The organism is Acidovorax sp. 210-6 (assembly GCF_010020825.1).
GTDB classification, from domain to species: domain Bacteria; phylum Pseudomonadota; class Gammaproteobacteria; order Burkholderiales; family Burkholderiaceae_C; genus Simplicispira; species Simplicispira sedimenti.
The window spans coordinates 561,336-790,126 of record NZ_JAACJE010000001.1; the positions used below are offsets into that span (position 1 = coordinate 561,336).

199 protein-coding genes, 2 tRNA genes, 3 rRNA genes, 2 pseudogenes and 1 riboswitch (2 of these 207 cut by a window edge) are annotated in these 228,791 nt (G+C 62.8%); of the genes and pseudogenes, 149 read left to right on the forward strand and 57 right to left on the reverse strand.

The genetic code is table 11. The features are described from left to right. On the reverse strand, positions 1-96 hold the start of the coding sequence (locus GWK50_RS02625; protein ID WP_162015161.1) for a hypothetical protein. 234 nt of this gene lie to the left of the window's left edge; the window shows 96 of its 330 coding nt (coding positions 1-96); it begins with the start codon at positions 94-96; its stop codon lies beyond the left edge, outside the window. Positions 97-161: 65 nt separating this feature from the next. Beyond that, positions 162-1,904 carry a TnsD family Tn7-like transposition protein gene (locus GWK50_RS02630; RefSeq protein WP_162015162.1) on the reverse strand — a complete coding sequence of 581 codons (1,743 nt, stop codon included), beginning with the start codon at positions 1,902-1,904 and terminating at the stop codon, positions 162-164. A 220-nt stretch (positions 1,905-2,124) separates the two neighbouring features. Between GWK50_RS02630 and GWK50_RS02635 the strand changes: the two genes are divergently transcribed. From GWK50_RS02635 to GWK50_RS02650, 4 genes are all read left to right on the forward strand, one after another. After that, positions 2,125-4,206 (forward strand): hypothetical protein, encoded by a 2,082-nt coding sequence (locus tag GWK50_RS02635; protein ID WP_162015163.1) that lies wholly within the window; start codon positions 2,125-2,127, stop codon positions 4,204-4,206. Positions 4,207-4,463: 257 nt separating this feature from the next. Next, positions 4,464-10,724, forward strand: a complete 6,261-nt coding sequence (gene avs3a, locus GWK50_RS02640) for an AVAST type 3 anti-phage nuclease/ATPase Avs3a (RefSeq protein ID WP_162015164.1) — start codon at positions 4,464-4,466, stop codon at positions 10,722-10,724. Continuing rightward, positions 10,699-11,400, forward strand: coding sequence for an AVAST type 3 anti-phage proein Avs3b (gene avs3b, locus GWK50_RS02645; RefSeq protein ID WP_197904964.1), 702 nt, complete (start codon positions 10,699-10,701; stop codon positions 11,398-11,400). The genes avs3a and avs3b overlap by 26 nt, the downstream gene beginning before the upstream one ends. A 255-nt stretch (positions 11,401-11,655) precedes the next feature. Continuing rightward, the gene (locus GWK50_RS02650) at positions 11,656-13,284 is read left to right on the forward strand and encodes an ABC-F family ATP-binding cassette domain-containing protein (RefSeq protein WP_162015165.1); all 1,629 of its coding nucleotides are present in this window, start codon (positions 11,656-11,658) and stop codon (positions 13,282-13,284) included. A 119-nt stretch (positions 13,285-13,403) separates the two neighbouring features. Here the strand turns inward: GWK50_RS02650 and GWK50_RS02655 are convergent, their stop codons facing one another. Beyond that, positions 13,404-13,883 carry an HAD domain-containing protein gene (locus GWK50_RS02655; protein WP_242455443.1) on the reverse strand — a complete coding sequence of 160 codons (480 nt, stop codon included), beginning with the start codon at positions 13,881-13,883 and terminating at the stop codon, positions 13,404-13,406. A 295-nt stretch (positions 13,884-14,178) separates the two neighbouring features. Between GWK50_RS02655 and GWK50_RS19760 the strand changes: the two genes are divergently transcribed. Further along, complete coding sequence (locus tag GWK50_RS19760) at positions 14,179-14,691, forward strand: type II toxin-antitoxin system HicB family antitoxin (protein ID WP_242455269.1); 513 nt, start codon at positions 14,179-14,181, stop codon at positions 14,689-14,691. 15 nt (positions 14,692-14,706) lie between these two features. Then, positions 14,707-14,922: pseudogene (locus tag GWK50_RS02665) on the forward strand (DUF4926 domain-containing protein); the annotation flags it as partial. A 23-nt stretch (positions 14,923-14,945) separates the two neighbouring features. Here GWK50_RS02665 and GWK50_RS02670 read toward each other — a convergent pair. Continuing rightward, positions 14,946-15,251 (reverse strand): MbcA/ParS/Xre antitoxin family protein, encoded by a 306-nt coding sequence (locus GWK50_RS02670; RefSeq protein WP_162015167.1) that lies wholly within the window; start codon positions 15,249-15,251, stop codon positions 14,946-14,948. Between the two features lie 71 nt (positions 15,252-15,322). Here GWK50_RS02670 and GWK50_RS02675 point away from each other — a divergent pair, with 71 nt between their 5' ends. Together GWK50_RS02675 and GWK50_RS19765 are read left to right on the forward strand one after the other, a co-directional pair. Continuing rightward, on the forward strand, positions 15,323-16,030 hold the full coding sequence (locus tag GWK50_RS02675) for a hypothetical protein (protein WP_242455270.1): 708 nt from the start codon (positions 15,323-15,325) through the stop codon (positions 16,028-16,030). A 225-nt stretch (positions 16,031-16,255) separates the two neighbouring features. Further along, positions 16,256-16,411: pseudogene (locus GWK50_RS19765) on the forward strand (IS30 family transposase); the annotation flags it as partial. A gap of 377 nt (positions 16,412-16,788) precedes the next feature. Here GWK50_RS19765 and GWK50_RS02680 read toward each other — a convergent pair. The 3 genes from GWK50_RS02680 to GWK50_RS02690 all read right to left on the reverse strand — a co-directional run bounded on the left by GWK50_RS02680 (position 16,789) and on the right by GWK50_RS02690 (position 19,968). Next, complete coding sequence (locus tag GWK50_RS02680) at positions 16,789-17,850, reverse strand: MBL fold metallo-hydrolase (RefSeq protein WP_162015168.1); 1,062 nt, start codon at positions 17,848-17,850, stop codon at positions 16,789-16,791. Positions 17,851-17,919: 69 nt separating this feature from the next. Next, on the reverse strand, positions 17,920-19,143 hold the full coding sequence (locus GWK50_RS02685) for a phenylacetate--CoA ligase (RefSeq protein ID WP_162015169.1): 1,224 nt from the start codon (positions 19,141-19,143) through the stop codon (positions 17,920-17,922). 12 nt (positions 19,144-19,155) lie between these two features. Next, on the reverse strand, positions 19,156-19,968 hold the full coding sequence (locus tag GWK50_RS02690) for an enoyl-CoA hydratase-related protein (RefSeq protein WP_242455271.1): 813 nt from the start codon (positions 19,966-19,968) through the stop codon (positions 19,156-19,158). A gap of 131 nt (positions 19,969-20,099) precedes the next feature. On the opposite strand from GWK50_RS02690, the gene GWK50_RS02695 reads away from it, so the two are divergent. The 12 genes from GWK50_RS02695 to GWK50_RS02750 all read left to right on the forward strand — a co-directional run bounded on the left by GWK50_RS02695 (position 20,100) and on the right by GWK50_RS02750 (position 33,575). Continuing rightward, positions 20,100-21,125, forward strand: a complete 1,026-nt coding sequence (locus GWK50_RS02695) for a CaiB/BaiF CoA-transferase family protein (protein WP_197904965.1) — start codon at positions 20,100-20,102, stop codon at positions 21,123-21,125. Between the two features lie 129 nt (positions 21,126-21,254). Beyond that, entirely contained in the window at positions 21,255-22,493 is a 1,239-nt protein-coding gene (locus GWK50_RS02700; RefSeq protein ID WP_162015171.1) for a thiolase family protein, read from the forward strand. 33 nt (positions 22,494-22,526) lie between these two features. Next, the gene (locus GWK50_RS02705) at positions 22,527-23,288 is read left to right on the forward strand and encodes an SDR family NAD(P)-dependent oxidoreductase (protein ID WP_162015172.1); all 762 of its coding nucleotides are present in this window, start codon (positions 22,527-22,529) and stop codon (positions 23,286-23,288) included. A 112-nt stretch (positions 23,289-23,400) separates the two neighbouring features. Next, the gene (locus tag GWK50_RS02710) at positions 23,401-24,198 is read left to right on the forward strand and encodes an ABC transporter ATP-binding protein (RefSeq protein WP_162015173.1); all 798 of its coding nucleotides are present in this window, start codon (positions 23,401-23,403) and stop codon (positions 24,196-24,198) included. After that, on the forward strand, positions 24,195-26,162 hold the full coding sequence (locus tag GWK50_RS02715) for an AMP-binding protein (RefSeq protein WP_162015174.1): 1,968 nt from the start codon (positions 24,195-24,197) through the stop codon (positions 26,160-26,162). Before GWK50_RS02710 ends, GWK50_RS02715 begins: the two co-directional genes overlap by 4 nt. Continuing rightward, a complete protein-coding gene (locus GWK50_RS02720) occupies positions 26,159-27,043 on the forward strand; it encodes a branched-chain amino acid ABC transporter permease (protein ID WP_162015175.1) in 885 nt (294 codons plus the stop codon). The genes GWK50_RS02715 and GWK50_RS02720 overlap by 4 nt, the downstream gene beginning before the upstream one ends. 2 nt (positions 27,044-27,045) lie before the next feature. Continuing rightward, on the forward strand, positions 27,046-28,098 hold the full coding sequence (locus GWK50_RS02725; RefSeq protein ID WP_162015176.1) for a branched-chain amino acid ABC transporter permease: 1,053 nt from the start codon (positions 27,046-27,048) through the stop codon (positions 28,096-28,098). An 84-nt stretch (positions 28,099-28,182) separates the two neighbouring features. Beyond that, complete coding sequence (locus GWK50_RS02730) at positions 28,183-29,433, forward strand: ABC transporter substrate-binding protein (protein WP_162015177.1); 1,251 nt, start codon at positions 28,183-28,185, stop codon at positions 29,431-29,433. Continuing rightward, positions 29,434-30,282 (forward strand): ABC transporter ATP-binding protein, encoded by an 849-nt coding sequence (locus GWK50_RS02735; protein WP_197904966.1) that lies wholly within the window; start codon positions 29,434-29,436, stop codon positions 30,280-30,282. It abuts the gene before it with no gap. 43 nt (positions 30,283-30,325) lie between these two features. Further along, the gene (locus GWK50_RS02740) at positions 30,326-31,468 is read left to right on the forward strand and encodes an acyl-CoA dehydrogenase family protein (protein ID WP_162015179.1); all 1,143 of its coding nucleotides are present in this window, start codon (positions 30,326-30,328) and stop codon (positions 31,466-31,468) included. Positions 31,469-31,522: 54 nt separating this feature from the next. Next, positions 31,523-32,629 carry an IS5 family transposase gene (locus GWK50_RS02745; protein ID WP_162015180.1) on the forward strand — a complete coding sequence of 369 codons (1,107 nt, stop codon included), beginning with the start codon at positions 31,523-31,525 and terminating at the stop codon, positions 32,627-32,629. Between the two features lie 265 nt (positions 32,630-32,894). Continuing rightward, positions 32,895-33,575, forward strand: coding sequence for a TetR/AcrR family transcriptional regulator (locus GWK50_RS02750; RefSeq protein ID WP_162015181.1), 681 nt, complete (start codon positions 32,895-32,897; stop codon positions 33,573-33,575). A 307-nt stretch (positions 33,576-33,882) separates the two neighbouring features. On the opposite strand, the gene GWK50_RS02755 is transcribed toward GWK50_RS02750, so the two are convergent. Beyond that, entirely contained in the window at positions 33,883-34,296 is a 414-nt protein-coding gene (locus GWK50_RS02755; protein WP_162015182.1) for an HU family DNA-binding protein, read from the reverse strand. Between the two features lie 188 nt (positions 34,297-34,484). Between GWK50_RS02755 and GWK50_RS02760 the strand changes: the two genes are divergently transcribed. After that, positions 34,485-35,096 (forward strand): hypothetical protein, encoded by a 612-nt coding sequence (locus GWK50_RS02760; protein ID WP_162015183.1) that lies wholly within the window; start codon positions 34,485-34,487, stop codon positions 35,094-35,096. A 527-nt stretch (positions 35,097-35,623) separates the two neighbouring features. On the opposite strand, the gene GWK50_RS02765 is transcribed toward GWK50_RS02760, so the two are convergent. From GWK50_RS02765 to GWK50_RS02780, 4 genes are all read right to left on the reverse strand, one after another. Then, entirely contained in the window at positions 35,624-36,583 is a 960-nt protein-coding gene (locus GWK50_RS02765) for a sensor domain-containing diguanylate cyclase (RefSeq protein WP_162015184.1), read from the reverse strand. Between the two features lie 33 nt (positions 36,584-36,616). Then, positions 36,617-37,423: a hypothetical protein gene (locus tag GWK50_RS02770; RefSeq protein WP_162015185.1), complete on the reverse strand. Its 807-nt coding sequence runs from the start codon at positions 37,421-37,423 to the stop codon at positions 36,617-36,619. A gap of 125 nt (positions 37,424-37,548) precedes the next feature. Beyond that, positions 37,549-38,844 carry an SPOR domain-containing protein gene (locus GWK50_RS02775; RefSeq protein WP_242455272.1) on the reverse strand — a complete coding sequence of 432 codons (1,296 nt, stop codon included), beginning with the start codon at positions 38,842-38,844 and terminating at the stop codon, positions 37,549-37,551. Between the two features lie 87 nt (positions 38,845-38,931). Further along, entirely contained in the window at positions 38,932-39,216 is a 285-nt protein-coding gene (locus tag GWK50_RS02780; protein ID WP_162015186.1) for a DUF4148 domain-containing protein, read from the reverse strand. Positions 39,217-39,624: 408 nt separating this feature from the next. Between GWK50_RS02780 and GWK50_RS02785 the strand changes: the two genes are divergently transcribed. Beyond that, complete coding sequence (locus GWK50_RS02785) at positions 39,625-39,915, forward strand: co-chaperone GroES (protein WP_119964467.1); 291 nt, start codon at positions 39,625-39,627, stop codon at positions 39,913-39,915. A gap of 92 nt (positions 39,916-40,007) precedes the next feature. Beyond that, entirely contained in the window at positions 40,008-41,654 is a 1,647-nt protein-coding gene (groL, locus tag GWK50_RS02790; RefSeq protein ID WP_162015187.1) for a chaperonin GroEL, read from the forward strand. Positions 41,655-41,754: 100 nt separating this feature from the next. Here groL and GWK50_RS02795 read toward each other — a convergent pair whose 3' ends face one another. The 9 genes from GWK50_RS02795 to motA all read right to left on the reverse strand — a co-directional run bounded on the left by GWK50_RS02795 (position 41,755) and on the right by motA (position 51,012). After that, on the reverse strand, positions 41,755-42,477 hold the full coding sequence (locus GWK50_RS02795; protein WP_277950287.1) for an RNA polymerase sigma factor FliA: 723 nt from the start codon (positions 42,475-42,477) through the stop codon (positions 41,755-41,757). A gap of 1 nt (position 42,478) precedes the next feature. Further along, entirely contained in the window at positions 42,479-43,279 is an 801-nt protein-coding gene (locus GWK50_RS02800) for a hypothetical protein (RefSeq protein WP_162015189.1), read from the reverse strand. Then, positions 43,272-44,753, reverse strand: a complete 1,482-nt coding sequence (gene flhF, locus GWK50_RS02805) for a flagellar biosynthesis protein FlhF (protein WP_162015190.1) — start codon at positions 44,751-44,753, stop codon at positions 43,272-43,274. The genes GWK50_RS02800 and flhF overlap by 8 nt, the downstream gene beginning before the upstream one ends. Next, positions 44,750-46,831 carry a flagellar biosynthesis protein FlhA gene (gene flhA / locus GWK50_RS02810; RefSeq protein ID WP_162015191.1) on the reverse strand — a complete coding sequence of 694 codons (2,082 nt, stop codon included), beginning with the start codon at positions 46,829-46,831 and terminating at the stop codon, positions 44,750-44,752. Before flhA ends, flhF begins: the two co-directional genes overlap by 4 nt. After that, positions 46,828-47,982, reverse strand: a complete 1,155-nt coding sequence (locus GWK50_RS02815) for an EscU/YscU/HrcU family type III secretion system export apparatus switch protein (RefSeq protein WP_162015192.1) — start codon at positions 47,980-47,982, stop codon at positions 46,828-46,830. The genes flhA and GWK50_RS02815 overlap by 4 nt, the downstream gene beginning before the upstream one ends. Positions 47,983-48,094: 112 nt before the next feature. Then, a complete protein-coding gene (locus GWK50_RS02820) occupies positions 48,095-48,730 on the reverse strand; it encodes a protein phosphatase CheZ (protein WP_242455273.1) in 636 nt (211 codons plus the stop codon). 5 nt (positions 48,731-48,735) lie between these two features. Next, entirely contained in the window at positions 48,736-49,122 is a 387-nt protein-coding gene (cheY, locus tag GWK50_RS02825) for a chemotaxis response regulator CheY (RefSeq protein WP_162015193.1), read from the reverse strand. 66 nt (positions 49,123-49,188) lie between these two features. Then, positions 49,189-50,127 carry a flagellar motor protein MotB gene (motB, locus tag GWK50_RS02830; protein WP_162015194.1) on the reverse strand — a complete coding sequence of 313 codons (939 nt, stop codon included), beginning with the start codon at positions 50,125-50,127 and terminating at the stop codon, positions 49,189-49,191. A gap of 24 nt (positions 50,128-50,151) precedes the next feature. Then, positions 50,152-51,012, reverse strand: a complete 861-nt coding sequence (gene motA, locus GWK50_RS02835) for a flagellar motor stator protein MotA (protein ID WP_162015195.1) — start codon at positions 51,010-51,012, stop codon at positions 50,152-50,154. A gap of 232 nt (positions 51,013-51,244) precedes the next feature. Between motA and rfbF the strand changes: the two genes are divergently transcribed. From rfbF to GWK50_RS02870, 7 genes are read left to right on the forward strand one after another with little or no spacing between them, the layout of a single operon-like run. Then, positions 51,245-52,015 (forward strand): glucose-1-phosphate cytidylyltransferase, encoded by a 771-nt coding sequence (gene rfbF / locus GWK50_RS02840; protein ID WP_162015196.1) that lies wholly within the window; start codon positions 51,245-51,247, stop codon positions 52,013-52,015. Next, entirely contained in the window at positions 52,015-53,085 is a 1,071-nt protein-coding gene (rfbG, locus tag GWK50_RS02845) for a CDP-glucose 4,6-dehydratase (RefSeq protein WP_162015197.1), read from the forward strand. The genes rfbF and rfbG overlap by 1 nt, the downstream gene beginning before the upstream one ends. After that, positions 53,082-54,407 (forward strand): lipopolysaccharide biosynthesis protein RfbH, encoded by a 1,326-nt coding sequence (gene rfbH / locus GWK50_RS02850; RefSeq protein WP_162015198.1) that lies wholly within the window; start codon positions 53,082-53,084, stop codon positions 54,405-54,407. Before rfbG ends, rfbH begins: the two co-directional genes overlap by 4 nt. A gap of 45 nt (positions 54,408-54,452) precedes the next feature. After that, on the forward strand, positions 54,453-55,229 hold the full coding sequence (locus tag GWK50_RS02855; RefSeq protein WP_162015199.1) for a class I SAM-dependent methyltransferase: 777 nt from the start codon (positions 54,453-54,455) through the stop codon (positions 55,227-55,229). A 7-nt stretch (positions 55,230-55,236) separates the two neighbouring features. Then, complete coding sequence (locus GWK50_RS02860; RefSeq protein ID WP_162015200.1) at positions 55,237-56,163, forward strand: NAD(P)-dependent oxidoreductase; 927 nt, start codon at positions 55,237-55,239, stop codon at positions 56,161-56,163. Between the two features lie 19 nt (positions 56,164-56,182). Continuing rightward, on the forward strand, positions 56,183-57,004 hold the full coding sequence (locus GWK50_RS02865; RefSeq protein ID WP_162015201.1) for a transketolase: 822 nt from the start codon (positions 56,183-56,185) through the stop codon (positions 57,002-57,004). Next, complete coding sequence (locus GWK50_RS02870) at positions 56,997-57,893, forward strand: transketolase (RefSeq protein ID WP_162015202.1); 897 nt, start codon at positions 56,997-56,999, stop codon at positions 57,891-57,893. Before GWK50_RS02865 ends, GWK50_RS02870 begins: the two co-directional genes overlap by 8 nt. 6 nt (positions 57,894-57,899) lie before the next feature. Here GWK50_RS02870 and GWK50_RS02875 read toward each other — a convergent pair whose 3' ends face one another. Both GWK50_RS02875 and GWK50_RS02880 read right to left on the reverse strand, forming a co-directional pair. Further along, positions 57,900-60,122 (reverse strand): acetylglucosamine transferase, encoded by a 2,223-nt coding sequence (locus GWK50_RS02875; RefSeq protein WP_162015203.1) that lies wholly within the window; start codon positions 60,120-60,122, stop codon positions 57,900-57,902. A 106-nt stretch (positions 60,123-60,228) separates the two neighbouring features. Beyond that, a complete protein-coding gene (locus GWK50_RS02880) occupies positions 60,229-61,698 on the reverse strand; it encodes a flagellin (RefSeq protein WP_162015204.1) in 1,470 nt (489 codons plus the stop codon). Positions 61,699-62,022: 324 nt separating this feature from the next. Between GWK50_RS02880 and GWK50_RS02885 the strand changes: the two genes are divergently transcribed. The 4 genes from GWK50_RS02885 to GWK50_RS02900 all read left to right on the forward strand — a co-directional run bounded on the left by GWK50_RS02885 (position 62,023) and on the right by GWK50_RS02900 (position 65,952). After that, entirely contained in the window at positions 62,023-63,507 is a 1,485-nt protein-coding gene (locus tag GWK50_RS02885) for a flagellin (protein WP_162015205.1), read from the forward strand. A 219-nt stretch (positions 63,508-63,726) separates the two neighbouring features. Continuing rightward, positions 63,727-65,139, forward strand: a complete 1,413-nt coding sequence (fliD, locus tag GWK50_RS02890) for a flagellar filament capping protein FliD (protein ID WP_162015206.1) — start codon at positions 63,727-63,729, stop codon at positions 65,137-65,139. A 64-nt stretch (positions 65,140-65,203) separates the two neighbouring features. Continuing rightward, a complete protein-coding gene (fliS, locus tag GWK50_RS02895) occupies positions 65,204-65,650 on the forward strand; it encodes a flagellar export chaperone FliS (RefSeq protein WP_162015207.1) in 447 nt (148 codons plus the stop codon). Between the two features lie 2 nt (positions 65,651-65,652). Then, positions 65,653-65,952: a flagellar protein FliT gene (locus GWK50_RS02900; protein WP_162015208.1), complete on the forward strand. Its 300-nt coding sequence runs from the start codon at positions 65,653-65,655 to the stop codon at positions 65,950-65,952. Between the two features lie 145 nt (positions 65,953-66,097). Here GWK50_RS02900 and fliE read toward each other — a convergent pair whose 3' ends face one another. Next, positions 66,098-66,409 carry a flagellar hook-basal body complex protein FliE gene (fliE, locus tag GWK50_RS02905; protein WP_162015209.1) on the reverse strand — a complete coding sequence of 104 codons (312 nt, stop codon included), beginning with the start codon at positions 66,407-66,409 and terminating at the stop codon, positions 66,098-66,100. A 176-nt stretch (positions 66,410-66,585) separates the two neighbouring features. Here fliE and fliF point away from each other — a divergent pair, with 176 nt between their 5' ends. From fliF to fliR, 13 genes are all read left to right on the forward strand, one after another. Further along, entirely contained in the window at positions 66,586-68,277 is a 1,692-nt protein-coding gene (fliF, locus tag GWK50_RS02910) for a flagellar basal-body MS-ring/collar protein FliF (RefSeq protein WP_162015210.1), read from the forward strand. 27 nt (positions 68,278-68,304) lie between these two features. Further along, entirely contained in the window at positions 68,305-69,300 is a 996-nt protein-coding gene (gene fliG / locus GWK50_RS02915; protein WP_162015211.1) for a flagellar motor switch protein FliG, read from the forward strand. Next, the gene (locus GWK50_RS02920; RefSeq protein WP_242455274.1) at positions 69,281-70,012 is read left to right on the forward strand and encodes a FliH/SctL family protein; all 732 of its coding nucleotides are present in this window, start codon (positions 69,281-69,283) and stop codon (positions 70,010-70,012) included. The genes fliG and GWK50_RS02920 overlap by 20 nt, the downstream gene beginning before the upstream one ends. 31 nt (positions 70,013-70,043) lie before the next feature. After that, complete coding sequence (fliI, locus tag GWK50_RS02925) at positions 70,044-71,402, forward strand: flagellar protein export ATPase FliI (RefSeq protein ID WP_197905042.1); 1,359 nt, start codon at positions 70,044-70,046, stop codon at positions 71,400-71,402. A gap of 14 nt (positions 71,403-71,416) precedes the next feature. Then, a complete protein-coding gene (gene fliJ / locus GWK50_RS02930) occupies positions 71,417-71,866 on the forward strand; it encodes a flagellar export protein FliJ (RefSeq protein ID WP_162015213.1) in 450 nt (149 codons plus the stop codon). Between the two features lie 18 nt (positions 71,867-71,884). After that, positions 71,885-73,213 (forward strand): flagellar hook-length control protein FliK, encoded by a 1,329-nt coding sequence (locus GWK50_RS02935; protein ID WP_162015214.1) that lies wholly within the window; start codon positions 71,885-71,887, stop codon positions 73,211-73,213. Between the two features lie 175 nt (positions 73,214-73,388). Next, complete coding sequence (locus tag GWK50_RS02940) at positions 73,389-73,958, forward strand: flagellar basal body-associated FliL family protein (protein WP_162015215.1); 570 nt, start codon at positions 73,389-73,391, stop codon at positions 73,956-73,958. Between the two features lie 18 nt (positions 73,959-73,976). Beyond that, on the forward strand, positions 73,977-74,981 hold the full coding sequence (fliM, locus tag GWK50_RS02945; RefSeq protein WP_162015216.1) for a flagellar motor switch protein FliM: 1,005 nt from the start codon (positions 73,977-73,979) through the stop codon (positions 74,979-74,981). Beyond that, the gene (gene fliN, locus GWK50_RS02950; RefSeq protein ID WP_162015217.1) at positions 74,971-75,417 is read left to right on the forward strand and encodes a flagellar motor switch protein FliN; all 447 of its coding nucleotides are present in this window, start codon (positions 74,971-74,973) and stop codon (positions 75,415-75,417) included. Before fliM ends, fliN begins: the two co-directional genes overlap by 11 nt. Before the next feature lie 7 nt (positions 75,418-75,424). Beyond that, entirely contained in the window at positions 75,425-75,772 is a 348-nt protein-coding gene (locus GWK50_RS02955; RefSeq protein ID WP_162015218.1) for a flagellar biosynthetic protein FliO, read from the forward strand. After that, positions 75,762-76,520: a flagellar type III secretion system pore protein FliP gene (fliP, locus tag GWK50_RS02960; protein WP_242455275.1), complete on the forward strand. Its 759-nt coding sequence runs from the start codon at positions 75,762-75,764 to the stop codon at positions 76,518-76,520. Before GWK50_RS02955 ends, fliP begins: the two co-directional genes overlap by 11 nt. A gap of 21 nt (positions 76,521-76,541) precedes the next feature. Next, a complete protein-coding gene (fliQ, locus tag GWK50_RS02965; RefSeq protein WP_162015219.1) occupies positions 76,542-76,811 on the forward strand; it encodes a flagellar biosynthesis protein FliQ in 270 nt (89 codons plus the stop codon). A 25-nt stretch (positions 76,812-76,836) separates the two neighbouring features. Continuing rightward, the gene (fliR, locus tag GWK50_RS02970) at positions 76,837-77,601 is read left to right on the forward strand and encodes a flagellar biosynthetic protein FliR (RefSeq protein ID WP_162015220.1); all 765 of its coding nucleotides are present in this window, start codon (positions 76,837-76,839) and stop codon (positions 77,599-77,601) included. 73 nt (positions 77,602-77,674) lie between these two features. Here fliR and GWK50_RS02975 read toward each other — a convergent pair whose 3' ends face one another. Continuing rightward, on the reverse strand, positions 77,675-78,304 hold the full coding sequence (locus tag GWK50_RS02975) for a response regulator transcription factor (RefSeq protein ID WP_162015221.1): 630 nt from the start codon (positions 78,302-78,304) through the stop codon (positions 77,675-77,677). Further along, positions 78,301-79,404 (reverse strand): ATP-binding protein, encoded by a 1,104-nt coding sequence (locus tag GWK50_RS02980; protein ID WP_162015222.1) that lies wholly within the window; start codon positions 79,402-79,404, stop codon positions 78,301-78,303. The genes GWK50_RS02975 and GWK50_RS02980 overlap by 4 nt, the downstream gene beginning before the upstream one ends. Before the next feature lie 180 nt (positions 79,405-79,584). Here GWK50_RS02980 and GWK50_RS02985 point away from each other — a divergent pair, with 180 nt between their 5' ends. The 21 genes from GWK50_RS02985 (at position 79,585) to ppk2 (ending at position 101,157) form a co-directional block, all read left to right on the forward strand. Next, positions 79,585-80,031, forward strand: coding sequence for a hypothetical protein (locus tag GWK50_RS02985; protein WP_162015223.1), 447 nt, complete (start codon positions 79,585-79,587; stop codon positions 80,029-80,031). A 61-nt stretch (positions 80,032-80,092) separates the two neighbouring features. Beyond that, the gene (locus GWK50_RS02990; protein WP_162015224.1) at positions 80,093-80,455 is read left to right on the forward strand and encodes a response regulator; all 363 of its coding nucleotides are present in this window, start codon (positions 80,093-80,095) and stop codon (positions 80,453-80,455) included. Positions 80,456-80,494: 39 nt separating this feature from the next. Beyond that, positions 80,495-82,609 carry a chemotaxis protein CheW gene (locus tag GWK50_RS02995; protein ID WP_162015225.1) on the forward strand — a complete coding sequence of 705 codons (2,115 nt, stop codon included), beginning with the start codon at positions 80,495-80,497 and terminating at the stop codon, positions 82,607-82,609. Positions 82,610-82,653: 44 nt separating this feature from the next. Then, positions 82,654-83,139: a chemotaxis protein CheW gene (locus GWK50_RS03000; protein WP_162015226.1), complete on the forward strand. Its 486-nt coding sequence runs from the start codon at positions 82,654-82,656 to the stop codon at positions 83,137-83,139. 83 nt (positions 83,140-83,222) lie between these two features. Continuing rightward, positions 83,223-84,125: a CheR family methyltransferase gene (locus tag GWK50_RS03005; protein WP_162015227.1), complete on the forward strand. Its 903-nt coding sequence runs from the start codon at positions 83,223-83,225 to the stop codon at positions 84,123-84,125. Between the two features lie 59 nt (positions 84,126-84,184). Beyond that, entirely contained in the window at positions 84,185-84,913 is a 729-nt protein-coding gene (gene cheD / locus GWK50_RS03010) for a chemoreceptor glutamine deamidase CheD (RefSeq protein ID WP_162015228.1), read from the forward strand. A 14-nt stretch (positions 84,914-84,927) separates the two neighbouring features. Next, positions 84,928-86,022 carry a chemotaxis response regulator protein-glutamate methylesterase gene (locus GWK50_RS03015; protein WP_162015229.1) on the forward strand — a complete coding sequence of 365 codons (1,095 nt, stop codon included), beginning with the start codon at positions 84,928-84,930 and terminating at the stop codon, positions 86,020-86,022. A 501-nt stretch (positions 86,023-86,523) separates the two neighbouring features. Continuing rightward, positions 86,524-88,052 (forward strand): 16S ribosomal RNA (locus tag GWK50_RS03020). Between the two features lie 97 nt (positions 88,053-88,149). After that, positions 88,150-88,226: transfer RNA gene (locus tag GWK50_RS03025), tRNA-Ile, on the forward strand. Between the two features lie 40 nt (positions 88,227-88,266). Then, positions 88,267-88,342 (forward strand) — tRNA-Ala (locus GWK50_RS03030). A 329-nt stretch (positions 88,343-88,671) separates the two neighbouring features. Then, positions 88,672-91,551, forward strand: a 23S ribosomal RNA gene (locus GWK50_RS03035). A 113-nt stretch (positions 91,552-91,664) separates the two neighbouring features. Continuing rightward, positions 91,665-91,777, forward strand: a 5S ribosomal RNA gene (gene rrf / locus GWK50_RS03040). Together the 16S, 23S and 5S rRNA genes with 2 tRNA genes alongside form the textbook arrangement of a ribosomal RNA operon. Positions 91,778-91,913: 136 nt before the next feature. Further along, on the forward strand, positions 91,914-92,312 hold the full coding sequence (locus GWK50_RS03045; RefSeq protein ID WP_162015230.1) for a MerR family DNA-binding transcriptional regulator: 399 nt from the start codon (positions 91,914-91,916) through the stop codon (positions 92,310-92,312). Between the two features lie 35 nt (positions 92,313-92,347). Continuing rightward, positions 92,348-92,809 carry a PaaI family thioesterase gene (locus GWK50_RS03050; protein WP_162015231.1) on the forward strand — a complete coding sequence of 154 codons (462 nt, stop codon included), beginning with the start codon at positions 92,348-92,350 and terminating at the stop codon, positions 92,807-92,809. Positions 92,810-92,846: 37 nt separating this feature from the next. After that, the gene (locus GWK50_RS03055) at positions 92,847-94,037 is read left to right on the forward strand and encodes an isovaleryl-CoA dehydrogenase (RefSeq protein WP_162015232.1); all 1,191 of its coding nucleotides are present in this window, start codon (positions 92,847-92,849) and stop codon (positions 94,035-94,037) included. A gap of 44 nt (positions 94,038-94,081) precedes the next feature. Next, positions 94,082-94,741: a carbonate dehydratase gene (can, locus tag GWK50_RS03060; RefSeq protein WP_162015233.1), complete on the forward strand. Its 660-nt coding sequence runs from the start codon at positions 94,082-94,084 to the stop codon at positions 94,739-94,741. Between the two features lie 44 nt (positions 94,742-94,785). After that, complete coding sequence (aceK, locus tag GWK50_RS03065; protein WP_162015234.1) at positions 94,786-96,597, forward strand: bifunctional isocitrate dehydrogenase kinase/phosphatase; 1,812 nt, start codon at positions 94,786-94,788, stop codon at positions 96,595-96,597. A 41-nt stretch (positions 96,598-96,638) separates the two neighbouring features. Continuing rightward, positions 96,639-97,829: an acetyl-CoA C-acyltransferase gene (locus GWK50_RS03070; protein WP_162015235.1), complete on the forward strand. Its 1,191-nt coding sequence runs from the start codon at positions 96,639-96,641 to the stop codon at positions 97,827-97,829. Between the two features lie 67 nt (positions 97,830-97,896). Continuing rightward, entirely contained in the window at positions 97,897-98,565 is a 669-nt protein-coding gene (locus GWK50_RS03075) for an SDR family oxidoreductase (protein WP_162015236.1), read from the forward strand. 28 nt (positions 98,566-98,593) lie between these two features. Next, positions 98,594-99,724, forward strand: a complete 1,131-nt coding sequence (locus GWK50_RS03080; RefSeq protein ID WP_162015237.1) for an acyl-CoA dehydrogenase family protein — start codon at positions 98,594-98,596, stop codon at positions 99,722-99,724. A gap of 227 nt (positions 99,725-99,951) precedes the next feature. Further along, positions 99,952-101,157 carry a polyphosphate kinase 2 gene (gene ppk2 / locus GWK50_RS03085; RefSeq protein WP_162015238.1) on the forward strand — a complete coding sequence of 402 codons (1,206 nt, stop codon included), beginning with the start codon at positions 99,952-99,954 and terminating at the stop codon, positions 101,155-101,157. A 21-nt stretch (positions 101,158-101,178) separates the two neighbouring features. Here ppk2 and GWK50_RS03090 read toward each other — a convergent pair whose 3' ends face one another. Continuing rightward, a complete protein-coding gene (locus GWK50_RS03090; RefSeq protein WP_162015239.1) occupies positions 101,179-101,649 on the reverse strand; it encodes a YetF domain-containing protein in 471 nt (156 codons plus the stop codon). A 63-nt stretch (positions 101,650-101,712) separates the two neighbouring features. Between GWK50_RS03090 and GWK50_RS03095 the strand changes: the two genes are divergently transcribed. After that, positions 101,713-102,135, forward strand: coding sequence for a YchJ family metal-binding protein (locus GWK50_RS03095; protein WP_162015240.1), 423 nt, complete (start codon positions 101,713-101,715; stop codon positions 102,133-102,135). 53 nt (positions 102,136-102,188) lie between these two features. Further along, complete coding sequence (locus tag GWK50_RS03100) at positions 102,189-102,851, forward strand: HAD family phosphatase (protein ID WP_162015241.1); 663 nt, start codon at positions 102,189-102,191, stop codon at positions 102,849-102,851. A 36-nt stretch (positions 102,852-102,887) separates the two neighbouring features. Here the strand turns inward: GWK50_RS03100 and GWK50_RS20005 are convergent, their stop codons facing one another. Together GWK50_RS20005 and GWK50_RS03110 are read right to left on the reverse strand one after the other, a co-directional pair. After that, the gene (locus GWK50_RS20005; protein ID WP_347339488.1) at positions 102,888-104,666 is read right to left on the reverse strand and encodes a methyl-accepting chemotaxis protein; all 1,779 of its coding nucleotides are present in this window, start codon (positions 104,664-104,666) and stop codon (positions 102,888-102,890) included. Positions 104,667-104,840: 174 nt separating this feature from the next. Then, positions 104,841-108,032 carry an EAL domain-containing protein gene (locus tag GWK50_RS03110; RefSeq protein ID WP_162015242.1) on the reverse strand — a complete coding sequence of 1,064 codons (3,192 nt, stop codon included), beginning with the start codon at positions 108,030-108,032 and terminating at the stop codon, positions 104,841-104,843. Between the two features lie 159 nt (positions 108,033-108,191). Between GWK50_RS03110 and GWK50_RS03115 the strand changes: the two genes are divergently transcribed. Beyond that, on the forward strand, positions 108,192-108,602 hold the full coding sequence (locus GWK50_RS03115) for a YchJ family metal-binding protein (RefSeq protein ID WP_162015243.1): 411 nt from the start codon (positions 108,192-108,194) through the stop codon (positions 108,600-108,602). Positions 108,603-108,649: 47 nt separating this feature from the next. Here the strand turns inward: GWK50_RS03115 and GWK50_RS03120 are convergent, their stop codons facing one another. Then, complete coding sequence (locus tag GWK50_RS03120; protein ID WP_162017999.1) at positions 108,650-109,645, reverse strand: AraC family transcriptional regulator; 996 nt, start codon at positions 109,643-109,645, stop codon at positions 108,650-108,652. A gap of 379 nt (positions 109,646-110,024) precedes the next feature. On the opposite strand from GWK50_RS03120, the gene GWK50_RS03125 reads away from it, so the two are divergent. Genes GWK50_RS03125 through GWK50_RS03155 form a run of 7 tightly spaced genes read left to right on the forward strand, consistent with a single transcriptional unit; the run spans position 110,025 to position 117,579 of the window. Then, positions 110,025-111,632 (forward strand): carboxyl transferase domain-containing protein, encoded by a 1,608-nt coding sequence (locus tag GWK50_RS03125; protein WP_162015244.1) that lies wholly within the window; start codon positions 110,025-110,027, stop codon positions 111,630-111,632. Between the two features lie 8 nt (positions 111,633-111,640). Then, positions 111,641-112,150, forward strand: coding sequence for a DinB family protein (locus tag GWK50_RS03130; protein WP_162015245.1), 510 nt, complete (start codon positions 111,641-111,643; stop codon positions 112,148-112,150). After that, positions 112,147-112,932 (forward strand): enoyl-CoA hydratase/isomerase family protein, encoded by a 786-nt coding sequence (locus GWK50_RS03135; protein WP_162015246.1) that lies wholly within the window; start codon positions 112,147-112,149, stop codon positions 112,930-112,932. Before GWK50_RS03130 ends, GWK50_RS03135 begins: the two co-directional genes overlap by 4 nt. 26 nt (positions 112,933-112,958) lie before the next feature. Beyond that, on the forward strand, positions 112,959-113,678 hold the full coding sequence (locus tag GWK50_RS03140) for a DUF4126 domain-containing protein (RefSeq protein WP_162015247.1): 720 nt from the start codon (positions 112,959-112,961) through the stop codon (positions 113,676-113,678). After that, positions 113,679-115,685 carry an acetyl/propionyl/methylcrotonyl-CoA carboxylase subunit alpha gene (locus GWK50_RS03145; protein WP_162015248.1) on the forward strand — a complete coding sequence of 669 codons (2,007 nt, stop codon included), beginning with the start codon at positions 113,679-113,681 and terminating at the stop codon, positions 115,683-115,685. A gap of 37 nt (positions 115,686-115,722) precedes the next feature. Next, the gene (locus GWK50_RS03150) at positions 115,723-116,643 is read left to right on the forward strand and encodes a glyoxylate/hydroxypyruvate reductase A (protein WP_162015249.1); all 921 of its coding nucleotides are present in this window, start codon (positions 115,723-115,725) and stop codon (positions 116,641-116,643) included. 27 nt (positions 116,644-116,670) lie between these two features. After that, positions 116,671-117,579: a hydroxymethylglutaryl-CoA lyase gene (locus tag GWK50_RS03155; protein WP_162015250.1), complete on the forward strand. Its 909-nt coding sequence runs from the start codon at positions 116,671-116,673 to the stop codon at positions 117,577-117,579. Between the two features lie 12 nt (positions 117,580-117,591). On the opposite strand, the gene GWK50_RS03160 is transcribed toward GWK50_RS03155, so the two are convergent. Next, complete coding sequence (locus tag GWK50_RS03160; protein WP_162015251.1) at positions 117,592-119,310, reverse strand: diguanylate cyclase; 1,719 nt, start codon at positions 119,308-119,310, stop codon at positions 117,592-117,594. Positions 119,311-119,416: 106 nt separating this feature from the next. Between GWK50_RS03160 and GWK50_RS03165 the strand changes: the two genes are divergently transcribed. Genes GWK50_RS03165 through GWK50_RS03185 form a run of 5 tightly spaced genes read left to right on the forward strand, consistent with a single transcriptional unit; the run spans position 119,417 to position 123,322 of the window. Beyond that, positions 119,417-119,908, forward strand: a complete 492-nt coding sequence (locus GWK50_RS03165) for a YbaK/EbsC family protein (RefSeq protein WP_162015252.1) — start codon at positions 119,417-119,419, stop codon at positions 119,906-119,908. Further along, on the forward strand, positions 119,905-120,156 hold the full coding sequence (locus tag GWK50_RS03170; protein WP_162015253.1) for a DUF1289 domain-containing protein: 252 nt from the start codon (positions 119,905-119,907) through the stop codon (positions 120,154-120,156). Before GWK50_RS03165 ends, GWK50_RS03170 begins: the two co-directional genes overlap by 4 nt. Positions 120,157-120,191: 35 nt before the next feature. After that, positions 120,192-120,833 (forward strand): 2-hydroxychromene-2-carboxylate isomerase, encoded by a 642-nt coding sequence (locus GWK50_RS03175; RefSeq protein WP_162015254.1) that lies wholly within the window; start codon positions 120,192-120,194, stop codon positions 120,831-120,833. Between the two features lie 36 nt (positions 120,834-120,869). Further along, entirely contained in the window at positions 120,870-122,690 is a 1,821-nt protein-coding gene (locus tag GWK50_RS03180; RefSeq protein ID WP_162018000.1) for a putative nucleotidyltransferase substrate binding domain-containing protein, read from the forward strand. A 14-nt stretch (positions 122,691-122,704) separates the two neighbouring features. Beyond that, the gene (locus tag GWK50_RS03185; protein WP_162018001.1) at positions 122,705-123,322 is read left to right on the forward strand and encodes a 3'-5' exonuclease; all 618 of its coding nucleotides are present in this window, start codon (positions 122,705-122,707) and stop codon (positions 123,320-123,322) included. Between the two features lie 101 nt (positions 123,323-123,423). On the opposite strand, the gene GWK50_RS03190 is transcribed toward GWK50_RS03185, so the two are convergent. Together GWK50_RS03190 and GWK50_RS03195 are read right to left on the reverse strand one after the other, a co-directional pair. Then, positions 123,424-125,160 carry a cation acetate symporter gene (locus GWK50_RS03190; RefSeq protein WP_162015255.1) on the reverse strand — a complete coding sequence of 579 codons (1,737 nt, stop codon included), beginning with the start codon at positions 125,158-125,160 and terminating at the stop codon, positions 123,424-123,426. Further along, the gene (locus GWK50_RS03195; RefSeq protein ID WP_162015256.1) at positions 125,157-125,465 is read right to left on the reverse strand and encodes a DUF485 domain-containing protein; all 309 of its coding nucleotides are present in this window, start codon (positions 125,463-125,465) and stop codon (positions 125,157-125,159) included. The genes GWK50_RS03190 and GWK50_RS03195 overlap by 4 nt, the downstream gene beginning before the upstream one ends. Before the next feature lie 266 nt (positions 125,466-125,731). On the opposite strand from GWK50_RS03195, the gene GWK50_RS03200 reads away from it, so the two are divergent. Continuing rightward, positions 125,732-127,393, forward strand: a complete 1,662-nt coding sequence (locus tag GWK50_RS03200; RefSeq protein WP_242455276.1) for an MFS transporter — start codon at positions 125,732-125,734, stop codon at positions 127,391-127,393. Between the two features lie 84 nt (positions 127,394-127,477). On the opposite strand, the gene GWK50_RS03205 is transcribed toward GWK50_RS03200, so the two are convergent. Beyond that, positions 127,478-128,026 carry a hypothetical protein gene (locus tag GWK50_RS03205; RefSeq protein WP_162015257.1) on the reverse strand — a complete coding sequence of 183 codons (549 nt, stop codon included), beginning with the start codon at positions 128,024-128,026 and terminating at the stop codon, positions 127,478-127,480. A gap of 276 nt (positions 128,027-128,302) precedes the next feature. Here GWK50_RS03205 and GWK50_RS03210 point away from each other — a divergent pair, with 276 nt between their 5' ends. The 7 genes from GWK50_RS03210 to GWK50_RS03240 all read left to right on the forward strand — a co-directional run bounded on the left by GWK50_RS03210 (position 128,303) and on the right by GWK50_RS03240 (position 136,526). Next, positions 128,303-128,563: a DUF4212 domain-containing protein gene (locus tag GWK50_RS03210; protein WP_162015258.1), complete on the forward strand. Its 261-nt coding sequence runs from the start codon at positions 128,303-128,305 to the stop codon at positions 128,561-128,563. A gap of 11 nt (positions 128,564-128,574) precedes the next feature. Continuing rightward, positions 128,575-130,380: a sodium:solute symporter family protein gene (locus tag GWK50_RS03215; protein ID WP_162015259.1), complete on the forward strand. Its 1,806-nt coding sequence runs from the start codon at positions 128,575-128,577 to the stop codon at positions 130,378-130,380. Between the two features lie 113 nt (positions 130,381-130,493). Then, the gene (locus tag GWK50_RS03220; protein ID WP_162015260.1) at positions 130,494-130,859 is read left to right on the forward strand and encodes a hypothetical protein; all 366 of its coding nucleotides are present in this window, start codon (positions 130,494-130,496) and stop codon (positions 130,857-130,859) included. Between the two features lie 86 nt (positions 130,860-130,945). Continuing rightward, a complete protein-coding gene (locus tag GWK50_RS03225; RefSeq protein ID WP_242455277.1) occupies positions 130,946-131,227 on the forward strand; it encodes a hypothetical protein in 282 nt (93 codons plus the stop codon). Positions 131,228-131,230: 3 nt separating this feature from the next. Then, complete coding sequence (locus GWK50_RS03230; protein ID WP_162015261.1) at positions 131,231-133,969, forward strand: sensor histidine kinase; 2,739 nt, start codon at positions 131,231-131,233, stop codon at positions 133,967-133,969. Continuing rightward, positions 133,966-134,343 (forward strand): response regulator, encoded by a 378-nt coding sequence (locus GWK50_RS03235; RefSeq protein ID WP_162015262.1) that lies wholly within the window; start codon positions 133,966-133,968, stop codon positions 134,341-134,343. Before GWK50_RS03230 ends, GWK50_RS03235 begins: the two co-directional genes overlap by 4 nt. Next, on the forward strand, positions 134,340-136,526 hold the full coding sequence (locus GWK50_RS03240) for an exonuclease domain-containing protein (RefSeq protein ID WP_162015263.1): 2,187 nt from the start codon (positions 134,340-134,342) through the stop codon (positions 136,524-136,526). Before GWK50_RS03235 ends, GWK50_RS03240 begins: the two co-directional genes overlap by 4 nt. A gap of 804 nt (positions 136,527-137,330) precedes the next feature. Here GWK50_RS03240 and GWK50_RS03245 read toward each other — a convergent pair. Beyond that, a complete protein-coding gene (locus GWK50_RS03245) occupies positions 137,331-139,235 on the reverse strand; it encodes a DUF294 nucleotidyltransferase-like domain-containing protein (protein ID WP_242455278.1) in 1,905 nt (634 codons plus the stop codon). Positions 139,236-139,407: 172 nt separating this feature from the next. Between GWK50_RS03245 and uvrA the strand changes: the two genes are divergently transcribed. The 7 genes from uvrA to GWK50_RS03280 all read left to right on the forward strand — a co-directional run bounded on the left by uvrA (position 139,408) and on the right by GWK50_RS03280 (position 149,991). Continuing rightward, positions 139,408-145,260: an excinuclease ABC subunit UvrA gene (gene uvrA / locus GWK50_RS03250; RefSeq protein WP_162015264.1), complete on the forward strand. Its 5,853-nt coding sequence runs from the start codon at positions 139,408-139,410 to the stop codon at positions 145,258-145,260. Beyond that, positions 145,257-145,616, forward strand: a complete 360-nt coding sequence (locus GWK50_RS03255) for a hypothetical protein (protein ID WP_197904969.1) — start codon at positions 145,257-145,259, stop codon at positions 145,614-145,616. Before uvrA ends, GWK50_RS03255 begins: the two co-directional genes overlap by 4 nt. A 256-nt stretch (positions 145,617-145,872) precedes the next feature. Beyond that, positions 145,873-147,531: a cbb3-type cytochrome c oxidase subunit I gene (locus tag GWK50_RS03260; protein WP_162015265.1), complete on the forward strand. Its 1,659-nt coding sequence runs from the start codon at positions 145,873-145,875 to the stop codon at positions 147,529-147,531. Beyond that, positions 147,521-148,141: a cbb3-type cytochrome c oxidase subunit II gene (locus GWK50_RS03265; RefSeq protein WP_162015266.1), complete on the forward strand. Its 621-nt coding sequence runs from the start codon at positions 147,521-147,523 to the stop codon at positions 148,139-148,141. The genes GWK50_RS03260 and GWK50_RS03265 overlap by 11 nt, the downstream gene beginning before the upstream one ends. Before the next feature lie 8 nt (positions 148,142-148,149). Then, positions 148,150-148,746: a cytochrome c gene (locus tag GWK50_RS03270; RefSeq protein ID WP_162015267.1), complete on the forward strand. Its 597-nt coding sequence runs from the start codon at positions 148,150-148,152 to the stop codon at positions 148,744-148,746. A gap of 4 nt (positions 148,747-148,750) precedes the next feature. Beyond that, positions 148,751-149,386 carry an SCO family protein gene (locus tag GWK50_RS03275; RefSeq protein WP_162015268.1) on the forward strand — a complete coding sequence of 212 codons (636 nt, stop codon included), beginning with the start codon at positions 148,751-148,753 and terminating at the stop codon, positions 149,384-149,386. Beyond that, a complete protein-coding gene (locus tag GWK50_RS03280; protein ID WP_162015269.1) occupies positions 149,383-149,991 on the forward strand; it encodes a hypothetical protein in 609 nt (202 codons plus the stop codon). Before GWK50_RS03275 ends, GWK50_RS03280 begins: the two co-directional genes overlap by 4 nt. 67 nt (positions 149,992-150,058) lie before the next feature. On the opposite strand, the gene GWK50_RS03285 is transcribed toward GWK50_RS03280, so the two are convergent. Then, positions 150,059-150,991, reverse strand: coding sequence for an arginine deiminase-related protein (locus GWK50_RS03285; protein WP_162015270.1), 933 nt, complete (start codon positions 150,989-150,991; stop codon positions 150,059-150,061). Positions 150,992-151,128: 137 nt separating this feature from the next. On the opposite strand from GWK50_RS03285, the gene GWK50_RS03290 reads away from it, so the two are divergent. Further along, the gene (locus tag GWK50_RS03290; RefSeq protein WP_162015271.1) at positions 151,129-151,560 is read left to right on the forward strand and encodes an Lrp/AsnC family transcriptional regulator; all 432 of its coding nucleotides are present in this window, start codon (positions 151,129-151,131) and stop codon (positions 151,558-151,560) included. Between the two features lie 78 nt (positions 151,561-151,638). Here GWK50_RS03290 and GWK50_RS03295 read toward each other — a convergent pair whose 3' ends face one another. Then, on the reverse strand, positions 151,639-152,892 hold the full coding sequence (locus tag GWK50_RS03295; RefSeq protein WP_162015272.1) for a GGDEF domain-containing protein: 1,254 nt from the start codon (positions 152,890-152,892) through the stop codon (positions 151,639-151,641). A 143-nt stretch (positions 152,893-153,035) separates the two neighbouring features. Between GWK50_RS03295 and GWK50_RS03300 the strand changes: the two genes are divergently transcribed. Next, positions 153,036-154,340 (forward strand): diguanylate cyclase, encoded by a 1,305-nt coding sequence (locus tag GWK50_RS03300; RefSeq protein ID WP_162015273.1) that lies wholly within the window; start codon positions 153,036-153,038, stop codon positions 154,338-154,340. A 7-nt stretch (positions 154,341-154,347) separates the two neighbouring features. Here the strand turns inward: GWK50_RS03300 and GWK50_RS03305 are convergent, their stop codons facing one another. Then, positions 154,348-155,175, reverse strand: a complete 828-nt coding sequence (locus tag GWK50_RS03305; protein ID WP_162015274.1) for an HAD-IIB family hydrolase — start codon at positions 155,173-155,175, stop codon at positions 154,348-154,350. A gap of 18 nt (positions 155,176-155,193) precedes the next feature. After that, complete coding sequence (locus GWK50_RS03310) at positions 155,194-156,822, reverse strand: peptide chain release factor 3 (RefSeq protein WP_162015275.1); 1,629 nt, start codon at positions 156,820-156,822, stop codon at positions 155,194-155,196. Between the two features lie 139 nt (positions 156,823-156,961). Continuing rightward, a riboswitch (S-adenosyl-L-homocysteine riboswitch) is annotated at positions 156,962-157,039 on the forward strand. A gap of 67 nt (positions 157,040-157,106) precedes the next feature. Here GWK50_RS03310 and ahcY point away from each other — a divergent pair. The 7 genes from ahcY to GWK50_RS03345 all read left to right on the forward strand — a co-directional run bounded on the left by ahcY (position 157,107) and on the right by GWK50_RS03345 (position 166,554). After that, positions 157,107-158,540, forward strand: coding sequence for an adenosylhomocysteinase (gene ahcY, locus GWK50_RS03315; RefSeq protein ID WP_162015276.1), 1,434 nt, complete (start codon positions 157,107-157,109; stop codon positions 158,538-158,540). Positions 158,541-158,606: 66 nt separating this feature from the next. After that, the gene (locus GWK50_RS03320; protein ID WP_162015277.1) at positions 158,607-159,602 is read left to right on the forward strand and encodes a TlyA family RNA methyltransferase; all 996 of its coding nucleotides are present in this window, start codon (positions 158,607-158,609) and stop codon (positions 159,600-159,602) included. After that, the gene (gene metF / locus GWK50_RS03325) at positions 159,599-160,468 is read left to right on the forward strand and encodes a methylenetetrahydrofolate reductase [NAD(P)H] (RefSeq protein ID WP_162015278.1); all 870 of its coding nucleotides are present in this window, start codon (positions 159,599-159,601) and stop codon (positions 160,466-160,468) included. The genes GWK50_RS03320 and metF overlap by 4 nt, the downstream gene beginning before the upstream one ends. Before the next feature lie 31 nt (positions 160,469-160,499). Continuing rightward, on the forward strand, positions 160,500-161,117 hold the full coding sequence (locus tag GWK50_RS03330) for a hypothetical protein (protein WP_162015279.1): 618 nt from the start codon (positions 160,500-160,502) through the stop codon (positions 161,115-161,117). 257 nt (positions 161,118-161,374) lie between these two features. Continuing rightward, the gene (gene imuA, locus GWK50_RS03335) at positions 161,375-162,172 is read left to right on the forward strand and encodes a translesion DNA synthesis-associated protein ImuA (RefSeq protein ID WP_162015280.1); all 798 of its coding nucleotides are present in this window, start codon (positions 161,375-161,377) and stop codon (positions 162,170-162,172) included. After that, entirely contained in the window at positions 162,111-163,421 is a 1,311-nt protein-coding gene (locus GWK50_RS03340) for a DNA polymerase Y family protein (protein ID WP_242455279.1), read from the forward strand. Before imuA ends, GWK50_RS03340 begins: the two co-directional genes overlap by 62 nt. Positions 163,422-163,431: 10 nt before the next feature. Beyond that, complete coding sequence (locus GWK50_RS03345) at positions 163,432-166,554, forward strand: error-prone DNA polymerase (RefSeq protein WP_162015281.1); 3,123 nt, start codon at positions 163,432-163,434, stop codon at positions 166,552-166,554. A 7-nt stretch (positions 166,555-166,561) separates the two neighbouring features. Here GWK50_RS03345 and GWK50_RS03350 read toward each other — a convergent pair whose 3' ends face one another. Continuing rightward, positions 166,562-167,605 carry a bifunctional nicotinamide-nucleotide adenylyltransferase/Nudix hydroxylase gene (locus tag GWK50_RS03350; RefSeq protein WP_162015282.1) on the reverse strand — a complete coding sequence of 348 codons (1,044 nt, stop codon included), beginning with the start codon at positions 167,603-167,605 and terminating at the stop codon, positions 166,562-166,564. 162 nt (positions 167,606-167,767) lie between these two features. After that, on the reverse strand, positions 167,768-168,949 hold the full coding sequence (gene metK, locus GWK50_RS03355) for a methionine adenosyltransferase (RefSeq protein WP_162015283.1): 1,182 nt from the start codon (positions 168,947-168,949) through the stop codon (positions 167,768-167,770). A gap of 133 nt (positions 168,950-169,082) precedes the next feature. Between metK and GWK50_RS03360 the strand changes: the two genes are divergently transcribed. Continuing rightward, positions 169,083-169,931 (forward strand): lysophospholipid acyltransferase family protein, encoded by an 849-nt coding sequence (locus GWK50_RS03360; protein ID WP_162015284.1) that lies wholly within the window; start codon positions 169,083-169,085, stop codon positions 169,929-169,931. 126 nt (positions 169,932-170,057) lie between these two features. Continuing rightward, positions 170,058-170,930: a lipid A biosynthesis acyltransferase gene (locus tag GWK50_RS03365; protein WP_162015285.1), complete on the forward strand. Its 873-nt coding sequence runs from the start codon at positions 170,058-170,060 to the stop codon at positions 170,928-170,930. A gap of 783 nt (positions 170,931-171,713) precedes the next feature. Here GWK50_RS03365 and GWK50_RS03370 read toward each other — a convergent pair. Together GWK50_RS03370 and yihA are read right to left on the reverse strand one after the other, a co-directional pair. Then, entirely contained in the window at positions 171,714-172,622 is a 909-nt protein-coding gene (locus GWK50_RS03370) for an alpha/beta hydrolase (RefSeq protein WP_162015286.1), read from the reverse strand. A 91-nt stretch (positions 172,623-172,713) separates the two neighbouring features. Continuing rightward, positions 172,714-173,469: a ribosome biogenesis GTP-binding protein YihA/YsxC gene (gene yihA / locus GWK50_RS03375; protein ID WP_162015287.1), complete on the reverse strand. Its 756-nt coding sequence runs from the start codon at positions 173,467-173,469 to the stop codon at positions 172,714-172,716. Between the two features lie 73 nt (positions 173,470-173,542). Here yihA and GWK50_RS03380 point away from each other — a divergent pair, with 73 nt between their 5' ends. From GWK50_RS03380 to GWK50_RS03400, 5 genes are all read left to right on the forward strand, one after another. Further along, positions 173,543-174,172, forward strand: a complete 630-nt coding sequence (locus GWK50_RS03380) for a c-type cytochrome (RefSeq protein WP_162015288.1) — start codon at positions 173,543-173,545, stop codon at positions 174,170-174,172. Positions 174,173-174,296: 124 nt separating this feature from the next. Further along, positions 174,297-176,456, forward strand: a complete 2,160-nt coding sequence (locus tag GWK50_RS03385) for a cytochrome c biogenesis protein ResB (protein WP_162015289.1) — start codon at positions 174,297-174,299, stop codon at positions 176,454-176,456. Continuing rightward, positions 176,453-177,790, forward strand: coding sequence for a c-type cytochrome biogenesis protein CcsB (ccsB, locus tag GWK50_RS03390; protein ID WP_162015290.1), 1,338 nt, complete (start codon positions 176,453-176,455; stop codon positions 177,788-177,790). The genes GWK50_RS03385 and ccsB overlap by 4 nt, the downstream gene beginning before the upstream one ends. A 131-nt stretch (positions 177,791-177,921) precedes the next feature. Beyond that, complete coding sequence (gene msrP, locus GWK50_RS03395) at positions 177,922-178,920, forward strand: protein-methionine-sulfoxide reductase catalytic subunit MsrP (RefSeq protein WP_162015291.1); 999 nt, start codon at positions 177,922-177,924, stop codon at positions 178,918-178,920. A gap of 20 nt (positions 178,921-178,940) precedes the next feature. After that, positions 178,941-179,579: a protein-methionine-sulfoxide reductase heme-binding subunit MsrQ gene (locus tag GWK50_RS03400; RefSeq protein WP_162015292.1), complete on the forward strand. Its 639-nt coding sequence runs from the start codon at positions 178,941-178,943 to the stop codon at positions 179,577-179,579. Between the two features lie 58 nt (positions 179,580-179,637). Here the strand turns inward: GWK50_RS03400 and GWK50_RS03405 are convergent, their stop codons facing one another. The 3 genes from GWK50_RS03405 to GWK50_RS03415 all read right to left on the reverse strand — a co-directional run bounded on the left by GWK50_RS03405 (position 179,638) and on the right by GWK50_RS03415 (position 181,996). Beyond that, positions 179,638-180,465, reverse strand: coding sequence for an MBL fold metallo-hydrolase (locus GWK50_RS03405; RefSeq protein ID WP_162015293.1), 828 nt, complete (start codon positions 180,463-180,465; stop codon positions 179,638-179,640). 77 nt (positions 180,466-180,542) lie between these two features. Further along, a complete protein-coding gene (gene lysA, locus GWK50_RS03410; protein WP_162015294.1) occupies positions 180,543-181,823 on the reverse strand; it encodes a diaminopimelate decarboxylase in 1,281 nt (426 codons plus the stop codon). After that, positions 181,820-181,996, reverse strand: a complete 177-nt coding sequence (locus tag GWK50_RS03415) for a lipoprotein (RefSeq protein WP_162015295.1) — start codon at positions 181,994-181,996, stop codon at positions 181,820-181,822. Before GWK50_RS03415 ends, lysA begins: the two co-directional genes overlap by 4 nt. Before the next feature lie 12 nt (positions 181,997-182,008). On the opposite strand from GWK50_RS03415, the gene cyaY reads away from it, so the two are divergent. Then, positions 182,009-182,341, forward strand: a complete 333-nt coding sequence (cyaY, locus tag GWK50_RS03420; protein WP_162015296.1) for an iron donor protein CyaY — start codon at positions 182,009-182,011, stop codon at positions 182,339-182,341. A 42-nt stretch (positions 182,342-182,383) separates the two neighbouring features. Here the strand turns inward: cyaY and GWK50_RS03425 are convergent, their stop codons facing one another. Beyond that, positions 182,384-184,762 (reverse strand): penicillin-binding protein 1A, encoded by a 2,379-nt coding sequence (locus GWK50_RS03425; RefSeq protein ID WP_162015297.1) that lies wholly within the window; start codon positions 184,760-184,762, stop codon positions 182,384-182,386. A 265-nt stretch (positions 184,763-185,027) separates the two neighbouring features. On the opposite strand from GWK50_RS03425, the gene GWK50_RS03430 reads away from it, so the two are divergent. The 9 genes from GWK50_RS03430 (at position 185,028) to GWK50_RS03470 (ending at position 195,080) form a co-directional block, all read left to right on the forward strand. Continuing rightward, on the forward strand, positions 185,028-186,107 hold the full coding sequence (locus GWK50_RS03430; protein WP_162015298.1) for a pilus assembly protein PilM: 1,080 nt from the start codon (positions 185,028-185,030) through the stop codon (positions 186,105-186,107). Beyond that, complete coding sequence (locus tag GWK50_RS03435; protein WP_162015299.1) at positions 186,104-186,709, forward strand: PilN domain-containing protein; 606 nt, start codon at positions 186,104-186,106, stop codon at positions 186,707-186,709. Before GWK50_RS03430 ends, GWK50_RS03435 begins: the two co-directional genes overlap by 4 nt. Before the next feature lie 3 nt (positions 186,710-186,712). Continuing rightward, a complete protein-coding gene (locus GWK50_RS03440; RefSeq protein WP_162015300.1) occupies positions 186,713-187,408 on the forward strand; it encodes a type 4a pilus biogenesis protein PilO in 696 nt (231 codons plus the stop codon). Further along, positions 187,405-187,950, forward strand: coding sequence for a pilus assembly protein PilP (locus tag GWK50_RS03445; protein WP_162015301.1), 546 nt, complete (start codon positions 187,405-187,407; stop codon positions 187,948-187,950). Before GWK50_RS03440 ends, GWK50_RS03445 begins: the two co-directional genes overlap by 4 nt. Positions 187,951-187,970: 20 nt before the next feature. Beyond that, a complete protein-coding gene (locus tag GWK50_RS03450; protein ID WP_242455446.1) occupies positions 187,971-190,082 on the forward strand; it encodes a type IV pilus secretin PilQ in 2,112 nt (703 codons plus the stop codon). A gap of 29 nt (positions 190,083-190,111) precedes the next feature. After that, entirely contained in the window at positions 190,112-191,641 is a 1,530-nt protein-coding gene (locus tag GWK50_RS03455; RefSeq protein WP_162015303.1) for a putative Ig domain-containing protein, read from the forward strand. A gap of 128 nt (positions 191,642-191,769) precedes the next feature. Further along, a complete protein-coding gene (gene aroB, locus GWK50_RS03460) occupies positions 191,770-192,906 on the forward strand; it encodes a 3-dehydroquinate synthase (protein WP_162015304.1) in 1,137 nt (378 codons plus the stop codon). A 50-nt stretch (positions 192,907-192,956) separates the two neighbouring features. Continuing rightward, positions 192,957-194,129, forward strand: a complete 1,173-nt coding sequence (locus tag GWK50_RS03465; protein ID WP_162015305.1) for a deoxyguanosinetriphosphate triphosphohydrolase — start codon at positions 192,957-192,959, stop codon at positions 194,127-194,129. Between the two features lie 36 nt (positions 194,130-194,165). Continuing rightward, positions 194,166-195,080 (forward strand): SAM-dependent methyltransferase, encoded by a 915-nt coding sequence (locus tag GWK50_RS03470; protein WP_162015306.1) that lies wholly within the window; start codon positions 194,166-194,168, stop codon positions 195,078-195,080. On the opposite strand, the gene GWK50_RS03475 is transcribed toward GWK50_RS03470, so the two are convergent. Then, a complete protein-coding gene (locus GWK50_RS03475; protein ID WP_162015307.1) occupies positions 195,061-195,387 on the reverse strand; it encodes a BON domain-containing protein in 327 nt (108 codons plus the stop codon). The two genes, GWK50_RS03470 and GWK50_RS03475, sit on opposite strands and share 20 nt — an antisense overlap. 75 nt (positions 195,388-195,462) lie before the next feature. On the opposite strand from GWK50_RS03475, the gene GWK50_RS03480 reads away from it, so the two are divergent. The 6 genes from GWK50_RS03480 (at position 195,463) to GWK50_RS03505 (ending at position 205,215) form a co-directional block, all read left to right on the forward strand. Further along, positions 195,463-196,164, forward strand: a complete 702-nt coding sequence (locus tag GWK50_RS03480; protein WP_162015308.1) for a transposase — start codon at positions 195,463-195,465, stop codon at positions 196,162-196,164. Between the two features lie 175 nt (positions 196,165-196,339). Next, positions 196,340-201,073: a glutamate synthase-related protein gene (locus GWK50_RS03485; RefSeq protein WP_162015309.1), complete on the forward strand. Its 4,734-nt coding sequence runs from the start codon at positions 196,340-196,342 to the stop codon at positions 201,071-201,073. A 41-nt stretch (positions 201,074-201,114) separates the two neighbouring features. Beyond that, positions 201,115-202,593: a glutamate synthase subunit beta gene (locus GWK50_RS03490; protein WP_162015310.1), complete on the forward strand. Its 1,479-nt coding sequence runs from the start codon at positions 201,115-201,117 to the stop codon at positions 202,591-202,593. Positions 202,594-202,842: 249 nt separating this feature from the next. After that, positions 202,843-203,637 carry an amino acid ABC transporter substrate-binding protein gene (locus GWK50_RS03495; RefSeq protein ID WP_162015311.1) on the forward strand — a complete coding sequence of 265 codons (795 nt, stop codon included), beginning with the start codon at positions 202,843-202,845 and terminating at the stop codon, positions 203,635-203,637. 164 nt (positions 203,638-203,801) lie between these two features. Next, complete coding sequence (locus GWK50_RS03500) at positions 203,802-204,455, forward strand: amino acid ABC transporter permease (protein ID WP_162015312.1); 654 nt, start codon at positions 203,802-203,804, stop codon at positions 204,453-204,455. Then, on the forward strand, positions 204,436-205,215 hold the full coding sequence (locus tag GWK50_RS03505; protein ID WP_162015313.1) for an amino acid ABC transporter ATP-binding protein: 780 nt from the start codon (positions 204,436-204,438) through the stop codon (positions 205,213-205,215). The genes GWK50_RS03500 and GWK50_RS03505 overlap by 20 nt, the downstream gene beginning before the upstream one ends. An 87-nt stretch (positions 205,216-205,302) precedes the next feature. Here GWK50_RS03505 and speD read toward each other — a convergent pair whose 3' ends face one another. Then, positions 205,303-205,707: an adenosylmethionine decarboxylase gene (gene speD, locus GWK50_RS03510; protein ID WP_162015314.1), complete on the reverse strand. Its 405-nt coding sequence runs from the start codon at positions 205,705-205,707 to the stop codon at positions 205,303-205,305. 224 nt (positions 205,708-205,931) lie between these two features. On the opposite strand from speD, the gene GWK50_RS03515 reads away from it, so the two are divergent. The 12 genes from GWK50_RS03515 to hisD all read left to right on the forward strand — a co-directional run bounded on the left by GWK50_RS03515 (position 205,932) and on the right by hisD (position 215,212). Beyond that, entirely contained in the window at positions 205,932-206,765 is an 834-nt protein-coding gene (locus GWK50_RS03515; RefSeq protein ID WP_162015315.1) for an ABC transporter ATP-binding protein, read from the forward strand. After that, positions 206,762-207,544: a lipid asymmetry maintenance ABC transporter permease subunit MlaE gene (gene mlaE, locus GWK50_RS03520; RefSeq protein ID WP_162015316.1), complete on the forward strand. Its 783-nt coding sequence runs from the start codon at positions 206,762-206,764 to the stop codon at positions 207,542-207,544. The genes GWK50_RS03515 and mlaE overlap by 4 nt, the downstream gene beginning before the upstream one ends. Positions 207,545-207,558: 14 nt before the next feature. Further along, positions 207,559-208,032, forward strand: coding sequence for an outer membrane lipid asymmetry maintenance protein MlaD (mlaD, locus tag GWK50_RS03525; RefSeq protein ID WP_162015317.1), 474 nt, complete (start codon positions 207,559-207,561; stop codon positions 208,030-208,032). Next, positions 208,029-208,751: a VacJ family lipoprotein gene (locus GWK50_RS03530; protein ID WP_162015318.1), complete on the forward strand. Its 723-nt coding sequence runs from the start codon at positions 208,029-208,031 to the stop codon at positions 208,749-208,751. The genes mlaD and GWK50_RS03530 overlap by 4 nt, the downstream gene beginning before the upstream one ends. A gap of 40 nt (positions 208,752-208,791) precedes the next feature. After that, entirely contained in the window at positions 208,792-209,439 is a 648-nt protein-coding gene (locus GWK50_RS03535; RefSeq protein ID WP_162015319.1) for an ABC transporter substrate-binding protein, read from the forward strand. 20 nt (positions 209,440-209,459) lie between these two features. After that, positions 209,460-209,732: an STAS domain-containing protein gene (locus GWK50_RS03540; protein ID WP_162015320.1), complete on the forward strand. Its 273-nt coding sequence runs from the start codon at positions 209,460-209,462 to the stop codon at positions 209,730-209,732. Between the two features lie 51 nt (positions 209,733-209,783). Beyond that, a complete protein-coding gene (locus GWK50_RS03545; RefSeq protein WP_162015321.1) occupies positions 209,784-210,713 on the forward strand; it encodes an ABC transporter ATP-binding protein in 930 nt (309 codons plus the stop codon). After that, positions 210,710-211,465, forward strand: a complete 756-nt coding sequence (locus tag GWK50_RS03550) for an ABC transporter permease (protein ID WP_162015322.1) — start codon at positions 210,710-210,712, stop codon at positions 211,463-211,465. The genes GWK50_RS03545 and GWK50_RS03550 overlap by 4 nt, the downstream gene beginning before the upstream one ends. A gap of 171 nt (positions 211,466-211,636) precedes the next feature. Beyond that, complete coding sequence (locus GWK50_RS03555) at positions 211,637-211,879, forward strand: BolA family protein (RefSeq protein WP_162015323.1); 243 nt, start codon at positions 211,637-211,639, stop codon at positions 211,877-211,879. Between the two features lie 76 nt (positions 211,880-211,955). After that, positions 211,956-213,227: a UDP-N-acetylglucosamine 1-carboxyvinyltransferase gene (gene murA, locus GWK50_RS03560; RefSeq protein ID WP_162015324.1), complete on the forward strand. Its 1,272-nt coding sequence runs from the start codon at positions 211,956-211,958 to the stop codon at positions 213,225-213,227. After that, the gene (gene hisG, locus GWK50_RS03565) at positions 213,224-213,886 is read left to right on the forward strand and encodes an ATP phosphoribosyltransferase (protein ID WP_162015325.1); all 663 of its coding nucleotides are present in this window, start codon (positions 213,224-213,226) and stop codon (positions 213,884-213,886) included. Before murA ends, hisG begins: the two co-directional genes overlap by 4 nt. Before the next feature lie 6 nt (positions 213,887-213,892). Then, positions 213,893-215,212: a histidinol dehydrogenase gene (gene hisD / locus GWK50_RS03570; RefSeq protein WP_162015326.1), complete on the forward strand. Its 1,320-nt coding sequence runs from the start codon at positions 213,893-213,895 to the stop codon at positions 215,210-215,212. Between the two features lie 145 nt (positions 215,213-215,357). Here hisD and GWK50_RS03575 read toward each other — a convergent pair whose 3' ends face one another. Next, positions 215,358-215,624: a VF530 family protein gene (locus GWK50_RS03575; RefSeq protein WP_162015327.1), complete on the reverse strand. Its 267-nt coding sequence runs from the start codon at positions 215,622-215,624 to the stop codon at positions 215,358-215,360. 218 nt (positions 215,625-215,842) lie between these two features. On the opposite strand from GWK50_RS03575, the gene GWK50_RS03580 reads away from it, so the two are divergent. The 7 genes from GWK50_RS03580 to GWK50_RS03610 all read left to right on the forward strand — a co-directional run bounded on the left by GWK50_RS03580 (position 215,843) and on the right by GWK50_RS03610 (position 220,794). Then, positions 215,843-216,067, forward strand: a complete 225-nt coding sequence (locus GWK50_RS03580; RefSeq protein WP_042421134.1) for a CopG family transcriptional regulator — start codon at positions 215,843-215,845, stop codon at positions 216,065-216,067. Positions 216,068-216,071: 4 nt separating this feature from the next. Then, complete coding sequence (locus tag GWK50_RS03585; protein WP_162015328.1) at positions 216,072-216,524, forward strand: PIN domain-containing protein; 453 nt, start codon at positions 216,072-216,074, stop codon at positions 216,522-216,524. Continuing rightward, positions 216,521-217,639 (forward strand): aminotransferase class I/II-fold pyridoxal phosphate-dependent enzyme, encoded by a 1,119-nt coding sequence (locus tag GWK50_RS03590; protein ID WP_162015329.1) that lies wholly within the window; start codon positions 216,521-216,523, stop codon positions 217,637-217,639. Before GWK50_RS03585 ends, GWK50_RS03590 begins: the two co-directional genes overlap by 4 nt. Then, the gene (gene hisB / locus GWK50_RS03595) at positions 217,636-218,259 is read left to right on the forward strand and encodes an imidazoleglycerol-phosphate dehydratase HisB (protein WP_162015330.1); all 624 of its coding nucleotides are present in this window, start codon (positions 217,636-217,638) and stop codon (positions 218,257-218,259) included. The genes GWK50_RS03590 and hisB overlap by 4 nt, the downstream gene beginning before the upstream one ends. Positions 218,260-218,309: 50 nt before the next feature. After that, positions 218,310-218,978 carry an imidazole glycerol phosphate synthase subunit HisH gene (hisH, locus tag GWK50_RS03600; protein ID WP_162015331.1) on the forward strand — a complete coding sequence of 223 codons (669 nt, stop codon included), beginning with the start codon at positions 218,310-218,312 and terminating at the stop codon, positions 218,976-218,978. 77 nt (positions 218,979-219,055) lie between these two features. Beyond that, positions 219,056-219,802: a 1-(5-phosphoribosyl)-5-[(5-phosphoribosylamino)methylideneamino]imidazole-4-carboxamide isomerase gene (gene hisA / locus GWK50_RS03605; protein WP_162015332.1), complete on the forward strand. Its 747-nt coding sequence runs from the start codon at positions 219,056-219,058 to the stop codon at positions 219,800-219,802. A gap of 146 nt (positions 219,803-219,948) precedes the next feature. Beyond that, on the forward strand, positions 219,949-220,794 hold the full coding sequence (locus GWK50_RS03610; RefSeq protein ID WP_162015333.1) for a D-hexose-6-phosphate mutarotase: 846 nt from the start codon (positions 219,949-219,951) through the stop codon (positions 220,792-220,794). A gap of 13 nt (positions 220,795-220,807) precedes the next feature. Here GWK50_RS03610 and GWK50_RS03615 read toward each other — a convergent pair whose 3' ends face one another. From GWK50_RS03615 to GWK50_RS03645, 7 genes are all read right to left on the reverse strand, one after another. Further along, positions 220,808-221,989 carry a spherulation-specific family 4 protein gene (locus GWK50_RS03615; RefSeq protein WP_162015334.1) on the reverse strand — a complete coding sequence of 394 codons (1,182 nt, stop codon included), beginning with the start codon at positions 221,987-221,989 and terminating at the stop codon, positions 220,808-220,810. Between the two features lie 79 nt (positions 221,990-222,068). Continuing rightward, the gene (gene pelG / locus GWK50_RS03620; RefSeq protein WP_162015335.1) at positions 222,069-223,442 is read right to left on the reverse strand and encodes an exopolysaccharide Pel transporter PelG; all 1,374 of its coding nucleotides are present in this window, start codon (positions 223,440-223,442) and stop codon (positions 222,069-222,071) included. Then, entirely contained in the window at positions 223,442-224,983 is a 1,542-nt protein-coding gene (gene pelF, locus GWK50_RS03625; protein ID WP_162015336.1) for a GT4 family glycosyltransferase PelF, read from the reverse strand. The genes pelG and pelF overlap by 1 nt, the downstream gene beginning before the upstream one ends. Continuing rightward, positions 224,980-225,993 carry a hypothetical protein gene (locus tag GWK50_RS03630; RefSeq protein ID WP_162015337.1) on the reverse strand — a complete coding sequence of 338 codons (1,014 nt, stop codon included), beginning with the start codon at positions 225,991-225,993 and terminating at the stop codon, positions 224,980-224,982. The genes pelF and GWK50_RS03630 overlap by 4 nt, the downstream gene beginning before the upstream one ends. Continuing rightward, positions 225,986-227,386 carry a PelD GGDEF domain-containing protein gene (locus tag GWK50_RS03635; RefSeq protein ID WP_162015338.1) on the reverse strand — a complete coding sequence of 467 codons (1,401 nt, stop codon included), beginning with the start codon at positions 227,384-227,386 and terminating at the stop codon, positions 225,986-225,988. Before GWK50_RS03635 ends, GWK50_RS03630 begins: the two co-directional genes overlap by 8 nt. Before the next feature lie 16 nt (positions 227,387-227,402). Next, complete coding sequence (locus GWK50_RS03640) at positions 227,403-227,957, reverse strand: penicillin-binding protein activator LpoB (protein WP_162015339.1); 555 nt, start codon at positions 227,955-227,957, stop codon at positions 227,403-227,405. A 24-nt stretch (positions 227,958-227,981) separates the two neighbouring features. Next, positions 227,982-228,791: the end of a tetratricopeptide repeat protein gene (locus tag GWK50_RS03645; RefSeq protein WP_242455281.1), read on the reverse strand. It continues 3,030 nt past the right edge of the window; only the last 810 of its 3,840 coding nucleotides appear in the window; its start codon lies off the right edge, out of view — the gene reads right to left on this strand; the stop codon is at positions 227,982-227,984.

A 228,791-nucleotide genomic window follows, 5' to 3' on the forward strand; every position in this document is an offset into this window, starting at 1 on the left:
CCCCACATAGGCAGCGATATCGGCCTGGGCGATCCCATGCGCCGTGCAGATGCGGCGCGCGTTGGCTGCGCGCGCCCTCACTTCCGATTCAATCATGCATTAAGCATAACCTATTCCATATATACATATCAACATCGAAATGCGATCGACCTCGACAGGCGTCAGCTAAAAAGGTCCCGTGACGGCAGATGTGCAGTCAGAGCGGACTGAATGGCCTCAAGGGTGCGGGGCAGACGGTGCAGAGATGCCTGCTTTGCCCGGAGCTCTGGTATTCGCTGGCACAACTGCCAGAAGTGGATGCGCCGCACGCCCCGGTCCTCCATGAGACGCAACGCTGCTTCACGCACCAAGCCGCCTAGTTGCTCGTCTCTGGCCGCCCAATCAACCGTAGGAGGCCTTGAACGCCGTGATTCAGGCAGCGGATCCGGCTTGTGAGCATCCAGCCAAGCACGGTCGTTTCGATAGAGCCACATGTAGGTACGCGTGTCCAGTTGGCGCATCCATTTGATCCCGAGACTCCCCGAGGACTGCAAAAGTTGAAGCCAAAGTGCTCGCGAATGGGCTCTTGCTTTCGCGCTTCGCGCCTCAGACCAGTCTGAATGCAGCTTTGTGTCACTGAGCAGCAAGCGGGTAATAGTTCCGACGGAGACTCCGGCTCGTGATGCCACTTGTCCTTTGTCAGTCCCTCGGCGCAAGTCCCGGATTGCCTTGGCGCACACGTCGGCTGACAGCTTCTGTGGACGGCGGGATATCGCTATTCCGGCCTTTGCCGCCCAGACGAGCGCTGTTTGCGGATCGACGCCAACCAATCCCGCCGCCTTGCGCACAGATTTTCCCTCCTTCTGAATGAGACTACATAAGCGGGCAACTCGCGGGTCAACGACAGGCAATGCGGCCGGGACATCGTCCTTCGTGTGCGGGTGGTTGTTGCCGCCCTCAGAATTCATTGCGAGATCAAATCGTTGGGCATCGCCAAACAGCCAATGGATGAGCAGCAGGTGCCTAAGTGGATGAGTGCCCGAGCGAGGTGGCCTGAGCAATCGGCCCAATTGCGTCGCCATCCCCTCCTCGTCTTCGGCCAGCGCAGCGAACTCCGGAATGCGCCTGAGCGGTTCGCAGTAGTCGAGAAAGGCCGTTGCAAACTGTCCAGTACGTAAGCTGGCAACACCAGCAATCCAACCGCGGGCACGCAGCTCCTGACGGTAGACCCCATGCAGTTTTCTCAACAGCAGCGGTTGACGCTCCGCTGACTGCACAAGATGCTCAATAAGTTCGGCGAGGCTCAGTAAGACGGAGCACGAAGCTGTCTCGTCGGGCTCCACGCTAGCGGGACTCAAATCGCTCCAGCGAGGCAAAAGCCATTGGAAGCGCTCAACTCCAGTAGCTTTGAGAGCAGATTGCAGCAGTGGTCGTTTGTGTGCCGTGCACATCCACACACCCGGGAACTGGTGCTTCAAATGCCAGTAGGCCCATCCAGTCTCGCGGAGGTCCTGCTCCATGCATTGCGGGCAGGCTTTGAGGGGATGATTGGCGCGAAAGCGGCTTGTGAGGATGCCAAGGCGGAGCTTCAGATGGGCCACACTGGCACTGGACATACACGCTACAGCGTTTTCTGCCTCGCTCGGCGGAGCAAAGGCTGCGTAGAACTTGAGCAGCGTCCGCTCTCTCGCTATGTAGTCGACTTCGCCAAGCAACGCGTTTGTACGCCGAGCGAAGGCACCGAGACTGTTGGGTAAATCATGGTGGGTACCGGCACGTGCGCTGCCGAAGATCAGTTGGCACATTTGCGCAGATGTGACGTGCCCCCAAAGCTGGTGATGACGGCTAACGAGACTGAAAAACGTCTCATCAGGCAGCCAGGACAGCAGTTGGTACTCAGGGAAAAGCCTGTCCGGTTCTGGCATCGCGGTAGGCTATGCCGAACTAGGCGGCAACGCAAGGTGCCTCCCTCCCGCGCAGACACTGCTAGTGGTCGTCGCTATCGATTGACGCCGGTGGCGGCAATGCAGCGGTTGCTGACATAGGCCCCTGGCACTGGTACTCACGCTATCTGGCGCAAAGCGGTCGCTAGCCCCGCTGGTGATAGCCGCACAATAGAGCGCACAAGAATTTTCAGGAAAGCAAGTGACGATTGAACTCAGCGAAACGCCTGTCAGCGAAGCTCTTGAAAAACTGTCTTGGCAGGTTCTGGAAGACCATTTGGCAGATACCGCGTTGACGCCACAGGACGTCGACAAGCTAGTCGGCCTCGTGCGGCGCAGTGATGCGCTCGTCTTGAAGCGGCTCAATCCGAAAAAGCAGAAGAATCGCGACAAGTTCCTCGAGAAGCTCGCAGTTCATCTCGATGGCAAGGTCTACCCGAAGCAAGCCGAACTGGTCCGATCGCACGCAGTTCGACTGAACGAGATCGACGGTGTCTACCAGTCGATCCTTGGACTGCTCGCCAAGACCAAAGCAGCGGCGCTCTCTCCGGAACTCCGGTTCTCCGCATTGCTCGACCGCTCCAATCGCGAGTACATCGACCTGCTTGAGCAGATGTACAAAAGCTCCACCGCTGGAGGGTTCCTTGATCTTGGAAATGTCACCATGCAGGGAGAGAGCGGAAACGAGTTCAACCCTGAAGGGGTTCACGAACTTCTTCTTACGACGCTCGCCAGCACTCTCGGTATGGAGGCTCATATCCATGGCTGGTATGACGACACGGGCGTGCTTGTGTTGCCCACGCTTCCTTCGCCGAGCAGCCAGGACCGATTCGCTGTTGGGTCTGTGCAGATGCTGGCCGCGGCTTGGAGGCACTGGCAGTTCTCGGAGCGCCGGCACCGCTATTTGGACGCTCCCTTGGAGCGGAAAGGGGATCTTGCGCCTGCCTGGGCTGAGCTCGGGGTCAAGCGCCTGTGGGATTCGCGTCCGTCTGATGACCACCTTGAGCTCTACGACCATGTTTCCAACGCCAGGTTGGCTGAGCGCTTGCGGCAGCATTTGGTGACCGTGCTCGCCGATTCGCGCTACGAGAATGCGGTCTACGGCACTGACAGGGAGGTTGATCTGCTGCCCAACCAGGCGGTCTCTATTCAAGAATTGCACGGAGCTACAGCGCTCAGCCAACTGCTGTCAGGCGAGATCACGGACGATCAGTCTGAATACGCTGGGTTGACGCTCGCGGAGTGGGTCCGCGGCTACTCGGTTCTCCAAGATGTCGCACACAATGCCTTGCAGCCTCTCGAAGCTGATCGTTTGACTATCGGATTCAGCAACGCCGAACTCGTGGAGTTGTTGCAGCGCCTTGGCCTCCAAGGGGGGAAAGCTCAGGTCTTTATCAAACATGCAACCTATCGAAAGGCAAGTCGCGATCTGTTTGATCAGCCGCTGATTAAGCTGCAGGATGGAGGCTATCTGCTACTTGCCATCTCTGCTTCGACATCATCGATCCCTAACATCATCCTGTCGACGCTTGGGATGCTGGAGGTCAACCTTGACGGGCGCGGCAAGCGCTTCGAGAAGAGCATGATTGCGCTCTTGGGGAAGCATGGCATCAAGGCCAAGAACATCATCTGCGCCCGCGATGGTGAGACCTACGACTACGACGTGGCATTCGTCTGGGGCGACTACCTTTTCCTGTTCGAGTGCAAGAGCCGTAGCCTTTCCGGGGGAGATCCAGCTAGGACCTACTTCTTCTCACTCGGCATTCGCAAAGCCGTCAAGCAGGTCACCCGGTTGGCCGAAGGCCTCAAGCGACACCCCGACATCCTGAGCACCTACATGCCGGAGGCTGTGGGCAAGCAGGTCGTCCATTGCGTGGTCAATTCGCTGCCGTATGCGACATTCACTGAGGAGGGTGATATCCATTTTGCCGATGAAGGTGGCATCGCCAGGTTCTTCCAGCAGTCCGAGATTGGACCGCGCAGCTTCAGCCGTGAGGCCGGTTTGAGTGCCATCGATCCGGCATCTACGGTCGTGTTTCTTTGGGATGGGGACAAGCCAACGTCGGAAGACTTCCTACGACACCTGAGAACCCCCATCCAGTTGGTAAACGTCGTTTCTCACCTGAAGCTCATACCGGTCCAGATCCCAATTGGAGAAGACGAGGCGCTGCAGGTGGTGGACTTCCTGCGCACTGACTGGACCGTGGACAGTCAGCGAGAAGCTGCTCGACAGGCAGGCTATCAAACTGGTGGCGATCCGGCGCCGGCAATGCCACCCGCGTGAATCGCTTTCACCTGCTCGGCTGCAGGCAGTTGCCCCTCGGTCACCGCGGCGGAGATCACACTATCGGTCACCTCGATGCACACGGAGCTCGTACGCGACGCGCTGGAGCAGGCATTGTGTGACGGAGCAATCTGGTGCTCGCAGTAGTCACTGCCCCTGGGCAGAGGGCAAAGTAGCGCTGAAGGTGCGCTGGTGCGCTGGTGCGAGGCTTACCAGTATGCTTCGCAAGAAGACAAATACGGGAGGCGTCAAATTTCATGGCGAAACTAGGTTCTGTGGGCCCTTCCAGAAGTGGGGACCAGTTCCACTACCAGTGGGCTGCCCGGCAATGTCTCGGCCTCCTTGCTGGGAAGGAAGGGCTCGTCGCGGTGTCCATAGAGGGGGCGTCACTGGCTGAGGGTGAGGTGTCCATAGATGCAGGCGACGAGGTCATTGACGTCGGCCTTTACTATGGTAGCGAGAAGCTAGCGCAGGCAACGGAGATCCGCTATTTGCAGCTCAAGCACTCATCCACACGCGCCCACGAACCGTGGACGGCGAGTGGCTTGAAAAGGACCATTGATGGGTTCTCGAGGCGCTTCAAGGATCTCGAGAGCAGCCTTGGCATCGACATCCTGGCCAACAAGGTGCGATTCTGCTTTCTTACCAATCGGCCCATCGAGGCAGACGTTCTCGACGCCTTGGCCGACATTTCCGCGGGTACCGCGGCACCTCGCCACCTTGCAATTGACAGATTGCTGAAGCGCTACGCGAAACCGGCTGGCGCCAACCTGCAGCGCTTTTTCGAAGCATTTTCGGTTGAAGCCGGTGAGCCCGATCTGTGGGAGCAGCGCAATCTACTGAGCAAGGATCTGAGCGCTTATATGTCCGGGCCGGATGCTGACGCACCGCTGCAGTTGAAGGAGTTGGTCACCCGCAAAGCCACGGACGAAGGAGCGAAAGACCGATCGATTCGTCTCTACGACGTGCTTCGCGTTCTGCAAGTGAGCGAGGTCGACCTCCTGCCGGCGCCATCGCTGATTGCCGAGCCAAAGCAGGCACTGCCCCGAACCCAGGAAGCGGAGATTCTTTCGACGCTCCTTGCCGCACAACACCCCGTAGTCATCCACGCCGATGGCGGCGTTGGCAAGTCCACTTTGTCGGCACGACTGTCGCGCGCCATGCCAGAGGGTTCGGTGGCCGTTTTGTACGACTGCTTTGGCGATGGGACATACCGCCAAGCATTGAAGTATCGACATCGGTATCGCGATGCGCTAGTCCAGATTGCAAACGAGCTCGCAGCACAGCAACTTTGCCTACCACTGATTCCGTCAGCCAGCACAGATCCCAAGACTTTCATGCGATCCTTCGTGTCGCGGCTAAAACAGGCCATCGATCTGCTACGGGCAAGCAATCCTCACGCGAGCCTGTGCATCATTGTCGACGCGGCCGACAACGCGTGCATGGCCGCGCATGAGATTGGTGAGCGCGCCTTTGTCCATGATCTGATTAACACAGGCATGCCCGATGGGGTGCGGTTGGCTTTCACGTGTAGATCTCACCGTCGAGAACACCTAGGAGCCCCCCTAGATGCTGTCGTGGTTAAGCTGGAGTCGTTCTCAAAGTCAGAGAGCACCACGCATCTACGGCAGACCTATCCAGATGCGACAGACGCCGAAGCTGCGGAGTTCGCCTACCTTAGCAGCGACAACCCTCGGGTCCAGGCGTTGGCCATGGAAAGCGGTCAGTCTATTGGCGATATGCTCAGGGCTCTGGGTCCGGCGCCAACGACCGTTCAGCGAGCCATCGGAGACTTGCTGGCGAAAGCTGTTGCCAAATTGAAGGCTGACTCGGGTCCAACAGAAGCGGGTCAGATTGATCTCATTTGCAACGGTCTCGCAGTCCTGCGCCCCCTGGTGCCGATCTCCATCTTGGCCCAGATCTCCGGCGTTTCAGAGAGCGCCGTTCGGACGTTTGCGACCGAATTTGGTCGCCCATTGTTTGTCAAGGACGCAAGCCTGCACTTCTTGGACGAGCCTGCGGAGACCTGGTTCAACGAGACTTTCAAGCCCGATGCGGCTGCACTCGACGCGTTCCTTGCAAAACTCAAGCCCCTCGCAGCAAGCAGTTCGTACGTGGCAGCGGTGTTGCCGCAGCTGTTACTGTCTGCTGGCAGGATGGACGAGCTGATCGCCCTCGCGCTGTCGGAGGAGAGCCTCCCTGAGCTCAATCCTTTGGAACGAAGAGATGTCGAGTTGCAGCGTCTGATGTTCGCGCTCAGGGCTTGCCTGCAGCAAGGACGCCATGTCGCTGCTGCCAAGCTCGCGCTGAAGCTTGGGGGCGAAGCAGCCGGCGAAACGCGACAAAACGCGCTCATCCAAAAGAACACTGACATTGCAGGCGTCCTGCTGGCCTCAGATCGCATTGAAGAACTTGTCTCCAGGCGTACCTTCGGCGGCGAGTGTCTTGGCTTGCATCATGCATACGAGGCCGTGCTGCTCTCCGGGAAAGGCGACCTCATTCCTGAGGCAAGGAGTAGGTTACGGATGGCGTGGGAATGGTTGCTCGTTTGGACCAAGCAACCGCGCAAGCACCATAGTGATCAATCGCTCGATGACGCAGATCGCGCTGAACTGGCGACAGCCCTCTTGAGGTTGCGAGGCCCTGCTGAAGCCGCGAACTTTCTCAAGGGCTGGCGCCCGCGAACGGCCACCCTCAGAGCCACCAAACTCGTTGCCGCCAGACTGGTGGATCTCGGCGACTACAAGCGAATGGATGAGCTTGCCGAGCATGCCGGTGGCGACGTCTGGATGCTGCTTGGCCTCGCCGCGGAAGCAACTCGAGTGGGCCACCTGCTGCCTGAAGCTCCGTTACGCCATCTAATGTCGATATTGACGGACCCCAAGGTGAAGCTGCCAGAGGAGGAGCCCAGTTGGAGGGGCAGCGGCGATTTGTTGGATGCAGTCAGGTCTGCGATCACGCAAGCGCTGCGACGCTTGCCACGCGACGACGCTGCATGGGCAGTCGCGCTGCGGCGCTACCTACCGGTGGAGCCGCCCCGCCAATTCCACAATGACTTCGACGCAGAGCGAGGGCAACTCGTCAGAGCCTACGCGCTAGAGGCGGCATTGCGCGGCCAGCGGCTAGCACTAGTGGACCTCGCATCGAAGGACATACGTCAGGAATTCGAGTCCGTACGATCCCAGAGCAAGGGACAGGAAGCCTCCCGACTGGAGCTCGTTACCGGAGGCGTGCTCTCCTGGTTCATCCTGGCCGCCGAGATTGCATGTGGTCGTCAGCCCACCGATCTCAATCAACAGATCGAAGCCGCTCTGAAGCAGACGAAATCGGCATTGTCTCGGGATTACCAGCGGACCCTAAATCTTGACAGGATCGCTGCCGTCGAGTGGACGCAGATCCTGCGCGACGCAGGTGCCACTCAGCCAGCTCAGGCCGAAAAGTTCCTGAATTGGGTCGATGAGAATGATCGAATTCACTCGGCCACCCTCACCGCGATGTGCCGCATCGCCGCGCGCACAGTTGGTCTGGCCGACCTGGCTCTGCAGCTCAGCACCAGGGCTTTTGAGCAGTTGGTGGCGTCGCGCAACGACGCAGAGGCGCGTGTCGACGATTTGCAGGAACTGGCGCGTGCCATCTTTTGCGTTAGCAAGCCCGAGTCCACGGCCTACTTCGACCGAGCTATCGACATCGCAAGCAAGATCGGCGAAGAGCATTTGTCGAGGTGGACGACGTTCCTCGATCTAGCCGACGCCGCACATTGTCCTGGGACATCGAGACCTCGGACCGCCTATCGTCTGGCACGGATGGCGGAGCTCACCTACGAGCACATGGCTCGGGACAAGTATATGGATTGGGACCGACTGGTCGAAGGTCTGGTCGACCTGTGCCCGCCCTCCAGCCTAGCCATCCTGAGTCGTTGGAGAGACAGAACGTTTGGGCAGACGAGCGAGCTTTTTCCGAAAGCGATCTACCATTTGCTGGCGACCGGGCATCTGCCGAAGGCGACTCCAGTCGCGCTCAGCGGCACTGTGTCAGGATGGAAGCGCGTGGACGACGTACAGGCCGCTATCGAGGCAGAGCCAAACGTCAGTCGAAAAAGGTTACTTCTCCAGGTCGCTTATCGATTCCTGCGAGTCCGGCACGCTGACGCTTCGACATGGCGCCGGCTCAAAACTCTGGCCGACGAATTGTCTTTGGCACTTCCAGATCTAGAGCGCCTGCTTCACGTTTCCGATTCCCGAGAGTCCATTGAGGCGTCGGAAAAACTTCCTTCGCCCTCTGGCAGTATCCGCGAGGACAGCGAAAAGCCTAACTGGGATGCGGTCTATAAAGGAGTCGATCTTTGCGATGCCACCGCAGTCCTCGGGGCTCGGCGGAGTCTCAAGAAGTATGGCCATCGCACACACGCTGGGGAATTCTACGAACAAGGGTGTCAGCGTGCCACCTTATCGCAGATCGATTCGTTCCTCCGTGCGATCTTCTCTGACGATGGTTTCGACGTGTACCACTTCGCCACCGTGGTCCGAAACCTTTCAGAATCCAGCAGAAAGCTGCTGTCCGTTCGCAATGAAATTAGGAGGGCTGTTCTCGCGATAGCCAGCAGGGAGCCTAACCGCGTTGGGCGCCGAGGTTGGGGGCACGAGGGCCCCTTCGATGGCCTCTATGCCACTGGTCTGATGGCAAAGAAAGAGGTTGCATCCGCTCGGATCAGCGGGTACCTCTCGCAGCTCGAAACGCTAAGTGCCGAGGAACTTTTTCATCTGGTGGATCCCCTTGCGTTGCAAATGACGGCCGATGAGGCCGATGAAGTGCTGAACTTCGGCTTTGACTTGCTGGAGGAAGTCCTTGAAGCTGACGACGGTGACGGTGCGTGGAATCATGCCCTTGAACCTTCATCCACATGTGAGGAGGCCTTGGCCGGGTATCTCTGGGCGGGGCTGGCGCGTCCCTCCGCATCTGAGCGATGGGAACATGCTCACTGTGTCCGGAACTGCATCCAATTGGAGTGGACATCGTTGATGGTCGCATTGGCGGCTCGCGCGTGTAGTGTTGACCCTGCCCCATTCGTTGATCGCGGGCTGGTTTTCTACGAGTGGCACGCTAGGCAATGGCTCTGTCTTGCTTTGGCGCGCGGTGCAATGGACACGCCCAAGGCTGTGGCCCCATTTCTCGATTTTCTTAGCGCTGCTGTGAAGGAGTCGCACGTCGTCATCCGTCATTTCGCGTCTGATTCGCTGAGGTGGCTTCATCAGGTAGAGGAGCTTCCGGCGGACCTGCTCGCCATCGTGAACCATGCGAACGGCAAGGAGCTTGTTGTCGAGACTCACGCCAGAGGCTGTAGGGGCGTGGCTGATGTTGCTTCGGATACGGATACCTCGGAGGGAGAGGATAGGTACCACTTTGGTGTCGATATTGGACCGTACTGGTTCGCGCCCTTAGGCCGTGTCTTTGGGCTCAATCAGCGTTCAGTTGAGCGGCGGGTTCGATCGGTGTTGCGCGAGCGCAAGTTGTTGGGACCGAGCCGACACACCGACGATCAGCGCTATAAACGCGGGCTCTATCGATGGCAAGAAACTAGACACTCGCACGGCTCCATGCCCGAAGTAGAGGACATCGTCGCTTACCAGTCCTATCACGCCATGATGTTGGTGGCGGGCCAGCTTCTGAAGACACAGCCGATATCCCGCCGCGCCGACGAAGAAGAGAACCCCTTCGAGGACTGGTTGAAGAGGCAATTGTTGACACGTGCCGACGGACGCTGGCTTGCTGACAGGCGCGATCCCGAAGTTCTGACTCCTAGTGCCGATAGAAGCGCTCGGGCAAGCAACACGTGGTCCTGGGAGGTAACTCGGCAGTACTTGGATGATCAGCTTACGACGGACGACAGCATGAGAGTCCTCTGGGGGCACTGGACGACCACCGACGCGGCGAATGGCGAGACCGTCTCTGTCGGATCCGCGCTCGTATCCTCTTGTTACGCACCGGCGCTCCTGGCAGCCTTGCAGACCAGTCCCGATCCAGGAAGTGTCTATTTGCCTGATGCCGACCACGTCGAGCATCGGAACGAATCAGCTGACCCGGAGATGCGGCTCTTCGGATGGGTCACGACCCAAAACGACTCTATGAACCTTGACGAATATGACCCTTGGGCCGGCAAGGTAGCCAGCCCAGGCCCGCGTCCTTGCCCCACGATTCTTGAATTCCTAAAGCCAACAATGGACCTTGATTCTAGGTCCTGGTGGCTCTCAACCGGCGGGACGCTGAGAAGCGAGACATGGTCGCGCAGCGTCGGCTATGGGGACGAGCGAGACATCTTGACCGGCACCCGGCTGAGCGCCGATGGCGATTTTATTCGCGCGCTTTTGAAAGGTCGTCCGGAAGACTGCCTGATCGTCTGCGTCAGGGTTCGCCGTAAGCCACCGAAAGACCAGAGTGGCGAGGACGAATACTCTTTCTACAACTGGCCCTACAACCGCTTTTACCTGATCGGAAATGATGGAATCACTCGATCGCTCTAAGGCAGTCATCGAACTCGGCAAGCGAATTGTTGCCAGCCAAACCCTCGGTGACGATGTCGTGGCTCAGTGGATGGCGCACCTGATCGCTGAGAAGATTTCCGCTGCGGAAAGCGCGCCCGAGGACACGCGGGAGGCCGCCGTAGCAGCTTGCGTTGAAGTAGTCCTGAAGCTTTGGGCGCATCGATATGCGCTGCCTCCGTACATGAGGCCCCTAAGAGAGTTGGACCCGCTGCTCCACACCCTCAAGTCCCTCAGCCTGGATAAAGCTGACGAGTACAGGTATTTCTCACGGCCCCCGCGCGAAGAAGAGCTTGATGGTGCAACCGATGACGAGAAGAGCCTTTTCGAGACAGCCATTGGCATCGATCACTCAGCGAGAGAGTTAATTCGCTACCTTCTTGGCGCGGCGACAGAGCGGTCAGCCGATTCGGTGAAGTTATGGCTGGAGGATGCGGTCAAGGGTGGCTTGGACGTCAGCGTCGAGTTGAATGTTTCCACCTTCGTCGCGGACAGTCTCCTCAAGGCCAAGGAAGAGTCTCAGCAGAGGGCGATGTTGAAACGAATCGCAAGGCTAGAGAGCTTTGCGGACGCCGCAAAGGCGCTAGCAGGCGAAATGAGGAAGACGCTTCCTCCGGGCTCGGACAGCTCGGAAGGCCGGCGTGAGAAGCTTGAGTAGGTCCGCCACTGCCAGCGACTGCTTCTGATCGCAGCAGCCGTTCCGCTGCGATGAGGCGATCGACGGCTAACAGCCTAAACCGACGTCAACATTGCACCACGATTGCACGCCCAGGCAAACATTTCTAGAATTCGCTGCCCACAACCATCCACCGGAGGATCGAGTCCCATGCGCCACTGATGCGGCCGTCAACGCGACGGCAAATCTCCACTGCCCCCACGACGCGGGGGAGCTCTTTGCATCTTTGGACCATGTATGGCGATTTCTCATCTCTCCCTGGAGGGCGTGTCCTACGTCCTGCCGAACGGCGAAACGCTTTTTTCCGATCTCAACGAAAACTTTGACCAGCGGCACACCGGCCTAGTCGGACGCAATGGCAGCGGCAAGACCGTTCTGGCGCGCATTCTTTCGGGCCAACTGCAGCCCACCCGTGGGCGCTGTGTGCGAACAGGTGCAGTGCATTACCTCGCCCAACAGGTCAGCCCACGCGCGGACACCACCGTTGCCGATCTGGCAGGCGTGCAAGGCGTGCTGGATGCGCTCAAGCGCATCGAGGCCGGCAGTTCCGCGCAGGCGGATTTCGACGTGGTCGCCGATCGATGGGACATCGAACAGCAGCTTGGGCAGGCACTGGCGCAGCAAGGTCTCACACATCTGGATCCCATCACACCGGCCGGCGTGCTCAGCGGCGGTGAGGCAATGCGGGTGGCCTTGATTGGCGCCCAACTGTCTAACGCGGATTTCCTCATCCTGGACGAACCCAGCAACCACCTTGACCAGCACAGCCGTCGGGCCTTGATCGAATGGCTGCATCACTGGGAGCGCGGACTGCTGGTGATCAGCCATGACCGGCAGTTATTGGCGCGCATGGATCGCATCGTCGAGTTGTCCTCCCTGGGCTTGCGAAGCTACGGGGGCAACTATGCTTTCTATGCGCAGGCCAAAGCACAGGAAAAGCAAAACGCACTCGCCGAACTCGACCGCGCCAAGCTCGATCGACGGCGCGAAGAGCAGTCCATGCGGCAACAGCGCGAACGTCAGGAGAAGCGCCAGGCGCGAGGCACACGCAGTGGCAAGCAGGCTAACCAGGCCAAGATCCTGCTCGATCGCCAAAAGGAGCGCAGCGAACAATCCATGGGGAAACTGCGCCGACTGCAAGCGGATGCGCGGCTCGAACTGTCACAGCTCGTGCGCGAAGCAGCCGCACAGGCTGCAGACGACCTGCACATCCACTTGCACGAGTCCCCCAATCCTGGAGTTGCCCCACGCAATGTGGCAGAGCTGGAAAACGTGGAACTGCCGTTTGTGCCCCAGGCGACTCGTACCATCAGCCTGCTGGTGGGAGGGCAGCAGCGCATCGGATTGCTGGGCCCCAACGGTTGCGGAAAATCCACCCTACTGAAGGTGCTTGCCGGCCGAATCGATCCCATGGCAGGTGTTTGCAGGGTTACCGACCGCGTGGCGCATCTCGACCAAGGGCTGGACATCCTGGATGCGCAGCTCCCGGTTCTCGGCCAACTGCAGGCTGTGAATCACACCCTGAGTGAGGGCGAACTGCGGACGCGATTGGCACAACTGGGACTGGACGCACTAAGGATCGCCATGCCCAGCGGATTGCTCAGCGGCGGAGAGCGCCTCAAGGCGGACCTGGCCTGTGTTCTTTATGCAGACATGCCGCCACACTTGCTGTTGCTGGACGAGCCCAGCAATCACCTGGATTTGCCCTCCGTGCAGGCGTTGGAGAGGCTGCTGGCAAGCTACCAGGGAGCGCTGGTCGTTGCATCGCATGACCATGCCTTTCTGGAGCAACTGCGGCTGACGAATCTGTTGGTGCCTGGCGCCGAAGGTTGGGCACTCATGCCTGTTGACCACCTGGCCGCATGACTGCCCTTTGTGATGGCGGAAAAATCAGGGAATCATCCGTTGGGATGAGTCACTCATCTTCTTCCAAAACGGGCTGATCCATGAAGCCAGCCCCACAGTTCACAGACCAAGGCCTGTGCTCAAGCACGGTCGATACCCGGTGAGTGGAACTGCAGGAGCTTCTGGTGCAATGCATCTCTCACAAGGGGACAAGACAGCCCCATGGATCCATCACAGGCAATCAGATGCGCCTGTGCCGATTCGGGCCAGTCCTCGATATCGTCATCCAGGGCGATCCAATGCCTTGGCTTTCTTCGCTGGGCATCAGCTAACACCTGCACGCCTCGGGGACTGCTGCGAAACGATGCAAGGGTCCAAGGATCCGCGCCATGCACACGCTTGTGAAAGGTGCCCCCGATGAACCTTGTTCGCAATGAATCGGGAAGCAATTTAAGGGTCTTGCTGTAGCCCGGCCGAATGCACCAGGTGCTGCTGAGCACCAGGGCCACCGCAGGAAAGGGCGCCAGCACCCCTTCCAAGTGGGGAAGCCACTCGAAAAGCGCATGGCCCGCCGCCTGGTAGGGACTCATGTGGATGCCCTTTCGGGGATGCCAGAGCACCGCCTCGTGGTGGACGACACCATCCAGATCAAGGTAGAGCACGACGTCAGCGCTGCGCGGCGCTGATGCCGGGATGTAGGGAGTAGCGCTATCGAGCGTCTGGCTGACCATGCAGCGATTTTGAAGCGGCCTGGCCGACCTTGCCAGTTGTTCTGGGGCCGATGCCAAGAAATTCCAACGACGTGCATCCCCAATACCTGGAAAGAGGCTGGCTCGGAGCCGTACTTGCACCATACCCGTGGCCGCTGGTGTTCACTTTTTTGCGATGTTCACGGAACGTGAACACGACAAAAAAATGAACAAGCTGATCGCTCTCGGTATCCGCGCCAATCGCCAGCCAATGTGTAGCGCAAGACAGGTAGCGACATGGCTCCCGTCGATGCACCGGATTGCCTCGGTGTTGCCCGCGACAGTCAAAGACTGTAGCCTTCCCCGCATGGAACGCGCGAAGCCTACTTTTTGCGGATTGGACGCAGATCAGGTAACTCAGCTCGCCAGGGAAGCTGTGGCCAACGCGGTCGTATCGACTGCACGCGCCGGCATCCCCCTCACCGGGATGGTCGATGGCTGCGTGCAAACGATCCAAGCCTCGGACCCATGCATTACAAAGTTCCTGCAGGAGCAAAGCGCTGGCCTTGGTGTCCCGTCCATTCACATTGAACGCGATCCGGACACGGGATTGCTGGTGGGCCATGTGCCAGGAATCCCAGGTGCGCACACCCAAGGTGAAACCGTCGAAGAACTCTGCGCACACCTGACCGAGGTATTGCAGATGCTGCAGGAACAAACCGCAGTCGCCCTTAAATAGCCCCTTCCCGCACATGCTCTGGATTCAGGCGCATTGGGTGTGGTGGTTCACGTCCATGGGCAAGGTGCTGCTTATGAGGTGGAGTTCTTGACACAGGATGGGCATACCGTCTGCGTCGAGACGCTCCAACCAGCGGATCTGGCTTCGGCGCAGATTTCCGCCGGGCGTGAAGAGGCTCGACAAGACTTGCTTCAGAACGAAGAACACCGCCAGAAGCCCCTGTCACCTTGATCAACGTCTTTCCGTTTGGCGTGTCATCGTGCCTTTGTTGACGAGGTCAGCAACTGACGCACCCGCGCAAAACCCTCTTGAGTTTTGGCCACCTCTTCAGGCGTCATGCCCTCCAGTGCCTGATTGGGGGTATCCAGCCAGCGGCGGGCCGCAAGCAGGCTGCCCTTGGCCAGGATGGCAAGGTGGTCGAGCTCTTCGAGGCGCTCATAGTCTGGACTGCCGAATTCAGCACCCACGGGAGCCATGCGATCCCAGTCCTGCAGCAGATCCTGCTGCTCTCTGTCGCCCATATCATTCGTGGTGGCAGTCCGGGCTTTTGTCATCGCCATTCATCCTTCACAGGTTGTGCCCTGAACAATTGCGCTGAGTGTTCACACCGCTCCTTTGGGTAAGGATCCGCATGAAGAATCCACATTATGAGTCTCTGGGCAGGCGCATGCGGGAGTACCACCGCACGCACCAGTGGCGCCTGTCAGAGGGTGGCCTGTACATCCCTCATGCGTACTGGAACATGGGGCCCGACAGTCTTTCGTACTGGGATGACGTGGGCTTCATCCTCAATGGACGGCGCGTCATGGTGTGGTGGCGGCATCCTCGGGACATCTTCAAAGAAGCCGTCTGCTCTATGGCTTGGGAAGAGGCTGGTGACGGTCCCCAGGATCGCTGGTTGTTCGAAGGGGGAACCCAGAACTACAAGAAGGTTGGCAAATCGGGCCGGCGAAAAAAGCGGAGCAGTTACACCAGTCGCGAGCCTTCGGAGGCGCAGAGCCAATACTACGCCAAGCTATTCCAGATTGAAGCGCGGTTGATGCGGGATGGGATCGACTTGGAAGTTCGCCCGTCATGGAAATGGGAGCGTCTCAGTTGGGCCATGGGTGTGACCCTGGTGGCACCGCTTGAAGTGCGCAACGAGCAAGAGGTCGCAGAAGTGGCCCACCTGGCCCGCAACCTCATCTTGCACAAAACCACGTTGTCACAGCAATTCCCGGGCTTTGTGTATGACAGAGCGAGCTGGCTGCGCGATCAAAGTCGAGAGCCAACGACCGTGTCTTCCTCCTTGGCAATGATGGCTTGCGAAGGAAGCCAATCGCCGTCTGTATCGGAGTGAGCAACCATAGTGCTGCCTGCTTGATACTGCTCCATGGAAGAAAAGCCGCCTTGACCATAGTCTTGCGCAAGGCTACAAAGACCCATCATGAAAGCACTTTCCGATCCCATCTTCATTGGCACCATGGTTTTCAGTGGCGTCATGATCCTCGGCTACTTCTCTTCAAAGTGGCAGAGGACTCACATGCAGGATCGTGCGAAGTACGAGAGGTAGCTCCTGGGCGGTTACCGAGCAAGCCAAGCCGACCTCACGACTTGGGTTCAAGCGCGGCGGCCCAAGCGCTGCAAGCTGAGAGTCAACGGTGCGTTGGCTCGCAACGTCGCTGACAAACTGCGCATGTTCTGGTCGTCGGAGCAAATCGCTGGCTGGCTAAAACATATTTGTTCACGCGCCGAGAGCCTGCAATTGGGTGAATTCCGCTGGTGCTGTGCAGAAGTGGTCGAAAGTCATTTGCGCAGGCTGCCCTACTGGTGGTTGATGCAGGAGGGAGGACTACCATGCCTGTTGAGATTGTGTTGCGTATTGACGCAGGCAAAGGTACGCTGGCAACATGAACAATTGTAATGTTGCCAGACAGTCAGTTCGGAACTACTTTGCTCCCTTGTTATGGGTATGGCGTGCGATCCATCGTCCTAGAAGCAAATCTTAGGGCAACGCTGAACAAGCGACGATGCCAACGTGCTCGCCGAGACAACCTCCAAAACGGTTTGAAAATTAAACCAATATCCGTTCACGGAACCGGGTCAACTCCAACACCACTACCGACATCTATCTATTGTTGAGTACCACGCGACCCCGTTTTCGTCCATCGTGAATTCTACGGTGCCCTGTGCAATGAGAAAGTTTATGCAAGCAACGGCCTCACCTGTTGCCAGGCTCAGTTGCTGCGCATCCTGTTCTCCGATGGAGCGATGAAAGAGTGCAGCGAACGTATCGACGATGCGTTGAGGCCCGATAGTCAATGTTTGACGTAACCGGTTCAGGGCACTATTTTGGCCTGACCTGAGCGAGTCAAGGCGTTCATGCAGTCCATAAAAGGGCTCGTTGTGAGAGGGGAGTACCAACACATCGTTGGGAACATCCCTCATTAGTTTGTCGAGCCCTTCGTACCACTCCTTTAGCGGATTGGCCTGCGGCTCGCTGGCGAACACTGAAATATTCGAGGAAATCTTTGGCAGCACCTGGTCTCCGGAGATCAGCAGCTTCAATTCGGGGCAGTACAGAGAGGCATGTTCTGGTGAGTGGCCGCCGGTGGTGATGATCCGCCAGCCATACTTACCCAACTGGATGTGGTCGCCGTCCTGCAACCGTCGGTAGCTATCGGGCAGAGCGTGGATATGTTTGCCAAAGTTGCCGAAGCGGCTGCGGTAGCTTTCAATGGCTGCCTCCGACCAGCCGGTGCATCTATTGAAGAGTACGCCGTCGGGCGGTGCCTCGCGGTTCGTGTCGGCATGCATCACGCGGCAGGTCAGGTATTCCAGCCGGCTCATGTGCAGCGGCACACCAAAGCGACGTGTGAACCAACCAGCCAAGCCGATGTGGTCTGGGTGCATGTGGGTGGCGAAAACGCCTTGGAGTGGCCGTGCCAGCGGCCCGTACGCCATGAGGTCCAGCCAGTCGGCCACGGTGTCGGGGCTATTCAGGCCGGTATCTACCAGCACCCAGCCATCATGGGTATCTATGGACCATACATTGATGTGGTCGAGCCGGAAAGGCATTGACAGTCTGATCCAGCGTACGCCAGGGGCGATCTCGACCCAGTGTCGTGACGATGGTGGCTTGAAGGGATAGATAAGTGGATTGGCTGCGAGTTCAATCATTACTATCGTTTCATTGGGTGAGCAACGGTATAGCCACTTGGTGGATCAGACCAAACGCTTTTTAGGATTTCACAGCTTGTTGTCAACCAGCAAGGGTGCGTCAGTAGGCATATCTTCTTGGATTACCCACTCGACTGAGTCGAGCCTCAGGCGGGTCAATTGCCTGAACACTTCGATCAAATCGCTTTGCGTGGCTTCGTGAGAAGCCCCTGGCGTCAGCACCGCGCGCAAGGTAGCAGTTTCCCGATGCTGATTTTTTCCAACGATGATCTGGGCACGTTCTATAGCCGGGATCCGGATGATCAGCTCTTCCACGTTGCGTGGATAGATGAAAATTTCGCGTACTTTGACACCTTGGCCCACTCGGCCTTGCAACAAGCTGATTCGTTCGACGAGACCATCCGGGGAATGGGCCAGCGCTTGCGCCACATCGCCTGTGCCAAAACGGACCAGAGGCCAACCGCTGTCCAGCGTGGTGACCACTATCTGGCCGGGTTCGCCCGGCGGAAGGGGTGCGCCGGTGTGCGGGTCGCAGATCTGGACGAGCCGGTCAGGCTGGACCGTGTAGCCCAGTTGTCCTAGTTCCTCGTAAGCAATCAGCCCGAAGTCGCCGGTGGCATAAGCCGAAAACGTGCGAATTGCGTATTTCTGCTCCAATGCGCGGCGCTTGCCCATCCAGTCACCCAGTTCGCCGCCCAGCATTGCGGAGCGGACCTTCCATTGTGAAGGCAGATCGTAGCCCATGCGCTCAAGCGTTTCGACCAAGGTCACGAAGAAGGAGGTGGAGGAGCAAATGCAGGTGATGCCCAGTTCCATGATGAGCTGTGCTTGTTGCTCGGCGCCGCCGGGCCCGCAGGGAATGAGCGTCGCACCGGTGGCAGCAATGCCCGCATCTAGCAATAGGCCGGCTGGAACAAGATGGTAGGACCAGGTGTTGAGTACACGGTCACCGGGTCCGATTCCCGCCTGCCTGAACACATGCGAGAAGCCCTTGCCAGTGTCTTCGTCGAAAGAATGGGGTTCATAGACGGGGCCTGGGGAGACATAAATGCGGCGGATAGATGTGTCGTCGGCAGCGAGAAATCCACCGAATGGCGGTGACTGGCGCTGCTTATCAAGCAGTGAATCCTTGCTTGTGACGGCGAGCCGTGCAAGGTCGGCAGGGCCTTGGAGATCCTGCGGCGTCATCATTGCAAGCTGATAGATCGCGCGGATGGCCGGGGCACGGTCGTAGGCGAATTGCTGCGAAGCACGCAGTAGTCTGAATCGATCGGTGGTGGGTAACGTATGCATGGCGTTGCCGTCCTAGTGGCCCGTGAAGCGCGGGGTGCGTTTTTCGTTGAATGCGGCCAGGCCTTCGTGGAGATCGGCGCTGTGGGAATGCACTTCGGAGGCCAGAAGCTCCAATCGCAGGGCGGTGTCTAGAGGCTGCTGCAAACCATCGTCGACCAGCGTTTTCATGCGGCGCAGGCCAAGGGGGCTCTTCGTGGCAATTTTGTCGGCCACGGCTTGTGCAACGCTTTCGAGCTGGTCGTCGTCCACCACTTGGTTGACGAGTCCCGCTTCCAGCAGATCTGCCGCGTCCACGAAGTCACCCGTGAAGAGAAGGTACTTGGCGCGTGTGGGGCCAATGACCCGCGGCAGGCGCACCGAGCCCCCCCCTCCGGGGATCAGGCCGTAGTTTGCGTGTGCGTCGCCAATTTTTGCGCTCCTTGCCGCCAGCACTAGATCACAGCACAGCACCAGTTCGAGCCCGCCTGCCAGAGTTATGCCGTTCAGGGCGGCGATCACGGGTTTTGGAAAGCGGTCAATCCGGTTCATGGTGGAAAGTACGCTGTCCAGAAAGCCACTGGTGCCACTTTCGCCCGCTTGCGTCTTGACGTACTTGAGGTCGGCGCCCGCGCAGAAGGCCCGTCCAGTGCCCGTCAATACGACGGATATCACGTCTCCGCGGCTCTGTGCTTCGTTGAGTGCGTGGTCAATTCCCCGAAGCACCGCCGGGGTCAGCGAGTTCATTGCATCGGGTCGGTTCAGGCGAATCCACATGGTGCCTTTTCGTACGTCTGTAATCACAACCGGTGTCGACATCAGGGGTTCCTTGCTGGCTTGCGTGTTCATGGATCGATTCTGCGTTTGCCTCTGTTTTGAGGGATATGGGGTTTTCCATTACTTATCAGTCAATAATTTTACCCTAAAGTAAAACAATTAAACAAACGGAGTTCTTCATGCGAAGTAAGAGCAGCCAGCTCATGTTCCCGCTATCGGGTATCAAGATCGTCGAGTTCGAGGGGATCGGCCCTGGACCCTTAGCTGGATTCATGTTGATGCAGATGGGCGCTGACGTTACTGTGGTCGGTCGGCCAGGTGCGAGCGCATTGCCTGATGAGCTCACTCCGAAGGACGGGGCGCTCTTATCGCGCGGAAAACGACGCGTCACATTGAATCTCAAGAACGACGAGGACAAGGCGCGGGCGCTGGACATGGTCGCGCGCAGCGACGGGTTGATTGAAGGCAACCGCCCGGGTGTGATGGAGCGCCTGGGTTTGGGTCCCGATGTATGTGGTGAATACAACGCGCGGCTTGTGTATGGGCGCATGACTGGCTGGGGTCAGGATGGGCCGCTGGCTCAGGCCGCCGGGCACGACATGAACTATGTCGCTCTCACTGGGCTGATGTCGCTTACCGAGCAGCCGGGACACCCTCCCATGCTTCCACCCACAGTGGTTGGGGATGCTGCCGGCGCCCTCGGGTTTGCATTTGGCATGGTGTCGGCGTTGCTAGGTGCACGGGAAAAGGGCCAGGGGTGCGTGGTTGACGGCGCCATCATTGATGTGTTGGCAATGCTGTCGCCGCTTGTGCAACTGATTCGTCAAGGTGGTGGATTGGAAGGCAGCCAACCCAGTGTCTTCCATGACTCACCCTTCTACGACCGCTATCTGTGCAGCGATGGGCGATACATCACGGTCGGTGCAATCGAGCCACAGTTCTATGCATTGCTGTTGACGCAATTGCAGCTGACGGATGTCGACCCCGCACGGCAAATGGACAAGACTTTGTGGCCGTCTCTCAAGGTGCGGATTGCGCAGCGCTTTGCTTCCCAACCTAGTACGTACTGGAATGCACTGATGGAAGGCACCGACAGTTGCTTTGCGCCGGTGCTCACCATGGCCGAAGCCGCCGCTCATCCCCACAACGTGGCTCGTGGTTTGTACACCGTGACTGAGAAGGGCGATATTGAGACTGCGCGGGGCATGCGATTCCTGCCGCTTTGCTGAGCCGCGAATGTAATACCAAGGGTAATCCCTTGCAGGCAGGTAATAATTTTACTGTACAGTAAAATTATCATACGCAAAGTAAGATACTTGACTTTCATGGATCAAGAAGAGTCACGACGGAGAAATACGATGGAAGATATCTATGTGGTTGGTGTGGGGATGACGCCATTCGGACGGCATCTGGACAAAGACATCAAGGCGCTCACACGCGAGGCCACGGCGGCTGCTTTGGCGGACGCGGGATTGAAAAAAGAAGACCTGGAAGCGGTCTTTTTTGGGAACACTTCCCAGGGGCATATGGATGGCCAGCACATGATTCGTGGGCAAATTGCGCTGCGGGCCATGGGGATTGGGCGCATTCCGGTGGTGAACGTCGAAAACGCTTGTGCAAGCGGCTCGTCGGCGTTCGTTCTAGCCTGCAATCACCTCAAGTCGGGTGCTGGCGATGTCGCTTTGGCTGTTGGTGCAGAAAAGATGTTCTCATCCGACAAGCTCAAGATGTTTTCGGTGTTTGATAGTGCCTGGGATCTCTCGCGTGCAGAAGAGATTCGTGTGGAATTGATGAAGATGGGGCGCGACGTGGCTGTGCCCGAGGGGAGTACCTCACCCAGGCCGTACAGCGTTTTCATGGACGTTTATGCCGCGTTTGCACGATCGCACATGCGCACTTTCGGGACGACGCAGCGTCAGATAGCCGCCGTTTCATCCAAGAACCACGCGCACTCCATGCACAACCCGCTGTCGCAGTACCGGATGGCCTACAGCGTCGAAGAGGTGCTCGCCGCGCCGCCTATCACCTACCCATTGACTCTGCCCATGTGCTCCCCGGTGTCAGATGGCGCAGCAGCAGCCATCCTTTGCACACGCTCGGCGCTTAAGCGCTTGAACATCGATGAAAAGCGTGCCATCAAGGTGTTGGCGGCAGTAGTGCAAAGCGGTTCCGACCGGGGCGAAGACGACTACACCAACCACTGCACAGCACTGGCTTCGCGCAGGGCATATGAACTGGCAGGTGTTGGCCCAGCAGATATCTCGGTGGCCGAGGTGCACGATGCCACGGCCATGGGTGAAATCATTCAGACAGAAAACCTTGGTTTCTGTGAGTTTGGCATGGGCGGTGTGATTGCCGAGCGGGGTGACACCCGGATTGGAGGTCGCATTCCCGTTAATCCGTCCGGCGGCCTGGAGTCCAAAGGGCACCCTGTTGGGGCCACCGGGATTGCCCAAGTCCATGAGTTGGTTACTCAGCTTCGCGGGGAGGCCGGACTGCGGCAGGTGACGGAAGCAAGGATTGCGCTGGCAGAAAACGGTGGCGGTCTTGAGGGCATTGAAGAAGCTGTTGCCTGTATCACCATCTTGGCGCGCTGATCGCTGCACTTAATAAGAGACAAGAGAAACATTATGGATGTCAAAAATACCATTGCCTTCGTAACAGGAGCTGCTTCAGGCCTGGGGCTCGCCACTTGCAAGGCATTGCTTGCGGCCGGAGCGCGGGTCATGGCCGTTGATCTGGACGAAGAGCGCCTTGCGAGCGAGGTGCTGCCAATGGGCGAGCGCGTGCGTATCCAGAAAGTTGATGTTTCGGACGAGGCCAGTGTGAAGGCGGGCGTAGATGCGGCAGTGGCTGAGTTTGGTGCGCTGCATGTGGCGGTAAATTGCGCGGGAATTCTGGGTCCCTGCAAGACGCTTTCAAAGGGCGAGTTATTCCCGATGGATCTTTGGAATCGGGTGATCGCCATCAACCTGACCGGGACCTTTAACGTGGTGCGCTATGCGTCATTGGCTATGTCACAGAACGAGCCCAATGCAGACGGCGAACGCGGGGTCATCGTGAATACATCATCCGGTGCTGCGTGGCAAGGCCAGATGGGCCAGGCCGCCTATAGCGCCAGTAAAGCGGCTGTCATTGGTATGACGCTTCCGGTGGCGCGGGATCTTGCGCAACACGGCATCCGTGTGGTGGCCGTGGCGCCTGGTCTCTTTGAGACCGCCATGTCTGCAGGCATGCCAACCAAGGTGTCGCAAAACATTATTGACAACGTCATCCTTTTTCCGCATCGCATGGGGCAGGCACAAGAGTTCGGTGGACTGGTTCGGCACATTGTGGAAAACGCCTACTTGAATGCCACCACGATCAGCCTGGATGCGGGTGTCCGTTGTTAGTCGTGGTTCATTGATCGCTGCGAGCATTCCCGCAAAAGGATGCGTAGACCCTGCAAAGGTCTTATGAAGGAAATTCGATGGACAAAGCCAAGAATTCAGAGTGGAGGTGCCAATGAATGCAGCCATTCAATGCCAGCGGGACGGCGTGGTGCTGACAGCCCAGAATCTGTTGCTGCAGTTCGGTGGAGTTGTGGCGCTGAATGATGTTTCGATTGATGTGCGCAAGGACGAGCTGCTGGCGATCATCGGGCCGAACGGAGCGGGAAAGTCTTCTCTGATGAACTGCCTGAGCGGGTTCTACCGCCCCAAGAAAGGCGAGATATCCCTGGCCGGGCGCAACGTGCGAGACATGGCGGTTCACGACGTGGCGGCACAAGGTCTGGCGCGCACCTTTCAAGGCACGCACATTTTTTCGGGCATGACCGTTATCGAGAACCTGATGGTGGGGCGCCACATGCACATGCGGGCCAATCTCGTGCAGTCGTTTTTCTATTTCGGACCGGCAAAACGCGAAGAAGTTTCGCATCGGGAGGTAGTGGAAGAAATCATTGAATTTCTGGAAATTGAATCCATCCGGCATGTGCCGGTGGGCAGTCTCGGTTATGGGCTTCGCAAACGCGTGGACTTGGGGCGCGCACTGGCCCAAGACCCGAAGATTCTGCTAATGGATGAGCCTATGGCCGGTATGAATACGGAAGAGAAGGAAGACCTGGCACGTTTCATTCTGGATGTGCGCGAAGCAAAGCGCATTCCTATTGTTTTGGTGGAGCACGACATGGGTGTGGTGATGGACCTGGCTGACCGCATCGCAGTGCTGGACTTTGGACGCAAGATCGCCGATGGAACGCCCAAGGAAATCCAGGCTAATCCCGCTGTGCTTAAAGCCTATCTTGGAGAGGGCGTCCAATGAAACTCGAAATCGCGACCCTTCCCCAGTTGCTGCGCAAGCATGCGCATGCCAATCCCAACCGTCTTTCCCAGCGCCATAAGCAGCGCGGCATTTGGCGGGAGTACAGTTTTGCGGATGTGCAGCGCAACGTTCTAGAGCTTGCGCTGGGCATGCACCAAGCGGGCGTCAAAGCGGGCGAGACCATTGCCATCATTGGTGAGAATGAGCCGCAACATTATTGGGCCGAGTACGCCGCGCATGCACTGGGATGCAAAGTTGTATCCATGTACCCGGACCTCACTTCGGAGGAGGTGGCTTATCTTCTGGACGACAGCGAAGCAGTCATCTTGTTCGCGCAGGACCAAGAGCAGGTTGACAAGGGCCTGGATGTCCGGAACAAGACGTTGAAGATGCGCCACATTGTGTATTGGGACGAAACGGGGATGTGGTCGTATAAAGACCCCATCCTGCATACCTTCGATGGCATGCAGCGGCAAGGGCGTGAAATCAATCAACGTAACGGAAAGCTGTACGACGCGCTAGTGGACGCGGGAGCCCCCGATGACATAGCGGTTCTTTCTTACACTTCCGGCACGACGGGGCAGCCCAAGGGCGTCATCCTCACGCATCGTTTCTTGATCGACAACGCCCAACGCTTGATCGATTCCATGGATGTGAAGCCGGGTATGGAATACCTGAGTTACATCGCGCCATCTTGGGCCACTGAACAAATATATGGCATCACCATGGGGTTGGGATTGCCCATGGTAGTGAACTTCCCTGAGGGCCCGGAGCAGGTGTTGTCCAACATTCGGGAATTGGCGGTGGAAGGCATGACATTTGCTCCGCGCCAGTGGGAAAGCATGGCGTCCTCTGTGCAGGCGCACATGCTCGACGCAGGACCCATTCGACGAGGTGTCTACGAGTGGGGCATGAAGATCGGTCACACCGTTAATGTGGGGCGCTTGGATGGAAAACCCGTTGGCCTGCTGGACCGGTTGCTGTTTCCTATCGCCAATGCACTGGTTCTTCGGCCGTTGCGAGATTTGCTCGGCCTGACCCGGCTGCGTTGTGCCAGCTGCGGTGGTGCCACCATGGCACCGGATGTGTTTCGCATGTTCCATGCCATGGGTATACCGCTGCGCAACATCTATGGCTCCACCGAAACCGGGTTGCTGACATGCCACCAGGGTGACCGATTTGATCTGGAGACCGTAGGGCACTGGATGAAGGCGCATCCAGAGGCGGGCCCACCATTGGAATGGCGCTTGAGTGCGGACGGCGAACTTCAGATTCGTGGCGGAAGCCCGTTTCTGGGCTACTACCGCAGGGAGGGCTCCGTAGAGTCCAAGGTGAAAGATGGCTGGTTCTACACGGGCGATGCCGTAACGAAAACGGAGCTAGGCGAGCTCGTGTTCCTGGAGCGGTTGTCGGACCTGAAGCGCTTGCGCATCGGCGAAACCTTCCCGCCGCAGTTTGTCGAGACACGCCTTCGGTTCAGTCCCTTCATCAAGGACATCATGACGGTGGGAGACGAGACTAGGGACTTCGTGGCCGCTCTCATCAATATCGACATGGCTGTTCTGTCGCGGTGGGCAGAAGACAAGCGGATCGGATTTTCAACTTTCACCGATCTGTCACAGCGGCCAGAGATCGCCGAGTTGATCGGCCAGGAAATTGCCCGTGTGAACCAGTTTTTGCCGGCGCATGCGCGAGTCAAGCGATTCGCTAATTTTCCGAAAGAGCTTGATCCGGACGAGGGCGAGCTAACACGTTCGAGAAAGCTGCGGCGCGAATTCCTGGAGGTGCGATACGCCACGCTGATCACCGGTTTATATGACGGCTCGCACGCCGTGCGTATCGATATTCCTGTGACCTATCAAGACGGTCGGCGCGGCAATTTCGAGGCACTGGTGTCCATCCATGACACGGATGCCGCAGGGTCAGACCACCTGGGCGTAGCCCGAAGCAGAGGACGGAAATGATCGATTTTTTAAATTACTCGATAAACGGTGCGCTGTCAGGGCTTCTGTATGCGTTGATCGCCATGGGGTTCGTCGTGATCTATCGCGCGTCAAAGGTGTTCAACTTTGCACAAGGTGAGTTGGTGGTTTTTGGCGGCTACATGGTGTGGTGGACCATTATTCAGATGAGTCTACCGCTTTGGGTCGGATTGCCCGTGGCATTCGTTAGTGCTGCAATTTTTGGTTTCATGATTGAGCGGATATTTTTTGCCCGTCTGGTCGGGGAATCCGTCTTCTCGATGGTCATGGTGACGATCGGTCTCTTGATTTTGATCCGAGGCGTTGTGTTGGTGCTTTTTGGCCCACAGGTGCGTGCTTTTCCGGTCATCTTTCCTCTGGATCCGATCATCGTTGGTGATCTCATCGTCTCCCGTTCGATGCTCTACGGCGGAATCATGACCATCTTCATCGGCGTTGGCCTCTCCTGGTTTTTCAACCGAACAAGGGCTGGCTTGACCATGACGGCCGTGGCGGAAGATCACCAGGTGGCTATGTCCATGGGCATCTCGGTGCAGCGTTCCATTGCGTTTGCGTGGGTGCTGGGATCCGTGCTTTCCACACTGGGGGCGATAGTGCATTTGAGTGGCCGCTCCATCAACATGATGAGCTCCGACATCGGCTTGGCTGCTTTGCCGGTGGCCTTGCTGGCTGGGTTGGAGTCCCTCGCAGGGTTGCTAATCGCCGGTGTTTTGGTGGGTGTGATTCAGGGTTTGGCTTCGGCCTATCTCGATCCCCTGGTGGGGGGAGCGCTGGGCTCTGTCTTTCCTTTCATCATCATGCTGGTGGTGTTGTTAATTCGTCCCACCGGCATGTTCGGGTGGAAAACCATTGAGAGGGTATGAGCATGGATCCCGCAGGTGTATTCGCGACTTCTTTCGCCAAAGACCAAGCATTAATTCGCACGCGCAGCCAGGCGGTGGTATTGGGCTTGTTTGTTATCGCGCTGTTTGCGCTGCCCCTGATCAGCGAGGTCCGCTGGGTGGCGATCATGACCTCTATGCTGATTACTGCAGTGGTGGTCATGGGGCTGCAGATCAATACTGGTCTAGCGGGCCAGATCAATTTGGGCCAAGCTGCGTTCATGGGGGTTGGTGCGTATGCAACAGCGCTCCTCGCGACGAAAGGGCACCTGCCCTTCTGGCTGGCTTTGCCCGTCGGCGGGCTGTGCGCGGCGCTTTTTGGGCTGGTGTTTGGATTAACCGCAATGCGCATAAAGGGTTTTTACCTTGCCTTGACCACGATTGCTGCGCAGATCTTGTTCCACTTCTTTGTGCTCAACCTGCCTGCCAAGTGGCTGGGGGGATCAAACGGCATCACTCTGGAACCAGCACAGTTCCTTGGTTTCGTTTTCAATACCGATACCCGCATTTACTACCTGTGTCTGGTAGTGGCCTTCATCATGATTGCGGGCGCTTACGGCGTCGCACGCAGCCGACATGGTCGAATATTTGCAGCAGTGCGTGATGACGACGTGGCCTCAGGAATGATGGGCATCAATGTCGTGCGCGCCAAGGTACTTGCCTTCTTGCTGGGTGCGTTTTACGCGGGCATAGGTGGAGGGCTCTGGGCTTACTACGTCAGGTTCGTGGCGATTGATCAGTTCACCCTGATCCACTCGATATGGTTTATCGCAATGATTATTGTGGGTGGCATGGGGTCGGTGACAGGCGCGCTGATCGGCGTGTTTGTTATCCGTACGGCCCAGGAGACGATCACCATCGTGGGCCCTTCACTGGTCGAGAACTTTTCCTTTCTGGGTGGAGACGTTGTTTTCGCAGTGATGAATATTTTCCTGGGTGGAGTCATCGCGGCCTTTCTCATCTTTGAGCCACGCGGTCTGATGCACCGGTGGAACATCGTCAAGCGGTCTTATCGCATGTGGCCCTACCCATATTGACCGCAATCCTGTTTTCTGCAGCCACCTTAGGCGCTGGGAAGGGCTGCTCCAAAGCAAAGCGCCACTACAAAAGGAGACTTTTTTATGAAAACGAATCGAGCAAAGTTGTCGGCAATGGTCAAACTGAGGCAACACGGCGCTTTGCTGGCGTCAGCCTTGTGCCTTGGCGGCATGGCACAAGCTCAGACTACTTACAACGTGGCTGGCCTGGCTGACTTCACCGGACCTTTCGCAGACATCATGAAAGACATGACGGGATGCCGCCGTGCGGTACTCGAGTGGTGGAGCGAAGAGGTCGGTAAGGCGCAGGGCGTGGCATTGCGAATCAAGGATTTCGACACCCGCTATGACGTTGCCCAAGTGGCCAGCCTCTGGCCAGGCATCAAGTCCGAACTCAACCCGGTGGCTGTTCTGGGTGTGGGCGGTGCAGATACCAATGCGCTGCAGCAGCGCTTGCCTAGTGACAAGGTGCCTCTTGTCCAGTCGACAGCAGGATATGGATTCGCTTGGAAGGGTGATAACTGGGTGTTCAATGCCCGTGCCACTTACCCGCACGAAGCGGCTGCGTTTTATGTGTGGATGCAGAAGAAGTCGGGTTCGCTTGCTCCTCTCAAGGTGGGGGTGATTTCATCGGAAGTATCGCCGGCCTACGTGGACATCCACAAAGGTGTAGAGAAGTTCGCTAGGGACAATCCGAAGATCATTGAAGTCGTTGAAACGATTTATACCGAAGCACAGCCGACCGACCTGACCCAGCAGGTCAGCCGCCTGGTCCGCAAGGGGGCCACGGTACTGCAGGTGTTCAACAATACAGCATCGGTAGTGGCGACACGGCGCGCCCTGCAAAGCCTTGGGAAAACCAATATTCCGATAGTGGTTAGCGCACACAACGGCTTGCTTTCGTCAGGGAAAGCGCTGGGTGACCTGAGCCAAATGGATGGAAACTATGAGGTTTATGGCATGGCCATGGCCGCCGAAGGCGCAACACCGGCACGGGATTTTTTCGAGAAACTGCGCAGCCAGTACAAGTTGCAAGCAGCCTATAACTCCGCCTGCATTATGGGAATGAGCCAAGCGATGTTGACGGTTCGTGCCGTTGAGAACGTTGTCAAGGTCAAAGGTGCTGGCGGTGTGACGGGCGAAGAGGTTCGCGCTGCACTGGTGTCCACCCCCATGCCTACTGAACGCAGTTTTGGCTTGTTGCCCAATATCAAGTTCAACAATGATGCGCCGTTCCCGACCTCGGGCACAGCCGTCAACATCGGCACCGTCGAAAAGGGAAAGTACAAACTTCTCGAGCAGAACGTTCCGGTTCCTGTGTTGAGCAAGTGGTAAATGCAAATCGGCCTGGGTCTCGGGCTACCGAGACCCAGGCCACATCATCTGGAGCTACCCGTGCTTGAACTGAACAACGTTGAAGTCCTCTACAGCGACGTCATTCTTGCTGTCAAAGGCATTACCGCCAAAGTCCCCGCTGGACAGTGCGTGACGTTGCTGGGCGCCAATGGCGCTGGCAAGAGCACCACGCTCAAGGCCATCTCCAACCTGATCAAGACAGAGGATGGTCGTGTTACGGCGGGGAGTATTCAATTTGATGGTGCGGACATCACCGGTGCCAACCCCGTCGATGTCGTTCGCAAGGGGTTGGTACATGTCATGGAAGGGCGCAAGGTTCTCCGCCACATGACAGTGGAGCAGAACCTGGTGGTGGGTGGTCATATGGGCAGCGCTGGCGACGCCAAGGAAATGCTGGATGAGGTGTATAGCCGCATCAAGCGTCTGAAAGCCTTGCGTACTCGCACAGCAGGTTACCTGTCGGGCGGCGAGCAGCAATTGCTGGTAATTGGACGGGCCCTGATGGCCAAGCCAAAGCTGGTGATGATCGACGAGCCTTCGCTCGGCCTGGCTCCGCTGATGGTCGATGAGGTCTATGGCTTGCTGAATGACCTCAAGACCAGCGGTCTGACTCTGCTGATCGTGGAGCAAAACACCCGCGTCGCTCTGGACTTGGCCGACTACGGCTATGTGATGGAGAGCGGACGGATCGTGTTAGAGGGCCCCTCCAGCAGCTTAAAGACCAACGAGGACGTACGAGAGTTCTACCTCGGTCTGACGGTCGATGGGGAGCGCAAGAGCTTCCGCGATATGAAACATTACCGCCGCCGCAAGCGCTGGCTGGGTTGACCGCAATGGGTCAGCCGTTTTCCAAGTTTTCAAGGATGAGTTTATGAGCATCGTTTCCAATGCATTGCTGAGCGAACAAGAAGTCATTATTCGGGAGTCTGCCCGGCGTGTCGCGACTGAAGTGGTGGGTAGCACGGCTGCCGAACGTGACCGCACGGAGGCTTGGCCACACGACGAAATCAAGGCAGTTGCCGACGTAGGCTTCATGGGCATGCTCGCCCCGCAAGCCCACGGCGGCTCCGGGCTTTCTTTTGTGGAGTATTGCCTAGCTATTGAAGAATTCGCAGCGGCCGATGGTGGCTTCGCCACCATGATGCACGTCCACAACTCAGCTGCGCACGTGTTACGTAGTTTTGGAACCGAAGAGCAGATGGCGCGCTATCTGCCCGATCTGGCCAGTGGCAAGCGCATTGGTGCCTTTTTATTGTCAGAGCCCCATGCAGGTTCGGATACCGCTGCCATCCGGACCACGGCTAAGCGGGATGGTGACGTTTATGTGATTAATGGCAGCAAACAATGGATTTCCAACGGCAGTGAAGCGGGCTTTGCGCTCGTCGTGGCAGCAACTGCAGAACCAGGTGCCCGTCACCGCTTCAGCCTGTTCATCGCGGACCCCGAAGATCCAGGCTATCAATGCTTGCGCATCGAAAGAAAGCTGGGCCAGCACACGGCCCACACGGCTCAGATTCAGCTGGACAACATGCGTGTTCCAGTTCAGAACATGATCGGCGAGGAAGGGCGTGGGTATGGCAAAGCACTATCGCTGCTGTCCGATGGGCGCATCGCAATTGCTGCGCTGGCCATCGGCATTGCCCGTGCGGCGTTGGAGGCGGCCATCCGCTACGCCAATGAGCGCGAGGCCTATGGCAAGCCACTCACCAAACTGCAGGCCATTAGCTTTGATTTGGCGGAAATGGCCATGCAGGTCGAGGTGGCGCACCAGTACATGCTGTATGCAGCTCGTCTTACGGATGCGGGCCTGCCAACCAGTAAGGAGGCCTCCGTTGCTAAACTCTATGCTAGTGAAATGGCCGAAAAGGTTTGTTCTGCGGCGCTGCAAGTGCATGGTGGCTACGGGTATGTCAACGACTTCCCGGTCGAGCGCTATTATCGCGATGTGCGCGTTACAAAGATCTACGAAGGCACTAGCAGGCTGCTGAAATACCCCTTTCGTCGCTCCCCGTGAGGCGCCTTTGCAGGACAATCGAGGCACCCCAGCGACCAGACAGACGAGCCAGACATGCGCGGAGCCGACACCTTCACCGAGAGCCTGTTCACCATGCGCCACCTCGATGACTTCGTGCCCTCAGATCACCCCTTGCGCGTGATCCGTGTGATGGTCAACAAGGCCCTGTCGAACATGGATGAGCTGTTTGCCCAGATGTACGCAGCCGACATCAAAGGCGGGCGTCCCAGCATTGCCCCCGAGAAACTGCTGCGCGCCATGCTCATTCAGGTGCTCTACAGCGTGCGCTCGGAGCGCCAACTCATGGAGCAAACCCAGTACAACCTGCTGTTTCGCTGGTTCATTGGCCTGGCCATGGACGATGCCGTGTGGGTGCCCACCGTCTTCAGCAAGAACCGCGAACGCCTTATCGAGCACGATGCCGTCATCGAGTTCTTCAACCAGATCGTGCAGCAAGCCCAAGAGCAGGAACTGCTCAGTGGTGAACACTTCAGCGTGGACGGCACCCTGATCCAGGCCTGGGCGGGCCACAAGAGCTTTGTGCGCAAAGACGGCGGTGATGGCAATGACGCTGGCAACTTCAAAGGCCAAGCCCGCAGCAACGACACCCACCAGTCAAGCACGGATGCCGATGCCAGGCTCTATCGCAAAGGCAACACCGCCAGCGAACTGCGCTACATGGGCCACACCTTGAGCGACAACCGCAACGGCCTGATCGTCAGTGCCGTAGTTACCCAGGCCGACGGGTATGCAGAGCGCGAAGCGGCCAAGGCCATGATCAACGATGCCCGTCAGGCACTGCCCGATGACGCATCCGTCACCATCACATTGGGCGCAGACAAGGGCTACGACGCCAAAGAGTTCATCCAAGCCCTGCAAGAGATGAACGTACTGCCCCATGTGGCGCAGAACAAGTCAGGACGCCAGTCGGCGGTACCTGAGCCAATAGCAAACAGCGAAGGGTATGCCATGTCTCAGCAAAAGAGAAAGCTCATTGAACAGGGCTTTGGCTGGGCCAAGTGGATCGGCAACATCCGGCAAGTCATGGTGCGCGGACTGCAAAAAGTCGATCAGCTGTTTGTGCTGAACATGGCTGCGTACAACCTCACGCGCATGCGCACCTTGGGACAGGTGCGTCTGCAGGGTGCCAAAGGGGTGTAGAAGGCAGGGGAAATGCCTCGGAAACGAGCAAAAAAGGGCCGAACTGCTCAAAAAACAGGCAAACTCACCAAAAATGGAGAGATGGGGCGGGCTGCAGTGGGGAGTATTTCAGCAGCCTGCTAGTCACATTCAAAAGTTGATTATTGCGCGCAGTATCTTGGCTGGCTGATGAGCATGGCCTTTTGTCGCAGCCCTACCGGCGAAAGCAGTTCGATATCATTTGCCTCAGTTAGCGATACGAATGCCCTCAAGGAAAAAAACACCAATGAGTACGCCAATTGAGGCAAAGCCCAAGTCACCTACACGCAACGCTGCCAAGAGATCGGGCAAGGGCGCAAAATGGAACAATGCGGTCAGCGGCGCGGATGAGCAGTACCAGCTCAAAAAACAAGCTGTCATTGCCGAAGCTTCGCGCGCATTTGGCCGCCATGGGTACAAGAATGTGTCCTTGGACGAAATTGCAAAAACGCTCAACGTCACCAAGCCTGCCCTCTACTACTACTTCAAGAACAAGCAGGAACTTGTCTACGAATGCCATGAGCTTGCCATGCATTTGGGAGATCGCGTCTTGCAAGACGCGATCGCTTCGGAAAATACTGGTTTCGGTCGGATCTCGGCCTTCATTAAGAACTACATCTCGTTGCTAACGGATGAAATGGGCGCACCGGCGATCCTCCAGGATTTCTCCGGTATGACTGTAGCGGATCAGAAAAAAATCACTTTGCGTCGGCGAAAATTTGATCTAGAGCTGCGCAAAGTGCTCGAGGGGGGTGTTCAGGATGGTTCCATTGCTCCGTGCAACGTGAAATTGGCGGTGTTCTGGTTCATGGGCGCTGTTAGCTCGATTACTCAATGGATGCATATCGATGGCAGCCTTGGAAGCGACGAAGTGGCCAATATTTTTATCGGTTTTCTTGCGCATGGTATTCGTCCCAATCAAGGGTGAATATTGCGCCAGCAGGCTTGGGCTTCCGGCTGTGTTCTTCGCAGTGAGGCAATTCTGGCGGTCATCGTCGTGTATGGCGTAAACCGGTGCCGGAGTCAGGTCTTCAGGCTCGATTCCAATTGGAACTGACCGCCAGTCCCATCCGGTGTGCGGATGAAGGCCAGTCACAGTGAGGGTCTCATAGCACTGTGCCTATCGCTCGTCGCCATTTTTGTGGAGCACGACCGTCGCGTTGACCGCACTGTCGCTACATCTGCTGGAGTGAGCAATTGGCGCTGCTCATGGGCAGCGCCAAGTTGTACGGGGATCAGAGCGTCGCGTCCTTGAGCTTCTTCAAGGCGCGCGTCTTGATCTTGACCGACGCGGGCTTGGCGGGGAACCAGCGCTCTTCGCCGGTGAACGGGTCCTTGCCAAAACGCTTCTTCTTGGCGGGCACTTGCTGCAGGCCGATCTTCATCAGGCCGGGCAGGGTGAACTCGCCCGAGCCCTTCTTGTGCACGGAGCCCAGGATCGCCGACTCCAGCGCGGCGAGCACGGCCTTGGCGGCCTTGGGCTCGACACCGGACTGCTCGACCAGGTGGGCCACCAGGGTGGTCTTGTTGAAAACCGTCTTGATGGGCTTGATGGTTGCCACGGGCTTAGTCACGGCGGCCTTCTTGGCGGCGGGTGCCGGCTTCGTGGTCTTCTTGGCGGGAGCGGGAGCTTTCTTTGCAGTGGCCATGTTGATAGTCTCGTGAGGTCAATGGGTTGATGTTTTCTGCTGGCGACTCCAAGCAGACCAATCCATTCTAGGAGCAGTGCGGGGCGGGCGCTTGCGCAGCACGCCTGACGGCGCTCCCATACACTCGAATCTTTTACGAAATTCACTGCACGCTGTTCAATCGGCGTCAATGCAACTCCGGAGCCTAAATGTCTATCGCCCCTTCGACATTGCTTGCACTGCAGCAGGCTGGTGAAAGCCTGTATGCGGCTCGACAAGCATTTGCACAGGAAGCTCAACTGAACGCAAACCGTCTAGTTGGTATCGTTGCCAGCGAGCCCTTCAGCAATAAAGCCGACCGAGCCTATGCGCAGTTACGCTCCATTGCCCGGATGGCGCACGAATTACAGGTGTTGGAAGAGCAACTCAAGACTATGTACGGATCCGCAGCTGAACTTGTTGCAGCCGACACGTCGGTATTGGTGGCGCTCGCAGATCGCAGCACTCGCTCTCGTGGGGGTGCAAACGCTATAAGCAGTCAAAGTGCAGAAGATGCGGTCGTGAAGCCTGCACGGCAGAAACAAGGGCTCAAGAAGAGGGCGCCGGTTGTTGGTCAGGTTCGCCGCATGAGTGCCAATGACGAAAAGATCTTGGCTTATTTCAAGACGGTTTTGGATCGGCGCAGTTGGAAGCCTTTGACTCACGCAATCATCGGCCAGGGCGCGGGAATTCCGTTGGGTTCTGTAGGTTTGGCAATCCGCCGAGTGATCGCTGTGGGAGCGGTTCGTGAGGGGAAAAAGGGGAGCTATCGGCTTGCTTGAAGGCTGATGATTCTGGCGAAATCAGGGATCCTGAGTGTTTACGACTTTAGTTGGCGCCACTCAAAACTGAGAGCCTGGGAACCCGCATGAATGCTATGCCGGTGTTTACGACTTTAATTACCCAGAATACCGGCGCGCTCTGGGCCGACGCGTAGCGTCGGCGCCGCAGGCGCGAGGTTTCTGGGCTTGGACGCCACTCATTTCGCGCAGCGAAGTGACGTGGCGGCACAACCTGTCTTTTTTGCCAAGAGCGTGACGGTCGAATGACCGGCGCGCTCTTGGCCGACGCGTAGCGTCGGCGCCGCAGGCGCGAGGTTTCTGGGCTTGGACGCCACTCATTTCGCGCAGCGAAGTGACGTGGCGGCACAACCTGTCTTTTTGCCAAGAGCGTGACGGTCGAATGACCGGCGCGCTATGGGCCGACGCGTAGCGTCGGCGCCGCAGGCGCGAGGTTTCTGGGCTTGGACGCCACTCATTTCGCGCAGCGAAGTGACGTGGCGGCACACGCCTCTGCCTCGTCCAAAGCGTCACGGTGGAGTGACGTCTCCCAGTGTCAAAACCTCCACCCGGTTGCGACCGTTCTTCTTGGCTGCGTACAGCTGTTGATCCACGGCGTCGATGAAGTCCGAGGGCCTCAAGCCCTCGCTGGGGATCAGCGTGCCCACGCCAATGCTCACCGTGATGTGCTCCCCATGGGGCGACTGCGCGTGGGCGATGGCCTGTTTCTGCACCAGGCGCTGGCAGCGTTCGGCCACGTTGAGGGCGACGTTGGCATCGGCCTGAGGTAGCAGCACGATGAATTCTTCTCCGCCATAGCGGGCGACCAAGTCGCGGGGACCATCCAGTGCCAGGCTCAGGGTCTGCGCGATGTCCACCAGGCATTTGTCGCCGCGCACATGGCCATACAGGTCGTTGTATTGCTTGAAGTAGTCGATGTCGAACAGCAGCAGCGACAGCGGATGGCGGTTGGTGCGCGCGCTTTCCCATTCCACCTGCAGGCACGCATCAAAGCGGCGGCGGTTGGCAATGTTGGTCAGTCCGTCCTTGAAGGACAGGGCCTCCAGTTCCTTTTGCAACGCCAGGAGCTTTTCTTCGGTTTTTTTGCGTTCGCTGATGTCGAACATGAAGCCGACCAGTGCCTCAGGTTCGCCCTGTGGGGTGCGTACCACGTGCACCACGTCGCGGATCCACACGTAGCCATTGTCTTTGGTCAGTGCGCGGTAGTCGGCCTCGTGGTCCACTCCCGCCTGGGATTGAGCGACGCAAAAACTGACCACATGCTCGCGGTCCTCGGGGTGCATGCGGGCGGCCCAGTCTTCGACGCTCATCCAGCTCTCGGGCGTCCAGCCGAGCAGCTCTTCGATCTGTGGGCCGATGTAGGAGAAGCGTTTGCTGGCCCAATCGATCCTCCATGGAATCGCCTTGGTGGACTCCAGAAGGGTGCGGTACACCGCGCTGTCGTTGTTCAGTTCACCCATGTAGGACATGCCGGGTTCCTCCTCGCAATGGTGCCGTCGTTGCTAGCGCACTTTCTCTGGTGTGCCATGCGTGGTGGCAATGGCATTCCAGTACCAGTAGAAAAATCCGTGGTTTTTTTGCAGCAGCGTGTGGGTGGTGATGCTGCCTTGATGGATGTTGCCCCAGCAGGCGCGTGCAGAGTTGCGGTTGTTGTGCAGGTCAATGCATTCGGGGTTGTCCAGCGCAGGTTTGGGGGGAATGCAAAGCGCGCTGCCGCGTGGCACCCAGAGGTCTGCCAGCCGGATGCGGCCCAGCCGGGGCCAATAGCGACCAACCGAGATCACCAGGGGTTGGCTGGCGTCCGTGGATGCGAACACATGGGGAAAGTCGTGGTGCTCCAGGTCGGTGCACACCACACTGAGCAGGCTGTTGCCTGTTCCCTGGTAGGGAGACCAGTGTCCTGCGAACACGCCGTACTCGTATTCGATCTGCTGCAGGTGCACCACAGGGCTGCGCACCTGGACCACTTGCCCCGGCTCCACCAGCGTGATGCCGAAGGCGGCAGCAATGTCACGCGTGGCCCAAAGGGGAGCAAAGGCCACTTGCTCTGCAGCGAAGCCGAGTTGTGTTTCCAAGCCATACGGCGGGTTGGGTTTGACGCCGATCACCTGGGCCACGGCATATTCGTTGCCCTGGGCCATGGCGGGGTCGGTGGCCGCCGGTGTCAAGGCAGTGGCACCCGCCGGTGGCGCATCCAGAAATGTGGGGGCGCCGCCATCGTTGAAGAAAAAGGGCGTGCGTGCAATGTCCACCGCAGATTCGCTGATCTCCTTGATGAACAGCGGTGCTTCAAGATGGGTTCCGGGCATGGGTCAGCGCTCCTGGTTATGCAAGGTGCGGGGGGTGGCCCAAGTGCACCGTATGTTTTCGACCCATGGTAGCAGTGGACTGTGACTTTTTGTATCCGTACAGATAGCTATGGCGCCTGCTGACTTCAGCGGTTCTCGGAGGCGCCTTGCCGAAAAACCACAGCATCCAAGTGCAGCGCCTTGATGCTGCGCGCCGCCGCCTGGGCCTGTGCTGCGCTGGGGTAGGGGCCCACGCGCACGCGGATGCGTTGGCCCTTGGGTGTGTCCAGGCTTTGGCGGAAGGCAGGCAGCCCTGCGTTGAGCAGCTTGGCCTGGGCCTTGCGTGCATTGGCTTCTTCGGCAAAGAGTCCCACGTTGATGTAGTAGCCCGGCTGACTCCCGACCTGCGGGAGGGTCTCGCCGGTCGCTGGGGCCGATGCCCCAGTGGCCTGTGGTGTGGGCGCCTCGGGTGCGCTGGCAGGGGCTTGCGGGGCGGTGACTGCTTTGCTGTCGGGTTTTCGCGCGGCAGGTGCGGGCTTGGCGGCGGGTTTGACCGCAGCGCTGCGGGGACTGGTTCCTGAGGCTTGTGGTGTGGCGGCCGAAGCGGTGGGAGTGGGCGCGGCCATGGGGGAGGGAGGCGGCAACTGCTCCAGAACGGGTGGTGCGGCAGCAGGCGTGCTGGCCGTTGGCTGGGCGGATGCTGGTTCGCTGGCCGCTACGGTGGCGGCGCTGGCCGATGCAGTGGGGGCAGGTTCGGGCAGCGGGGACAGGAGTGCGCCGCTGGCGGCTTCCTGTGGTGCGCTGGCGCTGATGCTGGGTACCGGGGCCTCGGGTATGGCAGGGGGCACAGGTGTTTCTGCGGGGTTGCCCTGGGGCAGAAACTGGTAAGCCAGTGCCGCAACACCCAGCAGTCCCGCGTTCAGCGCCGCCAGGCCCGCCAGTCGGCGCTTGCTGGCGGCCTGCTGTTCCAGTTGGGCGCAGGCTTCGGGCAGGCTGCGGGTGCTGGCCAGCGCACGGGCGATGCGTTTGCGGATTTCGGTGTGCAGGATGGCGTCGCCATACAGACCCGGCAGGGCAAAGGCAAGCAGGGCATAGGCGCCCACCAAGCCCCATTGCACGGGTTCCGGCCAGGGCAGCAGGGTGCGGATGGCGCCAAACAGCAGCAGCCCCAGTCCTTCGGCGGCGGCCACGTAGATGAGGGCGGGCGTCCACAGGTGGCGCAAGGCCATCCAGTTCAACGTGCACAGGCTGGCGGCCCAATTCCAGCCGGGCTGGGTGCGGCCCAGCGTGTCAAAACGCTCGAAACGCGGCAGGTAGCTTTCGGGCCGGATGGGCCCGAGCGCTGCGCGGTAGAGCGTGTTCATGGCGCTCTCGGCGGGGCCTGCAGGCTGTTGGGTGTGGAGGAAGTCCGTGGAGGCGGGCATGAGGGTTGATTCTGTCATGCGCAGCCTTGCACTCCAAGCATTGTGCGCACAACAAAAAACCCGCAGGGCCTGGGGCCGTGCGGGCTGGGCATGAGGCTGGAACTATCAGCTGCGGTTGCCGGAGGCAATGGTGCCTGCGCGGTTGGCGACCACGGCCTGGCTGCGCACTTCGCTGCGGCTCACGGTGGACGTTGCGGCTGGCTCGGCATTGACGACTTCATAGTTCTTGAACTGCGCGACGGCTTCCACGGCCTGGGCGTGCACGGCGGCGCGGCTCAGGGTCGAGGGCGCCTGGGTGTCAAAGCCTGCTCCGTAGAGTTCACCGGCCTGGGCGCCCACAGAAGCGAAGGCAGCAACAGCAGCGATGGAGAGAGTGCGAGAGAACGACATGGTGGTTTCCTTTGGATCAACGATGGGTGAGTCACCGGATGCGTACGGGGCATAGTGCCTGGTTCACATCCGCCTTCGGTGAGTCGCCTGGGGCGGTGGTTCATCGATGGGTTGAACTGTACGCCTCAGTGGTTCAAAGAAAAACCATCCGGTATAAAACTGACTGTTTCGTTTTTTGGAACAGTCGATGCCCTTGAATTTCGCTGCATCGACCCGTGGGATGCATGCTTGTTGCGCCTGAATGCCCGACCTGGGCCAAAGCCCCACCCCTTGAAAGCCGCTGAATTGCCCTTATCATTGGCACTCGTCAGCCATGAGTGCTAACAATGCCTCGGCTGGGTTTTTGTGCTCCCCGGTAGTCGGGGGGCATCGCCAGTGAAAACATCCTTTTGTCTAGGAGAGCAACAAATGAAACTTCGCCCCCTGCACGACCGCGTGATTGTCAAGCGCATCGAGAGCGAGACCAAGACCGCTTCGGGCATCTTCATCCCCGACAACGCCGCCGAGAAGCCCGACCAGGGTGAGGTGCTGGCCGTGGGCCCGGGCAAGAAGAACGACAAGGGCGAACTGGGCGCGATGAGCGTCAAGGTTGGCGACCGCGTCCTGTTCGGCAAGTACAGCGGCCAGACCGTCAAGGTCGATGGCGACGAGCTGCTGGTGATGAAGGAAGACGACCTGTTCGCGGTCGTCGAGAAGTAATTCCTTTCGCTTCACTCACTTTTTCATAGCTGCTGGCGCTTGATAAACATGCGTTAGCGGCCAATTTGATTCAAATTCTGTAGGAGCCAAACATGGCAGCAAAAGACGTAGTTTTCGGCGGCGAAGCCCGCGCACGCATGGTTGAAGGCGTGAACATCCTGGCCAACGCGGTCAAGACCACCCTGGGCCCCAAGGGCCGCAACGTGGTGCTGGAGCGCTCGTTCGGCGCCCCCACCGTGACCAAGGACGGCGTGTCCGTGGCCAAGGAAATCGAACTGAAGGACAAGCTGCAGAACATGGGCGCCCAGATGGTCAAGGAAGTTGCTTCCAAGACCTCTGACAACGCTGGCGACGGCACCACCACCGCCACCGTGCTGGCCCAGGCCATCGTGCGCGAAGGCATGAAGTACGTGGCCGCCGGCATGAACCCCATGGATCTGAAGCGCGGTATCGACAAGGCCGTGGCTGCCCTGATCGAAGAGCTGAAGAAGGCTTCCAAGCCCACCACCACCTCCAAGGAAATCGCCCAGGTCGGCTCCATTTCCGCCAACTCTGACTCCAGCATCGGCGAAATCATCGCCAACGCCATGGACAAGGTCGGCAAGGAAGGCGTGATCACCGTGGAAGACGGCAAGAGCCTGAACAACGAACTGGACGTCGTTGAAGGCATGCAGTTCGACCGTGGCTACCTGTCGCCCTACTTCATCAACAACCCCGAAAAGCAAGCTGCGATTCTGGACAACCCCTTCGTGCTGCTGTTCGACAAGAAGATCAGCAACATCCGTGACCTGCTGCCCACGCTGGAGCAAGTCGCCAAGGCCGGCCGTCCGCTGCTGATCATCGCCGAGGAAGTCGAAGGCGAAGCCCTGGCAACGCTGGTGGTCAACACCATCCGCGGCATCCTGAAGGTTGTGGCCGTCAAGGCCCCTGGCTTTGGCGACCGCCGCAAGGCCATGCTGGAAGACATCGCCATCCTGACGGGCGGCAAGGTCATCGCTGAAGAAGTGGGCCTGACGCTGGAGAAGGTCACGCTGGCCGACCTGGGCCAGGCCAAGCGCGTTGAAGTGGGCAAGGAAAACACCATCATCATCGACGGCGAAGGCCAGGCTGCCGACATCGAGGCGCGCGTCAAGCAGATCCGCATTCAGATCGAGGAAGCCACTTCCGACTACGACCGCGAGAAGCTGCAAGAGCGCGTGGCCAAGCTGGCCGGCGGCGTGGCCGTGATCAAGGTTGGCGCTGCCACCGAAGTCGAAATGAAGGAAAAGAAGGCCCGCGTGGAAGACGCCCTGCACGCCACCCGCGCTGCCGTGGAAGAAGGCATCGTGGCCGGCGGTGGCGTGGCCCTGCTGCGCGCACGTCAGGCTGCTGGCGAGATCAAGGGTGACAACGCTGACCAGGACGCCGGCATCAAGCTGGTGCTCAAGGCCATCGAAGCCCCCCTGCGCGAAATCGTGGCCAACGCCGGTGGCGAGCCCAGCGTGGTGGTCAATGCCGTGCTGGCTGGCAAGGGCAACTACGGCTTCAACGCTGCCAACGACACCTATGGCGACATGATCGAAATGGGTATTCTGGATCCCACCAAGGTGACTCGCACCGCACTGCAGAACGCCGCTTCGGTGTCTGCACTGATGCTGACCACCGAGTGCATGGTGGCAGAAGCTCCGAAGGACGACGCACCTGCCGGCGGCATGCCCGACATGGGCGGCATGGGTGGCATGGGCGGCATGGGCATGTAAGCTCTGCCTGAGAGCCACTTCTCTCTCGCTCCAAGGGCCGCGCAAGCGGCCCTTTTTCATGTCCGAGCGGTAGGTGTGGCGGAGTGCTTTTTGCGAAAGCTCAGTGTGCGCGCATCTTGGCGCGCAGGCGCGCAATGGCCTGGCTGTGCAATTGGCAGACGCGCGATTCGGTCACGCCCAGCACGGCGGCGATTTCCTTGAGGTTCATATCGTGCTCGTAGTACATGCCCATGATGTACTGCTCGCGCTCGGGCAGTGACTGGATGGCACCGACCAGGCTGCTGCGCAGCCGCTGGTTGCGCAGCAGCGCCATGGGGTCGGCTTCGGAGTCGGGGGTTTCGTGCCGGTCCAGAAAGCCCTCGTCGTCTTCCCCGCCGCGGGTCATGTCTTCAAGATAGACGAGCTGCGTGCCGCGCACCTTGCTCAGCAGGCTTTGGTAGTCGGTCAGGCTCATGTCCAGTTCGACGGCAATTTCGGATTCGAGGGGGCTGCGTCCGAGCCTTTGTTCCAGGCGCTGGACGGCTTTTTCGATGTCTTTCTGGCTCTTGCGTGAGCTGCGCGACATCCAGTCGTTTTCGCGCAATTCGTCGAGCATGGCGCCACGGATGCGCTGCGTGGCAAAGGTCTCGAACTGCACGCCCTGGGCCGATTCGAAACGTGTCAGCGCGTCGTTCAGGCCGATCATCCCGACCTGGATCAGGTCGTCCAGCTCCACGTTCGCAGGCAGCTTGGCGATCATGTGGTGCGCAAGCCGACGAACCAGCGGAACATACTGCTGGAGCATGGCATTGCGATCAAGCTGGCCTTTGGCGGTGTATGTCACTTCAATGGCTCTGGGCGATGTACGTGGGGAAGCCTGCTTTGGGAATGGATGGTAGCGCAGAGAAGGTGCCCGGTGCGCTGATGGTGCAGGCATTTTCCAGCCATTGCAATGCCAGGCGCTGCAGTTCCTGCGGGCGATCGGCGCGGATGAGCGTGGTGCGCGGTTGCTGCCCCAGGTGGCGCATGGCACAGCGGCGCAGCGATTCCAGCGAGTCCTGTGCCAGGCGCAACTGCTGGGCCGGGTAGGAGCGGGCCATGCAGGCCACCAGGCCGTTGAGTCCCGCGTGCAGGGCCAGCAGCTTGAGCTGGCGGTAGGTAGCAATCACGCCGTTCTGGCCGGGCGGCATCAGGATCAGTGGTGTGGCCAGGCTGGCATCCAGCAGGGGCGACGCCAGTACGTCGATGGGGGCGTGCAGCACCACCAGCGCGTAGCTGCGCAGCAGCGGTTGCAGCAAGGGCAGGAGGGGTTGTCCGGGCTCGGCTTGCTGCAGCAGGGTTTGCAGGCCCAGCTTGGCAGGCAGCACGGCCAGGGTGTTGGCGGCGCCTGCAGCGGGGCGCATGTCCTGCGCGCGGGCGCTGTGCGCCAGCAGCTGCTGCAGGCCGGGGCTGCGCGGGTTCTCGGGTGCGGTGGCATCCAGTACCACCACCGGGTAGCCCAGGTGTTGCAGGTGCAGGCACAACTGCCACAGCGTTTCCATGCCGCCGTTGGTGTCTTGCGTGCTGGCCATGGCCAGCAACTGCAAGTCGTTTTGGGGCATGTGGCTGGACAGCCCCGCGCCTTGGTGAAATCCGAACTCAAGCATCGACCAGTCCCTTCTCCAGCACGGGCTCGCTGGACGGAGTGAAGAAGAAGCTCAGGTCGGCGGCCTTGGGGTCGAAGGCCGAGCGCGCCGGAGCGCGCATCGAGCTGGCGATGAGCTGATGGGCATTGGCCGATTCCCAGTCTTCCGGGACGCGCTGGCCGTTGGTCACGCCACGCAGCACCATCTGGTGGCGGATCAGCGCGTCAATGGCGGGGCCGAGTTTCACGGCTTCGTCGATCTTGGTCAGGATGGCTTGTTGCGCCCCGGTGGTCTTGAAGGCAGCGAGCGTGTCGTCCAGCGTGTCGCCGTGGCTGCTGGCATTGAGCACCAGCAGGCGCTGCACCTCGGGCAGGTCCAGCACCTCCAGCATGTCGCGCTTGCGGGGATCGCGTGGGGCGATGCCGGTGGTGTCGATCAGAACCATCTTCTTGCCGCTGAGCAGGCCCAGCAGGTCCTGCAGTGCAGCGCGGTCGTGCGCCAGGTGGGCCACGATGCCCAGCATGCGGCCATAGCTGCGCAACTGGTCATGGGCGCCGATGCGGTAGGTGTCCAGGGTGATCAGACCCACGCTGCCGGGGCCGTGGATGCGGGCGCACAGTGCTGCCAGCTTGGCCGTGGTGGTGGTTTTGCCCACCCCTGTGGAGCCCACGAGGGCAAAGATGCCACCCTCTTCGTAGATGGCGGGCTGGCCGGCGTCGGTGTGCAGGTTGTGCTCCAGCACGTCCATCAGCCAGCGTACCGACTCGGCGGCGTCCATGCCCTCGGGCATGCGCTCCAAGACGGCGCGCGCCAGCGTGGGTGAATATCCGGCGCGGATCAGCTTGAGCATCAGGTTGGACTGGATGGGGTCCTGGCGTGCTTGCCCCAGCCACGACAAGGTGTTGAAGCGGTCCTCGATCAGCTCCTTCATGGAGTGCAGTTCCTGCATCAGACCCTGGGTGTCCACGGCAGGGGCGGCCAGGGATACGGGGGGAGGTGCTTCACGGCGTGGCGTGCGCACGGGCAGCTCATGGTTGACCTGGCGCAGCGGGTTGTGCTTCTTGAACGTTGCAGGGTTCGCCGGGGGTGCTTCGGGCGCGCGCTCGATCTCGGCGGTGGAGACGCCGCTGACCTGCTGCAAGGCCTCGCTGCGCCGTCGCAACATGCGTTCACGCACATAGTCCTGGAAGGACAGGGTGCTCATGGCCAGCTGTTCCGTGTCTTCCTTGATGGGGCTGCGCGGACCGGACAGCGCCGCACGTTCCTGCAGCGACTTGCGTCCGGCGGCTGGGGTGGGGGCCGCTTCTGGGCGGCGTTCGGTCACGGTTTCGGCAGCACTGTCGAGTGCGCCGAGCGATTCTTCCGTGGTGGCCACCACTTCCACGCCATTGGGGGTGGGACGGTTGGAAAGGATCAGGGTGCCGTCACCAAAAGCCATGCGGGCCTTGGCAAGCGCCTCGCGGGACGTGGCCGCGTGAAAGCGTTTGATGTTCATGCCGATGCTCCTTTGAGGATGGGGCCGATGCGGATGGTGTGGGTCTCAGGGATCTCGCTGTGCGCCAGCACCTGCAGCCGGGGGGCCATGCGCCGCACCAGGCGCGAGATGGCGCCACGGATCGCATCGGGAACCAGCAGGCAGGCGGGCATGCCCATTTCCTCCTGCTTGAGGGCGACTTCTGCGGCCTTCTGCGTCAGCAGGTCGGCCACGCCGGGGTCGAGCGCAGGGCCGCTGGCATTGCCCAGCGCCTGCATCAGCAGGCGCTCCAGGCCCGGTTCGATGGCGATGACGTTGAGTTCCCGTGTGGGGCCGTAGATTTGTTGTACGATGGCGGGCGAGAGTGCGATGCGCACGCGGCGGGCCAGCTCGCCCGGGTCGGTGATGGCGCCTGCGTACTCGGCCAGGGTTTCGATGATGGTGCGGATGTCGCGGATGTGCACCGACTCCTCCAGCAGCAGCTGCAGCACTTTCTGGAACGTTGCAATCGAGACCATTTTCGGAACCACTTCTTCGATCAGCTTGGGGGCCAGCTTGGCCACGTGCTCCACCAGTTGCTGGGTTTCGGTACGGGAGAGCAGCTTGGCGGCCTGCACTTGCATCAAGTGTGACAAATGGGTGGCCAGGACGGTTTCCGAATCAACGACGGTAAAACCAGCCATTTGCGCGGCTTCCTTTTGGCGTTCGTCGATCCAGTGGGCGGGCAGGCCAAAGGCGGGGTCGGTGGTGGGGGTGCCGATCAACGGGGTGGTGATGCCACCGGGATTGATGGCCAGGAACATGCCGGGGAAGGCCTCGCCTTCGCCCACCACCACTCCGCGCAGCGTGATGCGATAGCCGCTGGGCTTGAGCTCCAGGTTGTCGCGCACATGGACCGGAGGCGGCAGAAAGCCCACTTCCTGTGCGAATTTGCGTCGCACGCCCTTGATGCGGGTGAGCAGGTCGCCCTGGCGGGTCTTGTCCACCAGTGCAATCAGGCGGTAGCCCAGCTCCAGTCCCAGCAGATCCACGGGCTGCAGGTCGTCCCATGTGGCCTCGCCGTCGCCCTGCACCGGGGCAGGGGCTTCCTCGGGTGGTGGAACCTTGGCGCGCTGCATCAGCACCCAGGCAAAGTAGCCCAGCAGCGAGCCCACGGCCAGGAACACCACATGCGGCATACCGGGGATCAGCCCCAGGAAGATCAGGATGCCTGCCGTCACGCCCAGCACGCGGGGCGAGGTCAGCAACTGGTGCACGATCTGCTGACCCATGTCGGTTTCCTTGCCGACACGGGAAATCACCATGGCCGCAGCCACCGAGATCAACAGGCCCGGAATCTGGGCGACCAGCGCATCGCCCACCGCCATCAGGATGTAGGTATCGGCTGCCTTGCCGGCCGACAGGCCGTGCTGCAACATGCCGATGGCAAAGCCACCCACGATGTTGATCAGCAGAATCAGAATGCCGGCAACCGCGTCACCGCGCACGAACTTGGAGGCGCCATCCATCGAGCCGAAGAAGTTGGCTTCTTCCTGCACCTCGGCACGGCGGCGCTTGGCTTCCTTTTCGTCGATCAGCCCCGCGTTCAGGTCTGCGTCCACGGCCATCTGCTTGCCGGGCATGGCATCCAGGGTGAAGCGCGCCGACACCTCGGCAATGCGCTCGGCACCCTTGGTAATCACGATGAAGTTGATGACCACCAGGATCGAGAACACGATCAGGCCCACGGCAAAGTTGCCGCCAATCAGGAAGTGGCCAAAGGCCTCGATCACCGCGCCCGCTGCACCTGGGCCGGTGTGGCCTTCCAGCAGCACCACACGGGTGGACGCCACGTTGAGCGACAAGCGCATCAGCGTGGTCAGCAGCAGCACGGTGGGGAAGGCCGCAAAGTCCAGCGGCTTGAGCATGTAGGCCGCCACCATCATGACCATCAAGGCCACGGCGATGTTGATGGTGAAAAAAGTGTCCAGCAACCAGGGCGGGATGGGCAAGACCATCAGCGCCAGGATGGCGACCACGAGCAGTGGGGCCGACAGGCCCTGCATGGCGGCGCTGTTGGCCCCGGCCCATTGCTGTGCGGATTGGAGCGAGAGTTTCATGGCTGCAGCCCTTGGGTGGCGGCCCGGTGGTGCGGGTCGAGTTCAGGCGGAATGTGGGGATCGGGCATGGTGTCTGGCATGCGGCCCTCGCCGCGCAGGGCTGCCTTGAGCCGATACACGTAGGCCAGCACCTGGGCCACGGCGGCGTACAACTGGGCAGGGATGGGCTGGTCCAGCTCGGCATGGGCGTACAGGGCACGCGCCAGGGCGGGCGATTGCAGCACCGGGATCTTGTGCGCCTGGGCGATGTCGCGGATCTTGAAGGCCAGCAGGTCGGTGCCGCGCGAAATCACCTGGGGTGCATTCATGGTGTGCTCGTCATAGCGCAGCGCCACCGCATAGTGGGTGGGGTTCATCACCACAAAATCGGCCTTGGGAACGGCTGGAATGCTGGAGCCATCGGCAATCTCGCGCTGGCGCTGGCGCATGCGGCTCTTGAGCAGGGGGTTGCCGTCGGATTCCTTGTGCTCCTGTTTGACTTCTTCGTGCGACATCTTGAGCCGGTCCTTGAAGAAGAAAGCCTGCAGGGGAACATCGACCATGGCGGCCAGAAGCACCACCAGCAACAGCAGGCCCAGGCCCTGCGTCAGCCAGTGGGCCACATGGCGCAATGCCAGGTTGGACGGTTGCAGCACCAGCATGGCCACTTCGTCGATGCTGCGGCCCATGTAGTTCCAGGCCACGCTGGACAGGATGGCGGTCATCAGCACCATCTTGGCCACGTTGGCCAACTGCTGCTTGGAAAACAGGTTGGCAAATCCGGTCAGTGGATTGAGCCGGTTGAATTGCGGCGCCATGGGCTTGGTGCTGAAGATCCACCCCCCTGCCAACACAGCGGAGAGCAGTGCCGCACCAGCGGTCAGCAGTGCAAACACGCCGCTGGCGATCAGCCCTGTGGCGGCCATGTGCTGCAGGCGGTTCAGCATGGACGAGGGGGACTGCACCGTGGCAGCATCAAATACCAGTTGCTGCCCCATGCCTTGCAGCAGGTGTTCCAGTAGTAGGGGTGCCAGCGACAGCATCACCAGCGCGCCGGTGCCCAGAATGGCCAGGTGCGACAAATCCCGCGAGCGGGCTGCTTGGCCGTCGGTGCGGGCCTTCTGCAGCTTGCGCTCGGTGGCGGGTAGATTGCGTTCCTGGCTCGATTCCATGATGGCATGACGGGTCTGTCATGCCATTGTGGCCAGGGGTGGGCAAAACTAAAGCCTGAAAAGCGGCGGCAGGCCGCGCTTATTCAGGCTTGGAAATGGGGTGGATGTCGGGTCAGAAACCGAGGCTGGCGAGCAGGTCGTCCACTTGCGACTGGTCCGTGACCACGTCCGGGTTGCCTTCGGGATCAACCACCGGGCCAGCCAGATGCTCGCGCTTGGGCTCCGGGGGCGCCGGGATGGCATGGGGCGGTGCCGTTTCGATCACCAACTGCACCAACTGCTGTTCGATGTTGCCTGCCAAAGTGACCACGCGCGCAATCACCTGTCCGGTGAGGTCGTGGAAATCCTGGGCCATCATGATCTCGGTCAGGTGTTCGTCCGTGGTCTGGGTGGCCCGTTCCACATCCCGCAGGAAATTCATGATCCTGCCTGTGGCCACGGCCGCCACCGGGTTCTTCACCATCGCGGCGATGACCTCGCGTGTTTCGCTGGCCAGGCTGTCGTTGTGCGTCTTGGCCTGATCCACGCGGTTGAGTACCTTTTCGGCGGCATCACCGGTGAGCCGGGCGATGTAGGACAGGCGGCTCTGGGCATCAGGCAACTCGCCGACGGTGGCCGACAATTGCTCGGCATACCCCAACTCCTTGAGCGCATCATGGAGTTGGCGCGTGAGATGGCCGATCTTGTGGTGGATGTCCTGGTTGTCGCCCTCTGGGGGCGTCGGATCCTGCATGTTGCCGTGGTCCATGGCGCCTACAACCCCAGTTTTTTGATGATCAGGGTGACTTTTTCTTCCAGCGTGGCCTTGGTGAACGGCTTGACGATGTAGCCCGCCGCCCCACCTTGTGCTGCAGCAACGATATCTTCCTTGCGTGCCTCGGCGGTCACCATCAGCACCGGCAGGTGCTTGAGCTTTTCATCGGCCTTGATTTCAGCCAGCAACTGAAAGCCGTTCATGTTCGGCATGTTGATGTCAGAAACGACAAAGTCGAACTTGCTGTTGCGCAGCTTGTTCAACGCAGCGACCCCGTCCTCGGCCTCGTCGGCCTCGGTAAAGCCGCTTTCCTTGAGCAGGTTGCGGACGATGCGTCGCATCGTGGAGAAGTCGTCAACAATCAGGAAACGAAGGGGTGTGGTCACTTGGGACCCTTTCGATCGGGTATTTCTTGGAGGATTGTGTGGGAAGACCGCGAGCGTGACAAGTTGTTACCTCTGGTCGCCTTTAGCAGGATTGTCGCTCTTTTCTTCGATCCATTCCTCCGCAGGGACGATGGGAATGGTTTTCCCTAGGAGCCTCTCTTCCGCCTCACGGGTCAGCACAGTGATGGTGATACGCCGGTTGGCGGGGGCCTTGGGGTTGTCGGGTTCCAGCAGATCACTGGCGGCCAGCCCCACCACACGGGCCAGCTTGGCGTCAGGCATGCCTGCGGCCACCAGTTCACGGCGCGAGGCATTGGCGCGGTCGGCCGACAGCTCCCAGTTGCTGTAGCCGCGCTCGCTGTTGCTGTAGGGCACGGCATCGGTGTGGCCCGCCAGGCTGATGCGGTTTTCCACCTCGACCAAGGACGACCCGATGCCGCGCAGGATGTCGCGCATATAGGGTTTGACCAGAGCGCTGCCGCTGTCGAACATGGGGCGGTTCTGTGAGTCCACCAGCTGGATTTGCAGCCCGTCGGGTGTCACATCCATGCGGATTTGCGACTTGTATTCATTGAGCAGTGTGTTGGCGGTGATCACGGCGTCTATCTTGGCTTGCAGTGCCTTGATGCGCGCCTCGTCCTGCCGGGCCATCTCTGCGCGCATTTGTTCCGCCGTCATGCGTGGGCGCTTGGCTTCGCTGGAGTCCGAGCGCCGCACCTGACCGTGGACCTTGCTCAGGTCGTTGCCGCCGCCGGGAATGATGCTGGAACTGCTGCCCGCGCCATCGCCCCCCGCCATGGCCACCTTGAGCGGCGAGTTGAAGTAATCAGCGATCCCCTGCAAATCGCCCTTGGCGGTGGAGCCCAGCAACCACATCAGCAGGAAGAAGGCCATCATGGCGGTCACGAAGTCGGCATAGGCAATCTTCCAGGCGCCGCCGTGGGCCGCATGGCCCCCTTTCTTGACCCGCTTGACGATGATGGGTTGGAGCTTCTTTTCTGCCATGGCAATCTGCCGCTGGGGGTGCGCTTATTTCTTGCCCTTGACGTGGCTTTCCAGCTCGGTGAAGCTGGGTCTGTCGCCAGAGAACAACACTTTGCGCCCAAACTCAATGGCCGTGGCCGGGTTGTAGCCTTGCATGCTGGCAAGCAGCGTGGACTTGATGCACTGCAACTCCTTGGCGGCGTCTTCCATTTTTTGCTCCACCAGCCCGCCCAGAGGCTCCACCACGCCATAGGCCAGCAAGATGCCGAGGAACGTGCCCACCAGCGCAGAGCCGATCATCCCGCCCAGCACCGCAGGGGGTTGCCCCACCGAGCCCATGGTGTTGACCACGCCCAGCACGGCCGCAATGATGCCGAAGGCTGGCAGTGCGCCCGCCAGACGGGCCAGTGCAGCCACCGGGGCATGGGCCTCCTGGTGGTGGGTTTCGATTTCGTTGTCCATCAAAGCCTCAATCTCATGCGCATTGAGGTTGCCCGACACCATCATGCGCAGGTAGTCGGTGATGAATTCGATCACGTGGTGGTCGGCGCTCAGGGTGGGGTACTTCTTGAAGATCTCTGATTCGTGCGGCGCTTCCACATCCTTTTCGATGGCCATCAGGCCTTCCTTGCGGGCTTTCTGGAGGATGTCGTAGAGCATCGCCATCAGTTCCAGATAGCGCGCTTTGGTGTATTTGGAACCCTTGAGCGCCATCGGGATGGCAGCCAGGGTGGCTTTGAGCACCTTGGGTTGGTTGTTGACCACGAAGGCCCCCAGGGCGCCGCCCAGAATGGTGACGGTCTCGAAGGGCAGCGCCTTGAGAATCACGGAAATGTTGCCGCCGTGCAGGATGTACACCCCGAAGATGCAGCCGAAGGCAACGACGTAGCCGATGATGACGAACATGGTGTGAGCAGCTCTGCGGCGTTGGTTGGGGCGAGGGCCGATGCCTCTGCCTTTGGAATATGCCTATGACCAAATGTATCGGATTGCAGCCCTCCCGAGCAATCCGAGGGGTGGCCAAGGGGTGGTTTTCTGGCATTGTTGTCGAGGTTCGCGGGCGCAATCAATGGTTTTGTGGGGCGAATAGGGTGAAGTTCGGCTTTTTTGCCGCGCTGGACTGCCCTATGCTGCCCATATGAAAGCCGTACTGCTCGCGGGTGGCTTGGGTACCCGCATCTCTGAAGAATCGCACCTGCGTCCCAAGCCGATGATCGAGATCGGCGGGCGGCCCATCCTCTGGCACATCATGAAGATGTACGCTGCGCACGGCGTCAACGACTTCATCATCTGCCTGGGTTACAAGGGCTATGTGATCAAGGAGTATTTCGCCAACTACTTCCTGCACATGTCGGATGTGACCTTTGACATGGCCAACAACCGCATGGAAGTGCACCACCGCCATGCCGAGCCCTGGCGTGTGACGTTGGTGGACACAGGCGAAAGCACCATGACCGGCGGGCGCCTGCGCCGCGTGCAGGAATACCTGGAGCCCGGCCAGCCGTTTTGCTTTACCTACGGCGATGGCGTGGCCGACATAGATATGGCGGCGCAATTTGCTTTCCACCGCGCCCATGGCCGCCAGGCCACCGTGACAGCGGTGCAGCCCCCGGGCCGCTACGGCGCGCTGGTGCGCAACGGCGATACGGTGGCAGGCTTCGAGGAGAAGCCCCGGGGCGATGGCGGCTGGATCAACGGTGGCTTCTTTGTGCTCCAACCCGAAGTGATTGACCTGATTGACGGGGATGCAACGCCGTGGGAGGCCGAGCCCATGCAGCGCCTGGCCCAAAGCGGCCAACTGCAAGCCTTTGAGCACGCAGGCTTTTGGCAGCCCATGGACACGCTGCGCGAAAAGAATTTCCTCGAAGAGCTGTGGCAAAGCGGGCAAGCCCCGTGGAAGTGCTGGTAATGGCAGCCGTCAAGCCCACCCCTGATTTTTGGCGCGGCAAGCGCGTGCTGCTGACCGGGCACACCGGCTTCAAAGGCAGCTGGCTGGCGCTGTGGCTGGCGCGCATGGGCGCGGAAGTGACCGGCCTGGCCTTGGCACCCGCCACCGAACCCAATCTGTTCACTTTGGCTCGCGTGGCCGATGGGCTGCACGCCAGCCACGAGTGCGATGTGCGCGACGCCCAGGCCGTGGCCGCCCATGTGCAGGCCGCGCGCCCGCAGATCGTGCTGCATCTGGCCGCGCAGGCGCTGGTGCGCGCAGGCTACGCCGACCCGCTGGCCACCCACGCCACCAACGTGATGGGCACGGCCCACGTGCTGGATGCGCTGCGCGGCCAGGCCGATGTGCGCGCCGTGGTGGTGGTGACCACCGACAAGGTCTATCGCAACCGCGAGTGGGCCTACCCCTACCGCGAAGACGACCCGCTGGGCGGCCACGACCCCTACAGCGCAAGTAAGGCAGCGGCCGAGATCATCACCGCCAGCTACCGCGATGCCTTTTTGGCGGCGCAGGGCGTGGCCGTGGCCACGGCGCGGGCGGGCAATGTGATTGGAGGAGGCGACTGGGCGGCCGACCGCCTGCTGCCCGACGCTGTGCGCGCCTGGCGGGCTGGCGAGACACTGAGCATCCGCAGTCCTGAGGCCGTTCGGCCCTGGCAGCATGTGCTGGAGCCGCTGGCGGCCTACCTGCGCTTGGCAGAGGTGTTGTGGCATGCGCCTACGCAGGCGGGCGCCTATAACTTTGGTCCCCATACACATGATGTCGCGACGGTGAAAAAAGTCATTGATTTGGCTTGTGGCGCTTACGGTAGTTGCGGTGTAAGCTATGAAAAAAATAGCAAAAATGTTCATGAAGCCCGCTATTTGGCATTGGAAGTTGCCAAGGCGCGTGAAGAACTCGGCATTCGGCCGGAGTGGCCCCTGGAGAAGGCGGTGCAACGCACCATGGTTTGGTACTGGGGGCTTTCTTCGGGCAGAGATGCCAAAGCGCTGTGTGAATCAGACATCCAAGACTATGAGGCAGGTGCATGACAACCCAAGACATCCGTTCCCAAATTGCACAACTGGTGGAGCAATACGCCGCCATAAGTCTGAGCCGCCCGGACTTCGTCCCTGGCGTGTCGCCTGTACCCCCATCGGGCAAATACCTCGACGCCCAGGAACTCAAATACATGGTGGAAGCCAGCCTGGATGGTTGGTTGACCACGGGGCGCTTTAATGCAGCGTTTGAAAAAAAGCTGGCGGCTTTCATTGGCGTTAAGCACCTCATCACCGTCAACTCCGGTTCTTCGGCAAACCTAGTGGCGTTCAGTACGCTCACATCCCACAAATTGGGCGATCGCGCCATTCGCCCTGGGGACGAAGTGATCGGTGTGGCGGCAGGCTTTCCTACCACCGTAAATCCTATCCTGCAGTGTGGCGCTGTGCCAGTGTTTGTGGATGTGGATCCGCTTACCTACAACATAGCGGTCGACAAAATAGAAGCAGCCATAGGCCCGAAAACCAAGGCCATCATGTTGGCGCACTGTCTGGGAAACCCATTCAATCTGGACGTCGTTCTGGCGCTGTGCAAAAAGTACGGGCTGTGGTTGGTCGAAGACTGCTGCGATGCTTTGGGCAGCACCTACCGCGGCCAAATGGTTGGCACTTTTGGCGACATTGCCACCCTCAGCTTCTATCCGGCACATCACATCACCATGGGCGAGGGCGGTGCCGTTTTCACCAACCACGACGAGCTCAAAACCATTGCCGAGAGCATTCGTGACTGGGGGCGGGACTGCTATTGCGCACCGGGCAAAGACAACACCTGTGGAAAGCGGTTCTGTTGGACGGCACGAGAACTTGGGGGCAGCCTGCCCGATGGCTATGACCACAAATACACCTACAGCCACCTTGGCTACAACCTGAAGATCACCGACATGCAGGCTGCATGTGGATTGGCCCAACTGGAGAAGGCTCCTGCATTCATTGCGGCGCGCAAGGCCAATTTCGCATTTTTGAAAGACCGGTTGAAAGACTGCGAAGAATTTATCCAACTGCCTCAGGCGACTGAGCACTCAGATCCGTCTTGGTTTGGCTTTCCTATCACCTTGAAAGACAGTTGTCCGGTGTCAAGGCTTGACTTGTTGACATATTTGGATCAAAACAAAGTGGGTACCCGCCTGCTATTCGCAGGCAACCTGACTCGCCAGCCATACATGCGAGATTTAAGGTTTCGTGTTAGTGGTCAATTAACTAATACTGATAATGTAATGAATAATACCTTCTGGATCGGTCTCCAGCCTTCGCTATCGCGGGAGATGCTGGGATTCGCTGCTCGGAAAATCGAAGGTTATTTGGGAGTTGACTTTTAGGCGCGGTGCGGGGTTTGAGTTATCAAAACTATTTTGAGGTGTCAAATGCAATGCATCAATAAGAAAGCGGAACTTCCTAATGGCGTACTAGATAGCCGGCATTCAGAAAAAGACAAATTGTCCTATTCATTGGCTGAAGAGGCGTTTGAGAACTCGTCAATAAGGCTGATTGACAAATTGGAGGCATTTCCGCGATTCGCCACAAAAAGATCGATCGCAAGATTTTTGGTTAAGCATGAGATTTTTAAGAGGGTTGTCGATGTTACGGGGATTGTTGTCGAATGTGGTGTATTTAATGGTGCGGGGCTTTTTTCTTGGGCGCAATTCAGTAATATATATGAGCCTGCAAATCACACGCGAAAAATAGTGGGTTTTGATACATTCGCTGGTTTTCCCTCGGTGAGAACTGATATTGATAACATCGGAATTCTGGAGAGTGGGGTTGGTGATTTAAATGGATCAGCGTATGAGGAAATTTTATTCTCAAGTGGGAAAAATAATAGCGAACGCCATCTTGGACATATCGAAAACATCGAATTGGTGCGAGGGGACTTTATGGCCACATCGGACGCATACTTAATAAATAATCCTCAGACGATCATCTCATTGTTGTATCTCGATTTCGATTTGTATGAGCCCACTAAAAAGGCTTTGGAATTGTTTTTGCCGCTTATGCCCAAGGGGGCAATCGTTGCGTTTGATGAGTTAAATTGCAACTCCTTTCCTGGGGAGACTAAGGCATTGAATGAAATTATGGGAATAAGGAACTATCAAATAAAAAGATTCTCAATTGATCCGTGGATCTCCTATATTGAACTGTGAGTTTCATATGCGAATTGCGATATTGGGAGCCACTAGTCAGATCGCACGAGACTATACGCGAGCTCTTTTGCTGCAGGGCGCATATGATTTAACTCTTTTTGGTCGCCGTCCAGAAGCTATTTCACAATGGTTGAGAAGTGCGGGCCATCCAACGGGCGCCGTCGTGCATGCATTGGATGATTTTTCAAATACGCAAAAATTTGATGCAATTGTAAATTTTATAGGGGCAGGAGATCCTGGTGCGCTCATTGCAATGGGAGTATCAATATTTGATGTTACCTATCAATTCGATAAGATGGTGTTAGATTATCTCAAAATTCATAAAAAATGTAGATATGTGTTTTTGAGCAGCGGTGCTGTTTATGGATCCGAGTTCGCCTTTCCGGTGCGCGATGATTCAAGATCTAGTATTGCTATTAATGCTATTAATGCGCAGGATTGGTATGGTGTTTCAAAATTGCATGCAGAATGTCGCCATCGAGCAATGAGTGACTATTCAATTACCGATATACGCGTTTTTAGTTATTTTAGTCGTTCTCAGAAGAGCGATGGAAAATTTTTCATGTCCAATGTGATAAGAGCAATTCAAGAAAATTTAGTTCTTCGAGTTTCTCGTGATCCTATGGTTCGTGATTATATTTGCCCGATGGATTTCGCTCGACTATTGGAAAATGTATTAGGTGGCCCGTTTGGGAATATGGCTCTAGACTGTTACAGTCGAGAGCCAGTTTCCAAGGATGTATTACTTGAATTTATGAGGCAGAATTTTGGGCTTCGCTATGAAGTGGTGGATGTTGCTGGCATTAATGCAACGGGCAGTAAGATGAATTATTATTCATTGAATAGACGTGCAAGTAATATTGGTTTTCAGCCGATATATTCCTCTTTGGAAGGTATTGAAGTGGAGGCTGCTGCTATTTTGAGCGCGATATGAAGCTTGAGTGTTCGCAAAGATGAATGTTTCTGAAATCAACCAACTCGCCTACAGGATGCGAATCCAAGCACTGCAAATGGTTCACGCTGGTAAAGCGTCACATATCGCCAGCGCACTGTCGATTTGCGATATCGTGGCGGTGCTATACGGCCAGGTGCTGACCGTCGATGCAAATCAACCTTGTGCCCGCCATCGGGATAGATTTTTGCTTTCAAAAGGGCACGCTTGCGTCGCAGTGTACGCCGCGTTGGCTGAATGCGGATTTTTCGCCATCGACGATCTGAAGACTTATGGCCAGGATGGCTCGGCGCTGATGAATCACATCAGTCATAAAGTTATTGGCGTTGAGTTTTCAACTGGTTCTTTAGGGCATGGTTTGCCATTTGGAGTAGGCAAGGCACTGGCGGCCAAAAAATTGGGCGCTTCTTGGAAAACATATGTACTGATGAGCGATGGAGAACTGGGCGAAGGAAGCAATTGGGAAGCTCTTTTGTTTGCTGCGCATCATAAACTTGACAATTTGGTGGCGATTATCGATTACAACAAATTGCAAAGCTTGACCACGGTTGATAATACCCTCCGTATCGAACCACTGGTGGATAAGTTCTCCGCATTTGGCTGGGACGTTCGCGAGGTGGATGGGCATGATTACGCGGCATTGGCCAAAGTATTAAGTTCCGCACCATGGACAACAGGCCTGCCATCAATGGTAGTAGCGCACACTATCAAAGGCAAAGGTGTGAGTTATATGGAAAACTCCGTTGAGTGGCATTATAAAACTCCAAATATTCACCAGCTTGCATTAGCTATTCGAGAGTTGGAAGGCTGCCAAAATGCGTAATGCTTTTATTGATGAGCTTGTTAAGCTAGCTGCTCAGCATACGAATATCGCATTGATTGTTGGAGATTTGGGTTACTCTGTTGTGGAACCATTCGCGGATTGTTACCCTGATCGGTTTATCAATGCTGGAGTAGCCGAGCAAAACATGACTGGTTTGGCTGCTGGAATGGCTTCCGAAGGCTATCATGTATTCACATATTCAATTGCTAACTTCCCCACTTTTCGATGTGCTGAACAGATTAGAAATGATGTTGATTATCACAAGCTTCCGGTTACGGTTGTCTCGGTCGGTGGCGGGGTCGCTTACGGTGCTTTGGGGTATTCTCATCATGCTATTCAAGATTATGCGCTGATGCGGGTACTTCCAAATATGCTGATTGCAGCACCTGGTGACCCATTAGAGGCAAGGGCGTGTTTACGCTATTTAGTTGCGAATCCACAGCCTTCCTATCTGCGGCTTGGAAAAGCAGGCGAGCCATGTTATCACTCAGCGGTACCAGAAGTTAAGCCTGGAGCTTGGCTGGCCATCTCCGGTACAAAAACAAAACAGACTGGCGACAAAGTGTTGCTTACTACGGGGGCTGCTTTGGATGTCGCTCTCAATTGGGCTGGTGCCCCTGAATATATCGACCACTGCATATGCAGTATGCCTTTGTGGAGCATGGACAGTAAGCTGCAACAAGCAAAAATGGCGGAAAAATATCAAATCATTGAAACCATTGAGGACCATTTGGTAGATGGTGGTTTTGGTTCATGGATGATGGAATCGCTCATGAATAGACCCGATCTACTTCAGCGTCTTCGATTGCATGCATTGGGAAAGAGTGTGTGTGGCAGCGTTGGCACACAAAAAATGCTGCACGATTTGGGTGGCCTGTCGCGTCTTTAATCTTGGTTAGGCCATAGTTACGGTCTTCGCACTTATCTGAATTATTGAAATTGCTTTAGAAGCATATTGAAGATAAGTGAGTGCGAAATCAGTGTGACCGTGTGCATGTTCCACTTCGGCCAAACAAGCAAGTGCAACTGCATCATTCGGGACAGCACAAAGTATTTTTTCCGCGTATTCGGTCACTGCAATCCAATGTGGTGACATTTTGCCGTCTATTGATTTTTCAGTATTTGGATTTTTTTCTTGCAGTGCTTTTTCGAGAAGCGCTTGCAGTTCCTGGTGGGCGGTGTGCAGGCTTAATCTTTGTCCCTCGGTTATACCAACGCCAAGTGTCGGTGGTGGCACAAGTTCTTCGGGTCTATTTGCGTACCATTTTTCAATAATATCATATTGTGCTTGTTGGTCTTCCGGGTGATCTTTCTCTGCCAGCCAAGCCATCCACATCAATCGGAAGGCTTGCGCTACATTTTCGCAAAAAATATCATCTCGCATCAACGGCGACTGCTCTACTTCCTCTCGCTGCCTGAGCCTTTGATGATTTAACTCTTCCGGACTTGACGCCAATCTGGCTGCAATGGTTAAGTATTCATCATGAGAGTGGGCTAACCACTCTTCATGCCCCGTGTAGGTAAGTGCATTTGTACTCATGCGGCTAGGGGAACTGTTACCGACCATAGAGACTAAAGGGACGCCCATCCAGAGCAAGTCACAAGTTGTCGTGCCGCCTGTCAACGGAAAAGGGTCTAATGCAATGTCGATGTCATGGTAGGTGAGATATTGTTTTTCGGTGACCAATGGGACTAAATTCAATCGATCAATATCAACCCCAAGGCTTTCACAGCGACTGCGATAATTCTTAGCGAATTCTGGTTTATTGAAGCCCTTGCCTTCAATGAGTAAGCGTGATTTCGGTACTATCTGTAACAATTTACCCCACAGAGTTAGAACCTCATCAGTTAGCTTTCCAAGATTGTTACACGAGCCGAAGGTGATATAGCCGTTGCGCAATGCGGGAGTTGGTCTTACCGCATAAAGGGGTTGGTAGCTCCATAAGGGATTACGGCTCATGGCTCTATACGAGCCATGGAATGTCTTCAATCTCCAGAGCTTCTCGCTGAAAAGATGATCTACTCCAGCAGGGTTAATGATTTCATCAGTTAAATAATAGTCTATTGCACTGAGGCCAGTTGTCGCAACAAATCCAATCCAGGTGACTTGAATTGGAGCCGGCTTGCGTGCCATGGTGAGCAAGGCGTTGCCTCCGGTATGCCCGGTCATATCTATTAGAATATCAATTGCATGCGATTGAATGATCTTGGCTTGATCGTCATAACCCAGATGGGCTATGCGAACAAAGTGATCGACGTGGCATTTGACTCTTTCCGTGACCAGATCATCTTTTGGATACAGATAGAATGCATAGACCTCAAACTGCCTGCGATCCAGTTGGGCTAATAAGCCCTCAGCAAAACACATCACCGCATGCACCCTGAAATCCGGCGATAAGAAGCCCACCTTGAGTTTGCGCCAAGGATCGCCTCGCCGTTCTTCGTAAGTTGGCCAATAGGGCTTGTGTGGCGCTTCAAAGATGGCGCCGTATTCTCTGGCGGCGGTGGCCAGTTGCTCTGGGCTGGTTTGCGGGTCTCCCAGCATGAAGAGCAGCCGATTGGTGTGGTGCGCGGCGTCAGTGGGGTTGATAGCGATGGCTTCGGTGCAATCTTCCACTGCCTCACGAATTTGCCCTAGCTCGCGGCGGTGAATGGCGCGTTGCATCAGGGCTGCCACCCGCTCGTAATCGTTCTGTGCAAAGCTGTAGGCCACCATGGCCGAGCCAAAGCCCTTTTCGTGCAGGCCAATCTTGTAGCAAGACTGGGCCACCTTGCTCCAGCAACTGGAGTCTGTGGGCCTGAGTGCACACAGCTTGTCCAGCAACGGCAGCGCCTCGGTGTCCATGGCCTGTTCCAGCAGCAGGTTGGCGTAGTTGGCCAGCAATTCTGCATCGTCGCGGTGGTGCGCTGTGGCTTGCTGGTATGCATCAATTGCCGGGCCGATTTGCCCCAGCATCTTGAGCGCGTAACCCAGGTACCGGTGCGCCAGCAGACTGCGTTTGTTTTTGCGCAGTGTCTGCCTGCAAAGGTGTGCAACGCGCTGCCAGTCTTGCGCAGCGTGTGCGGCGCGCAGTTGCAATTCTGGCTGGGTGTCTTTTCGTGGCGGCGCTTTGGTCAAGGGAACCTCCTGCTGGGCGGTGTGCACAGCATAGCCCGGCACCACCACGTGGCGTTCAAAATCGGTGTTCAGCGTGAGCGCACTTGGCGCTCACGGTCAGCATTGCTTACTTCAGAAGCGACAGCACGCCTTGAGGAATCTGGTTCGCTTGCGCAACCATGGCTGTGCCAGCCTGTTGCAGAATTTGGGCGCGCGACAGATTGGCCGTTTCCGCCGCAAAGTCAGCGTCCTGGATGCGGCTTCGCGAGGCAGACAGGTTTTCTGACGCGATGTTGAGGGCGGAAATTGCGGTTTCAAACCGCGATTGAAGGGCGCCTAGCTTGGCCCGCTCACCGTTGATGAAAGCGAGTGCTGAATCGACCGTTTTCAACGCCTCAGTGGCTTTGGCGAACGTCGTGATGTCAAGTTCAGAAACCTTGTTCAGGGTCGATGCCTTAGCAGCCGTGAGTGCAGTAGTGGTGGTTGGCGCAACTGCAAACGATTTTTCTGAGTCAAACATGATGTAGCCAGTGACCAAGGCATTGTCCGCAAGGGTGTTGGGTGCGAGAGTCACAGCCGTGCCGACTGCTGTGCCCGTGTTGTCCAGTTTTTGTACAGATACGGTGCCAGCGTTGGCTACGGCTGTGTCGGCAACGAGGATGTCGTTGCCCGTCGCGTTGGTCAACAAAATCTGGGTTCCGTCCGAATTCAAGGACGCAGTCACGCCTGTTTTGGACGATTGATCGTTGATCGCGCTGACGGCGGCCGACAAACCGTCGGCGGTGTTGAAAGCAGACAAAGTGAAGGAAATGGTTTGTGCGGTGCTGTTGTCGGATCGGAGTGTGAGCGAATATGCGCCTGCCGATTGGAAGCTCAGGCTGGATTCCGTTCGTGCAGAGGCAGTGACTCCGGTTTCGCTCTTCACCGCGTTCACCTTGTCGGCGATAGACGACGCGCTTGCGTAGCTTGCTACATCTACATTCTTGCTGCCCACAAAGCCATTGATTGCCAGCGTGCCAGCGGTGATGCCATTGGATCCCCACGCGGTGGTGGTGGCGCCAGTCCCAGATGCCACCACCTGGTTGTTGCCATACACATTGGTGCGCAGGTTGGCTGTGGCTGCCACGATGGTCTGGTTGGCATTGGCGCCCACCTGGAACTGGGCGGTGCCAAAGGTTCCGTCAATCAGTTTTTGCCCGTTGAATTCGGTGGTTTTGGCAATCCGGTCAAGCTCGGATACAAGCTGCCCGACCTCTTGGTTCAGCGCCTGGCGGTCCCCGGCACTGTTGGAGGCGTTGGCGGACTGCACGGCCAGTTCACGCACTCGCTGCAAGATGTCGCCTGCCGACTTCATGGCGCCTTCGGTCACCTGCGCCAGCGAAATGCCGTCGTTGGCGTTGCGCGCTGCCTGGTTCAGGCCGCGGATTTGGCTGGTAAAGCGCTCGGAGATGGCCAAGCCGGCGGCGTCGTCCTTGGCGCTGTTGATGCGCAAACCAGAGGACAGGCGCTGAATGGAGGTGTTGAGCGAAGTCTGGCTCATACCCAGGTTGCGCTGGGCGGTCAGCGAGGCGACATTGGTATTGATGGTGGCGGCCATGGAGGTGCTCCTTGAAGGCTGAAATCAATTCATCTGCGCCGGTTGGGGGATTCCACCGTCCAGCAGACAAGACGGGAACGATGGAGCTGATTCTGGGGAGTTCCGCGAAGGCTGTTGGCCCGATAAGGAGCCAAAAAACCTGCCAACTTGCGTGTTTGGGCCTAAAGTTTTGAAAGCGGATTCCGAAAACCATTGCAACGGGACGTAAAAGCCCGCCGTTCCATGGCCCGCCCCGGCGGTGCTGGGAACCCTGGGCCAGGCAGGTGTCTGGCATCCGGTCGGCGGCAACGCCATGTTCAGCCAGTTCTTTCAGGAGATTTGCAAATGGCTTCCACCATCAACACCAATGTCGCCTCGCTGACCGCCCAGCGCAACCTGGGTATGAGCCAGACTTCGCTCAACACCTCCATTCAGCGCCTGTCCTCTGGTTTGCGCATCAACAGCGCCAAGGACGACGCCGCCGGCTTGGCCATCTCCGAGCGCTTTACCAGCCAAATCCGCGGCCTGAACCAGGCCGTGCGCAATGCCAACGACGGTATCTCCCTGGCGCAGACGGCTGAAGGTGCACTCAAGGCCTCGGGCGACATCCTGCAGCGTGTCCGTGAGCTGGCCGTGCAGTCTGCCAATGCCTCCAACAGCGCAGGTGACCGCCAAGCGCTGCAGGCAGAAGTGGGCCAACTGGTGAGCGAGCTGGATCGCATCTCCAAGACCACCGAGTTCAACGGCACCAAGCTGCTGGACGGCAGCTTTGGCACGCAGCAGTTCCAGGTGGGTGCCAATGCCAACCAGACCATTGTGGCTGCCACGGGCAACCTGCGTACCAATGTTTACGGCAACAACCAGGTGGTGGCAGCGGGAACCTTGGCTGCTGGTGGCACGGGTGCTGTGGCCGCTTGGGGATCGAATGGAGTGTCGGCCGGAACTTTGGACGTCAATGGGTTTGTGGGCAGCAAAAACATTGCCGTTGCGTCCAACGCCACGGCCTCGGCCATTGCAGACAAGGTGAATGCAGTGAAGAGTGAAACGGGTGTGGTAGCTACCGCGCGCACCGAGTCGAGCCTGACTTTTGTGGCCTCAGGGGCCTACACGCTGACGTTGCAATCTGACAACAGTACCGCGCAGACAATTTCGTTCACTTTGTCTGCTTTCAACACTGCCGATGGATTGTCTGCGGCGGTGAGTGCAATCAACGACCAGTCTTCCAAGACGGGCGTGACGGCGGCACTCAATTCTGACGGCACCAAGATTTTGCTGACCAATGCCGCTGGCAATGACATTTATGTGGGCGATACCGCTGCCTCCAATGCCGGTAACGTGAGCGTACAGAAGTTGAACAATGAAGGTGGAACTGTTGGAGCTGCAGTAACGTTGACGGCAAACACCACCGCAGATAACAGCTTGGTGACTGGTTATGTGACGTTCGATTCGGAGAAATCATTCTCTGTGGTGCCAACAACTACAAATGCACTGGCCGCTACAAGTTCATCCACGCTGAAGAAGGTTTCTGACCTTGACATCACTACTTTCTCCAAGGCGACAGAGGCGCTCAAGACAGTGGATTCCGCTCTGGCCTTTATCAATGGTGAGCGTGCCAAGTTGGGTGCCATGCAGTCCCGCTTTGAAACCTCGATCTCCAACCTGCAGGTGACGTCGGAAAACCTTGCCGCATCTCGCAGCCGCATTCTGGACGCCGACTTCGCCGCAGAAACCGCCAACCTCTCGCGCGCCCAGATTCTGCAACAGGCTGGTACCGCCATGGTGGCGCAGGCCAACCAGTTGCCTCAGGGGGTGCTGGCCCTGCTGCGGTAAGCAAGGCAAGGGCAAAGCCCGGCGTGCTGCGAGGCGCCGGGCTCCAGCCAGGGGAGGCGGCGCCGGTGTCACTACCGTCGCCGCCCTTTGGGCTTTTGCCCGTCCGCTGGCTTGCCACTGTGCGGTGGCTGGATAAGCCCGTGATACCGGGCGGTTGACGGGGTTTCACCCCGGCCCTTGCAGTCGCACAATGCAAGGTTGAAAGAACAGGAGGTCGGTATGGCGACAATTTCCTCTCCGGGCATCGGTAGTGGGCTGGACGTCAAGTCCATCGTCTCTCAGTTGGTGGCCTTGGAAAAACGGCCTCTGGATACCCTCAAGCTTCAGGCTGCCACGGTGCAGACCAAGATATCTGCCTTCGGGCAGGTCAAGTCGCTGGTCTCCACGTTTGCCGACGCCACCAGCAAGCTCACCAGCCTGACGGGCTGGAACGGCGTGACAACGAAATCGTCGGACACCAAGTCGGTGACCGCCTCCGCTGTGGGCGGTACCTTGCCCACCAGCTTCAATGTGGAAGTGCAAAGCCTGGCGCAGGCGCAGGCGACGGCATCTGCGGCTTTGCTGCCGGTGGGTGGGACGCTGGGTGCGGGCACCCTGCGGCTTGAACTGGGGAAGTGGACCGTGGTTCCGGCATCCTTCACGCCGGGGACGGGCACGCCTGTGGACATCACCATTGCAGCCACCGACACCTTGTCGGACATTGCGGGCAAGATCAATGGTGCCAATGCGGGTGTGACGGCGGCCATTCTCAAAGATGCTTCGGGGGAGCGCCTGCTGCTGCGCGGCAAGAACACGGGCGAGGATGCAGGCTTTCGCCTGTCGGTGACCGATAACGATGGAGTGAACGACGATGCGGCGGGTCTGTCGCGCCTGGTGGCGGGAAGTACCGTGTCGCAATACGCCGCCAATGCGAAGGCCACCGTCAATCTGATTCCAGTCAGCTCTGCCACCAATACCTTCGCTGACACCGTATCGGGTGTGACCTTCAATGCCTTGGCGGAGACCACTGCGCCAGTGGAAATTGCGGTGGCCAAAGATTCTTCCGCAGTGCGCAAGAACATCGAGGATTTTGTGACGGCCTACAACGCCATCAATGACCTGATCAACGAGGCCACTGCCTACGATGCCGCCACCAAAAAAGGCGGCTTGCTGCAGGGCGATTCCACGATCATCACCCTGCAGAGTAGTTTGCGGACCGCCATGCAGTCGATCAGCTCGGCCTCGGGCCAGTACCAGCAACTGTCAGCCATTGGCATCAGCCAGCAGCGCGGCGGCAGCCTGACGATTGACGCGACCAAGTTGTCGGCAGCGCTGGAGAACCCGGACGAGGTGAAAAAGATGTTCAGCAGCACCGAGTCTGGCGCTGCGCAGGGCATTGCTGTCAAGATCAAAGCACTGACCACCACCTTGCTGGCGACCGACGGTTTTTTCAAAACCAAGGACGACAGCCTGAAGCTGAATCTGACGCGCAATGCCAAGGAGCAGGAACGCGTCACCGAAAAGGCGGCCAATGTCGAGGCGCAGCTCAACCGCCGTTACAGCGCACTGGACTCGCAACTGGCAACGCTCAATGCTCTGAACGCCTATATTGGTCAGCAGGTGACTACCTGGAACAAGACCTCCAGCAAGTGAGTCGGGCTTCAGTTTTGCCCGCGTTTGCCGATAATCAAGGTAACTTGCCACAAGGATGCAGAGCATGTTCGCCACCCACAGCCCCCGCGCCGCTTCCGCCTACCAGCGCATCAATGTTGAAACCAGCATGCACACCATGGACCAACACCAGTTGGTGGCCTTGCTTTACCAGGGTGCGCTCGGGGCCATTGCGTCGGCCCGTGGGGCCATGGCGCGGGGCGATGTGCTGGGCAAGTGCAGCGCCATCTCCAAGGCCATTCGCATCATCGAAGAGGGTCTGAATACCGGACTCGACCGGGTGGATGGCGGGGAGTTGGCGCAAAACCTGGGTGCTTTGTACGACTACTGTGTGCTCAGGTTGACGCTGGCTAATGTCCGAAATGATGATGCCATCATGCAGGAAGTGCAGCGCCTGATCGAGCCCGTGGCCCAGGCGTGGATGGATATGAAGGGCGCAGCGGCTCCCGCAGAGGCTGTGGATTCCACCCGTTCGGTTTTGCAGGAAGCCTGACCATGTCTGAAGTACTGATTGGTTACTACAAGGCCATCGAAGACAGCAGCCGCAAGATGCTGGAGGCGGCGCAGGCCAGTGACTGGGATGGTGTGGTGCGTTACGAGGGTGCCTGTGCGGTGCTGATCGAAGAACTGCGCTTCAAGTCGCAGGAACATGAGCTGCTCCCTGAGCACCGTAAGGAAAAGACCCGCATCATGCAGCGCATTCTGCGCAACGATGCCCAGATCCGCTGCCTGGCAGAGCCCTGGCTGGCGCAGTTCGAACACATGTTCGAAGGCCAACCGCAGATGATGCACTGAGCAGTGTGATCGCCTGGACGCCGGGGGGTGTGGGTTGCGGTTGCTTAGTGCAAAAATTGGCCTCTAGGCCAATAGATACCAGCGCAAACAGCTATAAAAATAGTAGCAAACAGATATGCTGATGCGTGGGACTTCCCACGCTTTCTCACACCTGCATGTTCATGATGTCGGTGTAAGCCTGCACCATGCGGTTGCGCACGTGCAAGGTGGCCTGAAAGCCGATTTGCGCTTTCTGGATGGCCACCATCGTTTCTTCCAGACTCACGGCGGGGTTTTCCAGTTGTACTTCCTGCTGCATACGGCTGGCCTGGTTCTGGGCCGAGCTGACGGATTGCAATGCGCCTTTGAGCGCGTCGGAGAAACCGGCGGACTGTGTTTCCTGGGGGCTGGCGGGCGCACGGCGCGCAATGCCGGCTCCCGCAAGCGGGGTGGTGGAGCTGGGGATGCGGAGGTCCATGGCAGTGAGTCCGGGGGCAATGGGGGATGAGGGCTATCGTAGGGGCGGTGGGCCGGTCCATCGGGGCGAAATGATGGACAAAGGGGCGGCTTATCCAGCCGCCGACAGAGGGGGGGTGGCCGAATAATCGATGCCACGCCAGGATTGTTCCCGGGCCTGTCATACTGGAAACCACAATGTCCGCAGTCGCCCAAGTGCCCATGACCCCTCCCGCCGCTGCACCAGCGTGGATGCAGCGGTTTTCAGCACTCGACCGCACCCAGCGCTTGCGCCTGGGGCTGGGCGTGGTGTTGCTGGTGGCCGCTGCCATTGCCGCCGTGGTGATGGGGCGCCAGCAGGATTACCGCGTCCTGTTCTCCAATTTGTCCGACAAGGACGGCGGCGCCATCATTGCCCAGCTTTCGCAGATGAACGTGCCCTATCGCCATACCGAGGGCGGCGGCGCGATCATGGTGCCTTCGGACCGCGTGCACGATGTACGCCTGCGCCTGGCGTCGCAGGGGCTGCCCAAGGGCACGGTGTCCGGCTTTGAGCTGATGGAAGGCAACCGTTTTGGGGTGACGCAGTTCCAGGAGCGGCTGAACTTCCAGCGCGGGCTCGAAGGTGAGCTGACGCGCACCATCCAGTCCCTGTCCTCCGTGCAGAGCGCGCGCGTGCATCTGGCGTTGCCGCAGCAAAATGGTTTTTTCCGCGAGCAGCAAAAGCCTTCCGCCTCGGTGCTGGTGAGCCTGTATCCAGGCCGGGTGCTGGACCGCGCCCAGTTGGCCGGCATCGTGCACCTGGTGGCTTCCAGCGTGCCGGAGATGCCGCCCACCGCCGTGAGCGTGCTGGATGACACGGGCAAGCTGTTGTCGCAGTCGCCCGAGCCGGGCAGCGGCAATGCGGTGGATGCCCAGCAAATGCAGTACGTGCAGCAGATCGAGCAGCAGTACACGCGCCGCATCATGGAAATCCTCGAGCCCGTGGTGGGACGCAACAACATCAAGGCACAGGTGACGGCCGAGCTTGATTTCAGCCAGACCGATTCCACCCAGGAGCAGTACCGCCCCAACCAGGCGCCCGAGGCATCGGCCATTCGCAGCCAGCAGGTGCTGGAGACCAAAGAAAACGCTTCTGGCAGCTCCACCGGGGTGGGGGTGGCGGGGGCTGTGGCCAATCAACCACCGGCGCCGTCGGCGGCGCCCATCAACGGAGCCAACCCGGCACCACAGGCGGCGGGGCAGCAGCAGGGCACGGATTCGGGCAGTTCCAAGCGTGAATCCACCACCAACTACGAGGTGGACAAGACGGTGCGTGTCACGCGCGGCAACAACTGGGCCATCAAGCGCGTCAACGCAGCCGTGGTGATCAACTACCAGAGCGTGACGGACAACAAGGGCAAGGTGGAGAACAAGCCGCTCTCGGCCGAGCAGTTGGAGCAGATGACCGCCCTGGTGCGTGAAACCGTGGGCTACAACAAGGATCGGGGTGATTCGGTCAACCTGATGAATGCACCCTTCCAGCCCGCCACAGTGGTGGCCGACGACACGCCGCTGTGGAAGCAGCCCGAAACTGTGGAGCTGGCGCGCAACCTGGCGTGGCCTCTGGGTATGTCGCTGTTCGCAGCCATGGTGCTGCTGGGTCTGGTGCGCCCTGCGCTCAAGGCACTGGGCCAACCCAAGGCCATTCCGATGGCGGGCGCGCAGCTGGATGCGGTGGAGGCCGATACGCCCGAGCGGCCCGCACTGCCCGCGCCTGCCAAGCAGGACCAACAGGCGGTGGCCACACCAGAGCAACTGCGCCTGGAAGAGGCGCGTGCCCTGGCGCGCTCCAATCCGGTGGCAGTGGCCAATATCGTGAAGAATTGGGTCAATGGCGATGTTGCCTGATCGACGCTTGAATGGGCAGAACCAACCATGGATGAAGAAGGACTGAACAACGCGGCCATCTTCCTCATGTCCCTGGGCGAGGAGGAGGCGGCCGAAGTTTTCAAGCACCTCTCTCCCAAAGAGGTGCAAAAGCTCGGCGAGACGATTGCGCAGATGCGCAGCGTCTCGCGCGAGAAGGTGGACGAGGTCATCAACAAGTTCTCCAACGTGGCTGCGGCGCAAAGCCTGCTGGTGTCGGACACTGGCAACTACGTGCGCGCAGTGCTCAAGCGGGCACTGGGGGAAGACAAGGCCGGGCTGCTGATCGATCGCATCCTGCAAGGCGGAGACGTTTCGGGGATCGAAAGTCTCAAATGGATGGACCCGCTGTCGGTGGCCGAACTGCTGCGCAACGAGCATCCCCAGATCGTCGCTGCCATCCTGGTGCATCTGGATCACGAGCAATCTGCGGCCGTCATCAAACAGTTCTCTGAACGCCAGCGCAGCGAGGTCATGCTGCGCGTGGCCACGCTCGAGGGCATACAGCCCATGGCGCTCAAGGACCTGAACGAGGTGCTGTTCAAGGTGCTCGCCGGTGGCGACAAGATCCGCAAGACCTCTTTGGGCGGGGTCAAAACGGCGGCAGAAATCATCAACCTGCTGGGCACGAACATCGATACGGCAGTGCTTGAATCCATCCGTGCGCACGATCCCGACCTGGCACAGAAGATCATGGACAAGATGTTCGTGTTCGACGATGTGGCCAAACTCGACGACCGTGCCATTCAAACGGTGCTCAAGGAAATCGCTTCCGAGACGCTCATCGTCGCACTCAAGGGCGCTGCACCCGAGCTGCGGGAGAAGTTCCTCTCCAACATGTCCTCGCGCGCGGCCGAAGCCCTGCGTGAAGACCTGGAGTCGCGTGGCCCCATGCGCCTGTCCGAGGTCGAGGCGCAGCAAAAGGAAATCCTCAAGACCGTGCGCCGCTTGTCGGATGAGGGTCAGATCGTGATCGGAGGCGGTGGTGACGACGCCTTCGTCTAAAAGCAGCCGGGTGTACGCGCGCTTCATCCCGAGCGAGGAGGTGGGCGATGTCACGCAGTGGAAGTTTGGCGCCGTCGATGGCTCCGAACCCGTTCCAGAGGAAGCCCCCGAACCCGCCCCCCCCGATCCTGCGCTCATCGAAGCGGAGTACCAGCAGGCCCTGGCGCAGGCGCGCACCGATGCCTTTGCCGAGGGGCAGGCGCAAGGCCATGCCCAGGCCAGCCTGGAGTGGCAGCAGCGCCTGGACGATTACATTGCCCAGCAGGGCGCGGAGGCTGCCCAGCGGGTCGAGGCCATTGTGCGGGGCTTCCAAATGCGGCTCGACCAGTTGCAGCAAACGGCCGCGCAGGAAGTGCTGGAGCTCGCCAGCGAAATTGCGCGCCAGGTCGTGCGCCGGGAGCTGCAGGCGGATACCCAGGCATTGCTGCCGGTGGTGCGCGAAGCACTGTCCATGCTTTCGGTGGACAGCGGCACAGCCACCGTGCGCCTGAACCCGCAGGACCATGCCCTGCTCGAAGCGGCCTTGCAGCAACAGCCCACTGCGCAACGCGTGCAGTGGGTGGCCGATGCGTCGGTGGCGCCTGGTGGCTGCCTGGTGGAGCAGGCGGGCATGGTCATTGACGGCAGTCTGGACAAGCGCTGGCAGCGCGCCATTGCCCCGCTGGGCCTGGCGCAGCCCTGGGAGCACGGCAGTGACGAACGCCACGACTGAGCCCCTTGCTCCATCGCCCTGGCAGGAATACCTGCGTAGCGCCCGGGCCCTCGTTGCCGATGGCCCCGATCTGGAGGCGCGCGGCACGCTGACGCGCCTGACCGGTCTGGTGCTGGAGGCCGTGGGCATTCGTGTGCCCGTGGGCTCGCAGTGCCTGGTGCAGATGCCAGGCAAAGCGCCGGTGCTGGCAGAGGTGGTGGGCTTTTCGGGTGAGAGGGCCTTTCTGATGCCGGCGGGCGACATCCACGGCCTGTCCAGCGGAGCGGCGGTGGTGCCTGCGGCCCCGTATGTGCCCGTGCCGCGCCTGGGTGAGCCTGTGCGGCCCGTCAACCGCGTGGGCGCCTTGCGTGTACCGCTGGGCGAAGGGCTGCTGGGGCGGGTGGTCGATGCGCAGGGCAATCCTCTGGACCACGCCGGTCCCCTGCGGGATGTGGCCGCCGAGCCCATGGGGCGCAGCCAGATCAACGCCATGGACCGCGACCCCGTGCGCGAACCGCTGGACACCGGAGTGCGCGCCATCAATGCGCTGCTCACAGTGGGCCGTGGGCAGCGCCTGGGCCTGTTTGCGGGCTCGGGGGTGGGCAAGAGCGTGCTGCTGGGCATGATGGCGCGTTACACCCGGGCCGACGTCATTGTGGTCGGCCTTATCGGCGAGCGTGGCCGCGAGGTCAAGGAGTTCGTTGAAGACATTTTGGGCGCGCAGGACCGTGGCCGCGCCGTGGTGGTGGCCGCTCCTGCCGACGCGCCGCCACTGCTGCGCATGCAGGGCGCGGCCTATGCCACAGCCGTGGCCGAGTATTTTCGGGACCAGGGCAAGCATGTGCTTTTGCTCATGGATTCGCTCACCCGCTACGCCATGGCGCAGCGTGAAATCGCCCTGGCCATCGGCGAACCACCGGCCACCAAGGGCTACCCGCCCTCGTGTTTTGCCAAGCTGCCCCAGCTGGTGGAGCGCAGCGGTAACGGGCTGCACGGGGTGGGCTCCATCACGGCGTTCTACACCGTGTTGTCCGAAGGGGACGACCAGCAGGACCCCATTGCCGATGCCGCCCGCGCCATTCTGGACGGGCACATCGTGCTCTCGCGCGCCCTGGCAGAAAGTGGGCATTTCCCGGCCATCGACATTGAACAATCGGCATCGCGCGTGATGCATAACGTCGTCACGCGCGATCACTTCGAGCTGGCGCGGCAGTTCCGCGCCATCTATTCGCGCTACCAAAAGAGCCGCGACCTGGTGCAGGTGGGTGCGTACCTCAGCGGATCGGACCCGCTGCTGGACGAGGCCATTCGCCTGCAGCCTGCCCAGCAAGCCTTCTTGCAGCAGGGCATGTTCGAGGCCGCCACCTTTGAAGACAGCATTGACGCCATGGGCGCAGTGCTGCAACAGTGAGGCGAGGCAAGAACATGACCAAGCCCAACGCACTGTCTGTGGCCGTGGAAATGGCCACCCGCCAGCGCGACGAGGCGCGCCGCGTGCTGCAGCATGCCCAGGGCGCGCAGCGCGCTGCCCAGGACCAACTGCAGGTGCTCCAGGGCTATGCACAGGAGACCGAGAGCCGCTGGGGCATGCGGGCGCAGGCCACTGTCGCCCCCGAGGTGATGTTCCACCACTACCACTTCATGGGCCGGTTGGACCATGCGGCAGGGTTGCAGTCGGGCGTGGTGGACGACCATGCCCAGCGAGTCGCCTTGGCGCAGCAGCAATTGCGCGATGCCGAGGTCCGGTTGGCCAGTCTGCGCAAGCTGCTGGAAAAGCGACAGATGGAAGCCCTCCAGGCGCAGGCCCGGCGGGACCAGAAGATGACCGACGAGCGTGCCGCCCTGCGGCATCTGTCGTCCGCCCACGGCCATTGAAGGCCCAGGAGAAAAATCATGGAAACCACACGTGTTCCCGGACAACCCGCCCACAACGCCGCAGCCATCGCTCGGCAGAAGCCCGGACAGCCTCCGGCTGGCGACGACAGCGCGGCGGCCGGGGGGTTTCTCGCCTTGCTCGCAGCGATGGGGGGGGACGAGGGCGCCATCACCGTGGCAGGCAACGAAGGCTTGTTGTCGCACTCCGATGGCACCACTCCCCAGGATAGCGTGCCCACCTCTGCAGAGATCGCGCAGGGCCTGTTGCAGGCGGGGTTGCTGGTGCAGCAGGGATTGCCTGCACAGCCCGCGGGTGTGCAGGGCGCGGTGCCGTTGGCGGGGCAAGCCGGGAGCGGTGCTTTGCCGGCAGCGGTGAATCTCTTGGGCGCCGAGGGAGGCAATCTGTCGGGCGTGCTTGCACAAGTGCTGGCAGACGGCCTCGTGGCCCAGACGACACGCATGGACGCTGCCATGGCGGGGGGCGTGGGTACCTCTGCCGAGGGCGTCGGTGTAGCGGCGGCAAGGGCGCCGGCAGGCCTGTGGGGCAAGAGTGCGGCAGGCGCTGGCGGGGGGCTGGGCGCGGCACTCTCCTTGCAGGACAGGGTGTTCACTGGCAAGGCGGGTGCCTCCAAGCTGGCGGTGGCCGGTGGCGGTGATGGGGCCGTTGCGCCGTCCGCCAGCGCTGTGGCGCCTGCGGTCTTGCAGGCGCAGGGCGCTTTGTTGGGTGGGGCTGGTGGGCCACGTGAGGCTGGCCCTGTGCCAGTTGAGGCGCTGGATCCGTCGGTCGCAGGCGGCGCTGCCGTTGCTGCTCCCCATTCCACACGTTCCCAGGAGCAAGGCCAGAGCCTGGGGCAGCAACAAGGTGGCGCAGCCCCTGGAACCGAGTTGGGCTCCACGGAAGCCGCGCAGCTGCCGGGCGCAGAAGCCTCTTACGAAGCGGCCATGGTGGCCGCCGAGGAGGCCTTGACCGAACAGGTGACGTACTGGGTGAACCAGAACCTGCAGAAGGCCCAGCTCACGGTGGAGCATGAAGGGGGCCTGGTGGACGTTAGCGTGGCCTTGCAGGGCAACGAGGCGCATGTGTCGCTCATGGCCGACCAGGCGCAAGCGCGCGATGTGCTGGATGCAGACCAATCCCAACTGCGTGAGCTGCTGCGCCAGCAGGGCCTGGAGCTGGCTGGTTTGACCGTGGGCCTGTCCGCGGGACGCCAGGGTGGTCAGCAGGAGCGGTCATCCGGGCAGGCGGGCCAACCCTCGGGGACTGCTGCGCGGGCGGGTGAGGCGGGCACCACAGCCCGGGTCGGCGTCCGTGTGCTGACCGATCGCGCCGTGGATCTCTTCGTCTGAGCCTCTGTCCTCACAGGCGGGGGGCAGGCACGCGCAGCACCCCAGAATGCCGTGGTTTTGCCGTTTTATTCTGGCTATCATGCATTGGCATGTGCCCAATAATGGGCCATGCCTGCGGCTTTGACGTTGCTCCAACGCGCCGCAAGTGCCTGTACCTGAAGCTGGGAACCACAACGTGTCCACCAACGCACCTGCCGATACCGCCAAGAAGCCCGCCAAGAGCAAGAAGCTGCTGATCATTGTCGGCGCGCTGGTGTTGCTGCTGGTCGTAGGTGGGGGCGGTGCCTTCTGGTTTCTCAAAAGCAAGGCCCACAGCGAAGAGGGCGAGGAAGCGCCTGCCAAGGCTGCCGAGCCAGCAACGCCTTCCGTGTTTCTGCCTTTGGACATGTTGGTGGTCAACCTGGCCGACAACGGGGGCGAGCGGTTTGCCCAGTTGGGTATTACCTTGGAGTTGGCGGATCTCAAGACCGAAACCCTGGTCAAGCAGAACATGCCCACCATACGCAATGGGGTGTTGCTGCTGGCTTCGCAGCGCACGGCCGAAGAGCTGCTGACGCGCGAAGGCAAGGAAAAGCTGGCCAATGACATCCTGCGCGAGGTCTCGCGGCCGCTGGGCTTTGAGATTCCCAAAGCCAAGCCCAAACCAAAGGATGCAGAGGCAGACGAGGAAGAAGACCGCCCTCGTCCCAAGAAATCGGCCAACCCGGTGCGGCGGGTGCTGTTTTCGAGTTTCATCATCCAGTGACCTGCACCGGAGCGCGCCATGAGCGAATCATTCTTATCGCAGGAAGAGGTGGATGCCCTCTTGGAGGGGGTGACGGGCGAAAGCCAGAAGACCGAGGAGGAAATCCTCGAAAAAGGGGAGGTGCGCAACTACGACATCTCCAGCCAGGAGCGCATCGTCCGCGGCCGCATGCCGACGATGGAAATCGTCAACGAGCGGTTTGCACGCAACTTTCGCATCGGCCTGTTCAACTTCATCCGCCGCAGTCCTGAAATCTCGGTGGGCACGGTGGCGGTGCAACGCTACAGCGCCTTCTTGCGCGAGCTGGCGGTTCCCACCAACTTCAACATCGTTGCCATCCGGCCGCTGCGCGGCAGCGGACTCATTGTGTGCGAGCCCTCGCTGGTGTTTGGCGTCATCGACACCTTGTTTGGGGGCGTGGGCAAGTTCCAGACGCGTATCGAGGGCCGGGATTTCTCACCCACCGAGCAGCGCGTCATCAACCGCCTGGTCGATGTGATCTGCACCGAATACAAAAAGGCTTGGCACGGTATTTACCCCTTGGAGCTGGATTACCAGCGCTCCGAGATGCAACCCCAGTTTGCCAACATTGCCACGCCCAGCGAGATCGTGGTGTCCACAGCGTTCCAGTTGGAAATCGGCGATCTGTCAGGCGCCATCCATGTATGCATGCCCTACGCCACGCTGGAGCCCATCCGCGATGTGCTGTATTCGTCCACCCAGGGCGATTCGATCGAGGTGGACCGGCGCTGGGTGCGTGTGCTGTCGCGCGAAATCCAGGCCGCTGAAGTCACCCTGGTGGCCGAGCTGGCCAAAACCGATACCACCGTGGAGCAGTTGCTCGCCATGAAGCCCGGCGATTTCATCGAGCTGGATCGCCAGCCGCGCATCCGTGCCTCCGTTGGTGGGGTTCCTGTGTTCGATTGCCAGTACGGCACGCACAACAACAAGTACGCGATCCGCATCGAAGAGTGCCTGCGCACTGGCGATGCGGGCTGGATGGGAGAGAAGAATGGCCTCTGAAGAAAACCCCGACAACAAGCCCGGCGACGCCGCAGACGACCCTTTTGCCGATTGGGCCGAGGCGCTGGAGGAGCAAAAGCGCACCGAAGACTCGGGTGCCGCCGAGCAGGGCGGTCCGCTGACGGGTGGTGCGGCCATGCCCTTTTCCGGGGCCAGCAATGACGCGCCCACCCAGGACATCAACATGGTGCTGGACATTCCGGTCCAGTTGTCGGTGGAGCTGGGGCGCACCAAGGTGCCCATCAAATACATTCTTCAACTGGCCCAGGGGTCGGTGGTGGAGTTGGACGCGCTGGCCGGCGAGCCCATGGACGTGCTGGTCAACGGCTACCTCATCGCCCAGGGCGAGGTCGTGGTGGTGAACGACAAGTTCGGTATCCGCTTGACCGATGTGGTGACCCCTTCCGAGCGTTTGCGCAGGCTCAGCCGTGGCTGATGGAGCGATGACCCAGGCGCTGGTCGCCGTAGTGCTGTTCATGGCGGCCATGGCCGCCTTGCCCTGGCTGGTGCGGCGCTTGCAGCAGCGCCAAGCCGGTGGCATGGCCGGTGGGGGCATGGTGTCCAAGGTGGTGTCTGCCGTGGCTGTGGGTCCGCACCAGCGTGTGGTGACCGTGGAGGTCGGGCCCGAGAACGCCCGCACTTTGCTGGTGTTGGGCGTGACGGCGCAGAACATCCAGTGCCTGCATGTGCTCTCTGCACCCGCCGCGCCTGTGCCCGCGCCGGACTTTGCCCGCGCCCTGCAGGAGCAGACGCGCATTCCTGCGCCACCGGAGCCGCACCATGCGCCGTGAAGGGTGGCGTGCCATTCGTGTCCTGACGTCGCTGGTGCTGTGCACCTGGCAGGTGTCGGCCTGGGCGCAGTCGGGGGGCAGCCTGCCGGTGCTGGTGGGCTCTGGCAGCAACGGCACGAGTTTTTCGGTGCCTATCCAGACGCTGTTGTTCTTTACGGCGCTGTCGTTCCTGCCGGCCATCTTGTTGATGATGACGGGGTTCACGCGCATCGTGATCGTGCTGTCGCTGCTGCGCCAGGCGCTGGGGACACAGTCGGCGCCACCCAACCAGGTGATCATCGGTCTGTCGCTGTTTCTGACTTTTTTCGTGATGGGGCCGACGCTGGACAAGGTGTACCAGGATGCCTACCTGCCCTACACCAAGGACGCCATCAGTTTTGAGCAGGCCGTCGATCGCGCCCAGGCGCCCATGCGCAGCTTCATGCTCAAGCAGACACGCCAGTCCGACTTTGCCTTGTTTGCGCGGCTGGCCAAGCTCGATGCGTCGGTTTCCGCCGAAACGGCGCCCATGCGGGTATTGATTCCGGCGTTTGTCACCAGCGAGCTCAAGTCCGCGTTTCAGATCGGTTTTTTGATCTTCATCCCTTTTCTGGTCATCGACATGGTGGTGTCCAGCATCCTCATGTCGTTGGGCATGATGATGCTCTCGCCCGTGCTGGTGGCACTGCCCTTCAAGCTCATGCTCTTTGTGCTGGCCGATGGGTGGAACCTGCTCATTGGCTCGCTGGCGGCCAGTTTTGTCACTTAGGAACTTTGTAGGAATGCAGCCATGACGGCCCAGATGGTGCTCACGATCGGCAGCGATGCGCTCACGCTGCTCCTGATGATTGCCATGCCCGTGCTGGGCGTGGTGATGGGCGTGGGTCTGGTGGTGAGTATTTTCCAGGCCATCACCCAGATCCATGAAGCCACGCTCGCCTTTGTTCCCAAGCTGGTGGCCGCAGTGGCGGTGTTTGCCATTGCCGGACCGTGGATGGTGACTACGCTGGTGGACTACATCCGGCGCACCATCGAGTCCATTCCCTCGGTGATCGGCTGAACACCGCGCGTTCCGCTCCCGCGCCATGATCACTTTTGCCGAATCGCAACTGGTGGCATGGATCTCGCCCATCCTCTGGCCGTTTCTGCGTGTGCTGGCGTTGTTCTCGGTGGCGCCGCTGTTTTCCATGCGTGCCGTGCCCATGCGCGCCAAGATCGGCCTGGCCTTTTTCGTGGCGCTGTGCGCCCAGGCCGTGTTGACGGATCAGCCGGTGGTCTCGATCAACGGCCCCCAGGCCTTGGGCGCCGTTGCGCAGCAGGTGGTTGTCGGCCTGGCCATTGGCTTTGCCATGCGCCTGGTCTTTGCCGCCGTGGAACTGGCGGGGGAGGTGGTGGGCCTGCAGATGGGCCTGAACTTTGCGTCCTTCTTCGATCCCACCAGCAACGCGCAGGTCAGCGCTGTGGCGCGGTTCTATGGTTACTTGGCCATGCTGCTGTTCGTGGTCATCAACGGCCACCTGATGGTGTTGATGGCGGTGGTCGAGAGCTTCCGGCGCTTTCCGACCGATGGCAACTTCCTGCACTCGCTGCAGCAGATGCACCTGCATGAGTTGGGCGCGGCACTTTTTTCAAGCGCTCTGTGGATTGCGCTGCCCATGATTGCGTTGCTGCTGTTCGTGAACCTGACCATGGGTGTCATCTCGCGCATTGCGCCGCAGATGAACATCTATGCTGTGGGTTTTCCGGTCACACTCAGCGTGGGTCTGCTGGGCATTGCGGCGACCCTGCCCATGCTGGAGCAGCCTGTGCTCACGTTGTTCCAGCGGGCGTTGGATACGATCGGTCTATAGTCGAAACGCTATAAAAATCATAGCTACTAGCGCTTGTAAATAGCGCGCTATCGCCGTATTTATTCTGTAACTATTACACCAGTGCGTTGCGGATGGCGTAGGCCGTGAGTTCGGCGTTGTTGGTGAGTTTGAGCTTTTCCAGCACGCGCGCGCGGTACACGCTCACGGTCTTGGGGCTGAGCATCAGTTCCTCGGCGATCTCCGATAGCTTGCGGCCGGAGGCGATCTTGAGCAGGGTCTGCAACTCCCGTTCCGACAGCGTGGTGTGCAGCGCTACGTCTTCGGGCTGGGCAACGCTCTCGGCCAGCATCTGGGCGACTTCGGGCGTCAGGTATTTGCGTCCATGGGCCAGGGTGTGCACGGCCTCGATCAGCGCCACCGGGTCAGCGGCCTTGCTGGCATAGCCCTGGGCACCGGCGCGCAGGCAGCGTACGGCGTACTGGTCTTCCGGGTTCATGGACACCACCAGCACTTTGATGGACGAGTGTGTCTCCTTGAGGCTGGCCAGCACCTCCAGTCCGCTGCGGCCGGGCATGTTCAGGTCGAGCAGCAGGATGTCGCAGGGTGCGGTGCGCAGCGCTTCGCGCAGCTCGGGGTAGCTGCCTGCTTCGGCGGTGACTTCGATATCGGGGGACTCGGCCAGGGTGTCACGGATGCCGCGGCGCACCACGGCGTGGTCGTCACACAACACAACGCGGATCATGGGACATCTCCAGAGTCTGGCAGGGGGTGCAGGGGCACCGAGAGTATCACCGAGCTGCCCTGGCCAGGACGGCTGCTCACATCCAGCCAGCCGCCCACGGTCCGTGCACGTTCGCGCAGTCCCTGCAGGCCGAAGGACCGGGGCCGGGCCGGAGCGGCGGGGTCGAAGCCCCGGCCGTTGTCGGTCACTTCCAGTGTCAGCACGTCCTCGGTATCGGTCAGCTCCATGCGCACAATCGTGGCCTGGGCATACTTGGAGATGTTGGTAAGGGCTTCCTGCGCGGTGCGGTAGGCCACCAGCTGCACGGCGTCGGTCAGATCCATGCGCGCGCTGCACAGTTGCAGGGTCACAGCGATACCCGTGCGCTGGCCAAAATTGTCGGCCAGCCATTGCAGGGCGGCCACCAGCCCCTGGTCCAGCATGGGAGGGCGCAGGTTCATCATGATGCGCTGGCTGGCCCCCAGGGCGTGCTGCAGCATGGCGGTGGCGGCTTGGGCGTGCTCCTGCACCGGTGCCTGTTGCGCATGGCGTCCGATCCAGGACAGGTCGAACAGAACGGCCGTCAGTGCGCCGCCGATGTCATCGTGGATTTCGCGCGCGATGGCGGCGCGCTCCTGCTCGATGGAGGTTTGCAGGTGTTCGGTCAGCTCGGCCAGACTTTGGCGTGAGGCGGCCAACTCCGCTGCGGCGCGGGCCTGTGCCTTGCGGGCGTTGTGTACTTCCAACGCCCGTTCAATGACGTGGGGCAGGCGGGCGAGGTCGTCCTTGAGCACGTAGTCGGCCATGCCCTGGCGAATGGCTTCCACGGCAGCGGCTTCGCCAATGGCACCGGAAAGCAGGATGAACGGGGGAGGGTTGGGGTGACGGGTCAGCAGTGCCCAGGCATCCAGCGCGGTAAAGCCGGGCAGATGGTAGTCCGCCAGCACCACTTCGCAGTCCATGTGATCCAGCGCATCCTGAAAAGCCTGCAGGGTATCGACGGCCAGGATGTCTGCGTTCCAGCCTGCACGGCGCAGCGTCAGCCGGGTCAGTTGCTGATCTGCGGGCGAGTCCTCCAAATGAAGGATGCGCAAAGTTGTATCTGTTGCACCATCTTGCATGGTTAGGGCTATCATAGGATACAAATTGGTACAAACAACGTTGTCGGTCCTCTGGTTCGGAGAGCGTAAGCGATGGAATGGGCCAGGGGTGCCACTGGTGTGGCAGGGCTTCGGGTTTTACTCGTAGGGCGGTGAGAGAGATTCGTGTATCTTGTCACCATCAGCGGCAATGGAGGAGCGATGGAATCAGAGCCAACAAGTCCTGGGGGTCCGGAGGTTCGCCTGCCTGTGATGGTGGCTGCCGAAGTGCAGGATTCGCTGCTCGTGGTCATGCACGACCTGCACCGCCTTGAAGGGCTGATCAGCCATGCCACGGACAACCTGCTGGAGCGCTTTGGCGTTGCCAACCAAAACCTGACTGAGTCCAATGTGGGGGATTCGCCGGAGCTTCAGGCGGCCCGCGAGGCCCTGCGCAGCGCAGTCACGGAGTTGCAATTCCAGGACATGGCCTCGCAATTGATCTGGCACACCACCAAGGTGCTGCAGTCTTGTGCTTTTCGACTGGCCGCAGAATCCATGGGCCAGGAGGATGGAGAGGAGGCGGCGTCCTTTGTGGAAATGGCGCCGGATCGACCCAATCCAGTGACTCAGAGTGAGATGGATGCGGGCTCCATCGATTTGTTCTGATGGCAGACAAGTCCGCAAACCCCGATATATTCAGCAACCAATAAGACCGTTGGAGCAATAAATGCATTCGATCCTCGCCGTAGATGACTCTCCGTCCATGCGGAAGATGGTTTCTTTCACCTTGACGGGTGCCGGCTACCAGGTGGTCGAGGCGGTCGATGGACAGGATGCGCTGGAAAAGGCGCAGACCCACCACATCGACCTCGTGCTCGCCGACCAGAACATGCCCCGGCTCGACGGTATCGGCCTGACGCGCAAGCTGCGGGAGGACCCGCGGTTCAAGACCATTCCCATCCTTATCCTGACCACCGAATCGAGTGATCAGATGAAGCAGGCTGGCAAGGCTGCGGGCGCTACCGGCTGGCTGGTCAAGCCCTTCGATCCGAATCGCTTGATCGAAGTGCTCAAGAAGGTGATCCGCTGATCGGCGCGGTCGCAGGCGGCACGCACACAGGAGTCCCCCATGGCAGAAGTTCACCAAGAAGGTGCAGGCGCCGATTTCGACCTGTCACAGTTTTACCAAATCTTCTTTGAGGAGGCGGCCGAGAATCTGGACCAGATGGAGCAGATGCTGCTCGATCTGGATTTGGAGCAGGCCAACGACGAGGAGCTCAACGGCATATTCCGTTGCGCCCATTCCATCAAAGGTGGAGCGGCTACCTTCGGATTCGCCGATGTGGCCGAGTTGACGCACCAGATGGAGTCTCTGCTCGATCGCCTGCGGCGCCATGAGCTCCAGCCCATTCCTCAGATGGTGGATGTGCTGCTGGAGTCTGCGGACGCGTCTCGCAGCCTGTTGGCGCGGCACCAGTCCGGCGCCCAGGATGAGCCGCCTTCGACCGCAGATCTGGTGCAACGTATCAGCGTGCTTGCCGCAGGGCAGGTGCCGGTGGAGACGGCCAAACCACAGGCCGTTGTGGCAGCACCTGTGACCGTAGCGCCAGTACCGGCACCGGCAGCGCCTGCGGCGCCTGCGGCCAAGCCCGGTGTTCGGTCCTTGCAGATTCGCATTGGACCGGTCGAGCGAACGGAGCAGGCTGAAGCCATCAAAGAACTTTTCCGAGACATTCCCGGCCTTGGGACCATTGCCGATGTGCCTGGCGACAACCCCTCGGTGCGGGTGTTTGCTGTGGAGACCTCGTCCACAGACAACGATCTGTTGGACCTGTTCGCTTTCCACGTCTCCAAGGAGCAGATACAGATCCAGGATGCCTCGGCACCTGCAACAGCTCCCTCCGCCCCCGGCTCGGAAGAGAGCCCTGAACATGGCGCCTTCGGCTTCTTTGCCGATGCACCTGGTGCGCCAGGCAGCAAACCCGCCAATGCCTTGGGGGCCATTGAGCCGACCTCTGCAGTCACACGCATCGCACCCAAGCCTGCCGTGGAAGCCAAGGCTGGATCCCAGGCACAAATGGAGTCCAACACCATTCGTGTCTCGGTAAGCAAGGTGGATCAGTTGATCAACTTGGTGGGGGAGCTGGTCATTACCCAGGCCATGCTTGCACAGAACAGCCAGGGGTTGGACCCGGCCGTGTATCAGCAGCTGCTTTCTGGTTTGGCAGATCTGGATCGCAACACCCGGGATCTCCAGGAATCGGTCATGTCGATTCGCATGATTCCCATGTCCATCGTATTCAGCCGATTCCCTCGCATGTTGCGTGATTTGGCCAACAAGTTGGGCAAGAAGGTGGAGCTGGTGACCCTGGGTGAGGCGACCGAACTGGACAAGGGCTTGGTTGAAAAAATCACCGATCCTCTCACGCACTTGGTGCGCAACAGCGGGGATCATGGAATTGAAATGCCCGCAGAACGCCTTGCCAAGGGTAAGTCAGAGCACGGCACTATCACGCTGTCCGCATCGCACCAGGGGGGCTCTATCGTCATCGAGGTGCGCGACGATGGGCGTGGCCTGTCACGCGAGAAGATCCTCAACAAAGCCCGCGAGCGGGGGATGGACGTGTCTGACCAGATGAGCGATCAGGAAGTCTGGCAACTCATTTTTGCACCAGGCTTCTCCACCGCTGACACTGTGACGGATGTGTCCGGGCGTGGCGTGGGCATGGACGTGGTCAAGCGCAATATTGCAGCCCTCAATGGCACGGTGGAGATCGATTCCTCTGAGGGCTACGGAACCAAGGTGTCTGTCCGTCTGCCACTGACCCTTGCCATCATGGACGGCATGTCGGTGGGTGTTGGCGACGAGGTGTACATCTTGCCTTTGTCGTCCGTGGTCGAGTCTTTCCAAGTCAACCCCGATGATGTCAATACCGTGGCCCAGGGCTCGCAACTGGTGAAGGTGCGCGAGGAGTACATGCCCGTCATTGCGGTGGAAAAAGTGTTCGAGGTGCCACGGTTCGACATGGACAAGTCGAGCAACATCATGGTGGTGGTCGAAGACGACGGTAACCGTGTCGCTTTGCTGGTCGATGAGCTGCTGGGGCAACACCAGGTTGTGGTCAAGAACCTGGAATCCAACTACCGCAAGGTACCCAATGTGTCTGGGGCGACGATCCTGGGGGATGGGCGGGTTGCCTTGATTCTGGACATTGGCGGCTTGGTCAGGCGCGCGCGCCATTGAGGCGCGGAGCTGGTTTGAATGCACTCAAGTGAGGAGGAATTCCCATGAACGTGATGGAAAAAAACACTGAAACGACAACCACGGGTGCACGTGAATACCTGACCTTTCGCTTGGATCAGGAAGAATATGGCATCGACATCCTGAAGGTACAGGAGATTCGCGGCTATGAGCCACCAACGCGCATTGCCCATGCGCCGGCGTTCATCAAAGGGGTGGTGAACCTGCGTGGCACCATCATCCCGATCGTGGACATGCGCTTGAAATTCAACTGCTCCAAGGCTGAGTACAACAGTTTCACCGTGGTCATCATCCTGAACCTGCGTAACCGTGTAGTGGGGATCGTGGTCGATTCCGTCAGCGATGTGATGGAGCTTTCAGCGGAGAGTATTCGTCCGGCACCGGACATTGAAAGCGTGATCGACAACGATTGCATCATGGGCCTGGGTTCGGTGGGCGAGCGCATGCTCATTCTGTTGGACATCGAAAAGCTGATGTCTGGCTTGGACATGGGGCTGGCATCGGCGAGTTGAGGTACAGGGGCTGTGCCACGGCACGGCGCCTCCACACCTTCTGCGTATGACCCGAGCGGTCGCCCTTATCGGAAAGATCCAGCATGTTGCGCCAAACAGATGCTTCTGCAGAGCTAGCACCCGAGCGCCGCAGGCCAGCGCTTGAGCCTGCTGCGTCCACTGCAGGTCCTTTGGCCCAAGGCCGGGAGTTCGTCTGGACGGATGCTGATTTTGCGCGGGTCAAATCCCTGATCTACCAACGTGCAGGGATCAGTTTGCATGACGGCAAGCACGCCATGGTATATAGCCGTTTGTCGCGCAGACTGCGTGAGACCGGACATACCAGTTTCAATGATTATTTGGGGTGGTTGGAATCTCACGACGGGAATGAATGGCAGGAGTTTGTCAACGCGCTGACCACCAATCTCACATCATTCTTCCGAGAGTCTCATCACTTCGACATTTTTTCGGCGCATCTGCGTTCGCGGCCCGCTGGCTCGCCCTGGAGCGTCTGGTGCAGTGCGGCATCCACGGGCGAAGAGCCATATTCCATCGTGATGACGGCGATGGAGGCCTTGGGAAACAACCCTTCCTTCAAGCTGACCGCCAGTGATATCGATTCGCGTGTCTTGGCTACTGCAGCCCAAGGGGTGTACCGGCTTGAATCCATCAAAGGTTTGAGCCAGGAGCGCTTGCAGCGCTTCTTCCTGCGCGGTAAGGGCAGCAATGCGGGCATGGTCCGTGTCAAGCCTGAACTGGGCCGCATGATCGATTTCATCAGCGTCAATCTGATCCGTGACGACTGGCCGTTTCGTGAGCCTTTCGATGTGGTTTTCTGCCGCAACGTGATGATTTACTTCGACGGACCGACGCAGCGTCGTGTGCTGGAGCGGATTCACAGGGTTCTCAAGCCAGGGGGCATGCTGTTTGTAGGGCATGCAGAGAACTTCAGTGAGTCCCGCGATCTTTTCACCCTGCGAGGCAAGACGGTCTATGAGCGCCGTTAAGTGCCGCAACTACTGTCCAGTCCATTACTTTTATAAACGCATCCATTCCGGTCAACACCATGTCGAACGCGCCACCCCTCCATGCCTCCGGGATGCCTGACCGTCGCCGCGCACCGCGCATTGCGCCTCTGTCTCCCGATATCTATCCCACCAGTGCCTCCCCAGCGCCTCGGGTGGCGCTGGATGAGCTGAAATCTCGCCCGGTCAAGCCAGGGCAGGCTTCGTTCTTCTTCTTCGATCATCATTTCCAGTACAACGCAGTGAAGGTGCTGCCGGGCGAGTACTACGTTTCTCACGAAGATCTGGTGATCATGACGGTGTTGGGTTCATGCATTGCCGCCTGTCTGTGGGACAGTCGCATGCGTGTGGGCGGTATGAATCACTTCATGCTGCCGGAGGGGGATTCTTTGGATGTGTCGGGGAGATACGGCTCCTACGCCATGGAGCTGTTGATCAACGAGATGCTCAAGCTCGGTGCGCGCCGTGAGACCATGCAGGCCAAGATTTTTGGTGGAGCGCAGGTTATGCACAGCTTCACCACCATGAATGTGGGCGAGCGCAATACCCAGTTCGTGGTCAACTACCTCCACACGGAGCGCATCCCGGTGGTTTCGGAGGATGTTCTCGACATCTATCCGCGCAAGGTGTGCTTTTTCCCTGTGACGGGCAAGGCCATGGTCAAGCGGCTGGCACACGCTCACCCCGAAGAACTGGTGGCGCAGGAAAAGCGTGGCAATGCAGCCACGGTTGCCACTGCCACTGCGGGCGGGTCTGTCGACCTTTTTTGAACTACAGGGATTCGATGAGCAAGAAGATACGAGTGGTGGTGGTGGATGATTCTGCGCTGGTGCGCAGTCTCCTGTCCGAGATCATCAATCGCCAACATGACATGGAGTGCATTGGCACCGCCAACGATCCGCTCGTGGCGCGTGAGATGATCCGAGAACTCAATCCCGATGTCATTACGCTGGATGTCGAGATGCCGCGCATGGATGGCATTGATTTTCTCGGCCGACTTATGCGCCTGCGACCAATGCCGGTGGTGATGATCTCCACGCTGACCGAGCAGGGGGCCGAAGTGACCCTCAGAGCGCTGGAACTGGGGGCGGTGGATTTTGTCGCCAAGCCTCGCGTGGGTGTGGCGACGGGTCTGAGTGACCTGGCGGGGCAGATTGTGGACAAGATCCGTGTGGCTGCTGTGGCGCAAGTGCGCAGAGCCTCCGCGCGGGATCCTGCGGCCAGTGCGGTGACAAGTGGCAATCCATCTATGCCTGCGGCCGGTTTATTAGGGCGGCTCTCGACGGAAAAGGTGATCTTTATCGGCGCATCGACGGGGGGAACAGAGGCAATCAAGGAAATACTGGTGCATATGCCTGCCGATTCTCCGGCCATCGTGATCACGCAGCACATGCCCGCAGGTTTCACCACCAGTTTTGCTGCCCGACTCAACAGCTTGTGCCAGATCACTGTCAAAGAAGCAGTGAATGGCGAGCGCATTCTGCCAGGCCATGCCTATATTGCTCCGGGGGGAAAGCAATTCCATATCAGCCGCAGTGGAGCCAACTATGTGGCCGTGGTGGACGATAGCCCCCCGGTCAACCGTCACAAGCCCTCGGTAGAAGTCCTGTTCAAGTCTGCTGCGGCAATGGTGGGCCGAAATGCCTATGGCGTCATGTTGACGGGAATGGGCGCGGACGGTGCAACAGCCATGCGCGAGATGAAGGATGCTGGCAGTTACAACTATGTGCAGGATGAGGCCAGTTGCATCGTCTTTGGAATGCCCCGTGAGGCCATCGCCCATGGTGCTGCGGATGAAGTATTGCCCTTGAATCAAATTGCGCCTGCCCTGGTCGCACGCCTGCGCAGTCAGTCCGACAAGGTCATGCACCGGATCTGAGTCTCAGTCTGCCAGGAGGGGGCAGCGATCCAGGGCGTGCATGGTGAGTTAGGCATTTTCGTGATATACTAGCGGGCTTCGCTGCTCGGAGCTGACGGTTTTGTTGGATTTGGGTGGTGGGGCAAAAAAGTTCCTTGTGACTTGAAAGTTGGTTAAAAACCGATGTACAATGCAAGGCTTCGCTGAACAGAAGGTTGCTGCTTGCGGTGGTTCTGGTTGGTGGGGGTGCTGAAGAGACGAAAGACCTTCAGTGTTGACGGGAAATAAAAAATCCTGTTATAATTTGAGGCTCTGCTGATCGCAGCGGGGTTTGCAAAGAGAGAGATACTTTTTGCGGTGTACGTTAAAAACATACAGCCGATAAGCGTGGGCGTTTGAGGCGAGTGACCAAGTTCGAAAGAACAAAAGTCGCAAGACTGAAACGCTCATGGAAATAGAAGTGAAGTTCACTTCAATTCCGTTTTTATGAGTAATAGCCGAAAGGCTTTAAATTTTAAGATCGAACTGAAGAGTTTGATCCTGGCTCAGATTGAACGCTGGCGGCATGCCTTACACATGCAAGTCGAACGGTAACAGGTCTTCGGATGCTGACGAGTGGCGAACGGGTGAGTAATACATCGGAACGTGCCCGATCGTGGGGGATAACGCAGCGAAAGCTGTGCTAATACCGCATACGATCTACGGATGAAAGCGGGGGATCGCAAGACCTCGCGCGGACGGAGCGGCCGATGGCAGATTAGGTAGTTGGTGGGATAAAAGCTTACCAAGCCGACGATCTGTAGCTGGTCTGAGAGGACGACCAGCCACACTGGGACTGAGACACGGCCCAGACTCCTACGGGAGGCAGCAGTGGGGAATTTTGGACAATGGGCGCAAGCCTGATCCAGCCATGCCGCGTGCAGGATGAAGGCCTTCGGGTTGTAAACTGCTTTTGTACGGAACGAAAAAGCTCTCTCTAATACAGGGGGTGAATGACGGTACCGTAAGAATAAGCACCGGCTAACTACGTGCCAGCAGCCGCGGTAATACGTAGGGTGCAAGCGTTAATCGGAATTACTGGGCGTAAAGCGTGCGCAGGCGGTTATGTAAGACAGAGGTGAAATCCCCGGGCTCAACCTGGGAACTGCCTTTGTGACTGCATAGCTGGAGTGCGGCAGAGGGGGATGGAATTCCGCGTGTAGCAGTGAAATGCGTAGATATGCGGAGGAACACCGATGGCGAAGGCAATCCCCTGGGCCTGCACTGACGCTCATGCACGAAAGCGTGGGGAGCAAACAGGATTAGATACCCTGGTAGTCCACGCCCTAAACGATGTCAACTGGTTGTTGGGTCTTCACTGACTCAGTAACGAAGCTAACGCGTGAAGTTGACCGCCTGGGGAGTACGGCCGCAAGGTTAAAACTCAAAGGAATTGACGGGGACCCGCACAAGCGGTGGATGATGTGGTTTAATTCGATGCAACGCGAAAAACCTTACCCACCTTTGACATGTACGGAATCCTTTAGAGATAGAGGAGTGCTCGAAAGAGAGCCGTAACACAGGTGCTGCATGGCTGTCGTCAGCTCGTGTCGTGAGATGTTGGGTTAAGTCCCGCAACGAGCGCAACCCTTGCCATTAGTTGCTACGAAAGGGCACTCTAATGGGACTGCCGGTGACAAACCGGAGGAAGGTGGGGATGACGTCAAGTCCTCATGGCCCTTATAGGTGGGGCTACACACGTCATACAATGGCTGGTACAAAGGGTTGCCAACCCGCGAGGGGGAGCCAATCCCACAAAGCCAGTCGTAGTCCGGATCGCAGTCTGCAACTCGACTGCGTGAAGTCGGAATCGCTAGTAATCGTGGATCAGAATGTCACGGTGAATACGTTCCCGGGTCTTGTACACACCGCCCGTCACACCATGGGAGCGGGTTCTGCCAGAAGTAGGTAGCCTAACCGTAAGGAGGGCGCTTACCACGGCAGGGTTCGTGACTGGGGTGAAGTCGTAACAAGGTAGCCGTATCGGAAGGTGCGGCTGGATCACCTCCTTTCTGGAAAACTGTCACACAAATTGAACGCCCACACTTATCGGTTGTTGGAAGAAGTCGCTGCGAAGGCGGGAAACTGCCCTGAGGCGGTGGCCGGCTTGGGTCTGTAGCTCAGTTGGTTAGAGCACCGTCTTGATAAGGCGGGGGTCGTTGGTTCGAGACCAACCAGACCCACCAAGTGCGGTGCCATGCGAAGCGACACGACAATGCGATTCCTGGGGGATTAGCTCAGCTGGGAGAGCACCTGCTTTGCAAGCAGGGGGTCGTCGGTTCGATCCCGTCATCCTCCACCAACCCAAAAAAATGCTTCAACACCAAAGCGGCTTTGCAAAAGGCTGCTTTGTTGTTGATCGAGATAGAGCGATCAAACGGCTGTTCTTTAAAAATTCATAGAGTCGAATCAGCGTTGCCGGCGGAAAGCAGGAAACTGCACCGTGCCGCCGGTGACAAAAATTTGATTGCGTCAAAACGAACGAACTTTGTTTGTTCAAGTAATGACGAATAGTTCTCCAGGTAGAAATACCGAAGAAAGATTCACATTACGGCATAACGCGCGAGGTGAAAGACCTCGCAAGTCAAGACAGATGGCGGAGATGTTTCGAAAGAGACGTCAAAGTTATAGGGTCAAGTGACTAAGAGCATGTGGTGGATGCCTTGGCGATGATAGGCGACGAAAGACGTGATAGCCTGCGAAAAGCTTCGGGGAGCTGGCAAATAAGCTTTGATCCGGAGGTATCTGAATGGGGAAACCCACCTAGCGATAGGTATCGTTGACTGAATACATAGGTCAACGAAGCGAACCGGGTGAACTGAAACATCTCAGTAGCTCGAGGAAAAGACATCAACCGAGATTCCGAAAGTAGTGGCGAGCGAAATTGGAAAAGCCTTGCAGTGATAGCGCGCTGGTTAGCAAAACGGGATGGAAAGCCCGGCCATAGCAGGTGATAGCCCTGTATGCGAAAGCCAACGTGTGGTACTAGGCTGCAGACAAGTAGGGCGGGGCACGAGAAACCCTGTCTGAACATGGGGGGACCATCCTCCAAGGCTAAATACTCATCATCGACCGATAGTGAACCAGTACCGTGAGGGAAAGGCGAAAAGAACCCCGGGAGGGGAGTGAAATAGATCCTGAAACCGCATGCTTACAAAAAGTAGGAGCCCGCAAGGGTGACTGCGTACCTTTTGTATAATGGGTCAGCGACTTACATTCAGTGGCAAGGTTAACCGAATAGGGAAGCCGTAGAGAAATCGAGTCCGAATAGGGCGAATTTAGTCGCTGGGTGTAGACCCGAAACCAAGTGATCTACCCATGGCCAGGATGAAGGTGCCGTAACAGGTACTGGAGGTCCGAACCGACTAGTGTTGCAAAACTAGCGGATGAGCTGTGGATAGGGGCGAAAGGCTAAACAAACTTGGAAATAGCTGGTTCTCTCCGAAAACTATTTAGGTAGTGCCTCAAGTATTACCGTCGGGGGTAGAGCACTGTTTAGGCTAGGGGGTCATGGCGACTTACCAAACCTATGCAAACTCCGAATACCGATGAGTACAGCTTGGGAGACAGAGCACCGGGTGCTAACGTCCGGACTCAAGAGGGAAACAACCCAGACCGCCAGCTAAGGTCCCTAAAATTGGCTAAGTGGGAAACGAAGTGGGAAGGCTAAAACAGTCAGGATGTTGGCTTAGAAGCAGCCATCATTTAAAGAAAGCGTAATAGCTCACTGATCGAGTCGTCCTGCGCGGAAGATGTAACGGGGCTAAGCCAGTTACCGAAGCTGCGGATGCACAGTTTACTGTGCGTGGTAGGAGAGCGTTCTGTAGGCCTGTGAAGGTGTGTTGTAAAGCATGCTGGAGGTATCAGAAGTGCGAATGCTGACATGAGTAGCGTTAAAGGGGGTGAAAAGCCCCCTCGCCGTAAGCGCAAGGTTTCCTACGCAACGTTCATCGGCGTAGGGTGAGTCGGCCCCTAAGGTGAGGCAGAGATGCGTAGCTGATGGGAAACAGGTCAATATTCCTGTACCGATGTGTAGTGCGATGTGGGGACGGAGAAGGTTAGCTCAGCCAACTGTTGGACATGTTGGTTCAAGCCTGTAGTCGTGCCTGGTAGGCAAATCCGCCGGGCTAAGATGAGGGGTGATAACGAGGAAGCTTGCTTCCGAAGTGAGTGATACCCTGCTTCCAGGAAAAGCCACTAAGCTTCAGCTGCACACGACCGTACCGCAAACCGACACTGGTGCGCGAGATGAGTATTCTAAGGCGCTTGAGAGAACTGCGGAGAAGGAACTCGGCAAATTGATACCGTAACTTCGGGAGAAGGTATGCCCTAAGTAAGTGAAGTTGTACAAATGGAGCTGAACAGGGTTGCAAAAAATCGGTGGCTGCGACTGTTTAATAAAAACACAGCACTCTGCAAACACGAAAGTGGACGTATAGGGTGTGACGCCTGCCCGGTGCTGGAAGATTAAATGATGGGGTGCAAGCTCTTGATTGAAGTCCCAGTAAACGGCGGCCGTAACTATAACGGTCCTAAGGTAGCGAAATTCCTTGTCGGGTAAGTTCCGACCTGCACGAATGGCGTAACGATGGCCACACTGTCTCCTCCGCAGACTCAGCGAAGTTGAAATGTTTGTGATGATGCAATCTCCCCGCGGAAAGACGGAAAGACCCCATGAACCTTTACTGTAGCTTTGTATTGGACTTTGAACGGATCTGTGTAGGATAGGTGGGAGGCTTTGAAGTGAGGTCGCTAGATCTCATGGAGCCAACGTTGAAATACCACCCTGGTGCGTTTGAGGTTCTAACCTGGGTCCCTTATCGGGATCGGGGACAGTGCATGGTAGGCAGTTTGACTGGGGCGGTCTCCTCCCAAAGCGTAACGGAGGAGTTCGAAGGTACGCTAGGTACGGTCGGACATCGTGCTAATAGTGCAATGGCATAAGCGTGCTTAACTGCGAGACTGACAAGTCGAGCAGATGCGAAAGCAGGACATAGTGATCCGGTGGTTCTGTATGGAAGGGCCATCGCTCAACGGATAAAAGGTACTCTGGGGATAACAGGCTGATACCGCCCAAGAGTTCATATCGACGGCGGTGTTTGGCACCTCGATGTCGGCTCATCTCATCCTGGGGCTGTAGCCGGTCCCAAGGGTATGGCTGTTCGCCATTTAAAGAGGTACGTGAGCTGGGTTTAAAACGTCGTGAGACAGTTTGGTCCCTATCTTCCGTGGGCGCTGCAGATTTGAGGAAGCCTGCTCCTAGTACGAGAGGACCGGAGTGGACACACCTCTGGTGTACCTGTTGTCACGCCAGTGGCATCGCAGGGTAGCTAAGTGTGGAAGAGATAACCGCTGAAAGCATCTAAGCGGGAAACTCGTTCCAAGATGAGATCTGCCGGGGGCTCGACCCCCCTGAAGGGTCGTTCTAGACCAGGACGTTGATAGGCTGGGTGTGCAAGAGCAGCAATGCTTTGAGCTAACCAGTACTAATTGCCCGTGCGGCTTGACCCTATAACTTTGACTTAACCGTCAATCTGTTATGCCAAGCACGCAATCAAATTCAATCTGACAAGACTCTATGAATTCGCCAGCCAGACCAACCATCTGGCCAGCAACAAGTTATGCCTGACGACCATAGCAAGTTGGTACCACTCCTTCCCATCCCGAACAGGACAGTGAAACGACTTTGCGCCAATGATAGTGCGGATCCCCGTGTGAAAGTAGGTCATCGTCAGGCTCCTATTCCAGCCCAGCAGCGCCCCGCACTAATACAGTGCGGGGCGCTTCTGCTTGGAAATCTCAATTCGTATCCAATACCACTCATCGGATACGATTGACCGATTGCAACCTCTTCCAGTTACCAGAACCACGCCATGGCGATCACCTACAGCATCCGGGATCTGGCCAAAGAATTTGATCTCACCACACGGGCCATTCGTTTTTACGAGGATGTCGGTTTGCTCTCTCCGGCGCGAACGGGGCCGGGAGGACGGACGCGTAGCTATACCGCACGCGACCGTACGCGCCTTAAGCTGACCTTGCGCGCCAAGCGCCTGGGGCTGTCGCTGACCGAAGCCAAAGAGATCATTGATCTATACGACAGCCCTCGAGACACGGGCGTGCAGCTGCAAAAATTTCTGACGGTCCTGGAGCAACATCGCCGCCAGTTGGAAGAGCAGATGGCCGACCTTCAATCCAATCTGGACGAAGTCAAAGAACATGAGAAAGAGGCCAGGGCATTGCTCGCAAAAATGGCTAAAATTCCTGCATAATTGACGTTTACGTAAACGTAAATTCAGGAGGCGCCATGCAAGAGGCAGTCTGGGTTCCCAAATACTCACTGTACCGGCAGCGGGTGGAGGACAGCTTTGCCCTTCAAGGCGTGATGCAAACCCTGGGCGCAAGGCTGGAAAAGCTGGAGCCAGGAGCCGTGGACATTGGGCTGGCTTGGGACCGCAGCTTGACCCAACAACATGGATTCCTGCACGCTGGAGTTGTCTCTACGGCGTTGGACTCTGCCTGCGGTTACGCGGCGTTTTCCCTTATGCCGGAAGATGCTGCGGTGCTTACCATCGAATTCAAGATCAACCTCTTGGCCCCCGCCAAAGGTGAGCGCTTCCGGATGGAGGGGCGCGTACTCAAGCCGGGCCGAACCATCACCGTGTGTGAGGGGCGGGCCTACGCGCTGCAAGATCAGAAAGAAACGCTCATCGCCACCATGAACTGCACACTCATGACGGTGATGGGTCGCACAGACATCCGGGGCTGATGTCCCTTTTCACCCCCAATAGACCAAGGAGCACGCCATGGGCAATATTGCCAATCTTCCAGGACTCAACTTTCAACTCGGCGAGGACATCGATGCGCTGCGCGACGCAGTGCGTGATTTTGCCCAGGCCGAAATTGCACCCCGTGCTGCAGAGATCGATCGCACCGACCAGTTCCCCATGGACCTGTGGCGCAAGATGGGCGATCTAGGGGTGCTGGGTATCACGGTCCCGGAGGAGTACGGTGGCGCCAACATGGGCTACGTAGCCCATATGGTGGCGATGGAGGAAATTTCACGTGCATCGGCTTCGGTCGGTTTGAGCTACGGCGCGCACTCCAACCTGTGCGTGAATCAAATCAAGCGCAACGGCAGCGCGGCACAAAAACAAAAGTACCTCCCGAAACTGATCAGCGGAGAGCATGTCGGCGCACTGGCCATGAGCGAGCCCGGCGCAGGCTCGGACGTCATCAGCATGAAGCTCAAGGCCGAGGACAAGGGCGGGTACTACCTGCTCAACGGCAACAAGATGTGGATTACCAACGGTCCAGATGCAGACACCCTGGTGGTGTATGCCAAGACCGAGCCGGAGATGGGTGCGCGCGGTGTCACGGCATTCCTGATTGAAAAGGGCATGAAGGGCTTCTCCATTGCGCAAAAGCTGGACAAGCTGGGTATGCGCGGCAGCCACACCGGCGAGCTGGTCTTCGAGAACGTCGAGGTGCCGGCCGAGAACATCCTGGGCGGCCTGAACAACGGCGCCAAGGTGTTGATGAGCGGTCTGGACTATGAGCGCGCCGTGCTGGCGGCGGGTCCCATCGGCATCATGCAGGCCGTGATGGACAACGTGGTGCCTTACATCCACGATCGCAAGCAGTTTGGTCAGAGCATTGGTGAGTTCCAGCTCATCCAGGGCAAGGTGGCGGACATGTACACCGTGCTGCAGGCAGGCAGGGCCTTCTGCTACACCATCGGCAAGAACCTGGACATGCTGGGTTCCGAGCATGTGCGCCAGGTGCGCAAGGACTGCGCCTCGGTCATTCTGTGGTGTGCCGAAAAGGCTACCTGGATGGCCGGAGAGGGTATCCAGATTTATGGAGGCAACGGCTATATCAACGAGTACCCGCTGGGGCGCTTGTGGCGCGATGCCAAGCTCTATGAAATCGGTGCAGGGACCAGCGAGATCCGTCGCATGCTGATCGGCCGCGAGTTGTTCTCGGAAACCTGTTGAACGCACGGCCTTCCGCATTGCACCCGTCCCCGAAAGAGCGCGCCATGAGCACCACCACCATTGAGGAACTCTTTGTTCACAACCGTGCCTGGGCTGCACAAATGCAGCGCGAAAGGCCGGGGTTCTTCACTCGCCTGCTGGAACAGCAAAGCCCCAGGTTCATGTGGGTGGGTTGCTCAGACAGCCGCGTTCCTGCCAACCAGATCACGGGCTTGGAACCTGGCGAGGTGTTCGTGCACCGCAACGTCGCCAACGTGGTGGTGCCCACGGATCTGAACTGCCTCTCCACCATTCAGTACGCCGTGGACCAGCTCCATGTCGAGCACCTGATGGTGGTGGGGCACTATGGCTGCGGCGGTGTTCTGGCGGCTTTGCAGGACATTCGGGTAGGGCTTGCCGACAACTGGATCCGGCACGTGAAAGATGTGCGCGATCGCCACCGGGAACTGATCGCCGCGACAGACCCTGCCCAGCGGCACGACGTTTTGTGTGAACTCAACGTCATTGAGCAGGTGATGAATGTCGCACAGACCACGGTGATTCAAGATGCCTGGGCACGCGAACAGCGGGTGCAACTGCACGGGTGGTGCTACGGCCTCAAAGATGGGTTGATCCACAACCTGCACATCTCGCTCAACGGTAACCAGGGCATGGAATCGCTGTACCGGGCGGCGGTGGAAGGCGTGATCGCCGCGCGGCGCTAAAGTCGGGGGGACGCCCGAACGGTATTTACAGGACGCTATTCCCCATGTTCCCCCAACGCCTTGATTCTCCCCAAGCCTACGACATCGCCAAGGCGATGGTCGATGGCTTCAACCGCCACTACCGCCTGTTCCGCACGGAATCGGCGCGCGCCAAGCACCGCTTCGAGACGGCCGACTGGCATGGCCAGCAGCGCGCCCAGCGCGAGCGCATCGAGTTCTACGACCTGCGCGTCAAGGAGTGCACGCGCCGCTTGGAGAAGGAGTTCAAGGCCGGCCAGCAGCCCATGGAGGTCTGGCACCAGGTCAAGCTGCACTACATCGGCCTCCTGGTAAACCACCAGCAGCCCGAGCTGGCCGAGACCTTCTTCAACTCGGTGACCACCAAGATCCTGCACCGCACGCATTTCCACAACGACTTCATCTTCGTGTGGCCGGCGGTGAGCACCGAATACATCGAGAACGAGCAGCCCGGTGCGCGTCCCACCTTCCGCGCCTACTACCCGCAGCGCGAGACGCTGTTCGACACCCTGGTCACCATCATCGAGCACTACGACCTGCAGCGCGAGTTCGCCGACCTGCCGCGCGACATGCGCAACGTGGTGGGCGCCATGCAGATCAAGCTCGACAAGGTGCGCCTGCGCGCCAACTTCCAGATCCAGGTGCTCTCCAGCCTGTTCTTCCGCAACAAGGGCGCCTACGTGGTGGGCAAGATCATCAACGGCTTCAACGAAGTGCCGTTCGCCCTGCCCATACTGCACAACGAGGAAGGCAGGCTCTACATCGACGCCGCGCTGTTCGGCGAGGACGACCTGCAGATGCTGTTCTCCTTTGCGCGCGCCTACTTCATGGTGGACATGGAGATTCCCAGCGCCTACGTGCAATTCCTGCGCAGCCTCATGCCGCGCAAGCCGCGCACCGAGCTCTACAACGCCCTGGGCCTGGCCAAGCAGGGCAAGACGCTGTTCTACCGCGACTTCCTCTACCACCTGCGCAATTCCACGGACAAATTCCGTATCGCCCCCGGTATCAAGGGCATGGTCATGCTGGTGTTCGACCTGCCGAGCTTTCCGTTCGTCTTCAAGCTCATCAAGGACTACTACCCGCCGCAGAAGGACACCACGCGCGAGCAGATCCAGAGCAAGTACCAGCTCGTCAAGCACCACGACCGCGTGGGCCGCATGGCGGACACGCTGGAATACAGCCTGGTGGCATTCCCGCGCGAGCGCTTCGACGACGAACTGATCGCCGAAATCCAGAAGTACGCGCCCAGCCAGCTCGAGATCAGCGACCGCGACGGCGACGGCCAGCAGGAGGTGATCATCAAGCACCTCTACATCGAGCGGCGCATGATCCCGCTCAACATCTACCTGCAGGAGTGCTTCGACACCGGGCTGTCGGACCCGCGCGCGCGCCAGCAGATGGAAAACAGCGTCATCGAATACGGCAACGCCATCAAGGACCTGGTGGCGGCCAACATCTTCCCGGGCGACATGCTGTGGAAGAACTTTGGCGTCACGCGCAACGGCAAGGTCGTCTTCTACGACTACGACGAGATCGAATACCTCACCGACTGCAACTTCCGGCGCGTGCCTGCGCCGCGCAACGAGGAAGATGAGATGAGCGGCGAAATCTGGTATTCGGTGGGCAAGAACGACGTCTTTCCCGAGACCTTCGGCCCCTTCCTGCTCGGCAACGATGCTGTGCGCCAGGTATTCATGCAGCACCACGCCGACCTGCTCGACGTGGAGTTCTGGCAGTCGCACAAGGAGCGCATCCTCGCGGGCCATGTGTACGACGTCTTCCCCTACGACGTGAGCCGGCGCTTCGTGCAGACGCGCATGTCCGACGGCATCTGATCGCCCTGATCCATCCCTTTCCGACCATTAGGAGAATATCCATGTCCTCATCTGCAGACCCCATTGTCATCGTCGGCGCCGCCCGCACCCCCATGGGCGCGTTCCAGGGCGACTTTTCCGACCTCGCCGCGCACGATCTGGGCGGCGCCGCCATCCAGGCCGCCGTCGCGCGCGCGGGCGTGGCGCCCGAGAAGGTCGACGAAGTGCTGTTCGGCAACTGCCTCATGGCGGGCCAGGGCCAGGCGCCCGCGCGCCAGGCCGGCTTCAAGGGCGGCCTGCCGCGCAGCACCGGCGCGGTGACGCTGTCCAAGATGTGCGGCGCGGGCATGGAGGCCACCATCCTCGCGCACGACCAGCTCGTGGCGGGCAGCCGCGACGTGATGGTCGCGGGCGGCATGGAGAGCATGACCAACGCTCCCTACCTGCTCAAGAAGGGCCGCGGAGGCTACCGCATGGGCCACGACAAGATCTTCGACCACATGATGCTCGACGGTCTGGAAGACGCCTACGAGGCCGGCCGCTCCATGGGCACCTTCGGCGAGGACTGCGCCGCCAAGTACCAGTTCACGCGCGAACAGCAGGACGCCTTCGCCATGGCCAGCGTGCAGCGCGCGCAGGACGCCATCAACTCCGGCGCGTTCAAGGCCGAGATCACCCCCGTCACCTTCAGCACCCGCAAGGGCGAGGTCACGGTGGCGCAGGACGAAGGCCCGCTGAAGATCCGTCTGGACAAGATCCCCACGCTCAAGCCCGCGTTCAAGAAAGACGGCACTATCACCGCCGCCGCCAGCTCCAGCATCAACGACGGCGCCGCCGCCCTGGTGCTGATGCGCCAGTCCACCGCCCTGGAGCTGGGCTGCAAGCCCCTGGCCAGGATCGTCGCGCACGCCACGCACGCGCAGGAACCAGAGTGGTTCACCACCGCCCCCGTGGGCGCGACCGAGAAGGCGCTGAAGAAAGCCGGCTGGAAGGTGGACGACGTGGACCTGTGGGAAATCAACGAAGCCTTCGCCGTCGTGCCCATGGCGCTGATGGCCGACCTGAAAGTGCCGCACGAGAAGGTCAACGTCAACGGCGGCGCCTGCGCGCTGGGCCACCCCATCGGCGCCAGCGGCGCGCGCATCCTGGTCACGCTGCTGCATGCCCTGCAGGCGCGCGGCAAGAAGAAGGGCCTCGCTACGCTGTGCATCGGTGGCGGCGAAGCCACCGCCATGGCCATCGAACTGGTCTGATTGCTATTGAATTGATAGCTGCTGGCGCTCATGAATAGAGCGCTATCGGCCATTTTGATACCTATTCATGCCCACTGTCCTGGTGATCGGCGCCTCGCGCGGCATCGGCCTGGAGCTGGTGCGCCAGTACGCCGCCGAGGGTTGGCGCGTCATCGCCACCGTGCGCGACGAGGCCGGCCGCGCGCGCGTGCTGGCGCTCGGCGCTCAGGCCCTGACCGTGGATGTGGCCAACCCCGCCAGCGTCAGCGGCCTGGCCTGGCAGCTTGACGGCGAGGAAATCGACGTCGCGCTCTACGTGGCCGGGGTGATGCGCCGCCCCGGTGCATGCACGCCGCCCACGCAGACCGACTTTGACGCGGTGATGCACGCCAATGTGCTCGGCGCCATGCAGGCCATCCCGCAGGTCGCGCCGATGGTGGAGGCCGCGGGCGGCGTGTTCGCCTTCCTGTCCTCGTCCATGTCGCAGATCGGCAGCGTGGGCGAGAGCAGCGCCTGGCTCTACCGCACCAGCAAGGCCGCGCTCAACATGGCCGTGGCGGCAGCCCAGCACGACTACCCGCGCGCCACGCTGGTCACCATCGACCCTGGCTGGGTGCGCACCGACATGGGCGGCGAGAACGCCCCGCTCAGCGTGGAGGCCAGCGTGCACGGCATGCGCCGCACGCTCGCCCACCTCACGCCCGCCGACAAAGGCCGGCTCCTGCACTACGACGGCCAGCGCGCCGCCCACTGGTGAGCCCCACAGAACACATCACGGAGACCCCATGCTGCTGACCCAAGACCAGGAAATGATCCGCGACGCAGTGCGCGACTTTGCGCAAACCGAACTGTGGCCGAATGCCGCCCGCTGGGACAAGGAGCACCACTTCCCCAAGGAGGCCCACCAGGGTCTGGCCGCGCTCGGCGCCTACGGTATCTGCGTGCCCGATGAGTTTGGTGGCGCGAACCTCGACTACCTCACGCTCGCGCTCGTGCTCGAAGAGATCGCGGCCGGCGACGGCGGCACCAGCACCGCCATCTCGGTGACCAACTGCCCCGTCAACGCCATCCTCATGCGCTACGGCAACGCGCAGCAAAAGCGCGACTGGCTCGCGCCCCTGGCGCGCGGCGAAATGCTCGGTGCCTTCTGCCTGACCGAGCCGCATGTGGGCTCGGATGCCTCGGCGCTGCGCACCACGGCGGTGAAGCAGGGCGACGAATATGTGATCAACGGCGTCAAGCAGTTCATCACCAGCGGCAAGAACGGCCACGTGGCCATCGTCATCGCCGTCACCGACAAGGGCGCGGGCAAGAAGGGCATGAGCGCCTTCCTCGTGCCCACCAGCAACCCCGGCTACGTGGTGGCGCGTCTGGAAGACAAGCTGGGGCAACATTCCAGCGATACGGCGCAGATCAATTTCGACCACTGCCGCATCCCGGCCGAAAACCTGATCGGTGCCGAGGGCGAGGGCTACAAGATCGCACTGGGCGCGCTCGAAGGCGGGCGCATCGGCATCGCCGCGCAGAGCGTGGGCATGGCGCGCAGCGCCTTCGAGGCGGCGCTGGCGTATTCCAAGGAGCGCGAGAGCTTCGGCACCCCCATCTTCAACCACCAGGCCGTGGGCTTTCGCCTGGCCGACTGCGCCACGCAGATCGAGGCCGCGCGCCAGCTCATCTGGCATGCCGCCGCGCTGCGCGATGCAGGCAAGCCTTGTTTGAAGGAAGCCGCTATGGCCAAGCTGTTCGCCAGCGAGATGGCCGAGCGCGTCTGCAGCGCCGCCATCCAGACGCTGGGCGGCTACGGCGTGGTCAACGACTTTCCGGTCGAGCGCATCTACCGCGACGTGCGCGTGTGCCAGATCTACGAAGGCACGAGCGACGTGCAGAAGATCATCATCCAGCGGGCGCTGGCGTGAGGAGAAGGGGGTAACCTCCTGAGGCGCTTCGTGCCTTCCCCCATCTCGCCTCGCTGCGCGAGCCGGGAAAGGGGGGCGCCACCAGCGCCTGGGCACGGAGCACTGGCGGCCCTTGCGCGGTGGCCGCTGGCCTCTGGGCCGCGCCAGTGGCTGCGTGCTGTGTGGATAGTTGAGCAGGGGCCTGGGCCGCACTGGTGCCTCCTCTGCCGCGGTGACAGAATGGATCCATGAGCGCCAAAGACATCCTCCCCGCCGTGGCCCCGTCGGCCAAAGAGCCCAGCACTCCTGCACCCGTCCGTCGGCGCCGCGCAGCGCCTACCACTCCCCAGGCAGAGCGCCCGCGCAATGCGCGCCGGGGCGATACCGCCCCAACGCTCAAGCAGGCTGCCGTGGCACGCCATGTGCAGCGCGAGGCCGTGCAGGCGGCGCAGGGCAGCCAGTTGGCCGCTGTGCAGGACTTGTTGGCCCAGGGCGATCTGTCGGCGCAGCAGCGTGCTGCCGCCTTGCGTGCATTGATTGAAGGCGCTTCGCGGGACGACCGTGAAGCGCTGCTCCAGGCATTGCTTGCCGGGCCGAGCCCCGAGCACGGAACGGTGAGCAAGGGCCATCCCGATGACGAGCTGGCGAATGGTTGGCGTGATGGCGGCTACCCCTACCGGCACCTGATGCGCCGCAGCACCTACGAGGCGCAGAAATACCAGCTCCAGGTGGAGCTGCTCAAGCTCCAGGCCTGGGTCAAGGAAACCGGGCAGCGCGTGGTGATCCTGTTCGAGGGGCGCGATGCCGCCGGCAAGGGCGGTGCGATCAAGCGCTTCATGGAGCACCTCAACCCACGGGGCGCGCGCGTCGTGGCGCTGGAAAAGCCCAGCGAGGTCGAGCGCGGCCAGTGGTATTTCCAGCGCTACGTGCAGCATCTGCCCACGGCCGGCGAGATCGTGCTGTTCGACCGCAGTTGGTACAACCGCGCAGGCGTCGAGCGTGTCATGGGCTTTTGCTCCAATGCCGAGTACCAGGAGTTCATGCGCCAGGCACCCGACTTCGAGCGCCACCTGGTACGCAGTGGGGTGCACCTCATCAAGTTTTGGTTCTCCGTCAGCCGCGCGGAGCAGCGCCGCCGCTTCAAGGAGCGCGAGGTGCACCCGCTCAAGCAGTGGAAGCTCAGCCCGGTGGATCTGGCCTCGCTGGACAAATGGGATGACTACACCAGCGCCAAGGAAGCCATGTTCTTCGAGACCGACACGGCCGACGCACCTTGGACGGTGATCAAAAGCGACTGTAAAAAGCGCGCGCGCCTCAATGCCATGCGCTACGTGCTGCACAAGCTGCCCTATGCCAACAAGGCTGTCGATTCCATCGGCAAGCTCGATCCGTTGATCGTGGGCCGGGCCCATGTGGTGTATGAGCGTGGCGAGAAGTCGGGGGCCATCCTCTGAAATGTCCGCTCGCCGCGGTGATCAGCCGCGCCGCTTGAGCACCACGGTGATCTGGCCGTTGGTTTCGATGGTGGCGCGTTCCACCTCGTGCGCGTGCAGGCAACCGCCGGCGCGCAGCGCGGCGGCCACGTCATCGGCGGTGAGTGCCTCGCTGCGCATCACGGCGTCGTCCACCTTGCCGTCGTGAACCAGTACGCGAGGCCTGCCATCGACCCAGCGCGCGATGCGCGGCACATGGTAGGTCAGGCGCGCGATCAGGCTGTGGCACAGGATCAGCGTGGCGGCCGAAAGCAGGCCGCCCGCGAGCGAGTTGTCTCCTGCGTTCATCGCGTTCTGCACGGCGTTCGACAGGATCAGCAGCAGCACCAGGTCGAACGGCTCGTACTGGCCGATCTTGCGCCGCCCCGTCACGCGCAGAAACACCAGCAGAAAGGCGTAGACCACCACGCCCCGCAGCACGAACTCCCACCACGGCACAGACATTTCCAGCATGCGCTTCTCCTTCCGATCCGGCCAGTGTAGGGCGGGACGGTGCGTTCGCGTTAACCTTGGCGCATGACCTTGGACACATCCCCATGCCCCTGCGGACGCGTGGCCACGCCGCCCAGCGCGCGCAAGGCACACCCGCTGGCCTATGCCGACTGCTGCGGCCGCTACATCGACCACTGGGCCGACGCACCTGCCCCCGACGCCGAGAGCCTCATGCGCTCGCGCTACACCGCCTTCGTGCGCGAGCGGGCCGACTACCTGCGGGCCACCTGGCATGCCAGCACCCGCCCGGCCACGCTCGATTTCGATGCCGGCGCGCGCTGGCTCGGGCTGGACGTGCGCGGGCACCGCCCTACCGGGCCCGAGCATGCCGAGGTCGAGTTCGTCGCGCGCTACCGCGTCGGCGGGCGCGCAGTGCGCCTGCACGAACGCAGCCGATTCGTGCGCGAAGCCGGGCGCTGGTATTACGTCGATGGCGACATCCGGTAGCAAAAGTTGAATGAAATAGGGCTGTAACGCCCGTGTAATAAGCGCTATCAGCTATGAGATTTGAAGCAATACTGTTTGACTGCGACGGGGTACTGGTGGACAGCGAGGCCATCACCAACGGCGTGCTGTGCGCCATGCTCAACGAGGCAGGCTGGGCGCTGGCGCCCGACGAGTGCATGCGCCTGTTCATCGGCAAGACGGTGCGCAGCGAGGCCGCGCGCATCCAGGCGCACACTGGCAAGCCGCTGACCGATGCCTGGATGGCAGAGTTCTACCAGCGCCGCAATGTGCGCCTGGAGGCCGAGCTGCAAGCCATCGACGGTGCGCTGGACGCCGTGGCCGCAGTGCATGCGCGCCTGGCCGGGCGCATTGCCTGCGCCTCAGGGGCCGACCGCTACAAGGTCGAAATGCAGCTCGAGAAAGTCGGCCTGGCGCCGTACTTTGCCGGCCGCGTGTTCAGCGGCCACGAAATGCCCGCCACCAAGCCTGCCCCGGACGTGTACTTGGCGGCCGCCGCAGCGCTGGGCGTGCCGCCGCAGCGCTGCCTGGTGGTGGAGGATACGGTGACCGGCGTGACCGCAGGCGTGGCCGCAGGCGCCACGGTGGTGGGCCTCAGTCCCTCCGCCGTGGGCCACGGCTCGCCCGAGGCCCTGCGCGGCGCCGGGGCGGTGCACGTCATGGTGCACCTGAGCGAGCTGCCTGCGCTGCTGGGCTGATTCAGGCATCCCCCGCAGGGCGGGCAGCCCCACGCGTCAGAAGGATTCCCAGTCGTCGTTGTTCGAAGGGGCCGCTGCAGGGCGTGCCGCAGGCTTGGCCACGGGCGCTTGCAGGGCGGCCTTGGCGGGGGCGGTGGGCTTGGCGGTAGCACTGGCGCGAGGCGTTGCCGCCACGCGGGCTGGGGCCGGAGCAGGCGCGGCAGGCCGTGGCGCAGGCCTTGGCGCAGGGGCGCTGTAGCCCCCGGTACCTGCCAGGCTGGCATCGAGCTTGAACACCGCCACCGCGTGCACCAGTTCCTGGGCCTGGGTGCTGAGGCTGCCTGCGGCCGCGGCCATTTCTTCCACCAACGCGGCGTTCTGCTGCGTGGCCTGGTCCATCTGCGTCACCGCCTCGCCCACCTGGGCCACACCGCTGGCTTGCTCGGAACTGGCGGCGTTGATCTCGCCCATCAGATCGGTCACCCGGCGGATGCTTTGCACCACCTCGGACATGGTCTCGCCCGCTTGGTCCACCATGGCGCTGCCTTGCTCTACGCGCTCCACGCTGGCGCTGATGAGTTGCTTGATTTCCTTGGCCGCCTCGGCACTGCGCCCGGCCAGGGAGCGCACCTCGCTGGCCACCACGGCAAAGCCCCGACCCTGCTCACCGGCCCGGGCGGCTTCCACAGCGGCATTGAGCGCCAGGATGTTGGTCTGGAAGGCGATGCCGTCGATCACCTGGATGATGTCGGAGATGCGCTGCGAGCTCTCGTTGATGCCCTTCATGGTTTGCACCACCTGGCCCACCACCTCACCACCGCGCTCGGCCACGTCGGAGGCGGTGCGTGCCAACTGGTTGGCCTGGCGCGCGGTGTCGGCGTTCTGGCGCACGGTGGCACCCAGTTGTTCCATGGAGGCGGCGGTTTCTTCCAGCGCGCTGGCCTGGCTTTCGGTGCGTGCCGACAGGTCCTGGTTGCCTTGAGCGATTTCGGAGCTGGCCATGGCCACGCTCTCGGAGCTGCGGCGCACCTGCGCCACCACACGGGCCAGGCTTTCCTTCATCGCGGCCAGTTGGGCCATCAGGCTGGTCTGGTCGCCAGACCGCACGGTGATGGCTTGGGTGAAGTCGCCCCCGGCCACGGCACGTGCCATTTTTGCGGCCACCTGGGGTTCGCCGCCCAGCTCACGAACCAGGCTGCGGGTGATGAGCCAGCCCAGGCATGCGGAGAGCAGCAGCGCCACGACGCCCAGCCCCAGGAGGAGGTTGCGCGTGCCGGTATAGGTCACCGCAGCATCTTTGGCGTTGTCATTGATGGCGTTCTTTTCGGACTCCACCAACGCGCCGATCGCGGTTTTGTACTCGCCCAGCACGGGACGCAGGCGCGCGGCAAGGTATTCGCGCGCTTCATTGTTCTGATCGGCCAGTATCAGCGGGCGCAACTCTTCCAGGCCTGCAAAGTAGCGGCTGCGCAGCTCCTGCACCTTGCGCAGCATTTCGCGGTCGGGGGCCGTGGTCAGCAGGCGGTCGAGGGTTTGAAGGTTGTCTTCCGTGTCCTTGCGGGCCTTGGCAATCACCTGCTGCTGGCGTTCCCGATCGGCGGCGTCGGGGTTGAGCATCATGTTGCGCAAGGCAATGGCAATGATGTCGGTCTGGGTGGTCAGGTTGGCGGCCGTGGCAATTTTGGGCCAGTGGTCATGCGCGATGGAGACCATGCCCGCCTGCATGCGCCCCATGGCGATCAGCCCCATGACGACCGACAGCACCAGCAGTGCGCACACCGCGCCAAAGCCCACGGTCAGGCGCGTGCGCACGCGCCAGGAAGAAAGATCAATCACGGTTCTTCTCCATAGACAAGATTCAGATACCCACGGGGTCAGGGGGGATGATCTGCAAGGTCTTGCGAGGAGCTTGCATCACGTGTCTTGGCCCAGTGTAGGCCTGCTGGCAGATGGCTGTAAAGGCGGCAATCTGTTCACAAATTATTACATTTAGGGGTAAGCCCCTGTGTGTCACGTGGGCAACTGGGCCAGAGTGTCGGTGGTCGAATGGTGTGCGTGTTGCCAGCTTGCGTCAGGTTGCCAGTGCTGCGCCCAATGGGGCATTTGTTGTGCCGGCATGGGGCGGGCTATGCCATAGCCCTGGGCCAGGTGGCAGCCCAAGGGTAGCAGGCGGGCGCCGTGCTCTGCGGTTTCCACGCCTTCTGCGATCACATCGCGGTGGAAGGCCTGGGCCAGCCCAATCACGCCCTGTACGATGGCCAGATCGTCCGGATCCACCAACATGTCGCGCACGAAGCTCTGGTCGATCTTGATCTCCTCGGCACCCAGGCGCTTGAGGTAGGTGAGCGATGAGTAGCCGGTGCCAAAGTCGTCCAGCGCAAAGCGCACTCCCAGGGCCTGGCAGCGGCGCATGATGTCGGACACCAGCGCAATGTCGTCCAGCGCGTTGGTCTCCAGGATTTCCAGGCACAGCCAGCGCGGGGGCACCTGGGGCTGCTGGTCCAGCAGTTGGGACAGGCGCTGGCTGAAGCCCTCTTTCTGCAATTGCATGGCGTCGATGTTCACGCTGACCGGCAGATCCAGGCCCTGGCCCTTCCAGTCGGCCATCTGTCGCAGTGCGCTGGCAATCACCCACTCCCCTACGTCGATGCAGATGGGGTGGTTCTCAATGGCGGGCAGGAAGGCCGATGGCGCCAGCAGCCCGCGCTCGGGGTGTTGCCAGCGGATCAGTGCCTCGGCGCCAATGACGGCGCCCGTGCGCATGTTGACCTTGGGCTGGTAGTACAGCACGAATTCGCCGTCCTGCAGGCCTTGGCGAATCCGGGCCACTTCTTCCCGCTGGGTTTTGACGGCCTTGTCGTGCTCCACATCGAACAGGTGGAAGCGGTTCTTGCCTGCCTGCTTGGCCTGGTACATGGCCTGGTCGGCGTGGCGGATGAGCAGGTCGGGCTCCACACCGTCGGTGGGGTAGATGGTGACGCCTATGCTGGCCGAGACCTGCAGCAGGTGCTCGTCCACCTGCACCGGGTCGGCGGCGGCGTGCAGCATGCGTGAGAGCACGGGCTCGCAGTCCTGGGGCTGCTCCAGGTCCACCAGCACGGCCACGAACTCGTCGCCGCCGATGCGTGAGAGCGTGTCGCCTTCGCGCAGCGCTGCCTTGAGCCGGTGCGCCAGCGCCACCAGCAGCTTGTCGCCCAGGTCGTGGCTGTGGCGGTCGTTGATGGCCTTGAACCCATCCAGATCCAGGAACGCCACCGCCAGCGACAGGCCCTTGCGCTGGCAGCGCAGCATGGACTGCTGCAGCCGGTCGGCCAGCAGCACGCGGTTGGGCAGGCCGGTGAGGGCGTCGTAATGCGCCACATGCTCCAGCTTGCGCTCGTTCTCCTTGAGTGCGGTGATGTCGGTGAACAGTGCCACGTAGTGCTGGGTTTCGCCCTTGGCGTTGCGCACGGCGCTGATGGTGATGATTTCGGCAAACAGCTCACCGCTCTTGCGCCGGTTCCACACCTCGCCGGTCCAGTGGCCGCGGGTGAGCAGGCTTTGCCACATGGCGGCATAGAACTCCGGCCCCTGGCGGCCCGATTGCAGCATGCGCGGGTTGTTGCCCACGGCCTCTTCGCGCGTGTAGCCGGTGATGCGCGTGAAGGTGTCGTTCACGTCGATGATGGTGCCGCGCGTGTCGGTGATGGTGATGCCCTCGCGCGCATAGGTGAACACGCTGGCCGCCAGTTGCAGCTGCTCGCGCTCTTTCATGCGCTCGGTCACGTCAATGAACGAGCCCATCATCACCAGGGCCTTGCCGTGGGCGTCGCGTTCCGTCACCCGGCCGCGCCACTGGCCCCAGAGCCAGTGGCCCTGTCGGTGGCGTATGCGCTGGTCGATCTGGAGCTGCGGGCGCTCGCCTTTGAGGCAGGCGCGCAAGCGGTCATCGAGGGTGGGCAGGTCCTGTGGTTCGGTGCGCTCGCGCCACTGCTGAATGGGGGTGGCCCGCAGGTCTTCGGGCTCGTATCCGAACAGGCGTGCCAGCATGGCGTCGGCGTACAGCGTGCCGGTATGGATGTCCCAGGTCCACAGGCCCATCTGGGTGATCTGCATGGCCTGGTCGGCGCGCTCCTTGGCTTCCTGCAGCGCGTGGTGCTGGGTTTGCAGTGTGGCCTCGGCCTCGGCGCGTTCGCTCAGCAGGCGGTTGAACTCCTGGGCCAGCTGGTTCAGCTCTGCAGGGCCCGAGGGTTCGGCACGGGCGGTGTTGTCTCCGGCACGCAGGCGTTGCATCGCGGTGGACAGTGAACGAATGGGGCGCTCGATGCGCCGCGCCAGCACCAGGGCCACCAGGCACAGGCAGAGCACGATCATCAGCGCCAGCACGGCACTGACCCAGGCGCGCTGTTTGGCCTGGGCATAGATACCGCTGCTGGGCTGGCCGAAATACGCAATCCACCCCGCCTCCGGAATGGGGGTGGTGTAGTAAAAGCGCTTGATGCCATCCAGGCCCTCGGCCTCGAATTCCTTGTCCAGTCCGGAGATTCTGCGGGCCACTTCCCAACTGGGGCGTGTGCCGATGGCTTTTTCGGCATCGTGGTTGCGCCACAGCAGCGTGCCTTGGGTGTCGAAGACCCCATAGCGGACATCATCGGGCAGGCCCTCGATGGGCAGGTTGGGATTGAGCGCCAAAAGGTCCAGCGTCAGGTGCACCAGGCCGACCATCTGGTTCGCGTCATTACGGATCGGCAGGCTCAGCACGGTCACCCATTGGCCGGAGATTGGCCCCGTGTGCGCGTCGCCCACGCTGAACTGCTCGGCGCGCAGCGCCCGCTGGAACCAGGGCGTGGTGCCTACGTTCACGCCCTTGCCCTGCGGCAGCGCCAGGGCGGAGCAGACGACATCCCCTTGCAGATTGGTGGTCACCAGGTTGGAGAATTTCTTGGTCGCCCGGTGAAAGTCCATCAGCAAGGGGTCGCATTGCCTGGCATCCATGGTCCGCACTGCAGGGCGCCCGGCGACGAGCTTCAGTGTCAGATGCGCGGTCTGAAGCGTGCGACCCACATCGGCTGCCACCAGCGAGGAAAGCGGGCGGTGCAGCGCCCGGGCCTGCGCCACGGCGTCCCGCGCATCGCGCCAGGCGCTCATGCCCAGCAACCCGGCCAGTGGAATGACCAGGGCCACCACCAGCAACAGAAGATGGGCGCGCAGGGGGGCTTTCATGGCGAACGAGGCAGGGTTCAGATGCGGTGTGAATCGCTTCAAAAACGGGAGTTGGATGGGTGACCCCAACTGCCGGTTCAGTGTAGGTGTATTTGCGCACTTGCGCCTGACAATCACTGACCGCGCACCGCCCGAGCCCTGCGCGGCACAATCGTCGCCATGCCTCTGTCACTCCAGCCCAGCGCCCCCTGTCCCTGTGGACGCACCGATGCCCGTGGCCGTGCGCTCCGGTTTGCCGACTGCTGCAGCCCTTGTCTGAACCAGCAGCGCCCCGCTTCGGAAGCCGAAGCGCTGATGCGCTCGCGCTACAGCGCCTTTGTATTGGAGCGCGCGGACTACCTGCGGGCGACCTGGCATGCCAGCACATGCCCGGCACAGCTGGATTTGGACCCTGCCGCCAAATGGCTGGGGCTGGAGGTGCGCGCCCATCATCGTGTCGATGCGGACCATGCAGAGGTGGAGTTCGTCGCACGCTTTCGCGTGGCGGGCCGGGCCGTGCGCCAGCACGAGCGCAGCCGCTTTGTGCGTGAGCAGGGTTGCTGGTGGTATGTGGATGGCGACGTACTATGAAAATAGGCCTCTGACGCTTGTGTGACAAGCGCGATAAGCTATAAAAATCATAGCAATCCTGGCGCGCGGCTCTGGCGCCGGAACTCTGCAGGGGAGAGCCCCGTCCAGTGCCGGAACGCACGGATGAAGCTCTTGTCATTGCCAAAGCCCGCCTCGTACGCCACCTGCTTGATGGGGCGCTCGGTCCGGTGCAGCAGGTCCATGGCGCGCTCGCGCCGCACCTCGTCCTTCAGGCCCTGCAACGATGCGCCTTCGTCCTTGAGCTGGCGGTGCAGCGTGCGCGGCGACAGGTGCAGGCGCAATGCCAGCGCCTCGGCGCTGTGCCCGGCGGCGGGGTCGGCCGTGAGCAGGGTGCGCACGCGCTGCACCAGCAGGCGGTCGCGCCGGTACTGCAGCACCGTCAGCGGCAGGGCGCGTTGCAGCATCTGGCGCAGTGCGGCTTCGTCGCGCTGCAGCGGCAGTTGCAGGTAGCGCGCGTCAAAGCGCAGGCCGCTGCAAGCAGCACCAAACTGTACCGGCCCTGGGAACAGCACGGCGTAGGCGTCGTGGTGGGCGGGCCGAGTAAAGCTGAAGAAGGATTCCTGCAGCGGGATGCGCGAATCGATGAACCAGCACGCCAGGCCGTGGATGTTGCGCAGCACCGAAACGGGACAGAACTCGGCAAACGCCCCCAAGGGCCGGTGCTCTTGCAGCCGCACGATGGCGCTGTCGTCTTGCACCTGCAGCGTGAGCGAGATGTCCTGCGTCAGCAGGCCGTGGTGGCGACACCAGCGCTTGAGCGCCACCCCCAGCGTAGGTGAGCTGATGGAGGCGCGCGCCAGCATCCCATAGCTGCCCCAGGGCAGGCGGCGGCTGAACCAGCCCAGTGCCTCGTCGTCCAGTGCCTGCATGGCCAGCCCAGAAAGACGCTCGAACTGCCAGGCCGTCACGCGGGTGGCAGGGTTTTCCACTTCCTGTGGCGCGATTTGTGCCTGTTGCAGCAGCGGCAGCGCATTCACGCCCGCCTGTGCGCAGGCCCGCAGAATGGCCTGCACAAACGCCATGGGCGTGACGGCAGGCGCAGCAGGAGCGGCGGGGGGCAGGGGTGTGGGCGGCGAAGGATGGGCAGCAGAGGCATTCACCCCCAGAGTGTGCCGCAATGCTGGCGGAATTTGCAACCACGCTGGCAAACCACGCCGGGCCACTGGGCGTATTCTTGAGCCCGACCCCTGGCATGCTAGGGCGAAGCGATATTCAAACACCCCCGTCGCCAGGGCTTTGGCCAAAGGGTTACCCCGCCTGGCCCGCCATGCGTCGTTGCTCGTCGGTTGCTGGTACCTACCAGCGTCCTCCTCGTGCCTAGCCAGGCGGGGCAACGACGGGGGTGTTTGAATGTCGATTCGCCCTGGGCCAGCCGCATTCCTCTTGCAGAGAAACCACACCATGCCTGTATTGCAGACCCAACTCAATGCCCGCTCGGCCGACTTTCAAGCCAATGCCGCTGCCATGCGCGTGCTGGTCGATGACCTGAACGCCCAGATCGACAAGGTCGCTGCCGGTGGCGGCGAGGCCGCGCGCGCCAAGCATGTGGCACGCGGCAAGCTGCTGCCGCGCGAGCGCGTCGCAAACCTGCTCGACCCCGGCACGCCCTTCCTGGAGCTGGCGCCGCTGGCCGCGCTGAACATGTACAACAACGACGCACCGGGCGCGGGCCTGATCGCGGGCATCGGCCGCGTGAGCGGGGTGGACTGCATGATCGTGTGCAACGACGCCACGGTGAAGGGCGGCACCTACTACCCCATGACGGTGAAGAAACACCTGCGCGCGCAGGAAGTGGCGGCGCAGAACCGCCTGCCCTGCATCTACCTGGTGGACTCGGGCGGCGCCAACCTGCCCAACCAGGACGACGTGTTCCCAGACCGCGAGCATTTCGGCCGCATCTTCTTCAACCAGGCCAACATGAGCGCCCAGGGCATCTCGCAGATCGCCGTGGTGATGGGCAGTTGCACGGCCGGCGGCGCCTACGTGCCCGCGATGAGCGACGAGTCCATCATCGTGAAGAACCAGGGCACCATCTTCCTGGGCGGCCCGCCGCTGGTGAAGGCCGCCACGGGCGAGGTGGTGAGTGCCGAGGACCTGGGCGGCGGCGACGTGCATACGCGCCTGTCGGGCGTGGCCGACCACCTGGCGCAGAACGACCTGCACGCGCTCAAGCTGGCGCGCCATGCGGTGGCCAATTTGAATAAAAACAAGGCTGCAGCGCCCGCCGATACTGCGCCAGTAGCTCCTAAATATGCAGCAGAAGAACTGTACGGCGTGATCCCCACCGACACGCGCAAGCCCTTCGATGTGCGCGAGATCATCGCCCGCATCGTCGACGGCAGCGAGTTCGACGAATTCAAGGCGCGCTTCGGCAGCACCCTGGTGTGCGGCTTCGCGCGCGTCGAGGGCATGCAGGTCGGCATCATCGCCAACAACGGCATCCTGTTCAGCGAGAGCGCGCAGAAGGGCGCGCACTTCATCGAGCTGTGCTGCCAGCGCAAGATCCCGCTGGTGTTCCTGCAGAACATCACTGGCTTCATGGTCGGCCGCAAGTACGAGAACGAAGGCATCGCGCGCCACGGCGCCAAGCTGGTGACGGCCGTGGCCACGGCGGCCGTGCCCAAGTTCACCATCATCATCGGCGGCAGCTTTGGCGCCGGCAACTACGGCATGTGCGGCCGCGCGTACTCGCCCCGCTTCCTTTGGATGTGGCCCAACGCGCGCATCAGCGTCATGGGCGGCGAGCAGGCCGCCAGCGTGCTGGCCACCGTCAAGCGCGACGGCATCGAGGCCAAGGGCGGCCAGTGGAGCATGGAGGAAGAAGAAGCCTTCAAGGCCCCCATCCGCCGCCAGTACGAAGAGCAGGGCCACCCCTACTACGCCACCGCCCGCCTTTGGGACGACGGCGTGATCGACCCGGCCGACACGCGCCGCGTGCTGGCGCTGGGCCTGGCCGCCACGCGCAATGCGCCGATTGAAGACACCAAGTTCGGCATCTTCCGCATGTGAGGTGGGCGATGGACGCCGTGGCCCATTTCACCCAGCTTGCACGCTACAACGTGTGGGCCACGGCGCGCCTGCTCGATGCCGTGCGGGCGCTGCCGGAAGAGGACTACCGGCGCGATGTGGGCCTGTTCTTCCACAGCATCCACGGCACGCTCAACCACCTGCTGGTGGGCGAGCACCTGCTGTGGTTCGTGCGCTTTGCCGAGGGCAGCTCGCCGCGCGTGGCGCTGGACGCCGAGGTCGAGAGCGACCGCGCACACCTGGCCAGCCGCCTGCGCGAGGGTGCGGCGCGCTGGGAGCCGCTGATCGCCGGCTGGCCCGCGCAGCGCTGGGATGGGGTGCTGTCCTACACCACCATGCGCGGCACCTCGGCCACGCTGCCCTTCGCCGCCACGCTCGCGCATGTGTTCAACCACGGCACGCACCACCGCGGGCAGATCACGGCGGCGCTCACCGCGCTGGGCCAGCCCTGCCCGGAGCTCGATCTCGTCTATTTCCTGCAAAACCCGCATACGCCATGAGCCAGAACCTTTCCATCACCCAGTCGGGCCCGGTCGCGCGCATCACGCTGACCCAGCCCGAGGTGCGCAACGCCTTCAGCGACGAAGTCATCGCCGAGATCACCGCGGCCTTTCTCGACGTGGGCGCACGCCCCGACGTGCGCGCCGTGGTGCTGGCCGCCGAGGGCCCGGCCTTCTGCGCCGGCGCCAACCTCAACTGGATGCGCCGCATGGCCGACTACACGCGCGCCGAGAACATCGCGGACGCGGGCAAGCTCGCCGAGATGCTGCGCGTGATCTACGCCTGCCCCAAGCCCACCGTGGCGCGTGTGCAGGGCGACGTGTACGCCGGCGGCATGGGCCTGGTGGCGGCCTGCGACATGGCCGTGGCGGTGGACACGGCGGGCTTCTGCCTCAGCGAGGTCAAGCTCGGCCTGATCCCGGCCACCATCAGCCCCTACGTCATCCGCGCCATGGGCGCGCGCGCCGCGCACCGCTACTTCCTCACGGCCGAGCGCTTCGACGCGGCCGAGGCGTTGCGCATCGGCTTCGTGCACGAGGTCGTGGCCGCAGACCAGCTTGACGCCAAGGTCGATGACATCGTCAAAGCCCTGGTCAGCGCCAGCCCGAACGCCGTGCGCGCCTGCAAGCAGCTGGTGCAGGACGTGGCGCAGCAGCAGATCGACGCGCAGCTCATCGCCGCCACCGTCGAAGGCATCGCCGACATCCGCGCGAGCGAAGAGGGCCGTGAGGGCGTGCAGTCCTTCCTGCAAAAACGCAAACCGGCGTGGTTGCAGGCCTGAGCTCGCACGCATGCGCCTGAACGACCATGGACCAGCTCTGGCTGCGCATCGTCCAGTGGCTCCACACCGTGGGGCTGCATGTGGACGCGGGCACCGCGCGGGACGTGGCCGAGGGCGCGGCACGGGCCACGGCCCAGCTCGACATGCCGGGCCTGCTGGCGCTGGCGGCCGCGCTGGGCTGGGCCAGCGGGTTCCGGCTCTATGCCGTGGTGTTCCTCGTCGGCCTGATGGGTGCGACCGGATGGCTGGCGCTGCCGCCGGGCCTGCAGGTGCTGCAGCACCCGGCGGTGCTGGCGGTGAGCGGCTTCATGCTGCTGGTCGAATTCTTCGCCGACAAGGTGCCCTGGCTCGACAGTGCCTGGGATGCGCTGCACACGGTGATCCGCATCCCGGCGGGGGCGGTGCTGGCGGCGGGGGTGTTCGGCGCCGACAACGCCACCATGGCCCTGGTGGCCGGCCTGCTGGGCGGTTCGCTCTCGGCCACGGCGCTGGCCACCAAGATGACCACGCGCGCGGCGGTCAATACCTCGCCCGAGCCATTTTCCAACTGGGGGCTGTCCTTCCTCGAAGACGGCCTGGTGGTGGCCGTGGTCTGGCTGGCCACGCAGCACCCGCTGTGGTTCGGCGTGGCGCTGGCGTTCATGCTCATCGTGTCGGCACTGTTGCTGGTGCTGCTGTTCCGATTCCTGCGCGCGGTGCTGCGCCGCGTTGCCTCGTTTTTTTCTGGTTCTCCTGGAGTGGCCTAAATGTTTACCAAAATCCTGATTGCTAACCGCGGCGAGATTGCGTGCCGTGTCGCGGCGACCGCGAAGCGCATGGGCGTCAAGACCGTCGCCGTGTATTCCGATGCCGATGCCAGCGCCAAGCATGTGGCCGTGTGCGACGAGGCCGTGCACATCGGCGGCAGCGCCCCCAAGGACAGCTACCTGCGCTGGGAGCGCATCATCGAGGCCGCCCAGGCCACGGGCGCGCAGGCCATCCACCCCGGCTACGGCTTCCTGAGCGAGAACGAGGAATTCGCCCAGGCCTGCCAGGACGCTGGCCTGGTCTTCATCGGCCCGCCGCCCTCGGCCATCAAGGACATGGGCCTGAAGGCCGAGTCCAAGCAGCTCATGGAAAAAGCCGGCGTGCCCCTGGTGCCCGGCTACCACGGCGCCAACCAGGACGCCGCGCTCTTGCAGGCCGAGGCCGACCGCATCGGCTACCCCGTGCTCATCAAGGCCAGCGCCGGCGGTGGCGGCAAGGGTATGCGCGCCGTGGACAAGGCCGAGGACTTCGCGGCCGCGCTGGCGTCGTGCAAGCGCGAGGCGATCAACAGCTTTGGCGACGACGCCGTGCTGATCGAAAAATACGTGCAGCGCCCGCGCCACATCGAGATACAGGTGTTCGGCGACACGCATGGCAACTATGTCTACCTGTTCGAGCGCGACTGCTCGGTGCAGCGCCGCCACCAGAAGGTGCTGGAGGAAGCGCCCGCGCCCGGCATGACGCCCGAGATGCGCGCCCAGATGGGCCTGGCCGCCGTGGCCGCCGCGCGCGCCGTGCACTACGTGGGTGCGGGCACGGTGGAGTTCATCGTCGAGCAGCGCCCCGATGGCAGCATGAACTTCTTCTTCATGGAGATGAACACGCGCCTGCAGGTCGAGCACCCGGTCACCGAGGCCATCACCGGCCAGGACCTGGTGGAATGGCAACTGCGCGTGGCCGCGGGCGAGCCGCTGCCGCTGCAGCAGGACGAGCTGCGCATCACCGGCCATGCCATCGAGGCGCGCATCTGCGCCGAGAACCCCGACAACAACTTCCTGCCCGCCACCGGCCAGCTCGCCGTGTACGGCCTGCCCGACTGCGTGGCCTTCGAGCGCGGCGCGGTGCGCGTGGACTCCGGCGTGCGCCAGGGCGACGCCATCAGCCCGTTCTATGACTCCATGGTGGCCAAGCTCATCGTGCACGGCGACACGCGCGAGCAGGCGCTGGCCCGGCTGGATGAAGCGCTGGCCCAGACCCACATCGTCGGCCTGGCGACCAACGTGCAGTTCCTGCGCATGGTGGCGCGCACCGACTCGTTCGCTAAAGCCAACCTCGACACTGCGCTGATCCCGCGCGAAGAGGCCGTGCTGTTCAAGCAGGAGCGCGTGGGCCTGCCGCTGGCCGCCGCCGCCGCCGTGGCCCAGACGCTGCTGCGCGAGCGCGCCACCGAAGGTGCCGACCCGTTCAGCCGCCGCGACGGCTGGCGCTCGCACGGCCTGGTGGAACGCCGCTTCGAGTTCGACTTCAACGGCGCGCATGCCAAGGCCAGCCTGGCCTACCTGCACGATGGCGGACTGCGGCTGACGGTCGGTGAAGGCGCGCAGGCTGTTTCCGGTCCGCTGGCGTTTCAGTCGGTCGCCGGGGGCATCGAACTGCAGTATGCGGGTGAGCGCACCCGGGCCGCCGTGTATGCCATGGGCGAGACCGACCATGTGTTCATGCCCCGGGGCGCGACGCAGATCGTGGCCATCGATCTGCTGGCCCATGCGGGCGAGGACCAGTCCGAGGGGGGGCGCCTGACCGCGCCCATGCCGGGCAAGGTGGTGTCGTTCGCCGTGCAGGCCGGCGACAAGGTGAGCAAGGGCCAGGCCCTGGCCGTGATGGAAGCCATGAAGATGGAGCACACCATTGCCGCGCCGGTCGACGGCGTGGTGGCCGAGCTGCTCTATGCCCCCGGCGACCAGGTGGCCGAGGGCGCCGAACTGCTCAAGCTTTCCGCTGAGTGACAGACGTTTTGCGGCGGGCGGGGTACGCTCGGTGGCCATGAAGATCACCTTTTGCTGTACCGATACCAAGGCCGAGCCCTGGCTCCAGGGCCTGCAGGCCGCCTTCCCGCAGGCCGAGATTGCCGTGTGGCAGCCCGGCGCGCCGGTGGCCGATTACGCCGTGGTCTGGGCGCCGCCCCAGCAGTTCCTGGACGAGCAGCAGGGCATCCAGGCTCTGTTCAACATCGGCGCAGGCGTCGATGCGCTGCTGCAGCGCCGCCTGCCGCCGGGCGCGCGCGTAGTGCGGCTCGACGATGCCGGCATGGCCGTGCAGATGGCCGAGTACGTGTGCCACGCCGTCATCCGCCATTTCCGCGAATTCGACCAGTACGAAGCCAGCATGCGCGCGGGCCAGTGGGCTTACCGCAAGCCGCGCCTGCGCCAGGACCTGCCCGTGGGCGTGATGGGCCTGGGCGTGCTCGGCGAGCGCGTGGCGAAGGCGCTGGCGCAGTTCGATTTTCCGGTGAACGGCTGGAGCCGCTCGCCCAAGGCTGTCGATGGCATCCGCACCTTCAGCGGGCAGGACGGCTTCAATGACTTCCTGGCCGCCAGCCGCGTGCTCGTGAACCTGCTGCCGCTCACGCCCGAGACGCAGGACATCCTGAACCGTGACACCCTGGCGCGCCTGCAGCCGGGCGGCTACCTCATCAACGTCGCGCGCGGCGCGCACCTGGTCGAGGACGACCTGCTGGCGCTGCTCGACAGCGGTCACCTCGCGGGCGCCCAGCTTGACGTGTTCCGCACCGAGCCGCTGCCCGCCGGCCACCCTTTCTGGAACCACCCGCGCATCACCCTCACGCCGCACACCTCGGCGCGCACGCTGCGCGACGAGAGCATCGCCCAGATCGCGGGCAAGATCGCCGCGCTGCAGCGCGGCGAGGCCATCGCCGGCATCGTGGACCCGGCGCGCGGCTATTGACTGCATTTTTTCAACAAGGACATCTCCATGAGCATCCCCTCCCGCGTCCAGATCATCGACGTCGGTCCGCGCGACGGCCTGCAGAATGAAAAATCCCCCGTGCCCGCCGAGGTCAAGATCGGCCTGGTGCAGCGCCTGCAGGAGGCCGGCCTGCACGAGATCGAGGTCACGAGCTTCGTCAGCCCCAAATGGGTGCCGCAGATGGCCGACAACGCCGAGGTCATGGCCGGCATCGAACGCAAGGCCGGCGTGCGCTATTCCGTGCTGACGCCCAACCTGCAGGGCTACGAGGCGGCGGTGAAGACGCGGCCCGACGAGATCGTGGTGTTCGGTTCGGCCAGCGAGGCCTTCAGCCGCAAGAACATCAACTGCAGCATCGCCGAGAGCATCGAGCGCTTCGCGCCCGTGGTCGAGGCCGCGCTGGCGGCCGGCATCCGCGTGCGTGGCGCCATGAGCTGCACCGTGGGCTGCCCCTACGAAGGCGAGGTCGCGCCGCAGCAGGTGGCCTACCTGGCCGGGTTGATGAAAGGCATAGGCGTGCAGCGCGTGGACGTGGCCGACACCATCGGCGTGGGCACGCCTCGCACGGTGCAGCGCGCCATCGAGGCGGCGCTGCAGCACTATGGCATCGACGCGGTGTCGGGCCATTTCCACGATACCTACGGCCAGGCGCTGTCGAACACGCTGGCCGCGCTGGAGCTGGGCGTGTGGAACTATCAGGCCTCGGTGGCCGGCCTGGGCGGCTGCCCTTACGCCAAGGGCGCCACGGGCAACGTGGCCACCGAAGACCTGGTGTTCATGCTGCGCGGCATGGGTATCGAGACCGGCATCGACCTCGACAAGCTTGTCGATGCGGGCGCCTACATCAGCGATTTCCTGGGCCGCAAGCCCAACTCGCGCACCGCGGTGGCCCTGCTCAACAAACGGGCTGTCTGACCGGCTTCGGCATCAGGGTGCCGCGCCCCAGAAGGCGTGGCCGCGGCCCGACTGCTTGGCCTGGTACATGGCCTGGTCGGCGCTGCGCATCAGTTCGGTCAGTGTGCGTCCGTCGCGGGGGCTGCGCGCGATGCCCGTGCTGGCGCCCACGGTGAGCGCATGGCCGTGAAACTCCACCGGCTGCCGCACGGCCGCACCCAGCCGCAAGGCCAGGGCTTCCAGGTCCGCGTCGGGCCGTGGGTCGGCCAGCAGGACCACGAACTCGTCGCCGCCCAGCCGCGCCACGATGTCACCCGCCCGGATATGGGCCTGCAGGCGCGCCGCCACGGCACGCAGCACGGCGTCTCCGGCGTCGTGGCCGTGGACATCGTTGATGGGCTTGAAGCGGTCCAGGTCCAGCAGCATCAGCGCATGGGGCGCGCCATCGGCCAGCAACTGCGCCGCACCCTGGGCCAGTCCGGTGCGGTTGGCCAGGCCGGTCAGCGGATCGGTGGCGGCGGCCTGGGCCAGGTGGGCAGCGTGCAGGCGCAGCGCCGTCTGCGAGGCGCGCAGGCCGCTGATGCGCCGGCTCAAGGCGATGGCGAACACCACCATCTCGGCGGCCACGCCGATCTGCAGGCCGTTGGCCAGCAGGAACGGTGCCTGGATCACCTCCCAGTTGACCAGCACCACGCCCAGCACCGAGAGGAACAGCAGCGCCTGTCCGCCCAGATACCAGCGTGCCGGCTGGAAGCCGCTCCGCAGGACGATGACAGCCGCCACGGCGGCCAGCAGCGTGCCCACGCTGGCGGTGATCTCGTTGAGGGTCTGCGCGATGGTGAACCAGCCCCACAGACCGAGCAGCGCGGTGCCCACCGCCACCGCGCCGATGGCCTGCAGCAGCCGGTCCAGGCTGGGTACCCGCCGCGTGTCCAGAAAACTGCGCGCGAACAGCGTCCCGAGCAGCAGCCAGAGGCTGGGCAGCACCACGTTGCCGCGCTCCTGCCACCAGGGCCACTGGCCCCACAGGTAGTGGGCCGCATGGCCGTTGAAGCTGGCCAGCGTCAGCAGTGCGAACGCGCACTGGCCGATGTAGAAGCCGTAGGTCGGGTCGCGGAAGATGCCCGCCAGCGCGAGGTTGTACACCAGCAGCGCCAGCAGGATGCCGTAGCAGATGCCGTCGAACAGCCGCTTGTGTTGCCGCCATTGCAGGTATTCGGCGGTGTCCCAGACGGACAGGCCGAGGATGGCGGTTGCCTCGCCCTGCAGTCGCACATAGACCGTGTAGGTGCCCGGACCGGGCAGCTGCAGCCGCATGAGGTAGCGCTCGCTGCCCAGCGGGCGCGTGGCGTAGGGCTGCGCCAGGCCGGTATGCACGGGCGGTGCCAGGGCCCGGCCTGCCGCATCGAAGGGGCCGTGGAAGCGCACATCCTTGAGCGCCGTGGTGTGCGTGGCCAGCACCCAATCGCCACTCGCGGCGCGTTGTTCCAGTTCCACCTTGAACCAATGGGGCCGCACGTCCTCGCCATGCCGACGCTGGGCCGGCAGGGGGGCAAAGCGTGCGGCGTGCTCCGCGCCCCGCACATCGTCCAGCGTGAGCGCGCCGTTGTCGTCCGCGAGCCAGAGCAGTTGCCCGGTGTTGTTGAGCAACAGCCCGTGCGGGTGCTCATCGAGCACGATGGGCGTGGCCCCGGTCCATGGCAAGTGACTGATGAGCAGGCAGAGGAGCAGGCAGGCGCGGAGCAGCTTCATGGACAATGGAAGGTAGTCGTCACACTGTACCCGTGTGTGCCGCCTTGTGTGTGACTCCACCCAGGCGGCTCAGCGTTCGCGCGCGCACGGCCCTGAATTGCCAGACATGAACCAGTTACCTGAAAGCATCCAACGGGTGGCCGCCGCGCTCCAGGCGGCCGGCCACCCCCACGGCCCACGCATGCTCGATGATGCGGCGCGCACTGCGCAGCAGGCGGCCGACCAGCTCGGTGTGCAGCTTGGCCAGATTGCCAAGAGCATCATCTTCCGGCGCAAGGCCGATGATGCGGCCGTGCTCGTTATCACCTCGGGCGACCGGCGTGTGGATGAGAAGAAGGTCGAGGCCCATGTGGGCAAGATCGGTCGTGCCGATGCCGGTTTCGTGAAGGATCGCACCGGCTTTTCCATCGGCGGCGTCTCGCCCGTGGCGCATGCCACGCCGCCGGTCACGCTGATCGACCGCGACCTGCTGCGCTTCGATGTGGTCTGGGCCGCCGCAGGGCACCCGCACGGCGTGTTTCCGCTCCACCCCGCCGACCTGGAGCGGCTCACTGGCGCACCCGTGGTCGATGTGGTGCAGGAGCCTGCTGCCCTATGAGTGCTATCGAAAGTATAGCTGCTCGCGCCCGTCTGTTGGGCGAAGCGGGCTATTTTGATCCCAATTCCGACGAGGTCATTCCCTCGCCCTGCATCTCGGTCTGCCGCATGTCCGAGGACCGCAGCCACTGCGTGGGGTGCTTTCGCACCATTCCCGAGATCCGCGCCTGGGCCCAGGCCGACAGCGCCGAGCGCCTGGCCATCTGGGCTGCGCTGGCGCAGCGCGCCGGGATGGCTTTTCCACCCTGAAGCCCCCACCCTGACGTCCCCACCAAGGAGCTGCCATGAAGCACATCGTCTTTCACCTGGACTTCGTTTCGCCGTACGCCTGGCTGGCCTTCGAGCGTTTGCCAGATGTGCTGGAGGGCCTGAGCCACAGCGTGGAGTACCGGCCGGTGCTGCTGGGTGCGCTGCTCAAGCAGCATGGCAACCCGGGGCCGGCGGGCATTGCGCCCAAGCGCGACTGGACCTACCGCCATGCCGTATGGCTGGGCCATTCGCTGGGCGTGCCGCTGACGATGCCGGCGCGCCACCCATTCAATCCGCTGCCGCTGCTGCGCCTGGCGCTGGCCTGCAGCGAGGACGGCAGCATCAACCGTTTCGTCACCGGCACGGTGTTCCGCCATGTCTGGCAGGGCGGGCAGGATGCGCTCGATGCCGAGCGGCTCACGCAGCTCGCTGCCGAACTGGAGCCCCAGCGCAAGCCGGGCGACGAGGATGGCGCCCGCGCCAAGGCGCTGCTGCGCGCCAACACCGAGGCCGCCACGGCGCGCGGCGTGTTCGGTGTACCGGCGCTGGAGGTGGATGGCAAGGTCTTCTGGGGCTACGACAGCCTGCCCATGCTGCGCGCCTACCTGGAGGGCGACGCCTGGTTCGGCCAAGGCTGGGAGTCCGCTGCAAGCGTGGCGCAAGGCCTGCCGGTTTGAATGCAGGGGCGTGCCATGGCGGCCGCCCCATCCTTCATGCCCAGCGCCTTTCCTTTCAACGCATCCCCCTTCGATTGCCTCACCCCCGACGAGCAGCGCCTGGTGCGCGCCAGCGTGGACATCGCCTACTTCCCCGAAGGTGCGGTGGTGCTCGATGCGGGCAGCGTTCCTAGCCACCTGTTTGTCATCATCAAGGGCTACGTCACCCAGACCGAGGGTGAAGAGGTCTTGGCCACCTACGGGCCCGAGGACAGCTTTGATGGCTGTGGCCTGATGACCGGCCGCCTGCACAGCCGCTTTGTGGCCACCGAGGAATTGGTGGCCTACCAACTGGCACGCGAGGCGGTGAACGAACTCATCGCCTGCAATACCACCTTTGGCGCCTTGCTGTTTTCCGACCTGGGCCAGAAGCTCAGTGCCCTGGCACGCAGGGCAGGGCAGCATGAGCTGCAATCGCTCACCATGGCGCGCGTGGAGCAGGCCTTTCTGCGCCCGGCCCCCATGGTGACTGCGGACACCGACATCATCACCGTCGTGCGCCTGCTGCAGGAGCAGAGGGTGAAGAATGTGCTGGTGACCGGGCTGGCCGACGGCGGCCTGGGTATTTTCACCAACACCGATTTGCAGCGTGCCATTCTCGATGGCCGCCCGCTGGACCAGTTGGCCGTGGGCACACTGGCCAGCACGCCCGTCGTCACCGTGCGCGAGTCCGACTCGCTGGGCGACGCCATGGTGCTGCTGCTGCGCAGGCGCGTGCACCGCCTGGTGGTGCTGGAGGACGCTGGCGCCGTACGCGGGGTGCTGGAGGCGCTGGACCTGTTCAGCTTTCTGGCCAACCATTCGCACGTCATCACGGCGCAGATCGAACACGCACAGGATTTGCCCGCACTGGCGCAGGCCGCCGCACAGATCACGCGGCTGCTCGCCGCGCTGCAGCGCGGTGGCACGCGCATCGGGCTGATGGCCAAGCTGGTGCAGCAACTCAACGCCCACCTGTTCGAGCGCGCCTGGTCCATGGTGGCCCCCCCCGACCTGGTGGAGAACAGTTGCCTGTTCGTCATGGGCAGCGAGGGGCGCGGTGAACAACTCCTCAAGACCGACCAGGACAACGGCTTGGTGCTGCGCGATGGCTATGCCGCGCCGCCGGAGCTGGACGCCATCTGCCAGCGTTTTTCGGAGGTGCTGGCGAGCTTTGGCTACCCTGAGTGCCCCGGCCGCATCATGGTCAGCAACCCCGACTGGCGCGGCTCGGTCCACAGCTTTGGCCAGCGTGTGCGCCAATGGCTGCTGGCGCCCGAGGCCGACAGCCTGATGCAGCTCGCCATCTTTCTGGATGCGCATGCCGTGGCGGGCGATGCGGCGCTGCTCCATGCCGTGCGTGAAGGTGTGGTGGAGCAGGCCATCGACAACGACGCCGTACTGGCCCGCTTTGCCGCTGCCATCGACAACTTTGGCGGCGCCTCGGGCTGGTGGAGCCGCCTGTTCGGACTGAGCGATGAAGGCCGTGCCATCAGCCTCAAGAAGGCGGGCATCTTTCCCATCGTTCATGGCGTGCGCAGCCTGGCGTTGGCGCGGCGCGTGCCGGCCACCGGCACGGCCGAGCGGATTGCCGCACTGGTGGAGGCGGGCGTGCTCGATGCCGCCCTGGGCGATGAGCTGGTGCAAAGCCTGCACTTCCTCATGGGACTGCGCCTGCAGGCCGGGCTGGCCCAGATCGACACGGGCCGGCCGGTCACCGGCAACGTCGATCCCGAGCGGCTCAGCACGCTGGAGCGCGATCTGCTCAAGGACGCGCTCGCGGTGGTCAAACGTTTTAAGGCGCTGCTGCACCACCGGCTGAAGTTGGACGCGCTGTGACACTGCTGGAACGCATGCGCCGCACCTGGCAGCGCTACCACCTGGCGCGGCCAGAGTTTGCCTTCCTGCTCGAACCGCCGCCGCCCAACGAATGGGTGGCCATCGACTGCGAGACCACGGGCCTGAACCGCCGCACCGACGAGATCATTGCCATCGGCGCCGTGCGCATCGTGGGCCAGCGCATCCTCACCAGCCAGCGGCTGGAGTTGTTGGTGCGGCCCGACAAGGAGGTGCCCGCGGACAGCGTGCGCATCCACCGCCTGCGCAGCCGTGATGTGGCCCAGGGCCTGCCGCTGGACGAGGCGATGCGCCAGCTGCTGCATTTCATCGGCAGCCGCCCGCTGGTGGGCTACTACCTGGAGTTCGATGTGGCCATGCTCAACCGCGCCGTGTGGCCCTTGCTGGGCATGGGCCTGCCACAGCAGCGCTTGGAGGTATCGGCCATGTACTACGAGTACAAGTTCAAGCAGTTGCCGCCCTACCAGCAGTTCGACAACGCCCACATCGACCTGCGCTTTGCCACGCTCATGGACGACCTGGCGCTACCCCAGCGCGAAGCCCACGACGCCCTCAACGACGCCGTCATGGCGGCCATGGCCTTTGTCAAACTGCGCCAGTTGCAAAGCCAATAAAAAAACCGGGCGCCAGGCCCGGTGGATTGTCCCCCCCGCATCGCGCAACGATGCGAGGGGGAGGGCGCCGCATGCGCCACAGGGGGGGTGATCCCTCTACCTCAATGCCCCGATGCGCCAGCGGCGCCCAGGCCCGTTTCCGAACGCACCTGCTGCGCCGGGAATGCGGCGCGCTCGCGCGCGGCGTTGGCGCTCTTGTCGGTGATCGAGAAGAGCCAGATGCCCACGAAGCCGATGGTCATGGAGAACAGCGCCGGCGAGGTGTAGGGGAACAGCGCCGAGCCGGCCGGGTTGCCCAGCGTGGCTTCCCACACCGAGGGCGACACGATGGTCAGGCCCACCGAGGAGATCAGGCCCAGGAAGCCGCCGATCACCGCGCCGCGCGTCGTGCAGTCTTTCCACAGCACCGACATGAACAGCACCGGGAAGTTGGCCGAGGCCGCGATGGCGAAGGCCAGCGAGACCATGAACGCGATGTTCTGCTTCTCGAAGGCGATGCCCAGCACCACGGCGATCACGCCCAGGGCCAGGGTGGTGATGCGCGAAACCTTCAGCTCCGAGGCGCTGTCGGCCTTGCCCTTCTTGAACACCGTGGCATACAGGTCGTGCGACACGGCCGAGGCGCCCGAGAGCGTCAGGCCGGCCACCACGGCCAGGATGGTGGCGAACGCCACGGCCGAGATGAAGCCGTAGAAGATGTTGCCGCCCACCGACTTGGCCACCAGCACGGCCGCCATGTTGGCCGTGCCCGCGCCGCCGTGGATCACACCCTTGACCACATCCGCCATCTCGGGGTTGGTCAGCACCAGGGTGATGGCGCCGAAGCCGATGATGAAGATCAGGATGTAGAAGTAGCCGATCCAGGTGGTGGCCCACAGCACCGACTTGCGGGCTTCCTTGGCATCGGGCACGGTGAAGAAGCGCATCAGGATGTGCGGCAGGCCGGCGGTGCCGAACATCAGCGCCATGCCGAACGAGATGGCCGAGATCGGATCCTTGATGAAGCCGCCGGGGCCCATGATGGACAGCCCCTTCTTGGCGGCGTCTTCAGCCGACATGCCGGTGTTGGCGGCGATATTGGTGCGCACTTCCACGCCCTTGGCGAACAGCGCCTCGGGGCTGAAGCCGTACTGTGCCAGCACCATGAAGGCCATGAAGCTCACGCCTGCCAGCAGCAGCACCGCCTTGATGATCTGCACCCAGGTGGTGGCCGTCATGCCGCCGAACAGCACATAGACCATCATCAGCGCGCCGACGATGACCACGGCCATCCAGTATTCCAGGCCGAACAGCAGCTTGATGAGTTGGCCGGCGCCGACCATCTGCGCGATCAGGTAGAACGCCACCACCACCAGCGTGCCCGAGGCCGCGAAGGCACGGATCGGCGTCTGCTGGAAGCGGTAGCCCGCCACGTCGGCGAAGGTGAACTTGCCCAGGTTGCGCAGGCGCTCGGCCATCAGGAAGGTGATGATGGGCCAGCCCACGAGGAAGCCGATGGAGTAGATCAGGCCGTCGTAGCCGGTGGCCATCACGGCCGCCGAGATGCCCAGGAAGGAAGCCGCGGACATGTAGTCGCCCGCGATCGCCAGGCCGTTCTGGAAGCCGGTGATGCCGCCGCCAGCCGTGTAGAAATCGGCGGCAGAGCGTGTCTTGGCAGCGGCCCACTTCGTGATCCACAGCGTACCGGCGACGAAGATGCCGAACATGATGATGGCCGTCCAGTTGGTGGCCTGTTTGGCCGCCTGGCCCACATCGCCACCGGCGGCATGGGCGGCCCCTGCGGTCAGCAGGGCCAGCAGAGGCAGCGCTTGAAGGGCTGGTTTCTTGAGAGCGTTCATTTCGATGCGTCTTTGAGAATTTGCTTGGTCAGTGCATCGAACTCGCCGTTGGCACGGCGCACATAAATGCCGGTGATGACGATGGTGAACAGGATCACGCCCATGCCGATGGGAATGCCCAGAGTGGTCACGCCGCTGCCGATAGGCTGGGCGAGAAACTTCTTGTCGAATGCAATCAGCGCGATATAGCCGTAATAAGCCACCAGCATCAGCACGGTCAGAAAGATGCCCAGACGGTTGCGCTTGGTGCGCAGTTCCAGGTACTTCGGATGGCTCTGTATTTTCTGGACCACCGGGTCGCTCATGAATCAGTCTCCTAGGGATGGATCTGCCATCGGCGGGGTGCCGTGGCAGGCCGGCGCATTCTGCAAACCGGCACTGACCAAGCGCTTACGCAGTGCAGCAATTGCAGTGCAACAAACTGCTGCAAGGCACGCTGGGCCTGGTTTTGTCAGTGTCGGGTCAGTTTCAAGCAAGCCCTTGTTGGCTGGGCGTCAGAACGGGGTCAGCACGGCCTCCAAGAATGCTTGCAGGCTGCCATAGAGCAGCTTGCAAGCATTGGAGACAACCCATGGCCCCCCCGGCTTCCAACGGGCCGATGACGCCCGAGGAGACGCGGGTGGTCATTGCCTCGTCGCTGGGCACCGTGTTCGAGTGGTACGACTTTTACCTCTACGGTGCCCTGGCGGCCATCATTGCGCGCCAGTTTTTCAGCGCGCTCGACGCGGGCTCGGCCTTTCTGTTCGCGCTGCTGGCGTTCGCCGCCGGTTTTCTGGTGCGCCCTTTGGGGGCCGTACTGTTCGGGCGGCTGGGTGACATGATCGGGCGCAAGTACACCTTTCTGGTGACCATGCTGGTCATGGGCCTGGCCACCTTTGCAGTGGGGCTGCTGCCGGCCTATGCCAGCATCGGCGTGGCGGCGCCCATCCTGCTCATAGGGCTGCGCCTGCTGCAGGGCCTGGCCCTGGGGGGCGAGTATGGCGGGGCCGCCGTCTATGTGGCCGAACATGCCCCCCAGCACCGGCGCGGCGCCTACACCGCCTGGATCCAGACTACGGCCACGCTGGGCCTGCTGATGGCGCTGCTGGTCGTCATGGGCGTGCGTGCGCTGCTGGGCGAAGACGCATTTGCCGACTGGGGCTGGCGTATTCCCTTTCTGGTGTCCATCGCGCTGTTGGCCGTGTCGGTGTGGATTCGCCTGTCCCTGGCCGAGACACCGGCCTTCCAGCGCATGAAGGCACGGGGGCGCGCCTCGCGCGCCCCCGTGCGCGAGGCCTTCGGGACATGGAAGAACCTGCGCCTGGCCCTGCTGGCGCTGCTGGGCCTGACGGCCGGGCAGGCCGTGGTCTGGTACACCGGGCAGTTCTATGCGCTGTTCTTTCTGACGCAGCAGCTCAAGGTGGAAGCCGCCACCGCACAGCTCTTACTGGCGCTGGCGCTGCTGCTGGGCACGCCGCTGTTCATTGTGTTTGGTGCGCTGTCCGACCGCGTGGGCCGCAAGCCGGTCATCCTGTTGGGCTGCGTGCTGGCGGCGGCCACGTACTTTCCGGCCTTTCAGGCGCTGACCGTGGCGGCCAACCCTGCGCTGGCGCAGGCCCAGGCACGCAACCAGGTGGTCATTGAAGCGTCTCCCTGGGGCTGCTCCTTCCAGTTCAATCCCACCGGAGCCACGCGCTACACCAGCCCCTGCGACCTGGCCAAGCAGGTGCTGGCCGCGCATTCGGTGAGCTACCACACCGAGCCTGCCGAAGGCGAGAGCGCAGCCGCTGTGGTGCGCATCGGCACCCAGCGCATCGTGCTGGAGCCTGCCACCGGCATGACCGGCATGCAGGCGCGCGAGCGTGAGCGGACCTTTCGCAGCGCCGTGGCCCAGGCCTTGCAGGTTGCGGGCTACCCAGACCACGCCGACCCGCAGGCCATTGACCGGCTGCGTGTGGTCGCCATCCTGTGGTACCTCATGCTGCTGGTCACCATGGTGTACGGCCCCCTTGCGGCGGCGCTGGCCGAAATGTTTCCTACCCGCATCCGCTACACGGCCATGAGCCTGCCGTACCACATCGGCAACGGCTGGTTCGGTGGCATGCTGCCGCCCATGGCATTTGCCATCGTCGCGCAGACGGGCAACATGTGCAGCGGCCTGTGGTACCCGGTGCTGATTGCCGGGGTGGGTGCGTTCATCGGCGCGCTGTGGCTGCGTGAGACGCGTGGCGTGGATATGTATGCCGAGGATTGAGACGGTGTGAATGAATCCGGCGTGCCAGAGCAGGCCAGATTCATTCAAACCTTCCGAGGTCTTTGGCCGAACTGGGCTGAACGGTCAGAGCACGGCAAACAGCTTTTCGCGCAACTCGGGCAGGCGCCTCTTGCCTACGGCGTTGGACTCCATGGCCTCGGCCCAGGCGATGTACACATGGCGCAGTTCTTCGGTGGTCTTGCTGCCGTAGATCGACTCGACGAGTGAAATGCGGTTGTGCTGCCCAAAGATGGTGTTGACCGTGTTAATCATGAAATTACGCGCCATGTCCGCCTCCTTGGCGCTGCGCGATTCGGGCGGCGGCAGGGCCTCCAGATCGTCGCCTGCATGGGTGCTGGCTGCAGCACCCGCAGGGCTGGGCGCGGGCTTGGGTGCGGGGACGGTACCCACGGCCTCGATGCAGCCGCGCTCCAACAGTTCGGTGAGCTGTGGGCTGACCTCATTGCCGGGCACAAAGGTGCTCAGTTCCTGACCGCTGCGCTTGCCATCCACCAGCACCAGTACGCGCCGCGCCATGGGCGACAGACCCAGGGAGCGCGAGGCGATTTCCTGCTGACCCTGCGCCGTCTTGGCGTAGATGGAGCGAAGCAGTACGGGGATGGAATCAGGCATGGCGATGGAGCAGGGACGGGGATGCCGTCTTCAGGATGAGGCAGGTAAGAGAGTGTTTCTGCAACACAGCGCTCTGCCATTGGGATTTTCACTGAGGCCTGAACGATCGGTGTTTTCCCTTGAGTCGTAATCCAAGCGTCAGATTGGAACTTTTCATCAGTTCGCTGTAAGGAAGCGTCGCGACAGTCAACCTCGCAATCCACGGGGCTGGCCTTGTGGGTGCACGGGGGCAGTGCTCAGGCGCTGTGATCTGTACTCCAACAAGAGGGGACTTTCATGAAGGAAGACAAAGGTAGTCACGCCTACTGGAAAGCCACGCTCGGCCTGCTGACCAAGATTCTCATCATCTGGTTTGTGGTGTCGTTCGGCGCGGGCATCCTGTTTGCGGACATGCTCAACAACATCAAGCTGGGCGGGTATCCGCTAGGGTTCTGGTTTGCGCACCAGGGCTCCATCTACATCTTCATTGCGCTGATTTTTTATTACGCCAAGAAGATGGGCGACATTGACCGTCAGTTCGACGTGCATGAAGACTGAGGGCTGACATCATGGATTTGCAAACCACTATCTACGTTTTTGTCGGTCTGAGCTTCGCGCTCTACATCGGCATTGCAGTGTGGGCCCGCGCTGGTTCCACCAGCGAGTTCTACGCGGCCGGCGGCAGCGTGCACCCCATCACCAACGGCATGGCCACGGCCGCCGACTGGATGAGCGCGGCTTCCTTCATCTCCATGGCCGGCCTGATCGCCAACATGGGGTATGGCGGTGGCCTGTTCCTGATGGGCTGGACCGGCGGCTACGTGCTGCTGGCCATGCTGCTGGCTCCGTACCTGCGCAAGTTCGGCAAGTTCACGGTGCCCCAGTTCATTGGTGACCGCTTCTACTCCAAGAGCGCCAGCACCATTGCCGTGCTGTGCCTGCTGGTGGCGTCGCTCACGTACATCATTGGTCAGATGACCGGTGTGGGTATCGCGTTCTCGCGCTTCCTGGGTGTGTCCAGCGACACCGGCATTTACGTCGGTATGGCCATCGTGTTCGCCTACGCCGTGTTCGGCGGCATGAAGGGCATCACCTACACCCAGGTGGCGCAGTACATCGTGCTGATCCTGGCCTACACCGTGCCTGCCGTGTTCATCTCGCTGCAGCTCACGGGCAACGCGATCCCTCAACTGGGTCTGGGTGGCAGCTATGTCGGCACCGACATGACTCTGCTGGCCAAGCTCGATTCCGTGGTTACCGACCTCGGTTTTGGCAAGTACACCACGCAACTGCCGGGCAGCACGCTGAACATGTTCATGTACACGATGTCGCTGATGATCGGTACCGCCGGTCTGCCGCACGTCATCATGCGATTCTTTACCGTGCCTTCGGTCAAGGACGCGCGCAGCTCGGCCGGCTGGGCCCTGATCTTCATCGCCATCCTGTACACCACGGCCCCTGCCGTGGCGGCCATGGCCAAACTGAACCTGCATGCCACCGTCAACACCGCCGTCAAGACCGGTGGCGACCTGTATGCACCTGAAGCCAGCCTGGTGAACGAACAGCGTCCCGACTGGATGAAGCGCTGGGAAAAGACCGGCTTGCTGAAGTGGGAAGACAAGAACGGCGACGGCCGCATCCAGTACTACAACGACAAGACCAAGAACGAAGCCGCCAAGGGCAAGGCAGAGGCTGCCGGCTGGAAGGGCAACGAGTTGACGGTGAATGCCGACATCATCGTGATGGCCAACCCCGAAATCGCGCTGCTGCCCAACTGGGTGATCGCGCTGGTGGCGGCCGGTGGTCTGGCTGCGGCTCTGTCGACGGCTGCAGGTCTGCTGATGGCTATCTCGTCCGCTGTGTCGCACGACCTGGTGAAGGGCGTGTTCAACCCCGGCATCAGCGAGAAGAATGAGCTGCTGGCGGGCAAGGTGTCGATGGCCGTGGCCATCGTGGTGGCCGGTTACCTGGGCCTGAACCCGCCGGGCTTTGCGGCCGGTACGGTGGCACTGGCCTTCGGTATTGCTGCCAGCTCGCTGTTCCCCGCCATCATGATGGGTATTTTCAGCAAGAAGATGAACAAGGAAGGCGCCATGGCCGGCATGCTGGCAGGCCTGTTCTTCACCCTGTTCTATGTGTTCGCACACAAGGGCGTGTTCTTTATCAAGGGCACGGAATACCTGGGCCTGATCGGCGGCGCCAACAGCTTCTTCGGCATCACGCCGGAAGCCATCGGTGCAGTCGGTGCCCTGGTGAACTTTGGCGTGGCCTTCCTGGTGGACAAGTTCACCAAGGAGCCGCCAGAGCATATCCAGCACATGGTCGAGGCTGTGCGTATCCCGCGCGGCTCTTCCCAGGTGAAGGGCGCTCACTGACCTGGGATTTACCCCAGACCGCTGCTGCGCTGGCACGCAGCGGCGTCACAATCAAGGGCCCTGCCGGCATGGCGCTGGCAGGGCCTTTTTACTGACCCGAGGTGGAGCATTCGATGAAATTTGATGTCAGCGTCGCCCTGACGTGGATCCTGTTCCTGGCGCTGTTCCCCATGGCGTTCTTCTGGTTTCGCAGAGCATGGCGCATTCTTGTTCGGCGCGATTTCTCCGAGGTGGCACTGAAACGCGGCGAATCGCCGCCCAACCCTGAAAAATACGCGCCCTATGCCCTGGCCATCAACCTGATCGCTGGCGCGGTGGTCGCCGTCGTGATTGTGGGTGTGATACTGGGCCAGCTGGAATACAACACTTGGACGGCCGCCGCAGGCAGCACCATCTGGTGCAAGTTTTTCCTGGACTTTGCCCTCTCCCGCCAGGCCCATGGCTTGGCCAAAGGCAAGCAAGCCACGCCCAAGACCTGAGGTGACGCTTACGTAAGACCAAGGTAAGTGCCGGGCGCACAATGGAGACACAGGGAGGCGTTCAGACTTCCCGCCTGGAGACTGCCGTGCTCAAAGGACTCGGCTCCCAACGCCTGGTGGCGCTGTTTGCCGGCGGCTGGGTGTTGTTCAATTTTCCGCTGCTCGGCCTGTGGGACCGCGAGGTGTCCGTATGGGGCGTGCCGCTGTTCCCGCTGGCCCTGTTCGCCTGGTGGGCGCTGCTGATTGCGGCGCTGGCTTGGCTCATGGAGCGTGGCGACCGGCAGGCCGCCGAACCGGGCGAGGAGCGCACGCCGGACCGCACCTCCACGCCTGCGGCACCGGGGGGCAGTCTGCCCTCGCAGGAGTAGCGCATGCTGTCGCCTGCGCTCGTCATTGCCGCTTCGTTTGCCTACCTGCTGCTGCTGTTTGCCGTGGCGTACTGGGCCGACCGGCGTGCGCAGCTCGGGCGTTCGGTCATCGCCAACCCCTGGACTTACGCGCTCTCGCTGGCCGTGTACTGCACGGCCTGGACCTATTTCGGCAGCGTGGGGCGGGCTGCTTCGGGCGGTGTGTGGTTTCTGCCCATCTATCTGGGGCCTACGCTGGTCATGTTGCTGGGCTGGATCGTGCTGCGCAAGATGATCCGCATTGCCAAGGCCTACCGCATCACCTCCATTGCCGACTTCATTGCCAGCCGCTATGGCAAGAGCCCGCTGCTGGCCGGGCTGGTCACCCTGATCGCGGTGGTGGGCATCGTGCCCTACATCGCGCTGCAGCTCAAGGCCGTGTCGGCAGGCTATGCCCTGCTGACGGTGCCCGGCGGCGTGGCCGAGCCCGCGCACTGGAGCCGTGACAGCGCCTTTTACGTGGCCCTGGTGCTGGCAGGCTTTGCCATGGTGTTTGGCGCGCGGCACCTGGACACCACGGAGCGGCACGAGGGCATGGTGGCCGCCATCGCGTTCGAGTCGGTGGTCAAGCTGGTGGCCTTTTTGCTGGTCGGGTTCTTTGTGGTGTATGGCCTGTTCGATGGCCTGGGCGATCTGTTCGCCCGCGCGCAGGCCGTACCGCAGTTGCAGCAGCTGCTGCGCCTGGAGCAGGGCGGGCAGTTTGCCTGGGCGCAGTGGTTCGGGCTGATGCTGCTGTCGATGTTCTCGGTGGTGTTCCTGCCGCGCCAGTTCCAGGTGATGGTGGTGGAGAACGTGCGCGAAGACCACCTGCGCCGCGCGGTCTGGGTGTTTCCGCTCTACATGCTGCTCATCAACCTGTTCGTGCTGCCCATTGCGTTGGGTGGCCTGCTGTATTTCGGTGCGGGGCAGGCCGATGCCGAAAACTTCGTGCTGTCGCTGCCGCTGGCAGCCGGGCAGCACGCGCTGGCGCTGTTTGCTTTTGTGGGCGGGCTGTCCGCGGCCACGGGCATGGTCATCGTGGAAACCGTCGCGGTCTCCACCATGGTCAGCAACGAGCTGGTGCTTCCCCTGCTGCTGCGCTGGCGCCACCTGCGCAACAGCGGCGGGCAGGACTTCACGCGCCTTCTGCTGGGCATCCGGCGCGCCGCCATCCTGGGCGTGCTGGTGCTGGGCTATGTGTACTTCCACCTCGCGGGCGAGGCGTATGCGCTGGTCAGCATCGGCCTCATCAGCTTTGCCGCCGTGGCGCAGTTCGCTCCCGTGGTGCTGGGCGGCATGTACTGGAAGGGCGGAACCCGCCTGGGTGCACTGGCCGGGTTGCTGGCCGGCTTTCTGATGTGGGCCTACACCCTGATGCTGCCGTCGATTGCCAAGTCGGGCTGGCTCGACATGGGTTTCATCGCCCAAGGGCCCTGGGGCCTGGCCTGGCTGCGACCCGAGCAGTTGCTCGGCCTGCAGGGGTTCGACGGCCTCACCCATTCGCTGTTCTGGAGCATGCTGGCCAATGTGGTGGCCTATGTCGGCGTGTCGCTGTGGCGCGCGCCTTCGGGCCGCGAGGCCAGCCAGGCCCTGCTGTTTGTCGATGTGTTCGAGCGCACGGCCGGCTCCAGCCCGGTGTTCTGGCGCGGGCGGGCCAACACGCAAGACCTGCTGCGCCTGTGCGAGCGTTTTCTGGGCGCCGCCAAGGCGCAGGCGCTGTTCGACGGTTATGCGCAGCGCGTGGGCGTGCGCCAAGCCCAGGCGCTGCGGCCCGACGCCCGGCTGGTGCAGTTTGTCGAAACGCAACTGGCTGGTGCCGTGGGCAGTGCGTCGGCCCGTGCGCTGGTGGCCTCGGTGGCCGAGGAAGAAACTCTCTCGCCCGAAGACGTGCTGCGCATTCTGGACGAGGCCTCGCAGATCCGCGCCTATTCGCGAGCGCTGGAGGGCAAGTCGCGCTCGCTGGAACAGGCCACGGCCGAGCTGCGCGCCGCCAACGAGCAACTGCAGAGCCTGGACCGGCTCAAGGACGACTTCATGTCGTCGGTGACGCACGAACTGCGCACGCCGCTGACCTCCATCCGCGCGCTGGCCGAACTGATGCAGGACGACGCCAGCATGCCCCAGGCCCAGCGCCAGCAGTTCGTGGGCATCATCGTGGCCGAAACCGAGCGCCTGACGCGCCTGGTCAACCAGGTGCTGGACATGGCCAAGATCGAATCGGGCCATGCCGAATGGCATGTGGCGCCGGTGGACATGCGTGCCCTGGTGGAGCGCGCCGTGGCGACCACGGCCGAAGTGTTCCGCGAGCGCGCGGCCCAGGTGCAGGTGCAGCTGCCCGGCGAGGCGCCCGTGCTCCAGGCCGACCCCGACCGCATCCTGCAGGTGCTGCTGAACCTGCTGTCCAACGCGGCCAAGTTTGTGCCCTCGCCCGGCGGGCAGGTGCAGGTGCGGCTGACGTCCGATGCGCAAGGCGTCACGGTGTGCGTGCAGGACAACGGCCCGGGCGTGCAGCCGGGCCATGAAGCCATGATTTTTGACCGCTTTCACCAGACCGACCTGGGTGCCCAGGTGGCGCACGGAACAGGCCTGGGCCTGCCGATCAGTCGCCATATTGCGGAACATTTTGGCGGGCGGCTGTGGCTGGAGCCCAGCGCGCAGCCGGGTGCCTGCTTCTGCTTCTGGTTGCCACTGCCTACAGAACCTATTGGAGACAAGACCCCATGACGACAAAAATACTGATTGCCGACGATGAACCCAACATCGTCATCTCGCTTGAATACCTGCTGCAGCGCGAGGGCTACACCGTGCTGGTGGCGCGCGACGGGCAGGAGGCACTGGACACCATTGCACGCGAGCAGCCCGCGCTGGTGCTGCTCGACGTGATGATGCCGCACAAGACCGGTTTCGAGGTGTGTCAGGCCGTACGCGCCGACGAGGCCTTGCAGGGCACCAAAATCCTCATGCTCACGGCCAAGGGCCGCGAGACCGACGTGGCCAAGGGCATGGCCCTGGGCGCCAATGCCTACATGACCAAGCCTTTCTCCACGCGCGAGCTGGTGCAGAAGGTGGCCGAACTGCTTGGGGAGACATCCGCATGAGAAAGATCGACCCCCGGCTGGTGCTGGCCATCGTCGCCGCGGGCCTGGTGATGGCGCTGTGGCTGGTGCTGATGTCCGTGATCGTCTGGTCCACGCTTGATGCGCAGGAACGCCTGGCGGTGGGCGATGTGCTGGCGCCGCGCACCGTGCTGGTGGCCATGGGCTGGCTGTTGGGCCTGTTTCTGGTGGCGGTCACGCTGCACATGCTGCACCGCCGTTACGTGGGCGACCCGCACCGTCTGATCGAAAAAATCCGGGTGGTGGTGACGGCCACCACGCCGCAGCAGCTCACCCCTCGGGGCACCGCCGAAATGCAGGCCATGGCCCGTGCCGTGAACGAGCTGGCCGCCCAGCGCGACCAGTTGCGCGGCGATGTGGCCGAGCAGGTGGCCCAGGCCAGCCAGCGCGTTCAGCAGGAGAAGAACCGCCTGGCCGCCCTGATGGCCGAGCTGAATCAGAGCGTGGTGGTGTGCAACCGCGAAGGGCGCATCCTGCTCTACAACCAGCGGGCGCGCCAGCAGTTTCGCCAGCTTTCACAGGGCGCGGGAGCCGCCGCCGGGGCAGAGCTGATCGGCATCGGGCGCTCCATCTACGCCGTGCTCGACCAGCAGTTGGTGGCGCATGCACTGGAGCGTATCCACCAGGCGCTGGGGCGCGGGGTGGCCACGCCCTCGGCGCAGTTTGTCACCACCACGCAGGGCGGGCACCTGCTGCGCGTGCAGGTGGCGCCGGTGCGCGAATCGGCGCCGCCCGGCGATGGCGAAGCGCCAGAGGGCTTGCAGGCCGTGAGCGGGCTGGTGCTGATGCTGGACGATGTGACCGCCAGCGTGCAGGAGGAAGCCGAACGCGACCAGCTCATGCACGGCCTGACCGAGGGCAGCCGTGCCTCGCTGGCCAACATCCAGGCGGCGGTGGACATGCTGGGCTATGCCGACCTGGAGCCTGCCATGCGCGAGCGCTTTCTGGGCGTGGTGCGGGACGAGGTGGGCGCCATGGGGCGGCGCGTCAATGACCTGGCCCACCGTGCCACGCAACGCCTCAAGACCCGCTGGCCCATGGAAGACATGCTGGGCGCCGACCTGGTGACGGCCGCCCAGCGTCGCATTGCGCAGCACTGCGACCGGCCGGTCACGCTCGACGCCATCGACACCAGCCTCTGGCTCAAGGTGGACAGCTACACCCTGCTGCTGGCGCTGACCTACCTGGCGCACCGCCTGGTCGATGAATTCGAGGTGCGGTTTCTGCAGTTGCGCCTGCAGGGTACCGCCACCCATGCGCAGCTCGACCTGGTCTGGAGTGGCCAGGCCATGAGCAACGAGACCGTGATGAGCTGGGAGATGGACGCCATGCGCTTTGGCAGCGAGCGCAGTCCGCTGACGGTGCGCGATGTGGTCGAGCGCCACGGCGGCGAGATGTGGTTCGAGCGCGAGCGTGCCCGCCACCAGGCGTTCTTCCGCTTCATGCTGCCGCTGGCCAGTGTGCAGGGCGTGGTCGATGCGCCGCTGGGTGAGAGCGAATTCAGCCGCCCCGAGTACTACGACTTTGATCTGTTCAAGATGGCCGACCAGAGCAGTGCGCTGGACGATCGCCCGCTGAGCGAACTGACCTACACCGTGTTCGACACCGAAACCACCGGCCTGAACCCGGCCGATGGCGATGCCATCATCCAGATCGGTGCGGCCCGCATCGTCAACGGCAAGCTGCTGCGCCAGGAGTGCTTTGACCAACTGGTCGATCCGGGGCGGCGCATTCCGGCGGCATCCATCCCCATCCACGGCATCACAGACGACATGGTGGTGGGCAAGCCTGGCATTGCCCAGGTGCTGCCGCTGTTCCACGCCTACGCGCAGGACACGGTGCTGGTGGCGCACAACGCGGCCTTCGACATGCGGTTTCTGCAACTGCAGGAAGAGGCTTCGGGGGTGGCCTTCCACCAGCCGGTGCTGGATACGCTGCTGCTGTCGGCGGTGGTGCATCCACAGCAGGAGTCGCACCGGCTCGAAGCCATTGCCGAGCGTTTCAATGTGACGGTGCTGGGCCGCCACACGGCGCTGGGCGATGCCCTGGTGACGGCGGAGATCTGGCTGCGGATGATTCCGCTGCTCCAGGAGCAGGGCATCCACACCCTGCGCCAGGCGCGGGAGGCTGCGCAGAAGACGTATTACGCTCGGTTGAAATATTGAGTGTTTTTGGGCTATGGGGCTTATGGGATAAGCGCTGGTAGCTATTGTTTTGATAGCTTTTGCTGTGGCTTTGTTGAGGGTGGCTGGCCGGGTCTCGCCCCGGCGGGCGAGGTACTTTTCTTTGCTTCGCCAAAGAAAAGTACCCAAAAGAAAGGCGACCCACTGTCTGCGACCCCTGCGCTGCGCTACGGGGCAAACCTGCGTCGGGGCGCTTGCGGGGTGCGCCGTGGAACTCACTGCGCTGCTGCGCAGCTCCGTTCGGACAACCCCGGCGAGTCAGTGGACGAAGCATGCGCGCTGCGACGCGCATGCCCACCCCGCAAGCGCCCCGCCGCAGGCGCAGCCAGAAGGGGTTGGAAAGAACACGGGCCATCGCTGCGCTCGGCCTGGCGAGCGCGGCGCGCAGCGCCTGCGACGTTGGGGGCCGAGCGCAGCGATGGCCCGAAACCTGCCAAGCCCTTTTGCCCGTGCCGAGAAGCGCAGGGCGCGGGGTGGGCGTGCGCCGCAGGACACACGCCTTCGTGGTCTGACTTGCTGCGGTTGTTCGAACGAAGCGCCGTAGGCGCGCAGTGAGTTCCGCAGCACGCCCCGCGAACGAGCATCGCAGGCTGCCCCCGCGCGCAGCGTGGGGGTCACGGGCGGCAGGGTCGCCCTTTCTTTGCTTACTTTCTTTCGGCGAAGCGAAAGAAAGTGAGTCGCCCGCCGGGGCGAGACCCGGCCTCCATCCTCACCAAAAGCACAAAATTAGCTATCAAAACAATAGCTACCAGCGCTTACCCCATAAGCCCCATAGCCCAAAAGCGCTCAATACCTTCCGGCCTGATACCGCTGCCCCAACACCCCTTGCAGCGTCTGCACCACCGAGAACGCCTCCTTGAGATGGCTGCGTTCGAAGTTGGAGAGTTCTTCCAGCGCCAGGAAGTTGTCGGGCTTGAGGCCTTGTGTCATCTGGCGGGCCTGGTGGTCTATGCGCAGCTTGGAGAGAAATTCCAGCGCGTCGCGCAGATCGCGCGCGCTTTGTTCGCTCACTTCGCCTGTGTGGGCCACCTGCTCCAGCCGGTCGTGCGTATTCACGGCGGCCACGCCACCGGCCAGTGCGTACACCCGTGCCAAGTCCACGATGGGCACGATGCCGCTGTGCTTGAGATCGACGGTGCCCGCGTTGTCGCCGCCACGGATGCGCGAGATGGTGCCAAACAGACCCAGCGGGGGCCGGTGCTTGAGGGCGTTGCCCACCATGTGCGCCAGGAACAGGCTGTGCCCGCGCGTGCGTGCCAGCACCTCCTGGCGCAGACTGTCCAGCAGTTCGAGCTTGCCGTGCACGGCGCGCAGGTCGAAGAACACGCAGGTCAGCATCAGCGCCATGGGCTCGGGCTTGTCCACCCATTGGCGGAAGTACTCTGACCAGCGCTGGCGTGGCTGGCGCCATTTGTTGGTCATGGCCATCATCTCGCCGGGGCAGTGCACGTAGCCGCAGGCGTCGAGCCCGTCGCAGACAAAGCGGCTGAAGGCGCGGAAGTACTCGCCATGGCGCGCCTCGTCGTAGCGGTCGTCCAGCACCAGGCAGTTGTCCTGGTCGGTGCGCGCGGTCTGCTCGCTGCGCGCCTGCGAGCCTGCCGCCACCCAGACATAGTCCACCGGTGGCGGGCCCAGTTCGGCCTCGGCCAGGTGGATGAGCCGGGTGGTCACCGCGTCGGTGATGGTGGTGATGATGTGCCCGGTGCTGTAGGCGCTGGCATCGGCCGCCGCCAGGTGCTGCTGCAACTGGCGCACCCGGCTGCTGGCCTGCACCAGGCCCTGCAGGCTGGGTTGCTTGTAGATGTCGCCCGCCAGGTACACGGGCGAGGTGCTGTGCTGTTCGGCCAGATCGGTGGCCGTGATCATGCCCGCGATGCGTGTGCCGTCGAGCACCGGCATGTGGTGGATGTTGTGTCGCGCCATCAACAGCAGTGCCTCGAAGGCGGGGCTCTGGGCTTGCATGGTCAGCGGCGCCAGCGTGGCAATGTCGGAGACGGGGCGGGCAATGTCCAGCCCCTGCGCCACCACGCGGTTGCGCAGGTCGCGGTCGGTTACCAGGCCGAAGAGGTGGTCTTGCTCCACCAGCAGCACCGAGGACACGCGCAGGTCGCTCATCTTCCGCGCTGCTGCTTGGATGGAGGTGCCCGGCGGCAGGGTGATGGGCTCGCGCTTGATGAGTGAACGCACCGGCGTGCCCAGCAAATTGAGGTGCACGCCCGAGTCGGGTGCATGTGTGGCGTTGCCAGCCTGGCTCGTGCCGGGGAGCGAGGGAAAGAAGTACGCCAGTGCGCTGTGATCCCGGCACAGCGCCGACAGGGTTTCGGGCGCCAGCCAGGCAATGCAGCAGTCCGTGGCCGCAGTCGCCTGCCAGGTCGTGAGGTGCTGTGCCGGGGTGGCGCCAAAGCCGAACATTTCGCCCGCTTGCAGGTGAACGGCCATGTCCAGGTCGGGGTCGTGCAGGTCCACCGCGCCGCTCAGGATCAGTCCTGTGCGGCTGTGCAGCCGTCCTTGTGGCAGCAAGGGGGTGCCCACCTCTGCGGTTTCCAACTGCCACTGCGGTGCCATTTGGGCCAGGGCGGCTGGGTCGAGTTGATTCCAGACGCGGTGGCTTGTCAGCGCAGGCAGCACGGAGGTGGTGGTTGGGGTCTCGGGGTTCATGGCGGGGTGGAACCAAGGGGAGAAAACGCCCATTTTGCAGCCTCGTGTGCGCGGCGGGGGCAGGGTTGATACCAGATGGAGCGGTGTGTGCCATGCTGGGGTGCTCCTGCCGGACCGACGCGCCATAGGGTCAATGGGCGCCATGGCAGGCGTTCGCCACGCGCTGTTTCTAGAATGTTTCGCCTCACCGACCACAAAGCCCACCATGACCCAGGGAACCATCCGCATCCGCGGCGCACGCCAGCACAACCTTCAAAACCTGGATGTGGATTTGCGCACCGGCGAACTCACGGTGGTCACCGGCCCCAGCGGCTCGGGCAAGTCCAGCCTGGTGTTCGACACGCTCTACGCCGAGGGTCAGCGCCGCTACGTCGAGACCTTCAGCGCCTACGCGCGCCAGTTCCTCGACCGCATGGACAAGCCCGCCGTGGACAAGGTGGAGGGCGTGCCCCCGGCCATTGCCATCGACCAGACCAATCCGGTGCGCAGCTCGCGCTCCACCGTGGGCACGATGACGGAGCTGAACGACCACCTCAAGCTCCTGTTCGCGCGCCTGGCCGTGCTGTACGACCGCGCCACCGCGCTGCCCGTGCGCCACGACACGCCCGAAACCATCTACGCCGAGCTGCGCGCACGAGCACAAGCCGACGATCCTCGCCTGGTGGTGACCTTCCCGGTCGAACTGCCCGCCAACACCAGCGCCGAGCAACTGGAGCAATGGCTGTCGGCCAGCGGCTTCACCAAGGTGCAGGCCGAGCGCGAGGCTTCGGGCGTCAAGCTGCTGGACGTGGTGGCCGACCGTTTTCGCCTGGGCAATGCGGAAAAAACGCGCGTGGTCGAGGCCATCGAGGTCGCGCTCAAGCGCGGCGGCGGGCGCATGAACGTGTACCGGCTGGTGGAGCAGGGCGAGCCCGAGGTGTGGAAATTCTCCACCGGCCTGCACTGCCCCGAAAGCGATCTGCGCTACAGCGAGCCGCTGCCCTCCATGTTCTCGTTCAACTCCGCTGCCGGGGCCTGCGACACCTGCCGCGGCTTTGGCCGCGTGATCGGTGTGGACTACGGCCTGGTCATCCCGGACGAGAAAAAGACCCTGCGCACCGGCGCCATCAAGGCCATTCAGACGCCGGCCTGGCAGGAATGCCAGGACGACCTCATGCGCCACGCCGAGGCCGCGGGCATTCCGCGCGACACACCCTGGTACCGCCTCACGCCCGAGCAGAAGGAGTGGGTCATTGGCGGCTCGCCGCACTGGAACGGCAAGTGGAACCAGCAGTGGTACGGCATCAAGCGCTTCTTCGAGTACCTGGAGACCAAGGCCTACAAGATGCACATCCGCGTGCTGCTGTCCAAGTACCGCAGCTACACGCCCTGCCCGGTGTGCGCGGGCGCGCGCCTCAAGACCGACAGCCTGCTCTGGCGCATCGGCAGCAAGCAGGACGCTGACGCCGTGCTCGACCCGGCCCAGCGCTTCCTGCCCCAGGGCCTGCCCTGGAGCCGCGCCCAGCTCGAAGCCTTGCCCGGCCTGTGCCTGCACGACCTGATGCTGCTGCCCATTGCGCGCCTGCGCCGCTTCTTCGACCGCATGGCCGAGGCGCAGCGCGCGTCAGATGCTACTGAATTGATAGCTGTTGGCGCAACAGATACCGGCGCTGGAGGCCCATTTGGCATAGAAAAACCCGGCGCCCCGTCCGCCGAAGCCCAGGCCCTGCGCCTGCTGCTGGACGAAATCTGCACCCGATTGCAGTACCTCTGCGACGTGGGCATTGGCTACCTCACGCTGGACCGGCAAAGCCGCACCCTGAGCGGCGGTGAGGTGCAGCGCATCAACCTCACCACGGCGCTGGGCACCTCCCTGGTCAACACGCTGTTCGTGCTCGATGAGCCCAGCATCGGCCTGCACCCGCGCGACATGGACCGCATCACCCAGGCCATGCTGCGCCTGCGCGATGCGGGCAACACCCTGGTGGTGGTGGAGCACGACCCGGCGGTCATGCTGGCGGCCGACCGGGTGCTCGACTTCGGCCCCGGCCCGGGTGAGCGTGGCGGCCACATCGTGTTCGACGGCACGCCCGACGCACTGCGCAGCGCCGACACCCTGACCGGCCAGTACCTCGGCGGGCGCAAGCGCATTGCCCTGGGCGTGCCGCGCGCCGTGGGCGACGCCACGCCGCGCCTCATCCTCGAAGGGGCGAGCGAGCACAACCTGCAGAACCTGAACATTGAATTCCCCCTGCAGCGCCTGGTCTGCGTCACCGGCGTCAGCGGCTCGGGCAAGTCCACGCTGGTGCAGGACGTGCTGGCCCCCGCGCTCTTGCGCCACTTTGGCAAGGCCACCGAAACCCCCGGTCGCCACGACCGGCTGCTGGGCGCCGACCACCTTTCCGACGTGGTGTTTGTGGACCAGACCCCCATCGGCAAGACCGCGCGTTCCAACCCCGTGAGCTACGTGGGCGCGTGGGACAGCATCCGCGAACTCTTTGCCGCCACGCCCCAGGCCGCGCAGCGCGGCTACACCCAGGCCAAGTTCAGCTTCAACAGCGGCGACGGGCGCTGCCCCACCTGCGGCGGCTCGGGCTTCGAGCATGTGGAGATGCAGTTCCTCAGCGACGTCTATCTGCGCTGCCCCGACTGCGACGGCAAGCGCTACCGCCCCGAGATCCTGGAAATCACCCTGGAGCGCGGCGGGCGAGCGCTCAGCGTGGCCGACGTGCTGGAGCTGACCGTGAGCGAGGCCATGGCCTGCTTCGCCCACGACCGCGACGTGCTGCGCGCGCTGCGGCCCATTGCCGAGGTGGGGCTGGACTACGTCAAGCTCGGCCAGCCCGTGCCCACGCTCAGCGGCGGCGAGGCCCAGCGCCTCAAGCTGGCGGGCTTTCTGGCCGAGGCGGCGCGCACGCAAAGCAAGTCGCGCCAGCCGCTGGCGCGCAAGGGCACGCTGTTCCTGTTCGACGAGCCGACCACCGGCCTGCACTTCGACGACATTGCCAAGCTCATGCGCGCCTTCGTGCGCCTGCTGGAGGCGGGGCACTCGCTCATCGTCATCGAGCACAACCTCGACGTGATCGGCGCCGCCGACTGGATCATCGACCTGGGCCCCGAAGGCGGCGACGCGGGCGGGCAGCTGGTGGCCGAGGGCTCGCCGCAGGACTTGCGCGCCCACCCGCAGTCGCACACCGGCGCCGCGCTGCGCGCCTACGACGGCGCCATCGGTGCCAGCGAAGCGCTGCCGGTGCTATTGAATCAGGAGCGCCTCGCGCAATCCACACGGGCGCCAGAGCCAAAAAACACCATAGAAATCGTCAACGCCCGCGAGCACAACCTCAAGGGCCTGAGCGTGGCGGTGCCGCGCGGCCGGTTCAACGTCATCACCGGCGTCAGCGGCTCGGGCAAGTCCACGCTGGCGTTCGACATTTTGTTCAACGAAGGCCAGCGCCGCTACCTGGAATCGCTCAACGCCTACGCGCGCAGCATCGTGCAGCCGGCCGGGCGGCCCGAGGTGGACGCCGTGTACGGCATTCCGCCCACGGTGGCGATCGAGCAGCGCCTCTCGCGCGGCGGGCGCAAGAGCACGGTGGGCACCACCACCGAGGTCTGGCACTTTTTGCGGCTGCTCTACGTCAAGCTCGGCGTGCAGCACTGCACCCAGGACGGCGCCGCCGTGCAGCCGCAGACGCCCGAGCGCATCGCCGCGCAACTGCTCACCGAGTTCCGGGGCCAGCACATCGGCCTGCTGGCGCCGCTGGTGGTGGCGCGCAAGGGCGTCTATACCGAGCTGGCCGACTGGGCGCGTCCGCGCGGCTTCACGCACCTGCGCGTGGACGGCGACTTCCTGCCGACCTCGGGCTTCCCGCGCATCGACCGCTTCAAGGAGCACACCATCGAGCTGCCCGTGCTGAGCCTGGATGTGACGCCCGAGAACGAAGCGGCACTGCGCGAGGGCCTGGCCCAGGCGCTCACGCACGGCAAGGGCGTGGCGCATGTGCTGAGCCATCTGGACGGCCTGCGCGAGGCCCTGGCGGCGGGCGCGCCCACGGCGGGCATCGGGCGGCTGCAGGTGTTTTCGGCCAAGCGCGCCTGCCCGGTGTGCAGCACGAGCTACGCCGAGCTGGACCCGCGCCTGTTCTCCTACAACAGCAAGCACGGCTGGTGCCCCGACTGCGTGGGCACGGGCGTGAAGCTGACCAAGGAGCAGCGCAAGGTGTTCGACGACTCGGTGCTCGCCGACGACCAGAAGGGCCGCGAACAGACCTTCGCCGAACCCGAGGTGGAAGACCTGCAGGACACCGCCTGCCCCAGCTGCCAGGGAACGCGCCTCAACGCCACGGCGCGCGCCGTGCGCTTTGGCGCCAACGCGGCCACGGGCCACGCGGGCTGGAGCATTACCGACATCGCGCGTCTGTCCGTCAGCGATATCCGCGCCTGGGTGGACACCGTGGCGCTCGCGGGCCGCGAGGCCGAAATCGCGCGCGACCTGATCCCCGAGATCCGCAGCCGGCTTGAATTCCTCGAAGAAGTGGGCCTGGGCTACCTCACGCTGGACCGGGGCGCGCCCACGCTGTCGGGCGGCGAGGCGCAGCGCATCCGCCTGGCGGCGCAGCTCGGCAGCAACCTGCAGGGCGTGTGCTATGTGCTCGACGAGCCCACCATCGGCCTGCATGCGCGCGACAACCAGATCCTGCTGCGCGCGCTGCGCCAGCTCAGCGGCAAGGGCAACACCCTGGTGGTGGTGGAGCACGACGAGGACACCATCCGCGCGGCCGACCACCTCATCGACATCGGCCCCAGCGCGGGCAAGCGCGGCGGGCGCCTGGTGGCGCAGGGCGGCGTGGCCGATCTGACCGGGGCCGAGGATTCGCAAACCGGCCGCTACCTGCTGCACGCGATGCGCCACCCGCTGCAGGCGCGCCGTGCCATGGCGCCGAATGCTATTGAAAACGTAGCTGATGGCGCTTTATCCACGGGTGCTACAGCCCCAAATGCCTTGAAGGATGAGCCTCTGCGCTGGCTCACCGTGCACGGCGCGCAGCTGCACAACCTGCAAAACGTCACCGCGCGCGTGCCGCTGCAGCGGCTGGTGGCGGTCACGGGCGTGAGCGGCTCGGGCAAGTCCACGCTGGCGCGCGACGTGCTGCTCACCAACGTGGCCGCCTGGGTGCAGCAGCGCAGTACCAAGGCCGGGCGCGACGCCATGGACGCGGGCAATGCGCCCGCGCTCATCGGCTGCACCGGCCTGCAGGGCTTCGAAACCATCGACCGCGTGCTCGAAGTGGACCAGACGCCCATCGGCAAGACCCCGCGCTCTTGCCCGGCCACCTACATCGGCTTCTGGGACACCGTGCGCAAGCTGTTCGCCGAAACGCTGGAGGCCAAGGCGCGCGGCTACGCGGCCGGGCGCTTCAGCTTCAACACCGGCGAGGGCCGCTGCCCGGTGTGCGAGGGGCAGGGCGTGCGCACCATCGGCATGGCCTTCCTGCCCGACGTGAAGGTGCCCTGCGAGGCCTGCCACGGCGCGCGCTTCAACCCCGAGACGCTGGCCGTCACCTGGCGCGGAAAGAGCATTGGCGACGTGCTGCAGATGGAGGTGGACGAGGCCGTGGACTTCTTCGCCAGCATGCCGAGCATCGCCCACCCGCTGCAACTGCTCAAGGACGTGGGCCTGGGCTACCTCACGCTGGGCCAGCCCAGCCCCACGCTCAGCGGCGGCGAGGCGCAGCGCATCAAGCTCGTGACCGAGCTCACCAAGGTGCGCGACGAGGTCGGTCGGCGCGGCCAGAAGGCGCCGCACACGCTCTACGTGCTCGACGAGCCCACCGTGGGCCTGCACATGTCCGATGTGCACAAGCTCATCCGCGTGCTGCACCGCCTGGTGGACGGCGGGCACAGCGTGGTCGTCATCGAGCACGACCTCGACGTCATCGCCGAGGCCGACTGGATCATCGACCTCGGCCCCGAGGGCGGCGCGGGCGGCGGCCGCATCGTCGCCGCCGCCCCGCCCGAGGAGGTGGTGCGCCTGGGCACGCACACCGGCGTGGCGCTGGCGCCGGTGCTGGCGCGATGACAGAGCCCGGCGCGCCGAAGGCACCCCTGCCCCCCGGCTGGCAGGTGGTGCACTGGCACCCCGGCGCGCCGCCCAAGCCCCTTGAGGGCGCGCCCTGCAATGGCTGCGGCCTGTGCTGCCTGGCCGAGCCGTGCCCGCTGGGCATGCTGGTCTCGCGCCGCCGCACGGGTGCCTGCGTGGCGCTGCGCTGGAGCGCGGCGGACGGGCGCTACCTCTGCGGCATGGTCGCCGACCCTGGCGCGGTGACCGGCTTCACGCGCCCCTGGGTCGTGCGCTGGCAGCAGGCGCTGGCGCGGCGCTGGATCGCCGCCGGCGTGGGCTGTGATGCGCACCTGCAGGCGCTGCCGCCGGCCTGAACCAGTCTTTGTTTGCTATCGAAAATATAGCTGACTGCGCTTTGCGGACGGGCGCCAGAGCCCATTTTTGCTTCAAATACCCTTGGTAACACCACCCCTGGCAGGGGCTTGCGCAGAGCAAAAAAACATACATCCGTGATGAATCTTAGAATCCGCCGCAGCCGTGCCTAGCACGGATCGCTGTGCGGTCATTTGCACTGCATCAAAAAAATGGCGCGTCTCGCGCGTGCCGGAAAACAAGAAAGGAAACCCACCGATGGACAGTGCCATCCTGAGCCTGCTGGGCGCCTTCCTGCTGTCGATCATGGGGCTGTTTGTCTTCATCTGGTCGATGCGCAAGGGCCTGCTGGTCGAGAACCCCCGGGCGGCGTCGGTCATCTTCGCGCGCGGCGAGATCGGCCAGGCCGACGACCCCGCGCTGCACGAGGCCGGCCGCGCGCACCTGCAGGCGGCGGCCGCCGAGCCGGGCGATGCTGCCCACGCCGCCGACCCGCGCGAGCTGGCGCAGCGCATCGAGGCCGACCGCTCCAGCGCCTTCCCCGTGTTCATGTTCATCGCCTTTGCCATCCTCTGGCTGGTGCTGGGCTCGGTGGCGGGGCTCACGGCCTCGCTCAAGCTGCACATGCCCGACTGGCTGGTGGGCGAGGCTTGGCAGACCTTCGGCCGCGTGCGCACCATGCACCTCACGGCGGTGCTCTACGGCTGGATCACCAACGCCGCGCTGGGTCTCATCGTCTGGCTGCTGCCGCGCCTGCTGCGCACGCGGCTGTTCGGCGCACCGTGGGTGATGCTGGGCGGCGCGTTCATCAACATCGCCATTGCCAGTGCCATCGGCGCCATCGGCGCGGGCTGGAGCGACGGCATGGAGTACCTGGAGATGCCGTGGCAGATCGGCCTGTTCATCGTCGTGGGCTTCGTCTGCATCATCGGGTCGGTGCTGTACACGCTGGTCAACCGCCAGGTGGAGTCGTTGTACGTCAGCGTCTGGTACCTCGTGGCGGCGCTCTTGTGGATCACGCTGCTGTTCCTCGTGGCCAAGCTGCCCGGCGTGCACACCGGCGTGCAGCAGGCCACCACCAACTGGTGGTACGGCCACAACGTGCTGGGCCTGTGGTTCACGCCCATCAGCGTGGGGGCGATCTACTACTTCCTGCCCAAGATCATCGGGCGGCCGGTGCGCTCGTACAACCTGTCCATCCTGGGCTTCTGGACGCTGGCCTTCTTCTACGGCCAAGTGGGCGGGCACCACCTGATTGGCGGGCCGATTCCGGGCTGGCTGAGCACGCTGTCCATTGTGCAGAGCATGATGATGATCATCCCCGTGGCGGCCTTCACCATCAACATGGCGGGCACCATGCAAGGGCGCATGCACCTGGCGCTGCACTCGCCCACGCTGCGCTTCATGATGTTCGGCGGGCTGATGTACATGCTCTCGTCGGTGCAGGGCTCGCTGGAGGCGCTGCGCAGCGTCAACCAGGTGGCGCACTTCACGCACTTCACGGTGGCGCACGCGCACCTGGGGGCCTATGCCTTCGTCACCATGGTGCTGTTCGGCGCCATCTACTTCATGCTGCCGCGCGTGCTGCACTGGGAGTGGCCGTACCCGCGCCTCATCTCGCTGCAGTTCTGGCTCGCGGCCGTCGGCATCCTGATCTATTTCGTGGGCCTCTCCATCGGCGGCTGGCTGCAGGGCCTGGCCATGCTCGATGCCTCGCGGCCCTTCATGGAGTCGGTCACGCTCACCATCCCCTACCTGCAGTGGCGCAGCGTGGGCGGCGCGCTGATGGTGGCCAGCCACCTCGTCTTTGCCGGCCATTTCCTGGCCATGGCGCTGCGCTTTGGCCCGCAGCGCACGGGTGCGGCCCTGTTCGCGCCGGCATCCCTTCAGGCACTGGAGACAGCTCATGGAAAATGAAGTCAAGCTCGCCGCCGGGGCCATGGTGTCCCTGGCCGTGGCCACGGCCGCGCTGGTGGTGCTGCCCTACATGGAGGTGCGCGACATCACGCCGCCCGAGGGCCTCAAGCCCTATACCAGTGCCCAGCAGCGCGGGCGCGATGTCTATATCGCCAACGGCTGCGTCTATTGCCACACGCAGCAGCCGCGCGACCGCAACCTCGGTCCCGACCATGAGCGCGGCTGGGGCCGCGCCTCGGTGCCGGGCGACTACGTGTACGACAAGCCGCACCTGCTGGGCAGCATGCGCACCGGGCCCGACCTGTTCAACATCGGCGCGCGCCAGCCCAGCAAGGACTGGCACCTGGGCCACCTGTACCAGCCGCGCGCCTATGTGCCGGGGTCCATCATGCCGGCCTACCCCTACCTGTTCGAGACCAAGGCCGCCGCCGAACCGGGCGACGAGGTCGTCAAGCTGCCGCCGGGCCACGGCCCTTCACAGGGCGTGGTGGTGGCGCGGCCCGAGGCGCTGGACCTGGTGAAGTACCTGCAGGGCCTGGACCACACCTATCCCGTGCTGCCGGCACCGCCGCGCAGCGCCACCGGCCCGGCCGCCGGGTCGGCCTCCTGAGGAAGCCTATGCTCGACCAAGACACTTCGCACCGCGCGCAAGAGCGCGAGAACGCCGACCCCGAGGAGCGCATCCGCCCCGTGCCGCTGGCCGCCGCCGCCATCACGCTGGCCATGGTGCTGTTCGGTGTGGGCTACATTGTTCTGTCCGAACCCTTCGGCAACTCTGCCCTGGGTGACCGTCGCACCGTGGCCGACCTCTCCGGCCCCGTGCCGGCCGCAGCGGGCGCCGCTGTGGATGGCAAGGCGCTGTTCGCCGCGCAGTGCGCGGCCTGCCACCAGGCCACGGGCCAGGGCCTCCCCGGCGTGTTCCCGCCGCTGGCGGGCTCGGAATGGGTCACGGGCGAGCCGCGCGTGCTGGCCAACATCCTGCTGCATGGCGTGACCGGCCCGATCACGGTGGCCGGTAGAAGCTACGACGGGGCCATGCCGGCCTTCCGCCAACTGGGCGATGCCGAACTGGCCGCCGTGGCCAGCTACATCCGCAGCGCCTGGGGCAACCAGGCCGCCGCCGTGGCGCCCGACCTGATCGCACAGGAGCGCAAGGCCAACGACCGCAGCACGCCGTTCGAGGGCGGCGCTGCGCTCCAAGCCCTGGCGCGCTAAGGCCATGCTGCGCACCGCCGCGTTGAGCCTGCTGCTGGCGCTGTGCGGCTACGCGGCGGCGGATTGGCTCACGCACGGCTTCCAGGTCTGGACCGACGAGGGCGCGCGCCGCCTGGAAGTGGCGCTGCAGCCCGTGGACGCGCCGCACGTGGCAGTCGATGGCCCCGGAGTGGCCGCGCCCGACCTGCCTGCGCTGCTGGCGCAGGGCGACGGCGTGACCATCGCCGACTTCATCTACACGCGCTGCCAGAGCGTCTGCCTGTCGCTGGGCAGCACCTTCCAGCAGTTGCAGGCCGCGCTGCAGGCCGATGCCGAGGCGGGCCATCCTGGCAACGTGCGCCTGCTGTCGATCAGCTTCGACGGTGCGCACGACCACCCGGCCGCACTGCGCGCCTACGCCCAGGGCCTGCAGGCCGACCCGGCGCTGTGGCGCTTCGTGCGCGTGCCCGACGCGGCGCAGGAGCAGGCCCTGCTGCGCCGCCTGGGCGTGGTGGTGGTGCCCGACGGCCGGGGCGACTACGAGCACAACGCCGCGCTGCTGGTGTTCGACGCGCGCGGCCGCATGGTGCGCGTGTTTGACGTCGCCGAGCAGCAGCTCGCGCTGGACCACGCGCGCCATCTCGCGCGGAGCGCGCCATGACGCGCGGGCCCCGCTGCACGCCGCGCACCCAGGCCGCCCTGGGGCTGGCCCTGTGCGTGCTGCTGGCCTGGCCCCCGCTGCGCCATGCGCTGGAAGCCAGCATGTGGCGCCACATGGTGCTGCAGTTTCCGCTGCTGATGGCGGCGGGCGCGCTGCTGGCGGCCGCGCTGCCGCCGCGCGCGCGTGGCGCCGTGGCGCGCTGGAACGCCCACGGCATCGCCGGGCTGGTGGGGGTGGCCATGGTGCTGGGCGTGCTCATGGTGCCGCGCGTGCTCGACTTGGCGTTGCGCGACGGCGCCACCGAGGCCGCCAAGTGCGCGGCGCTGGTGCTGGCGGGCGCTGCCCTGCGCCTGTCGTGGCGGGCGGCGGGGCTGGTGGTGCAGGGCTTCTTCCTCGGCAATGTGCTGCCCATGACCGCCGTGGTGGGCCAGCTCTATATCGATGCGCCGCTGCGCCTGTGCAACGCCTACCTGCTGGACGACCAAGCGCGCCTGGGCCAGTGGCTGATTGCCCTGGCCGTGCTGCTGGCGCTGGGCTGGCTGGCGCAGGTGGGGTGGGTGATGGCGCGGCGCGAAGGCACGCTGCTGGCGCCGGACAATGCCTGATTGCTCTGTTTTCAGGAGCTGCCTGCGCTTGCTGGATGGGCGCTGGAGGCCGATTTCATTCAAATTGTCATGCGCTGTCCGGGCGCGGCGCCAGGTGGATGCCCGCCAGCATGCAGCGCACCGAGCCGCCCGCCAGTTCGATGGTGGGCACGCGCAGCGGCAGCAGCGTGGCGCTGCGTTCGATCACGGCCTTCTGCGCGGCCGTGAGGCAGGCGGCGGCCCGCTCGGACAGCGCCAGCAGCCGCCGGCCGCCATGCCCCGTGAGCTCCAGCGCGTTGCCAGCGAATTCGCCGATCTGGTGCGCGTCGAGTTCGATGACGTCGCGCCCGCTCTCGCGCAGCCGCGCGCGCACGGCATCGCGGCGCTGCGGGTCGGCGATGAGGTCAAAGCCCCCGAGCGCGAAGTCGGTGCCCACGCACAGCATCACGTTGGTGTGGTAGCAGGGCCGGCCCTGCGCGTCGGCGGTGGCGAAGGCCATGGGCTCGAAGTTGAAATGCGTGCAGAAGCGCTCCAGCGCCACCGGGTCGGCGCGGTGCGATTGCGCGGTGTAGGCGATGCGGCCGATGTGGTCCAGCACCATGGCGCCCGTGCCTTCGAGGGCCATGCCGTCGTGCTCCAGGCCCGAGTAGTCGATCACGTCCTGCACGCGGTAGCAGGCCTTGAGCATCTCGATGATGTCGCTGCGCCGCTCGCGCCGCCGGTTGGCGGCGTACATGGGGTAGAGCGCCACATGGCCGCCCGCGTGGGTGGAGAACCAGTTGTTCGGGAACACGGCGTCGGGCGTTTCGGGGTCATGGCTGTCGAACAGGTGCACGCGCACCCCGGCGGCCTCGAGCCGGGCGGCGGCCTCGGTCACCTCGGCATGGGCCTGCGCGGCCACACTGTCGGCCGTGGCCGGGCGCTGGAAGGTGTTGTCGGCGGCGGTCTCGGGGTTGGGGTGGAAGTGGTGCGGGCGCACCATGGCGACGGCGGCGGGGGCCTGGAGGGAGGGCGGAGGCATGGGTGTGTGAGGGTGGTTGGGGCGGGCCCCACAGGAGGGCGGTGCAGGCATTGTGCGAACAGCCACCGCCAACAAAAAGCCGGCAAACTGGTCAAATAGCTGCAAAAATTGGCGAAACGCCAGCGTACAAACGCACCATGACCAAGCTCGACGACACCGACCGCGAAATCCTCAGCATCCTGCGCGCCGACGCGCGCACCCCCGTGGCCACGCTGGCGCACAAGCTGCGTGTCTCGCGCGGCACGGTGCAGAACCGCCTGCGCAAGATGGAGGAGGGCGGTGTCATCGTCGGCTACACGGTGCGCCTGCGGCCCGACTCGGAGCCGCAGCGCATTCGCGCCTGGATGTGCATCGCCGTCGAGGGCAACGCCGCGCCCGAGGTGATCCGCGCGCTGCGCGGCGAGCCCATGGTGGGCACGCTGCACACCACCAACGGCCGCTGGGACATCGTGGCCGAGCTGCGCGCCGAAAGCCTGGAGGCCTTCGACGCGGCGCTGGGGCGCATCCGCCTCACGCCGGGCATTGCCAACACCGAGACCAGCATCCTGCTGTCCACCTACAAGGCCTAATACGGATTTGCCTTCAATCGTATAACGCCGTTGGTTTGCCTCGCCGTGCTACAGCACTGTCTTCGGCTTCCCGCCTAGTTATCCGATTGAATGCAAACCCGTATAAAACTCCTGGTGGCTCCCGTCGGGCAGCGCCAACATGGTGCGTGCACGTCCGGCTTGTTTGCCCGCGTAGAGTGCCAGGTCGGCGCGCTGCAGCAGGGAGTCGAGGCTGTCCTCACTGGGCAGGCGTTGGACCACCCCCGCTGTCATGCCCGCCACGATGCGCTGGCCCTCGTGCTCCACCGGGGTATCGGCCAGGCGCTGCGCCAGGCGCCGGGCAGCCTGGGCGGCGCATTGCAGATCGGCGCCGGGCAGCAGCACGGCGAATTCCTCACCCCCCAGGCGGCCCACGGTGTCGATGCTGCGAAAGCAGCTGCCGCTCAGCCGGGCCAGGGTGCACAGCACCGCATCGCCCGCGGCGTGGCCGTACTGGTCGTTGATGCGCTTGAAGTGGTCCAGGTCGATGAGCACCAGCGACAGCGGGCTGGCGTCGCGCTGCGTGCGCGCAAGATCCAGCGCAAAGCGGCGGCTGAATTCGCGCCGGTTCACCAGGCCGGTGAGCGGGTCGGTGGTGGCCTGGCGCTCCAGTTCGGCCTGCAGTTCGATGCGCTGGGCGATTTCGGCCTGCAGCGCGGCGTTGGTTTCGCTCAAGCGTTGGCGCAGGGCAAATTCCTGGCGCTGCACGCGCTGCAACCGTGCCGCCGCCACATAGCCCACCAGGGCGGGCAGCGTGAGCAAAAACGCCAGCCCCAGCAAGGTGGCTGGGGGCCGACCCAGCAGCACAAAGCTCAGCAGGCTGCCGACCACGCCAAACACGGCCACCGGCACAAAGGCCATCACGCGCCCCGGCAGAAACAGGAACATGCAGAACTGCATGAACATCACCATGCCCACGGTCCAGATGCGCACGTCCTCGCGCACATGGAACAGCAGGAAATAGAAGGGGTAGCCGATGACGGCAATCCAGGCCGCCAGCCGCCCATCGGTGGCCCAGTGCGGCTGGCGGCGTAGCACCCCCGCAGCGCCCAGCAACAGGGCGGCCATCGCGCCACGGTACGCCAGCAGTTGCCAGAACAAGGGGCTGGTGGCTCCCAGTACCTGCAGGTCGGGCAGGGCAAACAACAGCAGCAGACCCGCCCACAGCGCCAGGGCCACGCGCAGTTGCCGGGCCATGCTGTGCTGCACGCTGGTGCGGAAGGCATGTTCATCGGCAGGATGGATGAACTCGGCACGCCACGCAGAGAGGGCGGGAGTTGGCGGTGGTGAAGGGTGGGTGGGGGTGGCGGTCATGCGCAAATCCTGGTGCCAAGGGTATGACAGTTGGACCCTGGGCTGCCCCCGGAGAACCCCGATGGCCCTGGGATTCGATGTGCTGTGGGGGATACCCAGATCCACCGTGTCAGAGGCACAATGGTGATAAGAGCCACTGACCCATGCGTGATCATCTGAAATCGTTGTTGGGCCTGCCCGATGGGCCTGAGGGGCTGGAGCCGCTGGGCCCCGGTTCGCAGTGGCACCTGCGTGGCTGGTGTGCGGAGTTCTCCGACCGGCGCACCGAGATGGGCTACCAGCAATATTGCCAGCATTTCACCGCACGCCAGCTTCTGCTGGCCCTGGGCACTTGGGCGGTGCTGTTGCTGCTGTTCGCCATTTCGGACTACCTGGCCATGGGCTGGTCTGCGCCCTTCCAGGGCCTGTTGGCCATGCGCGTCGGGGTGGCGTTGTGCGTGCTGGCATTGATGCGTGCCGTGGTGCGCAAGCCCTGGCTGGCGACCCAGGGCTTGTGGACTTCGGTGGTCGAACTCATTGGCCTGGCCAGTTTCATGCTGGTGTATGTGCTGCGGCCCGAGATAGCCATCTGGACCTATGCCATGACGCTGCTGATGCTGATCATGCTCTTCGTCTTTGTGCCCAACCGCCTGTGCTGTGCCCTGGCGGTTTCCTTGGTAGGGGCGTTGTTTACGCTGGCCATGGTCAGTCAAAGCCGCAGTTTGCAGACACGGGAGTTCGTGATCCTGAGCCTGGTGCTGGCATTGCCCATCGTGACGGGTTATGTCAGTGCCTGGCGCGTGCAGATGCTGCAGCGCCAGCAGTACGCCCTGTTGATGGCTGCGCGCGCCAGCAACGACCAGTTGCGCCAGGAGGTGGAGCAGCGCCGCGCCCTGCAGGAGGCGCTGCGCATCCAGGCCAGCATCGACCCACTGACAGGGCTGAACAACCGGCGCGAGTACGAAAAGCTCTTTTCCCGCGAAATGGCGCGCGCCCGGCGCGAGGGGCGCGCCATGTCGCTGGTGATGCTGGATCTGGACCATTTCAAGCACATCAACGACGACCACGGCCATGCCGCAGGCGACGAGGTGCTGCGCTGCGTGGCGCAACTGTGCCGCGAGAACTTCCGCGAGGTGGACATCGCCGGGCGCCTGGGGGGCGAGGAGTTTGTGGTGCTCATGCCCCACACGGCACTGCGCGAGGCGGGCGAGGTGGCGCGGCGCTTTCTGCAGGTGCTGTCGGACACCGAGATTGCTTTCGAAGGCCTGCGACTGCGCGTGCAGGCCACCGCCGGAGTGGCCGAGCTGCAAGCCCACGAGGATCATCTCGAAACCCTGCTGCAGCGCGCCGACCACGCCCTGTACGCGGGCAAGCAGACCGGGCGCAACCGCGTGATGCTGGCGCTGCCCGACGGGCAGGTGCAGCACTACCAGGGCGGCGCCATGGCGCCCACGGAGCCGGGTGTTTGAAGCCGTGTCAGCGCCCGGCCAGCAGCGCCCGCGCCAGCTCGGCAAAGCCCGCGCCACGCTCGGCCTGCGTCACATGGCGCGGCAGATGGCGCAGTTGCGGCACAAAGCGCGCAATGTTGGCCACGCCCACGCTGAGCGGAAAACGCTCGAACATCACCTGGTCGTTGGTCGAGTCGCCCACATAGACCCAGCGGTCGATCTCGGTGTCCAGATCGCGCCCCAGCCGCTCGCGCACGATCCAGCGCGCGCCTTCCAGCTTGTTGTGCGCGCCAAACCAACCGTTGATGTGGATGCTGCTGACCGTGGCGTTCATGCCCGCCGCGCGCATGGTGCGCACCACCTGGTCGATGGCGTCCTGGGGCAGGTGGGTGAATTCGCTGTGGTCGATGGCAATGTCGGTTTCGCGGCCCGCCGAATCGGTGGCCCGGCGTGCGCCGGGCACCTCGCGCTCGATCTGGGCCAGCACCTGCTGCATGCGCGCAAAGTGGTGCGCCCTGGTGGCGGCGTCCTGCTGGTATATTTTTGATAGCGCCCTGCGCCCTGAATACGGGCGCTGCGGGCTGATTGGGCCTGAATCTTCTTCAGTCACTGGCACCAGCGCCACGGCCCCGTTCTCGGCCACGATGGCGTCCAGCGGCCAGGTCTGCGCAAACGGCTCGCTCCAGCCCACCGGCCTGCCGGTGATGGCGATCACCCGCAGACCTGCGGCCTTCAGATCGGCCAGGGCCTGCAGGGCATCGGGGGTGATGGCGCCCTCGGTGGTCAGGGTGTCGTCGATGTCGGTGAGCACGCCCACCAGGCCTGGGGGCAGGCGCAGTGCGCTCAGCGGCAGCATGGGCACGTTTTTCGCCCCTCAGTGCGAGTTGCTCAGGCTCAGCCCGGCATGCTCGCGCAGCGGGTGGAAGTGGATCTTGGGAAAGCGCTCCTGCGCCAGGCGCACGTCGTAGGGGCTGGTGCACAGGTAGGCCAGGGTGTTGGCCGCGTCGTGCGCCAGGCGCAGGGGGTAGGCGTTCTCGAACTCGCGCAGCTCGGCCGGGGTGTCGGCGGTGATCCAGCGGGCGCCGGTGTACTGGCAGCTCTCCAGGCGTACGTCGCAGTCGTACTCGGTTTTCAGGCGGTGTTGCACCACTTCAAACTGCAGCTGGCCCACGGCGCCCAGCAGCATGTTGCCGCCGGCGTCGGGCTTGAAGACCTGGATGGCGCCTTCCTCGCCCAGCTCCATCAGGCCCTGCTGCAACTGCTTGGAGCGCAACGGGTTCTTCAGCACCACGGTCATGAACATCTCGGGCGCGAAGAAGGGCAGGCCGGTGAACTGCAGCGCCGGGCCGTCGGTGATGGTGTCGCCCAGCTGTACGCCGCCGTGCGTGGTGAAGCCGATGATGTCGCCCGCGTAGGCTTCGTCCACCGCTTCGCGGCGCTGGCTCATGAAGGTGACCACGCTGGTGGGGCGCAACTCCTTGGCCGTGCGTTGCACGCGCATCTTCATGCCGGGGGTGAACTTGCCCGAGGCCACGCGCACGAAGGCGATGCGGTCGCGGTGGTTGCTGTCCATGTTGGCCTGCACCTTGAAGACCACGCCCGAGAAGCCTTCGTCCTCGGGGTGGATGGTCTTTTCCTCGCGCTGGCGGTTCACCTCCTGGTAGGCGATGCGCGGGCCCGGCGGGGGCGACATGTCCACCACGGCGTTGAGCACTTCCATGACACCGAAGTTGTTCACGCCCGAGCCGAAGAACACCGGCGTGAGCTTGGCCGCGAGGAACCGCTCGTGGCTCCATGTGGTGGACGCGCCCACGGCCAGCTCCATGCTTTCCAGGGCATCGTCGAAGGCCTGGCCGAAGCGCGCGCGCAGTCGGTCCTGGTCGCTCAGGGGGATGGTTTCGAAGTCCTGCGGGCGCTTCTCGCTGCCGGGCTCGAACACCGTCATGCTCTGCGTGCGCAGGTCGATGATGCCGCCGAACGATTTGCCCTGTCCCACGGGCCAGGTCATGGGGCAGCAGGGCATGCCGAGTTCGCGCTCCACCTCGTCGAGGATGTCGAGCGGGTCGCGCACCTCGCGGTCCATCTTGTTGACGAAGGTGATGATGGGCGTGTCGCGCTGGCGGCAGACCTCGATCAGGCGGCGCGTCTGCGCTTCCACACCGTTGGCGGCGTCGATCACCATCAGGGCCGAGTCCACGGCCGTGAGCACGCGGTAGGTGTCTTCCGAGAAGTCCTTGTGGCCGGGGGTGTCGAGCAGGTTGATCACGTGGTCGCGGTACTGCATCTGCATCACCGACGAGGCCACCGAGATGCCGCGCTGCTTCTCGATCTCCATCCAGTCCGAGGTGGCATGGCGGCTGGCCTTGCGGCCCTTGACGGCGCCGGCGATCTGGATCGCGCCCGAGAACAGCAGCAGCTTTTCCGTCAGCGTCGTTTTACCCGCGTCGGGGTGGGAAATGATGGCAAAGGTGCGGCGGCGCCGGGTTTCGGGGGCGTAGGACACAAGGAATTCCAGAAGGGAGTGCGCAGGGGACAGGACGCCCCGGCAGGCGTGCGAAAACGACAATTTTACCGGGCAGGCGTTGTCAGGCCTGTCCGTGGGGCGGGCAGCGCTTGCGGGCCTTTGCCTTTATAATCGGCGCCTATCCGAGGAGCGTTGCAGCGCCCCCAGCACTGGCGGGGCGTGAGGCTCGGAGTCATAGCAACGACGCTCATCCACTTTCCGCGTGGTGAGCTTTTCCCCTTCCCCCGGCGAGTGGTTTTTTCAAACATGCTTTGGAGCAAACCATGAACGCACGCGTCAACGCACCCTCCGCCGACTCCGCCATCGCCGACATCGGCCTGGCCGACTGGGGCCGCAAGGAAATCCGCATCGCCGAGACCGAGATGCCCGGCCTGATGGCCATCCGCGAGGAATTCGCGGCCAAGCAGCCCCTGAAGGGCGCGCGCATCACCGGCTCGCTGCACATGACCATCCAGACGGCCGTGCTGATCGAGACGCTCAAGGCCCTGGGCGCCGACGTGCGCTGGGCCTCGTGCAACATCTTCTCCACCCAGGACCACGCCGCCGCCGCCATTGCCGCCACCGGCACGCCGGTGTTCGCCATCAAGGGCGAAACCCTGGTGGACTACTGGGACTACACCCACCGCATCTTTGATTTCGGCCCCAAGGGCAGCGAGGGCGAAGGCCCGAACATGATCCTGGACGATGGCGGCGACGCCACGCTGCTGATGCACCTGGGCAAGCGTGCCGAGAAGGACGCCTCCGTGCTGGCCAACCCCGGCAGCGAGGAAGAGCGCATCCTGTACGCCGCCATCAAGGCCAAGCTGGCCGAGGACAGCACCTGGTACAGCCGCAAGAGCGCCCAGATCATCGGCGTGACCGAGGAAACCACCACGGGCGTGCACCGCCTCAAGGAAATGTCGGCCAAGGGCACGCTGATGTTCCGCGCCATCAACGTGAACGACTCGGTGACCAAGAGCAAGTTCGACAACCTGTACGGCTGCCGCGAGTCGCTGGTGGACGGTATCAAGCGCGCCACCGACGTGATGATTGCCGGCAAGGTGGCCGTGGTGGCCGGTTACGGCGACGTGGGCAAGGGCTCGGCCCAGGCCCTGCGCGCGCTGAGCGCCCAGGTGTGGGTGACCGAGATCGACCCCATCAACGCCCTGCAGGCCGCGATGGAAGGCTTCAAGGTCGTGACCATGGAATACGCCGCCGACAAGGCCGATATCTTCGTGACCACCACGGGCAACCGCGACGTCATTACCTTCGAGCACATGAAGGCGATGAAGGACCAGTCCATCGTCTGCAACATCGGCCACTTCGACAACGAGATCCAGGTCGCCAAGCTCGAAGAGCACTGCCAGTGGGAAGAGATCAAGCCGCAGGTGGACCATGTGATCTTCCCGGACGGCAAGCGCATCATCCTGCTGGCCAAGGGGCGCCTGGTGAACCTGGGCTGCGGCACGGGCCACCCGAGCTTTGTGATGTCCAACTCGTTCGCCAACCAGACCATCGCGCAGATCGAGCTGTTCACCCACAGCGACTACTACGAGAACGGCAAGGTCTATGTGCTGCCCAAGCACCTGGACGAGAAGGTGGCGCGCCTGCACCTGAAGAAGGTGGGTGCGATGCTGACCGAACTGACGGACGAGCAGGCCGCCTACATCGGCGTGCCCAAGCAAGGGCCCTACAAGCCCGATACCTACCGTTATTGATTTATTTGCTATTGAATTGATAGCTGTCGGCGCCCGTAATCAGGGCGTTCAAGCCATGTTTTGCTTATGAAAACCCAGCGTGCCGATGTTCTTCTGGTGGAAAAAGGGCTGGCCAGCACCCGCTCGCAGGCTCAGCGGCTGATTGCCAGCGGGGTGCAATGGCGCCTGGGCGCACACGGCCCTTGGAGCCGGGTGGCCAAGAACGGCGAAGAGATCCCGGCCCAGGCCGAACTGCAACTGCAGGACGCGGCCGAGGCGCGCTTTGTCTCGCGCGGCGGCCTCAAGCTCGATGGTGCGCTCGAATCTCTGGGCCTGGCGGTGCAGGGACTGCAGTGCCTGGACGTGGGCCAGTCCACCGGCGGCTTCACGCACTGCCTGCTGGAGCGTGGGGCGCGCCGCGTGGTGGGCGTGGACGTGGGCCACGGCCAGTTGCACGCGCAGTTGCGCCAGGACCCGCGCGTGGTCTGCCTCGAAGGCATCAACGCCCGTGCGCTGACGCCCGAGGCGCTGCAGGCGGCCTGGGAGGACGCCTGGTCCGAACCGGCCCCTGCGGCTGTGGAGGACGATGCCGAGCCCGAAAGCCCGTACCGCTGGATGTCTGGTGATGGCGAGGTGACCGACTACGACGACAGCGACGACGTGAGCGACGACGACGTGGAGGCCGACCTGGCGCGCGAGCGCAAAGACGCCGCGCCGCCCGCCGCTGCGGGCGCCCGCCGCCGCCTCCGGGCCTGGGTGGGCGAAAGCACCGCGCCGGTGTTCGAGTTGGTCACGGGTGACCTGTCCTTCATATCGCTCACGCTGGTGCTGCCTGCCCTGGTACCGCTGCTGGCGCCGGGCGGCCACCTGCTGATGCTGGTCAAGCCGCAGTTCGAACTGCAGCCCGGCCAGGTGGGCAAGGGCGGCATCGTGCGCGATGCCGCGCTCTACCCCGTGGTCGAGCAGCGCATCCGCGACTGCTGCGCCAGCCTGGGGCTGGAGGTGTGTGCGTGGATGGACAGCCCCATCAGCGGCGGTGACGGCAACCAGGAATTTTTTGTCTATGCGAGGAGGTCTGCATGAACGCAGCCAACGCCGCGCCGGCCGCCGTGCCGGTCAGTTTCGAGTTTTTCCCACCCAAGACGCCCGAGGGCATCGAGAAGCTGCGCGCCGTGCGCCAGCAGCTCTACGCCCTGCAGCCCCAGTTCTGCTCGGTGACCTACGGCGCGGGGGGCTCTACCCAGGACGGCACCTTGCAGGCCGTGCAGGCCATTCTGGACGAGGGGCAGCAAGGGGCTTCGCATTTCACCTGCGTCGGTGCGTCGCGCGATTCGGTGCGCGAGAGGCTGGCGCTGTTCCAGTCCATGGGCGTGCGTCGGCTGGTGGCACTGCGCGGTGACCTGCCCAGCGGCTACGGCAGCATGGGCGAGTTCCGCTACGCCGCTGACCTGGTGGCCTTCATCCGTGCCGAAACCGGGGACCACTTCCACCTGGAGGTGGCGGCCTACCCAGAGATGCACCCGCAATCCAGGTCGGCGCAGGCCGACCTGCAGGCCTACGTGGCCAAGGTTCAGGCGGGTGCCAACTCGGCGATCACGCAGTTCTTCTTCAACGCCGACGCCTATTTCCGCTTCGTGGACGAGGCGCGCAAGCTCGGCGCCGACGTGCCGGTGGTGCCGGGCATCATGCCCATCACCAACGCCAGCGGCCTGCTGCGCTTTGCCGACAGCTGCGGCGCCGAAGTGCCGCGCTGGATTCGCCTGCGCCTGCAGGGATTGGGCGACGATGCGGCAGGCATTCGGGCGTTCGGCCTGGATGTGGTCACCCACCTGTGCGAACAACTGCTGGCGGCAGGGGCGCCGGGCCTGCATTTCTATACGATGAACCAAAGTACGGCGGTGCTCGAAATTTGCCGCCGTTTGGGGCTGGCAGGTGCTGGCACACGGTAACATTTCGTTTTTTTTGGGTTGAGGGCACACCATGAAATCGGTTTGGGTCTGCATGGCTTTGGTGGGTGGCAGTTTGTGGGCAGGCGCAGCCAGTGCCCAGATGAGCTACCACTGCCGGGATTCCAATGGCAACAACTATGTGCTCTCGCGCCCCTGTCCGTCGGACATGCGCACCACGGCGGTAGTGGGTGGGCCTGCGCGCTCCTCCGGCTACTCTTCGTCGTCTTCCAGCAGCTACCGGCCGTCTTCCCGCTCCTCCGGCGATGAGCCTGAGCACCACCAGTACATGAGCGGTCGCTGCCGGTCTCTTCACCAAGCGATGCGCACGGCCAGCAGCCGAGGGCTGAAGTACGACGCCATCGAAGATCTGCGCAAGGAATACAGGCGAGAGTGTCGTGAGGAGGAAGAAGCAGCCTATTCCAAGCTCTCGACAGACAGCTATACACGCAAGAAAGAGCAGCGCGAGGAAGAAAAAGCGGCCCGCCTGGCTGACCAGGCCTCGCGTGAGCGTGAAGAACGCTTTTTGCAGCAATGCGCAGAGTCGCGCCGCATTCTGCACGCCAAGCAGGCGCGTACCGACCTGAGCGAAGGCGAAAAGGCCGATCTGCGCCGGTTCGAAGAAAACTTCATCGCGCGCTGCAAGCGCTAGGGCCTGTTCACACTAGTTTTGCCAGTGCGAACACGGTGAAAACCGCGCCAATCTAGGCGCGGGACGACGCCAAGGCCGGGGCCCTGGTTCGTCGGCCTCTCGAGCCGACGAAAGCACATTTTTATCTCAGCGCCCCCTTTGCCTGGCCGCCTTGCCATTGCCGTGGCTTGGCGGCCGTGTCGCTGGTGGATTGAGGGTTTGGTGGTTCAGTATAAAAACTGTATATTCATACAGTTGTTTTTTGCTGATGCCTGTCCATGTCCTTTACCACCCTTGGAGCTGTCCATGCCTTTGACCCCGGAGCCCTTCCCGGCCCCGTAGCTGCGGCTGTCTGGCGCGGGGTGGACATGATGGGAGCGGTGGCGCGCACTGTTCCCACCGGGTTTGGCGCATTGGATGCGCAGTTGCCCGGTGGCGGGTGGCCCACGCAAGCCGTGACGGAGCTGCTGCTGCCGCAGGCACTGCGGTGCGAATGGCGCCTGTTGGGGCCCGCGCTGCCTGCCTTGCTGCAAGAGGGTGGCCGCATTTACCTGGTGGCGCCACCCCAGCCGCCGCACGCCGGGGGGCTGGCGCAACTGGGCGTACCGCCTGCGCAGCTGGTGTGGGTGCGGGCCGTTGCGCCTTTGGAGCGGCTCTGGGCCACCGAACAAATCCTCCAGGCAGGGCCCGTGGGTGCCGTACTCGCCTGGCTCCCGCAGGCGCGGCCCGAGCAGATCCGCCGTTTGCAGATCCACGCACAGTCCTGCGATGCGCCGGTGTTCCTGTGCCGTCCTGAAGGTGCGTTGCAGCAGGCCTCGCCTGCACCGTTGCGCGTGGGGGTGACTTTGGGGCCGGATTGGGTGCTGCAGGTGCACATTCCCAAGCGCCGGGGCAGTGCGTTCGAGGGCGTGCTGCGTTTGGAGGCCATTCCCGGCAATCTGCAGCACATGTTGCCGCCGCGCCTGGGGTCTGCCGCTGCCACGGTACAGGCGCCGCTGGCCAAGGAGTTGTCCGATGTCCGCGCACTGGGTCGCATTGCTGCCCCTGCCACAACCCACAGGCTCCTGGCCCATTGACCCCATGGCGCTGGGCATCTGGGCCTTGCAGTTCACCCCCCGGGTGGCCCTGCAGGAGGGCGCGGTGCTGGCCGAAGTGTCTGCGTCGGCTCGCCTGTTTGGCGGGTTGGAGCGGCTGTGCCAGTGCATGCAGCATGGCGCTGCCGAACTGGGTGCTCGCGTGGCCTGGGCGCCCACGGGCCTGGCGGCGCTGGCCCTGGTGCGCCATGGCGGTGGGCGGGTGCCAGAGGAGGCGCTAGCGTCGCGGCTCGACGCCCTGCCATTGCAGGCCATGACCGCTGTGGGCCAGCACCAGGCCACACTGGCACGCGTGGGCTGCCGCACGCTGGGGCAGGTGCGCCGCCTGCCGCGTGGCGGGCTGGTGCGCCGGTTTGGTGCTCCCTTGCTGGCTGCGTTGGACCAAGCCTACGGCCTGCGGCCCGAGGCGTACGACTGGATCACCCTGCCACCGACCTTTCAGGCCCGGCTGGAACTGATGGCGCGGGTGGAGCATGCGCCTGCCCTGCTGTTTGGCGCCAGGCGCCTGCTGGTGCAGATGGCGGGTTGGCTGGCTGCGCGCCACTGCGGCGTGCGGGCCTTCACCCTGCACTGGCACCACGATGCCATGCGCGCCCGGTCGGCAGGCGATGGGGGAGCGCTCACAGTGCATACCTCCCAGCCCACGCAAAGCGTGGAGCATTGCATGCGTCTGCTGGCCGAGCATCTGGCCCAGGTCGTGCTGGCCGCGCCGGTGGGTGAACTGGAACTGTCTGCCGACACGGTGGAGCCCTGGGCTGGAACCAACCACACGCTGTTGCCCGATCCCCAGCGTCAGGGGGAGGGCATCCACGCGGCGCTTGAACGCATCCAGGCCCGCCTGGGCCCGCAGGCCGTGTGTTTGCCCGTGCTCTGCGCGGACCACCGGCCTGAGTGGATGCAGCATTGGCACAGCGATCTGGCACACCGCCCGCGCCAGGCCACCGCAGGTTCCGGCATGCCGCTGCCCCCCTGGTTGCTGGAGGTGCCGCTGCGTCTGGAGGAACGCCAGCACCGGCCGCATTACCAGGGGCCGCTGCAACTGCTGTTGGGGCCTGACCGTGTGGAGGGTGGTTGGTGGCACCGCAGCGGCCAGGGGAGCGATGCCCAGGCGCTCAACGTGCAGCGTGACTACTGGCTTGCCCGCAGCCCCCATGCCGGCTTGCTGTGGGTGTTTCAGCAGCGACTGGCGGGGGACCAGGCGGCGTGGTTCCTGCATGGGTACTTTGGCTGAGGCTTCGGCAATGAACACCCCCTCCCGATCACTGCCGGACTATGCGGAACTGCGCTGCATCTCGAACTTCACCTTCCTGCGTGGCGCGAGCCATCCACACGAGCTGGTGGAGCGCGCCCACGCGCTGGGCTACCGGGCACTGGCCCTGACCGACGAGTGCAGTCTGGCCGGGGCCGTGCGCGCCCATGTGGCGGCAAAGGCCGTGGGCCTGCATCTGCTGCTGGGAGCGCAGTTTCGGGTGCAGCCCCGCGCTGCGGACGGTGCGCCTTGCGTGTTGGTCGTGCTGGCGCAGAACCTGCAGGGCTACGGCAACCTGTGCGCCTTCATCACCCGGTTGCGGCGCGCGTCGGAGAAAGGTGCCTACCATCTTGCGCAGGCCGATCTCACGGGTGTGGCACTGGCCGACTGTCTGGTGCTGCTGTGCCCTGAACGCCATTCCACCGACACGCAGCTGCTGGCCCTGGGGCGCTGGGCGCTGGGGCAGTTCACAGGCCGGTGCTGGGTCGGGGTGGAGCAGCTGCGCCGCCTGGATGATGAGCTCTGGCTGCACCGCCTGCGCACCCTGTCGGAACTGACGGCGCTGCCCCTGGTGGCCGTGGGCGATGTGCACATGCATGTGCGCTCGCGCAAGCCGCTGCAGGACGTGCTGACGGCCACGCGCATCGGCAAGCCGCTCACGGAATGTGGCCATGCGCTGGAGCGCAGCGCCGAGCAGCACCTGCGCACCCGGCTGCGCCTGGCGCACACCTTTCCCGCCGAGCTGCTGGCCGAGACGCTGCAGGTGGCGCAGCGCTGTCATTTCAGCCTGGACGCGCTGAAGTACCAGTACCCGGACGAGGTGGTGCCGCGCGGCCACACGGCCGCCAGCTACCTGCGCCAAATGACCTACCAGGGCGCGGAGGGGCGTTGGCCTGCGGGCATTCCGTCCCCGGTGCAGGCGCTGATCGAGTACGAGCTGGCCCTGATCTGCGAGCTGCGCTACGAGCATTACTTCCTCACGGTGTACGACATCGTGGCCTTTGCACGTTCCCAGAACATTCTGTGCCAGGGGCGCGGCTCGGCCGCCAACAGCGTGGTCTGCTACTGCCTGGGCGTGACCGAGGTGGACCCGGCGCGCATGTCGGTGCTGTTCGAGCGCTTCATCTCCCGCGAGCGCAACGAACCCCCGGACATCGACATCGACTTTGAGCACGAGCGCCGTGAGGAGGTGATCCAGTACCTGTACCAGAAGTACGGGCGCGACCGTGCGGCGCTGGCAGCCGCCGTCATCAGCTATCGGCCCAAGTCCGCAATCCGCGATGTGGGCAAGGCCCTGGGCTTTGATCTGGCCACGGTAGATGCCATCGCCAAGGGCCAGAAGTGGTTTGACGGCGCGGGTGTGCGGCCTGAGCGTTTCGCGGAGCTGGGCATCCCGGCGGACGATCTGGCCGTGCGCCAGCTCATCACGCTCACGCAGCAGTTGCTGGGGTTTCCGCGCCACCTGTCGCAGCACACGGGCGGCTTTGTGCTCACCCAGGGGCCGCTGTGCCGCATGGTGCCGGTGGAAAACGCCTCCATGCCCGAGCGCACGGTGATAGAGTGGGACAAGGACGACCTCGACGCCGCCGGCCTGCTCAAGGTCGATGTGCTGGCCCTGGGCATGCTGTCGGCGATCCGGCGCGCGCTGGACCTGATCGGCCTGCGGCGCGGCCAGGTGTTCCGCATGCAGGACATTCCCGCTGAAGACAGCGCCACCTACGACATGGTCTGCCGGGCCGACACCATCGGCGTGTTCCAGATCGAGAGCCGGGCGCAGATGGGCATGCTGCCGCGCCTGCGCCCGCGGTGCTTCTACGACCTGGTGATCGAGGTCGCCATTGTGCGGCCCGGTCCCATCCAGGGCGGCATGGTGCACCCCTACCTGAACCGGCGCCAGGGCAAGGAGCCGGTCACCTACCCCAGCGAGGCGCTGCGCAGCGCGCTGGGCCGCACGCTGGGCGTGCCGGTGTTCCAGGAGCAGGTGATGCAGATCGCCATGCTCGCGGCGGGCTTCACGCCCGGCGAGGCCGACGGCCTGCGCCGCGCCATGGCGGCCTGGAAGCGCAAGGGCGGGCTGGAGAAGTATTACCACCGGCTCGTGGGCGGCATGACCGAGCGCGGCTATGCGCAGGAGTTCGCCGAAGCCATCTTCGAGCAGATCAAGGGGTTTTCGGAATATGGTTTCCCGGAGAGCCACGCGGCCAGCTTCGCGCTGCTGGTCTATGCCTCGGCCTGGATCAAGCGGCACGAGCCGGCGGCCTTCCTCGTGGCGCTGCTCAACAGCCAGCCCATGGGCTTTTACACGCCCAGCCAGCTCGTGCAGGACGCGCGCCGCCACGGCGTGGAAGTGCGGCCGGTGGATGTGGTGCACAGCGCTGTGGAATCCACGCTGGAGGATCTGCACAACACACCCGCCGTGCGCCTGGGCCTGCACCTCGTGCAGGGCCTGCCCGCGGCCAGCGCTGCGCGCATCGTGGCCGAGCGTGCCGTGGCGCCCTTCGATAGCACCGAGGCGCTGGCGCGCCGTGCACGGTTGGAGCAGCACGAGATGCGGCTGCTGGCCGCAGCGGGTGCCCTGGCCCCGCTTGCGGGTCACCGCCGCCAGCAGGTGTGGGAGGCAGCCGCGCTCCACGCACCGCCCGCGTTGCTGCAGGACGCCCCGGTGGACGAGGAATTTCTGGCGCTGCCCGCCGCGCCTGAGGGCGAGGAGGTGCTCTGGGATTTCGCCTCGGTTGGCCTGACGCTGCGCAGCCACCCCCTGGCCTTGCTGCGACCGCAGTTGGAGCGTTACCGGGCCCGAACCTCGGCACAACTGCAGCATGTGCGCGATGGGCGCTGGGTGCGCACTGTCGGCATGGTGACGCTGCGCCAGCAGCCCCCCACGGCCAAGGGCACGGTCTTCGTTTCGCTCGAAGACGAGCACGGCAGCACGCAGATCATCGTCTGGCGGCACGTGAAGGAGGCCCAGCGCCAGGCGTTGCTGGGCGCTCGCCTGCTGTTGGTGCAGGGGCGCTGGCAGCGTGAGGGGGCGGTGTGCAACCTCATCGCGCATCGGCTGTGGGATGTGTCGCCGCTGCTGGGGCGTTTGGCCACGCAGAGCAGGGATTTCCGGTAGGGCCGTGTCAGGCGGGAGTGGTCAGCCCCAGAAAACTGTCCAGCAGGTGGAAGTGGTCTTCAAACAACTGGTCTTCCATGGCTGCCAGTTGATCCAGCGGCACCCAGAGCGCCTGCTGAGCGTCGTCGCCGCCCACCACCGGCGGGAGCGGGATGTTGCCCAGGTCGAAATAGTGCCCGTGGGTGATGGTGCGGCCGCGCTGGCTGCGGTCCGGGTGGTCAAACACCTTGACCGCGCGCAGGGCGGCGCGCAGCGTGGCCTCGTCCAGGGGGCAGGCGGTTTCTTCCGACAGTTCCCGCAGGCAGGATTGCCACAGTGTGTCGCGGGGTTCCAGAAAGCCGCCGGGCGCAGCCCACAGGCCCTTGCCGGGCGCCTGGCCGCGGCGCACCAGCAGCACATGGTTCTGGCAGCGCAGCACGGCATCGACCGTGACAAACACCGGAGGGTAGGGCGCTTGCGCCCAGGAGGCACGGTAGTCGCGCAATACGCGCCATTCCTCTTGCAGGGCGGCGTAGGCGGGCAGTGTCGCAAAGTCGTGCAGGAAGCGCAGGGTGCTGGGCGGCATGTCCTGGGCCAGAGGGGCCAGCGCCGCGCTCACCGTGCCAGGGGTGGCAGCCCAGTAAGCATCGCGGATGGCGGTGGCGTCCATGCTGCCCTGGCGCGGCAGATCCAGCAGTGTCCACCCCGGAAAGCGGCGCAGGTAGTTGCTGCTGGCATCTTTGAAATGGCCCACCAGCGCCACCCGCTGTTCCGATGGCGTGGGCAGCATCCGGGCCACACCCCGGCGCACATCCTGCACCCAGGCGGGCTCGTCGTAGCGGTCACGCACCGGCAGAAAGCGCAGACGCTCGCGGTCGGCTGCCGGCAAGGCGTCGCGCAGCATGGCGGCGCGCTCCTGCCAGGTGAACGGGTTTTTCGTCGAGCGTGCCGCAAAGGCCGAGCCCAGGACGATGATGACTTCCCGGGCCTGCGCCAGGCCATGCTGCAGCAGTGCCAGGTGCCCGGCGTGCACGGGCTGGAAGCGCCCGATGAGGATGGCGGTGTCGTGCATGTTCAGCTACTTTACCGGGTGCGGCTGTCTTCACGGCCCGGCTGCTGCGCGCGGCGCTTGGGCTTTGTGGCTCCGGCCCGGCCCTGCGGGCCTTCGCTTCGCTGCGCGAAATGAGCCTGCGCCGCAAAGGCTGCCGAACCCGCTGACGCGGGTTGCCGGGCTTTACAGCCCGGCCGCTGCACGCAGCGCGGCTGCCTTGTCGGTGCGCTCCCAGGTGAACTCGGGCTCCTCGCGGCCGAAGTGGCCGTAGGCGGCGGTCTTGCTGTAGATGGGGCGTAGCAGGTCCAGCATCTGGATGATGCCCTTGGGGCGCAGGTCGAAGTGCTCCTGCACCAGCTTGGCGATTTCGTGGTCGGGGATCACGCCCGTGCCTTCGGTATAGACCGTCACGTTCATGGGCCGGGCCACGCCGATGGCGTAGGCCACCTGGATCTGGCACTGGCGCGCCAGGCCGGCGGCCACGATGTTCTTGGCCACATAGCGCGCGGCGTAGGCGGCGCTGCGGTCCACCTTGGTCGGGTCCTTGCCCGAGAACGCGCCGCCGCCGTGCGGGCAGGCGCCGCCGTAGGTGTCCACGATGATCTTGCGGCCAGTGAGGCCGCAGTCGCCCTGGGGGCCGCCAATGACAAAGCGCCCCGTGGGGTTGATGAGGTACTTGGTGTCGGCCGTGATCCAGTCCTTGGGCAGCACGGGCTTGATAATGTCTTCGATCACGGCCTCGATGAAGGCGGGCTTCATGTGGTGGCCATCGCTCATCTCGGGGCTGTGCTGGCTGGAGAGCACCACGGTGTCGATGCTGTGGGGCTTGCCGTCCACGTAGCGCATGGTCACCTGGCTCTTGGCGTCGGGGCGCAGGAAGGGCATGCGGCCGTCCTTGCGCAGCTGGGCCTGGCGCTCGACGAGGCGGTGCGCGTAGTAGATGGGCGCGGGCATCAGCTCGGGCGTTTCGTCGCAGGCATAGCCGAACATCAGGCCCTGGTCGCCGGCGCCGGTGTTGAGGTGGTCATCCGAGGCGTGGTCCACGCCCTGGGCGATGTCGTTGCTCTGCTTGTCGTAAGCCACGAGCACGGCGCAGCCCTTGTAGTCGATGCCGTATTCGGTGTTGTCGTAGCCGATGCGCTTGATGGTGTCGCGCGCCACCTGGATGTAGTCCACATGGGCGTTGGTGGTGATTTCACCGGCCAGCACCACGAGGCCGGTGTTGCACAGCGTTTCAGCAGCAACGCGGGAGCGGGGGTCCTGGGTGAAAATCGCGTCGAGAATGGCGTCCGAGATCTGATCGGCCACCTTGTCGGGGTGACCTTCAGAAACGGATTCCGAAGTAAAGAGGAAGTCGTTCGCCATTTGAATAAACTCCAGTGTTGCGTTGTCTTGGGCGTTGCCCTGGCCGCTGGAGCCTTGGCGAACGCTTTAGCAGATTTGTTTATCGTCGCCCTGCAAGTTGCTCGGTTAACTCAGCGACTGTCATTCCATTTTAATGTCTTTCCTCTTCCGATTTTTGTCCCTGTGGCCTCTGTGGCTGCTCCACGGCCTGGGCGCTGCACTGGGCTGGGTGGCGTTCTGTGCATCGCCGACCTACCGGCGGCGCTTTCTGGCCAATGCGCAATTGGCGGGTTACCGCTTTGCGCAGGTGCGCGCGGCCGTGGGCCATGCCGGGCGCATGGCGGCTGAGTTGCCCCGGCTTTGGTTGGGTGCGCTGCCGGCATGCCGTTTTGAGAACGCCGAATGCGTGGAGCGCGCCTGGGCGGCGGGCAAGGGCATCGTGTTCCTCACGCCGCACCTGGGGTGCTTCGAGTTGTCGGTGCAGGCCGCAGCCCAGCGCTGGAGCGCCGCGCATGGCCCCATCACCATCCTGTACCGCCCGGCCCGTCAGCGCTGGCTTGCCGAGGTGATGCGCACCGCGCGCAACCGCCCCGGCGTGCAGGCGGTACCCACCGAGCTGATGGGCGTGCGCCAGATGATCAAGGCCTTGCGCCGGGGGGAGGCCGTGGGGCTGTTGCCCGACCAGGTGCCGCCCGATGGGCAGGGCCTGTGGGTGCCGTTCTTCGGGCGTGCCGCCTACACCATGACGCTGGCCGCACGCCTGGCGCAGCAGACCGGCGCTGCCGTGGTGCTGGCGCGCTGCGAGCGTGAGCCCTGGGGCCGGGGCTACCACCTCTACCTGGAGGAACTGGCCACGCCCCTGTCCGACGTGCTGGAGCTGGCCGTGCAACAAATCAACCAGGCCATGGAACAGACCATTCGCCAGTGCCCGCAGCAGTACCTGTGGGGCTATGCGCGCTACAAGCAGCCGCGCCCCCTGCTGCGAACCGGGGGGGAGGCATGAGCGCGCGCCGGGCCGTTCCCAAGCAAGCTCGCACCGCAGTGCGCAGCACGGAGGTTTTCCAATGAGCGCGCGCCGGGCCGTTCCCAAGCGAGCTCGCACCGCAGTGCGCAGCACGGAGGTTTCGCCATGAGCGCGCGCCTGGGTGTCTGGTTCATGCAGCAGGTGCTGGCACGCCTGCCGCTGCCCATGTTGCGCGGCCTGGGTTGGGCCCTTGGTCGGGTGCTGTTTGTGCTGGCCGCCCCGCGCAGACGTGTGGCGCTGCGCAACCTGGAGCTGTGCTTTCCGCAGGCCACGCTGGCGCAGCGCAAGGTGTGGGCGCGTGAGACCTTTGTGGTGTTCTGCCAGACCTGGCTGGACCGCAGCTGGCTGTGGGCGGCTCCGCGCAGCGTGGTCGAGCAGCGGGTGCAACTGACGGGCGCGCTGCACGAACTGGATGGCGACACGCCCACCATCATCTTTGCACCGCATTTCTATGGCATGGACGCTGGCGGTCTGGCGTTGCCACTGCGCACTTCGCGCGCGTTCACCTCGATTTTTTCCACCCATCCGGACCCGGATGTGGACGCCTGGTTCATGGCGGGGCGCCAGCGTTTTGGCGATGTGCGCATGCTCAACCGCAGCCAGGGGGTCAAGCCCATCATCTCGAATCTGCGCAAGGGGGGGCTGCTGTACCTGCTGTCGGACATGGATTTTGGCCGGGGCGAGTCTGTTTTTGTGCCATTTTTTGGTGTGCCCACGGCCACCGTGACCTCGCTCTCGCGCTTTGCCCGGTTGGGGCGGGCCAAGGTGCTGGGCATGTACACGCGCATGACGCCCACGGGCTACGTCGCCGAGCTCACCCCTGCCTGGGCGGATTTCCCCACCGAGGACGTTGAAGCCGATACCGCGCGCATGAACCGAGAGCTGGAGTCCGCCATTCTCACCATGCCGGGGCAGTACTACTGGGTGCACAAGCGGTTCAAGTCGCGGCCGGAGGGGGAGCCTTCGGTTTATCAGTGATATTGGCTTCTAGCGCTTATTGGGTAAGCGCGGGTAGCTATTGTTTTGATAGTTTCTGCTGTGGTTTTGGCTTTGCTGAGGGCGGCTGGCCGGGTCTCGCCCCGGCGGGCGAGGTACTTTTCTTTGCTTCGCCAAAGAAAAGTACCCAAAAGAAAGGCGACCCACAGTCTGCGACCCCCGCGCTACGCTACGGGGGCAAACCTGCGTTGGTGCGCTTGCGGGGTGCGCCGCATAACTCACTGCGCGCCTGCGGCGCTCCGTTCGAACAAATGCGGCGAGTCAGATGACAAAGCATGCGCGCTTCGACGCGCATGCCCACCCCGCAAACGCCCCGCCGCAGGCGCAGCCATAAGGGGTTGAAAAGAACACGGGCCATCGCTGCGCTCGGCCCCGAAGAACGCAGGCGCTGCGCGCTGCGCATGCCAGGCCAAGCGCAGCGATGGCACGGAACCTGCCAAGCCCTTCTGCCCGTGCCGAGAAGCGCAGGGCGTGGGGCGGGCGTGTGCCGCAGGACACACGCCTTCGAGGCCTGACTTGCTGCGGTTGTCCGAACGAAGCTGCGTAGCAGCGCAGTGAGTTCCGCAGCACGCCCCGCGAACGAGCATCGCAGGCTGCCCCCGCGCGCAGCGTGGGGGTCACGGGCAGCAGGGTCGCCCTTTCTTTGCTTACTTTCTTTCGGCGAAGCGAAAGAAAGTGAGTCGCCCGCCGGGGCGAGACCCGGCCAGCCAACTTCAAAAAACCAGCCGTCTCAGCCCCAGTGCCTACCAATCAAAAGCCAGAACATCAACTGGCCAGCAAGAAATCACCCAGCGCCCGAACCAAGCGCTCAGGCTGCTCGTGCACCAGCCAGTGCGACGCTCCTGCCACCTGCTGCAATTGCAGCTTTGGCACCCAGCCCGGCAGGCCGTCCAACAGGCCAGGCAACAGCGCAGGATCGTCCATGCCCCACAGCACCAGCGTAGGGACCGCCACCTGCAGCATGGACTCGGGCAGGCTCACCGCGGCAGCGCCAGGGTCGCCCTCGCGCGGCGGGCGCAGCGGGCTGGCGCGGTAGTAGTTGCAGGCGCCCGTCAAGCCCTGCTGCCACAGGGCGCGGTACTGCTGGCGCACTGCCTCGGTCAGCCAGGGAGGCGGCGTGCCGTCCGGGGCGTTGAAAAAGGCGAACAGGCGGCGGAAATCGTTCTCGGCCAGCAGTGCCTCGGCATCCGGGCGGCACAGGAAGTGCATGTACTGGCTGGCAGCCTGTTGTGCGGCGTTGTGTTGCAGCTCGCGCACAAAGGCGCCGGGATGGGGGGAGTTGACGATGGCCAGGCGGCGCAGCAGCTGCGGGTGCTGGTTGGCCAGGTTCCAGGCCACGGCGCCGCCCCAGTCGTGCGCCACCAGGCATTCCAGGGGCGTGCCTTCGCCGCATTCGGCGGCAATCAGGGCGGCCAGGTCCTGCACCAGAAACTTGGGGCGGTAGGCCGCCACGTCCGTCGGGCTGCTGGATGCGCCAAAGCCCCGCAGGTAGGGCGCCACGCAGCGGTAGCCGCCGTGCGCGGGTTGGGCGAAATGATCGAGCAGGCCGTCCCAGATGAAGGCACCTTCGGGAAAGCCGTGCAGGAACAGCAGCACGGGCCGGCCGCGCTCACCAGCCGTGTGGCAGTGCAGGCGGGTGCCGTGGGGCAGGGTGATATCGATACGAGCGCTCATGATGCTATAAAAATAATAGCTGCTAGCGCTTTATTTGTAAGCGCCAGCGGCCAGTTTCATTGCAAACCGCTGCGCCTGCCGATGCGCTGACTCAGTCGGAGCCAGCCTCGGTTGCGTGGCCAGCCTCGGTTGCGGGGTCGGCCTCGGGGTCGGTGCTGGCTTGGGTGTCGGCGGCCGGTGCCGGGTGGGCCCACTGCCACAGGAGCTGTGCGGTTTCTTCCACGCCCTGTTTCTTGAGCGCGGAGAACATCTTCACCTCGCCGCCGCCTGCTTGCAGTCGCGCAATCGACAGCGCCTTGGCCTGCTCGGCGCGCGTGAGCTTGTCGGCCTTGGTCAACAGCACCAGGAACTTCAGCCCTTCCTCGACACGCGGGCGCACCACTTCGAGCAGCGCCTCGTCCAGCTCGGTCAGGCCCAGGCGTGGGTCGCACAGCAGCACGATGCCGGTGAGGCTGGGGCGGCTGACGAGGTAGTTCACCATCACCTGTTGCCAGCGCACCTTGTCCGAGCGCGAGACGGCGGCGTAGCCGTAGCCGGGCAGGTCGGCCAGCACGGCGTCCGTCTGGTTCTGGCGGCCGAGCGAGAACAGGTTGATGTGCTGCGTGCGGCCGGGCTTCTTGGACGCGAAGGCGAGCTGCTTTTGCTGCGTCAGCGTGTTGATGCAGGTGGACTTGCCCGCGTTGGAGCGGCCCACAAAGGCGATCTCGGGCACATCGACGGCGGGCAGTTGGTGCAGTTGTGCCGCCGTGGTGAGGAAGCGCGCCGTGTGCATCCAGCCCAGGGCGGAGCGGGCGTCGCCGCTGGTGGCGGGGGCGTCGGTGGGGGGCGTGGAAACGGTGCGTGTCATGGATCAATTGGTGGGGGCGGAGTCGCATTGTAGAATCGCGGGGTTTTGCGCCACCATTAACAAGACCCCCGATATGAAGTTGCTAGCCCCCCTGCTCATGGCTGCCGCGCTGGCAGCGCCCGCCACCGCCGCCTTTGCTGCTGGTCCCGCGCCCGCCCAGGCCAAGCCCGACCTGGAAAAGGGTGCCGCCAGCTTTGGCACGGTCTGCGTGGCCTGCCACGCCGAAGACGGCAATGCCCCGTTGGCCGAAAACCCCAAGCTGGCCCAACAGCACCCTGAATACCTGGTCAAGCAGCTGCAGGAATTCAAGAGCGGCAAGCGCGAGAGCGCCGTCATGCAGGGCTTTGCTTCCATGCTCGAAGAGCAGGACATGAAGAACATTGCCGCCTGGCTGGCCACCAAGCCTGCCAAGCCCGGCGAAGCCACCGACAAGGCCTTGGTTGCACTGGGAGAGCGCATCTATCGCGGCGGCATTGCCGATCGCAACATCGCCGCTTGCGCTGCCTGCCACAGCCCGAACGGTGCCGGCATTCCTGCGCAGTACCCGCGCCTGGCAGGCCAGCATGCGGCCTACACCGAAACGCAGCTCAAGGCGTTCCGTGACGGCGTGCGCAAGAACAACCTCCAGATGACCGGCGTGGCAGCCAAGCTCAACGACCGCGAGATCAAGGCGGTGGCGGACTACATCGCCGGCCTGCGCTGATCCCCATCCCGCCCGGCCCCGCAGGGCCGGAGGGAACCAATTGCTGGACTACAAGCACTAAAGCGGGCGGGGCCATCCAAGGATGGTCCCGCCCTTTTTCATTCGGCGCTGCATACTCCCTTCCATGTCTGAAACCACCCAAGGCGTGCGCATCCGTACCGGCTCGCAGACGCTGCGCACCAGCATCGAACTGTTGTCCTCGATGCGTTTTGCCATTGCCTTGCTCACGGTGATCTGCATCGCCTCGGTGATCGGCACAGTCCTCAAGCAGCATGAGCCCACCATCAACTATGTGAACCAGTTTGGTCCGTTCTGGGCCAAGCTGTTTGCCACGCTGCAGCTCAACGCGGTGTACAGCGCCTGGTGGTTCCTGGTGATCCTGGCGTTCCTGGTCATCAGCACCTCGCTGTGCATCGTGCGCAACACGCCCAAGATTCTGGCGGACCTGCGCACCTACAAGGAAAACATCCGCGAACAGAACCTGCGTGCCTTTCACCACAAGGCCGAGGCCACGCTGGCGCAGGATGCTGCGACCGAAGCGCGGCGCATCGGCCAGATGCTGGCGGGCGGGGGCTGGAAGGTCAAGCTCCAGCAGCGCGACACCGCTGCGGGCCCTGGCACGGGCTGGATGGTGGCGGCCAAGGCCGGTGCGGCCAACAAGATTGGCTACATCGCAGCCCACAGTGCCATCGTGCTGATCTGCCTGGGGGGGCTGTTCGATGGCGACCTGGTCGTGCGCGCGCAGATGTGGTTCAACGGCAAGTCCACCTTTGCGGGTGGCGGCATGATTGCCGACGTGCCCGCCGCGCACCGGCTGGCGGCCACCAACCCCACCTTCCGGGGCAATCTGATGGTGACCGAGGGAACGCAGTCGAGCACCGCCATCCTGAGCCAGTCGGACGGCATTCTGGTGCAGGAGCTGCCGTTCTCGCTGGAGCTCAAGAAGTTCATCATCGAACATTACGAATCGGGCATGCCCAAGCTGTTCGCCAGCGACGTGGTCATCCACGACAAGGCCACGGGAGAGAAGACCGAGCAACGCATCGAGGTCAATCACCCTGCGCGTTTCAAGGGCATCGAGATCTACCAGTCGGGGTTCGACGACGGGGGCTCCTCGGTCACGCTCAGCGCCCTGCCCATGGTGCCCAAGGCCTCGGGTTTCGAAGTGCAGGGGGTGATTGGCGGCCGAGCCCAGCCGCTGAAGGACACGGGCGGCGAACCGCTGGCGCTGGAACTGGTGTCCCTGCGCACCATCAACGTCGAGAATTTCAGCGACAGCGGGGAAAAGACCTCATCGGGCGCGGATGTGCGCAAGGTGGATCTGGGGGCGTCCATCGGTGCGCGCATGGGCGCGGCCAACAAGACTGCGAAAAACAAAGACCTGCGCAATGTCGGCCCCAGCATTGGCTACAAGCTGCGTGATGCGGCAGGGCAGGCGCGGGAGTACCACAACTACATGCTGCCCGTGGACATGGGCGACGGCAATCCGCCGGTGTTCCTCCTGGGGGTGCGCGAGAGCCAAGCAGAAACCTTCCGCTACCTGCGTGTGCCTGTGGATGAGCAAGGGGGTATCGACGGTTTCATGCGCATGCGCCTTGCGCTGCAGGACCCGGCCGCGCGCGAGCAGGCCGTGTTGCGCTATGCGACCCAGGCCATGGAGGGTGGGCGCAAGGAAATGGTGGAGCAGCTGGCGCAGTCGGCGTCCCGCACACTGGCACTCTACGCCGGTGGCCCGGACGAAGATGGCCAGTACATCGGCGGCTTGCCCGCGATTGCCCGCTTCCTGGAAAAGAATGTCCCCGAGGCCGAACGCGAGCGGGCCAGCGAGGTGCTGGTGCGTATCCTCAACGGTGCCTTGTACGAACTGGCCCAGCTCACGCGCCAGCAGGCCGGACTCAAGCCGCTGGAGTCCAATGAGCAGACCCTGGCCTTCATGACGCAGATGGTGGTGGCCTTGAGCGATGCGCAGATCTACCCTGCGCCCGTGGTGCTGGCGCTCAAGGACTTCACACAGGTGCAGGCCAGCGTGTTTGAGGTGGCGCGCGCACCGGGCAAGAACATCGTGTATCTGGGCTGTGCCCTGCTGATCGTCGGCATCTTCGCCATGCTCTACATCCGCGAGCGGCGCGTCTGGGTCTGGGTCAAGCCACACGATGGGGGCGCGCACGCCACCATGGCGCTGTCCACCAACCGCAAGACAATGGATGGCGACCGCGAGTTCGCCCAACTGACCGAGAAACTCATCGGGGTCGCACCGACGTCCCGCCATGGAGGCTCCACATGAACACCGCAACCACCACCACGGTGACCCTCAACGAGGGATTCTTCGCACGCCGGAATTGGCTGGACTGGCTGTTTGCCGCCATCGTGGTGGCGGGCGGGCTGTTCGCGCTGCAGCGCTACGCAGCCTACATGGATGTGTACGAGAAAGGCATTCTGCTGGGCTCCATCCCCGGCGCGATCTGGTTGGGCTGGTTCTGGCGCCCGCTGCGCACCCTGATGCTGGTGGTGGCTGCGCTGTCGCTGATGGCCATCGGCCTGTACCAGCAGGACGGTGCAGGCAGTCTGGAGCGCGCCGAGGCGGTGTTCGGTCTCAAGTATTTCCTCTCCAGCCAGTCCGCCATCCTGTGGATGAGCGTGGTTTTCTTCATGAGCACGATCTTCTACTGGATCGGCATGTTCTCGCGCGGCGAGGGCAGCACCCTGTCACTGCTGGGTTCGCGGCTGGCCTGGGTGGCGGTGGCCATGGCGCTGATTGGCACCATGGTGCGCTGGTATGAGAGCTACCTGCTGGGCCCTGACGTGGGCCACATTCCGGTGAGCAACCTCTACGAGGTGTTCGTGATGTTCTGCTGGATGACGGCGCTGTTCTACCTGTACTACGAGGAGCAGTACCAGACGCGCTCGCTGGGCGCCTTCGTGATGCTGGTGGTGAGCGCGGCCGTGGGTTTCCTGCTCTGGTACACCGTGGTGCGCGAGGCGCATGAGATCCAGCCGCTGGTGCCTGCGCTCAAGAGTTGGTGGATGAAGCTGCATGTGCCGGCCAACTTTATCGGCTACGGTACCTTCGCGCTGTCGGCGATGGTGGCTTTTGCCTACCTCATCAAGCAACAGGCGGGCGAGACGCGCTGGTACAAGCTGGCACCGCTGTGGCTGCTGGGTGTGGTGCTGTGCTTCGAGCCCCTGGTGTTCCGCCAGGGTTCCACCGAAGCGGGCAGTAGCTACTGGATGGTGTATTTCGGTGTGTCCGCGCTCATCGTCGGGGCCATTCTTGCGGGTCGCCGCCGCATTGGCGAGCGCCTGCCGTCCTTCGAGGTGCTCGACGATGTGATGTACAAGTCCATCGCCGTGGGCTTTGCCTTCTTCACCATTGCCACGGTGCTGGGCGCGCTCTGGGCCGCCGAGGCCTGGGGCGGCTACTGGAGCTGGGACCCGAAGGAAACCTGGGCACTGATCGTCTGGCTCAACTACGCCGCCTGGCTGCACATGCGCCTGATGAAAGGGCTGCGCGGCACGGTGTCGGCCTGGTGGGCGCTGGTGGGGCTGGTGGTGACCACCTTCGCCTTCCTCGGCGTCAACATGTTCCTCAGCGGGCTGCACAGCTACGGCAACCTGTGATGTAGGGTTTTGCACAGCCCTGGGCAACGCCCTGGTCTCCTGCGCTGTAACCTGCAGCGCTGGCGGTACGAATAGCCATGCAGGGCATTGTGCCGCTGCGATGCCGTCCACACCGCTGTTGGGAGTTCGCCATGTCTCGCTTGCACCGTGACCGAGGGTTCACGCACCCCATTCCTTCGGAAATCACCCCCCGTACCGTGTACGAGGAGCGTCGCCGCGTTTTGCAGACCCTGGCCCTGGGTGGCGCAGGGGCTGCGCTCGCGGCCTGGGCCGGGCGCGATGCGCTGGCGCAGGCCGCCACGCGCCCTGGCAAGCTGGCTGCTCTGGCTGCAGCCCCTTCGGCCGTGCCCGGCGCCAGCACGCTGGACAAGCCGACGTCCTACCAGGACGCCAGCACCTACAACAACTTCTACGAGTTCGGCACCGACAAGGCCGATCCTGCACGCAATGCCCATACGCTCAAGACCGACCCCTGGGCCGTGGAGGTGGAGGGGCTGGTGAAGAAACCGGGCAAGTACGCACTGGAAGATTTGCTGCGCCTCAACGCGCAGGAAGAGCGCATCTACCGCCTGCGGTGCGTGGAGGGCTGGTCGATGGTGATCCCCTGGGTCGGCTATTCGCTGTCTGAGCTGGTCCGGCGCGTGGAGCCGCTGGGCAGCGCGAAATATGTGGAGTTTTTGACCCTGGCGGACAAGGCGCGCATGCCTTTCCTGGGTTCGCGCGTGCTCGACTGGCCTTACGTTGAGGGCCTGCGCCTGGATGAGGCCATGCACCCGCTGACGTTGCTGGCTTTTGGCATGTATGGCGAGGTGCTGCCGAACCAGAATGGCGCGCCGGTGCGCCTGGTGGTGCCCTGGAAGTACGGGTTCAAGAGCGCCAAGAGCATCGTGAAGATCCGCTTCACCGAAAAGGAGCCTGCCACCGCCTGGAACAAGGCAGCACCGCAGGAGTACGGCTTCTATTCCAACGTGAACCCGTTGGTGGACCACCCGCGCTGGAGCCAGGCCACGGAGCGGCGCATTGGCGAGGATGGCTTGTTCGCCAAGAAGCGCAAGACCTTGATGTTCAACGGCTATGAAGCGCAGGTGGGTCAGCTCTATTCGGGGATGGACCTGCGCAAGTTCTTCTGAGCACCGGCCGGTCTGTGGGCATGAACAGGTTCTTGCTGCACTGGGCTGCCAAGCCCGTCGTGTTTCTCCTGGCGACGGGGCCGACCGTCTGGCTGGTGCTGGCTGCGGCGGCCGACCTGCTGGGCGCCAACCCTGCACAGGCGCTGATCCGCTCGCTCGGGGACTGGACGCTGCGCATGCTGTGCCTGGTGCTGGCCGTCACGCCGCTGCGGGTGTGGACGGGCTGGTCCGCGCTGGCCCGGTTCCGGCGCATGCTTGGGCTGTTCGTATTCTTCTATGCGCTGCTGCACCTGCTGGCCTATGCCTGGTTCGACATGGGCTTCGACGGCGGCGAGACCCTGCGGGACATTGCCAAGCGGCCCTTCATCCTGGTGGGGGTGCTGGCATTCCTGCTGCTGGCCGTGTTGGCCGCGACCTCGTTTGATCGGGCGATCCGCGGGTTGGGTGGCAAACGCTGGCGTGCCTTGCACCGCGCGGTGTACGCCGTGGCGATCCTCGCGGTGCTGCACTTCTACTGGATGCGCGCTGGCAAGAACGACTTTGCCGAGGTGCTGGTTTATGGCGTCCTCCTCGCGATGCTGCTGGGCTGGCGCGTATGGCACCAGTGGCGCCGCCGCCGCATTGAGGCGGCGCAACGGCACGCCGTCAGTGTGCACTGATTGCTATATTATTGATAGCGCTTTGCGCTTATTGGATAAGCGCTAGAGCCATTTTTCATTAGGAATACGCCATCTGTGGTGCGGCACGCACCGGGCGAATCACTGGGTCGATGGCCGCGCTGGGCAACTGGTAGGAGCGGTCGTCGAACAGGTCCACGCCGCACATCAGGTTTTCGATCCAGTCGAGGAAATCAGCGATGGCCTGTGGACCCTGGATGGGGGCGCCGTGCTGCGGCACCAGCATGGAGATCTTGAGCTGGCGCACCATGCGGACCCACAGGCGCAACACCTTGTTCGACACCATGTAGCGGCGGTGGAAGGCTTCCATCAGCGGTATGTGGCTGGCCAGATCGGTGACGGGTCGCGCTGCCTGCGCCCCCGACATCATGGACACGCCCAGATCGCCGGTAAAAAGAATGCGGCTGACTGGATCGTAGAAATGGAAGTTGCCCTCCGAGTGCATGAAATGGGCTGGCAACAGCCACAGCTCATTGTGTCCGAGCGGAAGGCGGCCGCCCCTGTCAGGCACGCCGATGACGCGGTTTTCGGTCTTGCCCGCCTTGGTGAAGTGCGGGACAAAGCGCTCCCAGACCGTGGAGATGACCAGCTTGGCCTGGGTGCTCGACATCCAGCGGTCCAGCGACGCGATGATGTCCGGGTCGGCGTGCGAGGCGATCAGGTACGACAGGTGCTGGGGCGAGAAGTGCTTGGACATGCCCATGTACAACTCGTTGTACGCGAGATTGCCGCCCGGGTCGATGATGGCCCCGGTTCCGCCGTCAACGATCAGAAACTGGTTGGCCTGTACAGCTTGCCCGTCTTCCTCGATGAGGTTGGTGAACATGTAGCAGGCATGGTGCTTGTCGCGGTAGAGTTCCAGTGGCATGTCGATGGTGCAGTGCGGAAAAACACCGACTGTACAGAAACCCTACTGCGAGTGCTTGATTGATATCAAGCGAATTCTCAGGGCAGCAGGCGCTCGTTCCGGAAGGTGTCCGCAGCGGTCTCGCGGGTACGTATCAGCTGGGCCTGGGTGCCATCCACCAGCACTTCGGCGGCACGGCCGCGCGTGTTGTAGTTGCTGGACATCGCCATGCAGTAGGCGCCCGCCGAGAGCACGGCCAGCAGATCACCTTGCTGAACCGCCAGGCTGCGGTCCCGGCCCAGCCAGTCACCGCTTTCGCACACCGGCCCAACGATGTCGTACTTCGTCGCAGCGCAGTCGGAGCGCGGCTGGAGCGGAACGATGGCGTGGAATGCCTGGTACATGGCAGGACGGGGAAGGTCGTTCATCGCTGCATCAACGATGCAGAAGTTCTTTTCCTCGCCAGGCTTGAGGTACAGGATTTCGGTGACGCAGAGGCCCGCGTTGCCGACCAGGGAGCGACCAGGCTCGATCAGGAACTCGCGCTGGCCAAAGCCGCGCGCATCGAGCTTGGCCAGCAGTTGGTGCCACAGGGCGTCGGCGGCGGGTGGCGTATCGCCGTTGTAGTCAATGCCCAGACCGCCGCCGAAATCGATGTGGTGGATGGGGATACCCTCCGCCTCGATGGCCTGCACCAGGTCGAGCAGCCGGTCGGTCGCGTCGAGGTAGGGCGTGGCTTCGGTGATCTGCGAGCCGATGTGGCAGTCGATGCCCACCACGCGCAAGCCTGGCAAAGAGGCCGCGTGCCGGTAGACCGCGACGGTGCGCTCGTGCGCAACCCCGAACTTGTTGCCCTTGAGCCCTGTGGAAATGTAGGGGTGTGTCTTGGGGTCCACATTGGGGTTGACGCGGATGCTGACCGGGGCGCGACTGTCTTCGGCCAGCGCCACGGCGTTGAGTACCTCCAGCTCGGCTTCGCTCTCCACGTTGAAGCAGCGAATGCCTGCGCGCAGGGCCTGGCGCATCTCGACGCGGGTTTTGCCCACGCCAGAAAAGATCACCTTGCCGGGATCGCCGCCTGCGGCCAGCACGCGGTCGAGTTCACCGCCTGAAACAATGTCAAAGCCGCAGCCCTGGCGCGCAAAGAACTGCAGCAGCGCGAGCGAAGAGTTGGCCTTCATGGCGTAGCAGATTTGCACCTTGCGGCCCGCAAAACCACGTTGGTAGGCGGCCAGTGCGTCGTGCATGGAGGCTTGCGAATACACAAACAGCGGCGTGCCGTATTGCTGTGCCAACGCGTGCACGGGGGTTCCCTCCACACACAGCTCGCCTTCGTGGTAGGCGATATGGGGGTGTCCGGGCAGGGTAGGTGTCGTCATGGTGTGGATTGGGAGGCAGTCGGGGCGGGAGAAGGAGCGGGCTGGGCGGGAGCGCTGGCCTGTGGCTGGGGCTTGGGCAAATACAAGGGGCCGCGCTGACCGCAGGCCGCCAGGCTCGCCATGCCAACGACAAGGCTTAAGGCCCTCACTAGAATTTGGGGAGCTTTCAACATGCAGAAATTGTAATGACCGACCTTGAATACATGGACCGTGCCGAGCAGCTGCTCAAGGCTGTGGAGCGCAGCTGCGACCGCATCAATGACGACACCGACGCCGATGTGGACAACCAGCGTACTGGCGGAATGGTGACGTTGGTGTTTGCCAACCGCAGCCAGATCGTGGTCAACCTGCAAAAGCCCTTGCACGAGGTGTGGATGGCCGCACGCTCCGGAGGCTACCACTTTCGCTATGACGGTACGCAGTGGCTGGACACCAAAGGCGCTGGCGAGTTCTTCACCTGCCTGAGCCGCGAGGCCAGTACTCAGGCGGGGCAGTCGCTGGTGTTTGCCAGCGACTGAGGGGCGGCCGACGCAACCCCATCGTGGGAGGCGCGGTGCGCTTCAGTTGCGGAACAGATCCAGGATCTGGTTTCGCTCCTCGGGCGCTGGGGCTTGAGCGGGCGAGCCCGGAGCGCCTGCCTCCAGGCCGAGGCTGGAGACGCCGGTGTTGCGTGCGTATTCTTCGTAGTACCACTCGCCCGCCACGTTCACCAATCCAGGCGGTACGGTGGGTTCCATGACCGGCACGCCCTTGAGGGCTTTTTCCATGTAGCTGATCCAGACCGGCAAGCTCAGGCCGCCGCCGGTTTCGCGACTTCCCAGGTTGCGAGGGGTGTCGTAGCCGATCCAGGTCACGGCCGCCACTGTGGGTTGGAATCCGGCGAACCAGGCGTCCCAGGCATCGTTGGTGGTGCCCGTCTTGCCGTAGAGGTCGGGTCGCTTGAGGGTGGCTTGTGCTCGGGCTGCCGTGCCGGAGCGGGTGACTTCCTGCAACAGGCTGTTCATCACAAAGGCGTTGCGTGCGTCGATGACGCGTTCGTTTTCCTCGGTCGCTGGCGGGGTGAACTCGGTCAGCAATTTGCCCTTGTGGTCGGTCACCCGTGTCACCAGCCATGGGTTCACGCGGTAGCCACCGTTGGCAAACACCGAATAGGCCACGGCCATCTGCATGGGTGTGACCGAACCGGCACCCAGGGCCATGGTCAGAAATGGGGGGTGCTTGTCCGCTTCAAAGCCAAAGCGCGTGGCCCATTCCTGGCCGTTGCGTGCGCCCACCGCCTGGAGGATGCGGATGGAGACCATATTCTTGGAGCGCGCCAGGGCCGAGCGCATGGTCATCGGGCCGTCGAACTTGCCGTCGTAGTTTTTGGGCTCCCAAGGTTTGCCACCAGTGAAGCCAGCGTCGAAGAACAGTGGCGCGTCGTTGATGACCGTTGCGGGTGTGAAGCCTTTCTCCAGGGCAGCGGAGTAGATGAACGGTTTGAAGCTGGATCCGGGCTGACGCCAGGCTTGGGTGGCGTGGTTGAACTTGTTCTTGTCAAAGTCAAAACCGCCTACCAGCGAGCGGATAGCGCCGTTGCGAGGGTCAACAGCCACCAGGGCGCCTTCCACTTCGGGGAGTTGGGTGGCCTCCCAGGTCTGCTTGGGAGTCTGAACCACCCGAATGATGGCGCCGCGACGGATCCGTATATTGGGTGGCGCCTTGTCGCTGAGTCCAGATTGCACTGGCTTGAGCCCATCGCCGGTGATTTCCAGGGTGTCGCCGTTGGGCCGCATGGCGACAATCTTCTTGGCGTTGGCTTCCAACACCATGGCAGACAGCACATCGCCGTTGTCAGGGTGGTCGGCCAGAAGGTCGTCGATGTTCTCTTCAAGATCGGCAGCATTGGCGGGGAGGTTGACGAACTTCTCCGGGCCTCGGTAGTGCTGCCTGCGCTCGTAGGTCATGATCCCCTGGCGCAAGGCCAGGTAAGCTGCATCCTGTTCTGCCGCATTGATGGTGGTGTACACGTTCAGGCCCCGTGTGTACGCCTCGTTGCCGTACTGTGCAAAGATCAACTGGCGCGCCATCTCGGCCACGTATTCGGCATGGACACGGGTGCTGTCGGTGTGGGTGCGGATTTTGAGCTTCTCCTCCCGGGCTTGCGCGGCCTCTTGGGTCGTGATGAAGCCGTTCTCCTCCATGCGATCAATGATGTGCAGCTGTCTTGCCCGTGCGCGCTTGTAGTTGCTGATCGGGTTGTATGCGGAAGGGGCCTTGGGCAACCCGGCGAGCATCGCTGCTTCGGCAATAGAAATGGATTGAAGCGGCTTGCCAAAATATGCTTCTGAAGCTGCGGCAAATCCGTAGGCACGATTTCCCAGAAAGATCTGATTCATGTAGATTTCAAGAATCTGATCTTTGGTCAGAAAATGCTCTAACTTGAAAGTTAGTAATATTTCGTAAATTTTGCGTGTAATTGTTTTTTCCGAGGAAAGATACACATTCCGCGCTACCTGCATCGTGATGGTGGATGCGCCTTGGCTTTTCATCTTGCCCAGATTGGCCAGAACTGCACGCAGCATTCCCTTGTAGTCAACGCCCCCATGCTGAAAGAAGCGCGCATCTTCAATGGCGAGAACGGCATCCTTCATGACCTTGGGAATCTCGGCGATGGGGGTCAGGTTGCGACGCTCTTCCCCGAACTCGCCCAGCAGAGCCCCCTCGGCAGAATAGACCCGCATGGGCAGCTTGGGCCGGTAGTCTGCCAAGTCAGAGATGTCCGGCAGATTCGGATAGGCCATGGCCAGTGCAATGGCAAGGCCCAGTGCCAAGGCGACTGCGCCAGCTGCAGCCACGCCGACTGCCCACGCCAACAACCGCAGCAGCCAGCGCAGCCAGCGCGGACGCGAAGAGGGGGATGATGGAGTGGAGGAGGTGGGTTGGGCTGGGGGCGGCATAACGCTCCAGGTGACAAAGGCGCCATTATAAAAATGGATGTCGTGTGGAAATGCACATCCAAGAAATGCAGGCTATTCAATACCTGTGCACTGGCGATGATGAGACGGATGTCGCGGCTGGGTGGTTCAAGAAGCGTCTGCTTTTGACAACGTTCAAACGGGACGAAAGCCGGAAAAGCCTTTGCTGGAGAAGTATCTTACTGATAGCATTCATGTGAAATGTTAAGTTTTGTTGTGTCGGGATGACAATTTTCAGGGGGCTATCTTGATCTCCACGGGATCTCTGTTCAGTCGCCAGCCTGCGCCGTTGCTGGGAATCGACATCAGTTCCTCTAGTGTCAAACTGGTTGAACTCGGGCGAGACAAGGCCGGCATGCTGGTGCTGGAACGTTGCGCCATTGAGCCGCTGGAGCGCGGCTGGATCACTGACGGCAACATCGAAAAATTCGATGAGGTCGCTGAGGCGGTACGCCGAGTGGTTAAGAAGAGCGGAACCAAAACCAAAAACGTAGCGATGGCACTGCCGCCTTCAGCGGTCATCACCAAAAAAATTGTGCTTCCTGCAGGCATGAGTGATCAGGAGCTTGAGGTTCAGGTTGAATCTGAAGCCAACCAGTACATCCCATTCTCCCTGGATGAGGTCAGTCTCGATTTTTGCGTGATCGGTCCTTGCAAGAGTTCGCCCGGCGATGTGGATGTTCTGATCGCAGCGTCTCGCCGCGAAAAGGTGCAGGATCGGCAGGGGTTAGCGGAAGCTGCCGGCCTCAAGGCGGTCATCATCGATGTGGAGTCCTATGCCTCACGCTTGGCGACGAGCCGATTGATCGAGGGTTTGCCCAACAAGGGGGTGGACACCATGGTTGCCTTGTTCGAGGTGGGGGCGTTGACAACGAGCATGCAGGTCATACGGAACGATGAGGTTCTCTACGATCGAGATCAAGCCTTCGGTGGTGCGCAACTCACGCAGTTGATCGTGCGCCAATACGGCTTTTCGCCAGAGGAGGCCGAGAGCAAAAAACGCAATGGCGACTTGCCGGACGACTATGCAAGCGCCGTGCTGCGTCCATTCGTGGAAAGCCTCTCGCAGGAAATTGGCAGGGCTTTGCAGTTCTTCTTCACCAGCACTCCCCACAATCGCGTCGATCACATCATGCTTGCTGGTGGCTCGGCGCCCTTGCAGGGGCTCATTGAATCGGTGACACAGCACACCGGCTTCCCTTGCTCGGTTGTCAATCCGTTTGACGGCATGGAAATTGGGAGTTCCGTGCGAATGAAAAAAATGGTACGTGAGGCGCCCTCCTATCTGACGTCTTGCGGCTTGGCGATGCGGAGGTTTCTGCAGTGATTCTTATCAACCTTCTTCCCCACAGGGAGGCCGCGCGCAAGCGTCGGCGCGAAACGTACCAGGCCGCGATGCTTGGAGCGGCGATGGCGGGCCTGTTGATTGCAGGTGCAATCTATTGGTGGTTCCAGATGATGATCGAGAACCAGCAGGCCAACAACAATTTCCTGCAAAGCGAGATTCGGGTGCTGGAAGACCAAATCAAGGAGATTGCGACCATCGAAGAGGAAATCGCGGCATTGCGCGCTCGGCAAAAGGCAGTAGAAGATTTGCAGGCGGATCGCAATCTTCCCGTTCACTTGCTCAGTGAGTTGGTGGAGCAACTGCCGGATGGGGTGTATATCACCATGCTCAAGCAAACCAATCAGACGGTCGAGATGAAGGGCATGGCCCAGTCCAATGAGCGGGTGTCGGAGTTGTTGCGCAACTTGTCGAATAACACGCCTTGGCTCTCCAAGCCGGAGCTGGTGGAGATCGTTGCCAAGAACGTTGCTTTGACTCCGCGCGACTTGCGCCGGGCTTCCGAATTCAATCTGCGCTTTCAATTGGTTCGCTCTAGCGAGGCCAAGAAGGCGATGGAAACCGCCAGCGCGGCAGGGAAGTAAGCGATGGCCAAGACCAAAACACCCAAGATCGATATGGCGCAGTTGCAGGAGCAGCTGCAACGCCAATTCACCAACCTGGATACCAAGGATCCTTCACTGTGGCCCATACTGCCACGCATTCTGCTCTGCCTCTTCATTGCGGCGGCGGTTGCAGTCGCTTTGTGGTATGTCAAGTTGACGGACTACCAAGCCGAGTTGGAAGCTGAGCGCGCCAAAGAGCTTAGCTTGCGTGAAGACTACAAGAAAAAGTTACAAAAAGCTGTAAGCCTCGATTTGTTGAAGAAGCAGCGGGAGCAGGTTCAGCAGTACGTTTTGCAGATGGAAAAACAACTGCCCAGCAAGGCGGAAATGTCTGCGTTGCTCTCGGATATCAACCAAGCTGGCTTGGGGCGGAGCCTCCAATTTGAACTTTTCAAGCCGGGGCAGGTAGTGGTGCGCGAATACTACGCAGAGTTGCCGATTTCCATTCGTGTCACTGGGCGTTATCACGACATGGGGGCCTTTGCTTCTGATGTGGCTCACCTCTCCCGAATCGTGACTCTCAATGACGTTGCCATCAGCGTTCCGGCGAAGGACAAGGAGAAGTTTGCCGGGAGTCTGGTTTTGGATGCGACGGCGCGCACTTTCCGGTATTTGGATAATGAGGAGGTGCAGGCCCAGCGTGCCGCAGCGAAGGATCCGAAAGGGGCTAACAAATGACATTACCTCGGATCGCATCAGTTTCCTTAGTCTTGCTTGCCTTGGGCGGATGCTCTGCTTCGGGTGAAGATGAGTTGCGGGAGTGGATGGCCAGTGAGCGTGCGCAGGCGAGGCCACGTGTGACGCCGTTGACAGAGCCGAAACAGTTTCAGCCAGTGGGTTATGAAGTCAACTCTGAGATGGATCCGTTTGATCCAATGAAACTTACCCAAGCCTTGCGCAGAGAATCGGCACAGATGGCTTCCAATGCAGCGCTCATTGCGCCGGAATTGGCTCGTCGAAAAGAACCATTGGAGGCCTTCCCCTTGGATGCGATCTCTATGGTGGGCAGTTTGAACAAGGAGGGTAAGCCCACCGCGCTTATCAAAGTGGACAAGCTGCTGTATCAGGTGCAGGCAGGAAATTACCTGGGACAGAATTACGGGCGAATTGTCGCCATCAACGAAACGTCCGTCCAACTGCGCGAAATTGTGCAGGACCCGGCAGGGGACTGGATTGAACGCACCACATCGCTCGAGTTGCAGGAGGAGGCGAAAAAATGAATCAGCATAAGGTTGCAGTAATGAAATGGATGCACCAGGGCGTCTTGGCGTCGGCTGCGGTGTTGTGCTCCACTGCCTCTTGGGCGCAGGCCGCCATTGAGGCAGTCACTGGATCTATCCAGGGAGGGGCGGAAGTCGTTCGTATTGACTTGTCCGAGCCAATGGCTAGTGTTCCCAATGGATTTGCCACTCAATCTCCAGCGCGCATTGCATTGGATTTTCCTGGTGCTATCAACGCAATGGGGCGTTCGGCAGTCGAAGTAAATCAGGGAAATCTCAAGTCGGTCAACGTCGTTCAGGCCGGGGGGCGATCCAGAGTTGTATTGAACCTCAAACAGCCGACCACTTACCGAGCGGAACTGCAGGGCAAGGCTGTCTTGATTCAATTGGATCCAGTAGCTGCGGTTGCTGCAGCGCAAGCGCCACAAGCAGCCGTTTTCGCCGAGAGCGGACATTCCGATGTGCTGCCCATCAAGGATGTGGATTTTCGCAGGGGGGCTGATGGTGCTGGGCGGGTGGTCATTGGCTTGGCCAACAACCAAGTAGGCGTCGATCTTCGGCAGCAGGGCAAGGGTCTAACCGTTGAGTTCATCCGCTCATCATTGCCTGAAGGGCTGCGCCGTCGTTTGGATGTTGCTGATTTTGGGACTCCCATTCAGTCAGTTACCACTACTCAACAAGGCGATAAGGTTCGGATGGTGATCGAGCCGGTGGGAGAGTGGGAGCACTCTGCATACCAGAGCGACAACCAGTTTGTGGTGGAGGTACGCCAGAAAAAGGTGGATCTGAACAAACTCACCCAAGGGCCTGGCTATAGCACGGAGAAGCTGTCGCTGAACTTTCAAAACATTGATCTGCGCTCATTGTTGGCCGTGTTTGCTGATTTCACAAACATTAACATCGTGACATCTGACACGGTGACGGGCGCAATGACGCTGCGTTTGCAGGACGTTCCATGGGATCAAGCGCTCCAGATCATCATGGAAGCCAAGGGCTTGGGGATGCGCAAGACAGGCAATGTACTGTGGATTGCTCCCAAGGATGAAATTGACGATCGCATGAAGAAGGACTTCGAAGCGGCGCAAACCATTCAAAAACTGGAGCCCTTGCGCACCCAGGCGTTTCAACTCAACTATGCCAAAGCCGTCGATATGGTGGCACAGATCACTACCACCAGTGGCAGCTCTGGAAGTACCAGCAATCGCTTCCTGTCTGAACGTGGGACGGCTATTGCTGAGCCACGCACTAACCAAATTTTTGTGACGGATACTCCGACCAAGCTCGAAGAGGTGCGGCAATTGTTGGCCTCTCTCGATGTGCCGGTGAGGCAGGTGATGATCGAGGCGCGCATCGTAGAGGCGTCGGACACCTTTGGTCGATCGCTGGGCGTGCGTCTTGGCGCAACAGATCTGCGTGCCAACAGGGGGGGAACCGGTGGCTATGCACTCAGTGGTGATAATCGGGTTGGCTTTGGGACAGGTTACAGCAACGCAGTTGCGTCGACTGGTGCAGGAGGCTTGGTCAATACGTTGGGAAATTTTGTCAATTTGCCTGCTCAATCAATCGGCGGTTACGATCCAGGCAGCTTTGCAATCTCCATTTTTAATTCTGCGGCCAATCGTTTTCTTAATTTGGAAATTTCTGCACTGGAGGCTGATGGAAAGGGTAAGGTGGTTTCGAGTCCACGTGTTGTGACTGCGGACCAAACCAAGGCAGAAATCGAGCAAGGTACCGAATTTCCTTACCCGGTAACAGCGCCCAATGGCGCAACGGTGATCGCTTTCAAGAAGGCGGTCTTGAAACTGGAAGTTCTTCCTCAGATCACCCCTGAAGGCAACATCATCATGGATCTGGTGGTCAACAAAGACAGCCCTGGTGAGATTTTGCAAAACGTTCGCGCCATCAATACTAAGCGCGTGAAGACGCAAGTGCTCGTGGAGAATGGGGGAACTGTAGTCATTGGTGGTATTTTCGAGATTGAGGAGACCGATGGCGAAACCAAGGTGCCATTCCTGGGGGATGTGCCCGTTGTTGGCAATCTGTTCAAGACGACAAACAGAGAAAGCAAAAAACGGGAGATGCTCGTCTTTATTACCCCCAAGGTGATTACGGATCGCGTCTCCGTTCGCTGAAAATTTAAACGTGACAGAGGAAGAGAACAATGCGTAAATTATTCAAAACCGTGTTGCTGGCCGTCGCTGCGGCCACCCTGGGGGCCTGCGGAGGTGGGGGTGGTAGCCCGGGGGATACGAGCCTCCCATACACCATCAGCCTGAAGGCTGATACCACTGTATTGCCCATTAACCTGGCAAATGAGACCCCTGGATTTAACAACTATTCTGGAATTGGTGCCTATGCACGCTACACCACGGTCTTGCATGTTCAAGCCATGGAGGGCGGAAAACCTATCCAGGACGGCGAAAAGATGTTTGCCTGCAATCTGTCCGGTGGTTTGAAGTCAGGTGCTTTGTACTACCTGGATGGAAAAGATGAGCACATGGTCGAAGTGGACGATGGCAAGGGCGGCAAAATCAAGGTGCCGGGCGCTTATCGCAACATCACACTGGATTCCAATGCGGGGGGGGCTTCTTTCCACTTCCATGCTGGGGATGAGGCCGGCCCGGTGCAAATTCGCTGCGCCGTCACCAACCCCGCAGACAAGCAGGTGTCCAGTGCTATTGTGAATATCACCGTGGGCGCCAATACAGGTCAAGTCGCCAGTGTGGTCGGCACCATTCAAGCGCCGCGCTACCTGGGAACGCAGGGCAATAAACAAAACCTACCGACCAGTGTGGGTGTGAGTGTCGATGTCAAGGATGATGCCAACCAGCCGATTCCTAACTCCGCGAATGCCAACGTGGAGGTGAGCATCATTCCTTTCGGTGCATCGGCCGGGGCCCGTCTGTTGTCGGGTTCTCAGCAAGGCAGCGCGGTGAAGGTCAAGACCATCAATGGCATTGGTCAGTTTGCTGTATCCAGCGGCCCCAGCTCGGGAGTGATCCTGTTGCAATTGACCGGCGACCGGGCCGACAACGATGTGACCAATGGCATCCAGGATGCTGTCAAGCAGCTCAGGGTGGTGACCGTCCATCAGTTTGTGGGCGGGTTGAGCGACTTAAGCATTCGAGATACAGAGTTGAGTGTTGTCAATGGCATGCAATACACCTTTGCCCTGACCGGTGAAGGTGGTGAGCCCCCTTATAAGTGGTCGAGTTCTGCATTGCCTGCCGGTCTGACTTTGAGTGCGGATGGCATTTTGTCTGGTACGGTTGCCGCTCCTTCGGGCGATTACAACGTTCAATTTGCCATTGAAGACGCTTTGGGCGTGGTGGTGAAGAAAAATATCAAGATCAAGGTAACAGGTAATTTTGATATCGATGGCTGTGACGGTGATCTCGCCAAGGCTTGTGAACTCCCTGCTTGGAAGGGCGTGCCAGTGCCTGCAGTGCCTCCAGCTCCTGCGAAGCCACGAGATAATTATTTGCACACCTTGTCGCTGTCTGTGGGCGATCCATCCATCCCCGTTGTCTGGACTTATACGCCGACGTCGCCTGTACCAGGTTTGAGTTTTGGTGCAGATGGGGTTATTCAATCGACAGGGGATGGTACGGCTGGAACTTATACGTTCATTGTCACAGCAACCCGTGGCAGTATCGTCATCAAGCGCCCGGTGAAGATCACTGTCAGCTGATTGTTCGACTGCCGATCCTGACAGCGGAGGGGCCTAAAATCCCTTTACTGTCCTGACACTTGCAGCCCCTTGGATGGTTTCCAAGGGGCTGCTTCATTTCTGCATCAACCAGTCATCCAGCTCCTTCAATGTCTGAGTCCATTGCTTCCCCTTTTGCCGCGCCCAGCAACACCAATCATCAGCAAGTGAACATCGATCTGGGCGATCGCAGTTATCCCATTGAGATCACAGTCCGCGGGCTGGAAAATCTTTGTCAGCACGCTGCGCTGCCCTCTGCTGCCAGCGCTTTTATCGTCTCCAACAATGTAGTCTGGCCGCTGTATGGCGCTGCGTTGGTAGCTGCGCTTCAACAGCGCTACGCCAAGGTGTACTCCGTCCAACTCCCCGACGGCGAAGAACACAAGAACTGGCAAACGCTGAATCTCATTTTTGACGCCTTGCTGCGGCATGGATGTGACCGCAAGACGGTTCTCTTTGCCTTGGGCGGCGGGGTGATTGGCGACATGACCGGTTTTGCAGCCGCCTGTTACATGCGTGGTGTTCCGTTTGTGCAGGTTCCGACCACCTTGCTGGCGCAAGTGGACTCATCGGTGGGCGGCAAAACCGGCATCAACCACCCGCTGGGCAAGAACATGATCGGGGCGTTCTATCAGCCCCGTCTGGTGGTATGTGACCTTGCTACCTTGGATACCTTGCCCGAGCGAGAGCTTTCAGCGGGCTTGGCGGAAGTCATCAAGTACGGTCCTATCGCCGATATGGAGTTCATGGCTTGGCAAGAGGCCTCCATGGACGACTTGCGTGCCCGTGACCGCACGGCATTGGCGCATGCAGTAAGGCGTAGCTGCGAGATCAAGGCCTGGGTGGTCGGGCAGGATGAGCGTGAGTCAGGCCTGCGTGCCATTCTCAATTTTGGGCATACGTTTGGTCATGCCATCGAGGCGGGAATGGGCTACGGCGTGTGGCTCCATGGTGAAGCGGTGGGTGCTGGCATGGTGATGGCTGCCGAGCTGTCGCTGCGCATGGGTCTGGTGGACGAGAAGTTTGTTCTGCGGCTGCGCAACTTGATCCAGCGGGCCGGCCTGCCCGTCAAAGCGCCAGTGCTGGACCCTTCAGACAATGCGGGGCGCTACCTAGAACTCATGCGTGTCGACAAAAAGGCAGAGTCTGGCGAGATTCGATTTGTGCTGATTGATGGTCCGGGCAAGGCGGTATTGCGTTCGGCGCCCGATGCCTTGGTGCGAGAAGTCATCGATGCATGCTGGTGATGCGAAAAGTGCCAGCCTTTCGGACCGCTTGAGCAAGCAAGGCATGCGGTATGCATGAGGCAGGCTTGGCTGCCTATGCGTGCGATCCGGCGCAATCGCGTGGACGCAGGTACTGGGAGGAGCCCGCGCCAACGCGTACGCCTTTTCAGCGGGATAGGGACCGCATTGTCCATTCGACAGCGTTCCGGCGCCTGGTGTACAAAACACAGGTCTTCTTGAACCATGAGGGCGATCTGTTTCGCACCCGGCTGACCCATTCCATTGAGGTGGCTCAATTGGGCCGCTCGATCGCGCGCTCACTGAGCCTCAATGAGGATTTGGTGGAAGCGATCTGCCTGGCGCACGATCTGGGGCATACGCCCTTTGGCCACGCAGGGCAAGATGCGCTCCATGACTGCATGGCAGAGTTCGGTGGGTTTGAGCACAACCTGCAAAGCCTGCGCGTGGTCGATTGGCTGGAGCGGCGTTATCCCCAATTCGATGGCCTGAACCTGTGTTTTGAAACGCGGGAGGGCATTCTCAAGCATTGTTCCCAGGCAAATGCCAGGGCGCTGGAAGCGCAGGAGCTCGGTGGTGTGGGCGCCCGTTTTCTATTGCGTCAGCAGCCCAGTTTGGAGGCGCAGTTGTGCAACCTGGCTGATGAGATTGCGTATAACGCGCACGATATCGATGATGGCGTGCGCTCGGGTCTCATTTCGATGGAGCAGTTGCAAAGCATTCCTCTGTTCGAGTCGCACCGGCTCCAGGCGCTCGCTGAATATCCGGCATTGGCGCGTTTGGAGTTGCAACGCCGCTTGTTGTACGAAGCCATCCGACGCATGCTCAGTGCACAGGTGTATGACGTCATCGAAGCCACCCGGCATGCCTTGCAGACCCATGGCCCCAAGCATGTGGACGAGGTACGAGCCTTGCCCTTGCTGGTACGCTTCAGCGAAGAGATGCACGGGCAGTCCCTCGCGCTCAAACGTTTCTTGTTTGCCAACCTGTATCGTCATCCGCAGGTGGTTGAAACCACCAACAGCGCGCGACAAGTGGTGCGAGATCTCTTTGCTTCCTACATGCAGCAGCCCCAGGCCATGAAGCCCATCTTCGCGCAGCGCTGGGACGAGGCTGTCGCGCCCTCGGACCGTGCGCGGGTTGTGGCAGACTTCATCGCTGGCATGACCGACCGCTACGCGGTGAAGGAGCATGAGCGTCTGACCGGCCAGCGTCTGCTGGGCTGATGTTCGCCAGCCAAGCAGTACCCCATTTCACCGCCCATGAAGCACATCACGCCCAAGACATCCAAAACCCGAACGGAACCATCGCTGCAAGAGTTGCTGCCTTCGTTGCGGCCTGGTCAATCGGTGGAGCTCTTGAAAGAGTTGCACATCCTCACCCGGGATGGGCGGCTGAACCAGGATTCGCGCCGCAAACTCAAGCAGGTGTATCACCTGTACCAGTTCATCGAACCCCTGTTGCAGGAGTTGTCGGCAGATGGGCATGCGCCTACCCTGGCGGACCATGGCGCAGGCAAGTCCTACCTGGGCTTTATTCTGTACGACCTGTTCTTCAGGCCGCTGGGGCGCGGGCACATCTATGGCATCGAATCGCGCCCGGACCTCGTGGAGCGCTCGTGCCAATTGGCTGAGCGACTGGGATTTGCGCGCATGTCGTTCCTTAACCTCTCCGTCGCGCAGGCCACTGAATCGGCGACATTGCCCGCCAGTATCGACGTGGTCACCGCGTTGCACGCCTGCGATACTGCAACGGATGATGCCATCGCGTTTGGCCTCCAGAAGAAGGCGCGTGCCATGGCCATCGTTCCGTGTTGTCAGGCCGAGGTGGCTTCGCATCTGCGTCGCAACAAGGCCCTTCAATTGGCGCGCACGCCCTTGGCGGAGCTGTGGCGCCACCCCTTGCATACGCGCGAAATCGGAAGCCAGATCACCAACGTGCTGCGGTGCCTGTACCTGGAGGCCAGTGGCTACCAGGTCACCGTGACCGAGCTGGTGGGCTGGGAGCACAGTCTCAAGAATGAGCTCATCATTGCGCGCTATACGGGCCAGCGCAAACGCAGCGCGCGCGAGCGATTGCAGCAGATCCTGCAGCAGTTTGGCTTGGAGCAAGACATGGCAAACCGGTTTGGCTTGCCATGGAGCGAGGACGCAGAACTCAGCGGCGAAGCGTCATGAGGTTTTTGACTTCCTTGACCCCATGTGTCTGAAGAGCCACTGTCTCGGCCATCTGGCGTTCTTCCGCATTGCGGGCTTCGCCCAGCAGTTCGGCTTGGCCTTTGACGACATTCACACGGACCGTGTGGCGCAAAGCCTGCCGCTCATCCGCCTGGATGCGTGCCTCGACCCGGGCCGCCGTGTCGAGATCCATGGCGACTGCGCGGTGGCGCTGGTGGGGGCTGGCGACGTAGTTGCCGTTGGAAGTGCAAGCACCCAGGGCGATGGCAGCCACCAGAGTGCTCAAGGCGATGTACAAGGGTTTCATGTCGGGTCTCCTGATCCGGAAGTATGGCATGGCTCACTGCTGCGCATGCAGCCACGGAAGCGCCTTTTTTAAGCCATGGCCCGACTCGCACGACTTTCGCTGCCTGGGCAGGTTCATCATGTCTTGCAACAGGGCAACAACCAGCAACCCATCTTCCTGGATGCGCAGGACCGGGATGCGTTCTTGGGTGGCTTGGCCGACAGTGCGCGCACGCATCGGGTGACCATTCATGCCTATGTGTTGCTGAGCGCCAGCTACCACTTGCTCATCACTCCGGCCACGGCGGAGGGGTTGTCCTTGATGGTGCAGGCGTTGGGGCGGAGCTATGTGCGCTACTTTAATCGCCGCCATGCCCGCAGCGGAACGCTGTGGGAAGGGCGCTTTCGCTCGTCGGTGCTGGAGGCGCCGGTCTATTTGTTGCCCGCCATGGTGGGCTTGGATTGGGCGCCGGTCCGTGCAGGCCTTGCGGCGCAGCCGCAGGATTGGGCCTGGTCCAGCCATGCGCACTACCGCGGCTTGCGTGTGGATCGGTTGATCACGCCCCATGCCCAATATTGGGCACTGGGCAACACACCGTTCGACCGGGAGAACGCGTATGCGGAAATGGTGCGCACGGGCCTGGATGAAGCGCAATGGCAGCGCATGGAAGGTGCTGCGCGCGGTGGGTGGGCTCTGGGCAGTGAGCCCTTTCTGCAAGCACTGAACACCCAGGGTGCGACGCGCAGATTGACGCAGGCCCGGCCAGGGCGCCCGCGCAAATCCCACCCCCTTGATTGAGTCATGCAGTGCTCCATCAGAGGCGAACTGCCGTCGTATTTAATATGTCCCCAAATAATATGCCAGAGAGTTCTTTGCGGCTTTATTGGTATCTGACCCCGAATAAACTGCTTGCCATGGGATGTTGCAATGCACTAAGCTTGCGCTCCCCGCGTATAAATATGAGGAGTGCGCCATGACCACGGCCGCCGAGATTGAACACCTGAAAGCACACGGTCTGTATTCGACCGCCCATGAACACGACGCTTGCGGCCTCGGTTTTGTCGCGCACATCAAGGGCGTCAAGCGCCACGACATCGTGACGCAGGCGCTCAAGATCCTGGAAAATATCGACCACCGCGGCGCCGTGGGTGCCGACAAGCTGATGGGCGACGGTGCGGGTATCTTGATCCAGATTCCGGACCAGCTTTACCGCGAGGAAATGGCCAAGCAAGGCGTGGTGCTGCCTCCTGCCGGGGAATACGGCGTGGGCATGGTGTTCCTGCCCAAGGAGCATGCCTCGCGTCTGGCCTGTGAGCAGGAGCTGGAGCGGGCCATCAAGGCCGAAGGCCAGGTGCTGCTGGGCTGGCGCGATGTGCCGGTCAACCGCGAGATGCCCATGTCGCCCACGGTGCGCACCAAGGAACCTATCCTGCGCCAGCTCTTCATCGGGCGAGGCTCCGATGTGATCGTGCAGGACGCGCTGGAGCGCAAGCTCTACGTCATTCGCAAGACCGCCAGCGCTGCCATCCAGGCCCTCAAGCTCAAGCACAGCAAGGAATACTACGTTCCCAGCATGAGCAGCCGCACCGTGGTGTACAAGGGCCTGCTGCTGGCCGACCAGGTGGGCCAGTACTACCTGGACTTGCAGGACGAACGCTGCGTCTCGGCCGTAGGCCTGGTGCACCAGCGCTTTTCCACGAACACCTTCCCCGAGTGGCCGCTGGCCCACCCGTACCGCTACGTGGCTCACAACGGAGAGATCAACACCGTCAAGGGCAACTACAACTGGATGCGTGCCCGTGAAGGCGTCATGTCTTCCCCCGTGCTGGCGGCAGACCTGAAAAAGCTCTACCCGATCAGCTTCGCCGACCAGTCCGACACGGCCACGTTCGACAACTGCCTGGAACTGCTGACCATGGCGGGCTACCCCATCAGCCAGGCCGTGATGATGATGATTCCCGAGCCCTGGGAGCAGCACACCACCATGGACGAGCGCCGCCGCGCTTTCTATGAGTACCACGCCGCCATGCTGGAGCCCTGGGATGGCCCGGCTTCCATCGTGTTCACCGACGGCCGCCAGATCGGCGCCACGCTGGACCGCAACGGCCTGCGCCCCTCGCGCTACTGCATCACCGATGACGACCTGGTGATCATGGGCTCCGAGTCGGGCGTGCTGCCCGTACCCGAGAACAAGATCGTGCGCAAGTGGCGCCTGCAGCCGGGCAAGATGTTCCTGATCGATCTGGAGCAGGGGCGCATGATCGACGATGACGAGCTCAAGGCCAACATCGTCAACACCAAGCCCTACAAGCAGTGGATCGAAAACCTGCGCATCAAGCTCGACAGCATCGAAGCCGGCGAGGCCGCCGCCACGCCTGCCGCTGCCAGCTTGCCGCTGCTGGACCGCCAGCAGGCCTTTGGCTATACGCAGGAAGACATCAAGTTCCTGATGGCGCCCATGGCCCAGAACGGCGAAGAGGGCATCGGCTCCATGGGCAACGACAGCCCGCTGGCCGTCCTGTCCAGCCAGAACAAGCCGCTGTACAACTACTTCAAGCAGCTGTTCGCCCAGGTGACCAACCCGCCGATCGATCCGATCCGCGAGGCCATCGTGATGTCGCTCAACAGCTTCATCGGCCCCAAGCCCAACCTGCTGGACATCAACCAGGTCAACCCACCCATGCGCCTGGAAGTGTCGCAGCCCGTGCTGGACTTTGCCGACATGGCCAAGCTGCGCGACATCAGCCGCTACACCCAAGGCAAGTTCCGCAGCGAAGTCATCGACATCACCTACCCGCTGTCCTGGGGGCATGAGGGTGTGGAAGCCAAGCTTGCGTCGCTGTGCGCGCAGGCCGTGGATGCCATCCGCGGCGGCGCCAACATCCTGATCCTCAGCGACCGGGGCGTGGGCCCGGAGCAGGTGGCCATCCCTGCGCTGCTGGCACTCTCCTGCATCCACCAGCACCTGGTGCGCGAAGGCTTGCGCACCGCTGCAGGCCTGGTCGTGGAAACCGGCACTGCGCGCGAAGTGCACCATTTCGCCGTGCTCGCAGGCTATGGCGCCGAGGCCGTGCACCCCTACCTGGCGCTCGAAACCCTGGTGGACATGCACAAGGAACTGGGTGGTGACCTCTCGCCCGAAAAAGCCATTTACAACTACGTCAAGGCGATTGGCAAAGGCCTGTCCAAGATCATGTCCAAGATGGGCGTGAGCACTTATATGAGCTACTGCGGTGCCCAACTCTTCGAAGCCATCGGCCTGAACACCGATACCGTGCAGAAGTACTTCACCGGCACGGCCAGCCGCGTCGAGGGCATTGGCGTGTTCGAGATCGCCGAGGAAGCCATCCGCACGCACAAGGCGGCTTTTGGCGACGACCCTGTGCTCGAAACCATGCTGCACACCGGCGGTGAATACGCCTGGCGCGCCCGTGGCGAAGAGCACATGTGGACGCCCGACGCCATTGCCAAGCTGCAGCATTCCACGCGCGCCAACAACTGGAGCACCTACAAGGAATACGCCCAGATCATCAACGACCAGACCAAGCGCCACATGACGCTGCGCGGCCTGTTCGAATTCAAGTTCGATCCGGCCAAAGCCATTCCGGTCGATGAGGTCGAGCCCGCCAAGGACATCGTCAAGCGCTTTGCCACTGGGGCCATGTCGCTCGGCTCCATTTCCACCGAGGCCCATGCCACGCTGGCCGTGGCCATGAACCGCATTGGCGGCAAGAGCAACACCGGCGAGGGGGGCGAAGACGAGCGCCGTTATCGCCAGGAGCTCAAGGGCATTCCGATCAAGCAGGGCGACAGCCTCAAGAGCGTGATCGGCGAAGAGAACGTCGAGGTCGATCTGCCGCTGCAGGACGGTGACTCGCTGCGCTCCAAGATCAAGCAGGTGGCTTCCGGTCGCTTTGGCGTTACCGCCGAGTACCTGTCGTCGGCCGACCAGATCCAGATCAAGATGGCCCAGGGCGCCAAGCCCGGCGAGGGTGGCCAGCTGCCCGGTGGCAAGGTGTCCAACTACATCGGCAAGCTGCGCCACAGCGTGCCTGGCGTGGGCCTGATTTCGCCCCCGCCGCACCACGACATCTACTCCATCGAAGACCTGGCGCAGCTCATCCACGACCTGAAGAACGTCGCGCCGCACGCTGACATCTCGGTCAAGCTCGTGTCCGAAGTGGGCGTCGGTACCATCGCCGCCGGCGTGGCCAAGTGCAAGGCCGACCACGTGGTGATCGCCGGGCACGACGGCGGCACGGGCGCATCGCCCTGGTCGTCCATCAAGCATGCGGGCGGCCCCTGGGAGATCGGCCTGGCCGAGACCCAGCAGACCCTGGTGCTCAACCGCCTGCGCGGTCGTATTCGCGTGCAGGCCGACGGCCAGATGAAGACCGGCCGCGACGTCGCCATCGGCGCGCTGCTGGGCGCCGACGAATTCGGCTTCGCCACCGCACCGCTGGTGGTGGAGGGCTGCGTGATGATGCGCAAGTGCCACCTCAACACCTGCCCGGTGGGCGTGGCCACGCAGGACCCGGAGCTGCGCGCCAAGTTCTCGGGCAAGCCTGAGCACGTGGTCAACTACTTCTTCTTCGTCGCCGAAGAAGTGCGCCAGATCATGGCGCAACTGGGTATCCGCAAGTTCGACGACCTGATCGGCCGCACCGACCTGCTCGACATGCGCAAGGGCCTGGAGCACTGGAAGGCCCGTGGCCTGGACTTTGGCCGCCTGTTCGTGCAGCCCCAGGTGAGCGCTGAAGTGCCGCGCCTGCATGTGGACAAGCAGGACCACAACATCGAGCACACGCTGGATCGCAAGCTCATCGAGCGCTCGCGTCCTGCCATCGACAAGGGCGAGCGCGTGCAGTTCATCGAAGTGGTGCGCAACGTGAACCGCTCCGTGGGCGCCATGCTCTCGGGTGCCGTCACGCGCCTGCACCCCGATGGTTTGCCCGACGACACCATCCGCATTCAGCTCGAAGGTACGGGTGGCCAATCCTTTGGTGCCTTCCTGTGCAACGGCATCACGATGTACCTGATCGGCGACGCCAACGACTACACCGGCAAGGGCCTGTCGGGCGGCCGTGTGGTGGTGCGCCCCAGCATCGACTTCCGGGGTGACGCCTGGCGCAACATCATCGTGGGCAACACCGTCATGTACGGCGCCACCAGTGGCGAGGCCTACTTCAGCGGTGTGGCGGGCGAGCGCTTTGCGGTGCGCCTGTCTGGCGCCACTGCGGTGGTGGAAGGCACGGGCGATCATGGCTGCGAATACATGACGGGTGGCACAGTCGCCGTGCTGGGCAAGACCGGCCGCAACTTTGCAGCCGGCATGAGCGGTGGCGTGGCCTATGTGTACGACGAGGACGGCCAGTTCGAGGCGCGCTGCAACAAGGCCATGGTGGCGCTGGAGCGTGTGCTGCCTTCGGACGAACAGGAAGCCAGCATCCCGCGTGCCATCTGGCACCGTGATCAGACCGATGAAGCCCAGCTCAAGAAGCTGCTGGAAGACCACAACCGCTGGACCGGCAGCAAGCGCGCGCGTGAACTGCTGGACCACTGGGCCGCCTCGCGCGCCAAGTTCGTCAAGGTGTTCCCGCTCGAATACAAGCGTGCCCTGTCAGAAATCAATGCAAAGAAAGTGACCCAGGCGCCCGAGCAATCTGCGCTGAACGCTACGAAAAATGTAGCTAAAGCCGCGCATTGAACGGGCTTGGCGCCAAGGAACACATTCACAAGGACACAGACATGGGAAAAATCACCGGTTTCATGGAATACGAGCGCGTCGAAGAAGGCTACCTGCCGGTGGCCGAGCGCTTGAAGAATTACAAGGAATTCGTCATTGGCGTGGATGACGCACAGGCTAAGGTACAGGCGGCGCGCTGCATGGACTGCGGCACGCCGTTCTGCAACAACGGCTGCCCGGTCAACAACATCATTCCGGACTTCAACGACCTGGTCTATCGCGCTGACTGGAAGAACGCCTTTGCGGTGCTGAACTCGACGAACAACTTCCCCGAGTTCACCGGCCGCATCTGCCCCGCACCCTGCGAGGCGGCGTGCACGCTCAACTTCAACAACGATGCGGTCGGCATCAAGAGCATCGAGCACGCCATCATCGACCGCGCCTGGGAGCATGGCTGGGTGCAACCCCAGTTGCCCAAGCACAAGACAGGCAAGAAGGTGGCCGTGGTCGGTTCTGGCCCGGCCGGCATGGCAGCGGCACAGCAGCTGGCGCGCGCCGGGCACGACGTCACTCTGTTCGAGAAGAACGACCGCATTGGCGGCCTGTTGCGTTACGGCATCCCCGACTTCAAGATGGAGAAGTCGCACATCGATCGCCGCGCCAAGCAGCTGGAGGCCGAAGGCGTCACCATCCGCACCGGTGTGTTCGTCGGTGCGGCGAAGGACGGCCTGGGCAAGGACTCCAAGGTCACCAACTGGGCCAAGGAAACCATCACGCCCGAGCAACTGCAGGCGCAGTTCGACGCCGTGCTGCTCACCGGCGGTGCCGAGCAGAGCCGCGACCTGCCCGTGCCCGGCCGCGACCTGGACGGCATCCATTTCGCCATGGAGTTCCTGCCCCAGCAGAACAAGGTGAACGCGGGCGACAAGCTCAAGGGCCAGTTGCGCGCCGACGGCAAGCACGTGATCGTCATTGGTGGCGGCGACACCGGCAGCGACTGCGTGGGCACCAGCAACCGCCACGGCGCCAAGAGCGTGACGCAGTTCGAAGTCATGCCCATGCCCCCCGAGGAGGAGAACAAGCCCCTGGTCTGGCCCTACTGGCCGCTCAAGCTGCGCACCAGCTCCAGCCACGAAGAGGGCTGCACGCGCGAGTTCGCCATTTCCACCAAGGAATTTGTCGGCAAGGGCGGCAAGGTCACCGGCCTCAAGACGGTGCAGGTGGAATTCAAGGACGGCAAGTTCGTCGAGATCCCCGGCACCGAAAAGGAATACAAGGCCGACCTGGTGCTTCTCGCCATGGGCTTTGTGAGCCCGGTCGCAGCGGTGCTCGATGCCTTTGGCGTCGAGAAGGACGCCCGTGGCAACGCGCGCGCCAGCACCGACTTCACCGGCGGCTACGCCACCAGCGCGCCCAAGGTGTTCGCCGCAGGCGACATGCGCCGGGGCCAGAGCCTGGTGGTCTGGGCCATCCGTGAAGGCCGCCAGGCCGCGCGCGCCATCGATGAGTTCCTGATGGGTGCGAGCGACCTGCCGCGCTGAGCGTTCAGCCTCTTCCGCCAACGGCGCCCCAGGGCGCCGTTTTTTGTTGCTACATATTTGATAGCATTAACGCTTGATGGACAAGCGCCAGGGCCGAATTTCGATCTTGGTTGAATTCCCCAGGCATGGCCGCAGGGCGCAGATCATGGACAATCTAGGGTTTTCCCGTATGGGTGCCGCACTGCCGCCACGAGCGGGCGGCGCGGCCCGTCCGGTTCCTCCCTTGTCTTGATCGAGAGCCACTACACCATGAAAAAGATCGCCGCTGTCGCGCTGTTGGCCCTGGGCGCCGCGCTGGTTGGATGCAGCAAGAACGAAACCGCACAACCCGCCGCCGCGCCTGCGCCGGCCGCTGCGGCCAAGATCGTCGTCGGCCTGGACGACAACTTCCCGCCCATGGGCTTCCGCGACGAGAAGAACGAGCTCGTCGGCTTCGACATCGACATGGCTAAGGAAGCCGCCAAGCGCCTGGGCCTGGAGGTGGAGTTCAAGCCCATCGACTGGAGCGCCAAGGAAGCCGAACTCTCCGGCAAGCGCGTGGATGTGTTGTGGAACGGCCTGACCATCACCGAAGAGCGCAAGCAGAACATCCTGTTCACCGCGCCCTACATGGAAAACCACCAGATCATCGTGGTGGCCGCCGGCTCCACTATCAAGGGCAAGGCCGATCTGGCCGGCAAGGTGGTCGGCGCCCAGGAAGGCAGCAGCGCCGTGGACGCCGTGAAGAAGGACGATGCCGTCTTCAAGAGCTTCAAGGAATTCAAGACCTTTGGCGACAACGTGACGGCCCTGATGGACCTCTCCACCGGCCGCCTCGAAGCCGTGGTGGTGGATGAGGTGGTGGGCCGCTACTATGTGGCCAAGAAGCCGCAGGACTATGCCGTGCTGCAGGACCACTTCGGCACCGAAGACTACGGCGTGGGTCTGCGCAAGGACGATACCGAACTGCATGCCAAGATCGACAAGGCCCTGGCCGACATGAAGGCGGACGGCAGCGCGGCCAAGATCGCCGAGCAGTGGTTTGGCAAGAACATCATTAAATAAAGCACAACCCCCTGAGCGGCTGCGCCGCTTCCCCCTTCTCTCGGCTGTCGCCGGGAAGGGGGACGCCACCAGCGCGGCGGGGCGGCCCTTGCGCGGTGGCCGCTGGCTTGGGCCGCGCCCGTGCTGACGGCCGCGGACAAAACATACTGAACTGTCGCCACCGCATGGACTACGTTCTCTCCCTCCTGGGGCCGCTGGCGCAGGGCGCTGCCGTCACCCTCAAGCTGTTCGCCATCACGCTGGCGCTGGCCGTGCCGCTCGGGCTGGTGCTGGCGCTGGCGCGGGTATCGCACTGGAAGGCCCTGTCGGCGGCGGTCAATGGCTACATCTGGCTCATGCGCGGCACGCCGCTCATGCTGCAGATGCTGTTCATCTACTTCGCGCTGCCCTTCGTGCCCGTGGTCGGCGTGCGCCTGCCCGACTTTCCGGCCGCCGTGGTGGCGTTTGCGCTGAACTACGCGGCTTACTTCGCCGAGATCTTCCGCGCCGGCATCCAGTCGGTGGACCGCGGCCAGTACGAGGCCGCCAAGGTGCTGGGCATGGGCTACGGCCAGACCATGCGCCGCATCGTGCTGCCGCAGATGGTGCGCAGCATCCTGCCGCCCATGAGCAATGAGACCATCACGCTCGTGAAGGACACCTCGCTCATTTATGTGCTGGCCCTCAACGACCTGCTGCGCGCCGCGCGCGGCATCGTGCAGCGCGACTTCACCACCACACCCTTCATCGTCGCGGCGGCCTTCTATCTGGCCATGACGCTGCTGCTCACCTGGGGCTTCCAGCGCCTGGAGAAACGCTATGCCAAATACGACCAGTGAAGCGCCCATGATCGAGGCGCGCGACCTGCGCAAGCGCTTCGGCGCCAACGAGGTGCTGCGCGGCGTGTCGTTGCAGGTGCGCAAGGGCGAGGTGGTGGCGGTGATCGGGCCCTCGGGCTCGGGCAAGAGCACCTTTCTGCGCTGCCTGAACCACCTGGAAACCATCGACAGCGGCCACATCGCCATCGAGGGCGAAACCCTGGCCACCACCGACGCCCAGGGCCGCTGCGCCTACGTGCCCGACGCCGAGGTGCGCCGCATTGGCGCCAAGACCGGCATGGTGTTCCAGCATTTCAACCTGTTCCCGCACCTCACGGTGCTGGAAAACCTCATCGAGGCACCCATGGTGGTGCAGGGCCTGGCGCGTGATGCGGCGGTTGCCCGCGCCGAGGCGCTGCTCGCCAAGGTGGGCCTGGCCCCGAAGCGCGACAGCTACCCGGCGCGCCTGTCGGGCGGGCAGAAGCAGCGCGTGGCCATCGCGCGGGCGCTGTGCATGCAGCCCGACATCATGCTGTTCGACGAGCCCACCTCGGCGCTCGACCCCGAGCTCACCGGCGAGGTGCTGCGCACCATGCGCGAGCTGGCCGAGGAGCACATGACCATGCTGGTGGTCACGCACGAGATGGGCTTCGCGCGCGAGGTGGCCCACACCGTGGCCTTCATGGACCAGGGTGAACTGATTGCCGCGCGGCCGGCTGCCGAGTTCTTTGCCGACCCAGGGCACGAGCGGGCGCGGGCGTTCCTGGATCACATGCTGTGATTTGGAGTGAAAATGGGCTGTAACGCCCATTCAGCAAGCGCTAATCGCTATATATTTAATAGCATTTGACGCTTGCGCTGTGGCGCCTTATGCCCGATCCACGCGCCGCAGGTGCGGCTCGCGCGGGTTGAATGCGGTCAGCAGGGCGTCGAACAGTTGCTGCGCCTTCGGCCCGTTGTCGGCGGAGTGGTTGCACACGAAAACGTCCAGCGTCACGTAGCCCGATTCGGGCCAGGTGTGCACCGACAGGTGTGACTCGGCCAGCACCACCACGCCCGTCACGCCGCCACCCTCGTCAAAGCGGTGGAACAGGCTGCCCACAGGGGTCAGGCCAGCGGCGCTGACACGCTCCTGGCAGAAGGCTTCCAGGTGCGCCGCGTCGTGCATCAGGCGGTGGTCGCACAGGCAGCCATGCAGGTCGCCCATCAGGTGCACGCCGGCGGCCTGCCGCTGGACGGCTGGAAAGGAGGCTGCGGGCGGAACATGCTTCATGGAACGGGCGGCCTTTTTTCTGGATGCGGAGACTCCGTGGCTTGCCTGGATCACCCTGGCATCGCGGCGCCTGGCGCAGCGGGCAGGGCATTGCAGAAAGCGATCATCATAGCCAAGGCTTGGGCGGGGGATGAAACCAGGAAGGGCGTGGTCAAAGGGTTTCCCCTATGATGGCGGGTTTTCCGCCCGGGTGTGCGCCCTGGCGGAGCTTGCTTTCCAACACCATGCCCTCCAACACACCGCCGCCTGCCGACGCGCTCGTGGAATTGCGCAACGTCACCTTCGGGTATGGCGATCGCACGGTGCTGCGCGGCGTGTCGTTGTCCGTGCCACGCGGCAAGGTCACGGCCATCATGGGGGCCTCTGGGGGCGGCAAGACGACGGTGCTGCGCCTCATTGGCGGCCAACAGCAGGCGCAGCAGGGCGAGGTGCTCTTCGACGGGCGGGACGTGGGCCGCATGGACCAGGCCCAGCTTTATGCAGCGCGGCGCCGCATGGGCATGTTGTTCCAGTTTGGCGCCTTGTTCACCGACATGAGCGTCTATGAGAACGTGGCCTTTCCGCTGCACGAACACACCGACCTGCCCGAGGCGCTGGTGCGCGACATCGTGCTCATGAAGCTGCATGCGGTGGGCCTGCGCGGCGCGCGTGACCTGATGCCCAGCCAGATTTCCGGTGGCATGGCCCGGCGCGTGGCGCTGGCGCGTGCCATTGCGCTCGATCCCGAGCTGGTGATGTACGACGAGCCCTTTGCCGGGCTCGATCCGATCTCCCTGGGCACGGCGGCCCAGCTCATCCGCCAGCTCAACGACGCCATGGGGCTCACCAGCATTCTGGTGTCGCACGACCTGGAGGTGACCTTCGCGCTGGCCGACCATGTGGTGATCCTGGGGCCGGGCACCATTGCTGCGCAAGGTACGCCCGATGAGGTGCGAAACAGCCAGGATCCTCTGGTGCACCAGTTTGTGCATGCCTTGCCCACGGGGCCGGTGCCCTTCCATTACCCCGGCCCCACCGTGGCGCAGGACTTTGGTCCGCTGCCGGGAGGGCGCCCATGAGCTGGTACCGCCCCGCCACCGTGGGAAGGGCCGTGCGGCGCCTGCTGGCCGACATCGGCCAGGCGGCGCGCCTGTTCCTGCGCCTGTTGCTGCTGGCGCCCGAGGCCTTGCGCCGACCCGCGCTGGTGCGCGACCAGGTGCACTTTCTGGGTAACTATTCGCTGGCCATCATCACCGTGTCGGGCCTGTTCGTGGGCTTTGTGCTGGCGCTGCAGGGCTACTACACGCTGCAGGACTTTGGCTCGACCGAGGCGCTGGGCCAGTTGGTGGCCCTGAGCCTGCTGCGCGAGCTGGGGCCGGTGATCACCGCCTTGCTGTTTGCCGGGCGTGCGGGCACGTCGCTCACGGCAGAAATCGGGCTGATGCGCGCGGGCGAGCAGCTCAGCGCCATGGAGATGATGGCCGTGGACCCGGTGCGCCGCATCCTGGTGCCGCGCTTCTGGGCGGGCGTGATTGCCATGCCGGTGCTGGCGGCCGTGTTCAACGCGGTGGGCGTCATCGGCGGCTGGGTGGTGGCCGTGCCCATGATCGGTCTGGACGGGGGCTCTTTCTGGAGCCAGATGCAGGGCGGTGTGGATGTGTTCAGCGACGTGGGCAACGGCGTCGCCAAGAGCATTGTGTTTGGCTTCACGGTCACCTTTGTGGCGCTGCTGCAGGGCTACACGGCCCGGCCCACGCCCGAGGGCGTGTCGCACGCGACCACGCGCACCGTGGTGATGGCCTCGCTGGCCGTGCTGGCGCTGGACTTTGTGCTCACGGCGCTGATGTTCAGCATTTGACAAGGATGGATGCGATGCAAGCGCACAAGAACGATGTCTGGGTGGGGCTCTTCGTCATGCTGGGGGCTGCGGCGCTGGTGTTTCTGGCGCTGCAATCGGCCAACCTGCTGAGTCTCAATTTCGACCGGGGCTACCAGGTCACGGCGCGCTTCGACAACATCGGCGGGCTCAAGCCCAAGGCGGCCGTGCGCAGCGCCGGTGTGGTGGTGGGGCGTGTGGAGTCGATCACATTCAATGACAAAACTTACCAGGCGCAAGTCACTTTGTCGCTGGACAAACGCTATGCTTTCCCCAAGGACAGTTCGCTCAAGATCCTGACCAGCGGTCTGCTGGGCGAGCAGTACATCGGCATCGAGGCCGGGGCCGAAGAAGCATCGCTCGGCGCAGGCGATGCGGTGGCGTCCACCCAGTCGGCCCTGGTGCTCGAAAACCTCATCAGCCAATTCCTCTACAGCAAGGCCGCCGAAGGCGCAGACAGCAAGAAATGACTTCCTTCCCAACCTCCGCAGGCCCACAGGTGGCGCGCGCGCTGTGTGCGGGTGTTCTGGCGTGCCTGGCCGGAACGGCGCTGGCGCAGCAGGCCGACCCACTGGAAGCGTACAACCGCAGCATGACGCGCTTCAACGACACGGTGGACGAGGTCGTGCTCAAGCCCGTGGCCACGGCCTACCAGCAGGCCATGCCTGCGCCCGTGCGCACGGGGGTGAGCAACTTCTTCGGCAACCTGGGCGATGCCTGGTCGTTCGTCAACAACACCCTGCAGTTGCGTGGTGAAGCCGCCATGGCCAGCCTGTTCCGCGTGGGCATCAACACCACCATGGGTCTGGGTGGGGTGCTGGACGTGGCCACCGAAATGCGCATCGACCGTTATAAGCAGGACTTCGGCCTGACACTGGGGCGCTGGGGCGTGCCCACGGGGCCGTATTTCGTGCTGCCCATCCTGGGGCCATCCACCGTGCGCGACACGCTGGCCTTGCCGGTCGATCTGCGCGGCAACCTGCTGCGGGAAGTCACGCCCGTGTCGGCGCGCAACAGCCTGTATGCGCTGCGCATTGTCGATACCCGTGCCAACCTGCTGCGCGCCGAGAGCGTGCTGGACGACGCCGCGCTCGACAAGTACAGCTTCACACGCGACGTCTATATGCAGCTGCGCGGTGCGCGCAATGGCAGCGGCGACGGATCCCTGCCGCCCGAGCCCGAGCAATGACGCGGCCCGGCCCGCAGTGCCCCCACAAGGAGAACACACAATGACGAAACGATGGTTCCTGGCCCGCCTGCTGGCCGCCGGCACTGCAGCGGCGGCCTTGTCCGTGGGCCTGGTGTTGCCCGCACATGCTGCGGACGAAACGCCCGATGCCCTGGTGCAGCGCCTGTCCAGCGAGGTGCTGGACGCGCTGCGCAACGACAAGTCCATCAAGGCGGGCGATGTGGACAAGATCATGGTGCTGGTGGACAAGACCATCATGCCCAACGTCAACTTCCGGCGCATGACGGCCGCCGCCGTCGGCCCCGGTTGGCGCCAGGCCAGCCCCGAGCAGCAACAGCGCCTGCAGGAGGAGTTCAAACAACTGCTGGTGCGCACCTATGCCGGCGCGCTGGCGCAAGTGAGCGACCAGACGGTGAGCGTCAAGCCGCTGCGCGCCGGGGCCGAGGACAAGGATGTGCTGGTGCGCACCGAGGTGCGCGGCCGGGGTGACCCGGTGCAGCTCGACTACCGCCTGGAAAAAACCCCAGGCCAGGGCGCGGGCTGGAAGATCTACAACCTCAACGTGCTGGGTGCATGGCTGGTGGAAACCTACCGCAGCCAGTTTGCCGCCGAGATCAACGCCAAGGGCATCGATGGCCTGATCCAGACCTTGAGCGCCCGCAACAAGGGCAATGCCGCCCGCGGGTGACCGGCCCTCAGGTGAACCCCATGCCCGTGCTGCCCCCGGAACTGACCCACCGCCAGGCGAGCGCCACGCTGCAGCAGTTGCTGGCTGCACTGGCCGCCGCGCCAGCGGATGGGGCCTGCGTCGATGCGCGCGCACTGCGCGTGTTCGACTCCTCGGCACTGGCGGTGCTGCTCGAATGCCGCCGCGCCGCTCTGGCTGCAGGCCGCCGCTTTGCCGTGCACGGCCTGCCCCCCGCGCTGGCCGGCATGGCGGGCTTGTATGGGGTGCAAGACCTCATTCAAGAGCCAGGCTAAAAAGTCTGTAGCGGCGTGCCACAGGCCCAGGACGTAAAATCGCGGGTTCTCATGCCTGCTGTCTCCTTCCAGTCCGTCTCCAAGACCTATTCCACCCCCCGAGGGCCCTTTCACGCACTCAACGGGGTGTCGCTGGACATCGAGGAGGGCGAATTCTTCGGCCTGCTCGGCCCCAATGGCGCGGGCAAGACCACGCTCATCAGCATTCTGGCCGGCCTGGCGCGTGCCACGCAGGGCAAGGTCACGGTGCTGGGCCACGATGTGCAGCAGGACTTTGCCGCCGCCCGGCGCAAGCTTGGCGTGGTGCCGCAGGAGCTGGTGTTCGACCCCTTCTTCAACGTGCGTGAAGCGTTGCGCTTCCAGTCGGGCTACTTTGGCGTGCGCCACAACGACGACTGGATCGACGAGCTGCTCGCCCACCTGGGCCTGGCCGACAAGGCCCAGGCCAACATGCGCCAGCTCTCGGGCGGCATGAAGCGCCGCGTGCTCGTGGCACAGGCGCTGGTGCACAAGCCGCCCATCATCGTGCTCGATGAACCCACGGCCGGGGTCGATGTGGAGCTGCGCCAGACGCTGTGGCAGTTCATCGCCCGCCTCAACCGCGAAGGCCACACCGTGCTGCTGACCACGCACTATCTCGAAGAAGCCGAGGCCCTGTGCGGGCGCATCGCCATGCTCAAGAGCGGTCGCATCGTGGCGCTGGAGCGCACCAGTACGCTGCTCAAGGCCGCCTCGGGCAGCGTACTGCAGTTCAAGACCGACACCGAACTGCCCTTCGATCTGGCCGTGCAGGCCCGTGTGATGGGGCGCATCGTGCAACTGCCTGCGCACGACGCCGCCGAGATCGAGCAGCACCTGGCCGCACTGCGCCTGGCCGGTGTGCCGGTGCACGACATGGAAATCCGCCGCCCCGACCTGGAGGACGTGTTCCTGCAGGTCATGTCCGCCGCAGCCACCCAGCAGGAAGGAGCGGGCGCATGACCGGCTGGCAGATGCTGTTTTACAAAGAGGTGCTGCGCTTCTGGAAGGTCAGCGTCCAGACCGTGGCCGCGCCAGTGCTCACCGCCGTGCTGTACCTGCTGATCTTCGGTCATGTGCTTGAAGACCACGTGAAGGTGTACGACCGCATCAGCTACACCGCCTTTCTGGTGCCCGGCCTGGTGATGATGAGCGTGCTGCAGAACGCGTTTGCCAACAGCTCGTCCAGCCTGATCCAGAGCAAGATCATGGGCAGCCTGGTGTTCCAGTTGCTCACGCCGCTGTCGCACTGGGCCTGGTTTCTGGCCTACGTGGGCTCGTCGGTGGTGCGTGGCCTGGTGGTGGGGTTGGGGGTGTTTGTTGTCACCCTGGGGTTTGCCACACCGCAGTTTGCCGCGCCGCTGTGGATTGTGGTGTTTGCCCTGCTGGGCGCCGCGCTGCTGGCCACGCTGGGCGTGATCGCCGGGCTCTGGGCCGACAAGTTCGATCAGATGGCGACGTTCCAGAACTTCATCATCGTGCCCATGACCTTTCTGTCGGGCGTGTTCTATTCCGTCGGCTCGCTGCCACCGTTCTGGCAGGCAGCGAGCCACCTCAACCCGTTCTTCTACATGGTGGACGGCTTTCGCTACGGTTTCTTCGGCGTGAGCGATGCCTCGCCATGGCTCAGCCTGGGTATCGTGGCTGGGGCGTGGCTGGGCGTGAGCACTCTCGCCGTCCACCTGCTGCGCACGGGCTACAAAATCAGAAATTGATGAACACCCCCTTGAGTCGCTTCACGCCTTCCCCCCGCTCTCGCATGGCTGCGCCATGCGGGCAGGGGGATGCCGCCAGTGCGGCGGGGCGGCCCTTGCACGGCGGACCTGGCCTGGGTCGTGCCCGTTTGATGCGTTGCGGGTGCCAACTACGCTGAATGGATCAATGAAATGACTGCTGACCAGATCAAAGACCTCATCGCCGCAGGCATGGCCTGCGATTACATCCACCTCGAAGGCGATGGGCGCCACTGGTATGCCACCATCGTCTCGCCCGAGTTCGAGGGCAAGCGCCCCATTGCGCGCCACCAGCGCGTGTATGCCACGCTGGGCAGCAAGATGCAGAACGATGAGGTGCACGCCTTGTCGATGAAGACACTCACCCCCGCCGAATGGGCTGAGCTGAACCAATAAGATTGCTATAAAAATAATAGCTTTTGGCGCTTGATGGATAAGCGTTGAAGGCAGATTTCATTGAAAAATACTGACCATGGACAAGCTCCTCATCCGCGGCGGCCGTTCCCTGCAGGGGCAGGTGGACATCTCCGGTGCCAAGAACGCTGCGCTGCCCGAGCTGTGCGCTGCGCTGCTCACCGCCGATCCGGTGGAGCTGCGCAACGTGCCGCGCCTGCAGGACGTAAGCACCATGCTCAAGCTCATCCGCAACATGGGCGTGGCGGTGCAGCAGGGCGACGATGGTTGCGTGCGCATCGACGCCAGCGGCCTGTCCACCCCCGAGGCGCCCTACGAACTGGTCAAGACCATGCGCGCCTCGGTGCTGGCGCTGGGCCCGCTGCTGGCGCGCTTTGGCGAGGCCACGGTGTCGCTGCCCGGCGGCTGTGCCATCGGCTCGCGCCCGGTGGACCAGCACATCAAGGGCCTGCAGGCCATGGGCGCGGAGATCGTGGTCGAGCATGGCTACATCATCGCCCGCCTGCCCCAGGGGCGCACGCGCCTGCAGGGCGCGCGCATCACCACCGACATGGTCACCGTCACCGGCACCGAGAACCTGCTCATGGCCGCCACGCTGGCCGAGGGTGAAACCGTGCTGGAAAACGCCGCCCAGGAACCCGAGGTGACCGACCTGGCCGAGATGCTCATCGCCATGGGCGCGCAAATCGAAGGCCAGGGCACCAGCCGCATCCGCATCCAGGGGGTGGACCGGCTGCACGGCGGCACCCATACCGTGGTGGCCGACCGCATTGAGGCCGGCACCTTTCTGTGCGCCGTGGCCGCCACGGGCGGTGAGGCGCTTTTGCGCCATGCCCGCGCCGACCACCTGGACGCCGTGATCGAAAAACTGCGTGACGCTGGCGTGCAGGTCGAGGTGGCCCAGGGCGGCCTGCGCGTGCGCAGCCCCGGCGGCGCGCAGCTCAGGGCGCAGGGCTTTCGCACCACCGAATACCCCGGCTTCCCCACCGACATGCAGGCGCAGTTCATGGCGCTCAACACCGTGGCGCAGGGCACGGCCACGGTGACCGAAACCATTTTTGAAAACCGCTACATGCACGTCAACGAGCTGCTGCGGCTCGGTGCGCGCATACAGGTCGATGGCCGCGTGGCCGTCACCGAGGGTGCGGCGCGCCTGTCGGGCGCCACCGTCATGGCCACCGACCTGCGCGCTTCGGCCAGCCTGGTCATCGCGGGCCTGGTGGCCGAGGGCGAGACCGTGGTGGACCGCATCTACCACCTGGACCGCGGCTACGATTGCATGGAAGCCAAGCTGCGCGGGCTGGGCGCCGATATAGAGAGAATCCGATGATCACGCTTGCACTGTCCAAAGGCCGCATCTTTGAAGAAACCCTGCCGCTGCTCGGTGCCGCTGGCATCGAGGTGCTGGAAGACCCCGAAAAATCGCGCAAGCTCATTTTGCCTACCAACCACGAAGACGTGCGCGTGGTGCTGGTGCGCGCCTCCGACGTGCCCACCTACGTGCAGTACGGTGGTGCCGACATGGGCGTGTGCGGCAAGGACACGCTGCTGGAGCACCGGGCCGAATGGGGCGGCGCAGCGCGCTCGGGCCTGTTCCAGCCGCTGGACCTGCGCATTGCGCGCTGCCGCGTGAGCGTGGCCGTGCGTGCCGACTTTGATTACCAGCAGGCCGTGCGCCAGGGCTCGCGCCTGAAGGTGGCGACCAAGTACCCCGGCATTGCCCGCGAATTCTTTGCCGCCAAGGGCGTGCACGTGGACCTCATCAAGCTCTACGGCAGCATGGAGCTGGCGCCGCTCACCGGCCTGGCCGACGCCATCGTCGATCTGGTCTCCACCGGCAACACGCTCAAGGCCAACCACCTGGTGGAGGTCGAGCAGATCATGGACATCAGCAGCCACCTGGTCGTCAACCAGGCCGCGCTCAAGCTCAAGCAGGCCCGGCTGCGCCGCATCATCGACGCCTTTGCCTCGGCCATCCGCAAGGATTGATTTACTATGAAATTGGTAGCTGCTCCCGCCCGTCTGTCAACCGTTTCAAGCACTTTTGATGCTGAATTCGCAGCGCGCCTGCACTGGTCGGCGGAGCAGGACGCCGCCATCGAGCAGCGCGTGGCCGACATCCTGGCCGATGTGCAAAAGCGTGGCGACGCCGCCGTGCTGGAGTACACCGCCCGCTTCGACGGCCTTTCGGCTCCCAACATGGCGGCGCTGGAGCTGACGCAGGCCGAACTCAAGGTCGCCTACGACGCCATTCCCGAGGCCCAGCGCCAGGCCCTGAGCGCTGCCGCCGCCCGTGTGCGCCAGTACCACGAGGCCCAGAAAAAAGCCTGCGGCGAGAGCTGGAGCTACCGTGACCAGGATGGCACCCTGCTGGGCCAGAAGGTCACACCGCTGGATCGCGTGGGCATCTACGTGCCCGGCGGCAAGGCCGCGTACCCCAGCAGCGTGCTGATGAACGCCATCCCCGCGCATGTGGCGGGGGTGCAGGACATCATCATGGTGGTGCCGACCCCGCAGGGTGCCAAGAACCCGCTGGTGCTGGCCGCCGCCTACGTGGCCGGTGTGACCCGCGCCTTCACCATCGGCGGCGCGCAAGCGGTGGCCGCACTGGCCTACGGCACGGCCACCGTGCCCAAGGTGGACAAGATCACCGGCCCCGGCAACGCCTACGTGGCCAGCGCCAAGAAGCATGTGTTCGGCACCGTGGGCATCGACATGATCGCCGGCCCGAGCGAAATCCTCGTGCTGGCAGACGGCAGCACGCCGCCCGACTGGGTGGCCATGGACCTGTTCAGCCAGGCCGAGCACGACGAGCTGGCCCAGAGCATCCTGCTGTGCCCCGACGCCGCCTACATCGATGCTGTGCAGCGCGAAATCGACCGCCTGCTGCCCACCATGCCGCGCGCCGAGATCATCGCCAAGAGCCTGACCGGGCGCGGCGCGCTGATCCACACGCGCAGCATGGAAGAGGCCTGCGCCATCAGCAACCGCATCGCGCCCGAGCACCTGGAAGTGAGCAGTACCGACCCGCACCGCTGGGAGCCGTTGCTCAAGCACGCGGGCGCCATCTTCCTGGGCGCCTACACCAGCGAATCCCTGGGTGACTACTGCGCAGGCCCCAACCACGTGCTGCCCACCAGCGGCACGGCGCGCTTTTCCAGCCCGTTGGGGGTGTACGACTTCCAGAAGCGCAGCAGCCTCATCGAGGTGAGCGAGCAGGGCGCCCAGGTGCTGGGCCGCATCGCCAGCGTGCTGGCGCACGGTGAAGGCCTGCAGGCACACGCGCAGGCGGCAGAGTTCAGGCTCAAGAACTGAGGCCCAAACGCTGAGGACGCTGGCGCGGCATCGGCGGGGTGTCTGCCACGCTGGTGCGCTCCAGCACCCAGCGCAGCATCGGTGATGTGGCTGGTGCGATGGCTTCGGCAACCAGCCAGCGGCGCGCGTAGGGCAACGATGGGAACTACCGCGAGGGGAGCCCGCGACGTTGGTCGCGCAGCATGAACAGGTACAGCCCCTCCACCTTCTCGCGCGCCCAGGGTGTTTTGCGCAGGAACTTCAGGCTGGACGATACGCTGGGCTCGCTGGTGAAGCAGCGCACCGGAATGCGCCTGCCCAGCTCCTGCCAACCATAGTGCGCCACCAGCGCCGTGACGATGGCCTCCAGGGTCAGGCCATGCAGTGGGTTGCGTGGCTGGGCGGGTGGAGCGGGCGGGGTCGGAGAGGTCATGGCGTAGCTGTTTCAAAGGACGCTGTTTCGGGCAGGCGCCGTTGGGCAGGGTTCTCAAGAGCCCTGGTCGTGCTCAGCGCCTCCCATGGCTACCGGTGTCCAGCAGAGGCGGGCGCGGAGCAAGGACGGCCATCTTATCGCCGCGCAGGTAGGGAAAGGTCGGGATTTGCATCAACACGAACTTCGTGTTTCACGAACTTCGTGTTATCCTGTGCCCCATGAAGAACGTCACCATCACCATGGACGACGCAGTGGCCGAATGGGTGCGCGTGGAGGCGGCCAAGCGTGGCAGCAGCGTGTCGCGCCTGCTGGGCGAGTGGCTGGCCGAAAAGATGCGCCAGGAAGACGCCTACGCCCAGGCCATGCGCGAGGCGCTGGGGTTCGAGTCCTGGGGCGCGTCCACCCGGCCCTACCTGGCGCGGCCTGAGCTGCAGGAGCGCTGAAGCCATGGCCCAGCCGCTGCTCTTCGTCGATACCTCGGTGCTGCTGGCCAGCGTGGACGAGCGCGATGGTGCCCGCCAGGCGCGTGCACGCGAATGGCTCACGCTGTGCTGGCAGAGCCGCTGCGGGCGCATCAGCTCGCAGGTGCTCAACGAGCTGTACCACAACGCCGTGGCCTGCTTTGCCGGGCCGCAAACCCTGCACCTGGTGCGTGCCCAGGTGCGCCGCCTGCGCGTGTGGCAGCCGCCGCATCTGGACGCCTACACCGTGGACGGCGCCTGGGACCTGCAGGACCGCTACGGCCTGGGCTACTGGGATGCGCTGGTGCTGGCCTCGGCGCACCAGCAGGGCTGCCGCTATGTGCTGGGCGATGTGCTGCCGCACGGTCGGCAGTACGACGCCGTGCGCGCCATCAACCCGTTTGTCACCTCTCCCGCTGAACTGGAATCGCTCGAATGACTGCCGTGCCTGCCAACCCCCTCGATCGCATCCGCCCCGACGTGCGCGCCATGCACGCTTATGTGGTGCAGGACGCCACCGGCTACCTCAAGCTGGACGCGATGGAGAACCCGTATTCCTTGCCGCCGGATTTGCAGGCCGCCTTGGGCCAGCGCCTGGGGCAGCTTGCGCTCAACCGCTACCCCGGCCCGCGCTATGCCGACCTGCGCACCGCACTGGCGCAGCACGCCGGTTTGGCGCAGGGGCACGCGATGATCCTGGGCAACGGCTCGGACGAGCTCATCAGCCTGGTATCGCTGGCCTGCGCGCTGCCACCCGCCGCCGATGGACAGCGTCCCGTGGTGCTGGCGCCCGTGCCCGGCTTTGTGATGTATGCCATGAGCGCGCAGCTGCAGGGGCTGGATTTTGTGGGCGTGCCGCTCACGCCGGACTTTGAACTCGACGAGGTCGCCATGCTCGCCGCCATTGCGCTGCACCGGCCTGCCATCACGCATCTTGCGTACCCCAACAACCCCACGGCTACGCTGTGGAACGAAGACGTGGTGCAGCGCATCATCGACGCCGTGGCAGCGGTGGGCGGCATCGTCGTCATGGACGAGGCCTACCAGCCTTTCGCCAGCCGCACCTGGCTGGACCGCATGCGCGCCGAGCCGCAGCGCAATGCCCATGTGCTGCTGATGCGCACGCTCAGCAAGTTCGGCCTGGCCGGGGTGCGTCTGGGCTACCTGATCGGCCCGGCGGCGCTGGTGGGTGAGATCGACAAGGTGCGCCCCCCCTACAACGTGAGCGTGCTCAACTGCGAGGCGGCACTGTTTGCCCTGGAGCATGCCCCGGTGTTTGCCGAGCAGGCGCGCCAGCTGCGCGAACAGCGCAGTGCGCTGGTGGCGGCCCTGCGCGCCATGCCTGGCATTGAAAAATGCTGGGACAGCGAAGCCAACATGGTGCTGGTGCGCGTGCAGGACGCCGCCCGCACCTTCGCCGGTCTGCGCGAGCGCAAGGTTTTGATCAAGAACGTTTCTACAATGCACCCATTGCTGGCAAACTGCCTGCGCCTGACCGTGGGCACCGCTGCCGACAATGCGATCATGCTGCAGGCACTCCAGGCATCGCTATGACCTCTTCCGCACTCGTTCCCTCCGCATCCACCGACCGCACGGCCGAAGTCAGCCGCAATACCGCCGAGACGCGCATCACCGTGCGCCTGAACCTCGACGGCACCGGGCAGGCCAGCCTGCACACCGGCATCGGGTTTTTTGACCACATGCTGGAGCAGATTGCGCGCCACGGCCTGATCGACCTCGAAGTGCATGCCGACGGCGACCTGCACATCGACGGCCACCACACCGTGGAGGATGTGGGCATCACCATTGGCCAGGCCTTCGCGCGCGCCGTGGGCGACAAGAAAGGCATCCGCCGCTACGGCCACGCCTATGTGCCGCTCGACGAGGCGCTCTCGCGCGTGGTGGTGGATCTGTCGGGGCGTCCCGGCCTGGTGCTCAACATCCCGTTCACCAGCGGCATGATCGGTGGCTTTGACACCCAGCTCACACACGAGTTCTTCCAGGGCTTCGTGAACCACGCGGGCGCCACGCTGCACATCGACAACCTGCGCGGTGTGAACGCGCACCACCAGTGCGAGACTGTGTTCAAGGCCTTCGCCCGCGCGCTGCGCGCCGCCGTGGAGCGCGACCCGCGCAGCGCAGGCACCATTCCCTCGACCAAGGGTTCCCTGTAAATTTCAAGCCAAAAAGGCCTCCGGCGCTTATCTGATATGCGCTAACAGCTATGAATTCAGTAGTAAAAACCGTGGCGGTGGTGGACTATGGCATGGGCAACCTGCGCTCGGTGTCGCAGGCCGTGCAGGCCGCTGCACAGGGCACGGGCTGGACGGTGATCGTCACCTCGCGGCCCGAAGAAGTGCGTGCGGCCCAGCGCATCGTGCTGCCAGGCCAGGGTGCCATGCCCGACTGCATGCGCGAGCTGCGTGACTCGGGCCTGCGCGAATCGGTGCTGGAGGCCGCTGCCGCCAAGCCGCTGTTTGGCGTTTGCGTGGGCATGCAGATGCTGCTCACGCACAGCGCCGAGGGCGATACGCCGGGCCTGGACCTGATTCCTGGCGAGGTGGTCAAGTTCGACTTGGCCGGCCGGTTGCAGGCCGATGGCAGCCGCTTCAAGGTGCCGCAAATGGGCTGGAACACCGTGCGCCAGGTGCCGCACGGTGGCACCGTGCACCCGGTGTGGCAAGGCATTCCGGACCAGAGCCACTTCTATTTCGTGCACAGCTTTTTTGCCCGGCCCACGGACGCACGCCACTGCGCGGGCGAGACCGACTACGGCGGCGCGTTTGCATCGGCCATTGCGCGCGATAATATTTTTGCGACACAGTTCCACCCGGAAAAGAGTGCGGAGCAGGGCTTGGCGCTCTACCGCAATTTCCTGCACTGGAATCCGTGAGTTCACACCGTTTTTAACCCAGCTTTTGTCACTGCCCGGGCGGCGTTCGCCAATGCCCATTCACCCCTCGCACCACCATGCTTTTGATTCCCGCCATCGACCTCAAGGACGGCCATTGCGTACGCCTCAAGCAAGGCGATATGGACCAATCGACCACCTTCGGTGAAGACCCGGCCGCCATGGCGCGCAAGTGGGTGGACGCGGGCGCGCGCCGCCTGCATCTGGTCGATCTGAACGGCGCGTTCGCGGGCAAGCCCAAGAACTATGCGGCCATCAAGGCCATCCTCAAAGAGGTGGGCAGCGAGATTCCGGTGCAGCTCGGCGGCGGCATCCGCGACCTGGACACCATCGAGAAATACATCGACGGCGGCCTGCGCTACGTCATCATCGGCACGGCGGCCGTCAAGAACCCCGGCTTCCTCAAGGACGCCTGCTCGGCCTTCGGCGGCCACATCATCGTGGGCCTGGACGCCAAGGACGGCAAGGTGGCCACCGACGGCTGGAGCAAGCTCACAGGGCACGAAGTGGTCGATCTGGCCAAGAAGTTCGAGGACTGGGGCGTCGAGTCCATCGTCTATACCGACATCGGCCGCGACGGCATGCTCACGGGCATCAATATCGAGGCCACCGTCAAGCTGGCGCAGGCGCTCACCATCCCCGTGATCGCCTCGGGCGGACTGGGCAGCATGCAGGACATCGAGAACCTCTGTGCCGTTGAGAACGAAGGCATCGAGGGAGTGATCTGCGGACGGGCCATCTACTCGGGCGACCTCGACTTTGCTGCCGCGCAGGCGCGCGCCGATGAGATCCAAACACCCCCCTGAGGCCCTGCGGGCCTTCCCCCCGTTCTCGCAGCGCTGCGCGCTGCGGGCAGGGGGACGCCACCGGTGCGGCGGGGCGGCCCTTGCACGGTGGCCGCTGGTCTGGGCTGCGCCTATTGCGTGCATGGCATTCGTTCCTATCGGAGTGCATGTTGCCCAAGGCCCGCAGTGAGGTTGAAACCTATTGCGGCCAGCCCTGCATTCGCTTGGCCATTGGCGACGGCGACTGTGCCCTGGTGGCCTTGCATGGCGCGCAGGTGCTGTCCTGGGTCTCTCGCGGGCGTGAGCGCCTCTACCTGAGCCCGAAGGCCGTTTTCGACGGCCAGGCCGCCATCCGGGGTGGCATTCCGCTGTGCTTTCCGCAGTTCAACCAGCGTGGGCCGCTGCCCAAGCATGGCTTTGCGCGCAACCTGGCCTGGCGTACCGATGGTGCGCAGGCCGGGGAGGGCGTTACCCGGCTGTCGCTGCACCTGACGGATGACGAACGCAGCCGCGCCTGGTGGCCGCAGGCCTTTGCTGTGCGCTTGGATGTGGTCTTGTCCGAAGGCCAGTTGCAGGTGGAATGCGCCGTGCGTAACACCGGCGCCGTGGCCTGGGACTTCACCATCGCCTTGCACAGCTACCTGCACGTGGACGACATCGCCCAAGCCCGCTTGCAGGGCCTGGACGGCTGTGCGCGCTGGGACGCGGTGGCCGATGTGCGCAGCGTGCAACAAGGCCCCATCGGTTTTGCAGGTGAGTACGACAGTGTGTTTGCCTCAGCCTTGGCCCCCTTGCAGCTGCACGATGGCACGCAACGTTTGGATGTTGCCCAGAGCCCGACCATGGGGCAGACCGTGGTCTGGAACCCTGGGGCGGCGCTGTGCGCGCGATTGGCCGACATGCCCCCTGAGGGTCACGCCCACATGCTGTGCGTGGAAGCAGCGCAGATCGACACGCCAGTGCACCTGGCACCAGGCGCCAGCTGGACGGGCTGGCAGCGCCTGCGCGCCTGAGGTCTCCTGAGGGTCAGCAGCCGGGCAGTGCCGTGCCGCGGTTGAGTGCGCTCACCGTGCCGAGCAAGGACGTCCAGTAACTGGGCAGGTTGGCCCAAGGGTTGCCGGTGTTGGTGGCAAAGTCGTACAGCAGGTCGGTGGCATAGACCAGGCCCGTGTTGTTTCTTGCCGAGGCCGCGGCGCGCATGGCTGTTTGCATGGCGGTACAGCTGGTGGCGTTGTGCACCAGCATGGCCTGGGCGGAGTTGGTCTTGGCATAGACCCAGGCACTGCCGTCCTGGGGGTTGAAGCGGGTGTAGTCGGAGGCCTTGCCTTCGAAAGTGACCAGCACATCGGCAACCCCGGCGTAGTCGGCCACGGGCAGGGTGCCGGGGTTGCCGATCACCCGCAGTTCCTCGTCCAGGCCTTTGATGTAGCTGTAGATCTGTTTGTAGAAGGCCAGGTGCTGGCTGGTGGCACCCATTTCGTCCAGGAAGAAGCCGCTGAGCTGGTTGCGGCCGTAGTAGCGCAGGTAGTTGTCGATGTTCTGCTTGATGGCACTGACGGAGCGACCCGTGCCATAGCCGGTGGCCACGTAGGCCACCACCTGCCCGCCCTCGCCGGTAAAGTCGCTGACCACTCGGGCAAACTGCTCGTCGGCGCTGCTGAAAATGCCGTCGTTCGGGTTCATGATGGCTGTCACCTGCACCCCCGGGTAGGCCTGTGCGGTGCTGATCAGCTGATCCCAGGCCGAACCGCTGGGGTTGGGATAGAAGTACGCGGGCACCAGCACTTCCAGGGCTTGCGGAGCCGGGCGCAGGTACAGCGTTTGGGTGGCACTGCCGGTCTGCCCCGCAACCGTGGCGCTGGCCTGCACCTGCAGCATGCCGCCAGCGGTTGCGACCATGGTGGAGGATGCCTGCCCGCCGGTGCTGCTGCTGCGGGCGGGCGAAAAGCTCGCGTTGGCCGCGCTCCACAGCACCGAGGAGCCATCGGCCGCGATTGCGCCATTGAAGGTGACCCCCACGGCCACGGGGATGGCGGCACCCACCGTACGCACATTGTCGGTATCGGTGGGGCTGGTGAACTGCACGCGCACCTGGCCGGTGGGAGTGGGGGGCGTGGTGCTGTCCGACCCGCCGCCGCAACCGCCCAACAGTGCGGTCAGCAAGGGGATCAGGGCCAGGGGGTGGAGTGTGGAGGGATGGGAAGTCATGGTTGGGTGGCCCGGTGCGGAAAATGGTATCCAATTGTGCATGGGGCTGCCGTTGGGTTTGCCAAGGCTTGGTAAAGACTCACTGCAGCATGAAGGTTTGGTACTCTAGGCGGTTCAGTCGGCGTGTGAGCAGCGCCAGCCCCGCGCCCAAAGTCAGCAAGGTGGCCAGCGCAAAGCCGTAGCCATACAGGGCCGCACCATAGGCCAGCGTCCAGCCCGTGAGCAGCACGTTCAGCAGCACAAACAGCACGCACAGCAGCAGCACGGTGCGGCGCTGGTCCAGGTAGAAGAACACGTTGAGCACGGCCATCAGGCCCACCTGCAGGCCTGCGCCGATCACCTGCACTTGCAGCAGTGGCAGGTACAGGCGCGAGATGCCCAGCGCGTCCAGCAGTACCGGCCCGGCGACAAAGGTGACCAGCACGGCCAGGGTCTGGATCTTGGCGATCTCGCCCAGGCCCTGCTGGATGGAATAGACCATCTCGTCGCGCATGGTCTCGATGTATTCCAGCGAGCCGCCGCCGCGCACCGCGTCGTAGAACTTGTCGTAGAACTCGACGAAATCCGTTTCGATGCGCACCAGGAACACGGCCATGCCGGGGATGATGGACAGGTAGGACAGGAACACCGGCAGGTCATAGATGATGGACGCGCGCAGGCTCCCGATGATGGCGTCCGAGGTGGGCGGGAAGTACCAGAACATGAACTTGTCGATCCACACGCCCAGGTTGTAGAGCAGTCCAATGGCCATGAGTGTGGGGTACAGCATGGCGCGGCGTGCAAAGTCAAAGGCGATGATGGGCCCCGACGGATTGAACTCGCGCACCACCAGCAGCCACATGCCCACCAGCAGCACATAGTTGCCCAGCACAAAGCCGCCCAGCAACCCTTCCAGCCCCCAGGGGCGCATCAGCAGCGCGCTCACCACGATGAGTCCGTAGGACACGCCAAACAACAGCACGATGGCCTTGTAGCGCTTCATGCCCGACAGCAGCACCGTCAGCACCCATACGCCGCACATGAGGGTAAAGCCGGCCAGCATCAGCAGTCGGTATACCAGCCCCAGGCCCGGCAGCGCGATGAACAGTGCCGCCGTGCCCAGCACGCAGGCCCCCAGCAGCACCAGCACCAGCAGGCCGTGCAGATTGGGCAGCACCATGTCCTTGCGCTTTTCAAACAAGCGGTCGGAGATGAAGCGGGTGAACGCCAGCTGCACCAGACCGGTGTAGATCAGGCTGCAGGCCACCAGGTAGGTCACCGAGGTCTGGAACTGCGTGACCAGGCTTCCGGGGATCACCACGCTGGCGCTGAAGATACCGATCAGCAAGATGCCCACGATGGACAGTACCCAGGGCCCGGAGCCGATGACGCTGGCGTAGGCATAGGCCTGCACGAGGCCCAGCAGGGTGTCCTTGCGCAGCATGCGCCGCAGCTCAAAGCCAATGCCCGCCATCAGTGCGCTCCCTCGGTGCGTGCCAGCGCGGTTTCGTACACGGCGCGGTAGCGGTCGAACATCATGGTGTCGGTGTAATAACGCTCCACGCGCGCAATGGCGGCCTGGCTGGCCGCCTGCCAGGCCGCAGGGTCCTTGAGCAGGGCGAGCGAGGCATCGGCCAGTTGCTGTGGGTCGGCAATGGGCACGATACGGCCTGACGCGCCCAGCGCACGGTCTTCGTCGTCCAGGCCCTCGACCAACTGGCGGCACGAGCCCACGTCGGTGGACACGGCGGGCACGCCTGCGGCATAGCCTTCGAGCAGCACCAGCGGCAACGCCTCGCTGATGGAGGAGAGCACCACCAGGCCGATGCGCGGCATCAGGTCTTCCACGCGCTGAAAGCCCAGGAACTTGACATGCTCCTGCAACCCGAGGCTGCGCACCAGGTTTTCGCATTCCTGCGCGTAGGCCCGGTCTTCATCGGCGGGCCCGGCAATCCAGCCCTCGGCCTGGGGCAACTGGTTGACCACCCGGCGCATGGCGCGCACAAAGGTCTTGATGTCCTTGATGGGCACCACGCGCCCGATCAGGCACAGCACGGGCGGTGGATCGGCGGGGCGCTGGGCGCGCAGCGGTGCAAAGCGCGCCAGGGCAATGCCATTGGGAATGTTGAAGGTGCGCTCGGGCTGCGCGCCGTCAGCCACCTGGCGCAGGCGGTTGGCTTCGTAGAGCGCGATGATGGGGTTGGCCGATGCGTAGCAGTAGCGGCCCAGCCATTCGAAGAAATGGATCCACATCTGGCGGAAGAACGACAGCTCGGTCGGGTCGCGCTGGAAGATGTTGCGGTTGTCGCGGATCCACTCGCTCTTGAACAGGTCGATCTTGCGCTCCTTGGTGTAGATGCCATGTTCCGAGAGGATCAGCGGTGTCCCGCGTGTCTGCTCCAGCAGTGCACCCAGAAAGCCCGCATAGCCCGTGGAAGCGCAGTGCACCGCGCGCACCGGAATCAGGCCTTGCGCCACGCGTGCCAGCAGCCACAGGGGCTGGAACATGATGCGCACCGTCCAGAAGTAATCCACAAACGAGGGGTCGGTGCAGTGCTTGCGGTACACGTCGCACAGCAGGTTCCAGGCGCGCTCGCTGTAGAGAAAGTCTTCGAGGTGCATGCTGCCGCCAGGCTGCATGGCGCGCACCACCTGCTGGAACAAGGCCATGGTCTGAGGGCTGTCGGCGCCGGTGCGCTCCATGGTGGCGATGAGCTGCTCCACCTGGTCGAACGCATGGGCATGGCCCTTGCGCGGCGCGGGCTGGAAGTCGGCATTCAGATGCTCGTAGAGGTAGTGCTCCTCGAAGTGCACCACGTTGTCTGGCAACTGGTATCTGAAGGCGCCGTAGTCGGCGCGGCGGCTGCCCAGGAACACCAGCGCAAAGCGGTACTGGGGATACGCGCGCAGGATCTGGTTGATCCAGCTTGACACCCCACCGCTCACGTAGGGGAAGGTGCCTTCGAGCACCAGGGCAATGTCGGCCTGCGTCGCCTTGGGGTGCGAAGCGGTCATGGGGCGTTCCAGTATTCGATCACCGGGCGCAGCCGGGGCAGCGCGTCCCAGGGGCCCAGGGCATGCACCAAGGCCCGCGCCTGTGCATAGTCGCCACGTTCAAAGCACAGCTGGGCCTGGTAGGGAAGGACCCTGGTGGCGGGCAGTCCCAGGCGGCTGGCGGCTTCGTAGGATTCCTGGGCCTCCTGGGGGCGGCGCAGTGCGTGCAGCAGCCGGCCCCGGCGCATGTGCAGGGGCGCGTTCTCGGGCTGTGCGTGCAGCACGGCCTCGCAATGGCGCAGGGATTCGCGGATGGCGTGCTCGCGCAGGTCGCCCTGCACCAGTTCCTGGTACACCAGTTCCCAGTACAGATCGGACAGGCGGCGCAGGGATTCCAGTCGGGCTGCATCATCGACAGCGGCACCGGACGCCGAACCATCGGCCTGCAATGCCGACAGTTCCTGGTCAATGGCCTGGTTGATGCGCTTTTCCAGCGAATCGAGCATGCCGTAGGCCAGCAGGCGCAGGTCTTCGCTGGGGTCGCTCAGCACCGAACGCAGCAGGGGCGAGGCGGTGCGGCCCGACACATACTGCAGCGCGACCATGGCGCGCATGCGGGCCTGTATGGGTGCTTCGCTGTTGCCCAGAAACGATCGCAGCCCCGCATGGCGGAAATTGCCCTGGCGATGCTGGTGCAGGTCGAATTCTGGCAGTTGAACGGACTCGTACTCGTCGGCGCTGCGCGTGCGGCCCAGGTAGTGCAGCGATAACGCTGCCGCCAGTACGCCCAGAAAACCCGCAATGGGCACCGCGTAGCAGCAGGCCACAATCAAAACGATCAGGGGGGCGCGTGGTTGTGCGCGCTCTCGCGGCAGCAAAGGCAGCAGGAACAAGGTCAGCAAAACACTGGCCACGGCGTGCAGCAGCAGGTAGGCGGCGAGTGCCTCGTCAGAGTGCTGTTGCAGCAGTGGGCCGCTCCAGGCGCCCACTTCCAGCAGCAAGGCCGACAGTCCGAGCTTGGGGTTAAGCATGGGCCAGTGCGTGCAGGCGCTGCAAGGTGTTCAGCGGGGACAGGGCATCCAGCGACAAGACATGCGGGAAGATGCCCGCCTGTGCCGGGGTTTGGCCGCTCTTTTGCTGCAGCCAAGCTTCCAGGCGGGCAATGTAGCCCTCGGCCGTGGCAGCGTTGCCCAAAGGCATGAGGATGGCCAGCACCGTGCGCTGGGGGGTGGAGATTTCCCAGATCTCATCCAGTTCGCGCTTGAAGCGGTGGATCTGTGCCGGTACGTCCTGTTCCACCGCACGGGGCAGGCACTCCAGCGCCACCACGATGCTGCTGACCTGGGTGCTCTGGTGCATGTGGGCCAGACGCTGCGCTTCAAAGGCGAATGGCACCGGGCAGTCGGGCAATTGCTCCACGATAGGCCGGGCCAGGGTCTGCATCGACAGGCCATCGGTGTAGTACCCCAGCAGCAGGTTGATGGTTTGCAGGTTCTCGGTCTGCAACGCAAAGAAGGGCATTTCCGTCACGGCCAGCAGGCCGTACACCTCACCGGCCAGATCCAGCAGAGGCGCGACCGCCAGGTAGGCCGACGACTGCTGTGCGGCCAACGCCTGGCTGATGTGGCACAGCCGACGTGTCTCCAGTGCCTGCTGCACCAGCGGGTCCTGGAGTTCCAGCGTGGCATGGCTCCCCAGTCCGGCCAGGGGCGCGCTCTCGGGCTCGTCGTCGCGCACGGGGTAGATGGCCGCAGATTCCAGCTGGCAATACTGTGCCAGCAGGCGCAGCAGCGCCTGCGCGCCCTGCTCGCCGTTGGTCTTTTCGGAGCTCAGGGTCTGCAGTGCCGCCAGGGCGTCGCGCATGGACATGGGGCGGCCAATCAGCTCTTGCTCCAGCCGGTCGTGCGACAAGCGCAGCAGGTAGTGCTGGCGCACCAGGTGTTCCAGCCGCTGATCGAGGTACATCTGCAGTGTCTCGGAGCGGCGCGCCCGCGCCTGCCAAAGGCTGGAGAACTCTCCGACGATCATCACCAGAATCAGCCCCCCCAGGAAGTGCACCTGGGGAAACTGATCCAGGGTTTCGAAATGGAACGCCAGCCAGCCCAGCAGCAGAACCGATGCTCCGCCCAGCCCCGCCAAAGGGCCATAGCGCAGCGCCAGAATCACCGGGGCCAGCCAGGACCACGGGAACGGCGCCTGCGTCCACAGGGGGTCCTGCGGGCTCCAGAATCGACCCAGTGCAATCGCGATGAGCGGCAGCAACAGGGTTTCGCCGGCAGTGACAGCGGGCCGTTTGTGCAACTGGGTGAGCTTGCCCAGCAGGTGCGTCGGCAGATGCTTGCCGGCCAGGGCCGCGTGCGGCCGTGTGTCCGCCACGTACGAGGGCTCCGCTGGGGTGACGGGGGGCTTCGGGGCGTCCTGCATGCGTCGGGCAAATGGTTCAGCGGGCGTCCGACAGGCCGGTGTCCAGCAGGGAGCGAATCAGCTTGTGTGCCACGGCAGACAAGGCCTCACGGCTCCAGCCGCTCTTGCCACCCGAGCCGCTCCAAAGCATTTCGCCGGTGGCCACGTCAATGATTTGCAGCGTCACCCCTGCGGCAGGTTCTCCATCCACCCCCACCTTGTAGCGCCACTCCTCCACGGTCCCCGTCAGTGCGTAGCGCACCTTCTGGCCGCGCGCCCATTCGAGGGCTTGCTGGCGGCGCGTTTCATCGGCGGCATCGAACAGCGCCTCCTGTTGTGTGTTGGTGGGCGCCACGAGTACCTTGCCCGTGCGCGCCACCAGCAAGGACTGTGCAATCGCCTGGGCGCGGCTTCCGGCCATGGGGGTTTCGGTGTGGTTGGCAAAGGGCAGTACGGTCCACGTGGCCTGGGTCTGCAAGGTGGGTGGCTTGCCACGGTCCAGGGAGGAGCAGGCGCCCAGCATCAAGGCCAGGCCCAGCGCGGTGCAGGCGGACCAGGTCCGCAGAGAGGAGAAGCGATGGAGCAGGTTCATGGTCTTTCCTGTGGGAAGCGAAGGTCAGAAAGGGAGACGGTAGCGTAGCTGCCACTCGTTGCTGCGGTCTTGTGACTGGAGCCCGGATTTGGACAGTCCCCAGGCAATGCTGAAATGGTCTGCGCCCAGCAGGCTGCCTGCCAAGCCCAGGCGCACGCCGTAGCCTGGGCCCAATCGGCTGTGCCAGGTGCGGCTGACGCTGGCAAACGGCTGGAGGGCGCGGGTGTAGTCCTGCTCCAGGCGCGTGTTGCTGGAAGCCTCCAGGCCATAGAACGCGAAGCTTCGTGCTACGAAGGTGCGCGGTCCTTCCAGTGCGCCGGGTGGCAGAAAATCCAGCGACGGCCAGCCCATGGCGTCCTGGTTGATGCGGTAGCCGTGATAGGAGCCAAAGGCACTGAACTCCAGGTGCGGCAAATCCTGGCGATAGGTGTGGGTGTAGCGCAGTTCGGTGTGGCGGCCGCTGCCCAACCAATGACCGGTTTGCAGGTAGTAGTCCTCGGCGCGGTAGTCCCACAGCACGCTGTCCAGGCGCGAGAACTGGTAGCGCAGGGACAGGTGGGCATGGTTCTTCATGCCGGCCAGGCGCAGGGCCAGGCTCTCTTCGCTGGGTTGGTGCCATCCCAGCTCTGCCATCAGCGTCACGCGGCTGTCCAGGCGCTGCTCGTGGCTGAGCAGCCAGGCATCGGTCTGTTGCCAGCCCTCGCGCCGCATCCATCCCAGGCGCGTGGCGGTGCTGGCCGTTTTCCAGAGCAGGCGAGCGCCCCACAGGCGCTCCTGGGGGGGCAGGCTGACCACACGAGTGTTGGTCGATTGGCGGCGGATGCTGTTCCATTC

Excerpts from the sequence above, each read along its gene's own strand:
- GWK50_RS02630 (WP_162015162.1), bottom strand. The coding sequence starts at position 1,904 with ATGCCAGAACCGGACAGGCTTTTCCCTGAGTACCAACTGCTGTCCTGG.
- avs3a (WP_162015164.1), top strand. The coding sequence starts at position 4,464 with ATGGCGAAACTAGGTTCTGTGGGCCCTTCCAGAAGTGGGGACCAGTTC.
- avs3b (WP_197904964.1), top strand. The coding sequence starts at position 10,699 with ATGATGGAATCACTCGATCGCTCTAAGGCAGTCATCGAACTCGGCAAG.
- GWK50_RS02650 (WP_162015165.1), top strand. The coding sequence starts at position 11,656 with ATGGCGATTTCTCATCTCTCCCTGGAGGGCGTGTCCTACGTCCTGCCG.
- GWK50_RS19760 (WP_242455269.1), top strand. The coding sequence starts at position 14,179 with ATGAACAAGCTGATCGCTCTCGGTATCCGCGCCAATCGCCAGCCAATG.
- GWK50_RS02670 (WP_162015167.1), bottom strand. The coding sequence starts at position 15,251 with ATGGCGATGACAAAAGCCCGGACTGCCACCACGAATGATATGGGCGAC.
- GWK50_RS02675 (WP_242455270.1), top strand. The coding sequence starts at position 15,323 with ATGAAGAATCCACATTATGAGTCTCTGGGCAGGCGCATGCGGGAGTAC.
- GWK50_RS02680 (WP_162015168.1), bottom strand. The coding sequence starts at position 17,850 with ATGATTGAACTCGCAGCCAATCCACTTATCTATCCCTTCAAGCCACCA.
- GWK50_RS02685 (WP_162015169.1), bottom strand. The coding sequence starts at position 19,143 with ATGCATACGTTACCCACCACCGATCGATTCAGACTACTGCGTGCTTCG.
- GWK50_RS02690 (WP_242455271.1), bottom strand. The coding sequence starts at position 19,968 with ATGAACACGCAAGCCAGCAAGGAACCCCTGATGTCGACACCGGTTGTG.
- GWK50_RS02695 (WP_197904965.1), top strand. The coding sequence starts at position 20,100 with ATGTTCCCGCTATCGGGTATCAAGATCGTCGAGTTCGAGGGGATCGGC.
- GWK50_RS02700 (WP_162015171.1), top strand. The coding sequence starts at position 21,255 with ATGGAAGATATCTATGTGGTTGGTGTGGGGATGACGCCATTCGGACGG.
- GWK50_RS02705 (WP_162015172.1), top strand. The coding sequence starts at position 22,527 with ATGGATGTCAAAAATACCATTGCCTTCGTAACAGGAGCTGCTTCAGGC.
- GWK50_RS02710 (WP_162015173.1), top strand. The coding sequence starts at position 23,401 with ATGAATGCAGCCATTCAATGCCAGCGGGACGGCGTGGTGCTGACAGCC.
- GWK50_RS02715 (WP_162015174.1), top strand. The coding sequence starts at position 24,195 with ATGAAACTCGAAATCGCGACCCTTCCCCAGTTGCTGCGCAAGCATGCG.
- GWK50_RS02720 (WP_162015175.1), top strand. The coding sequence starts at position 26,159 with ATGATCGATTTTTTAAATTACTCGATAAACGGTGCGCTGTCAGGGCTT.
- GWK50_RS02725 (WP_162015176.1), top strand. The coding sequence starts at position 27,046 with ATGGATCCCGCAGGTGTATTCGCGACTTCTTTCGCCAAAGACCAAGCA.
- GWK50_RS02730 (WP_162015177.1), top strand. The coding sequence starts at position 28,183 with ATGAAAACGAATCGAGCAAAGTTGTCGGCAATGGTCAAACTGAGGCAA.
- GWK50_RS02735 (WP_197904966.1), top strand. The coding sequence starts at position 29,434 with ATGCAAATCGGCCTGGGTCTCGGGCTACCGAGACCCAGGCCACATCAT.
- GWK50_RS02740 (WP_162015179.1), top strand. The coding sequence starts at position 30,326 with ATGAGCATCGTTTCCAATGCATTGCTGAGCGAACAAGAAGTCATTATT.
- GWK50_RS02745 (WP_162015180.1), top strand. The coding sequence starts at position 31,523 with ATGCGCGGAGCCGACACCTTCACCGAGAGCCTGTTCACCATGCGCCAC.
- GWK50_RS02750 (WP_162015181.1), top strand. The coding sequence starts at position 32,895 with ATGAGTACGCCAATTGAGGCAAAGCCCAAGTCACCTACACGCAACGCT.
- GWK50_RS02755 (WP_162015182.1), bottom strand. The coding sequence starts at position 34,296 with ATGGCCACTGCAAAGAAAGCTCCCGCTCCCGCCAAGAAGACCACGAAG.
- GWK50_RS02760 (WP_162015183.1), top strand. The coding sequence starts at position 34,485 with ATGTCTATCGCCCCTTCGACATTGCTTGCACTGCAGCAGGCTGGTGAA.
- GWK50_RS02765 (WP_162015184.1), bottom strand. The coding sequence starts at position 36,583 with ATGTCCTACATGGGTGAACTGAACAACGACAGCGCGGTGTACCGCACC.
- GWK50_RS02770 (WP_162015185.1), bottom strand. The coding sequence starts at position 37,423 with ATGCCCGGAACCCATCTTGAAGCACCGCTGTTCATCAAGGAGATCAGC.
- GWK50_RS02775 (WP_242455272.1), bottom strand. The coding sequence starts at position 38,844 with ATGACAGAATCAACCCTCATGCCCGCCTCCACGGACTTCCTCCACACC.
- GWK50_RS02780 (WP_162015186.1), bottom strand. The coding sequence starts at position 39,216 with ATGTCGTTCTCTCGCACTCTCTCCATCGCTGCTGTTGCTGCCTTCGCT.
- GWK50_RS02785 (WP_119964467.1), top strand. The coding sequence starts at position 39,625 with ATGAAACTTCGCCCCCTGCACGACCGCGTGATTGTCAAGCGCATCGAG.
- groL (WP_162015187.1), top strand. The coding sequence starts at position 40,008 with ATGGCAGCAAAAGACGTAGTTTTCGGCGGCGAAGCCCGCGCACGCATG.
- GWK50_RS02800 (WP_162015189.1), bottom strand. The coding sequence starts at position 43,279 with ATGCTTGAGTTCGGATTTCACCAAGGCGCGGGGCTGTCCAGCCACATG.
- flhF (WP_162015190.1), bottom strand. The coding sequence starts at position 44,753 with ATGAACATCAAACGCTTTCACGCGGCCACGTCCCGCGAGGCGCTTGCC.
- flhA (WP_162015191.1), bottom strand. The coding sequence starts at position 46,831 with ATGAAACTCTCGCTCCAATCCGCACAGCAATGGGCCGGGGCCAACAGC.
- GWK50_RS02815 (WP_162015192.1), bottom strand. The coding sequence starts at position 47,982 with ATGGAATCGAGCCAGGAACGCAATCTACCCGCCACCGAGCGCAAGCTG.
- GWK50_RS02820 (WP_242455273.1), bottom strand. The coding sequence starts at position 48,730 with ATGGACCACGGCAACATGCAGGATCCGACGCCCCCAGAGGGCGACAAC.
- motB (WP_162015194.1), bottom strand. The coding sequence starts at position 50,127 with ATGGCAGAAAAGAAGCTCCAACCCATCATCGTCAAGCGGGTCAAGAAA.
- motA (WP_162015195.1), bottom strand. The coding sequence starts at position 51,012 with ATGTTCGTCATCATCGGCTACGTCGTTGCCTTCGGCTGCATCTTCGGG.
- rfbF (WP_162015196.1), top strand. The coding sequence starts at position 51,245 with ATGAAAGCCGTACTGCTCGCGGGTGGCTTGGGTACCCGCATCTCTGAA.
- rfbG (WP_162015197.1), top strand. The coding sequence starts at position 52,015 with ATGGCAGCCGTCAAGCCCACCCCTGATTTTTGGCGCGGCAAGCGCGTG.
- rfbH (WP_162015198.1), top strand. The coding sequence starts at position 53,082 with ATGACAACCCAAGACATCCGTTCCCAAATTGCACAACTGGTGGAGCAA.
- GWK50_RS02855 (WP_162015199.1), top strand. The coding sequence starts at position 54,453 with ATGCAATGCATCAATAAGAAAGCGGAACTTCCTAATGGCGTACTAGAT.
- GWK50_RS02860 (WP_162015200.1), top strand. The coding sequence starts at position 55,237 with ATGCGAATTGCGATATTGGGAGCCACTAGTCAGATCGCACGAGACTAT.
- GWK50_RS02865 (WP_162015201.1), top strand. The coding sequence starts at position 56,183 with ATGAATGTTTCTGAAATCAACCAACTCGCCTACAGGATGCGAATCCAA.
- GWK50_RS02870 (WP_162015202.1), top strand. The coding sequence starts at position 56,997 with ATGCGTAATGCTTTTATTGATGAGCTTGTTAAGCTAGCTGCTCAGCAT.
- GWK50_RS02880 (WP_162015204.1), bottom strand. The coding sequence starts at position 61,698 with ATGGCCGCCACCATCAATACCAATGTCGCCTCGCTGACCGCCCAGCGC.
- GWK50_RS02885 (WP_162015205.1), top strand. The coding sequence starts at position 62,023 with ATGGCTTCCACCATCAACACCAATGTCGCCTCGCTGACCGCCCAGCGC.
- fliD (WP_162015206.1), top strand. The coding sequence starts at position 63,727 with ATGGCGACAATTTCCTCTCCGGGCATCGGTAGTGGGCTGGACGTCAAG.
- fliS (WP_162015207.1), top strand. The coding sequence starts at position 65,204 with ATGTTCGCCACCCACAGCCCCCGCGCCGCTTCCGCCTACCAGCGCATC.
- GWK50_RS02900 (WP_162015208.1), top strand. The coding sequence starts at position 65,653 with ATGTCTGAAGTACTGATTGGTTACTACAAGGCCATCGAAGACAGCAGC.
- fliE (WP_162015209.1), bottom strand. The coding sequence starts at position 66,409 with ATGGACCTCCGCATCCCCAGCTCCACCACCCCGCTTGCGGGAGCCGGC.
- fliF (WP_162015210.1), top strand. The coding sequence starts at position 66,586 with ATGTCCGCAGTCGCCCAAGTGCCCATGACCCCTCCCGCCGCTGCACCA.
- fliG (WP_162015211.1), top strand. The coding sequence starts at position 68,305 with ATGGATGAAGAAGGACTGAACAACGCGGCCATCTTCCTCATGTCCCTG.
- fliJ (WP_162015213.1), top strand. The coding sequence starts at position 71,417 with ATGACCAAGCCCAACGCACTGTCTGTGGCCGTGGAAATGGCCACCCGC.
- GWK50_RS02935 (WP_162015214.1), top strand. The coding sequence starts at position 71,885 with ATGGAAACCACACGTGTTCCCGGACAACCCGCCCACAACGCCGCAGCC.
- fliM (WP_162015216.1), top strand. The coding sequence starts at position 73,977 with ATGAGCGAATCATTCTTATCGCAGGAAGAGGTGGATGCCCTCTTGGAG.
- fliN (WP_162015217.1), top strand. The coding sequence starts at position 74,971 with ATGGCCTCTGAAGAAAACCCCGACAACAAGCCCGGCGACGCCGCAGAC.
- GWK50_RS02955 (WP_162015218.1), top strand. The coding sequence starts at position 75,425 with ATGACCCAGGCGCTGGTCGCCGTAGTGCTGTTCATGGCGGCCATGGCC.
- fliP (WP_242455275.1), top strand. The coding sequence starts at position 75,762 with ATGCGCCGTGAAGGGTGGCGTGCCATTCGTGTCCTGACGTCGCTGGTG.
- fliQ (WP_162015219.1), top strand. The coding sequence starts at position 76,542 with ATGACGGCCCAGATGGTGCTCACGATCGGCAGCGATGCGCTCACGCTG.
- fliR (WP_162015220.1), top strand. The coding sequence starts at position 76,837 with ATGATCACTTTTGCCGAATCGCAACTGGTGGCATGGATCTCGCCCATC.
- GWK50_RS02975 (WP_162015221.1), bottom strand. The coding sequence starts at position 78,304 with ATGATCCGCGTTGTGTTGTGTGACGACCACGCCGTGGTGCGCCGCGGC.
- GWK50_RS02980 (WP_162015222.1), bottom strand. The coding sequence starts at position 79,404 with ATGCAAGATGGTGCAACAGATACAACTTTGCGCATCCTTCATTTGGAG.
- GWK50_RS02985 (WP_162015223.1), top strand. The coding sequence starts at position 79,585 with ATGGAATCAGAGCCAACAAGTCCTGGGGGTCCGGAGGTTCGCCTGCCT.
- GWK50_RS02990 (WP_162015224.1), top strand. The coding sequence starts at position 80,093 with ATGCATTCGATCCTCGCCGTAGATGACTCTCCGTCCATGCGGAAGATG.
- GWK50_RS02995 (WP_162015225.1), top strand. The coding sequence starts at position 80,495 with ATGGCAGAAGTTCACCAAGAAGGTGCAGGCGCCGATTTCGACCTGTCA.
- GWK50_RS03000 (WP_162015226.1), top strand. The coding sequence starts at position 82,654 with ATGAACGTGATGGAAAAAAACACTGAAACGACAACCACGGGTGCACGT.
- GWK50_RS03005 (WP_162015227.1), top strand. The coding sequence starts at position 83,223 with ATGTTGCGCCAAACAGATGCTTCTGCAGAGCTAGCACCCGAGCGCCGC.
- cheD (WP_162015228.1), top strand. The coding sequence starts at position 84,185 with ATGTCGAACGCGCCACCCCTCCATGCCTCCGGGATGCCTGACCGTCGC.
- GWK50_RS03015 (WP_162015229.1), top strand. The coding sequence starts at position 84,928 with ATGAGCAAGAAGATACGAGTGGTGGTGGTGGATGATTCTGCGCTGGTG.
- GWK50_RS03045 (WP_162015230.1), top strand. The coding sequence starts at position 91,914 with ATGGCGATCACCTACAGCATCCGGGATCTGGCCAAAGAATTTGATCTC.
- GWK50_RS03050 (WP_162015231.1), top strand. The coding sequence starts at position 92,348 with ATGCAAGAGGCAGTCTGGGTTCCCAAATACTCACTGTACCGGCAGCGG.
- GWK50_RS03055 (WP_162015232.1), top strand. The coding sequence starts at position 92,847 with ATGGGCAATATTGCCAATCTTCCAGGACTCAACTTTCAACTCGGCGAG.
- can (WP_162015233.1), top strand. The coding sequence starts at position 94,082 with ATGAGCACCACCACCATTGAGGAACTCTTTGTTCACAACCGTGCCTGG.
- aceK (WP_162015234.1), top strand. The coding sequence starts at position 94,786 with ATGTTCCCCCAACGCCTTGATTCTCCCCAAGCCTACGACATCGCCAAG.
- GWK50_RS03070 (WP_162015235.1), top strand. The coding sequence starts at position 96,639 with ATGTCCTCATCTGCAGACCCCATTGTCATCGTCGGCGCCGCCCGCACC.
- GWK50_RS03075 (WP_162015236.1), top strand. The coding sequence starts at position 97,897 with ATGCCCACTGTCCTGGTGATCGGCGCCTCGCGCGGCATCGGCCTGGAG.
- GWK50_RS03080 (WP_162015237.1), top strand. The coding sequence starts at position 98,594 with ATGCTGCTGACCCAAGACCAGGAAATGATCCGCGACGCAGTGCGCGAC.
- ppk2 (WP_162015238.1), top strand. The coding sequence starts at position 99,952 with ATGAGCGCCAAAGACATCCTCCCCGCCGTGGCCCCGTCGGCCAAAGAG.
- GWK50_RS03090 (WP_162015239.1), bottom strand. The coding sequence starts at position 101,649 with ATGCTGGAAATGTCTGTGCCGTGGTGGGAGTTCGTGCTGCGGGGCGTG.
- GWK50_RS03095 (WP_162015240.1), top strand. The coding sequence starts at position 101,713 with ATGACCTTGGACACATCCCCATGCCCCTGCGGACGCGTGGCCACGCCG.
- GWK50_RS03100 (WP_162015241.1), top strand. The coding sequence starts at position 102,189 with ATGAGATTTGAAGCAATACTGTTTGACTGCGACGGGGTACTGGTGGAC.
- GWK50_RS03110 (WP_162015242.1), bottom strand. The coding sequence starts at position 108,032 with ATGAAAGCCCCCCTGCGCGCCCATCTTCTGTTGCTGGTGGTGGCCCTG.
- GWK50_RS03115 (WP_162015243.1), top strand. The coding sequence starts at position 108,192 with ATGCCTCTGTCACTCCAGCCCAGCGCCCCCTGTCCCTGTGGACGCACC.
- GWK50_RS03120 (WP_162017999.1), bottom strand. The coding sequence starts at position 109,645 with ATGGCGTTTGTGCAGGCCATTCTGCGGGCCTGCGCACAGGCGGGCGTG.
- GWK50_RS03125 (WP_162015244.1), top strand. The coding sequence starts at position 110,025 with ATGCCTGTATTGCAGACCCAACTCAATGCCCGCTCGGCCGACTTTCAA.
- GWK50_RS03130 (WP_162015245.1), top strand. The coding sequence starts at position 111,641 with ATGGACGCCGTGGCCCATTTCACCCAGCTTGCACGCTACAACGTGTGG.
- GWK50_RS03135 (WP_162015246.1), top strand. The coding sequence starts at position 112,147 with ATGAGCCAGAACCTTTCCATCACCCAGTCGGGCCCGGTCGCGCGCATC.
- GWK50_RS03140 (WP_162015247.1), top strand. The coding sequence starts at position 112,959 with ATGGACCAGCTCTGGCTGCGCATCGTCCAGTGGCTCCACACCGTGGGG.
- GWK50_RS03145 (WP_162015248.1), top strand. The coding sequence starts at position 113,679 with ATGTTTACCAAAATCCTGATTGCTAACCGCGGCGAGATTGCGTGCCGT.
- GWK50_RS03150 (WP_162015249.1), top strand. The coding sequence starts at position 115,723 with ATGAAGATCACCTTTTGCTGTACCGATACCAAGGCCGAGCCCTGGCTC.
- GWK50_RS03155 (WP_162015250.1), top strand. The coding sequence starts at position 116,671 with ATGAGCATCCCCTCCCGCGTCCAGATCATCGACGTCGGTCCGCGCGAC.
- GWK50_RS03160 (WP_162015251.1), bottom strand. The coding sequence starts at position 119,310 with ATGAAGCTGCTCCGCGCCTGCCTGCTCCTCTGCCTGCTCATCAGTCAC.
- GWK50_RS03165 (WP_162015252.1), top strand. The coding sequence starts at position 119,417 with ATGAACCAGTTACCTGAAAGCATCCAACGGGTGGCCGCCGCGCTCCAG.
- GWK50_RS03170 (WP_162015253.1), top strand. The coding sequence starts at position 119,905 with ATGAGTGCTATCGAAAGTATAGCTGCTCGCGCCCGTCTGTTGGGCGAA.
- GWK50_RS03175 (WP_162015254.1), top strand. The coding sequence starts at position 120,192 with ATGAAGCACATCGTCTTTCACCTGGACTTCGTTTCGCCGTACGCCTGG.
- GWK50_RS03180 (WP_162018000.1), top strand. The coding sequence starts at position 120,870 with ATGCCCAGCGCCTTTCCTTTCAACGCATCCCCCTTCGATTGCCTCACC.
- GWK50_RS03185 (WP_162018001.1), top strand. The coding sequence starts at position 122,705 with ATGCGCCGCACCTGGCAGCGCTACCACCTGGCGCGGCCAGAGTTTGCC.
- GWK50_RS03190 (WP_162015255.1), bottom strand. The coding sequence starts at position 125,160 with ATGAACGCTCTCAAGAAACCAGCCCTTCAAGCGCTGCCTCTGCTGGCC.
- GWK50_RS03195 (WP_162015256.1), bottom strand. The coding sequence starts at position 125,465 with ATGAGCGACCCGGTGGTCCAGAAAATACAGAGCCATCCGAAGTACCTG.
- GWK50_RS03200 (WP_242455276.1), top strand. The coding sequence starts at position 125,732 with ATGGCCCCCCCGGCTTCCAACGGGCCGATGACGCCCGAGGAGACGCGG.
- GWK50_RS03205 (WP_162015257.1), bottom strand. The coding sequence starts at position 128,026 with ATGCCTGATTCCATCCCCGTACTGCTTCGCTCCATCTACGCCAAGACG.
- GWK50_RS03210 (WP_162015258.1), top strand. The coding sequence starts at position 128,303 with ATGAAGGAAGACAAAGGTAGTCACGCCTACTGGAAAGCCACGCTCGGC.
- GWK50_RS03215 (WP_162015259.1), top strand. The coding sequence starts at position 128,575 with ATGGATTTGCAAACCACTATCTACGTTTTTGTCGGTCTGAGCTTCGCG.
- GWK50_RS03220 (WP_162015260.1), top strand. The coding sequence starts at position 130,494 with ATGAAATTTGATGTCAGCGTCGCCCTGACGTGGATCCTGTTCCTGGCG.
- GWK50_RS03230 (WP_162015261.1), top strand. The coding sequence starts at position 131,231 with ATGCTGTCGCCTGCGCTCGTCATTGCCGCTTCGTTTGCCTACCTGCTG.
- GWK50_RS03235 (WP_162015262.1), top strand. The coding sequence starts at position 133,966 with ATGACGACAAAAATACTGATTGCCGACGATGAACCCAACATCGTCATC.
- GWK50_RS03240 (WP_162015263.1), top strand. The coding sequence starts at position 134,340 with ATGAGAAAGATCGACCCCCGGCTGGTGCTGGCCATCGTCGCCGCGGGC.
- GWK50_RS03245 (WP_242455278.1), bottom strand. The coding sequence starts at position 139,235 with ATGGGCGTTTTCTCCCCTTGGTTCCACCCCGCCATGAACCCCGAGACC.
- uvrA (WP_162015264.1), top strand. The coding sequence starts at position 139,408 with ATGACCCAGGGAACCATCCGCATCCGCGGCGCACGCCAGCACAACCTT.
- GWK50_RS03255 (WP_197904969.1), top strand. The coding sequence starts at position 145,257 with ATGACAGAGCCCGGCGCGCCGAAGGCACCCCTGCCCCCCGGCTGGCAG.
- GWK50_RS03260 (WP_162015265.1), top strand. The coding sequence starts at position 145,873 with ATGGACAGTGCCATCCTGAGCCTGCTGGGCGCCTTCCTGCTGTCGATC.
- GWK50_RS03265 (WP_162015266.1), top strand. The coding sequence starts at position 147,521 with ATGGAAAATGAAGTCAAGCTCGCCGCCGGGGCCATGGTGTCCCTGGCC.
- GWK50_RS03270 (WP_162015267.1), top strand. The coding sequence starts at position 148,150 with ATGCTCGACCAAGACACTTCGCACCGCGCGCAAGAGCGCGAGAACGCC.
- GWK50_RS03275 (WP_162015268.1), top strand. The coding sequence starts at position 148,751 with ATGCTGCGCACCGCCGCGTTGAGCCTGCTGCTGGCGCTGTGCGGCTAC.
- GWK50_RS03280 (WP_162015269.1), top strand. The coding sequence starts at position 149,383 with ATGACGCGCGGGCCCCGCTGCACGCCGCGCACCCAGGCCGCCCTGGGG.
- GWK50_RS03285 (WP_162015270.1), bottom strand. The coding sequence starts at position 150,991 with ATGCCTCCGCCCTCCCTCCAGGCCCCCGCCGCCGTCGCCATGGTGCGC.
- GWK50_RS03290 (WP_162015271.1), top strand. The coding sequence starts at position 151,129 with ATGACCAAGCTCGACGACACCGACCGCGAAATCCTCAGCATCCTGCGC.
- GWK50_RS03295 (WP_162015272.1), bottom strand. The coding sequence starts at position 152,892 with ATGACCGCCACCCCCACCCACCCTTCACCACCGCCAACTCCCGCCCTC.
- GWK50_RS03300 (WP_162015273.1), top strand. The coding sequence starts at position 153,036 with ATGCGTGATCATCTGAAATCGTTGTTGGGCCTGCCCGATGGGCCTGAG.
- GWK50_RS03305 (WP_162015274.1), bottom strand. The coding sequence starts at position 155,175 with ATGCTGCCGCTGAGCGCACTGCGCCTGCCCCCAGGCCTGGTGGGCGTG.
- ahcY (WP_162015276.1), top strand. The coding sequence starts at position 157,107 with ATGAACGCACGCGTCAACGCACCCTCCGCCGACTCCGCCATCGCCGAC.
- GWK50_RS03320 (WP_162015277.1), top strand. The coding sequence starts at position 158,607 with ATGAAAACCCAGCGTGCCGATGTTCTTCTGGTGGAAAAAGGGCTGGCC.
- metF (WP_162015278.1), top strand. The coding sequence starts at position 159,599 with ATGAACGCAGCCAACGCCGCGCCGGCCGCCGTGCCGGTCAGTTTCGAG.
- GWK50_RS03330 (WP_162015279.1), top strand. The coding sequence starts at position 160,500 with ATGAAATCGGTTTGGGTCTGCATGGCTTTGGTGGGTGGCAGTTTGTGG.
- imuA (WP_162015280.1), top strand. The coding sequence starts at position 161,375 with ATGTCCTTTACCACCCTTGGAGCTGTCCATGCCTTTGACCCCGGAGCC.
- GWK50_RS03340 (WP_242455279.1), top strand. The coding sequence starts at position 162,111 with ATGTCCGCGCACTGGGTCGCATTGCTGCCCCTGCCACAACCCACAGGC.
- GWK50_RS03345 (WP_162015281.1), top strand. The coding sequence starts at position 163,432 with ATGAACACCCCCTCCCGATCACTGCCGGACTATGCGGAACTGCGCTGC.
- GWK50_RS03350 (WP_162015282.1), bottom strand. The coding sequence starts at position 167,605 with ATGCACGACACCGCCATCCTCATCGGGCGCTTCCAGCCCGTGCACGCC.
- metK (WP_162015283.1), bottom strand. The coding sequence starts at position 168,949 with ATGGCGAACGACTTCCTCTTTACTTCGGAATCCGTTTCTGAAGGTCAC.
- GWK50_RS03360 (WP_162015284.1), top strand. The coding sequence starts at position 169,083 with ATGTCTTTCCTCTTCCGATTTTTGTCCCTGTGGCCTCTGTGGCTGCTC.
- GWK50_RS03365 (WP_162015285.1), top strand. The coding sequence starts at position 170,058 with ATGAGCGCGCGCCTGGGTGTCTGGTTCATGCAGCAGGTGCTGGCACGC.
- GWK50_RS03370 (WP_162015286.1), bottom strand. The coding sequence starts at position 172,622 with ATGAGCGCTCGTATCGATATCACCCTGCCCCACGGCACCCGCCTGCAC.
- yihA (WP_162015287.1), bottom strand. The coding sequence starts at position 173,469 with ATGACACGCACCGTTTCCACGCCCCCCACCGACGCCCCCGCCACCAGC.
- GWK50_RS03380 (WP_162015288.1), top strand. The coding sequence starts at position 173,543 with ATGAAGTTGCTAGCCCCCCTGCTCATGGCTGCCGCGCTGGCAGCGCCC.
- GWK50_RS03385 (WP_162015289.1), top strand. The coding sequence starts at position 174,297 with ATGTCTGAAACCACCCAAGGCGTGCGCATCCGTACCGGCTCGCAGACG.
- ccsB (WP_162015290.1), top strand. The coding sequence starts at position 176,453 with ATGAACACCGCAACCACCACCACGGTGACCCTCAACGAGGGATTCTTC.
- msrP (WP_162015291.1), top strand. The coding sequence starts at position 177,922 with ATGTCTCGCTTGCACCGTGACCGAGGGTTCACGCACCCCATTCCTTCG.
- GWK50_RS03400 (WP_162015292.1), top strand. The coding sequence starts at position 178,941 with ATGAACAGGTTCTTGCTGCACTGGGCTGCCAAGCCCGTCGTGTTTCTC.
- GWK50_RS03405 (WP_162015293.1), bottom strand. The coding sequence starts at position 180,465 with ATGCCACTGGAACTCTACCGCGACAAGCACCATGCCTGCTACATGTTC.
- lysA (WP_162015294.1), bottom strand. The coding sequence starts at position 181,823 with ATGACGACACCTACCCTGCCCGGACACCCCCATATCGCCTACCACGAA.
- GWK50_RS03415 (WP_162015295.1), bottom strand. The coding sequence starts at position 181,996 with ATGTTGAAAGCTCCCCAAATTCTAGTGAGGGCCTTAAGCCTTGTCGTT.
- cyaY (WP_162015296.1), top strand. The coding sequence starts at position 182,009 with ATGACCGACCTTGAATACATGGACCGTGCCGAGCAGCTGCTCAAGGCT.
- GWK50_RS03425 (WP_162015297.1), bottom strand. The coding sequence starts at position 184,762 with ATGCCGCCCCCAGCCCAACCCACCTCCTCCACTCCATCATCCCCCTCT.
- GWK50_RS03440 (WP_162015300.1), top strand. The coding sequence starts at position 186,713 with ATGGCCAAGACCAAAACACCCAAGATCGATATGGCGCAGTTGCAGGAG.
- GWK50_RS03445 (WP_162015301.1), top strand. The coding sequence starts at position 187,405 with ATGACATTACCTCGGATCGCATCAGTTTCCTTAGTCTTGCTTGCCTTG.
- GWK50_RS03450 (WP_242455446.1), top strand. The coding sequence starts at position 187,971 with ATGAAATGGATGCACCAGGGCGTCTTGGCGTCGGCTGCGGTGTTGTGC.
- GWK50_RS03455 (WP_162015303.1), top strand. The coding sequence starts at position 190,112 with ATGCGTAAATTATTCAAAACCGTGTTGCTGGCCGTCGCTGCGGCCACC.
- aroB (WP_162015304.1), top strand. The coding sequence starts at position 191,770 with ATGTCTGAGTCCATTGCTTCCCCTTTTGCCGCGCCCAGCAACACCAAT.
- GWK50_RS03465 (WP_162015305.1), top strand. The coding sequence starts at position 192,957 with ATGCATGAGGCAGGCTTGGCTGCCTATGCGTGCGATCCGGCGCAATCG.
- GWK50_RS03470 (WP_162015306.1), top strand. The coding sequence starts at position 194,166 with ATGAAGCACATCACGCCCAAGACATCCAAAACCCGAACGGAACCATCG.
- GWK50_RS03475 (WP_162015307.1), bottom strand. The coding sequence starts at position 195,387 with ATGAAACCCTTGTACATCGCCTTGAGCACTCTGGTGGCTGCCATCGCC.
- GWK50_RS03480 (WP_162015308.1), top strand. The coding sequence starts at position 195,463 with ATGGCCCGACTCGCACGACTTTCGCTGCCTGGGCAGGTTCATCATGTC.
- GWK50_RS03485 (WP_162015309.1), top strand. The coding sequence starts at position 196,340 with ATGACCACGGCCGCCGAGATTGAACACCTGAAAGCACACGGTCTGTAT.
- GWK50_RS03490 (WP_162015310.1), top strand. The coding sequence starts at position 201,115 with ATGGGAAAAATCACCGGTTTCATGGAATACGAGCGCGTCGAAGAAGGC.
- GWK50_RS03495 (WP_162015311.1), top strand. The coding sequence starts at position 202,843 with ATGAAAAAGATCGCCGCTGTCGCGCTGTTGGCCCTGGGCGCCGCGCTG.
- GWK50_RS03500 (WP_162015312.1), top strand. The coding sequence starts at position 203,802 with ATGGACTACGTTCTCTCCCTCCTGGGGCCGCTGGCGCAGGGCGCTGCC.
- GWK50_RS03505 (WP_162015313.1), top strand. The coding sequence starts at position 204,436 with ATGCCAAATACGACCAGTGAAGCGCCCATGATCGAGGCGCGCGACCTG.
- speD (WP_162015314.1), bottom strand. The coding sequence starts at position 205,707 with ATGAAGCATGTTCCGCCCGCAGCCTCCTTTCCAGCCGTCCAGCGGCAG.
- GWK50_RS03515 (WP_162015315.1), top strand. The coding sequence starts at position 205,932 with ATGCCCTCCAACACACCGCCGCCTGCCGACGCGCTCGTGGAATTGCGC.
- mlaE (WP_162015316.1), top strand. The coding sequence starts at position 206,762 with ATGAGCTGGTACCGCCCCGCCACCGTGGGAAGGGCCGTGCGGCGCCTG.
- mlaD (WP_162015317.1), top strand. The coding sequence starts at position 207,559 with ATGCAAGCGCACAAGAACGATGTCTGGGTGGGGCTCTTCGTCATGCTG.
- GWK50_RS03530 (WP_162015318.1), top strand. The coding sequence starts at position 208,029 with ATGACTTCCTTCCCAACCTCCGCAGGCCCACAGGTGGCGCGCGCGCTG.
- GWK50_RS03535 (WP_162015319.1), top strand. The coding sequence starts at position 208,792 with ATGACGAAACGATGGTTCCTGGCCCGCCTGCTGGCCGCCGGCACTGCA.
- GWK50_RS03540 (WP_162015320.1), top strand. The coding sequence starts at position 209,460 with ATGCCCGTGCTGCCCCCGGAACTGACCCACCGCCAGGCGAGCGCCACG.
- GWK50_RS03545 (WP_162015321.1), top strand. The coding sequence starts at position 209,784 with ATGCCTGCTGTCTCCTTCCAGTCCGTCTCCAAGACCTATTCCACCCCC.
- GWK50_RS03550 (WP_162015322.1), top strand. The coding sequence starts at position 210,710 with ATGACCGGCTGGCAGATGCTGTTTTACAAAGAGGTGCTGCGCTTCTGG.
- GWK50_RS03555 (WP_162015323.1), top strand. The coding sequence starts at position 211,637 with ATGACTGCTGACCAGATCAAAGACCTCATCGCCGCAGGCATGGCCTGC.
- murA (WP_162015324.1), top strand. The coding sequence starts at position 211,956 with ATGGACAAGCTCCTCATCCGCGGCGGCCGTTCCCTGCAGGGGCAGGTG.
- hisG (WP_162015325.1), top strand. The coding sequence starts at position 213,224 with ATGATCACGCTTGCACTGTCCAAAGGCCGCATCTTTGAAGAAACCCTG.
- hisD (WP_162015326.1), top strand. The coding sequence starts at position 213,893 with ATGAAATTGGTAGCTGCTCCCGCCCGTCTGTCAACCGTTTCAAGCACT.
- GWK50_RS03575 (WP_162015327.1), bottom strand. The coding sequence starts at position 215,624 with ATGACCTCTCCGACCCCGCCCGCTCCACCCGCCCAGCCACGCAACCCA.
- GWK50_RS03580 (WP_042421134.1), top strand. The coding sequence starts at position 215,843 with ATGAAGAACGTCACCATCACCATGGACGACGCAGTGGCCGAATGGGTG.
- GWK50_RS03585 (WP_162015328.1), top strand. The coding sequence starts at position 216,072 with ATGGCCCAGCCGCTGCTCTTCGTCGATACCTCGGTGCTGCTGGCCAGC.
- GWK50_RS03590 (WP_162015329.1), top strand. The coding sequence starts at position 216,521 with ATGACTGCCGTGCCTGCCAACCCCCTCGATCGCATCCGCCCCGACGTG.
- hisB (WP_162015330.1), top strand. The coding sequence starts at position 217,636 with ATGACCTCTTCCGCACTCGTTCCCTCCGCATCCACCGACCGCACGGCC.
- hisH (WP_162015331.1), top strand. The coding sequence starts at position 218,310 with ATGAATTCAGTAGTAAAAACCGTGGCGGTGGTGGACTATGGCATGGGC.
- hisA (WP_162015332.1), top strand. The coding sequence starts at position 219,056 with ATGCTTTTGATTCCCGCCATCGACCTCAAGGACGGCCATTGCGTACGC.
- GWK50_RS03610 (WP_162015333.1), top strand. The coding sequence starts at position 219,949 with ATGTTGCCCAAGGCCCGCAGTGAGGTTGAAACCTATTGCGGCCAGCCC.
- GWK50_RS03615 (WP_162015334.1), bottom strand. The coding sequence starts at position 221,989 with ATGACTTCCCATCCCTCCACACTCCACCCCCTGGCCCTGATCCCCTTG.
- pelG (WP_162015335.1), bottom strand. The coding sequence starts at position 223,442 with ATGGCGGGCATTGGCTTTGAGCTGCGGCGCATGCTGCGCAAGGACACC.
- pelF (WP_162015336.1), bottom strand. The coding sequence starts at position 224,983 with ATGACCGCTTCGCACCCCAAGGCGACGCAGGCCGACATTGCCCTGGTG.
- GWK50_RS03630 (WP_162015337.1), bottom strand. The coding sequence starts at position 225,993 with ATGCTTAACCCCAAGCTCGGACTGTCGGCCTTGCTGCTGGAAGTGGGC.
- GWK50_RS03635 (WP_162015338.1), bottom strand. The coding sequence starts at position 227,386 with ATGCAGGACGCCCCGAAGCCCCCCGTCACCCCAGCGGAGCCCTCGTAC.
- GWK50_RS03640 (WP_162015339.1), bottom strand. The coding sequence starts at position 227,957 with ATGAACCTGCTCCATCGCTTCTCCTCTCTGCGGACCTGGTCCGCCTGC.